The organism is Nocardia terpenica (genome assembly GCF_013186535.1).
Lineage (GTDB): Bacteria > Actinomycetota > Actinomycetes > Mycobacteriales > Mycobacteriaceae > Nocardia > Nocardia terpenica.
The window spans coordinates 910954-1137732 of sequence record NZ_JABMCZ010000002.1 but is presented as its reverse complement, the minus strand read 5'-3'; the positions used below and the strand labels follow the sequence as shown (position 1 = coordinate 1137732).

Genomic DNA, 226779 nt, shown 5'->3' with positions numbered 1-226779 from the left:
CGCTGATCGTCTCGGTCGCCGGGGTCGCGGGCGCCGCGCTGCTGGACGGGCTGAGCACATTCCTGTTCGTGCGCGTCTCGGGGCGGCTGAGCCAGCGGGTGCTGTTCGACCTGCGCATGCGGGTGTTCGACCACGCGCAGCGGCTGTCGGTGGCCTTCCACGAGAACTACACCTCGGGCAAGATCGTCGCCCGGCTCACCAGCGACCTGGAATCGCTGGAAGACCTGCTGGAGCGGGCCATCAACGACGCGCTGAGCGCGATCCTGTCGGTGCTCACCATCGCGGTCATCCTGCTCTGGCTGGACCTGCCGCTGGCCCTGGTGGTGCTGGCCGGATTCGTGCCGCTGATATTCGTCACGCGCTGGGCGCAGCGGCGCCAGCGCGCCGAGTATCGGCAAACCCGCAGCGCGATCGCCAAGGTCGTGGTGCACTTCGTCGAGACCATGGGTGGTATGCGCGCGGTCCAGGCGTTCCGGCGCGAGCAGCGCAACGAGACCCTGCTCGCCGACGAGGACGACGAGTACCGCGGCGCCAATGCCGGTGCGTTGCGCGGGATGGCGAACTACATCGGCCTGGTGCGGGCGATCAGCAATGCCACCACGGTGGTGATCCTGCTGGTCGGCGCGTGGCGAGTCATCCACGGCCACACCGAGATCGGCGTGCTGGCGGCGTTCCTGCTGTATCTGCGGCAGTTCTACGGCCCGCTGGACGAGCTGGCGCAGGTGTTCAACTCCTACCAGTCCGCGGCCGCGGCGCTGGAGCGGATCTCCGGTGTGCTGGAAGAGCGCCCGTCGGTGGTCGAACCGGCCGACCCTCGACCGCTGCCGGACCCGCGCGGTGAGATACGGCTGGTGGACACGTATTTCGCGTATCCGTCCCGAACGGATCAGGGCGGCAGTGAGATACCGGTCGAGGGCGGGAAAGGCCCGGTGCTGCCGCGCTTCTCGCTCACCGTCCCGGCCGGGCAGGTGGTCGCGCTGGTCGGTGCGACCGGTGCCGGGAAGTCGACGCTGGCCAAGCTCATCGCCCGGTTCTACGACCCGTCCGGCGGCTCGGTGCGGCTGGACGGGGTCGACCTGCGCGAGCTGTCTGATGCCGATCTGCGCCGCGCGATCGCGATGGTGACCCAGGAGTCGTATCTGTTCTCCGGCTCGGTGGCCGACAATATCCGCCTCGGCAAACCCGAGGCGACCATGGCGGAGGTCCGGGCCGCGGCCCGCGCGGTCGGGCTCCACGACTTCGTGATGTCGCTGCCCGAGGGCTTCGACACCGACGTGCGCAAGCGCGGCGGCCGCCTGTCCGCGGGCCAGCGTCAGCTGGTGGCCTTCGCGCGAGTGTTTCTGGCCGACCCGGCGGTGATCGTGCTCGACGAGGCCACCTCCAGCCTGGACATCCCCGGTGAACGGCAGGTCCAGCGCGCCCTGGAGACCGTCCTGCGCGACCGCACCGCCGTCATCATCGCCCACCGCCTGTCCACCGTCGCCATCGCCGATCGCGTCCTGGTCATGGAGGCCGGGCGCATCGTCGAGGACGGCAGCCCCGACGACTTGGTCGCCGCCACAGGCCGATTCGCCACGTTGCATACGGCGTGGCGCGAGTCGCTGGTGTAGATGCGACGGCTCGGCTCGATTCACTGCGGGTTTGCGCGGCGTCGGCCGGTGACTCGGGCGCGACACGGCGGTGCGGGTTCGGCGTGGCCCGCCGCGCGGGTGTCGGGGCGCGCGTCGCCTACGGTGGAGGGGTGAGCAATCCAGCCCCGGGCAATTCGACGGCCGCCCAGGCGAACGACGGAAATATCGAGACGGCGGCGCCGGCATCGCGCTGGCCGGCGATCCTCACCTGGCGGGCGCACAACGCGTCCCGCATGGAGTCGGTGCGAGTGATCCTCACCGGCAATCGGATTCGCGCCTCGGGCCGGATCATCGCGGGGGAGTGCGAAGATCACCCGGCCTTCAGCGCCTCCTACGACCTGGTCACCGACGAGAGCGGCCAGACCAAGCGGCTCTCGCTGCGCAGCACCGTCGCGTCGGGGGAGCGGCACGCCTCGATCGCCCGCGACGAGGAGAACTACTGGCTCATCGACGCCGGCGGCACCCACGTGCGCTCCACCTTCGGCGGCGCCCAAGACGTCGACGTGGTCCTGAGCCCGTTCTTCAACACCCTCCCCATCCGCCGCTACGGCCTGGCCCACTCGGCAGGCGAAATGCAGGTCCCCGTGGTCTACGTCCGCCTCCCCGACCTCCTGGTCCAGGAAGCAAGCCTCACCTACTCCAGCGGCCCCCACGGCATCCACGTCCTGTCCCCGGTCTCCAGCGCCACCGTCACCCCCGACCCCGACGGCTTCCTCCTCGACTACCCAGGCCTCGCCGAACGCATCTAACCCCCACCACCCCGGTCACGCCCCTCCCGAGCACGGCCCCCTCAGCCACCCCGGCGTGCTTCGTCTCGTCATCCGGGCGTGCTTCGTCTCGTCATCCGGGCGTGCTTCGTCTCGTCATCCGGGCGTGCTTCGCCTCGCTATCCGGTGTGCTTCGCCCCGTCACTCCGGTGTGCTTCGCCCCGTCATCCCGGTGTGCTTCGTCTCGTCACTCCGGCGTGCCTCGCTTCGTCATTCGGGCATTCCTTCCCCGTCATCCCGGCATGTTTTTGGCCGGGATCAATCCAGCCCGCGGATAACCCCGCCGCGCTGTCCCGCCTCGCGTAGGCGCTCGAGCCAATTGTGGTCTCCGGGGCGGATATCGGTGATGTTCCAGCGGTGCAGGGTGTCGTAGCGGTCGCGTTCGCTGTAGCCGGCGTCGATCAGTTCGCCGAGGGTGGCGTTGGTTGCCAGGGTGTCGCGGGCGGCGGTGAGCAGGCGCAGGGTGTCGTCCAGGGCGTCCAGCAGGGCGGCGGCGTTCGGCTCGCAGATGGCCCGGACCAGGTCGGGGGCGGTGGCGGCCACCCGGGTGCCGTCGCGGAACGACCCCGCGGCTAGGCCGAGGGCCAGGTCGCCGCCGCCCGCGCCGACCACCGCCAGTGCCTCGGCGAGCACATGCGGCAGATGGGAGATGCGTGCGACCGCCCGGTCGTGTTCGTCGGCGACCACCGGCACCACCACCGCGCCACAGTCGAGCGCCAGCCGGGCCACCCGCGTCCACGGCTCGACATGCGTGCCCGGATCGACGCCCACCGCCCACGCCGCACCCCGGAACAGGTCGGGAGTGGATGCGGCCCAGCCGGATTCGGCCGTCCCCGCCATCGGATGCCCGCCCACGTACCGGGCGCCGAGCTCGTGGCGGCGCACCGTCGCGGCCACCGGCGCCTTCACGCTCACCACATCGGTGAGCGCGCAGCCGGGCGCGAGCAGCCGCACATCCGACAGGATCGAGTCGATGGCGGGCATCGGCACGCCCAGCACGATCAGCGCATCGCTCGCGGCGGCGCGTTTCAGCACGGCCTCGATATCGTCGCCGACGTCGAATCCGTCCGCCCGCGCGGCCCGCACCCCGGCATGCGACCGGTTGTATCCCCAGGCGTCGTAGCCCGCCGCGACCGCCGCCCGCAGCACCGATCCGCCGATCAAACCCGTCCCCAGAACGCACACGGCTGATTTCGCAACGCCCGTCATCCGACCAGATTCCCATACGACTTCAACAATCAGCCCGAAGCGGACTACCGTTGCGGCCATGGCAGCACAGCGCTCGGGCACGAACAGGGCGGCGTCGGACGAATTCGACGACGTCGAGGGGTTCGCAGTGGCGGTTGTCCGTGAAGAAAGCAAATGGCGATGCAGTCCGCTCAGTCCCGCGGCCCTGACCAGTTTGGCGGCGGCCGAGAACGAACTGCGCGCGCTGCGTAGCACCGGGGCGGTATTCGGCCTGCTCGATGTCGATGACGAATTCTTCATCGTGTTGCGGCCCGCCCCGACCGGCAGCCGCATGCTGATCTCGGATGCCACGGCCGCAATCGACTATGACATCGCCGCGGATGTGCTCGAGGCGTTGAATATCGAGATCCCCGACATCGATCCCGACGAACTCGACGACATCGAGCCCTGGGAGGAGGGTGATCTGGGTGTTCTGTCCGACCTGGGTCTGCCCGAGCCCGTGCTCAGCGTGATCCTCGCCGAAACCGACCTGTACCCGGACGAACAGCTCGGCATGATCGCCCAGCGCCTGGGTTTCGCAGGCGAATTGTCCGAGGTGCTGGACAAGATGCCGAATCGGTGACCGAGCGCACCGACGAGGAATTGATCCGCGCCGCTTTGTCGGCGGCCCGTGCCGCCGATCCGCGGGACGTGCCCGTCGGTGCCGTGGTTTTCGACGCATCGGGCCGCGAACTCGCGCGCGCCGCGAACGCCCGCGAGGCCCTCGGCGACCCGACCGCGCACGCGGAGGTGCTGGCGCTGCGCCGCGCCGCCGAGGTGGCCGGTGACGGCTGGCGGCTGGAAGGCGCGACCCTGGCGGTGACGCTGGAGCCGTGCACCATGTGCGCGGGCGCGCTCGTCCTGGCCCGGGTCGAGCGCCTGGTCTTCGGCGCCTGGGAACCCAAGACCGGCGCGGTCGGCTCGCTCTGGGACGTGGTCCGTGATCGTCGTCTCAACCACCGCCCCCAGGTCCGCGGCGGCATCCTCGAAACCGAGTGTGCCGCAACGCTGGACGCCTTCTTCCGCGCTCAGCGCCACTGACCCCCCGCCCGGCCGATTTCGGGATTCGCCGGGTGGTCCGGTAAAGTCACCTGCGGTGGCGTGTCCGAGCGGCCTAAGGAGCACGCCTCGAAAGCGTGTGTGGGGTATCCCCCCACCGAGGGTTCAAATCCCTCCGCCACCGCCAACGCCCTTGGCCTGCCAGCGCAGGTCAGGGGCTTATTTCTTGATCATGCAGCCGTCTGATCGGGCTCGGTGACAAGATTTTGACAAGAACATCCGCCGGGCGTTGTCGCGGGCTTGTCGGCGCGGCGCGAGTACTTCTCGTTCATCGCGGTGGCTACCCGGTCCAAGTCGTCATCGAACAAGTCCGCGTAGGTGTTCAAGGTCTCCTTGGCGTCCTTGTGTCCGAGCAGCCGGGCCAGCGCGAGAACGTTAGCACCCGCCGACACGGCCAGCGAGGCACAGGTGTGGCGCAGATCGTGCGGGGTGATCGGCTGCACCTTGGAGCGCTTCACGGCTCCGGAGAACCAGCCATCTTTCGACTTCGGTCGTGGTAGGTACTGCTTGGGGTCGTTGGGATTCGGGAACACGAGTGCGTCTCGGCTCTTGCCCTTCACGTGTGTCCGCAGCTGATCGAGGATGAATTGGGGCACGGGAACCGTCCGGATCTCCTTGCCCTTGGTCTGGCCCGCTGCATGATCGACGCCGAGTTGTACCGCGTTGTCGGCCACCGTGAGCCGTGCCCGCCGGAAGTCGATATCACGGACCCGCAGGGCGATCAGCTCACCCCACCGGGGGCCGCAGTAAGCGAGCATGAGCACGAGCAACCGATGCTGTCCAGACTCCTTGGCGAGCCGCTGCACATCGGCGGATGTCAGGTACACGTGCCGCCTCTTCGTCTTGTCCGGCAGGTTCTCAACGCCGCGGGCTGTGTTTTTGTTGATGCGCTTCGCTTTCACGGCCGCGTCGAGAATTCCGGCTAGAACGCCGTAGGCGCGGATGATGGTGGTTGCCCCGTCGGAGACCTTGCGCCCCTTGGCCTTCTGACTCGCCGCTCTCTCCAGGGCGGCCAGGCGCATATCTGTGATCCATTCCTCCACGCCCTCCACGCTGATGTCGGCGAGTCGTACAGCACCCCAGCGCGGTTCGACATGGTTACGCCACGCGGCCTCGAGGGTCCGGTAGTTCGATGGGGCGGTGCTCGCTTTCTTGCCGCGTAGCCATGCCTGGGCTAACGATCTGACCGTGACGCGGCCCAGTGCCGGGGCCACGTACTCTCCGGCCATCTTCTTGACCTCGACCGTGTTGGCGAAGGCGTTGGCCTCCCCCTTCCGCAGAAATCCGCGCTTGCTCGTCGGCTTGCCGTTGGGCTTGTCGTAGGCGACGCGATACCGAATCCCCTTGTCACCCTTGATCTTCGGGTCCGGCTTGACCGTGTACTCGTGGACGGACGCCACTACTCCCCCTCTTTGTCCTTCAATATCTCTTCGTTCAAGAACAGTACGAACTTGCGGAGCGCTTGGCCCTGCGCCTGCGGTGAGAGCTCTTGGAACATCGGCCCCACGGTCTCGATGAACATCTGCATGGCGTCGCTGGGCTCACGGTCCTGTGGGGGGCTCGGCTGCATTTCCTCCTGCGCGGTAGCGATGCCATCGACCAGCGCCAGCATGGTCGAGGTCTGCGGTACACCGCCTGCCTCCATGTGCTTGATCGTGCGCAACGGAACGCCGGACAACTCGCCGAGGCGACGCTGAGTCAGCCCCAGCATCTTGCGTCCGGCCATCACCCAGCCCGCAACCGCCATCCGATCGGCCAGGTCCAACCGGTTGCCTCGTCGCGCCTGGTGCAGCAGCCACTGGATATCGTCGTCTCTGTACCCCTCGGGCGCGGTGTCGTCCTCAACCCTGTCAATGTGATCATCGCCACTTTCATGGTTCATTGCGTATCACCTTCTTCCCTGCTCATTCACTCTCGGTGCGGGAATACTATCATTTATTGCCCCCAATTGGGGTGTTAAGTGGAAAGGTCTTGGCGTACCGGGGTGCTACTGTGTGAATGAAGGTGCAAGAACGGTGCCGAAATGGCACCGATGATGTTTGTTGATGAAGGGGCGTTGATGACCACTCCGATGAGTCCCGCGCAGGCGGCGCAGGCGGCAGGGTGCCACCAGAACTCGATCTATGCCGCGCTGCTGGCAGGGGAGTTGAAGGGGTACCAGCGGACAGCGCCGAAGGGGCGGTGGCGGATCTTCCCGGAGGATCTGACCAGGTGGATCAAGGGCGAGTGAGCCCGACGAAGAAAGGCCCCGGTCCGTGTTCGCAGCACGGGCCAGGGCCAAAACGCACACCCCACTACCAGGAAGGATGTTCGAAACTCGTGAACGAGCATACCGCAGGACGGGCCGCAGCTGATGAGGGCGGTGGGTCGCTGCTGGATCATGCGCTCGGGTACGCGCGTGCCGAGCTGGCGGTGCTGCCGCTGGCCCCTCGGGGCAAGGTGCCTGTTACTGAGCACGGCAAGGGCGACGCGACGACCGATCCGCAGGTGATCGAGCGGTGGTGGCAGCGGGACCCGTTGCGCAACATCGGGATTCGCCCGCAACCGGGGGTGGTGGTGTTGGATGTGGACCCGCGTAACGGGGGCAGCCTCGAGGCGCTCGGGATGCTCCCGGAGACGTGGACCGCGCGCACGGGCGGGGGTGGCTGGCATGTGTGGTTCCGCTGTGCGGGTGCCGTGCGGGGGCGGCTGGCCGACGCGGACGGGGTCGATATCAAGACCCATTCGGGCTATGTGGTGGCCCCGCCGAGTGTGCACTCGTCCGGGGATCGGTATCGGTGGCTCAATCGTGCGCCGATCGCGATGCTGCCCGAACATCTGCGGGAGCGGGTGCGTGTCCCGGCGGCGGTGCGGCCCGCTGGGCGGGTGTCGGCGCGGTCGGCGTCCTCGGGTGCGGGGTTGGTGCGCGCGGTGGCCGAGGCTCAACCAGGGCAACGGAATTCGGTGTTGTTCTGGGCTGCGTCGTGTGCTTGGCGTGAGGGTGGTGACGCGGCGGTGCTGGACGCGCTGACCGATGCCGGGGTGGCGGTGGGGTTGTCGCTGCTCGAGATCGAACGGACGCTCGCGTCGGCGGAACGGAGGACCCTGTGAGCGAACCGGTGGATTACGCCAATGCCCACGTGGCACCCCTGGACGGCGCGGTCGTCCTCGATCAGGTGCGGGAACTGATCTGCCGCTACTGCGTGCTGCCGTCGCAATCGGCGCTGGACGGGGTGGTGTTGTGGGTCGCGGCAACACATCTGGTGTCCGGGTTCGAGTACGCGCCGCGTCTGGTGGTGCGGTCGGCGGAGAAGCGCTCGGGCAAGTCCCGGCTGCTGGAAGTGGTCGACGGCTTGGTCTACAACCCGTTGCGGACGGTGAACGCGTCGGTGGCCTACGTCTTCCGGTCCCTGGACGCCGATCCGCCCCCGACCCTGTTGTTCGACGAGGCCGATACCATTTTCGGGTCCAAGAAGGTCGCCGAGAACAACGAGGAGCTGCGCGGGCTGCTCAATGCCGGGTTCCAGCGCGGCATGACCTACGGGCGAGTGTCCGGGCCGAACCATGAGCCGACCGAGTTCAACACCTACGCCATGGCCGCTCTGGCCGGGATCGGGCGCATGCCAGACACCATCGAAGACCGGGCCGTGGTGGTGGTGATGCGGCGGCGCAAGGACTCGGAGAAGGTCAAACCGTTCCGTGGTACTCGCGACCGGCCCGCCCTGCATTCGGCTCGTGATGGGCTGGCGCAGTGGGCCGATCAGGTGCGCGAACCGATCACCGGTTACGAGCCTGCGGATTTGGGGGTGGAGGACCGCGCCGCCGATGTGTGGGAGCCGTTGATCGCGGTCGCGGACATGGCCGGTGGGCACTGGCCGCACACTGCCCGGACCGCCGCAGCGGAGATGGTGTCCGCGGCCGAGGACGACAACGACACCACCTCCCCCAATATGAAGCTGCTCGCCGACATCCGGGACGTCTTCGCGGTGACCGGGCTGTCATTCATCAAGTCCCAAGCACTGTGCGACCAGTTGCGCGCGGTCGAGGAATCGCCTTGGGAGGACTGGGAACTCAACCCGTCCAAACTCGGGCACCGCCTCAAGGCGTACGAGATCAAGACCGGCCACAACCCGGACAAGACCGAGCGCGGGTATCGGCGAGTCGACTTCCTCGACGCGTTCGACCGCTACCTGCCCCCTCGCCCACAGAAGCCGTCCGAACCCGTCCAAGCCGTCCACCACAGCCACGACCAGCGCGAACACTCGGACACCTTCCCCGGCACGGACATGTCCGCTACGGCAGAGGCGTCCGAGGATTCGCGCAGGTCAACCCTTGCGCAGGCGGCTCCGGACGGCTCCGGACGGGTTTCCGGGAACCATGGGTATCTGCCGCGCACGCCCGGCGCTAAGGTCGGCTACTGGATCGGCAGCGGGCAACCGGTCACCCCCGACGCCGCCTGACCAACCAGCAGCACCCCCCACCGACACGCCTCGCCCTTCCGCTATCCCAGCCGAGGGGCGGGGCTTGCCGCATCTCGCCCCCATTTTGCGAATAGAGGCCAGGCGCACAGGCTGCGGGCGCTACTCGGTGTCGGTGGCCCTGCCGGGGAGTGCCGAAAAAATTACGGGGTCGGAGTGCGGGACTCATCACAGCTAGTCCCGCAGCTTTTTTACCGCGCGGTCAGTTGTGTACCTCGGTGGTGAGGGGCTGCTCGACGGTACTCAGTTTGACGGCCCCCTGGTTGACTGCTTCTACCAGCTTGTCCAAGTTGAGCGCGGCTCGCAGGGAGGCACCCAGCGCGTCCCTGCTGGGCTTGCCGTGGCGGCTGAGGTAGTTCGCCATCGCGCAGGTCCGCGTCAGCGCCGTAACCCGGATGCTGTAGGGGTATTTCGCCAGTGGGGCGTCCGGGCGCGGGAACGGCCCCTCGGCCAGACAAGCGGCGGCCTCGCGGTCGAGCAGGAAGCAGAACACGTCCATACCATCGGAGATCTCGTCCACCATCGGCCCCCGCGCTGCCCCGTCCGTCAGCTCGAGGTGCGTCGTCCACAGCCGGTACAGGCCCACCGACAGGCGCAGAATCGGTGTGTCTTCGGGGTTGTCGTGGGTCATCACAGCCAGGAACGGATTCGATCCGGGCAGCGGCCCCGGCGGGGACAGTGGCGACCCGACGCACACCACAGGCATCACCACCACCCCCACACGAGTGCACGGTGCCCCCAGCCGCGTTGCTCGGCTACGTGGGATCGGCTGGGGCGCTGCCTCACCCAGTCGTCCCAGGCTTGGGCTCTGGCCGCGTACCAGGCGCGGCGGATTTCCGGGCAGGGCTCGGCCTGCTGCGTCGTGCGAGGACGGAACGGCGGCAGCTCGTCAGCGGTGAGGTCGATCGAAGTACGACGGGACATGCGACTCCCCTTGAACACGTGTCGGTTTCGGCGAAAACGAGGGGGCACGGGAGTAGCCGCTCAGCCGGTGCGGGCGTAGGTAGCCTGAGTGTCCACGGTCACCACAGCGGCAACCCGGATCAGCTCGGCCGGGACTTCGGCGGTATCGAAGTGCAGCACGCTCGGGGTGATCACCGCTGCCGCGTGCATCCGTGCCACGACCGTGCACAGGCGCTGTGTCGGCGCGTCGGTGTGTTCCCCGAATGTCACGATCTTGGCGAGGTTGTAGCCGAATCTGCGTGCCAGCGACCGTATTTGCTCTTCGTCCCAGGATTGCCGGACACCGGATACGCCTCGGTGGAGGTACCCGACCGCGACGGGACGCATCACCCCGCCTCCACGTCGGTGCCGTCGTCGCGCTCCCTGCTCGCGGCCCCGGTGTGGTTGTGGAGTTCGAGGTAGACCCCCGGATTGTCCTCGGTGTCGTCGTCGTAGGCGGCGACTTGCACCATTCCACCGGGAAAGACGAACGTGCCTCGAACGTGCGGTCATGGCAAACCCCTATGCGTCCCCTCGCGGATTCGTGAGGGCAGCTCAGGGCCAGGAAGACGCGGTCCCTGTCGACTGGACCGGACCGGGCTCTTGCCAGCCCCGAGCGCCACACCCCGACGCTACGAACCGGATGCGACTGGGGTCGAGAATCTTGCACTATCTTGCACAGAATGTTGACCAACACTGCTGATGCTCGGGACGATTGATCAGTCAGTGCAAGTTCACGACATCAAGGGGGAAGCTCCCATGAAGCTCGAATGGCTCGGCGGAGACTCCGTGAATGGTCAATCACCCACCCTGTACCGCAGCGATCGGGACACCTACGTTGTCCAAGGCTGGCGTACCGACCAACCAGACACTATCGAGATACCGCATCGGTTGATCCGGTTCCTGAAGCGTGGAACCTGTCTCGGTGCCAAGCTGCACGACAGCGGGCACGGTACGTTCACTCTCACCGGCAATCCGATCACCGACACCGAGGCCCTCGAGGTGATCAAGCCGCCTGCCCACGAGGACCGCTGTGGAAGTGCCGATCGGTGATGAACGGAGGCCCGATGCACCACATGGGATTCGATGACCTGGTGACTGCGTTTCGCAGCTATCGGCGCGCGTTCCATCTGGAGGTACGAGACGACTACACCGGGGTACCCGGCGAAGCCGAAGCCCTGCAACGGTTCCTGGCAGGGATGCCCCTCGATCCTGCTTTTACTGCGCAGTGGTATGCGCTGATGCGGGATGTCACCAGCGCCGGAACTACAGTGCAGCGGGTTAGCATCGTGACCGAGCCTCACACGGATTACATCCGGTTCGCTGCATCGACGGTGCCGGGAAGCCTGGTCGCGGGTGAAGACATCCGCTGGCTTCCGAGAATGACGCACCCGGCCGGGCTGCCCGATGATGACTGGTGGTTGTTCGATGAAGATCTCGTAGCGTGGACTGTCTTCGAACAGGACGGGACCGCGCTCCCCGGTTGGGTCGCAAGTACCGACCGGCACTAACCGGTCATTACGCGGGTCTTCGTGACCAGTTGTGGGACAAGGCGATCCGACACGGCGATTACATGAAGTGACAGATGTTCGACAGGCTCGCCGCGATCTGGGGGCACGGCCTCCGTGATCTCCGGCTTGCGGCGCACCTGCGGGCTTATCAGCTCGCCGATCAGGCTGGTTGGTCCGCATCCAAGGTTTCGCGGATCGAGAACGGCGCGCACTCCCTCACCGAGGCCGACCTCCAACAATGGTGTCGGCTCACTGGCGCAGAACTTGCCTACCCAGATCTCCGGGCCACCCTCCGGAACGTCAACGCCGCGTGGATGGAGTGGCGACGGATTGTAGGCACCGGGCACGCCCGCCACCAAGGTGAGATCGGAGATCTTGAAGCCCGTACCGAACTCATCCGCAGCTATGACCCGCAAGTCATTCACGGTCTGTTGCAGACCCCGAACTATGCCCGCGCCATCCTGACGGCTGCGGCGGACTTCCCTTCACATCAGTCAAGACCTTGACGCCGCTGTCACGGCACGGGATGAAACGTCAGACCATCCTGCGGCGCGGCCGACATCGGTTCTACTTCCTCGTCGGCGAACCGGCGCTGTACGCAACCGTGGGCAGCAATGACGTGATGCGCGAACAGCTTTCGCACTTACTGGAGGTCATGGCTCTGCCTAGCACAGTCATCGCCGTAGTGCCGATGTCAGCCCAGTTCTTCTACCGCACAACAGAGTTCGCAATCTACGACCAAACAACGGTGATGATCGAGACCATTACCGCAGAGTCAACGATCACCCAGCCCCGTGAGATCGAACTGTACGAGCGAACCTTCACCCAACTCGCGAGTCAGGCGGTCGGCGTAGGCCCAAGCCGAGAGTTAATCCTGAAGGCGCTCCGGGCGACCGACAAGCCGTAGCGACATCCAGGCGGGGCAACTCGCCCGTGCCCCGGCCTCATAACCCCCGCTTGGGCACCGGCCGAGCGTCATGCACAGCAGGGGTGAGCTTGTACGGATTTACGGGTCGCGAGAACTGCCTCACTACAGCGGTTTCGGGCCGTACCTAGGTATGGGTCAAGCGAGTTCGTGCGTCAGAGAGCGATCTAGAGCCTCGGTTCTCGAAGCGATCCGCCCGGAAACCCGGCGCACGGGTGGCGGACTGCCCCCTTTTCAGTCCTGCCGTGCGCACCCTCGGGCACAAACGCCACTTTCGCGCGCAACAGGGGGACGGGGGCTCTCAGCCTTCGCGTGGCCTGCTCTCGAACATCCGAGGCCGAGTCCTGCCGAGTTGGAAAGAACACTCGCATGAATTGGCCCCCCTTCCCCCTGGCGCGCGCGGAACCGGCCTGTACGCCGAGGGCAGGCCCAAGAGGGGGCGGGAGGGGTACATCCCACCTCTGGACCGGGCAGCAGGCAGGCAGCTGCTGTGGTCGTCCGCAGTCTCCGGGGTGACTGGGCCTCGGTGGGTGCTTCACGAAACACGATGCCGAACGCCACGATGGTGAAAACCCCCTGGAAACCCGTATACAGGGCGAGCAACCGAGTGGTGCGGTGCGATATACCCCTGGTCAGAGGGGTAGGGCGGCCTGGGGGTTCGTGTTTGCGCGGGTCGATAGGTCGCGGTTCTGTCGACCGTCCGTTGTCGACACTGCACAGAGGAATGCCGACTACGAACTATCTCGGCTCTAATTTCGGACGCGGTATTGCGTGAGATTTGTTGCTGAACAGCCACGTTGCGGACATCCGCAATCTGGTCCGTGGTCGCTGTGTCGAGTCGGAGCCCACCGCCACATCGCAGCATTGCCTGACTGGCTGATCCCAGCCTACGGGGTGCGTTGATGCGCGGTGAGTCGACAATCTGTCGAGGGTTTCGGCGACAAGAATCTGACAAGAAACCCCGGTCGATGATCATGGTTGGGGGTGAACCCAAGTGAATGAGATACTGGCTCTACCAAGGTGTTTGGGAAATCTCCCTTGATTGTGGTAGAGGGGTGACGGAGGGTTCAAATCCCTCCGCCACCGCCAACGCCCTTGGCCTGCCAGCGCAGGTCAGGGGCTTATTTCTTGATCATGCAGCCGTCTGATCGGGCTCGGTGACAAGATTTTGACAAGAACATCCGCCGGGCGTTGTCGCGGGCTTGTCGGCGCGGCGCGAGTACTTCTCGTTCATCGCGGTGGCTACCCGGTCCAAGTCGTCATCGAACAAGTCCGCGTAGGTGTTCAAGGTCTCCTTGGCGTCCTTGTGTCCGAGCAGCCGGGCCAGCGCGAGAACGTTAGCACCCGCCGACACGGCCAGCGAGGCACAGGTGTGGCGCAGATCGTGCGGGGTGATCGGCTGCACCTTGGAGCGCTTCACGGCTCCGGAGAACCAGCCATCTTTCGACTTCGGTCGTGGTAGGTACTGCTTGGGGTCGTTGGGATTCGGGAACACGAGTGCGTCTCGGCTCTTGCCCTTCACGTGTGTCCGCAGCTGATCGAGGATGAATTGGGGCACGGGAACCGTCCGGATCTCCTTGCCCTTGGTCTGGCCCGCTGCATGATCGACGCCGAGTTGTACCGCGTTGTCGGCCACCGTGAGCCGTGCCCGCCGGAAGTCGATATCACGGACCCGCAGGGCGATCAGCTCACCCCACCGGGGGCCGCAGTAAGCGAGCATGAGCACGAGCAACCGATGCTGTCCAGACTCCTTGGCGAGCCGCTGCACATCGGCGGATGTCAGGTACACGTGCCGCCTCTTCGTCTTGTCCGGCAGGTTCTCAACGCCGCGGGCTGTGTTTTTGTTGATGCGCTTCGCTTTCACGGCCGCGTCGAGAATTCCGGCTAGAACGCCGTAGGCGCGGATGATGGTGGTTGCCCCGTCGGAGACCTTGCGCCCCTTGGCCTTCTGACTCGCCGCTCTCTCCAGGGCGGCCAGGCGCATATCTGTGATCCATTCCTCCACGCCCTCCACGCTGATGTCGGCGAGTCGTACAGCACCCCAGCGCGGTTCGACATGGTTACGCCACGCGGCCTCGAGGGTCCGGTAGTTCGATGGGGCGGTGCTCGCTTTCTTGCCGCGTAGCCATGCCTGGGCTAACGATCTGACCGTGACGCGGCCCAGTGCCGGGGCCACGTACTCTCCGGCCATCTTCTTGACCTCGACCGTGTTGGCGAAGGCGTTGGCCTCCCCCTTCCGCAGAAATCCGCGCTTGCTCGTCGGCTTGCCGTTGGGCTTGTCGTAGGCGACGCGATACCGAATCCCCTTGTCACCCTTGATCTTCGGGTCCGGCTTGACCGTGTACTCGTGGACGGACGCCACTACTCCCCCTCTTTGTCCTTCAATATCTCTTCGTTCAAGAACAGTACGAACTTGCGGAGCGCTTGGCCCTGCGCCTGCGGTGAGAGCTCTTGGAACATCGGCCCCACGGTCTCGATGAACATCTGCATGGCGTCGCTGGGCTCACGGTCCTGTGGGGGGCTCGGCTGCATTTCCTCCTGCGCGGTAGCGATGCCATCGACCAGCGCCAGCATGGTCGAGGTCTGCGGTACACCGCCTGCCTCCATGTGCTTGATCGTGCGCAACGGAACGCCGGACAACTCGCCGAGGCGACGCTGAGTCAGCCCCAGCATCTTGCGTCCGGCCATCACCCAGCCCGCAACCGCCATCCGATCGGCCAGGTCCAACCGGTTGCCTCGTCGCGCCTGGTGCAGCAGCCACTGGATATCGTCGTCTCTGTACCCCTCGGGCGCGGTGTCGTCCTCAACCCTGTCAATGTGATCATCGCCACTTTCATGGTTCATTGCGTATCACCTTCTTCCCTGCTCATTCACTCTCGGTGCGGGAATACTATCATTTATTGCCCCCAATTGGGGTGTTAAGTGGAAAGGTCTTGGCGTACCGGGGTGCTACTGTGTGAATGAAGGTGCAAGAACGGTGCCGAAATGGCACCGATGATGTTTGTTGATGAAGGGGCGTTGATGACCACTCCGATGAGTCCCGCGCAGGCGGCGCAGGCGGCAGGGTGCCACCAGAACTCGATCTATGCCGCGCTGCTGGCAGGGGAGTTGAAGGGGTACCAGCGGACAGCGCCGAAGGGGCGGTGGCGGATCTTCCCGGAGGATCTGACCAGGTGGATCAAGGGCGAGTGAGCCCGACGAAGAAAGGCCCCGGTCCGTGTTCGCAGCACGGGCCAGGGCCAAAACGCACACCCCACTACCAGGAAGGATGTTCGAAACTCGTGAACGAGCATACCGCAGGACGGGCCGCAGCTGATGAGGGCGGTGGGTCGCTGCTGGATCATGCGCTCGGGTACGCGCGTGCCGAGCTGGCGGTGCTGCCGCTGGCCCCTCGGGGCAAGGTGCCTGTTACTGAGCACGGCAAGGGCGACGCGACGACCGATCCGCAGGTGATCGAGCGGTGGTGGCAGCGGGACCCGTTGCGCAACATCGGGATTCGCCCGCAACCGGGGGTGGTGGTGTTGGATGTGGACCCGCGTAACGGGGGCAGCCTCGAGGCGCTCGGGATGCTCCCGGAGACGTGGACCGCGCGCACGGGCGGGGGTGGCTGGCATGTGTGGTTCCGCTGTGCGGGTGCCGTGCGGGGGCGGCTGGCCGACGCGGACGGGGTCGATATCAAGACCCATTCGGGCTATGTGGTGGCCCCGCCGAGTGTGCACTCGTCCGGGGATCGGTATCGGTGGCTCAATCGTGCGCCGATCGCGATGCTGCCCGAACATCTGCGGGAGCGGGTGCGTGTCCCGGCGGCGGTGCGGCCCGCTGGGCGGGTGTCGGCGCGGTCGGCGTCCTCGGGTGCGGGGTTGGTGCGCGCGGTGGCCGAGGCTCAACCAGGGCAACGGAATTCGGTGTTGTTCTGGGCTGCGTCGTGTGCTTGGCGTGAGGGTGGTGACGCGGCGGTGCTGGACGCGCTGACCGATGCCGGGGTGGCGGTGGGGTTGTCGCTGCTCGAGATCGAACGGACGCTCGCGTCGGCGGAACGGAGGACCCTGTGAGCGAACCGGTGGATTACGCCAATGCCCACGTGGCACCCCTGGACGGCGCGGTCGTCCTCGATCAGGTGCGGGAACTGATCTGCCGCTACTGCGTGCTGCCGTCGCAATCGGCGCTGGACGGGGTGGTGTTGTGGGTCGCGGCAACACATCTGGTGTCCGGGTTCGAGTACGCGCCGCGTCTGGTGGTGCGGTCGGCGGAGAAGCGCTCGGGCAAGTCCCGGCTGCTGGAAGTGGTCGACGGCTTGGTCTACAACCCGTTGCGGACGGTGAACGCGTCGGTGGCCTACGTCTTCCGGTCCCTGGACGCCGATCCGCCCCCGACCCTGTTGTTCGACGAGGCCGATACCATTTTCGGGTCCAAGAAGGTCGCCGAGAACAACGAGGAGCTGCGCGGGCTGCTCAATGCCGGGTTCCAGCGCGGCATGACCTACGGGCGAGTGTCCGGGCCGAACCATGAGCCGACCGAGTTCAACACCTACGCCATGGCCGCTCTGGCCGGGATCGGGCGCATGCCAGACACCATCGAAGACCGGGCCGTGGTGGTGGTGATGCGGCGGCGCAAGGACTCGGAGAAGGTCAAACCGTTCCGTGGTACTCGCGACCGGCCCGCCCTGCATTCGGCTCGTGATGGGCTGGCGCAGTGGGCCGATCAGGTGCGCGAACCGATCACCGGTTACGAGCCTGCGGATTTGGGGGTGGAGGACCGCGCCGCCGATGTGTGGGAGCCGTTGATCGCGGTCGCGGACATGGCCGGTGGGCACTGGCCGCACACTGCCCGGACCGCCGCAGCGGAGATGGTGTCCGCGGCCGAGGACGACAACGACACCACCTCCCCCAATATGAAGCTGCTCGCCGACATCCGGGACGTCTTCGCGGTGACCGGGCTGTCATTCATCAAGTCCCAAGCACTGTGCGACCAGTTGCGCGCGGTCGAGGAATCGCCTTGGGAGGACTGGGAACTCAACCCGTCCAAACTCGGGCACCGCCTCAAGGCGTACGAGATCAAGACCGGCCACAACCCGGACAAGACCGAGCGCGGGTATCGGCGAGTCGACTTCCTCGACGCGTTCGACCGCTACCTGCCCCCTCGCCCACAGAAGCCGTCCGAACCCGTCCAAGCCGTCCACCACAGCCACGACCAGCGCGAACACTCGGACACCTTCCCCGGCACGGACATGTCCGCTACGGCAGAGGCGTCCGAGGATTCGCGCAGGTCAACCCTTGCGCAGGCGGCTCCGGACGGCTCCGGACGGGTTTCCGGGAACCATGGGTATCTGCCGCGCACGCCCGGCGCTAAGGTCGGCTACTGGATCGGCAGCGGGCAACCGGTCACCCCCGACGCCGCCTGACCAACCAGCAGCACCCCCCACCGACACGCCTCGCCCTTCCGCTATCCCAGCCGAGGGGCGGGGCTTGCCGCATCTCGCCCCCATTTTGCGAATAGAGGCCAGGCGCACAGGCTGCGGGCGCTACTCGGTGTCGGTGGCCCTGCCGGGGAGTGCCGAAAAAATTACGGGGTCGGAGTGCGGGACTCATCACAGCTAGTCCCGCAGCTTTTTTACCGCGCGGTCAGTTGTGTACCTCGGTGGTGAGGGGCTGCTCGACGGTACTCAGTTTGACGGCCCCCTGGTTGACTGCTTCTACCAGCTTGTCCAAGTTGAGCGCGGCTCGCAGGGAGGCACCCAGCGCGTCCCTGCTGGGCTTGCCGTGGCGGCTGAGGTAGTTCGCCATCGCGCAGGTCCGCGTCAGCGCCGTAACCCGGATGCTGTAGGGGTATTTCGCCAGTGGGGCGTCCGGGCGCGGGAACGGCCCCTCGGCCAGACAAGCGGCGGCCTCGCGGTCGAGCAGGAAGCAGAACACGTCCATACCATCGGAGATCTCGTCCACCATCGGCCCCCGCGCTGCCCCGTCCGTCAGCTCGAGGTGCGTCGTCCACAGCCGGTACAGGCCCACCGACAGGCGCAGAATCGGTGTGTCTTCGGGGTTGTCGTGGGTCATCACAGCCAGGAACGGATTCGATCCGGGCAGCGGCCCCGGCGGGGACAGTGGCGACCCGACGCACACCACAGGCATCACCACCACCCCCACACGAGTGCACGGTGCCCCCAGCCGCGTTGCTCGGCTACGTGGGATCGGCTGGGGCGCTGCCTCACCCAGTCGTCCCAGGCTTGGGCTCTGGCCGCGTACCAGGCGCGGCGGATTTCCGGGCAGGGCTCGGCCTGCTGCGTCGTGCGAGGACGGAACGGCGGCAGCTCGTCAGCGGTGAGGTCGATCGAAGTACGACGGGACATGCGACTCCCCTTGAACACGTGTCGGTTTCGGCGAAAACGAGGGGGCACGGGAGTAGCCGCTCAGCCGGTGCGGGCGTAGGTAGCCTGAGTGTCCACGGTCACCACAGCGGCAACCCGGATCAGCTCGGCCGGGACTTCGGCGGTATCGAAGTGCAGCACGCTCGGGGTGATCACCGCTGCCGCGTGCATCCGTGCCACGACCGTGCACAGGCGCTGTGTCGGCGCGTCGGTGTGTTCCCCGAATGTCACGATCTTGGCGAGGTTGTAGCCGAATCTGCGTGCCAGCGACCGTATTTGCTCTTCGTCCCAGGATTGCCGGACACCGGATACGCCTCGGTGGAGGTACCCGACCGCGACGGGACGCATCACCCCGCCTCCACGTCGGTGCCGTCGTCGCGCTCCCTGCTCGCGGCCCCGGTGTGGTTGTGGAGTTCGAGGTAGACCCCCGGATTGTCCTCGGTGTCGTCGTCGTAGGCGGCGACTTGCACCATTCCACCGGGAAAGACGAACGTTCTCGAACGTGCGGTCATGGCAACCCCTATGCGTCCCTCGCGGATTCGTGAGGCAGCTCAGGGCCAGGAAGACCGGTCCCTGTCGACTGGACCGGACCGGGCTCTGCCAGCCCCGAGCGCCACACCCGACGCTACGAACCGGATGCGACTGGGGTCGAGAATCTTGCACTATCTTGCACAGAATGTTGACCAACACTGCTGATGCTCGGGACGATTGATCAGTCAGTGCAAGTTCACGACATCAAGGGGGAAGCTCCCATGAAGCTCGAATGGCTCGGCGGAGACTCCGTGAATGGTCAATCACCCACCCTGTACCGCAGCGATCGGGACACCTACGTTGTCCAAGGCTGGCGTACCGACCAACCAGACACTATCGAGATACCGCATCGGTTGATCCGGTTCCTGAAGCGTGGAACCTGTCTCGGTGCCAAGCTGCACGACAGCGGGCACGGTACGTTCACTCTCACCGGCAATCCGATCACCGACACCGAGGCCCTCGAGGTGATCAAGCCGCCTGCCCACGAGACCGCTGTGGAAGTGCCGATCGGTGATGAACGGAGGCCCGATGCACCACATGGGATTCGATGACCTGGTGACTGCGTTTCGCAGCTATCGGCGCGCGTTCCATCTGGAGGTACGAGACGACTACACCGGGGTACCCGGCGAAGCCGAAGCCCTGCAACGGTTCCTGGCAGGGATGCCCCTCGATCCTGCTTTTACTGCGCAGTGGTATGCGCTGATGCGGGATGTCACCAGCGCCGGAACTACAGTGCAGCGGGTTCGCATCGTGACCGAGCCTCACACGGATTACATCCGGTTCGCTGCATCGACGGTGCCGGGAAGCCTGGTCGCGGGTGAAGACATCCGCTGGCTTCCGAGGAATGACGCACCCGCCGGGCTGCCCGATGATGACTGGTGGTTGTTCGATGAAGATCTCGTAGCGTGGACTGTCTTCGAACAGGACGGGACCGCGCTCCCCGGTTGGGTCGCAAGTACCGACCCGGCACTAACCGGTCATTACGCGGGTCTTCGTGACCAGTTGTGGGACAAGGCGATCCGACACGGCGATTACATGAAGTGACAGATGTTCGACAGGCTCGCCGCGATCTGGGGGCACGGCTCCGTGATCTCCGGCTTGCGGCGCACCTGCGGGCTTATCAGCTCGCCGATCAGGCTGGTTGGTCCGCATCCAAGGTTTCGCGGATCGAGAACGGCGCGCACTCCCTCACCGAGGCCGACCTCCAACAATGGTGTCGGCTCACTGGCGCAGAACTTGCCTACCCAGATCTCCGGGCCACCCTCCGGAACGTCAACGCCGCGTGGATGGAGTGGCGACGGATTGTAGGCACCGGGCACGCCCGCCACCAAGGTGAGATCGGAGATCTTGAAGCCCGTACCGAACTCATCCGCAGCTATGACCCGCAAGTCATTCACGGTCTGTTGCAGACCCCGAACTATGCCCGCGCCATCCTGACGGCTGCGGCGGACTTCCTTCACATCAGTCAAGACCTTGACGCCGCTGTCACGGCACGGATGAAACGTCAGACCATCCTGCGGCGCGGCCGACATCGGTTCTACTTCCTCGTCGGCGAACCGGCGCTGTACGCAACCGTGGGCAGCAATGACGTGATGCGCGAACAGCTTTCGCACTTACTGGAGGTCATGGCTCTGCCTAGCACAGTCATCGCCGTAGTGCCGATGTCAGCCCAGTTCTTCTACCGCACAACAGAGTTCGCAATCTACGACCAAACAACGGTGATGATCGAGACCATTACCGCAGAGTCAACGATCACCCAGCCCCGTGAGATCGAACTGTACGAGCGAACCTTCACCCAACTCGCGAGTCAGGCGGTCGGCGTAGGCCCAAGCCGAGAGTTAATCCTGAAGGCGCTCCGGGCGACCGACAAGCCGTAGCGACATCCAGGCGGGGCAACTCGCCCGTGCCCCGGCCTCATAACCCCCGCTTGGGCACCGGCCGAGCGTCATGCACAGCAGGGGTGAGCTTGTACGGATTTACGGGTCGCGAGAACTGCCTCACTACAGCGGTTTCGGGCCGTACCTAGGTATGGGTCAAGCCGAGTTCGTGCGTCAGAGAGCGATCTAGAGCCTCGGTCTCGAAGCGATCCGCCCGGAAACCGGCGCACGGGTGGCGGACTGCCCCCTTTCAGTCCTGCCGTGCGCACCCTCGGGCACAAACGCCACTTTCGCGCGCAACAGGGGGACGGGGGCTCTCAGCCTTCGCGTGGCCTGCTCTCGAACATCCGAGGCCGAGTCCTGCCGAGTTGGAAAGAACACTCGCATGAATTGGCCCCCCTTCCCCCTGGCGCGCGCGGAACCGGCCTGTACGCCCGAGGGCAGGCCCAAGAGGGGGCGGGAGGGGTACATCCCACCTCTGGACCGGGCAGCAGGCAGGCAGCTGCTGTGGTCGTCCGCAGTCTCCGGGGTGACTGGGCCTCGGTGGTGCTTCCCGAACACGATGCCGAACGCCACGATGGTGAAAACCCCCTGGAAACCCGTATACAGGGCGAGCAACCGAGTGGTGCGGTGCGATAACCCCTGGTCAGAGGGGTAGGGCGGCCTGGGGGTTCGTGTTTGCGCGGGTCGATAGGTCGCGGTTCTGTCGACCGTCCGTTGTCGACACTGCACAGAGGAATGCCGACTACGAACTATCTCGGCTCTAATTTCGGACGCGGTATTGCGTGAGATTTGTTGCTGAACAGCCACGTTGCGGACATCCGCAATCTGGTCCGTGGTCGCTGTGTCGAGTCGGAGCCCACCGCCACATCGCAGCATTGCCTGACTGGCTGATCCCAGCCTACGGGGTGCGTTGATGCGCGGTGAGTCGACAATCTGTCGAGGGTTTCGGCGACAAGAATCTGACAAGAAACCCCGGTCGATGATCATGGTTGGGGGTGAACCCAAGTGAATGAGATACTGGCTCTACCAAGGTGTTTGGGAAATCTCCCTTGATTGTGGTAGAGGGGTGACGGAGGGTTCAAATCCCTCCGCCACCGCTTACGCCCCTGACCTGGTTCCAGGTCAGGGGCTTTTTCATGCGCGCGGAATCGGCCGGTGCCGTGTATATTTCGCCGGTTTCGGGGTCAGCCTGCCTCGCGGTGGGCGGGGGGTTCGTGAGTGGCTTCGATGAAGATGCGGAGACCTTCGGCGACCTTGCCGGAGAGGATGTTGAGTTGTTCGGGCGGTAGTGACGCACTGGTGGCGCCGGCCTCGGCGAGGCGGTCGCGCACCTGCTCCAGCCACAGCTGTGCGAACTGTACGTGGCGTTCCAGGGGCATGGGCCGACTCTACCGCCTTTCGAACGTCAGTTCGATATCGAATTCGTCTCGGCGCCGATCTCGCCGGTGTAGACGGCGCGCAGCCCGGCGGCGGCCAGGGCGGTGCAGTGCTCGATGAGCTCGCTCATGGGCAGGCGCAGGTGGCCCTCCTGCTTCTCGACGAGGACGCGCTCGAGCATGCCCACCACCGAGTGGGCGAAGATCTCGATGACGAGGCCGCCGGCCCGCGCGGCCTCGCCGGGGCGGGCGTCGCGCGCGGTCGCCGCCACGAGCTCGGTGAACCGGCGCAGCGAATCCTGCATGTGCCGTTCGGCTTCCGGCCCGGCACCGGCCGGTTCGGCGAAGACGATGCGCAGCTTGCGGCCGTCGGCGCCCAGCGCCTCGAGGAAGGTACCGATTCCGGCGCGCAGCTTCTGCGTTCCCGCGGGCTCGGCCGCCGCCACGGCCGTCGCGACCGCGCCGTACAGCTCCTCGATCACCCCGTCGAACACCGCCACGAACAATTCCCGTGTGCTGCCGAAGGATTCGTAGAAGTAGCGGTCGGTCACCCCGGCCTCGCGGCAGAGGTCCTTCACGCCCGTGGCGAGAAAGCCGCGGGTGCCGAACAATTCGTGTCCGGCGCGGAGAAGCTGTTCGCGCCGGGCCGCGACCCGGCTGGCGGCGTCGACGCCCCCGTAGCGCCGCCGGGGTCGCCGTCCTTGCGCGGGTGCGGCGGCCTTGCGCGCTCGTTCGGGCACTCGTACCTCCTTCGACGGCCTTGGCTACCAATCGGTTTCTCATTATCCCGCCGCGGCACGATCGTCTCTGGTAAATATGACTATCTGAATCGTCAGTTTTGGAGGTTACCGGGTGGAGCGGGAACGCGGGAACGACGGGCTGTCACGACGGACACTGCTGGCGGCGGGCGCGATCGGATTGGCGAGCGCCGCCGGAACATCGCTGGCGCCCCGGGCGCGGGCGGACCTGTCCACCCAGCGCCGCCGGGGCGGTCCGCCCCGCAATCGGGTCGCGGTGCTGGGCGCGGGGATCGGCGGGCTCACCGCGGCGCACGAGCTGGCCGAGCGCGGTTTCGAGGTGACCGTGTTCGATCGCAAGGAGCTGGGCGGCAAGTCCCGCACCATCGGGGTGCCCGGCAGCGCCGCCGGTGGCCGCGCCCCGCTGCCCGGCGAGCACGGCGCGCGCGGATTCACCTCCTTCTATCACCACGTGCACGACACCATGCGGCGAATCCCGGTGCCCGGCAACGCGAACGGCGTTTACGACAATCTGGTGCCGTTCTCGGTCGGCGACCCGCGCTATCCGCGCGCGAACAATCTGCCCGACGGTTTCCCGCTCATGTTCGGGTTCTACTTCGACCCGAAGGAATTGCTCACCCCGCAGGGCTGGCAGCGGGTGCTGGTGGAAATGTTCCTGAAGAACCACGCCGTCCCCGTTCCCGAGGCGCTGTATCTGGCGAGCCGGTTCGTGGCCTACCTGACCTCGAGCGAGGAGCGCCGGTTCGGGCAGTGGGAGCACACCAGCTGGTGGGACTTCGTCGGCGCCGCCTCCCGATCCGCCGAGTACCGCGGTCTGGCCGCGACCGGCCTGACCCGCGCGCTGGTGGCCGCTAAGGAGACGGTGGCCAGCGCGCGGTCCATGGGCAATATGGCCGAGGCGTTCCTCCTCGCGCTGAGCCGGGAGGCCACCGGCGGGCCGAAGGTGTACGAGGTGCTGAACGGGCCCACCGACGAGGTGTGGCTGGATCACTGGATCACCTTGCTGCGCAACCTCGGTGTGCAATTCCACACCGGGCACGAGGCCCGGGGCTTCACCGTCGACGGAGGCAGCGTCTCGGGCGCGCGCATCCGCCGACCGGACGGCTCGGTGCGCGACGTGGACGCGGACTGGTACGTGTGCGCGGTGCCGACCGACCGCGCCCGCGGCCTGTGGTCCGACGAGATGCGGCGGCTCGACCCGGCGCTGGCCGCCATGGACGGCCTGTTCGTGGACTGGATGAACGGCCTGCAGCTGTTCGTCACCCAGCGCCTGGACCTGGGCCACGGCTACAACATCTACCTGGACGCGCCCTGGCGGCTCACCTCCTACACCCAGAAAGCATTCTGGCCGGGCGATTACGCGAGCAAGTACGGCGACGGCAGCATCGTGGACGGGCTCACCATCGATATCGCCGACTGGGACACCCCGGGCCTGCTGTTCGGCAAACCGGCCAAGATGTGCACCCGCGACGAGATCTATCGGGAGGTCTGGGCGCAGCTGACCGCCGCGCTCGACGACGACGGCCGCGTCGCGCTGCCCGACGGCATCGTGCGGCGGTGGCAACTGGATCCCGGCATCACCTGGGCGGACGGGCAGAACCACAACGACGAACCGCTGCTGGTCAACACCGTCGGCTCGTGGGCGAAGCGGCCCACCGCGCGGACCGCCATCTCCAATCTGTTCCTGGCCGCCGACTACGTGCAGACCGATTTCGACCTGGCCACCATGGAGGGCGCCAACGAGGCCGCCCGCCGCGCGGTGAACGCGATCCTGGACGCGTCCGGATCGTCCGCGCCACGCGCACAGCTGTTCTCGCGCGAGGGCATCGCCGCGCTGGAACCGCTGCGCCAGGCCGATGCCGCTCGGTATCGCGCAGGTCAGCCCAACCTGTTCGACCTGGGCTGAGGCCCGGAGCGCGCCGGGTCTACGTTGGAGAACGTGGACCTACGGATCTTCACCGAGCCCCAGCAGGGGGCCACCTACGACGATTTATTGCGAGTTGCCAAGACCACCGAGGACGCCGGGTACGACGCGTTCTTCCGTTCCGATCACGTCCTGAAGATGGGCTCGGTGTCCGGACTGCCCGGTCCGACCGACGCCTGGATCACCCTGGCCGGGCTCGCCCGCGAGACCTCGCGCATCAAGCTGGGCACGCTGGTCACCGCCGCCACCTTCCGGCATCCGTCGGTGCTGGCCATCTCCGTGGCGCAGGTCGACCGGATGTCCGGCGGGCGGGTCGAATTCGGTTTCGGCGCGGGCTGGTTCGCCGAGGAGCACACCGCCTACGGCATTCCGCTGCCGGAGGTCGTCGAGCGCTTCGACCGCTACGCCGAGCAGTTGGAGATCATCACCGGTCTGTGGGAGACCCCCGAGGGCGAGACCTTCGACTTCTCCGGCAAGCACTACCGGCTGGTCGACGCCCCGGCGCTGCCCAAGCCCGCGCAGCGGCCCCGGCCGCCGGTGATCATCGGCGGCGCCGGGAAGAAGCGCACCCCCGCGCTGGCCGCCCGGTTCGCGCAGGAGTTCAACCTGCCGTTCAGCGATTCCGCCACGGCCACGGCCCAATTCGAGCGGGTGGCCGCGGCCGCACGCGAGATCGGCCGCGACCCGAACGAGATCGTTCGCTCCGCCGCGCAGGTGCTGTGCGTGGGCCGCGACGACGCCGAGGTGGCCCGCCGCGCCGCCGCCATCGGGCGCGAGGTCGAGGAGCTGAAGCAGAACGGCCTGACCGGTACACCGGCCGAGATCGTCGACAAGATCGCCCGCTACCGCGAGGAAACCGGCATTACCCGGATGTACCTGCAGGTCCTGGATTTGGCCGACCTGGACCACATCGAGTTGGTCGCCGCGGAGGTCGCGCCCCAGCTCGGCTGAGGATCCCGGCCAAAAGCACGCCGGGATCAGGGGAGCATGCCGGGATGACGGGTCGCCCTTGCCGGGATGGCGGGTCGCCCTTGATGGTCCCGGCGTGCTTTTGGCCGGGACCATCAAGGGACCTACCCGACCGGCACCGGCTCCTTCTCCGCCGCCCTGCGGTCGCGCTCCTGCAACTCGCGCAGCTTGGTGCCCTCCACGTCGATGTCGGGGAGGATGCGGTCCAGCCACTTCGGGATCCACCAGGACCACTTGCCCAGCAGGATCAGCAGCGATGGGATCAGCACCATGCGGACCAGGAAGGCGTCGAACAGCACGCCCGCCGCGAGCGCGAAGCCCATGGACTTCGCGGTGACATCGCTCTCCAGCAGGAAGCCGCCGAACACCGAGATCATGATGATGGCCGCGGAGGTCACCACGCGCGCGCCGTGGTGGTAACCGCTGATCACCGCGTCCTTCGGCGACTTGCCGTGCATGTACTCCTCGCGCATGCGCGTCACCAGGAACACCTGGTAGTCCATCGCCAGGCCGAATACCAAGCCGATCAGGATGATCGGCAGGAAGCTGACCAGCGGGTGCGGCTCCTGGATCAGGCCGAGCTTGCCCTCCTGGAAGATCAGCACGGTCGCGCCGAACGTGGCCGCCATCGACAGCAGGAAGCCCAGCGCCGCGGTGAGCGGCACCAGAATCGACCGGAACACCAGCACCAGCAGAATGAACGCGGCGATCGCGACGATCGACATATACGGCACGATCTTGCTGAGCAGCGCATTCGACACGTCGGCGTAGATGGCCGTGGTGCCGGTGATGCCGTACTCCATGCCGTAGCGGGACTTGAAGTCCGCCTCGGCATTACGGGCGTTCTTCACCAGATCCTGGGTCGCCTTGTTGTTCGGCCCCGAGTCCGGCACCGCCAGCAGCCGCACGCCGGTGCTGTGCGCGTAGTCGTTGGCGTGGGTCTGCGGGTTCAGCGCATTGGTCTGCGGCATGGTCACGAAGTCCATGCCCGGATACCCCTCCAGCCGGTCGTGCAGCGCGACGACCGCCGCCTCGCGCTGATCGGGCGCGACATTGGTGAGGTCGCCCACCACGGTCAGAACGCCGTTGCTGCCCTCGCCGAAACCGCTGGTGCGCAGGTCGTATGCCTTGCGTACGGTCGAGGTCTTGGGCTGGCTGTCCTCGCCCGGCAGGCCGAGGCTCAGCTTGGTCGCGGGCAGCGCCAGCAGGCCCAGCGCCAGCACGCTCAGGATCAGCGCCACCGCGGGCGCGCGGCCGATCAGGCGCGCGAACCGCATGCCGTTGGTCACCGAGTGCTCGTTCTCGGGATCGTGTTGGGCCACCACCGGCAGCTTCGGCTTGAACAGGTACCTGCCGAACGCGCCCATCAGCGCGGGCAGCAGCGTCAGCGCCACCAGGATCGCGAACAGCGCGGCCAGCGCGCCGCCCAGACCCATCCAGGTGAGGAAGCTGACCCGCACGATGCTCAGGCCGCACAGCGCGATGATCACGGTCATGCCCGCGAACACCACCGCGGAACCGGCCGTGCCGATCGCGGTACCGGCCGCCTCCTCCGGCGAATCCTGTACCGCCAGTTCGTGTTTGTAGCGCGAGACGATGAACAGCGCGTAGTCGATCGAGAGCGCGAGCCCGATCATCATCGCGAGAATGGAGGTGAAGCTCGGGATATTCACCACCGAGGTGCCCATCATGATGAGCGCCAGCGCCGAGCCGACGCCCACCACACCGGTCAGGATCGGCACGAAGGAGGCGAGCAGCGCGCCGAAGGCGATCATCATGACGATGAACGCGACGCCGATGCCGATCATCTCGGACTGACCGCTGCTGGCGAACTGCTTGGTCACGATGGTGCCGCTGATCTCGACGGTGAGACCGTCCTTGCGGGCCTGGTCGCCCACGTCGTACGCGGCGGTGCGGTCGGCCTCGGTGATATCGGAGAACTTCAGCGCGAACGGCACCTGGACGTAGGCGACCGAGTCCGCGTTGCCCTTGCCGAGCACATTCAGCGGCGCCAGCCCGCAGCGGGAGACGAAGGCGGGATCGTTACGGTCCCCGGTGGCGCAACCCATCTGGGTGGTGAGGTCGATCGGGTCGAGCACCGGCTTGCCGTGGTCGACGATGCCCAGGCCGTTGAGCTTCTGCACCAGATCCGCGACGGCCGCCCGGTTGGCCGGATCGGTGAGCTTCTGCCCCGCGGGCGCGCCGATCACGTAGGTGCCGGTGACGGCGTCCAGCTTGAACTGCGCGGACATGCCGGGGAACTGCTTGTCCAGAATCTGGGTCGCGCGCTGCGACGGCAGGTTCGGCATGTTGAAGTTGTCCTGCACCGGTTTCTTCAGCGTGGCGCCGAGGCCGAGCAGCAGCACGACCAGCACCAACCAGGCGGGAAGCACGATCCATTTTCGGCGGAAGGCGAACTTCCCCCACCGGTACAGATATACGGACACGAAGAGTTCTCCTAGCGATAGCTGGGTGGTGTGCTGGCCTGTTCGACGCCTGTAGACAGCACCTGCGGCCTCTCGTGCGCGAGCCGCCTCCAGAAAGAATTTCTTCTGCCTACCGGTCGGTAGGTAGACTACCGACCGGTAGGCCGGGGCTCAACATCGATTGTGAGGGCATCGGCCTCGGTCGGGAAGACGGATGAGAGGATCGCCATATGGCTGCGCGCACTATGTCCGGATCGGGTGTCGCAGGTGGCAGCACCAAAGACGCGATCCGGGAGGCCGCCATCCGGCTCTTTTCCGCCAAGGGCTTCGAACAGACGAGCCTGCGCGAAGTGGCAGATGCGGTGGGAATCACAAAAGCCTCGCTCTACTATCACTACGCCTCGAAGCTGGATCTGCTGATCGCCATCGTCGAACCGGCGTTCGACGACCTGGGTTCGGTGGTCGAGGGGCTCGGTGAACTCACCTACGGCCCCGAGGGGGTTCGCGAGGTGCTGGCCCGGCAGTTGCGGGCGATGTTGCGGCACCGCACCGCGAGCGTGATGGCGGTGCGCGACACGGTGGCGATCATCAACGCCATCGGCAATCGTTATCCGGACATGCTCGCCAACCACCGCCGCCTGACCCGATGGCTGGCCGGGCCCGACCCCTCGCCTGAGGCGCTGCTGCGCGCCAGTTCGGCACTGGAGGTGGTCAGCACGGTGCTGTGGTCGCAGGAGTTGGCGCCCGAGGCCGACGAGGACATGATCGAGCGCGTGCTGCTGGACGCGGCCCTCGGCGTGCTGGCGGGCGGAGCGGGAGCGCCCTCGACCAACGGGAGTGGCCGTGCACATCACCGCTAGGGTCGACTACGCCGTCCGGATCCTGCTGGAAATGGCGCGCGTGCAACCGAATTCGGTCAAGGCCGACGCCATCGCCGGTGCACAGGACATTCCGCCCAAGATTCTCGAATCCGTCGCCGCCGAGCTGCGCCGCGCCGGGCTGATCACCAGTAGGCGCGGACCCGACGGCGGCTACCGGCTGGCCCGTCCCGCCGACGAGGTCAGCGTGGCCGACGTGATCCGGGCGATCGAGGGCCCGCTCGCCTCGGTGCGCGGGCAGCGGCCCGAGGACGTGACCTATCCGGGCGCGGCCGAACCGCTGCAGCGGGTGTGGATCGCGTTGCGCGTCAACATCCGTGCGGTGCTCGAGCGGGTGTCGATCGCCGACCTCGCCGCCGGGCGGCTACCCGGGTTCGTGACCGAGCTGACCGCGGATCCCGACGCCTGGGTCCGCCGGTCCGGTCCGGAGGCGGCGGAACTCTCGCCGGGCTGACCTCGCACATTCGGGGGAAAACCGTTCTGCCTGCAGCGAACCGCCGCGAAGACCCGGTAAGTCGTGGCGGCGGTCACGTCGGATTGACGGTAGCCTGCACGCATCATGTTGATCCGACTGCTGCGCACCTACACCGCTCCGTACCGCACCCAGCTGGTGGGCGTCGTTGTGCTCCAGCTGATCTCGGTGATCGCCATGCTGTACCTGCCGACCCTGAACGCGGACATCATCGACAACGGCGTCACCAAGGGCGATGTCGGCTACATCTGGACCACCGGGCTGTGGATGCTGCTGGTCTCCGGTGTGCAGATCATCGCGGGCGGCGCCTCGGTGTATCTGGGCGCGCAGGCCGGGATGGGCGCCGGGCGCGATCTGCGCGCGGCCCTGCTGCACCGGGTCGGCGGCTTCTCCGCCCGGGAGGTGGGCATCTTCGGCGCGCCCTCGCTGATCACCCGCACCACCAACGATGTCCAGCAGTTGCAGCTGCTGATCGTGATGAGCGTGACCGTCCTGGTCATGGCGCCGATCATGTGTATCGGCGGCATCGTCATGGCGCTGCGGCAGGGCGCGAGCCTGTCCTGGGTGCTGTTGATCGCGGTGCCGGTGCTGGGCCTGGCGATGGGGCTGATCATCTCCCGCATGGTTCCGGCGTTCCGGCAGATGCAGGGACGCATCGACGTGGTGAACCGGGTGCTGCGCGAACAGATCACCGGCATCCGGGTGGTGCGCGCGTTCGTGCGGGAGCGACAGGAGAACTGGCGCTTCGGCGTCGCCAACTCGGAGCTGACCGAGACCTCGCTGCGGGTCGGTCGGCTGACCGCGCTGATGTTCCCGACGGTCATGCTGATCAGCAACCTCACCACGGTCGCCGTGCTCTGGTTCGGCGGGCACGTGATCGACGAGGGCCGGATGCAGGTCGGCTCGCTGACCGCGATGCTGGCCTACATCCTGCAGATCCTGATGGCCGTCATGATGGCCTCGTTCCTAGCGGTGATCGCCCCGCGCGCCGCGGTCTCCGCCGATCGCATCGGCGCGGTGCTCGACACCGAATCGTCGGTGCAGCCGCCGCGGCTGCCGCAGACGTTCAAGTCCGATCCGAGCGAGGTCGACATCGCCTTCGCGGAATTCCAGTTCCCGGGCGCGGAGAAACCGGTGTTGCGCGCCATCCGATTCCGCGTGGAGGCCGGGCAGACCACCGCGATCGTCGGCTCGACCGGTTCGGGCAAGACGACGCTGATCAATCTCGTTCCCCGCCTGATCGATGTGACCGACGGGGCGGTCTACGTGGGCGGCACCGATGTGCGCCATCTCGATCCGGAGCTGCTGCGGTCACAGATCGGCCTGGTGCCGCAGAAGGCGTACCTGTTCTCCGGCACGATCGCGAGCAATCTGCGCTACGGCAATCCCGACGCCACCGACGAGGAACTGTGGCGCTGCCTCGAGATCGCGCAGGCCGCCGACTTCGTCCGGGAGATGCCGCAGGGGCTGGAAACGCCGGTGGCGCAGGGCGGTACGACCGTGTCGGGCGGGCAGCGCCAGCGGCTGGCGATCGCGCGGGCGCTGGTGAAGCGGCCCAAGATCTACCTGTTCGACGACTGCTTCTCCGCCCTCGACGTCGCCACCGACTTCCGGGTCCGCGAGGCGCTGCGGTCCGAGGTCACCGACGCCGCGGTCATCACCGTGGCGCAACGCATTTCAACGGTCCGCGACGCCGATCAGATCGTGGTGCTCGAGGACGGGCAGATGGCCGGGATCGGCACCCACGACCGATTGCTGCGCGACTGTCCGGAATACCGTGAGATCGTCGAGTCCCAGTTCAGCGCGGAGGAGGTCCGATGAGGCCGGGAACGGGTCCCGATCCGACCGGACCGGCGCCGGACGCGCGGGCCAAGTCCTTCGGTCCGTCGCTGAAGCGGCTGCTGAGCCGATTGCGGCCGGAGAAGCCGTATCTCATCGCGATCTTCGCGCTGGCCGTGACCGCCGTCGTGCTGAACGTGCTGGGCCCGCAGATGCTCGGCAAGGCCACCAACCTCATCTTCGACGGCGTGGTGAGCAAGCAGCTGCCGCCGGGGCTGAGCAAGGACCAGGCCGTCGCCGGGCTGCGCGCGCAGGGGCAGGACCGGCTGGCCGACATGTTCGCGGGCATGCACATCACCCCCGGCACCGGCATCGATTTCGCCGCGGTGGGCCGGGTGCTGATGGTGGTGCTGGCGCTGTACATCGCCGCCGCGATCTTCGGCTGGCTGCAGGCGTTCCTGCTGAACCTGGTCATCAACCGCACGGTCAAGCGGCTGCGCGGCGATATCGAGCAGAAGATCCACCGGCTGCCGCTGAGCTTCTTCGACTCCACCCCGCGCGGTGATCTGCTGTCCCGAGTCACCAACGATGTGGACAACATCGCGCAGAGCCTGAATCAGACCATGAGCCAGCTGATCACGTCGGTGCTGACGGTGTTCGGCGTGCTGGGAATGATGTTCTGGATTTCGCCGCTGCTTGCCGGGGTCGCGTTGCTCACCGTGCCGATCGTGGTCGTACTGACCGCGCAGATCGCCAAGCGGTCCAAGCCGCACTTCGTCGATCAGTGGAAGTACACCGGCCTGGTGAACGCCCAGGTGGAGGAGGCGTTCACCGGGCACGAGGTGGTGACCGCCTTCGGCCGCGGCCGCGAGGTGGCCCGGGAGTTCGACGAGCGCAACGATCGGCTGTATCAGGCCAGCTTCCGCGCCCAGTTCATCTCCGGCCTGATCATGCCGGTGGTCATGTTCGTCGGGAACCTGAACTACGTGCTGATCGCGGTTGTCGGCGGTCTGCGGGTGGCCTCGGGCAATCTGTCGCTGGGCGAGGTGCAGGCATTCATCCAGTACTCGCGGCAGTTCACCCAGCCGCTGACCCAGATCGCCTCGATGATCAACCTGCTGCAGTCCGGCGTGGCCTCGGCCGAGCGCATCTTCGAGATCCTCGACGCGCAGGAGCAGGTGCCCGATCCCGAGGTGGAGGATTCGCGCCCGGTCGACCGGGGGCGGGTCGCGTTCGAGGCGGTGTCGTTCCGCTACGAGCCGGACAAGCCGGTGATCGAGGAGCTGTCGCTGGTCGCCGAGCCCGGGCACGTGGTGGCCATCGTCGGCCCGACCGGCGCGGGCAAGACCACGCTGGTGAATCTGCTGGAACGGTTCTACGAGATCGACTCCGGCGCGATCACCATCGACGGCGTGGACGTCACCCGCATCTCCCGCGACCATCTGCGCTCGCGGATCGGCATGGTGCTGCAGGACACCTGGCTGTTCAGCGGGACGATCCGGGAGAACATCGCCTACGGCAATCCGAATGCGAGCGAGGCCGAGATCGTGGCCGCCGCCCGCGCCGCGTACGTCGACCGGTTCGTGCACGCGCTGCCGAACGGCTACGACACGGTCATCGACGAGGAGGGTTCCGGGGTCAGCGCCGGTGAGAAGCAGCTGATCACCATCGCGCGAGCATTCCTGGCCAAGCCGTCGATCCTGATCCTGGACGAGGCGACCAGCTCGGTCGACACCCGCACCGAGCTGCTGGTCCAGCAGGCCATGGCCGCGCTGCGCCGCGACCGCACCAGTTTCGTGATCGCGCACCGATTGTCGACGATCCGGGATGCGGACACCATTGTGGTGATGGAAAAGGGGCGCATTGTGGAGCAGGGCACGCATGCGGGGTTGCTGGCTCAGCGGGGGGCTTATTTCCGGCTGTATCACGCGCAGTTTGCGGGGGCCGCTGTCGATCAGGACTTGATCGATGAGGAGACGGTGGACGCGGTCTGACGGCGGGGAGGGTCCCGGCCAAAAGCACGCCGGGACCCTGGCAATATTGCATGCCGGGACCCTGGCAATATTGGCGGGTGCCTGATCCTGCCTCGTTCTCGTTCTCCGTCGGTACCCGCTTGGAAGGGCGGCACGGTCGGTCCGGCGTCATTTCCACGCCGCACGGTGACATCGCGACACCGGCGTTCATTCCCGTCGGCACCAAGGCCACGGTGAAGGCGGTGCTGCCGGAGACCATGGCGGAGATCGGGGCGCAGGCGTTGCTGGCCAATGCCTATCACCTGTACCTGCAGCCGGGGTCCGACATCGTGGACGAGGCGGGCGGGCTGAGCGCGTTCATGAACTGGCCCGGCCCCACCTTCACCGACAGCGGCGGCTTCCAGGTGATGTCGCTGGGCGTCGGCTTCAAGAAGGTGCTGGCCATGGAGACGGTCGGCGTGCAGAACGACGATGTGATCGCGAAGGGCAAACAGCGGCTGGCCGTGGTCGACGACGACGGCGTCACCTTCCGGTCCCACCTGGACGGCTCCAAACACCGGTTCACGCCCGAGGTCTCGATGGGCATCCAGCACCGGCTGGGCGCGGACATCATGTTCGCCTTCGACGAGCTGACCACGCTGATGAATACCCGTGGCTACCAGGAGAAGTCGCTGCGGCGCACGCACGAGTGGGCGCAGCGCTGCATCGACGAGCACGAGCGGCTCACCGCCGAGCGCACCCACCGCCCGTATCAGGCGCTGTTCGCGGTGATCCAGGGCGCGCAGTACGAGGACCTGCGGCGCAAGGCATGTCGCGAGCTGGAGTCGATGCGCGGCCGGGGCGGAACGGAATTCGACGGCTACGGCATCGGCGGCGCGCTGGAGAAGCACAACCTGGGCACCATCGTCGGCTGGTGCTGTGACGAACTGCCCGAACACAAGCCGCGGCATCTGCTCGGCATCAGCGAGCCGGAGGACTTCTTCGTCGCCATCGAGAACGGCGCCGACACCTTCGACTGCGTGAACCCCTCCCGGGTGGCCCGCAATGCCGCCATCTACGTCGCCGAGGGCCGATTCAACATCAACACCAGCCGCTTCCGCCGCGACTTCACCCCCATCGACGAGACCTGCGACTGCTACACCTGCGCCCACTACACCCGCGCCTACCTCCACCACCTCTTCAAGGCCAAGGAGATGCTGGCCGCCACCCTCTGCACAATCCACAACGAGCGCTTCACAATTCGCCTCGTGGACGACATCCGCGCCAGCATCGAGGGGGGTTACTTCGACGAGTTCAAGGCGGAGACGTTGGGGCGCTGGAAGGGGAGGATCAAAGCGCCCGGGGCGCAATAACCCGCACCCTCATCTCTCATGATCCCGGCGTGCTTTTGGCCGGGATCTCCCGTGAGGTCCCGGCCAAAAGCACGCCGGGACCAAGGGGATGCGTCCAGCGGCCTAACTGAACAGCGCCGGGCGGTCCAGTGGCGCGTAGCTGGGCTCGCGCTTCTTCAGGTAGGCGATGCAGCGGTAGCTGATCGGCATGATCAGCACCTCGCACAGGGTCTTCCAGAGGAAGCCGACCAGAACGTAGTTGAGGTACGCGCCCCAGGTATTGATCCCGATCGCGGTGGCGGCGATGGAGCAGAACACCAGGGTGTCGCCGAATTCACCGGCGACCGTCGAGCCGAGCAGCCGCGCCCACAGGTGCCTCTCCTTGGTGCGCTCCTTGATCAGCACCAGCGTCACCGAGTTGAGGAACTGCCCGACGATGTACCCGGCCAGGCCCGCCGCCACCAGCTGCGGCGTGGTGCCGACCACGGTGCGGAAGGCGTCCTGATTGCCGTAGAACTCGGCCGCGGGCAACCCGATCGCGATCCAGAAGCACACGACCATCAGGGCCAGCATGCCGAAGCCGTAGTAGATGGTGCGCCGCGCGGCGCGGAATCCGTACACCTCGCTGAGCACGTCGCCGATGACGTAGGCGAGGGGGAACAGGAAGAACGCGCCGTCGGTGGTGATCGGCAGCACCTCGATCGGACCCAGCGCGAGGTGGTGCCCGGTGAAGAACTGCACGCCCTTGGTCGCGCAGATATTGGAGATCATCAGGGTGGCCGTGAACAGCGTCACGATCAGGGTGAAGGGTCCCCCCGCGGCCTGCGCGAACGATGCGTGCTCGGCCGCGGGGCGCCCAGGCCCCTCGAGGTCCACGGATTGTTTCGTCTCACTCACGAGGGTTGGACGATACCGGCAGGCGGTCGCGGTGGAATAGGCTGAACCAATGACGAATCCCGGCGATTCCGACGAATGGTGGAAAAAGTACGGTGGCGAGGGTGTGTCGTCCGAGTCGGGCGGCCACGCGACGCCCCCGCCCGAGTCCACGCCGCCGCCGGCGGGGTACGGCTCCACCCCCGGCTACCCCACCCAGCCGCCGGGAACCCCGCCCCCGCAGCAGCAGTACCCGAGCTGCCCCCAGCCCCCCGCGCAGCCGTACGGGCAGCCGGGCTACGGCTATCCGGGCGGCGGCCAGTACCAGCCCTACGGGTACCCCGCCCAGCGGCAGGGCACCAACGGCCTGGCCGTCGGTTCGCTGATCGCCTCGATCCTCGGGCTGTGCACCTGCGTGGGCGCGATCGTCGGCATCGTGCTGGGCATCATCGCGCTCAACCAGATCAAGGAGCGCGGCGGCGAGGGCCGCGGAATGGCGTTGGCGGGCATCTGGATCGGCGTGGTCGCCATTGTTCTGTCCATCATCTATGTCGCGGCGCGGCTGGTCACCACCCATTGAGTCAGGTGCGTACCACCTGGGTGCCGCCCGCGAATCGGTCGTGCCAGCCCTGGCCGTTGGGGTCCTGGGAGATCGTGACGGCGACCGAGATCGACAGCACCAGCGTCGCCACCGCGCCGAGGCAGGGCACGAGGGCGGCGGCGGCCCACAGGTTGCGCTTGAGCGAGGTCTGCGCGTCCGGCGGCTGACCGCCGGGCGCCAGCACCCGCAGGCCGACCAGCCGCTTGCCGAACGTGGTGCCCCTCGAAGTCTCTTGTGCCACACAGTATCCGGTGAAGGCGACGGCGATGAGCATGGGCGCGATCACCTTGGACATCAGCATGCTCGCGGGTGAGATTCCGGTCAGCAGGCCGATGCCGTAGAGGATCAGCCAGGCTGGGATGCCGATGATCAACGCGTCGATGATGCGGGCGATGAAGCGCGTGCCCAGATCGGCGTGCTGCCCAGCACTGGTCATACGGGTCCTTGTCGGGAATCGATCGCGGATGCGGACGAGTGGGTACCTTACGGATCGACGCCGAGTTGCACCACGTCGGCGGGGTCGATCCGCCAGGGCTCCCGGGGGAGGGCGTCCGGCCGGAACCGGTCGAGCAGTTCGGCGGGTGTGTCGGCGGCGTAGCCGAGCGAATTCGCCAGCAGCGCAACGACTTGGTGCGGGGACTCGCCGAGCGCGATGCGATCGGTGAGCGTCACCGCGCCGTCGCGTTTGGCCAGCCGCTCGCCCTCGGCATTGAGCACGAGCGGAACGTGGGCGTAGCGGGGGATCGCCAGCTCGAGCAGTTCGGCCAGATACGCCTGCCGCGGCGTGGACGGCAGCAGATCGTCCCCGCGCACCACCTGATCGACGCCCTGGTCGGCATCGTCGACCACGACCGCGAGATTGTAGGCGGGCGTCCCGTCGCCGCGGCGCAGCACGAAATCGTCCACCGCGCCCCGGTAGCGGCCGTGCAGCTCGTCGATGATCTCGAATTCCTTTGTCTGCGAGCGTAATCGAAGCGCGGCGGGCCGTCCCTCGGCGCGCCTGGCGGCGCGCTCGGCGTCGGTGAGGTCGCGGCAGGTGCCCGGGTAGGCGCCGAGGGGCCCGTGCGGCGCGGTCACGGCCTGCTGGATTTCCCTTCGGGTGCAATAACATTCGTAGGTCAGCCCGGCGTCGGTGAGCCGGTCGATGGCGGCGTGGTGCAGTGCTTGCCGGCGCGACTGCCGCACCACCGGGCCGTCCCAGTCCAGGCCGAGCGCGGCCAGATCCACCAGCTGGCGTTCGGCCGCGCCCGGTCGCACCCGGTCCAGATCCTCGATGCGGATCAGGAACCGGCGCCCGGTCGAGCGTGCGAACAGCCACGCCAGCAGGGCCGTTCGCAGATTGCCCAGGTGCAGGTCGCCGGAGGGGCTCGGCGCGAACCGTCCGGCGGCCCGGGGTCCCGAAGCGTCGTCATGGAGCATTCCGCTCATCGTAGGGAATCCGGCGTTCAGCCCCGTAGACGCGGTGCCAGCTGCCGATCGTCGATCGGGCGATCCGCGGCCAGGGCCGCCAGCAGCCGCTCGGCGTGGGCGATCAGGCCGGGCCCGTCGATGCGGTAGGGCGCGGGCCCGGCGGCGGTCAACCGGCCGATCGCCCGCTCCAGCAGCGTGGTGGCGCCCTTGGGATTACCGCGCTGGATGTGGGTGAGGCCGACGGCGTACTGGGCCAGGCCCTGCCACAGCATCCGCTCGGCGAACGGTGCGCTCTTCCAGGCGGCCTCGAGCACCTCGTGGGCATGGAAGGCGAGTCCGTCGTCCAGCAGGCGCTGGGCGTAGTCGAGGCTTTGCTCGGGTGTCAGGTCGAGGTCGTCCGGAATGCGCTCCACGCCGACGCTGCCCGCCGGTAAAGGGCGCCCGAGGCGGTCGCGAGGTCGGGCATTTCGGGCGCGTCCGGCAATATCACGATCACGATCCGTCACCAGTCCATGATGCCTCACTTCGGACGATTCGTGATTATTCGGGCGGAAACACAATGCTGGGCGGTCGAATTCATTGCGTCCACAGGTCTTGACGTCGACCGATCGAGTGTCGATCAGCAATTCGTTCGCAAACTACTACTCATTTCGCTGACTTCTCATTTGCATGATTGAATTCGAAAATACCTTTGCGCCACCTTGTCCAGAACCTGCTAGGGTTCAGAACGGGGAATCTCCCCATCTGTGCACGCAGACGTGCACGTTGAACGCACGAATGCAAGTTGCGCGCTTGTATCAGGCGCATCACGGGATCGATCTTCGAAGGTGGTCCCGATGGTCCGAACGAATGATGCCAGGGATACTCGTTCTCGAACGCAGCAAAGGAGTTACTCGTGATGGTTGACACGACCGGTGCCGTGTGGCGTAAGAGCAGCCACAGCGGCCCCGACGGAAACTGCGTGGAGGTGGCGTTTCTCCTCACCGGCAATGTCGCCGTCCGTGACACCAAAGACCGCGGAGACGGTCCGATTCTGGCGTTTGCTCCTGGAGAATGGGACGCGTTCGTCAGTGAGGTGACCGGAGGAGTGCTCCGGCGGTCCTGAGCCGGTAGCCGGGAAACGGCAAGCACGGCCCCGAGTCGATCGGCTCGGGGCCCGACGCGTTTTCGGGCCTAGCCGTGGTCCTGATGTTCGCGCAGCACCGCGAGCTGCCGATGTTCCTGCTCGTGCTCGACGGCGCGCAACTGCTCGTTCTCGTGTTCCGGGTCCGCGCGCAGGAAGCTGCCGGTTCCCGGTTTGCCGGACAGGCCCAGCCGATTCATCTTCTTCGGCACGGGAGCGCCCTGATATTCCAGCGGAATCGGATGACCGTGCTCGTCGACCGGTCCGAGCGGTTGATGCAGTTCGATGTACTCCCCGTGCGGCAACCGGCGAATGACGCCGGTCTCGATGCCGTGCTCGAGCACCGCGCGGTCGCTGCGCTGCAGGGCCAGGCACAGCCGGTAGGCCAGGAAGTAGGCCAGCGGCGGCACGAGCAGGAGCCCGATGCGGAAGGCCCAGGTGGTGGCGTTGAGCGAGATGTCGAACTTGTAGGCGATGATGTCGTTGACGCAGGCCAGGGTCAGCACCACGTAGAACGCGAGGGCCATAGCGCCGATCGCGGTCCGCACCGGCACGTCGCGCGGCCGCTGCAACAGGTTGTGGTGGGCGCGATCGCCGGTGAGCCGCTTCTCGATCCACGGATAGCCGATCAGCGCGCCGAACACGATCGGCATCATGATCGCGGCCGAGAAGGCGCCCGGCACGGTGTGCCCGAAGATGTAGAGCTCCCATGCCGGGAACAGGCGCAGCCAGCCGTCGGTCCACATCAGGTAGATGTCCGGCTGGGTGCCCGCCGAGACCTGGGACGGGTTGTACGGGCCCAGGTTCCAGATCGGATTGATCTGCAGCAGGCCGCCCATCAGCGCGACCACGCCCAGGGTGAACATGAAGAACGCGCCCTGATCCAGCGAGAACACCGGCACGATCCGGGTGCCGATCACGTTGCGCTCGGTGCGCGCCGGTCCCGGGTACTGGGTGTGCTTCTGGTACCAGACCAGCGCGATGTGCGCGGCGATCAGCGCCAGCATGATGCCCGGGAACAGCAGCACGTGCGCGATGTACAGGCGCGGAATGATGATGGTGCCGGGGAAGTCGCCGCCGAACATCAGCCAGTGCAGCCAGGTGCCGATCACGGGGCTGCCCAGGGTGATGCCGGAGAACGCGGCGCGCAGGCCGGTGCCGGACAGCAGGTCGTCGGGCAGCGAGTAGCCGAAGAAGCCCTCGAACATGGCGATGATCAGCAGGATCGAGCCGAGCACCCAGTTCGCCTCGCGCGGGCGGCGGAAGGCGCCGGTGAAGAAGATGCGGCACAGGTGCACGACCATCGAGGCGGCGAAAAGCAGTGCGGCCCAATGGTGTACCTGCCGCACGAACAGCCCGCCGCGCACGTCGAAGGAGATGCCCAGCGCCGAATCGTAGGCGCGCGACATGGCGACCCCGCGCAGCGGCTGATAGGTGCCGTGGTAGACGACCTCGGTCATGGACGGGTCGAAGAACAGGGTCAGGTACACGCCCGACAGCAGCAGGATGATGAAGCTGTACAGCGCGATCTCGCCGAGCAGGAACGACCAGTGCGTCGGAAATACCTTGTTGATCGAGCGTTTCACGAAGTTGGCGGCCGTGTACCGCTCGTCCATCGAGTCGGCCTGCTCGGCCATCAAGCGGCCCGCGACACCTCGAACTGCCATGGCAGTCACCCCGCCCCAGGAGAGAGAGTGTTTGTCCTACTACAGACGGTAGCACTACAGGGGCCGTGGATCTATAGGTTCGAGACCGTCTTGTGACCTCGTCAAGATCGAAAGATCTTGTACGCCAACGGTTAGGGTCGGCACATGGGTTCGCTGCTGCCGCGCGATGCGCTCGGGTACTGGCTGTCGCGCCGGGGCTGCAACGATCTGTTTCTGCTGTACTGCTTCGGCGAGACGGAGCGGTCCACGGCGTGGCTGCGCGCATGGATCGCCGAGCGCAGCGCGCGGATTCCGGAGCTGCGGGTGCGGTTGCGCGAGCGCCGGTTCGGCTATCCGGCCTGGGTGCCCGCCGGATTCACCGAGGATCGGGTGCTGGAGCACGCGGCGCCGACGTGGCCGGTCGCGGTGGCCGCGATCGGGGAACTGCTCGATCGCGGGGTGCGCGCGCAGGAGTCGCCCTGGCGGGTGCACCTGTTCCGGCACGTGTCCGGTGCGCCGGGTGTGGACGGGCCGGGGCTGATCGTCGTCCTCCAGCTGTCGCATGCCCTGGTCGATGGGCGCGGCGCGGCGGCCATTGCCCGCGCGCTGTTCTCGGAATCGGTGCCCCGCACGGCCGCCGGTTCGGGTGATCGCGCGATACCGTTCCGGCGGACCGGCCACATGCTCGCCCGGCTCTCGGCAGAGATCGCGGCCGAATCGTTCGCGCTGTCGATGATGCCAATCAGAGTGATACACACCGTGATTCGTGGATTCGGCGCGGAGCGTGCCCGGCGCGAGCTGGCCGCCCGTACCGCCCGGGGCGAACTGCCGCCGCCACCTCCGGCCCACCCGCCGACCGCGCTCAACCGAGCGCCCGCCCCGGCGGCGCACGCGGTCGCCATGCTCGTCCGCACCGACCTGCGGGTTCCCGGCCACACGGTGACCGTGGTGGCGGCCACCGCGGTCTCGCTGGCGCTCTCGCGCTACCTGTCCGCGCGTGGCTCTGCTCCCGCTGAGCTGGCGGCCCAGGTACCGCTCGCGCTGCCGAGCCGAAAGGGCAGCCCGCGCAACAACTATCGCGATCTGAGCATCGAATTGCACACCGCCGAAACCGATCTCCGCCGCCGCGCCGACCGGATCGCGGCCACGCTCGACGCCCGCCGCGCCCGCGCCCGGCACCCGCTGCAATTCGCCTCGGACCGCGTCACCGCGGTGCTGCCCGCCCCGATGCTGCGGCACGATATCGCCTGCTATCCAACGGATGTCGTCCCCGGCGCACTGTCGGGCCACACCGTGGTATCGAGCGTCGATCGCGGCCCCGCGGACCTCTCCTTCGCGGGTGCCCCCGTGCATTTCACCGCCGGGTTCCCGGCGCTCGGCGCCGTCATGCACCTGACCCACGGCGTGCACGGCCTGGGTGACACGGTCACCGTCTCCGTGCACGCCGATCCCGCGGTGGTGGACGTCGAAGACTATGCGGCGCAACTGGATACCGCCCTCTCCGAGGTGGTGGCCGCGCTGCGGGCGTGAGGGCGCTATGTCTTCATCGTCAGGCGGTAGGTCCGCAGGGTCGCCGCGAGGGCGGGGTTGATATCCGGTGGCGCGATATCCACGCCCGGGTCGGCGGTGGTGACCAGTCCCCTGGCGGTGCGGGCGTTTCGGGTGCGGCGCAGCCAGATCGCCCAGCAGTCCCATTCGCTGCCGTGCCGGGAGCCGTACACGATGCCGTGGGCGAGGCTGCCGTCGTCCAGGGTCAGCGGCCACAGCCGGGTGGCGATGGTGGTGGTGAGCCAGCGGTCGGGGCTGCGCAATTCGGCGACGCTGACCTCGGCGACGCCGTGCTCGACCAGACTGGTCGGCGCGTATTCGGCAATGGCGGACAGGCTGGTCGCGGCCTCGATATCGATGAACCAGCCCATGGTGGGCAGGGTGAGCCGATATAGCCGGTGCTCGGCGAGCCACGCGAAATCCAGTTCGCGGGGAGGGCGGTGGCCGACACCCGTCCATTCCTCGCGGATCAGCGACTCGAGTTCGTCGTCGTCGCCGACATCGTCGAAATACCGAGAGGCCGGTACGGGCAGTGTGGGTTTCAGCGGTGCGAGCAGTTCACCGTAGGCGCCGAGTTCGTTACTGGCGGCGTAGACGGTCTGCTGACCTGCGACGTCGTAACGGTTCCAGGTGCGGGGATCGTCGGCCGAGACCCGCCGCAGCATCGGATTCAGCGGCCCGAACGAGGGTTTCGCGAGCCGGTAGACGGTTCTGCGGGCGGAGGGAACGAGAGCGAATCCGGTCTTCGAGCAGGTCCGTATGGCCCCCGGTTTTCGGATATCGCTTTTAGACAAGAACGAACCCCCCTCGCATGACCCGGCCTCTGTGGATTCGAGGGTAGTCGAGAGGGGAGAATTGCGGCGCGCGGGTTCAGTATTCGGAGCCGTCGACGAAAGCGACTGCGGCCGCGACGACTTCGGCGTAGCGGCCCTCGCGGATGGCGAGGGCCGGTGACTCCTCGCCCAGGCGCGGGTTGGCGCCGATGAACCACGACCGCGCGGTATCGCTGCCCTCGGCGGTCGCGAGCATGCTCCAACAGCGGTGTGCCACCTGCAACCGGGCCAGGGCGGCGTCCCGCGGGCGCGGCCCGTCGGCCTGCGCCCATTTGTGCGGAAGTTTTCGGTCTCGCACATTGGCGATGAGTGCGACGAGCGTCGGTCCCAGGTGTTGTACCAGTTGTCGGGCCAGTTCGGGATGCGGCAACCGGGCCGTCTCGACATGGCTGGCGATGGCGCCGTTGGGAACACTCATGAGCGCACAACCCTTCGGGACGACGGAGAGCGAACATCTCTACCTGGTGAGACTAACGCCTCGTGCCACCGAAATGCAACCGTTGTGCTACGCTCACACCCCTACTCAGACCACTGTAATCCTCTTCCGAACGGGTTGTCTCGTGTGGCATCGGCTCGACCGCGATCGCGCCCGCAGCAGATCGACCGGGCTGCACACCCCGCCCTCCCCGCCCGGCGACGCCGACGCGCTCGACATCAGCCTGCACTACCTGGGCTTCTACCGCGACGAGTTCGAACGGACCCGGGTCGTGGTGAAGACGCGCGCCCGGCGCGTGGTGGTGTGGACCGCGGCCGCCAACGGGCTCATCGCGGTGCTGGGCACCGCCGTCGCGGTGTTCTCCGCGCCCTGGCTGGGCCTGTTCAGCACCGCCCTCGCCGCCTCGATCGGGGTCATGTCCGCGTGGGACGGCCTGTACCGGCATCGCGAGATGTGGGTGCAGCGCAGCGTGATCCTCGGTCAGCTGCAGGCCATGCTGCGCACCGTGGAGTTGCGGCGGGCCCAGGGCGCCGATCGCGACCTGCTCGCCGCCCAGACCATGGCCCACCTGAACGAGATCCTCGCCGACGATCTGGAGGCGTGGACCTCGCTGCGCCGCACCCAGCCCGCGACCCGCGAGCGGGCCGCGGAGCAGGAGCAATAATGTGGCTCAGCGGCCGTGCACAAGCCAGTCGGTCGGTGTGAACAACTCGAAATGCACACGGTGGTCCGGGATTCCGGCCGCGGCCAGCTGTGCGCGCACCGACCGGAGGAAGCCCGCGCCGCCGCACAGGTAGAAGTCCGCGTCGGCGGGCAGGTCGACCCCGGTGAGGTCGATCCGGCCGTCGCCCCGGTCCTGGTACCAGGTGCGGTAGGTGACATCGGTGAGCTCGCCGATCAGGCGGCGCACCCGCGCGCGCAGCGGATGGGTGTCGGCCGAGCGGTCGGCGTGCAGGACGACGGTGCGCCGGGCACGGTCGGCGGCGACCAGGTATTCGAGCATGCCGACCATGGGGGTGACGCCGATCCCGGCCGAGACCAGCACCACCGGCGTCTCGGCGGCGGTGTCGAGGACGAGATCGCCGAACGGCAGCGTGATCTGCAACCGATCCCCGACGGCGACGGTGTCGTGCAGCCACGCCGACACCTCGCCCTCGGGGCCGTGATCGGTCGCGAGGACCCGGCGGACGGCGATACCGAGCCGCCCCCGGCCCGGATCGCCGGTCAGGCTGTACTGGCGCAGCTGGCGCGCGCCGTCGGGCAGCTCGGCGGCGACCGAAATATATTGCCCCGGAAGGAAACCCGGCAGCGGTTCGGCGGGGTCCGCGGATTCCAGGACCAGGGTGACCGGCCCGGCCGGATCCTCCTCGCGTTCGACCACCCGGGCCTCGCGGAACACATCGCCCGGCCGCACCCCCGCCCGCTCGTACAGCGCGCGTTCGAGCTCGATCAGCGTCTCGGCCATCAGCCAGTAGACCCGATCCCACGCCCCGGCGACCTCGTCCGTAACCACCTGTGCGCCAAGGACTTCCACAATCGCGGCGAACAGGTGCTCGTGCACGATCCGGTACTCGTCGGCCGTCACGCCGAGCGAGGCGTGCTTGTGGCCGATGCGGGCCAGCATGCGCCGGGGATCCGGGAGCGCGGGGTCGACCAGGTGGGCCGCGAAGGTGACGATGGATGCGGCCAGCGCCCGCTGCTGCGATCCCTGCTGCTGATTGCCCCGGTTGAAGCGGTCGCGGGCCAGCTCGGGATGGGCGGCGAACATCCGGCGATAGAACAGCACGGTGATCTCGTCGATCCGCTCGCCGATCAGGGGCAGCGTGGCGCGAATGAGTTCCGTTGTGGCGGAAGTGATCGTCACGAAATCTCCCTACTCATCGGTTGCGGCACGATCTCGATGTGCCGATGCACCAGATCGTCGATTCGGTACCTGTCGAGTTCGCGATAGAACACCTCGCGGGCCTCGTCGAGGGCGGTGCGCAACTGGCATGGACCACCGCGGGCGCACAATCGGTCTCCCGCGCACTCGGCGGTGTCGAAGGCGCCGTCGAGCCGCCGGGCGATCCAGCCGACCGTCGCCTCCCGTCCCGGCCCGGTCAGCCGCAGCCCACCGGCCCGGCCCCGCTGCGGCGCCACCAGGCCCAACTCGGTGAGCTGGGCGACCACCCGGGCCACCGAGCGTTCCGACGCCCTGACCTGGCGGGCGATCAGCCTGGTGGTGACGCGTTCCCGCTCGGCGCTGCCGACCGCCAGCCGCATCATCGCGCGGAGCCCGAGATCGGTGAGGCGGGACAGCTGCATGCCGGTAACCGTACTGACCGATTTGTTCGGAATACAGGTTCGGCGACGGTGGGCTTAATTACGGCCGACGCGGGCAGATTTGCCGTGTCGGCCACCCCTATGCGGCGGGCGATCCGGTCCGCCGAAAAGACCGGTCATGTTTCCATATCAAAGTATGAATCTCATACACGCAGCGGCGGTTCGTACCGCCGCGACCGCCGTAATGGCGGTCCTGGCAACGGTTTTAGCCCTGACACCCGTTGCCGTCGCCGCGCCGCCCACCGCGACCCCACCGGGGTGGGCCCCGCCGCCGCCGAACGCGCCGGGATCGGGTCGTACGCCGTGGAAGTTCCAGCCCGACGGAACTTCGACGGTGGAGTTCGACCTGCCCGTCGCGAACGAAATCGTCCGGCTGCACACGCATTTCACGGTTCCGGCGCAGCCGCCCGCGGTGGGGACGATGTTCCTGTGGCCCGGCCTGGAGCCCAGCCAGGGCGGCCGCAACTACGATCCGGTCGGCCTGGGCGTGCTGCAACCGGTCCTCACCTGGGGTGACAGCTGCGCCCCCACCGCGCAGCCGCCCACCTATTCGTCCTGGTGGATCTCCGGCGAGTACGTCAATGTGGGCAACGACCCGGACTTCTCGGGCTGCCACTCGGGCTCGGCGATGGCGCCGCAGGTCGGCGACGCCCTGGACGCCGATTTCACCCTGGACCAGTCCACCGGCGTCTGGACCCAGACCGTCACCGGCCCTTCGGGTTCGGTGAACTACGCGATCAATCTGCAGCAGCAGGCCCAGAATCGGGCCATCTTCGCCATCGAACCGTGGGACAACGCCCAGTACGCCGGGCCACTGGTGTTCTCCGACACCACCATCACCTTCCGGGACGACAGCGAACAGAGCTGCACCCAGCCCAGCATCGCCTACGGCGGTGCGGGCGGCACCATCTCCGCACCCACCGCGATCGACGCCAAACACTGCCACGTGGACACGATTTCGGTCAACGGCCAGAGCGTCACGCCCTGACCCCCTCACCCGAAGGGCTTGGCGGCAACGACCCACTGGAATACCGCAGGCCCTTCGGGCTCGTGCAGGGCGACAACCTCATCGATCATCGGCTCCAATCCCGCCTCACCCAGCAGCCGCCTGTTGGTGGCGGCGTCGTAGCTGCTGAAGTACATCGGTACACCGAGCCAATTGTCCACGGCCCCTGCATCATTCCCGCTTCCCAGCGACGCCGCGAACCGCCCGCCCGGCCGCAGCCATCCGGCAATGCGCCGAAACAGCGCACCGTGCTCGGCCCGCGGCAGATGCGCGATCGAGTAGAAGGCGGTGACGGCGTCGAAGCTCGCGCGCCGGAATTCGACGGTCCCGATATCCGCCCGCACGAATCGCGCCCCGGGAACCCGAGCCCGAGCCAACTCCAACTGCCGAGCCGACAGATCGACCCCGACGACATCCGCGTGCTCGGCAAGCGCCGCGGTACACGGGATCCCGGCCCCACAACCCAGATCGAGCACGGCGGCCCGCTCGGGCAGCCCCGCGATCACCTCCCCCAGAACCCGAATCCGCGCATCGTCCCGAATCTCTCCCATCCACCCCAGGTACCGCTCGGCAATCCGGTCGTACCCGGTCTCCACCACCCTCTTCGGATCCTGCCCCATCAACCGGACGGTAGTGCCGTCGGTCCCGTCGCGCCAACGACTTTCCCGCCTGGTTCAATGTGCTTATGCGCGGGCGCGCTTGCCGCGCTTGACCTTTCGCTTGAACAGCCATGTCGACAGGCCGGTTACGGCGAGGGCCAGCGGGGTGAGGCCGAACAATAGCCAGACGATTCGCCACCAGCCATTCACCAGCCAGCCGAAGTGGGCGGGCTCGAAGACCTTGGCGTAGAAGGTGTTCGACAGGGGGCGATTGTGGCTGGCGTCGACCACCTTGGTGTCGGAGGCGTCGCGGGCGTTGATGTAGACCAGGACGTCGCCGCTGTAGAAGGCGCGGTGTTCGTAGGGGGAGTAGGCGCCCGCCACCGCGGCCTGGTAGTACGGGGTGGTGTCGGTGGGGAGCATCAGGTAGGCGAGTCGGCCGGGGGCCGAACGCAGTGCGATGGTGCTGGCCTCGCCGATGCCGACCGGATGTGGCTGGCCGACCGGGCGGGGAACGAAGATGTCCTGTGGGCGTTCGAGGGTGGTGTCGCCGCCGGTCGCGCCCAGCCAGGCGCGGTGGGCGGCGGGCCATTCGATGGTGACGCCGGTAATGCCCCACATGAGCAGGAACGGGACGGCGACTATGCCGATCACGTTGTGCAGGTCGCGATCTCGCGCGAAGCGGCCCTTGCGCAGCCGCACCCGGAAGCCGTGCCGGAGGCGCGTGCGCGAGGGCCACCAGACGATGGCGCCCGATATCGCGAGCAGCACCAGCAGCAGGCCCAAGACACTGAGAATCAGTGCCGCCCAGGTGATATCGATCAGCGGGGCCTGCTCGTTCAGCATCGGTACCGCACCGGAATAGCGCAGGCAGCCGAAGGCGCAGTCGTGCAGGTTCACCAGCCAGCCGAGCACCCCGCCGGACAGGTCCACCCGCTCGATGACCCGCCCGGTGCCGGGGTCGACGGAATAGGCCGCGGTGAAGTCCCGGTTGCCGACCGCGATCACGCCGCCGTCCACGCCGACCCAACCGGCCTCGAAACCCGGATCCGTGGACCGCACCAGCGCGACGGCCTGTTCGGTGCCGACCACCGGCGGGCCGTCGCCGTGCCGGTAGAACGACGCGTGCTGCGCCCGGAACAGTTCCGCGTGATACAGCAGGATCGCCCCGGACGTCGACTGGATCACCAGCACGATCCCCAGCACCAGCGCCGACCAGCGGTGCACCGCAATGAGCCTGCGCCGCACCGGTTTGCGTGCCCGTTTCCGCGGCCGGACTCGGGACCGGTCCGCGCGGGCAACCTCCACCGCAACCATAAGATTAGGCTAACCTAATACAAGCGGGCGGGAGGGGGCGCGGCTACGATCGGCCGATGCTCGTACCGAAGGCCGAACTGCACCTGCACATCGAGGGCACGCTGGAGCCCGAACTGGCGTTCGCGCTCGCCGAACGCAATGGTGTGGCGCTGCCCTTCGCCTCCGTCGAGGAGTTGCGCGCCGCCTACCGCTTCGAGGATCTGCAGTCCTTCCTCGATCTGTACTACCGGCTGACCGATGTGCTGCGCACCGAGCAGGACTTCGCCGACCTGGCCGAGGCGTACCTGGCGCGGGCCCGGGCCGAGGGCGTGCGGCACGCCGAGATCTTCTTCGATCCCCAGGCCCACACCGCCCGCGGCGTGCCGTTCGCCACCGTCATCGACGGCCTGTGGAAAGCGTTGCACGACAGCGAGGAACGCCACGGCATCTCGACCGGTCTGATCCTGTGCTTCCTGCGCGATCTGCCCGCCGAGTCCGCCCTCGAGACCCTGCGCGCCGCCGAGCCGTACCTGGACCGGATCGTCGCGGTCGGCCTCGATTCGGCCGAGGTGGGCCATCCCCCGGCCAAATTCGCGGCGGTCTACGAGCGGGCCCGCGAACTCGGGCTGCGCGCGGTCGCCCACGCCGGTGAGGAGGGGCCCGCGGCGTACGTGGCCGAGGCGCTGGACGTGCTCGGCGTCGAGCGCATCGATCACGGCATTCGCGTGCTGGAGGATCCCGCGCTGGTCGAGCGCCTGGTCCGCGAGCGCATCCCGCTGACGGTGTGCCCGTTCTCCAATGTCCGGCTGCGCGTGGTGGATCGGCTCGCCGATCACCCGCTGCGCCGCATGCTCGAGCTCGGCCTGCTCGCCACGGTCAACTCCGACGACCCGGCCTACTTCGGCGGCTACATCCACGAGAACTTCGCCGGGGTCCGGGACGCGCTGGGCCTGACCGCGGCCGAGCTGCGCACCCTGGCCCGCAACTCCTTCGAGGCCGCCTTCCTCGACGACGACGCCCGCGCCCGCTACCTGGCCGAGGTCGACGCGCACTCGTTCTAGCCCCTATTGCCGGGTAGGGGGATGCTTTCGCATTGGAATCTCGCTGAGTTAAAACCTGGCTTTACAACGCATTTCGTGCATAGACGATCCCGCTCGGTCGGCTCCGATGCGCGGATCCTCGCCATCCGGGCGTGCCATGCTGACGGTGAAAAACCAAGCAACACACCGGATTCGGATGAGGTGTCATATGGTTACCGGGGATACGGAATCGGTCGCTCCACAGCCTGCCTCGCTGGGCGACGAGGCCGCCCAGAGTCTGGCGACCGAGACCAAGACCATCCCGCAGATGGAGTCGATCACTCCGCGGTGGTTGGTCCACCTGCTGGACTGGGTGCCGGTCGAGGAGGGCCTGTATCGGCGCAATCGGGTCACCAACGAGCACACGGTCACCGTCGAAAGTGACAACGCCGACGAGTCCTCGCTCCCCGAGACCTTCATCGACTACGAGACGGCGCCGCGGGAGTACCGGCTGAAGGCGGTGCACACGGTCGTCAACGTGCACACCCGCATCTCCGACCTGTATTCGGGTGCGCACGACCAGATCGGCCACCAGCTGCGCCTGTCGATCGAGGCGATGAAGGAGTACCAGGAGAACGAGCTGATCAACAGCCCGGAGTACGGGCTGATCCCGAATGTCGCCGACAAGCAGCGGCTTTCGACGATCGGCGGGGCGCCGACCCCGGACGATCTGGACGCCATGATCGCGCGGGCGTGGAAGGAGCCGGGCTTTTTCCTGTCCCATCCGGAGGGGATCGCGGCCTTCGGCCGGGAATGCACCCTGCGGGGCGTGCCGCCGGCCACGGTGAGCATGTTCGGGTCGCAGTTCCTGACCTGGCGCGGCATTCCGATCGTTCCGTCGGACAAGATTCCCCTCACCGACGGCCGGACGAACTTCCTGCTGATCCGCACCGGCGAGGCGCGCCGCGGCGTGGTCGGCCTGTATCAGCCGGGACTGACCGGCGAGCAGGGGCTGGGGCTGTCGGTGAAGTTCATGGGCATCGACCGCCGCGCGATCGGGTCCTATCTGCTGACCCTGTACAGCTCGCTGGCGATCCTGACCGACGACGCGGTAGCGCTGCTCGAGGGAGCCGAGGTGAACCACTTCTATGACTATGCCCCGACCGAGCGGGCCTGAGGCCCCGATGCCCGCGCGGCCGTCGGCGGGCGGGATGTGGCCGGACGAGGCGACCATGAATCGGCTTGCGGCGGAGATGTTCTCGGCGCAGCCGTCGCCGGAGCCGGACTTCTATTTCCTGGACCGGCGGGAGGCTTTCGATGTGCACTCCGTGCGCAACGATTTCCCGATCCTGCGGGAGCGGGTCAACGGATACCCGCTGGTGTGGTTCGACAATGCCGCCACCACGCAGAAGCCGCGTCCGGTCATCGACCGGCTCACGCGCTTCTACGAGCACGAGAACTCCAATATCCACCGGGCCGCCCACGAATTGGCGGCGCGCTCCACCGATGCCTACGAGCGGGCCCGGGAGACGGTGGCGCGCTTCCTCGGCGCGTCCTCGGCGGAGGAGATCGTCTTCGTTCGCGGCACCACCGAGGGCATCAACCTGGTGGCGCAGACCTGGGGCCGCAAGAATATTCGCGAGGGCGACGAGATCGTGATCTCGCACCTCGAGCATCACGCGAATATCGTGCCCTGGCAGCTGCTGGCGGCGGAGACGGGCGCGGTGCTGCGGGTGATCCCGGTCGACGATTCCGGCGATCTGCTGCTGGACGAGTACTCGAGGCTGCTGTCGGATCGGACGAAACTCGTTGCGGTGACCCAGGTGTCGAACTGCCTGGGCACCGTGACACCCATCCGGGAGATCGTCGCGCAGGCGCAGCGGGCCGGTGCCGTCACCCTCGTCGACGGCGCGCAGTCGGTGCCGCACACCGGCATCGATCTACGGTCGATGGGCGCCGACTTCTTCGCGTTCTCCGGCCACAAGGTGCTGGGCCCCACGGGAATCGGTGCGCTGTACGGCAAATCCGAACTGCTGCGGGACATGCCGCCGTGGCAGGGCGGCGGCAATATGATCACCGATGTCACGCTGGAGCGGTCGCTGTACCAGGCGCCGCCCGGACGGTTCGAGGCGGGCACCGGAAGTATCGCCGACGCCGTCGCACTCGGCACCGCCCTCGAATACGTGGAGCGCCTGGGCATGGACACCATCGCCCGCTACGAACACCAACTGCTGGCCTACGCCACCCCCCGGGTGGCCGCCGTTCCCGGTGTCCGCCTGGTGGGCACCGCGCCGAACAAGGTCAGTGTGCTGTCGTTCGTCATGGCCGGACACACCCCGTCCGAGGTGGGAAAGGCGTTGAACGACAAGGGGATAGCGGTCCGGGCGGGCCACCACTGTGCCCAGCCCATCCTCCGCCGCCTGGGGCTGGAGGAGACGGTCCGGCCGTCGTTCACGTTCTACAACACCTGCGAGGAGATCGACCGGATGGTCGCGGTGCTCGAGCGGCTGGCACGCCGCCCACACCGGTAGGGATGACCCCGGAGCCGACCCGGAGCACGGCCGGGTCGGCTCCGGGGCCGTGCGGGCGGCGCCGGTCGTCCAGGGCCAGTGGGCAGTTCAGCCTGTCCGGCGCCGCAGTGCCCGCAGGGTGTCGGCGACGATCGGCGAGTGGGCGTAGGCGTCGCTGACGCGGGTCAGCCAGGCGATCTCACCCGCGCTGTCGGCGCCGCCGCGCGCGGTCGCCCCCGAGATCGCGGGCTCCGCGGCCAGGTCGCCGAGCCGAATGTGCACCGCGGCCTTGATACCGGCCGCCTCGACGACGACGGCGCGGGCCAGGTCGTCGAGCCCCGCCTGCTCGGCGAGCCGCCGCGCGAGGTCCGCGGCCGCCGGATGGGTGTAGGCGCGCAGCGCGAGCTGGCCGTCGCGGATCTCGGCGAGCCGCCGCGTGGTGCGGAGCTCGAGATCCCACCGGGGCGCATCGATGGCGGAGGCCGATTCCGGTGCGGCGGTACGGATGTCGTGCCACAGCGGGTGCAGGGCCCGGTAGTCGCGCACCCGCGCGAGCAGCTCCGTGCCGTGTTCCCCGGCCGCGGGCAGGGTGTATCCGGCGCAGGCCACGACGACGGCGAGCGCGGCTAGGCCGGGGGAGACCAGCGTATCGAGCTCGTCGAGGCCGGTGCCGTCGAACCAGCGGTCCGCGACCGCGGCGAGCCGGGTGAGGGCCGACAGCACGCCGAGCGCTCCGGAGGCGGCCACCACGCGCAGCCCGCGCCGCAGCCAGGGGCGACCGGTCACCCGGGCCGCCCGCGCCGCGCGGTAGGCGTAATCGCTTGTGGCGAAGGCGAACACGAGATTGTAGAGCACCACGAGCTCGGCGATCCAGGGGGTCCGCGCGTAGTAGATGTCGAAGTCGACCGGGCGCTCGACCGTCGTGTGTCCGGCGGTGAACAGCGCGATAACGACGAAACCCACTGCCGCGTAGCCGATCACGCGCACCCGCAACCTCGCGCCGACCTCCGCCGGATCGCCCTGCCAGACCAGGATCACGGCCTGCAGGGTGGCGGCGAGAAAGATCAGCAGGAGGTAGACGATCAGCCCGGCGACATTGGGTATTCCGCCGACGCGATTGATCAGTCGCACCGAGGGGGGCGGCACGCAGACGCAGATCGCGGTCCACAGCGACATGACCGTCAGCACGGTCCAGCGCTGCGGGCGCGGGTGCCGCCGGAGCTGACCGGCCTTGTAGGCCAGCGCGATCACGCTCACCACGGCCGCCGCGTAGAACGCCGCGCTATACACGGCCGTGCGCCCGGGGCAGTCCGAACGTCGTCTCCATCCGGTGCACCGCGTCGGCCGCGGAATCCGTTACCGGCCACCGTCGTTCGGGCAGCCATCGGCTGACGTGGGTCAGCAGCAGGGCGGCGAACATCTCGGCCCGCGCCTCGGCCGGTCCGCGGCACATCCCGGACCGCTCGGCCATGATGCGCCGCACCGCACCGGGATCCAGGCTCGGCAGCAGCGGGCTGGGCTCGCCGGCGTCCAGGAGCGGGGTGCGGTCGTGTTCGTGCACCAGATGCCCGGTCTCGTGGCAGAAGATCACCAGTTGATGCCAGGGGCTGGTGTTCTTCTCGTAGCAGAGGTAGTGGCCGTCGTCGGCGTGAATCCACAGCCCGGACACCACATCATCCGGTGCGGGCGGAAATGTCACCGGCATCCGGGTGACCGGGCGCCCGAGCCGCCGGGTCAGCGCGTCGCAGATCGCGTCCATGACCCGCTCCGGCTCGGCGGGCATCGACAATCGCAGGTCGGTGACGAAGTCCGCCACCATCCGGGCGGAGCGCCGCCGCTGGGTTCGTCGGCCCATCCCGTCGTACCTCGAAGGTCTCGTGTGCTCGAACACCGTTCGGTGCAGCATAATCCGGCTCCGCCGGTCGGCGGCGCGGTTCGCGGCTCAGGCGTCGGACACCGCGATCACGGTGGCATCGCGCAGGGGCACGGGGATCTCGCCGCCGTCGAAGTGGGCCAGGCTCGGCACGATCACCGCCGCGACGCCGAGATAGCTGACGATGGCGCGCAATTGGAGGGCCGGATTGTCGGTGTGCGCGCCGAACGTGATGGTCTTGCGCAGGTCGTAACCCAATCGCTTTGCGAGACTACGGATCTGGATCTCGTCCCACTGCTGGCAGTGAACTGTACTCAGACGCAAATAAGCAGATGATGTTTCTACAGGTCAGCGCACTATTCATGCCCAGTGAACCAGCCGTATGTAATCTTCGTCACAATCTGGCTATGGGTCATGTTCGGTAGGGCGCAGGTGCGCTCTGGTCGGCAGCGGTGTGCATTGGGGGAGGGCGATACACCAGAAGGGCACGGCCGGGCGCGAGGTGATCGCGTCTTGCCGTGCCCCTCTTGCTGTCTGGGTTGGTTTCGCCGTTCAGCTGGCGGTGTTCATGGTGACGGGTGCGTGTCGTGTGCGTACGGTCTTGAAGTGGTTGAGGATGCCGGTCACGCTCATGATGAAGATGGTGGCCAGTCCCAGAGACCATCCGATCGGATGATCGGCGTAGCCGAGGTCGGGGGCTGCGAAACCGATGAGCCCCATGGTGAGGAACAGGCACCCGGCGAGCGCCCACAGGGCATCGGTCACTGCCAGGCGGCGGCCGTCGATCACCCACGCGATCATGGTGACGCCGATGACGGTGAGAAGGGCCGCATTGCACATCGCGTAGCCGACTCGCAGAAGTTCGTGCACGTCGTCACCGCGTGCGAGGCGCGCGATGACCGAGGTACCGGCGAGCGCGAGGAACGAGAAGGCAGCGGCCCGCACGAGGCGCGGGGCCCGGAACCCGGTTGCCACATGAACCGTCAGCGCGCATGCGCCGACCAGCCCCAGTACCTCACCGCACCATGCCAGCCCCAGGCGGACCGGAAGCCCGTCCGGCATGGGCAGCACCGCCAGCCAGGCCAGCACGAACCCGGCGAAAGCCGCATAGGCGAGGGTGAGAGCCCGGCTCTGCACGACCTCACGCCGCGTGTGGCGCAGGATGGCAGCGCTGGCGGAGGTGACTGCGACTAAGGCGGCGACGGTGACGCCGACGTTCATGGGTTCCCCTGTTCGTTCACTCGGACAAACTTCTCCGGACACTGGCGCGTCGGGCGGCCGTGGCGGCTCGCTTGTCCGCCGTGGCCCTGCGTTCCCTTGGACGTTCGTTCGGACCGTTTGGTTCCGTTACTCGGTCACTGGATGCAATCTGCTCGCGCCGCAGCAGTTCCCGCAGTAGCTGAACCGTGGTGGCCGCCCGAACTCCGTCCAGGACGGAGGCGCGGTCGGCTTCCTCCTGTGTCAGTGATCCCCCTTCCACCAATCCCTGCACCGGATCGGCTTCGAACGTACGTGCGAATTCTATCACCGTGTCGGGATCGGGTCTCTCGCGAAGTAACTTGCGCCCCACGGTCGAGGAGTGTTCACCCATCGCCAGCGCGATCTGCCGGGCGCTGAGCCCGTCCGTGACCGCGTCAACCCATCGCTCGAAGTGACTCTTTGAAAGCTTCACAGCCCGAAGTTTGCCGCATTTTTGTGGCGCTCGCAACCTCGTCTACCTGCGGTAACGCGGATATTAACGAGGAATTGACTCCGCAAATTTGCGTCATAGACGTTGCGATGATGCGTCAACGGCGGTTAGCGTCTGACACCAGTGACCGGCTGTAAGCACACGGCACGGATTGATGACAGACGAGGGAAGTAGGGGCGGAAGGTGCAAGTGTCGCGTTCGATGACGTTGAGGTTGGTTCCGGGGCTTCTCGACCTGCTGAAAGAGGCTCGCGGATTCACCGAAGAGGAGCTTGCCGCCGCGCTGGATGTGCACAAGGAGACGTTGCGGAGGGTCCGCAACGGTCATCCGCCGAGCCCCCGTCTGATCGCGCACGTGGCGTCGCTGTCGGGTCGCAGCATCGAGAAGGTTGTCGAGGTGGTTGTGATCAAGCAGGCAGCGGCCAGCATTCCCGCTGCCGATCGCCGGACTCGGCCCCTGACCAGATGCGTACGGGCATCGTGCACGTGCCGGGCCAACGGCGCCACGGCTACAGCACCGTGCCGACGAACAACAGCCCCGTCCCCGGTCACGGGAACCACGGCTCGCCGCTGATCCCAGCGGCCCGTATCACGCGGTGCGCTGTCCAGCGTTCATCGCATGAGGAGCCCCGGCGGCACACATCCCCGGTTCGAGTCCGGGAGGGGCACGACGACAACCCTGATCAGGGTTCGTCATTCCAATGATCCCTCGGAATTTCGTTGTGGCTACCCCATGCCGAAAACGGGTGGATGCGTTCCTTGTCAACTCAATAGTGTGATGCCTCTTATTGACGCTGTGAAAAGACAGAGAAGAGCCTATGCCGCCCATTAGGGCGCTGCCGGTTCGCGACCGGCCATAGGTGCGACACAATGCCAGAAAGGATACAGGCGAAGGAATGGAATTGGTCGAAGACATTGCCGAGAGTCAACTGTTGGTCAACAAGCGTCGAGCCCGCTTGAAGCAGACCGCTGAATATGATGACGAGATAGCCGACGGCGCATGGCAGGCCCTGGAGGTGGAGCCGGATGCCGCTGTCAAGCGCCTCGATGACGATGCGAAAGAGTTCGGATACGAGTTCACACACGAGCGGCGGCTGGACCTCGCGCGACGGATGCGCAGAAACGGCGCGACGTTGAAGCAGGCAGAGAAGGCTTCGGGGCTCAGCAAGAACACCATCCAAAGGGACGAAGTGGCGAATTTCCCAGATGGGAATTTCGCCACCCGCGAGCAGAAGCGCGAGGACATCGCGGACGCGATCGAGGAAGATCCGCAGGCTTCCAACCGCGCTATCGCTAACCGCGTGGGCGTGGACAAGGACACGGTCAAGAGGGTTCGTGACGATCTGGACGAGGAGCGCGCAACCGGCGTGAACCTGAAAGCTCGGAGCAAGGCGCACGAGGTCATCCGCAATACATCGTACGGGTTGGACGGTGTTGTCGGGGGATTCGAGATGATCGACTTTTCCGCCGTCGACCCCGCTGAAGTGGCCGAGGACATCGAATATATCAAGAAATACATTCGCCAGATTCAGGCGTTTTTGCGAAAGGTGGGCAAATGATGCGTCACAAGACTACCGAACTGATCGATCCTGCCGAGTTGACCGTCAACCAGTCGACGCAGCGGCCCCTGAACGAAGGCTTCGCCCGGAAGATCGCGAACGACTTCAATCCTGACGCTTTCGGGCGGCCGGTTGTCAGTTACCGGAACGGGAAGAAGTACATCCTCGACGCACAGCACCGGGTTGCCGCGTACCGGATGAGCGGGCGGACCGCGGACATCGAATGCGATGTGTACTACGGGCTGACCGAAGCCGAAGAGGCGGAACTGTTCCTGTCGCTGAACACCAAGAAAGCGCCGCAGCTGGTCGCGAAGTTCAAGGTCGGCGTCACTGCCGGGCAGTCCCCGGAGGTGGAGATCAGTGAAACACTCGCCCGTCACGGGCTCACGGTCGGCAACGGCCGAGCACGGGGCCGTATCTCTCAGGTGGCAGCCTTGTACCGGATGGAGAAGCGGGGCGGTGTCGCCCATATGGACGATGTGCTGGGGGTGTATCGGGAAGCGTTCGGGTCCGACGCTTTCGATTCGGTTGTGCTCGATGGGCTGAGCCTGTTTCTCACCCGCTACGGCAATGAAATCGATCCGTTCCGGCTGATCGATCGGCTGTTGCAGGAACGCGGCGGCATTCATGGACTCATGCAGGGAGCTCGGCGCATGAAAGACAGCCATGGCATCGGTAAAGCGGATGCGATGGCCGCATCCATTGTCCGCGTCTACAACAAGGGCCGGGGAGGCAAGAAGGTCGCCGATTGGCTGCTCAACACCAATTTTTGACCTCTACCCGTTCCATGAGGCCGGGTCGTTTTATGCGGCTCGGCCTTTTCTATGCTCTTAAAGGAATCTATGACGGATTACAACGTTAAACGTGACCATTGGGGTAGGCCGCTGCTGATCCCGCGCGACGGCACCGCGCGGGAGCCCTACACCAGGGCCAGTACTTTATCCAAGGCCCTTGCCGATAATTCTGGTCTGATGAACTGGCAAGCGGCCATGGTCGCTCTGGGAATTGTGAAAGAACGGTCTCTCGCCGCGCGTATCGCCTCGCTATTGTCGAAAGACGGTGATGCGGCATATTCCCGGAACAAGACCGCGTTGCGGGATATCACCGAGCGGGCGAAGGCTGCGGCTGGCGCCGGTCGACCGGCTGACAGTGGGACCGCCTTTCACGAACTCGCCGAGGTCATCGACGGTGGCCGGTGGCCCGAGTACATGCCGCCCGAGATCGACGGGCCGATGCGGGCCTACGCAGAGGCCATGCAGCGTGCGGGGGTGAAGGTGCTTGACAAAGAGCCGTTCCTGGTGGTGGACGAGATTCGGTGTGCCGGATCGATGGATCGGCTGATCTCGCTCGACGGCATGGTCATGGCGGCCGATATCAAGACCGGTACCAACAACTCCCGATTTCCATTGTCGGTGACGTGCCAAACGGCGATCTACGCCCACGGGGAACGCTACAACGTCGAAGACGACACCCGCTCCCCGCTGTGGCCGGGCGGCGTGAGCCTGGATACCGCGTTGTTGATCGAGATTCCCCGCGAACCCAACAAGCGCGGGAAATACGAATGTGGTCTGTACAAGCTCCCGATCGATCTGGGCTGGCGGGCCGTGCAACTCGCTCTCGATGTCCGGGAAATGCGGAAGATGCCGAAGCTGGAACGTATCGATTGATCCGTAGCAACCGGCGGAACTGATATCTAGAAAGGGAGACCGTATTGGTGCATGTTTTCGCGGCCGTGAACCGGGTGATGTGTGATGTGGGTGCTGTACGGAAGGATCAGAAGAACACGGCGCAGAAATTCTCCTTCAGGGGTGTCGACCAGGTGGTGAACGCGGTCGCTCCCGCGCTGCGCGAGCACGGGGTGATCGTGGCCCCGGTGCGGTCGACGCTGGTGGTTCGGGAGATCACCAGCGGCGGGGGTAAGCGGCAGGCGTGGGTGACCGGGACCGTGGATTACACGGTCTATGGTCCGGAGGGAGACAGCCTGCCGGTTGAGGTGGCCACGGAGGCAACGGATTTCGCGGACAAGGCGACGGCGAAGGCAATGAGTGTCGCCTACCGGATCGCGTTGCTACAGCTGCTGAATTTGCCGACCGATGATCCCGACCCGGATAGCGAATACGTGGAGCGCGGTACCGCTGGCCGGGCGGTCCCGGCCGGGCGAGCGGAGCCCAAGTCGGCCGGACCTGATCAGATTCGGCAAGAGATCTTCGGGTTGTGTGAGAAGCGGGGCATCAGCCGTGACCTGCTGGTCCGGACCTGGGGAACGGTCGGGGACGGGAAGATCACCGAGTGCCACGACGCCGCGAAGCTGCGTGCCCTGGTGGACCTGCTCACCGCCATCGATCCGGACCAGAATCAGGCGGGGGCGTGACCGTTGGAGCTTGACTCGACAGAGATGACCGACATGTCGGATCGGCTGTACAAGGCCGGGTATGTCGTCGCGGCCAATCACCTTCTCGCCGCTGCCCTGGTCCAGTCCGACGCCGAGACCGCCGACCGCCGCCGGGACGAACAGTTGGCGGAGGTGATGCGCACAGCCTACCACTACGGCAAACCTGTTGTGCCGCTGGCGCAATCGCGGTTCCGGTCTGGATGGATCACAGCGGCGCGCGCCGTGCGCGACATCGTGACCGAGGAAGCCGATGCCGAGAACTGACCGGTATTGGCGAGACGACGCACTGTGCGCGCAACCAGGAGCCGACCCGACGCGATGGGACGCCGATTCGCTCCCCCACTCGCCCGACAGGGCGGCGGAAGCCGAGAAGCGGTGTACAGGGTGCCCGGTGCCGAAACAGTGCGCCGAGGACGCCGTGAGACCGATTTTCAGCGTGGACGGGGCGGCCCTCTACACCACCGGGGTTATCCGGGCGGGAGTGATCACCTGAACCCACTGGAACAACTGGCGGCACTCGCCGGGGTGGACGCTCCCTGCCCTGCTGGAGTCCGTGAATGCCCGGATTGTGGGCGCACCATGATCCGGGGTGGTGATCGATCCCGAGGCTTGACCGATTACCGGGGCCGCGGATTATGCCGCCGCTGTTACGGCATCCGCCTGTCCGAAGGTCGGCTCTTGCCGCCGAAATTGACGACCCGTGTTCCGTCGCCGTCACTCGGCCGATGTGTCACATGTGCGGAAAATTTGGTGTCCCGATCGGGGAAACGTGCCGGTTATCCGGGGCGGCAGCTTGGCGGTCGCGGAATGTGTAATGCGTGCTACAAGCGCGACCGCAGACAGAGGCAGAACAAGGAGAAGTAATGAATATCGGAAGGATCTCGGATGCCTTGGCCGTGCTGAAAGGGGCGCCGGTCGGTGGAGCCGATACCGTTGATGACGATGATCTCTCGATCAAGATTCCCTATCAGGTGCTCTCGTTCGGCCTGTCTCCGCAAGCGGTCTCGCTGTATGTGATGCTGGCGTCGTTCGAGGACGACACGAAGGTTCATCGTGACGATATCGCGCACGCCGCCGGAGTCCAGCAGGGACGCAGCGCCTACCGGTATTTGCGGGAGCTGCAATCGGCCGGGTGGCTCACTGGATGGGTGGTCGACGGGAAATTCGTCCGGGCCCGCGTGACCCGGACACCGTAACCCGAAGGGGGCAACCCGTGATGGATGCTTTCGAGCGCATCATCGGGGCATTCGAATCTGAAGGGTTGACCGTCGTTCGCAAGGGTTCTGACCATGCGGACGCGCAAGCCCCCGGCCACAGTCCGGCCGATCGATCTGTGTCGGTACGGCGAATTCCCGGCCGGGTGCTCATTCATTCACACAGTGACCCGACAGACCGAGTGCTCGAACAGCTCGGACTCACAACGAAAGATTTGTTCGACAACCCGGAAGGAGTGCAATACCGCTATTCCGACGGCAGGATCGTGCATCGGTCCCCGGAAAAGAAATTCCGGCAGTCCGGAAACACCAAGGGCTCGGCGCTCTACAACGTCGAATCCGTACAGCAAAAGGTCACCACGGTTTATGTGGTCGAAGGCGAGCAGGATGTAGAGACGCTACGGTCGGTCGGTGCCGTGGCGGTATCGAATCCGATGGGGGCCGGGAAATACGGTGCAGCGGACTGGGCCCCGCTCACCGGTAAGCATGTCGTCGTTGTCGCTGATAAGGATGATGTCGGGCGGACCCACGCTCACGGCGTCGCGCGGGAGCTGAAACACCTTGCGGCGTCAGTAAAGATCGTGGAGGCGGCCGAAGGCAAAGACACGTCGGACCACATCATGAGCGGCCACGGGCTCACCGATTTCGTCCCGGTGACGATCGCGCCGCAGCTGTCGGCGGTCTACAGCGATATGCGGCGGGCGCTGGCAGGCGGGAAGGTCGACCGGCCCCGCCCGACCATCCTCAGCCGCGAAGACGGGGCATCGCTGCTGTATCCGGGGGCCGTGAACTCCATTTACGGTCTCCCGGAGGGCGGTAAGTCGTGGCTCATGCTGGCGGCTATGGCGGAGACGCTTAAGGCCGAGGACGGGCAGTGCCTGTATGTGGACGCCGACCATAATTCCGCATTGGCGCTGGCGTCGCGGTTGTCTATGCTCGGTGTCGCGCGGCAGGTGATCACCGATCCGACTCGGTTTCTCCACGTGGAACCGGATTCGGCGGATCATTTGATGGACATCGTGAACGACATGAGCGACTGGGGGCCGACCCTGGTGTGTATCGACTCTGTAGGGGAAATCATGCCGCTGCTGGGCGCGAGTTCCATCGACAACGATGAATACACAAAAGTGCACGCCCAAGCGTTCAAGCCGCTGGCGAAAATGGGGGCCGCGGTCGCGTTGATCGACCATATCGGCAAGGGCGACACCACGGCGAAAAGCGGACCCATCGGAGGTTCGGCGAAACTCCGCGCTATCGACGGCGCAGCGATCAAAGTAGCCGTGCGCCGACCGTTCACACCCGGTAAAGGCGGCGCCGCTTGCCTGTCGATTGCGAAGGATCGGCACGGTGAGATACGCCGCCGATGCCCGAACGACTACATCGGCGATTTCGTCATGACCCAAAACAGTAATCGGATCGATTGGAACATCACCGCGCCGACCGGCCGGTGAAACATGGAGAAGGGAACACTTTTTGCCCGCATTGCAGACCTCTCAGGTCAAGGGATTCATCATCGGAGAGGTGAACCTCGGATTCACCCCCAAAGGTCTCGCCTACTGCCATTTCCCTGTCGCTTTCAGTCAATCGGTGAAGAACAAGAACACCGACGAGTGGGAGAAGACCAAGAATGTCGTTCTCAATGCGACCGCGTGGGGTGATCTGGCCGAGTTCATCGGCGAGAAGTTCGAAAAATTCACCGAGATCGAACTGTCCGGCATCGTCTACGAGGACACCTACACCGGAAACGACGGCGAGGAACGGAAATCGCTGAAGATCGACGTTCGTACCGTATCGGGACCGCTGCCCAAACGTGGCGGCGGCAGTTCGAACGGCGGATGGGACGTGTAACGAACTCCCTACCGCGATAACCGATTTCGAGCGGGGCACCGACCTTTCCGGTGCCCCGCTCGCGTACGGGAAGGGAGCCCTCTCTAATGGCGAATGCCTTGAAGCGCAAGGGCGATGCGTTCGAACGCCTGCTGCGTGACTACTTCCGTGTCTGCGGCTTCCCGTGGTGTGAACGCACCAAGGCCGGATACGAACGCGACGGTGGAGACCTCCACCTCGACGCCGTGATCGGGATGAGTCCCGGCGTCATCTGCCAGGCGAAGAACGTCCGGACACCCCGCTGGCGCGACTGGGTGAACGGACTCCGCGAACAAGTCGACAACGCACACGCCGATGTCGGATTCATCGCCCTCAAACTCCAGGGATCAGCGAAACCCGAAGAGCAACTTGCCTTTATGCCACTACCCGAGTTCCTGCACCTGGTTCGCCGAGCCGGGTACGGCAACCCCATCGAGGAGTACGAAGCGTGACCGAACTGGACGAGCTGATGGACCTGATTCACGACACCCCAGACGTGATCTATTTCCTCCGGGCCCAAATGACGAACAACGCCCGCGCGGCAGACGGCCGGGACTGGACCGACACCGAACGACCCACACCCGACCGGGTGGCCAGTTCCAAGACCGTGACCATGGCACCGTGCAGCCTGGACGCCATGAGCGCCGCAGACGCCGAAGTCTCCGTACTGGCGAACTGGGGCGATCGGCTCGGCGTCATCTACACGGGCCGCGTGTGGCGCTCTCACGGTGTCGTGCGCGGCCTGGCCGGTGACGACCTGACCGTGGTGTGGTCACTCGTTGAGGGATTCACCCGATGGGCCCGCGAGGGGTGGACCGGTAACGCCGACATGCTGAACCAACTCCGGTCGGTGCGGAACCGCCATCGCAAGCAGTGGGGCGATCTCGACCTGTTGTTGATGCACCGACCGGAGAGCCGCGAACAATCCTGGTCCGAACCCGGACTATTTTAACTACCTTTCCGCGGGGCGATCAGTGCAAAGAACTGGTCCAGCATGCCCGTGCTCAACCATCTCTGATTCACCTGGTATCCACTTTTCTCCAGAGTGCCCTGTTTCGCATCGAGTTCCATGCCGTCTGCGGGTACAGCGATTACCTGATCATTATCTCGTACCAGGTAGATGATTCTACTATTCTTGTTCGTTACCGCGATCATAATTGCACGCTATCACGGAAATCGGAAATCGGGTCGATATTGGTCAGATATATAGGAGCAGGCACGTGTGGTTGAACCAATGGGAGGCGAAAGAGCTTACCGGTCGCTCTCTTGCCACCCTGCACCGTTGGCGGGTTCATGGTTGGGTCAAGACAGCCGTACGGGACCGAGAACGGCTCTACGACAAAACGACTCTGCTGAAAGCGGCCGATATCGCCACGAGCCGCCGTGGTGGCCGACGTAACCCGGTCAACGGTGGAGGCAACAACCGGCGCGGATATTGGAACAGCGACCATGCCAAATGCAAGAACGGGTTGATACCTTTGTTTTCGTACGATCGGAACAGGCCGAACGAGGCACCCAGAAACTCAACGAGCCTTCAACCTGACAATCCCTGATCCGATCTCTTCTCTGAAACGCTGCACGGGGAAACCTCACGCGGTAAGCGACAACAACACGAGCCCGATAGCAGCGTTCGATGACAACCCGATAGGAGGCGCTGTGAGTGCAACACTAACCCCGGATCAATGGGGAACAATCGTCAAGGCGTGCATCATCATCGGCAAGGCCGGTCTTGCCGCTCTCAGCGCTATCGTCGCCGTACTGTAATACGGACAGCTGATTGAAGCCTCTAACCATTCGGTTAGGGGCTTTCTTCATATCGAAGGCAGGCGACCCATTTGCCGACCACACGGAGAGGCTTGGATCACCGAGCCTACCGGCGAGCAAAGAACCAACTCCGCAAGCAATCATCTACCTGCTGGCTCTGCGGCAACGATATCGACCGAGAACTTCCACCCGAACACCCCGAATCATGGACCGCCGACCACATTGACCCGCTCTCCAAAGGTGGCCATCTCCTCGGGGAACTCAGGGCAGCCCACCGAAGCTGCAACAGCCGTCGAGGCAACAAAGATGTGACCGAACTGAACCTCCTCCCCACCAGCCGACAATGGTAGGAAGCATGCAGGTCAACCATCGTGGATGACAGATTGCCGCACACCCTGCACTAGACTAGGCAGCCAGTCACCTGCGGTAGCCACCAGGAAGAAAGAACACATTGATCAGCAGAGACAATCGGTGTCAAATCATCCTGGAAACACTCGCCAAGAAAGCTCACAACGATATAGCGGTTATAGAGTCCGCCGAGCTACAGCAGATAATCGGGTTCAACGACCCGAGACCACTGGGAAGACACCTGGGTCACCTGGTAGCGGATAAACTGATCATGCGAAGCAAATGCGGAAACGTGTACAAACTGCTCCGCTGAAACAATCGAACACAATGCGACCAGGCATTATCCGAAATACTCCCTGAAATCGGGGTTCGACCTCAAATTTTGCCGATCGAGCCGGTGTGACCCGGCATGCACCCCCTGAAGGGCCTTTCTGGCCTCCTCTCGGGCATACAGGCCGATTCTTCGCGAGCCAGGGGGAAGGGGGACGCGGAGGTTGGTAGGCGGGTCTATCGGGGAAGTGCGGATCGGTTCTACGTCTACCACGTAGTTATTTTCACTTCGGCCGATGGCTGAATCTCACCGACTGAGTTTCAAGGAATAATGGTACGAATCGGAAGCCTTTGCTCGGGCTATCTTGGGCTGGATATGGCGTTGGAGTCGATCTTTGCTGAGATCGAGTTGTCCTGGGTCGCTGACATCGACCGTAACGCGATCAAGTTTCTGACGGGTCGAACGCCGACTGTGCTCAACCTTGGAGATATCAAACAGGTCGATTGGAATGCGGTACCGCCGATCGACGTACTGACCGCGGGATATCCGTGTCAGCCGTTCTCGACTGCGGGCCGCAGGAAGGGAGAAGATGACCCCCGACACCTCTGGCCATACGTCCGCGAAGCCGTTCGCGCGCTACGACCGCAACTTACGCTGCTGGAAAACGTTGCCGGACACCGCAGCAAAGGTTTCGACGCGGTACTCGGCGACCTTGCCGAGATCGGGCTATCTGCGCAATGGGTGTCTGTACGAGCATCCGACATCGGTGCACCGCACCGCCGTGATCGGCTCTTCATCGCTGTTACCGACCCCGATGGCGGCGAACTCGCGCACTGGCGACGGGCCAGCGCAGCACAGGCGGGAGCATCCTCACCTGGCAGCGATATCGCGCCTGATTCCGGAAGTACGGTCGCAGCAATTCACACCGTGGGAAAGTGAGCGAACCGATGGTGGATCGGCTGTTTCCGACCCCGGCAGCGAGCGAAGCAGGCAGCGGCGGTCAACCGATCCCGATCCGAGTGCAACAGAACCATCAGATCCGGCTGCTCGACCTGGCGACAACGCTTGGGGTGAGTTCCTGCCCGCTGTGCAGGAATGGGAACGTCGCACACGTCCGGCGCCCTGGATCGCCGAGCCCAACACGAACGGAAAGCCCCGCCTGTCTGCTCGATTCGTCGAATGGCTGATGGGCCTACCCGAAGGCTGGGTCACCGCACCCCAACTCGGCTTGCCCTACTACGGCCAGCTGCACCTACTCGGCAACGGCGTGGTACCACAACAGGCGGCCATAGCCGTGCGGATGCTGCTGGACATGATCGGCGCCGAGCTTCGTCCACCACACGCGTGTGCTGAAACCGGACCGCATCCAATCTCCGACGCCGCGTAGGGAGGTCTCGGTATGAGCTTGGCCAAAGCCGCCAAGAACGGAACGTTGCTGGAAATCCTTACCGAACTCCGGGACGAACTCATTCAATCCATGGCTGAAGCCTCTGCCGGCGTCAAGCCTCAGTACGCGAAACAGATTTCGGATCTGTCGCGGGAGATTGCCGAACTGGAACCGGCGAAGAAGGAGGCTACCGATATTGATAGCTTCCGGGAAGAATTCGCGTCCCTTGTCGGTCGGATCGAAGACCCCGGCGGCGAGCCCTCCGGCTAGGACGGCATACGGCTGTCAGATTCCGTTACGCCGAGTGGAGGACCTGGGGAACCTGGCCCCGGCCACAGTGGGCATCAAATTCGTTGCCCGCTACGGCTTGCAGCTGGACCCGTGGCAGGAACTCGTATTTCGCTCCTGGCTGTCGTTCGGCCGGAACGGGAAGTATTCGCACTCGCGGTGTGGGTTGTCGGTTCCTCGGCAGTGCGGGAAATCGGCTCTGCTCGAGGCGCGGGCCTTGGTGGGTATGTGCCTGCTGGGTGAGCGGATTCTGTTCACGGCGCATGCGACGAAGACCGCGCGGGCGTTCTTCCAACGACTGTTGTCGTTCTTCGAAGACGAGCGGTTCCCGGAACTCGCGGGCATGGTCGAGAAGATCCGCACGGCGAACGGGCTGGAAGTGATCCGGCTGCGCAACGGTGGCAGCCTGCAAATCCTGGCGCGTAGTAAGGGCAGTGGGCGCGGCCTGACGGTCGATGTGGTCCTGTTCGATGAAGCGCAGGAATGTTCATCCGAAGCGCTGGAAGCGTTGGGCCCCACCACCGCGGCGGCCCCGCTGGGGAACCGGCAGTTGGTTTTCGCGGGCACACCACCGAGCGAGGTCATGAACTCGGAGGTGTTCACCCGGTTCCGGGATGAATGCTTGTCCGGGCGTGCGGTGCGGGCGTCGTGGCTGGAGTGGGCGATGCCCGAAGGCTCGGACCTGGACGACCCGCAGGCGTGGGCGCAGGCCAATCCGGCGCTCGGGTATCGGCTCGGGTGGGACGAACTCGCCGAAGACCGCGCCCAGTACTCGGATGAGGGTTTCGCGCGTGAGCGTGGGGGCATGTGGTCCGCTGCGGTAACCCGCGCGGACATTGACGGTGCATCGTGGCGGTTGGTCGCCGACGGTGCCTCCCAGGTGCTCGACCCGATCGCGATCGGCGTCGACATCTCCCCCGATCGGAGCAGGGCGTCAATCGCGATTGCCGGGGCCCGCGCTGACGAGCTGTTCCACGTCGAGGTCACGCACAACCGGAAGGGAACCGAGTGGGTGGCCGCGGAGCTGCGGCGGATGGTTGCGGTGTGGTCTCCGGTGTGCGTGGTGGTCGACGGCCCGGCCGCCTCCCTCGTGCCCGAGTTGGCGGCGCTGGACGTGCCGGTCTATAAGACGACGCTGCCCGAGTACGCGACCGCGTGTGCGCTGTTCTACGACTACGTGATGTCGGGGGCGCTGCGGCATGTGGATCAACCGATCTTCAATACCGCTGTCGAGGCGGTACGGAAGCGGGTTGTCGGGGATCTGTGGGTGTGGGGGCGGCGCAATGCGGAGTCGGATGTGACGCCGGTGGTTGCGGCGACGGTGGCGCTGTTCGGGTTCATCAATGCCCGGCCCAAGCGGCGGGGGCGGCGGAAAGCGGAAGCGGTGGTGTTGTGAATGGTTGAACTGCTGCAACAGGATTCGTTACGTGATGACGAGATCCGCACGTTCGGCGCGCTGGAATCGTTGATCGACAAGCATCGGCCTACGAACCGGGTGAAGCAGGCGTATTACGAGGGGGACAAGCGTGTCGAGTCGCTGGGTATCTCGGTGCCGTACGAGGTGGCGGCGAAGCTGCGCACGGTCGCCGGGTGGGCCGGGACGGTCGTGGATGTGCTGGACGAGCGGCTGGACTGGCAAGGCTGGGTCCAGGCCGGGACCGACGACTACGGGCTGAAACAGATCTACCGGGCGAATCAGCTCGACTCAGACTCCGGTATGGCGCATCTGGACGCTTTGATCTTCGGTACTGGATTCGCCTGTGTGGGTAGGGGTTTCGATGGTGAGCCGGATCCGCTGATCACGGTCGAGTCGCCGTTGTCCATGTCGGGTATCCGGGATTTCCGGACCCGGCGGTTGTCGGCGGCGCTGTCGCGGCACTGGGACGAGGATGCGGGCGATTACGTGTCGGCGCGGCTGTATCTGCCTGAGCAGACGATCTACCTTGCGAAGGACCGGCCGCATGGCCGGTGGCTGGTTGCCCATCGCGACCTGCACGGGCTTGGGCGGGTGCTGGTGGCGCAGTTGGTGAATCGGCCGCGTGCGTCGATGCAGGCGGGTCGTTCGGAGATCTCGAAAGCGGTTCGCTCCCATACTGATTCGGCGGTGCGGACGTTGATGGCGATGGAGATGAACAGAGAGTTCTACTCCGCCCCGCAACGGTGGGGAACGAACCTGTCACCGGATCAGTTCAAGCTGTCCGATGGGTCGGTGGTGACCGGGTGGGAGGCGATCATCGGCCGGTTCCTGGCGGTACGCGGGGACGAGGACAACCCGGAGGTGGAGCCGAAGGTCGGTCAGTTCGCCCAGGGGCAGCCGGGCCCGTATCTGGAGCACCTGCGGGGCCTGGCGCAGCTGATCTCGGCCGAGTCGGCGATACCGCCGATGTATTTGGGGTTCGCGTCGGATCAGGCATCGAGCGCGGACGCGATTCGGGCGATGGAGTCGCGGTTGATCAAGCGGGCCGAGCGCCGACAGACGATGTTCGGCCGGGCCTGGCTCGAGGCCGGGTTGCTGGCGCTGCTGGTCCGTGACCGTGAAGTCCCCACCGACTATGCGGCGAATGTGTGGCTGAAATGGCGCGACGCGGCCACGCCGACCCGGTCCGCGGCGGCCGACGAGGCGGTGAAACTGACGGCGGCGCAGATCCTTCCGCCTGATTCCCCGGTCACTTACGACCGCATCGGCCTGTCTCCGATGGAGCAACAGCAGGTCGACGCCGACAAACGCAGGGCTCGGGTCGGGGGCCTGCTGGACGGGCTCCGCACCGCGGCGCAGACACGGGCGCAAACGGCCCCGAGTGTCGCTGAGATGGCTCAGAAGACCGCACCCGTGTCCGAGGCTGCGTGAACACGGTCGAGGCGGCCAGCGAGCTACGCAGCGTTCTGAATGACATGACCGTGGTCATGGCCGGAGAGCTGGGCGAGTTGTTCGACCGTGCGGCCGAGGCCGATCCGGTGGCGTTGCGGGCGTTGGTGGTCGAGGCGTATCCGGAGATCGTGACGCCGTGGGCGGTGACGGCGGCCGAGGCGTCCGCGCTGTGGTACGAGCAGCTGGCGCCCGAGCTGGACTACACGGCAGTGCCAGCCGCACCCGCACCCGTGGAGCAGTTGCAGGGGTCGGCGGCCTGGGCGACGACCCAGGACAAGGCCCTGGAACTGCTGATCGGGTCGGCGCAACGCACGATCTTCGGGGCCTCACGGGACACCGTTGCGGGGGCGGCCGAGCGGGAGCGGGGAGCAGTGTGGGCGCGCACGGCGTCGCCATCGGCGTGCCCGTGGTGCCGAATGCTGGCCACTCGGGGCGCGGTGTACTCGGGCCGCCTGGTCCGCGAACGCTCCGGGGATACGGGCCGGTTGGTGACCGAGAAGGGCAAGCGGTACCACGACAACTGCCGCTGCCTGGCGATCGCGATACGGCCCGGCCGATCCTATGAGCCCCCGTCCTATATGCAGCGGTGGGAAGAAGAGTATCGGGAGGCGCGCGACGTGGCGGGCTCTGGTGATCCCAAGGCGATCATGGCGGCGTATCGAGAGTTGTTGAAGCCGTGAGGTTTTCCGCTTACGTCCAGCGGATCAATGGACGGAATACATGCTGACGAGCTACGGAAGGAACGCGCACACAGTGAGCGACACCAAGGCCACAACCGACGCAGAGACCGGCGAGGCCGGGAAGACCGGTGAGGAGTTCACGCCGATCACGACGCAGGAACGGCTGAATGAGATTCTGCGGGAACGGATCTCGCGGGAGCGGGCGAAGTTCGCCGATTACGCCGAGTACAAACGCAAGGCGGCCGAGGTCGACCAGGCTGAGCAGCGCGCCCAGGAGGCGGAGGCACGAGCGGCCAAGGCCGAGCTTGCCACGCTGCGCGCCGATATCGCCCACGATCACGGGTTGCCCGCCGAGGCGCTGGCCGGTGGTACCGAGGACGAGCTACGCGCTCATGCGGCCGTGCTGGTCGGGCTACTCGGTGATCGGAGCGGGCCGCGTGGCCCGGAACCCGACCCGATGCAGGGCCAGACCTCGGCCGACACCGATTCGGGCGGCGATTGGCTGTCGGCTCTTATGCGCTGACACGCAACCGAATTCAGTTCTTCACACCCCGGCCCGGTTGATCGGCCGGGGTTTCTTCATGCTCGAAATCGAGGGGAATGCTTTGGCGTACAACAAGATTGTCGGCCGACCGACCACCGATGCTCAGACCGTGGTCCCCGATCAGGTGGTCAAGGAAGTCATTCAGACCGCTACCCAGTCCTCGGCGCTGCTGTCGAAGGCGCGGCCGGTGCCGATGTCCAGCAAGACCTACCATCAGCCCGTCCTCGCCTCGCTGCCCGAAGCCGATTTCGTCGGCGGTACCGAACTCGAGGACACCGCCGGTTCGGGGGCGGCCGAGCCTGGTTTCGATGGGAGGGACGCGAACCCGGCCGATGGTCTCAAGTCGACCTCGAATATGGGGTGGAAGCCGTTGAGTATGACGGCCGAGGAGATCGCGGTCATTGTGCCGATTCCCGATGCGCTGGTGGATGATTCGGCTATTCCGCTGTGGGAGTCTGCGCAGCCGTTGATGGCCGAAGCGGTCGCGAAGCGCCTCGATGAGGCAGGCATTTTCGGGGTTCGGGTGCCCAAGAGCTGGGATCTTAAGGGCGGGCTGATCGGGGCGGCGAATGCCTACCAGGTGGATGCGTCGAAGTTCTCCGACTACGGCGCAGCGATTGCCGACGCGGGCGAGCAGCTCGGCGCGCACGGGGTTCCGGTGACCGGGTTCATTTCCCGGCCGGGCCTGGGCTGGGCGATGGCGAAAGAGCGTGACGCCGTGGGAAATCCGATCTACGCGCCGGCTACTGCCACGACTCCGGCGACGATCTACGGTCTTCCGACCGGCGAGACGCTGACCGGCTCGTGGAACCCGGCGCGGTCGCAGATCCTCGCGGGCGACTGGTCCAAGGTGTTCGTCGGCATCCGCCAAGACGTGACCTTCCAGTTGTTCCGGGAGGGTGTGATCACCGACGAGACCGGCAAGGTCGTGCTGAACCTGATGACCCAGGACGCGAAGGCGCTGCGGTGCGTGTTCCGGGTCGGTGTGACAGTGGCCAAGCCGATCGATCGGGCCGGGCGCGAAACCCTGCCGCTGGCCAATATTTTCGGCAAGCCCACCCCGATCACGCTGCCCGAACCCAGCCCCGCGCCCACCACCAAGAAGGCCGCCTAGCGGGATCGGTGACATCGGCGACGGGTGAGGCCGTGTCGGGTCTCATCCACACGAACGGGGTGGTGAGTTGGCTATCGAGTTGACGTTGGAGGATCTTCGGCCGTTCGCGCCGGATTTGGCGGCCGACAAGGCAGCGCTGATGATCGAAGACGCCACGGCCACCGCGGAATCCGTCGCCCCGTGCCTGGTGGACATGCCCACCAGCGATCCCCGGTACCGGGCAGCGAAAGCCATCATCCGGGGCGCGGTGCTGCGGTGGGCCGACTACGGCACGGGCGCAGTTACGCAGCAGTCGGCCGGGCCCTACTCCCAGACCATCGACACGCGCCCGGTGCGCCGCGCGATGTTCTGGCCCTCGGAGATCAACGATCTCGTGAAACTGTGCAACCAAGGCCGGGGCAAGTCGAAAGCGTTCACGATCGACACCACCCCGGCCGACACCACGCGGGCCCGGCTGTTCGGGCAAGCCTGGGTGAACGGGCCGGGCCCTACCGGTTCGGGGTGGGACTGATGCTGCCAACTCCCTACACGGTGGTGGTGTCGGACTACTCGGAGCGGCACACCGAGGCCGGGCGACTGGTGACCGAATGGACACCGAGGTCACAGCGGGAACCGGTGTACGGGTGGGGGCCGCCGCAGACCAGTGAACCGAAGATCATCGGCTACGACCGCCTGGTCGTGGAGGTCGAATTGCTCGCTCCCCCAACATTTTCGGTGAAACCGAATGATCGGGTCCGGCTCGGTGGCAGCGACTATCGGGTGATCGGGTACGCCGAGGACTACACACACGGCCCGTTCGGATTTCGGCCGGGTGTGGTGGTGAATCTACGGAGGTTCGAAGGCTGATGCCCAATCCCGTGATCAAGTGGAACATCAACGGTTTCTACCGGTTACGGAAAGCGCCCGGTGTGATCGTGGATCTGGTCGAGCGGGCCGAGCGGATCAAAGCCGCTGCCGAAGCCGAGGGCGGTGAATACGAGATCTACAGCCAGCAGGGCAATCCCGGCCCGCCCGGCAAGAACAGTCGAGGCGGGGGCGCGGGGCACCAAGGCCGGTGGCGTGTCTCGGTGACCACGGCCGACCCGAAAGCCATGCACAAGAACGCCACCGGGAAACCGTTGCTGCGGGCGGTGGATCGTGGTCGCTAGGAAACCGGCCACTCAGATAATCGTCCGCCTGCTCGCGTCCGCGCTCGGTATCCCGGTCGTGACCGGGCTCGGCTCTGTCCGCCCGCCGCGATTCGTGCGCGTCGACCGGGTAGGCGGCCCGATGGTGAACCGGGCGATCGACGGCCCGCATTTCAGCTTCGACTGCTGGGATGCCGGTGACGCCGAGGGGTTGGCGTATGCCGTCTACTCCGCGCTGCGATCGGCCGAAGGGTCCTATATCGATTATCCGGGCGGTCGCGCATGGATTACCCGTGTCGAAGAAGTCGGCGGCCCGGCGCACCAACCGCACCCCGATATCCCCGAACAAGATCGGTGGGTACTGACCCTGCGGGTCGGTATCGCCGTGGATTCGTGACTTTTCTCTATGAAGGAGCCGTCGTAATTGGCTACTGACGTGAAGAACGTCTATGTCCCCTCACCCGGCGCGAAAGGGGTGCTGTTTCGATCGGTGAAAACCACCGACGACGCCGTGGCACTGCCAGCCAGCGCCAAGGACGACATCAAGTCGTCTGATTTCACCGATCTGGGCGGGGTGAGTGATAGTGGTTTCACCAACTCGATTGATCGCAGCGTCAAGAAGGTAAAAGACTTCGGAGCAGCCACCGTCGCGGCACCGCAGGACGATTACACGGAGACGATGAAACTCGAACTGATCGAGTCCCTTCGCGAAAGCGTCCTGGAAACCGTGTTCGGCACGAAGATTACCCCGTTACCTGATGGCGGATTCGGTTTCAGCCACCGTAAGCAGCCGCTCGAAAAATATTCGTGGGTGATCGATACCGTGCAGGGCAGGAAGCTGCGGCGGCAGGTGATCGGGATCGGGCAGGTGACCGAGATCGGTGAAGTGAAACAGGTCAGTGACGATATCGTGAAATACCCGGTCACCATCGAATGTTTCGAAGACGCGGACGGCGATTTCGTCAAGGAATATGTGGGCCTGCCGAAGCCCGCCACCAACACCAAGCAGGCTGACACCAAGCAGATCGATAAGGCGGCATAACTCGCTGTGACTGCTGCCCGGTAGCGGTTGTGGTGCGGCTGGATTGTATGGCTCTGCCGGGTGGGCAGTTGTCAGGTTCTGTATTTTTCGAAAGGAAGTCTGTTCGATCGTGGCTGTGTTCACTGTGCCGAAGTCTGCGGGTTCGAAGCGGCAGAATCGGTTCGCGTTCCGTATCGCTGAGGGCGGCAAGGTGTATTCGGTGCCGTTTCTTCAGTATTTGTCGGGGCGGGGCGCGACGTTCATTCAATCGGGTATCGAGTCGAAGCTGGACGAAGCGTCGCTGACGCGGGGCCTGATCGCGCTCGAGTGCCCGGAGGTGGCCGAGGCGATCGAGGGTTTGAGTATTGATCAGATCGGGGCGTTGTCGAAGGCGTGGGCGGATGCGTCGACGGTGAGCCTGGGGGAATTGCCGGGCTCCGAATCCTGATCAGCGAGTATTCGGGGCCGATCGAATACGACCTGTTGACCCGCGGATTCCGGCTGACCGATATCGGTACTCCGCGGTTGTCGTGGCATGAGTTCGGTGTGCTGGTGGCGCATCTCCCGCCGACGCCGGACTCGGCGCTGTTCCGGGCTCGGTATCCGCGGTCGTGGTATTGGACTGCTGATATCGATTTTCTTTCCATGATCCTGTACACGCTGCAAGGTGCGAATTGGCAGCGCGGCGGCGGGCAGGGCGACAAACCGACACCGGTCACCCGGCCTGTCGAATCCGGGGCCGACGAGACGGGCGAGGGGTTCGCGCTGCACGAGATCCGCGAGGTATTGGCGGATATGCGGGCGGCGCTGTAGACAGCTCAACAAGAGGGGGCGGGCGATTTGGCTATCGAGCTTGCCAGCGCGTATGTGTCGCTGTCGACGGATACGAGCAAGATTCCCGGACAGATCAGCGGCGCTGTTGCTCAGGGCGGTAAGCAGGCCGAGCGGCACGCCGACTCGGCGGGCCGGAATTGGGGTGGCCGGTTCGCGTCGGTCGCCGGAACCGCGCTGAAAGCCGGTGTCGGTGTCGCGGCGGGTGGGGTGGCGGCGGTACTCGGGACCGCGTTCACCAAGGGCTTTCAACGCCTGAACGCCTTGGATCAGGCGAACGCCAAATTCAAGGCACTCGGCTACAGTGCGCAATCCGTCGCCGGGATCATGGATTCGGCCAACAAAGCCGTCAAAGGCACCGCGTTCGGATTGGGTGACGCCGCGAAAGTCGCGGCTACCGCGCTCGCCGCCGGAATCAAAGAGGGCGACGAGCTTACCAAATATCTGACTCTCGTGGGTGATGCCGCCGCGTTCGCGAATGCGGATCTCAACGAGATGGGCGCGATTTTCAACAAGGTCCAAGCGACCGGGAAATTGCAGGGCGACGAACTGGCCCAGTTGTCCGACCGCGGAATCCCGGTCCTGTCGTGGCTCGCGCAATCCTACGGAACCACCGCGGCGGCCATGTCCGACATGGTCTCGAAAGGGAAAGTCGACGCGGCCCGGTTCGAGCAAATCATGTCCGAACACATGGGCGGTGTCGCTGCCCAGATGGGCAAGACGCTGCAAGGCAGCTGGCAGAATTTGCAAGCCGGTTTAGGCCGCCTCGGCGCAACACTGCTCGGGCCTGTATTCGATCGGCTGACTCCCGCGATCCAGAAGGCCACCGCCTGGGTTGACGCGGCGGGCCCGAAGATCTCCGGTTTCCTGGCGCAGATCGGACAGGCAGCCGGGCCCACGGTCGCCAAGATTCGGGAATTCTTCGGCGGTCTCGGCGCGAAGATCGGGCCGCTGATCGACTATGTGAAAAACTTCTGGGCATCGTTTCAGCAGTCCGGGGAAGCGGCGGCAATATCCGACCGATTCCGCGAGATCTGGTCACGGCTGCAAGAATTGTGGACCGCGTTGCAGCCGGTGTTGGTTGAGGTGTGGAATGCGCTGAAACCGGTCCTCGTGGTGATTGCGGGCGCGGCGTGGGAAGCGTTCAAGGCGGTGCTGTGGGGGATTTCCAACGCGATCGACAATGTGAAAACCGTCCTCACCGTTGTGCAGCCGGTCATTCGCGCCGCGAGTCAGACAGTGCAGGATATCGCGGATTCGTTTCGGTCGGTGGTCGAATGGGTCGGTAAAGCGATCGATTCGGTGACGGGGTTCATCGATAAGGCCAAGCAGATCGGCGGCAATGTCGTCGGGTCGGTGGCCGGGTTCTTCGGGATCGGTCACGCGGGCGGCGGCCCGATCCTCGGGCCCGGCGGCCCGACTGACGATCTGATTCCGGCGATGCTGTCCAACGGTGAGCACGTCCTCACCGCTGCCGAGGTGCAAGCGATGGGCGGGCATGCGGGGGTGTACCGGATGCGGGCGGCGGCGCGGCGCGGGCAGCTGGCGTTCGCGGACGGCGGGGCGGCCGGGTTGCCGCGTGGTATCCGAGACGCCCTGGCGGCGGCGGCCGAGGCCGAGGGAATGCCGTATCGGTGGGGTGGCACGGGCCCGGCCGGATACGACTGCTCCGGATGGGCCGGGTATCTGCAATCGGTCGCCATGGGATTGCCCGACACGCACAAGCGGCTCTACACCACGGGCACGCTGATCGGCGGGGCCACCGCTGGGCTACAGCAGGGGCTCGGCCCGAGTGGGACTCTGTTCCGGGTCGGTGCCAGTGCCGAGCATATGGCGGTCACGATTGCCGGGCATGCGGCCGAATCCGGTGGGGCGCAGGGAACCTCGGGGATCGATGGCGGCCGGGCCGGGGCCGACGCCGGGCAGTTCCCGTTCAAATACCACCTGCCGAACCAGGCTATCGCCGGATGGGTCGACCAGGCCCAGGGCAGCGACGCGGGGATCGGGAGCGCCTATACGGCGGGCCGGGCCGGACAGAAGGCCCCCGCGCGGCAGGCACCGCGGATTGCGCGCCGGTACTCCGACACCGATCGGGAGTACCTGAAGCTCGAACAATCGTGGGCGGAGGCGAACAAGCGCCGCAACGAGGTCTACGCCGACGACACCGCATCCGAGTTGGATCGGATGGACGCGGATCTGGCGTTGCAGGACGCCGAGGACGCTCGCCGCAAGGGCCCGAAGGCCGACGACAACGGGGCAGCGAAAACCCTGACCGATTACGCACACAAAATGCTGGATATCGGCATCGACGCCGCGAAATCGCAGCTTCCGTTCGACCTCGGTTCCTCCCGATGGTGGGACGTGGCCGACAAGTCGATCGAGGCGGCGAATTCGGTTCCTGCGTTCACTCGTGCCGATATCGGCAATCAGCTCGGGTTCGATCCGGCTGGCGGTGTCCCGGACTGGGTGACCCGGTTGAGGGCGGGGCAGGCGAAGGTGTACGACACCGGCGGATGGCTCGAACCCGGTGGCGTCGCGGTCAACCTCTCGCGCAAACCCGAGCCGATTTTCAACAGCCCGCATCAATTGCGGCAGTTCGCCGATGGATTCGCACCGGTACCGGCCGGAGCGGTGTCGCTGGACGATTTGCGGACAGTGTTGGAGAACCGCCCGAACGTCACATTCAACGTCAGCGATTTCAGGGAAGCCATGGCGCAATGGCAACTCGAACAGCGCCGCCAATCCATGAGTTTCGCACGGAGGTAACCATATTGGTGAGCGAGCTGTCTATCCGGCTCGAAGGCTGCAACGGCGAATGGTTCACCCTGCACGGGAAAGGCGCCGGAGACAAAGGTGTCTTCCTCGGCCCGCGCCCCGAAGGGATTTACGACGAGCCGACCGAAACAATCTGGCAGAGCCATGCCTACCAGATCGGCGCAGACTTCGGCGGAATCAAAATCCATAAACGCGATGTCGTGTTGGGCATCGAAGTGGTCGGCGATAAATCCGGGACATGGAAACAGAATGATTCCCGCTGGCGTCAAGCCTGGTCCTATGAGAAGGATTCGACACTCTGGATCGAGACCACGGACTCACGCCGGTACCTGAAACTCCGATTGTCGGAGACCCCGACGTTCGCCCCGGATTTCGATCCGTTCACCGACGACTACGGCCACATCATCATGACGTGCGCGGCTGGCAACCCGCGCTGGTACGAGGCCACCGATTACACGCATGAATGGGTCTACCAGGGGGACCCCAAGGGTCTCTTGGTGGTGGAGAATCCGACCGATGTCGAGGTGTGGCCGAAATACGTGTGTCAGGCGCACCCGTCGAAAGCCGGAACGATCTGGGTACTCCCGGATTTCTCCTTCGGCTCCGACCGCGCCGACGCACTTCGCGCGGTGTTCCCGAACGAGGATTTGGACCACCGCGCGGTACCGCTGCCGCCCTTACAGCCACGTGAGCAATTGGTGGTCGACACCGACGAGCACGAAGAACAGCTCACATCGAATATTGACACCGAACCGTGGATGCGGTTCGAGGGCCGCTGCTTCCTGTTCCCGCTCCCACCCCGCACACCACGCACGGAATTACCGGTGACGGTGGCCGGGGCCGAGGAAGGGATGGGTATTCAGGTGCGGATTCCCCGCCCGTGGTCGCGACCGTGGGGGCTGGAATGAGCGTCATCACGACACTCGATTTCGAATCGATCTACCGTCAGGTGCAGGACAAGAAGCGCCGGGCGAAAATGCGGCGAACCTATCCGTCGTTCGTTCGTCTGTGGGATGGCCGTTGGCGGCTGCGCGGCAGGGTCACCCGGTATTCCGATGACTCGACGTTCGAATTCATCGACGGCGATACCGGGATCGGCGTGCTGGAAATGCCGCATGACTACTACCTGGCCCGCTGGCTGATCAATGTCGAGGTCAAGGGCACCAACCCGCGCGTGAAGCGACTCGATGGGACATGGAGCGAAGGGCCGAACCCGTATGGCCGGTACAAGGATCTGAACGCCTTCGTGACCGTGGACCGCGACGGGGCCCGCTGGTCGGGGGTGCTGTCGGAATGCAGCATCATCAAAGACGACAACGGCCGCCGTATCGTCCGCGCGACATTCAAACATGATTTCGAATTCGTGCGCAGGCTGCGTTTCTGGAGTAACCCGGTACTCCCCGCGCAGATCCAGGTGCCCCGCTATTGGCTGCTGTGGGGCCGCGCGATTCCCATCATCAAGATCACAATGTTTCTGAACCTGCTCCGCCTCAACGCCTCACCGTTTCGGATTCCGGACAATCCGCTGGATTTCGAGCATTGGCTCGATCCGATCAAAGGCCTAGATTTGCGGAACTGGAACATGGTTGTCAAACCACAGATCGAACCCGATACCTCGGTCACCGGACTGTTGTTCTCCCGGTTTCAGTCGGCGTACGAGGCGACCAAGACATTGGTCGATGATGCGCAATTGAGCTGGGATCTGCGGCGCTGGCTCAAAGGCGACCCCGAGCCGTGGCCGGGCGCTTTTATCGGGGGTGACCCGAACCGGTGCGTCGTGAAACACGGGGCGCTGATCGTGGATCTGAAAGACCGCTCGGCGTGGTCGACCGGGACAGCGGCGGGCGGCAACATCCTCCAGGGCCTCACCTACAGCATTCAAAAGTTCTTGCCGAACGGCATGAACGGCGCGATCGAAGAAACCACGATCGACCCGAACCTAGTGACCGAATACACGACACCGGGATTATTCAAAGGAACTGTGCCGCGGGCCCCGGCTGTAGTCTTCCGGGAATCCAAACACGGCGGAATCCAAACCTCGGAGGTCACGTGGCGTCCGCCGACTGTGACGAATATTGTCGGTGGCGGTCATTCCATGATGGGCGTGAACGAGGCGCTACGCGCGACCATTACCGCCCTGGGTGATCTCACCGCCATGATTCCGGGTGTGCCGCCGATCGGCGGTGTCCTCGAAATCGCGTTGACCCCGTTCGTGGAAGACACGTTGATGGCGTGGGGGAAATGGGAGAGCACCGACCGGAAAGACCGCCTCGGTGATTCGTTTCTGTGGGAGGACTACGCCGAAGGCTCCGAAAACATCTACTCGATATCCGGCGCGCTGGCGATGCGGAAAGGGTTCCTCGATACCGACGAGGAACTAGATGTGAAAGTCACCGTCGCCGATGGCTCGCCGTGGCGGATCGGTCAGAACGGGTACGGGCATTTCTTCCTCGGTGACCGGATCGGCGTCGCACCCCTCGGCGTATCGCCGGGGCAGATCTTCATTCAGCGCGTGAGTTCGCTGAAACTCAAACTGTCCCCGGATACCGCGGCGGCGTGGGAGATCACGCTCGGCCGCAAACGAGCCACCGATCCGATATTGGGGGCATGGGAACGGCTGAGCCAGCTCGCGAGCATTCTGCAAATGCAAGGGGTCCTCTGATTGACGTATCCGACCGTGAATAATTGTGATCAGTCGAATCCGCGGAAGGCATTCAAATGGGCGTTCGTCGCGCTCCCGTTCAGGGGCTCGACACCGCTGCTGCTGCACAGTGATGTGCAAGAGGAGCTGTCGCAATGGTTCTGGGAGTTGGGGTTTCGCTGGCATCCCGAGCTGGCCACCAAGAAAGTCCAGCCACCCACCCACGGGCAATCCCACACTCTGAACAACCTCGTGCAGTTCGTCTCGGCCGACGCGCCGGACAAGCCACCGGCCGACCCGCCGAACGGTTCCGGGTTCGTCGCTCCGCCAACGGTTTTCGATCCCTCCACGCACGACGAGGCGGAGGTGATCGAACACCTTCGCCAGGCGGACGCTTCCGAACGGGCGCGGGTGATCTCACGGGAGATGTGCGGGCCCAACCGGGCGGCCGTGCTCGATGCCTACACCGATCTATGGAAAGCACAGTGACACAACAGAAGTGAGACAGACAGTGCCCGACACGGACATGTACGCACGAGCAATCATCGGTGAAGGCCAACGGCGGGGTATCGCGCCGCAGGGCATCGTCATCGCGTTGGCGGTGGCGCTGGTCGAATCGAACCTGACCATGTACGCCAACCCGGCCGATCCGGAATCGCTGACCTACCCACACGACGCGATCAGCACCGACTACGACTCCACCGGCCTGTTCCAGCAACGGCCCCCATGGTGGGGCAGCGTCGCCGATCGCATGGACCCGGCCCGGAGCGCGGCCATGTTCTACGAGGCGCTGTCCCGGTTCGACTACACCAGCGGTGCGCACTCTCCCGGTTGGTACGCCCAGCAGGTCCAGCAGTCGGCCTACCCGGACCGCTACGACGAGCGCATGGCGGAAGCGCAACGCATGTACGACCGGCTCTCCGCCACGACAGGAAAGGAATATATGGGCGAACACGTCTTGCCGTACGACCGGAACATCGTGCCGCAGGAAACCTCGTATTGGTGCGGGCCCGCATCAACACAAATCGTACTGAACTCCCGTGGTATCGACCTCCCGGAATCGGAGTTGGCCGACCAGATCGGAACCACCGTGAACGGCACCGATTACGTCGGCCTGATCACCCCGATACTGAACCGGTACACGGGTGGCGGCTATATCGAACGGTACATGCCCAACGATCCGCCCACCGTGCAGGAGAAAGAACAGCTGTGGCGTGACATTGTGGCCTCGATTGACGGTGGGTTCGGTGTTGTCGCCAACATCGTTGCTCCGCCCACCAATTACCCGCGTGGTGTGAAGGGCTCGGTGAGCCCGGCCTATGCGGGTGGCACCGTGTATCACTATGTCGCGGTCATGGGATACGACGACAGCCCGGATCGGGCGGTGTGGGTGGCCGATAGCGGTTTCCGCCCGTTCGGGTATTGGTGTTCGTTCGATCAGCTCGCGAGTTTGATTCCGCCGAAGGGCTACACAGCCAACCTTTCGGCCCCCAATGGAGAGGATGACCAATTGTCCGACGTTACCGACATTATCCGCCAGGAACTCACCTACCAGTTCCCCTCACGGGTCGAGGGCTCCGAATACCGAGACACCCTGGTCGGCTACACCCTCAACAACGACAAGAAACTGTACGACCTCGAACAGTGGCGCCCGACCGTGGACGCACAGTTGTCCGCCCTGGACGCCAAGCTGGATCGGATTCTCGACGCATTGGAGGCCAAGTAACCGATGGTGACCCCTACTCAGGTTGTGCACGGCTGGCGCGCGACCGCCCGCACCGTGTTCGCGGTCATGGTCGCTGTACTGTCGGTGATCCCTACCGCGCTGATGACGGCGAATCTGGATAACACCGTGCTCGGCGCACAGGTCATCGCCGTGGCCGCCGCGGTCACCCGGATTCTGTCCCTACCTGCCGTGAATCAGCTGATCGACCAGTTCGCGCCGTTCCTGTCGGCCCGGCCACACATCAGGGAGTAACCACCCGTGAGCGACCTCGGGCCCACCGATCACCCGGTACTGCTGTGGGCGACCATCGCGGCCGGTGCGGCCGGAACGGCCTCGCTGATCTGGGCCCGGCTCGCCCCCGCCGGTAGCTTCTTCTGGAACCTGCGCGTGAAACTGATTCAACGCCGCCAGCAAATCGAAGCCGAAGCAGCAGCACTCAACGACCAGCGCAACGAAATGCTGATCGCCCAAATCGCGGCACTGAAAGAACAGGTCGACAACCTGCTCCGTGAGCTGACGCAGACTCAAAAGGACCTCGCGGAAGCGCGAGCGGAAATCATGGCGCTACGCGCTCAACTGAGCCGATAACGCCACCACTACAAGGGCTCTCACCGTTTCGGTGAGAGCCCCTTTTTTATTGCATTAAACGGGGGTGCTTGTGACATCGCCTCACGATGGCGAACTAACCGGCCCTTATCCGTCGCCTCCCGATCAGTCATGGACCGGAACGGGCTCGAATACCGGTGCGGGCTCGTGGGCGGGCAAAGACTGGGGCGAGCATTGGGGGCAATCGATACCCGGTGCTGGATTCGACAACGGCGACGCCACCGACGCCCAAATAGACGCCGTACGCGACACCCTGCTCGGCACGGTCCTCAGACAATGGGGCGCGACAAAACAGGGATTCCTGACCTGGACTCTTGCCGCGATCGACAACCTGATCAAAACCGTAGTCGGTACCGCGATCGGCGGGCTCGAAGGATTCGTCCGCTGGATCACGGGAACCGTGGACGGACACACCACCACCCTCGGCGATCACGAAGCCCGGATAGACAATCTGAAGAAATCCGTCGACGGCGTGGTCCAAACCATCAACGGCGCATATCAACCCCTGTATTTCAGCGGGTTTGTCGAGCTGAAGCCGACAACGAATCTCATTGATGTGATCATGATCGGCGCGGGCGGTGGGGGTGGCGGCGGCAAGGACGGCGGGCTCAACAACCCCAACTACGGCGGCGGGGGCGGAGGTGGCGGCGGGGAGTCGCACGTGACCATCAACGCGAGCGATGTTCCGGCCGGGCCCGATGGGATTCGCCGGATCTGGATCACCATGGGCGGCAACGGCACCGGGGAACAACCACCCCAAGGCGGCGGGCCCGGTGTCGGGGGCCAGAAGGGCGCGGACACCTGCTTGTACTTCACCGACCCCTCCCAGGGCACCCCGACCGTGAAATACCGCGCTGGCGGCGGAGCTGGCGGCCAAAGCCAAACCAACGCAGCGTCGGCCGCGCCCGGCGGAACGGGCACCGTACCAGGCGGCGACGGCGGGATCTTCTACTTCCGCGGTTCGGATGCGGTGAGCGAGGCCGGGAAGGCTTCGGCGCAGCCGGTCGGCGTCTCGAACGGGGGCGGGGGCGGTGGCGCCGGAAGCGGCCGGGGCGGCGGCATCCCCACCGCCCCTGACGACCTGCCCGGCCACGGGGGCGGCGGCGGCCCGAATCCGGGCGGAAAACCCGTGGGCGGCACCGGAACATCCACCACCGAATACCTCCCCATCGGAGGCGGCGGCGGAGCAGGCGGCAACTCGGGCACCCCCGGCGGCGCGGGCGGAGACCCCGGAGGCGGAGGCGGAGGCGGGGGAGCCATCGGCGGAATCAGACGCCAGACCGCGGGCGGACACGGCGGCGTCGGCCGCGCCTGGATCAGAGAAAGGACATAGCCACCATGGCGAAGGTCGCAACCGTCCACATCGAGCACATGAACCTGATCGGACACGCGAAGGTGTTCAAGTTGGCGGAACCATTCGATGTCGACGGCCAGCCGTGCTCGTATGTGATCGTGTGGATCACCCCAGCCGATCATTTTCAGAACGCCCAGGCCGGAGTGATCCCGGCGACGGAATGGGGCACAGTACTCGGCGGACACCTACGACGACGCGCGGGCATGACGTTGCTCGACTGCTACGACCCCGACAACACCGACTACGTCAACGGCTGCTACATGACGGCGCTGAAGATGCTCGGCTACACCTACGTCCCACCCGACCAATTCCCCGCCAATAAGGAAACAACCGTGGGGTGACGATGTCCGCAGTCGCCCGTCAGTGATCCCGGTTCCGCATCACCGGCCCCGGCGGCGGCCGAACTCGGCGGCCACCGGGGGACTGTCGCCGCATACCCGACTATCCTCACGCGACAGTCCCCGGCACCGCCGAGCCCGCGGCTACCGGACTCGCGCCCCTGGCGCACAGGAGGGCACCTATCCTCACCGCTTCCCCTCCGGCTGAGGGAGGGGGGCCGTACACGGGCCGCAGGGCAGGCGACCCGGAGGAGTGGCGCGGCCCGGTCGTCCAAGCGAGGACAGCGGGGGTACCGGTCGATTACTACGGCACCCCCGCGCCCTACCCCTGCGACCACTCCAACTCCCAGCACAGACGCTACCCATCCGCGCCGGGCCCGGACGGCGAACGACCGAACCCGCCCGGAATATCCGATCCTGTCACCAGCCATTACCCGTGTGTCACCCGACACGCGGGAAAGCCCCTGTGTCGCCCCGAATCTCCCGATTAGGGTGTTCGCGGCGTCACCATGGGCCCTGCACAACCCCATGGTCGGCGGTCAGGGGAGCCCCGCCCGACCGATAGCCCTGCACCTTGCGACTACGGGCGGGGCTTCCCGCGCCCCCCTTGCGCACTCCTACCCACCACGAACGGGGGGCCGAAGAACTGTCCCCCGAAAATCAGCGTCCGCCTTTTTCCAATCCGAGGTTGCGTGTCCGCTGGAGTTCGGCCGCCCGCCCGTCCCGCGTCACCTCCGGTGCCAACTCCGGCGCACCGGGCAACGGGACACCGGGGGCGGGCCTGCCCCGGTTCACCAACTCCATCGTTTTGACGAATTCGGGCGAATACCCGAGTTCGATGAATTTCGCTTTCTGCTGGTCCTGGAATTCTTTCGCCTGATCACGCGCTAACTGGGCTTGTGCCTCACGTTCGGCGACTTTGCCGATTGCTTCGACCGCCTTGACGGTCTCCGCTCGCTGGGACTCTAGATTCCGGGCAAGTATCTGTTCCATCACCTTGGCGGCTTCACCGGTCACACCGATAGACCACAGCATCGCCCGCGTCTGTGCCTGCTCCTGAGCGCGAATCTGTTCGAGCTTTTCCTTGGCGGCCTTGTGCGCCTGTTGCGCATCGGTCGCGTCGATACGCTTGGAGCTGTCTTGGGCTTGGGCTAGTTCCTGGCCTTTGTCAGCCACAGTCTTGCTGAGATTGGCTTTTTCGGTGGACAGAGATTTCGATTTATCCAGAGTTTGAGCCAGCGCTAGATCCTTGGCCTGTTGGGTGCGTTCCTTCTGCGCGGCTCTAGTCTTGTCGGCTGCCTTCTGAACCAGCTCGCCGACGCCGGGCAGCTCGACGCGCATACCCTTTTCGACCTGTAGACCCTGTGCCCATACTTCACGGGCTTGATTCCTGGCCACCTCCTGCCAGACGTACCGGCCTGGGAAATCGCGTACTAATTCCTCTGCTAATTGCCGCGTCTCCGGCGACATCGGCTCGTTCTCTACGGTGCGTAGCATGACCTGATCGACAACGCCCCGTTCGAGTAGAAACCGATCTTTGCGGAATTGATCCCTATCTTTGCGCCCGCCTACCTCGCCGGATTTATCCTCTATCCCACGTACAACGCCTTTGTCGTTGATCTTCTCTTTGTCGTATCGGCGATAGCCGAACGGCGTCCAATACTCTCGCGACTGCGGCGGTTTCGTGTACCCGTTCTCCTGATCCCGGAAGACTTTATCCGTGCCGTTTTCCCAGATTCTTCCGCGAGCATTGCTATCGAAGTCTTTCCGGTCTTTGTCGTAGCCGTCTCCAGGCATGACTGCACCCACCCCCGAAATGGGAAACCGATCAGGTGATCACTGATTTGTGTTCTGTTGTTTAGCGTACCGATCTGAGTACTCGCGCAGCATCTCGGCGGTGTCCGAGAATCCGTATTCGATAATATCTATCATCAATCCGTATGCCGTGTTTCCCTCCGTGTCGGAAACGCCGTACTCCAATGAGGGATTGATGTTGTCGTAGAAAGAGTATTCCCGGCCGAACCACGGGGCGTTGATCCATTTCGCGCCCGTAAATTTTATGAAGCACTCGCCGAGGAAGCAGAGGAACATATCTGCGGTATCCGAGTTCTCGGGTGCCATCGCGGTCTCCATGGTCGGAAACAACTCGGTCACAACGACACTCAGTTTGGCGAGCTCCGGCGCTCCCTCGGGCCACGGTTCGGAAGGAATAGCGTCGAGTCCAGCATATTCGAGGAACCGCTGTACCTGCGCCTCCTGACGTTCGGGCGCGATCCAGTCCAACCAGGCTTGTGTCTTCGCGTCGATTTCCACGCCGAGATCCATGGGGATCTGCTTACCGTCCACAGTCAGCCTCTCCTGTCGTATGCCGCCTCGGTGCCGAACAGTTCAGTATGACGCCGCTCATCCGGGCATGAGTGTTTCGGCATATGGCACCGACCAGACGCAGGGGTGGGCGATGCCGTGCCCGTAGTGTCCGTCTTCGCCGAACGCTTCGCCGTGATCCCCACACATGATCACCAGCCAGGCCCCGAACCTCGGGAGCACATCGAACAACCGGCCTAACTCGGTATCGGTGTAGGCGAGCGCAGCGGCTTGGCTCTCCCACGAGTCGGCAGACGCGCCAGGTAGATACGAGGCGGTGGGCGTATGGGTGGCAGCGATGTTGAGGAACAGGAGCACCAAGTCGCCCGATTCGAGGCGGTCGAGTGTCTGGAGGGCGATGTCGACTTGGTGGCGGGTGGATTCCGGGCAGTCGACCCCGGTGTCCGGGCTCCAGTGCGCCTCGGCGAACAGGCCGGGCAACACTTGGCCGAGTTTGGTTTGGCCGGAGAAGAATCCGACACCGCCGATGCACACGGTGTGGTAGCCAAGCCGATCGAGGCCGGTCACGATGTCGGGCGCGTCGAACACGTAGGTGCGTTCGGTGATCGTGACTCCACGGTTGGCCCGGCACGCCCAGAGTCGACCGGGCCGCACGGGACTGGCCGGAACGGGGAGGAAGCCGGAGAAGAACGCGATATGCGCTGGGAGAGTGAACGTTCCGTGCGTTCGGCGCTCCTCCCACTGCCCGTCCGGGAGCAGCTTGCTCAGGTACGGAGTTTGTCCGGCGTACGCGGCGGCGCGTGCTACATCGAACCGCAGCGAGTCGAAGGTGATGATCAGAACATGGTGCGTCCCGATGATCTCGTTGGCGTTGATCAATTGGTCCCCCTGTGGTTTTCGACTCGGGTAGGTGCGCCGCTGCGTCCCCCGGCGGGTGGGTTTGCTCAGGTGTTGGGGTCGGTGGTGCGGAACTGGTCGGGCAACAGGCGATCGTGCTCGCGGATCTCTTTGGAGGCTTCGATCACGTCCTTGACGGTGTCGATGCCGCGCCAGTATCCGGAGATGCGGTAGCCGACCAGACGGCCGCCTGCGGCGAGTTCGGGGAAGGTGGAGTCCTCGTGGTCGCCCTTGTCCGGCAACAGATTCACTACCTCGGGGTCGAAGAGGTAGGCCCCTGCGTTGATCCAATACGGCAACTGCGGTGACTGGGTGAACCCGCGGACCAAATCCCCCTCGAGTTCGGCGACGCCCCAGTTCGACCGGTACGGCGACAACGCAATGGTCACGTCCCCGTTGTGGCTGGTGTGGAAGTCGGCGAGGTCGACGAGGGAGAACGAGGTGATGATGTCGCCGTTGAGGACGAAGAACGGTGCCTGGGGGTCGTGCAGTTCGCGGGCCGCGAACTTCATCCCGCCACCGCGCCCCAACGGCTCGTCCTCGATGGCGTAATTGACGGTGAGCCCAAACCGGGAGCCGTCGCCGACGTAGTCGGTGATCATCTCGTGCTTGTAGCCGCCGCTGACGGTGACGAATTCGACGCCGTCAGCGGCGAGCCAGGCGAGCTGATAGCCGATGATCGGAGCCCCCGCTACCGGCACCATCGCTTTCGGGGCGTCGTCGGTGTAGGGCCGCATCCGGGTGGCTTGTCCACCGGCAAGAATCAGGGCTTGGGTAACAGGTTGCGCGGGCAAAGCTCCTCCTTGTGTTCGTGATGGGCCTAGTGCGGGCGCGGCCATCCTAAAGTCTGGATGTGACGCGACGCACACTCATGCTGGAGGTTGCTGGGCGGGTGGTCACGAGCGGGCCTCCGGTTTGTCGTTGGCCTGCGATTGCCGGGGCAACTTGGCCTCGCCGCTGTACAGCTTGGCGCACACCCGGTTGTACCCGTCGCAGGCGGCGAGAACGTGCTTGTCGTGATCGCGCACACCGGTGACCTTCTTGCCGTAGCCGATCAGGATGTTGTGAACGATTGCCGAGATCCATTCTCCGGGTTGATATTCGAGTACACGCGCGTCCGGTGTCGGGGTAACGTGCGCGATTCGCTCGGCGGCAAACACATTGACCTCGCGCGTGAGCCGCAGCATGGCGATGGTCGCGGCGGCGAGTTTGTCCGCGGTGGCGCGGATCTGTTCGGCGGTCATCGACACCCTGGGGTATCTCAGCGTCTCCAACGCCATGGTTCGGTCATGATGTGGCTCGAAGAACTTCTCGACGGTGATCAGAATCGGATCGGTGCTGCTGGTCCCGCCGAGGGCTTCGAGCACTTCCGTGGAGTTCGGCAGCAATGGCTGATCAGACATATCGGGTTTCTCGCTCACATGGTCCCCTCGAATTGAGACGTGTTGAAAGGCAACAGATGTCAGGATCTCAGCGCTGCGGCCCAATAGTCGTGCCGGACCGCGTTCCAAAGCATTTCGAATGCGGGCCACAACTCGCGGACGATCACAAGGTCCGGATAGCCGCTCTCTGGGAAGCGCACGATCAGTTCGCCGTCAGATATGTTGCGTACGAGCATGATTCCGATCCGGCGGCCCTCAAGGATCTTCCACTCGGCGCGGAGCCCGTCGGCCTCGGTGTGATGGATGTTGCACATGGCTCGTTTCCCCGCACCAGCGGCGGTTGCTTCGTTGGTTTTGGTGACGCGGGCCGCGACCTCCCAGGGGTCGGCCTCGGGGTCGGCGAACGCGTCGAGGATCTTCAGCAACTGTTCGATGCTCACGTTCTCCGGTAGCCGTAGCTCGCCCTCGGCTGCTGGGTACGACAGGCGACGTTCGGCGGCGCGCTGGCGCGGGCTGACAGCTGGCGGGACCAGCTTGCCCGCCCGTACGAGGCACGACACTGCCGCCGCCTTCCGCTGGCACCTGGTGGACCGACACACGACGTGTTGCTGCATGATCCGATGCGCCATACCGGTTGTAAGGGGAAGGTCGGGAAACCGATGCGCGGGATTGACCGATGCCGAACAGGCGGCGGCCCATGTCTCGGCTGGCTCCACTGTTTCCAGGTCACAGAACGCGGTCACCAAGCCCGGCTGATGATCAACCGTCGCCAGGTCGTAGACGACAACCGCAGCGACGTGGATGCCGCGCGCAATCCGGAGTGCGTACCCGACCGGATCATCGCGGCTTTCGGGTGGCCGGACCGTATACAGGTAGTGGTAGCCCAAAGACTCTGCGTGGCAGCGCATCTCGGCTATGCGTCGAGGACTGTCCAGACCGGAGATCGCGGGACGGTCCAGGCCGATAGCCTTCGGCTTCCCATCCATGGGAACCGGTCGGACGGACCGTGCCGTTTGTGGCTCGGAAAACTCGTGATCATTCTTCATCCCCTGCATCCCGGCATCCCTCCGTAGACAGTGATTTCGTGAGCGCCCGGCACCGGGGATTTCTAGGGCGCGGTGTCGACCCGGTGCCGAGGCTTCATCTACGGTGGCCTTGGTCGCGAGAAGGCCACAATGGGAGTTCGGGGGAGTGCCGGGTCAAAGTACTAGTTTTCCGGCCTTCACGCCGTCGCTACCCCGTCGTACCGTGGGGTTATGGGCGCATCGATTGGTGATCGTCTGCGCGGCATCCGCAAGCGGCGTGGGCTCACGCAGGTTGAGTTGGCGGAACGCTCCGGGGTGTCGGTGCAGCTAATAAGACTTCTGGAACAGGGCGAACAGCAACGAACCCGAACCGAGACGGCGCGGCGATTGGCCAGCGCGTTGCGGGTGAACACGAGTGACCTTGTCGCGGAGCCTGACACGGCGGAGCCTGAGACCACGGATGTCGAGCTGTGGGCGGAGGTCCGCAAGGCGCTGGCAGGTATCTACCCCGCCGACGAGTTCGCTGAACCACCGACGCTTGCCGGGGTGGAAGCGACGTTCCGAGAGGCGAAACCGTTGTTTCGTGGTGGCGAGTTCGGTCGACTCGCGCCGATGTTGGTTCCTCTGCTGCGGGACGCGGATTACCTTGTGTCGGCGGCTGATTCGGGAAACACGGATGCTCGGCGGTTGCGATCACGTGTCCGGCAGATGGTGGCGTGGCAGATGTGCCTGACTTGGCAATTCGACGCGGCCGATCATGCTATTGCTCTCGCTCTCGATGACGCGCCGGATCTGAGAACGGCCGCACCGCTCGCGGACGCCGACTGCTGGCGCTGGATACGGCAAGGCAATCTGGCCAAGGCTCGGGAAGTAGCTACCAAGTGGGCCGATGATCTCGAGCCGCGTCGTATCTCCAAGGCTTCGCGTGACGACATCGCAAGCTGGGGGCTTTTGCTGCAACGGGTCTCGACCGCAGCAATCCGTGACAACCGACCCGGCGAGGCTGAGGACGCTCTTTCGTTCGCACGGGTGGCGGGCATGGCCATCCGGTACGGCGAGCATGACTCGAAAGATGGGCTACTGCACGCCTTCGGCCCCGTCACGGTTCAGATGCTCGCTGCGGAGAATGCGATGGTCATCGACAAGCCTGAAGTGACCCTTGCGATTTCAGCAAAACTAGAAGGGGCGAAGTATCCGCTGCCGTGGCCGTGGCAGCGCCATCGGCTCGATGTAGCCGCCGCTCACGCTGCGATGCGTCAGTACACGGAGGCTTTGGCGGTGTTGCAGCAGATTCGAAACGAGCTGCCGGAATGGCTTGTCCAGCAACGCTATGCACGGGACATTGTCAGCGGGATCATGGAGAAACGACGCACACTGACACCTGACATCCGAGAACTTGCCGATTTCATCCGGGTTCCGTACTAGTCGATCCTTGCAGGCGTGAAGGGCGGAGAGTTCGACCGCCCCCAGGGCTGAGCTACGACTGACGGGCCCCCGGCAGCGCCGGGGCCCTCTTCATGCCTCCTGCATTTGACCCGAAGGCGTTCGTAAGGTGGGCGTGCTCACGACGTGGCGGCTACGCACGCCCCGCCGCAATAGACCTCAATTGCCGCCTGCACCACGCTCGCGGCCGTGCCCATATCACCGTGCACCTTCGGCAGGATGGCAAGACCGGCGTCGGTGGCCGAGCCCCCTTCGTACTTCATAACATCCTGCGCCCGCATGCCAGCATTGATCAGATCCTGCCGCCCGATCTTCTGAGGCACACCCAGCGCATACACCTTCTCAATGAAAGCGTTGTCCCGGTTGATCTTCCACTGCCGAAGCTCACTCTCACTCATGAGCGCCGGATCGGTCGGGGCCGCAATCGTCGCAGGCGTATCCTGCCTCGCCTCGGGGGCAGCAACTGCGGCCGTCGTCGCCTTCGCCGCCGCCTTCTTGCCGGAGTTCCTATCAGATTGGCGATGGTACCGATCGCGAACAGGACCGCCACCACCAACAGCACCTTCCTGAGAACCATGAAAGTTGTATCCCCTCTGTGCATTCCGCTGACATCGATCGTCAGTGATCTTCCGCCAGTGAAGCACACTTCCACACGGAACCGATGCGTTCGCAAGGCAGAAGGCGGCTCAGACCGGCCTATTGCCCCCTGCCCTGCTCCCGGTGCAAGTCGCCTACGCCGCTGCGTCGCCGGGGTGCGACTCACCCGGATCAGGCGTACCCCCGAACGGTTCGATCCAATACTGCGGCTCCGGCTTCGGATCAATCCCATCCGCAGGCATCCGTTTCCGCCAACGCCCCACGGTCACAGGATGAACCCCTAGACGTGAACCTATCACCGTGTCGTTAGCTTCCGGGTCTTTTTGGATGGCAGCCCAAATCCGGTACTGATTCGACCGGAGATCGGGGGCACGCTTCATCTCCACTGAGAAATATGGGATGCCATCACGTTCGTTCGGGTCGTCCACCCGCACAATCAACGGGTAAGTGCCCTCTACCATCAGGCGGATACCAGCATCCTTGACAGCTTCCTGAATCACACTCCAATCCTCCGATTCGGAGAACAGGTCACCCCACGTTCTACCCGTATCCTCGGTAACATATCCGCCTCGAATCACTACCCCTTCGGATTCGATCCGATCCCGCTTGGCCACCAGACCATCCATCTTTGCCTCGTACTCGTCCTCCTCACCCTTATAGTATCCTTTCTCGTAATTGCGGCGCATATTCCTGATCGAAGTCTGTATCTGCTCGAACTCCTCGCTCCGGTCATTACCGGGAACAAACTTGCGTTGCGTAACACGCCGGTGTGCTAAGTGGCCTTGAAGGAAGAACTCTCGAATGGTGGACTCCAGGAAATCGCCCCGTACCGTGCGATCCTTACACGCCTGCCCCCGCTCCCGGCCGCACCGGAAATAAAAATAGTTCCGGTCCTCCTTCGAGATTCGGGTGAACGCCGCGCCGCAATTGCAGTACACAACCCCTAGCATGGGATTGGACCATTTCGTCTTGTCTCGAGGCTTAGCCGTGCGTTCTGCCGCCTTGTCCTGAATCTTCGCCCATGTTTCCGGGTCGAATGTTGGATCGGCCATACGGATCGGTTCACCCGTCACAGGATCTGATGCAATCTGATAATCGGGGTCAATGCCATGTTTCCGCTTCTCCGGGTCGGGTTGCATATTGATCACTTTGAACCCTTGCGTAGCGGGGGACGTGAGGATCTTCTTAACGGTTCCATCCTGCCATGGGCGATCCGAGAGAGGTTTCTTCGGGCTCTTGCCGGTTTTTTGTGCTTTTGCGGTGACCGATAGATTGTGGTTCGTTTTGATCTGGTTGTCGTTCAGCCATATTGCGAGACGGTTATACGACCAGCCCTCAAGAAAGAGTCGGGCCATTTCGTGCAAGATTTCCTGCTGGTCGGGATTCTTCGCCAAGCCTTTACCTTTGCCTGATGGGCGGTCAACCGTCAGGTACCCGAATGGTGGGGTACCGGCTTGCCAGCGGTCCGTTGTCTTCAACTCCCCGTGAGCGCTCAAAGAACGTTGCACAAACCTTTCGCCCTCGATTTGAGCGAACATGGACAGTAGCAACATGAACATGTCGGTAATAACCGCTTGCATGTCACCTTTTTTGCGACCATTACGGTAATCGAGTTCCAAGCCGTCATCGGCAAACACAACTCGTTTACGGTTGTCTTCGGCCCAATGCATGAACGCGAGTCCGTCTCGCATGCTGCGCCAAGCCCGGTCGACCTTGGCCCATACGATGGTGTCCCACTCGTGCGAGCGTTCCGGCGTGAGCCATGCCCCCAGGTCTGGGCGCTCGAACGTGCTGACCTTGATCGCTGACACGCCCAGGTCTTCGAACTCGTCCAGGACTTCGGCCCCGTTGGCTTGACACCACCTGTGTCCGCTCTCCCGTTGGGCTTGATGCGAAACCTTGCTGTCGCTGTACACGCTCACACGCGCGCCTACCAGGGCTTTTGACTTCACAACGGCAGGCTAACAGATCGGCATATGAGTGCTATCTACTGCTGGCGCGGTCCCGCGATATCGCGCCGCAGGTACCCGATAGCGCCTATTCTCGCCATCCTGTCCACCCCTTACGAGCTTGCCGTTGGATCGTCGGCGCTCCCGTACGGTCGACAGGACTGACCTCCCCTCCACGCCAGTACATGTCACCTAGAAGTCCGTATACCTTTGTGTATGGCGGATACTCTGTCATTTACCTGGGTACATGTCAATTGTCGTACTGTGTACCATCGGCGCAGGCGAGCTACCCAGGACGGAGGATCGTGGACGACGGCACCGATGGCGTGCAAGCTCCCACCGAACTGGCGGCCAAGATCAATCGCCTGTTCGAGGTGATGCGGAGCCCCTCGGCCCCGCCGCTGTCGAATGCGGCTGCCGCCGAGGCGATCACGCGCGCCACGGGCACCTCGATCAGCTCCGCGTACCTGTGGCAACTGCGCTCGGGCCTGAAGACCAACCCGACGGTCGCCCACCTGCGGGCCATCGCCCGGTACTTCGGCGTCCCCGCCTCCTACCTCGTCGACACCGGCACCGACGAACAGATCGACTCGGAACTGCGCCTGCTGCAAGCGATGAAGGACGCCGGGGTCCGCAATCTGGCGCTGCGGGCCTCGGGCCTGGCGCCGCGCACCCTCTCCGGTATCGCGGCCATCATCGATCGGGCCCGGGAGGTGGAGAATCTGCCGCCGATCGACGGCTAGACTCGACAGCGATGGACGACGCATCGGTCTTGCGGAAGCGCTGTGAAGAAATAGCGCGCCGACTGCCCATTCCTCGACCGTTTACCGCCGAGTCCTTCGTCGCTGCCTTGGCCGAATATCGAGGCAGGAGAATCGAACTGGTCGGGATGGTCGCGGATCGCGATACGCCCTGCGGGCTGTTCGTCGGCACTCCCGACGCCGATTACATCTTCTACGCGTCCAATACCACCGTGCTGCATCAGGAACACATCATCGCGCACGAGGTCGGGCATATCGTGTGCAATCACGAGGGGATCGGCGCCCTCACGCAATCGGTCGCCTCGGTGCTGATGAAGAATCTCTCCTCCCGGCTGATCACTCGCGTCCTCGGCCGCACCGTGTATTCCGAGGCCGAGGAGGCCGAGGCGGAAATGCTCGCCTCGGTGATCCTGATGCGCGCCGGGCGCGCGGATCCCGCGCGGGGATCCGACACCGAACTCACCGGGGGATTGGACAGGCTGAGATCGGTGTTCGGATAGATGAGAGTTTCATGATCGATTTCGTGAAGTACCTCGTGGGCGTGATCTGTTTGATTGTCGCCGCCTTCAAGGGATTACAGCTTCGTCGGCAGGAATCCGTCAGCGCTGCGGGCTGGTACACGGTCGTCTGCTTTTTCCTGCTGGGGCTGGCCGCCTTCGCGATAGCGCCCGGGACACTGCACGCCGCCAGTTCGTTCGAGCCGTTTCCGAATTTCGCGCGGTGGGTGGGCAACAGCCTGGCGGTCGCGGCCGGGTGGTGCGTCTTCGCGATCCTGGCGCATACGGTCCGGGATCCCGCCAAGGCGCAGCGCCTCGTGGTCCGGCAGGCGGTCATCGCCGGTCTGGTCGTCGTGGCCATGGGCGCGTTGCTCGTCGCGGGCCATACGCGGTTCACGACCGAATTCGTGACCGTCTACGGAAAGCGGCCGTCGATCACCGCGTACCTGGCCCTGTTCAGCGCCTATCTGTCCTGGGCGTTTGTCGCGTTCATCGCGCTGATTCGTCGCTATTCGGCGGCTACCCCCGACCGGCCGCTGCGGGCGGGATTGCGCATCATGATGCTCGGGGCCTTCGCCGGATTGCTGTGGGCGGCTTGGAAAACCATCGTCCTGGTGATCAACCAGATCGCTCCGCATCCGGTCAAGGTCGAAGCGCTGGTGACCGCGCTGCTGTCGTCGAGCGCCGAGGCGCTGATCGCCGCCGGTGGCATTGTCGCGCTGGCCTTCCGATTCGTCCGGGTCCCGCTGGAGCGCGCCCGGACGGCCCGGTACTGTCGCCAGCTCGAGCCGCTCTGGTCGCAGATGTACCGGGCGCTGCCCGAGATCAAATTGGCGCCGATCGAGCAGGGGGACGAATTCAGTGTGTACAGGCGGGTGATCGAGATTCGGGACGCGAACCTCGCCCTGCGCGCACACTGCCATCCCGAGGTGCGTCGGTGGGCGGTCGAAGCCGCCCGGCAGGCCGGTATCACCGGGGAGAAGGCCGACGTGATCGCCGAGGCGGCCGTCATCGCGGGCGCGATCGACGCGCATGCCGCCGGGGTGGGCTATCCGGCCGAGTCCGCCGCCGTCGAAATGCACCGCGGCACCGGGGATATCGAGAGCGAGCGCGACTGGCTCATTCGCGTCTCGCGGGCATTCGCGGGCGATCCGATCGTTCAGCAGGTTCGCGGGCGGGCGATCTCAACTCTTCAGCGGGAGAACCGCTAGTTCCCGCCACCGGAATTGGACGCGCTCGGTGTCGACCAGGACATCGACCAGCCGGACCTCGTCGACGGTGAGGGTGACTCGAAGGTCGGTCGCATTGCGCAATGCCGTCTGGATGATTCCGGAGTCGCCGTCGCCGCGCGCGTAACCCAGCGTGATGTGTGGTCTGCCATTCGAATACCGGACCGCCTCGCGGCCGAATACCGCACCCGCGGCAACCTTGACGCGATCGACGAGCCGCAGGAAGTCCCGATCCGGCACCAGGTCCAGGGCGATGCTGCTGCGGCCCGCGGTCGCGGGACCGCACGTCAGGGTGAACGCGGGAATCTCCGAAACCGCCTGCCGGAGGTGATGTTCCAGGTCCGCGCGCTGCCGCTCGCTCACCTCGCGCGCCGGTACGCCGTCGACGACCATGACGGTGGCGTGCAACCACTCGTCGGGCTGCGGCGAGAGGAAATCCACGCCGTCCAGGACGCTCCGGTAGGCATCGACGAGCGGCGCGATCTCGACCGGATCCGGGCAGAAGTAGACGTGCAACTTCGTCCAGTCCTCGGGCCAGCGCCGCCGCAGCTGTTCCACCATGGAGGTATCCACTCGCCGTGTCTCACTTCGTCTCGTCGTCGGAACCGGTCGACCGGCGCGCGGCCTCCCGCTTGGCGATCGCGTCGATGATGTCGTTGATGGTGCCCAACCCGTCCGGCGACAGATTCACCGCGCGCAGCGCGATGTCGCGGACCTCCGCATTGCGCAGGGCGCCGAGCAGTTCGAGCTCGGCCTGGATCCGCCTGCCCTGATCGTCGTCGAAGAAGTAGGCGACCGGCACATCGAAGAAGTTCGCCAGCGCCTCCAGATGCCGTTTGGTCGGATTGTCCCGCCGCCCGGTGCGCAGCTGCCACAGGTAGGTGGCGGAGAAGCTCTCGCCGGTGGCCTCCCGGCACGCCGCGGCGACCTCCTCGTTGGAGTGCTGTTCGCTCCCGGCCTTCCGAACGATCCGGAACAACCTCTCGATCTTGTCGGCGAGCGTCCCTCGCCCGGCCCCGCCGCTGTCGGCCATGAGTCCTCAGCCTCCTCCCACCAGCTCCTGTTAATCCACGCCGCGGACAGATTCATCCTAGTTGACAAACGCCCGGTCCCGGCTAGACTTCGGTATCAGCTCAGATAAATCTCACAGCGAAGTGGATTTACCCCAGCTGGCCGGTTCGGTGCCGAAGGGGGGCACCGAACCGGCGGCACTCACGAGCGATCCTCCGACCCATGCGTTCGCGGGGTCGGGTCGGCGGATCGTTCGAGAGTGCCGCAAGCGTGCCGGTAGGCGGCGGGCGGGAGGCCGAAGGCGGCACGGAACGTCCGGGTGAAGTGGGCGATGTCGAGAAATCCCCACCGCGCCGCGATCATGGCGATCGACTGACCGGCCAGGCGCGGGTCGACCAGATCCCGGCGGCAGCGTTGCAGGCGTTGCTCGCGAATCCATCCGGTGACCGTATGACCCTGTGCCTGAAACAGTTTGCGCAGATAGCGCGGATTGATGTGGTGCGCGGCGGCAATGATGTCGGGCGACAGGTCGGGATCGTCGAGGTGGTGCTCGATGAAGGCGCAGATGTGGTGGAGCAGCGCCGTCTGCCGGGTCTGCGACGGCAGCGATCCGGTGAGGTCCAGGCGGGTGGCCAGCGCGGCGGCGATCAGGTCCGTCATGGCCGTCGCCAGCCTGCCGTTCCCCGTCAGATCGTCGGAATCGAGCTGATCGACGATCTGACACAGCATCGCCGAAATCAATGCGCCGCTACCGCTGTCGCCGGGGATCCGAACGCCGGTCAACTGCCCGATCCGATCCTGGCGGAGCGGAATCATGGAATACGGGAACTTGGCCAGGGCCAGTCGGCGGGAGGACTCCCCGATGAAGCGATACGGTCGCGAGTTGTCGACGATGGCCAAGTCGCCCCGGCCCAAAATCGTGGTGCGCCCATCCTGTTCGAGACCCATCCGGCCCTCGGCGACAACGGTGCACAGGTACGCCTCCGAATCCGAGTTGCGAATCCGCCGGGGCGTGCGCACCAGGTCGTACCGGCTGCTGGCCGTCCCGGCGACCTGCAACCCGGCGATCCACCCGGCCTGCATCCACGCGTGAAACTCCCGGTCGGTGGCGTAGTGGATATCGAAGGAGGACCCCACCCGCCCCAGCGCGTACTCCCAAAAGTCCAGGCGCTCACCCACCGGCAGGTTCTCGGTGCTCAAGATAAGACTCATCGCCGGATACCGCCGATCATCATCGAGCGATTCGGATCCCCGTGACCAGAACGCACACTCACAATTTAATGCGATAACCACGCACCGTCAGCCCCGAACATCACGGGCGACGACGCGGCGTAAATCGACCGGCACTTATCCGCGCCAGCGTTCGACCACCAGGACCATCTGCTGGCCGAGGTAGTCGAGGTAGCGGCCGATTTCGTTCAGTCGGGCGCCCGCGGGCGTCGTCACACCGAGGATTTCGGCCCCCCGGCGGACCGCCTCGACCTTTTCTTCGGCGGCGCGGGCGAGGTTCAGCGTGGTGCGGTACCAGGTGTCGTCGTCGATGTAGTAGCGGTCGCGACGTCGCGAATCGCGTTCCCGGCGAATGAGATCCCGTTTCTCCAGCGCGCGAACGGCTGTGGAGACGGAGGCGGGGCTCACCTCGAGTAAGCGCACCAATTCGGCGGCGGTGAGGCTGCCGGAGTCGGTGAGATGCAGACAGGTCATCACCCGCGCCTGCATTCGGGGCATACCGTCGTTCACGAACAGCTCGGTGAAGCAGGTCGCGAAATCGCGCACAGCGTCGTTGTCGATCGTGAATCCCGTGGAGCTCGAGACCGATTGCTGCGCCGCGGCCGCCCTGCCCCGTCGCGCCCGCATCGCGGTGGCCCGGTGGGCTCGGTCGGCGCGGTAACGACCGGGTCCGCCGTTGCGGGACACCTCGCGGCTGATCGTGGAGGCCGGTCGCTGGAGCTGACGCCCGATCTCGGTGTATCCCAGCCCGTCGGCCAGTCCGGCGGCAATGCATTCCCGCTCGTGCAGTGTGAGCCTGCCTCCTGGCATCGGTGCGGTGCTCCTTCGGCGGGATATGCGTTCAGTGGCATCTCATTGCATTTCAGCCCGCCGACATTGCGTTCGACGGCAAGGTCATTGCACGGACGAAACCGAATATACCTGCGGTAATCCAGAATTGCTGCCCGTCGCCGTTGAGCAATCTCTGAACGCAACCTAGCGTTCGGCTCGGACTGAAACTCGTGCGCCAGAAGGAATCTCATGATCGAATCGCGGACCACCGCCTCCTCGTTGTCCACCACCCGTCCCCCGGGCCGCCCCTTCGACCCACCCACCGAGCTGACGCGCCTGCGTGCGCGAAATCCACTGACCCGCATGCTGTTTCCGGACGGCCACCAGGGCTGGCTGGCGACCGGGCATGCCACGGTGCGCGCAATCCTGGCCGATCCGCGCTTCAGCGCGCGAACCGAGCTCATGCACTCCGCGCTGGCGGGCGTCGGCCCGTTGCCTCCGGCGCCGCCCGGCAGCTTCCTCAATCTCGACGCACCCGAGCACACCCGCTACCGAAAACTGTTGACCGGCAAGTTCACCGTCCGGCGGATGCGACTGCTCACCGAGCGGGTGGCCCAGATCGGCACCGAATACCTGGACGTCATGGAACGAGTAGGCGGCCCAGTGGATCTGGTGCAATCGTTCGCCTATCCCGTTCCGGCACTGATGATCTGCGAACTGCTCGGGGTGCCCGAAGCGGATCGGGATCGGTTCCAGCGCCTGGTGGCCGACCTGGTCGCCAGGCTGAACGACCCCGACGTACCCTTCGACCAGGGCTTCGCCGCCCTCGCGGAGGCACAGGGTTATACGCGGCAGTTGGTAGCCGCCAAACGAGCCGAACCGAGCGACGACCTGCTCAGCGATCTGACCGGCACCGATCTCGCGGACGACGAACTCACCGGAATGGCTGTGCTGCTGCTGATCGGCGGGTTCGAGACCACCGCAAGTATGTTGGCACTAGGCACTTTCGCGCTGCTCCGCCACCCCGAACAGCTGGCCGCGCTGCGCGCCGACCCCGACCTCGCCGATCGAGCGGTCGAGGAGCTGATGCGCTACCTGACCATCGCCCACACCGCCACCCGTTCCGCCCTGGAAGATGTCGAACTGGCCGGACAGACGATCACAACCGGTGAAACGGTGGTTCTTTCGCTACAGGCCGCCAATCGCGATCCCGCCCGATTCGACCATCCCGACAGCCTCGACCTGCGACGTAATGCAGTGGGACACCTGGGTTTCGGCCACGGTATCCACCAGTGCGTGGGCCAGCAACTAGCCCGGGTCGAAATGCGAACCGCCCTGCCTGCCTTGATATCCCGGTTCCCGACCCTGCGGCTCGCGGTGCCGGTGGACGAGATCCGGATGCGCCCGGCTCGCATCGGCGTCCATGGCGTGCAACAGCTTCAGGTCACCTGGTAGCCGAGTTGCGCGGGGCGCCCGATTCGATCTATGGTGACCCCAATCCAATCAGTGCTCTCCAGAAGTATTGCCGCAGAGCGGGAGCCCAGCCTCGGTTCGTGAGGCGCGGAGTGGGCGGCGTGTTCTGCTTACCCACTTCCATTGGAGGATTCCATGCGTATCGGTCTCGGCCTTCCCATCGCCGACCCCGCCGACCTGCCCGAATGGGCCCGCCGCGCCGAAGCGGGCCCGTTCTCCACGCTCGGCCTGCTCGACCGGCTCGTCTACGACAATCCCGAACCGCTGGTGGCGCTCTCCCTGCTGGCCGGGGTCACCCATCGGATCCGATTGCAGACCGAGGTCCTGATCGCGCCGCTGCGCGACCCGGTCCTGCTGGCCAAGCAGGTCGCCACCCTGGACCGAATGTCCGGCGGCCGGCTGGTGCTCGGCCTGGGCGTCGGCGGCCGCACCGACGATCACGAGGCGTCCGGCACCGATATTCGCACCCGCGGGCGGCGACTGGACCAGCAGATCGCGCTCATGCGGCGGCTGTGGGCCGGTGACCGCTACAGCGCCGACTGCGGCCCCATCGGCCCCGCCCCCACCGACCCCGACGGCCCCGAACTCCTGTTCGGCGGCTTCCAACCGGCCGCCCTCGACCGGATCGGCCGCTGGGGCGGCGGCCTGCTCTGCGCCGCCGCCCCCTCCTGGGCCGAGAACCTCATAGAAACGGCCCGCCGCTCCTGGCACGCCCACGACCGCCCCGGCAAACCACGCATAGTCGCCCAAATAAACGTCGCCCTCGGCCCCCAGCCCACCGACGAGGCCCGCACCGCAATCGCCGCCTACTACGAATTCAGCGGCCACGCCAACCACATGACCAACGGCATGCTAACCACCCCCCACCAGATCCGAACGGCCATAACCCAATTCGAAAACCTCGGCGCCGACGAACTGATGCTCTACTGCTGGGCCCGCGACCCCGACCAGATCAACCGCATCGCCGACCTCATCGGCTAGCACCGCATCCGCAGTACTGGACTCTGATCCCACGGTCGATTGCCCGCTGACTACAGGTGATCAGTCGACGGCCCTGCGGGGCGTGGGATTATCGTGCTGGTCGGTACAGCCGATTTCGGTGTTGCCTGCACTGGTAACCGCAAGCTGGGACAGGATAGGAACCCATGGTTCACAGATCCTTGCTCGGCCAGCTGGTCAGCCAGGCGGCACGCGACGAGGTGCAGCAACTCGTTGTCGGCGCCATCATCCAATTCGATGGCAAAGTCCTGCTCCTGCAGCGGCCGACGGACGACTTCATGGGCGGCATCTGGGAGCTGCCCAGCGGTAAAGTCGAACCGGGCGAGGCTCTCGATCAAGCCCTCATTCGGGAAGTCAAGGAGGAGACCGGCCTCGATGTCACCCGGATAACGCACTACCTGGGCGACTTCGACTATGAATCCGGCAGCGGCAAGCAGAGCCGACAATTCAACTTCACCGTCGAGGTAGCGTCGGCCGAACCGGTCGTGCTTCAAGAGCATGACGCCTACACATGGACAAACCTCACCGAGGAACCACCCGTCACCGACGCGGTGAAGCAGATACTCGCCCGGTACCAAGAAATCTGAACAAACTCCGACAGCGGCGCGGGAATCATTACGCGGAACCCGGGATCGCAGGGCGGTCCGGGATGGCTGTCATCGGTCGCGGCGGCAGGGTCGGTACCGGCTCGTCCCGGTCGGCGACCACAACGGTGTTGCCGCCCAACCGTTTCGCCCGGTACATCGCGGAGTCGGAGCGGTGCAGCAGGCGCTGGAAGGTGGCCTCGGTGTACTCGGTGTTCGGCTGCGAGGCGTCGGCCACCGCGACCCCGACGCTGGCGGTGATCGTCACCGGGAGACCGGGCATGGTTTCGACGGCGCGGCGCAGCCGCTCGCCCACGGCGATCGGGTCCTCGGTCAGGTAGCCGACCACGACGAATTCCTCACCGCCGGTCCGCGCCACGAGCGCCTCGATGTCGGCGACCTGCCTGAGGCGCTGCGCGGTGTGCACGAGCGCCTCGTCGCCGAACGGATGGCCGAAGGTGTCGTTCACGGTCTTGAAGCGGTCCAGATCCACTGTCGCCACGTAGGCGGACCGGCGTCCGCACCGGCCGACGTGCGAGACCACATAGGAATCCAGGCCGCGGCGGTTCAGCAGTTTGGTCAGCGGATCCGACAGCGCGTCCACGCGCACGATCCAATGGCACAGCTGCACGAAGGGCAGGATCACGCCGACCACGACCAGCATGACCAGCACGATCGCGAGGGCCAGGGCCACATCCCGGTACCACTGTCCGGTGGCCTCGGGCTCGCGTCCGGTGTTCGGCAGATAGCCGGTGGCGATCACCACCCCCAGCACCACCGCCGCCAGCATCGACCACCCGACATGCAGCGCCAGCACGCGCGGCCCGTGGAAGACGGTCACATACCCGCCCATCGCCATCAGCAGCACGATTCCCAGCACCGCGATGACACGATCGTGGGCCAGCAGGTCGTTGGCGGTGGTGTCGAGATCGAAAAGCGCGATCCACGCCAGCGATTCGATTTCCCGCGGCCACGGCAGCAACCACCAGCGCAGGGTCCAGGCCCCGGCCACGGCGGCCTCGATCCCACCCTGCCAGCCGAGCGGCCCCGACACATCGCCCTGCGCCACCGCGGCCAGCACCGCGATCATCAGCATGACGATGCCCCCGGCCCCCAGCATCAGCTTGAAACCGCGTAGCGCGGAATGACTTTGGAGAGTCTCGACCAGCCAGCGATAATCAACCCGGTCTCGCCACCAGGTCCGGTACAGCGATCGACTGTCGGTCATGAACCGCCTCGGGTCGGGCAGAAGCTCGAGCGATTGCCTGGAGTTGTCCAGGCGGGTCCAACGCGCATCCTGTTGGCAGGCTATGAACAATGTGTACAGCGCGCAATGTGACATCGTCCATAGAGTTCGCAGAACTTGCCAAATATTCGCCAACCTGGGGCGTAGATGCCCGTTGACCTGAGGTAAGAGCACTCGATCGAGCTGCGGCGCGACAGGCATGTGGCCAGACTGGCGTGCTGGGGCTCTGCCGAATTGTCGACGACTCGGTGACGGCGGTGCGGTGTGCATCGAACAGACGTCGATTCATCGACGGTCCCCCGCGATGGCCGAGCTGAGCCCGATGCTCGACCCAGAGAGTCCAGCGTGGCCCGGCTCGTGGACGGCATCGGGGCCTCGTCACCTGCACGCTGGTGCCGAAGACTGGAGTGAATCGGGCAAGCCTGAACCGTACGGTCTGCCACCGTGACCGAGCACGAGTGCCGCAGGCTGCTGATCGTGACCTGCCAGGAAGGCGCTGGAAATACGGTCGCCCCCGTACGGCCTGGTCCAGCCCGCACTGTCCGGCCGGAACTCGTCTAGTGGCTGATCTTTTCCAACTCGTCGATTTCCTTATCGGAGAGCGGTAGTCCCGCGCCGGTGAGGTTCTCGCGGAGGTGGGTCGTCGACGAGGTGCCGGGGATCAGCAGGATGTTCGGTGATCGGTGCAGTAGCCAGGCCAGGGCTACCGACATCGGTGTCGCATTCATTCGGGTGGCGACGGCCGACAGTGCTGCGGACTGCAGCGGGTTGAATCCACCGAGTGGGAAGAACGGTACGTAGGCGATGCCCTGCCCGGCGAGGGTGACGATCAGTTCGTCGTCGCGGCGGTGGGCCAGGTTGTACATGTTCTGCACGCAGACGATCGGCGCGATCGTTTGCGCTTCGGCGACCTGTTCGGCCGTCGCGTTGCTCACGCCGAGGCGGCGGATCAGCCCTTGCTGCTGGAGTTCGGCGAGGGTCTCGAAGGGCTCTGCGAGTGAACCGGGCTGTGGCCCTGCGGCATTGCCGAGCCGGAGGTCGACCACGTCGAGCACTTCGAGGCCGAGCGCCTCCAGGTTCTCGTGGACGGCGCGGCGCAGCTGTTCGGGCCGCCGGGCCGGGGGCCATCCGCCCTGCTGATCGCGAGTCGCGCCGACCTTGGTCACGATATGGAGCGATTCGGGATAAGGGCGCAGTGCTTCGCGGATCAACTGATTGGTGACGCGTGGCCCGTAGGCATCGGCGGTATCGATGTGGGTGATGCCAGAAGAGAGCCCAGTCCAAGGCCGAATACAACGCTTTCCTGGCGGCATGCCCGAGCCGCAAACTGCTGGAACGGATCTCCGACAAATGGGTCGCGCTGATCGTGACCACACTCGGCAACGGCGGCTCACATCAACCCGGCGACCCCTGCAAGAACTGGGCCGAAACCCACATGGACGAAGTATTCGCCAACCGCGCGGCACACGACACCCGCACCGACTGAATCGCAACGTTAAAGCTGCGCTCACAGTTCCCCACGCCGACAGAACTGGCGCGCAGAACGTCTTTCTATGCCGCATGTCGTGCGTTGGTCGATCGTTCAGTTCGGTTGGGCGAGAATGGCTTCCAACGCACACACACGCCGCTTTCTGCGCCGCAGAGCGGGTCTGTCTCCTTCCAGGAGGCGCCTGGCTTCGATCGCATAACCGCCGACACGGGCTCGCCGGTCTCCTGAACCCTCGAACTTCACGTTCACGGCGCTACGGTGGCCGTTGATCGCGGCTGGATCGGACAATACTCAGGAGGAGCATGAGCGTCGGGATGATCGTTCTGACGGTGCTCAATGGCGTGGTCTCTCTGATAGGCATCGGCTTCGCCGTGGTGGCGGCTCTCCGTCCGTCGGCCATGAGTCACGAAGCGAATCCCACCGCGGGAGAGCGTTTCTACGCGCGGGTGTATGCGGCCAGAGCGGTGCCGTTGGGATTTGTGGCGGGCTCGGTGCCCTTCTTCTCGCACAGCATCGTCAGCGTTCTCGTTCTGGTCGTCGCGGCCCTCGCTCAGGCCGCAGACGCCGTGCTCGGCGCTCAGCGCCGGGAAGCGGTAATGGTTGCTGGACCCTTGTTCGCCTGCGTCGTCCACGCGATCACCGCATTTGCGGTCTCCTAGAGTCACGGACTGTGGCCGACCGGGCCACCAATGACCGCGCACCTGCACGACGAACCCGCGAAATGCCGCTTTCCGCGCTGACCGAAGTGGCCAGCGTGGGCATTCGGAAGATCACCAGGCCGTGACCATCCGGCCCCGCCCGAGCACACCGTAGTGTCGAATTACGTTTCGTCGGTTGACCGTTCGGTTGTGCGGGCCGTCTGCGGGATCATTCCTGATCGTCGCCGTAAAGGGCGGTGCGCACCGTATCGCCGTGGCGTTCCGCCCACTTTCCCAGGGCGAAGATGGGGATTAGCAAGTCGCGGCCCGCCTGCGTCAGGTCGTAATCCACGCGCGGGGGAGCTTCGGCGTAGCGGCGACGTTGCAGCAATCCCATCTGCTCCATGCGGCGCAAAGTCTGGGTGAGCATCTTCTGGCTGATGCCGCCGATGGCGCGGTGCAGTTCCACCGGCCGCATGGGACCGTTCCGCAACGTGTACACGATCACCGTCAGCCAGGAGTTGGCAAAGAGATCGACGGCCAGGCGTGCGGGGCAATCGGATTCGTACTCGCCATACGAGTCGTAGACGACCTGCGTGTCCATCTCCGGTGTCACAGTTCCAGACTGCCATTGCCGATACGCACCTTCACGTTCGTATCGGAATTCCTAGCGTTCAACCCGTAAACACGACCCTCTCATCGAGAGTTGACATGCGTATCGGAATCATCGGAGCCGGGGCGATGGCGCGGGCGTTGGGTGGCGGCTGGGCCGCGGCAGGGCACGACATCGCGGTAGGAGCGCGGAATTCGGCGGCTGCCGCAGCGGCATCGACCGAGATCGGACACGGCGCGCGGGGCGTAACCATCGACGAAGCGGCACGATTCGGGGAGGCGACTCTACTTGCGCTGCCCGTCGCCGCGTTGGGGGAGGTGCTTGCGGTCGCCGGATCGGAAACCTTTGCCGGGCGCACGCTCATCGACTGCACCAATGCCTTCCTGCCCGACGAAGGCGGCCTCACCCTCTCGGAATACGCTGTGGCAGAGCGGATCTCCGCGACCGTCCCGGACGCCTATGTGGTGAAGGCATTCAACCTGCTGGCCGCCGAAGTCTGGGCGGCACCGCACCGCGAATTCGAGGGCCGCACGCTGACCGTGCCGCTCTGTGGCGATCACCCGCCCGCCGTGGGTCTGGTGTGCGACCTGGCCGAGGACCTGAACCTGCGCCCCGTCCGCGCCGGAGGCCTGCGGCAAGCCCGATATATGGAAGCCGCAGCGGCTTTCGTGGTCGGCCTCTGGGCCAATGGGCACGATTCCCGGGCTATGCTCCCGCCGCTCGAATCGACCTTCGGCACCCCCGATACGGAGTAAGAACCAAGGCCGCCATCAACGTACTCATCTTTGAAGACCGAATCCGATCCGCCGGTGTACTTACTACATCGCCGAACAGGCTGTCGTGCCAGCCGGGCGGGTCGGGGTTCCCGCCTGTATTGCGGTGGTGTTGCTCGAGTCGCGCCTCGGCGGGTGTTGTGGCCGAGCCTGCGACATGTGCCCGCCGGTGCGGTTGGATCGGGTGAGAACGTGCAGCGGGGCGTTCGGAGCCTTCGGGAACCAGGGGGACGGCATGTGTGGAAGGTTGTCGGAGCCGCAGTGGTGGTGGAAGGGCGTGGCGGTCGCGGGGCCTGGGTATGCGCTGTACGCGGGTGCGGTTGCCACGAAAGGGATGCACAGTCATCGGGCCGTGCAGATTGTGGTCGCCTTCGATGATCCATTCTTTCTGGCCGACGGTTCCGGCGGCGGGTGTGTGTGCGAGGCGGCGGTGATCCCGTCGGGCGTCCCTCATGCAATCGTGCGGGGCACGGCCCGGGGGTTGCTGCTGTATGTGGCACCGGAGTGGTTCGCCGATCCCACCTGGGTGATGTCGGCGAGCGCGGGTGCCGGGGAGTGGGTCGCGTTGTCCCGGATCGCCGGTCTCGATCGGATCAGCGGGGCGCCGCGGGACTGGCCGCGCAGCGGATTGGCAGCCGCACGTTCGATCATGGCCGCCAATTGCCTGCCCCGCATGAACGCCGGTTTCGTCGGCCACCCCGCGGTCAGGGAACTGATGCACCTGCTGCCCGATCGGTTGGCCGGTCCGGTGCGTTTGGCCGATTTGGCCGGTGACATCGGGATTTCCAAGGACCGGCTGGCGCATGTAATCAGGTCGGATCTGGGCGTCCCATTCCGCAGATATGTGCTGAGCCTGCGGCTGCAACGCGCCTTGGAGCTGTGCGCGGCCGGGCACTCCATCACCGACGCGGCCCATGACACTGGATTCGCCGATTCGGCCCACTTCAGCCGAGCATGCCGTCAGCTGCTGGGCTTCGTTCCGAGCAAACTTTTGCGATACATCCGATGGATTCCCGAGGACGCTCTCGGCGTAGCAGGTTTGTTCAAGCGCGAACCCGCCGACGCTGGAGATGATTGGCCGGTCACCGCGACGGCGTGGTTGGCGACGATGCTGCCGATCTATAGCGCTCGGGTCGATCTGGAGGGGGCGACCTGAACGCCATTGTCGTCCAACTACGTTCTCGCACAGCTGTTTTGATGATCAGTGAGGGAGAGGCCATGGTCGATACGGCATCGAATGTTCCGGTCGAAGGCGTCGCGGTGACCGCGATCGGGGTCGCGGTCATCCGGGCGCGCGAGACCGAACGCGCGGACCGGCTCTACGGCGACCCGCTGGCGCGGGCATTCGTCGACGCGGCGCGTGCGGGATTCGCGGCGGAACGGTGGGCGCAGCTGATGGCCGTCGCAGACCAGTTCTACGAGAGCCGCACCGTCGCGGTGCGTTTGGTCGACGACCGGGTCGGTGCGGCGCTGGACGCCGGTATCCGCCAAATCGTATTGCTCGGTGCGGGTTTGGACACCCGGGCGTTTCGTCTGGGCCTGCCCCGGGAGACGGTCGTGTTCGAAATCGACCTTCCCGACATGTTCTCGTTCAAGGAGCCGGTGCTGGACCACGCGGGCGCGGTGCCGACCTGCCTGCGTCGAGTCGTTGCCACCGACCTGCGCCATGATTGGCGGAAAGCACTGCTGGACAGCGGCTTCCGAGTCGGCGTGCCGACATGCTGGGTGGACGAGGGCACGCTCGGATCCTCGGCGCAGGAGTGGAGTCAGCGTGTCGTGGCGACCCTCACCGAACTGTCAGCGCCCGGCAGCCTTTTCGGCGTGGCCAGGTTTTCGCTCGAGATCGATTTCGATGTCGAACGGTGGCTTTCCGGACTCGGCTGGGCCACCGAGTTCCGCAGCTGGAACGACACGGCGGTCCCGCTCGGCCGCCCGGTCACCCACCCCGATCCGCGGGTCGGCACCATCGCCGCGGTGCGCCGCCCGAGTTCGCAGGCGCAGCAATACGCTGACCAGATCCGCCGGTTGGGTGTCAAGCAGATGGTGGTGTCGGTCGAAGCCGCCAAGGCCACCGCGGAACTGCTGCGGCGGTCGGCAGCGACACAGCCGCCCGAAAACTCCGTCGAGGCGGAGCTGTTGCGCCGCGCGACGACGACCCGGCCGCCGACGGATTTCGCCGAGAAATTCGCAGTCAGCACAGAAGTAACCACGGATGCGCGCGGCAATGAATGGATGGTGCACACCGCGACCGCACGCGATCGCGCGCCCGAACGCACCATTGTCTATGTACACGGTGGCGGCTGGGTCATGCAGATCGCCGACGGCGACTGGTTTCTCTGCGGGGAGTTGATCACGAATGCCGCCGCGCGCGTGGTCATTCCGCTCTACCCGCTGGCGCCCGAGGGCACCGGCGAGTTCGTGCCGGACACACTCGCCGACATCACCGCACAGCTGATCACCGACAACGGTGCCGGGAACGTGAACCTCATCGGTGATTCGGTCGGCGCGACGATCACCTTGTCCGCGGCGCAGATTCTGCGCGACCGGGGCGTGCCCAACCCGCACCTGACCGTATTGATCGCGCCCACACTCGACATCCGGCTCACCGAGCCGGAACTGGAGGCGCTCGACAAAGTCGACCCGTTCCTCAGCCCGGCCGGATGCCGCTACCTCAACAGCCTCTACCGCGGCGGCCTATCGGCGACCGACGCCCGCGTCAGCCCGATGCTCGGCAACAACGACCACCTCGGCCGCCTGCTCCTGTTCAGCGGAACCCACGACATCCTGAACTGCCAGGCCCGCAAATACGCAGCCCTGGCACCCAATTTCGCAGGGACTCACCTCGAATACCACGAGGCATCGCAGATGATCCATATCTGGGTAACCTCCCCCACACCCGAGGGCCAGGTCGCGCGCGAAACAATTTACCGAGCCCTGCGACAGTAGGACCTGCTGAGGCGGCAATCGCACCATGCAGCGCCCGGCGTTGCGACGGAGCCCGCACCGCCAAACCTACCGGCATTACGCAGGTTTCGTTCATCTTGGACAACCGGCCTTCCGCGCGGGATGTCTCGTGGCCTCTGACACTCTCGCCGCCGCGGCTGCGGTTGGCCACCGGAATCTCGACGCAACTGGGTCGATCCAACATGGCTCTGGTAGGTGAGCATCCATGCCGCGGGCGCAGGTCGTGGATGCGAGGTTTCTTCCCGTTCAACGGATCCCCGCCGCGAGTTACAGGGCGTCGCGGGGTGGGCACCCAGATGTCCTTGTGAAAGTAGGAGATCCGCACCGGGGAGCCGTCGTCGAGCGCGAACAGCCACTCCGGGGTACCGACCGCGTCGAGCACCTTCACCCATCGCTCGGCCGTTCTTCCGCATGCGTTCGCGGATGCTTGCCATGAAAACCCCTGGGGTACATACCAGCTCCAACATGTCAGACACCCCACACAGGGATGCCGTGAAATGTGCCGACTGTTGACCTCAAACCAGGGGCAACCCGAAAGTTGCCCCCGACCTGCGGCTTCTCAGCCGAGGATAGGGGATTTGAAACCACCCGTTTCCGCTGGTCAGAGTCATCTTTAGTGTGTTTTCGCTGCGTTCTGGGACAGTTCAGTACATTTCGCGACACAAACGTTCGCTCCGGACTGTGACGCGGTCAAGGTCGGCAGGCCGCGATGGATCGTGGCATGGCGGAAATCGTTCTGTGGTTTGTGCCGTGTTCCGGCAGTTGGTTCCGTACACTGAATATTTGGTTTTATCGGGATAAATGTGACGAGATTCCGGTGACGCCAACGCGGTCGTCCAGTTGGCGACGCGTGTATCACGGGGTGTCCGCGCACGGAGCACGAAACTCGGCACCCGAGCAGGAGATCAGCGCAACCCTTCACATGACTGCGATTTGGAGGAGGATTCTCATGCGATTCGTCAAAACGGGTGTGATCGTTGCGGCCCTGGCTTGTTCGGCCGCCATTGGAGCCGGTGTGGCACATGCCGACCAGACCATCACCGTCACCGCAGAATTGTTGACCTGCGCAGCCCAAGCCAAGGTGGACCTGGGTGCCGATGCCCAGGTGGGCAAAAGCATCACCGTCTCCGACCAGACAGTCACCGACTTGAAAGCCGCCAACTGTCTCTGACCGGAGCAGCCCGGAGCGTTGTTCTGCCCGTTGCCCGCTACGCGACGGGCAGAACGACAGGGACGACGCGCCAGGGCCTCGCGCCACTCGACTCGTGCCGACACATCGAGCCGGACTACGGTGTCCGGATCACCCTTCGCCGGGATCGCGTCCACGGCTGCTCAGCGCGCCGGTAGTGCTGTCGTAGCGAGGAAGTCGTGTACCAGCTGGTTGTAGCGGGCGGGGTCGGAGTTCCATGCCTCGACGTGCTCGGCGCCGGGGAACTCGGCGTACTGCATCGGCCACCCGATCCGGCGGCTGGCGGCGTAGAAGTCGCGGTTCATCTGGGGTGGTGCCTGGGTGTCGGCGTCGCCTTGGAGGACCAGCAGCGGTGGTTTCACCGTCGGTGGGTGGGTGAGCAGGTCGAGGGCGGCCCAGTCGTCGCCGGTGCGCCATTCGATGATCTTGTCGGTCAGGTCGACGACGAAACCCGGTACGCCGTGCTGTTTTCCGGCGTAGGCGGCGACTTGGGGCATGCTCGTGGTCGGTGCGTCCATCACCACCGCGGTGACCGTGTCCGCGAGTGGTGAGTGGGTGAGGAACTGGCCGTTGATCTGGCCGCCGTTCGACTCGCTGTAGAGCACGATCCGGTGCGCGCCATGCCCTTGCGCGTAGCGGACGGCGGCCTCGACGTCGCGCCATTCCGAGCCGCCCAGGTGCAGCAGGTGATCCGGTGAGCGTGGTGCGGCCTCGTCGTTGCGGTAGCCCAGCACCAGCATCGGCAGGCCGAGCCGGTGCAGGACCGGGGCGATCGGCAGCATTGCCTTGCGCTGTCCGTTCTGGCCGTGCACCGCGACCACCCAGGTCGTCGCCGCGGGGTCCTGGGCCGGGATCAGCCAGCTCACCGCCGGGCCGAGTTCGGTGGGCACCGTCACTTCCGAGTAGTCCAATCCCAGACCGGTTTTCGGGTCCGATGGCACCGCGGCACCGACGTACACGCTGGTGCCGAGCGGTGGTGTCGCGCCGGCGAGCAGCGGCCGGGTGACCTTGCCGGGCGCCTCGGCGACGATATCGCCGACCTGCGCGAAGGCGCCGTCCCAGGACATCCAGTAGGTCCCGCGGTGGCGGGCGTCCGGACTGCTGGCGGTGAGCACGACATTCCTGCCCGCACCGGCATTCTCGACCGCCAGCACCGTGTCCTGCCGCGGGCCGTGGTCGACGCCGATCTCCTGGTCGGCGAACCACCATGCGACGCCGAAGGTCCCGCCGACCAGCGCCACCACCAGTACCGCCGCGACGAGGACAAGCGACCGTCTCCACCACCGTCGCCGTCGCATGCCCGGCGTCGGATCATCCGACGGTGCGGCCGTTATTTCCTGCTGCTCGACAGATCCCGACACCGTGGCGACGGTACCCCCATTCGATCGGGGCGACCTTGTGCGCTCCGAGCAGGAGAGCGGCGACGGTACCTATCGGACACTGCCCGGAACTCGACGACATGCGCAATCAATAGCAGGACCGCCCAGACGACCACCATCACCCGCCCACCCAAACAGCCGGGACAGCAGCACAATCCCGCCGACGATCAACAGCAACGCAGCCGTCGTATCGAGGGCCAGCTCACAGGGACTCGCGTCCCCCGCTCGGTTGTATCGTTCGGTGTCGAAATGAGCTGCCGTTCGGTCCATTTCGGTGGGCTTCCTGGCTTCTTGCCACGAGGCAGCAGCGGCTCGAGCAGCGCCCACCGGGGCGTCGGTCAGGCGGCGAACCTGGTCACCGAGACGCTGATCGCTTCTGAGTCTTAGTGTTTTCGGCCGATGCCGGCGTAGAAGCAGACGCGTTCGTCGGTGCCGGGGAGGGGTTCGCCGCCGGTGAGGTCGGGGTGCCAGCGGTGCGGGGGAACGATGCCCGGCTCGATCAGTTCCAGGCCGGTGAAGAAGGCGGCGATCTCATCGTAGGTGCGAATTTGTGCGTCCATGCCGTGCCGGCGGTAGACCTCGGCGGCGGCCTCGAGCTGATCCGGCCGGAAATCACTGGTGGCGTGACTGATCACGAGGAACGACCCGGCCGGGACGGCGTTCATCAACGCTGTCACCATTCGGTGGGGGTTGCGGTCGTCGGGCAGGAAATGCAGCAGCGCCAGCAGACTGACCGCCACCGGCTGCGACAGGTCCAGCGCTTCCCGCAGTTCGGTGGAGCCGAGGATCGCTGCGGTGTCGGTGGCGTCGGCGTGCACGTACGCGGTATGGCCTTCCTCGCTGCCGGTCAGCAGGGCGCGGGCGTGCGCGAGCACGATGGGGTCGTTGTCGACGTACACCACACGCGCGTGCGGGCGGTAGGTTTGCGCGACCTGGTGCGGGTTGGGTTCGGTGGGGATACCGGTGCCGATATCGAGGAACTGGGACACGCCGCGATCACGGGCGAGGTGTTCGATGGCGCGTTTCATGAAATCGCGGTTGATGCGGGCGGTCTCGGCGCTGTGCGGGAACACCTTCTCGACCGCGGCCGCGGCCTCTCGGTCGCATTGATAGTTGTCCCTGCCGCCGAGCCAGTAGTCGTACATCCGCGCCGAGTGCGGCTTGTCCTGATTCAGCTGCTCCGCGCACATCGAGCGGTTACCCTCTCCGTCGCTGTTCCGGCCGTGCGCGCAGCGTATCCAAGACCAACAGTGGTGATCAGCGATCACGTGTGCTGTCATCCAAACGAGACCATAGTGTCTGCCTCGCAACGGCCGTAGCGTGGGTTCGGTGCGCGCGACGACCGATGTCTTGGAAGTGCCCGGGGCGGGCTTGTACTACGAGGTGCGAGGTAGCGGCCCGGCCTTGTTGCTGATTCCCGGTGCGGGCGGCGACGCGGGCGTCTACGACGAGGTCGCCGATCTGCTGGCCGATTCCTTCACCGTGCTCACCTACGACCGGCGCGGAAACTCCCGCAGCACCCTGCGCACCTCGGCCGAGACTCTGAGCGTCGCCGACCAAAGTGACGACGCGCGGCGGCTGATCCAGGCATTGGGATCGGACCCGGCCTACGTAATGGGCAGCGGCGCAGGCGCTGTCATCGCTTTCGACCTGATAGCCCGCTACCCCGGCGTCGTCCGTTTGCTGATCGCCCACGACCCCGGCGTGCTCGATGTGCTACCCGACGCGCAGGCCCAACGCGACCGGGCAAACCAGATGACCGAGTTCTATCTGCGCGAGGGCCCCGCAGCCGCTGCCGAGAAACTCCTCGCCGCGGTCGGCGCACACCGGCCCGACGCGGCGCCGATGCTGAATAATGAACTGGCACAACGCCTCACCAGTAACCCGGAACTCACCTTCGTGCACGAAACCAGGATGATCTGCAGCGCGACAACCGATATCCCCGCACTCGCCTCCGCGGCCTCCCGAATCGTGATCGCGGTCGGGTCATCGGAACCCACCTCCCACCCATACCGCTCCGGCAGAATCATCGCCGAACTGACCGGCGCCACCTTCGTCGAGGTCCCGGGCGACCACTGGACCTTCCTCACCGCCCCCACCGTTTTCGCTGAATCGCTACGCGAGATTCTCACCGAACCGCGCAGAACCTGAACCGGCACTCGGAACCTCCGGGCGCGGCAGCGGCACACCCCAAAATCCACACCATCGGCCTGGCCGTAGCAAACTCGGGAGTGATCTCCGAGGTGGTTTGCCCGCTCCGGGCCTCGGAATGGGATAGCTTTCCCATTGGTTTCTGTCGAGTTCGTGCCCTTGGCGCGGGGTCCGATCGGTCCGGATGCCGCCGCAACGGAAGGAGACGACGATGGCGAACAAAACGATGGCCAAGCCCGGCGCTCGCGGGAAGGTCGACATCGGTCCGACGATTTCGCGGTTCGCGTCGATCGCTGATGAGGTATCGGACTGGTACACCCTCTACAGCCAGGTATTCATCGACGAGGTCACCAGCGCCGAACCGGACCCGGCGGGCCTGCTGGATTACTACGCGATCCCGATGTGGATGGTGACTCCGGCCCGGACTGTGGTGGTCGACGAACCGCGGAAGATGTTCGATGTGATCAATGAGGAATTCCGCAGGATGCTGGCCACGGGCTATGCCAGTGCCCACGACGAGGACCGCGTCGTGCGGGTCCTCGACGAGCGGTCGGTGATCGTCGAGGCGACCTGGGTCCGTTACAACAGGGCGGGCGAGGAGATCGAGCGGAACCGAAGCCAGAGCACCGCCGTGCGCACCGACAAGGGCTGGCGGATCGCGATCATGTCCAACGTCGAGCTGGACTGACCCGACTGGACGTGTCGTCTACCGCACGACTTCGTACACCTTCGGGGCGACCTCGTCCGATCGGGCGCGGATCTGTTCGGTCATCTTCCTCGGCCATCTGGTGCCGCTGCTCCAGGTCGCACCGTCGAGCCGAGTGCCGTCCAGGTCGGCCAGCCACAGCCTGGTGCCGCGCAGATCGGCGCCGGTCAGGTCGGCGGAGTTGAGTTTGGCGGCGCGCAGGGTGGCATCGGTCAGGTCGGCCTCGACAAGGCGGGCGAAGGTGAGCCGGGCGCCGACGATTTTCGCCTTGTGCAGAACGGCGTGGGACAGATCGGCACTGAGCAGGTCCGTCTTCCACAGCAATGCCCGAGTCAGGTCGGCGTGGCCGAGGACGGCTTGGAACAGATCGGCCTGCATCAGATTGGCGCGCACCAAATCCGAGCCAGACAGTATGGTCTTGCGCATTCGTGCCTGATTGCAGTCGGCGTGGGCGAGCCGAGCGGCGCGCAGATCGGCGTCATCGAGCCGGGCGCGGTACAAGTCCGCCCGCGTCAGGTCCGCACCCACCAACTGTGCGCGACTGAGATCGGCGCGCGTCAACCGCGCTCGCACCAGGTGCGCCCGATCGAGCACGGCGTCGGCCAGGTCGACACCGGTCAGGTCCGCGCCGAGGAGATCGACCCCGGCCTGGATCGCCCGAACCAGCTCCGCGCGGGTCTTCGGCGGCACGCCGCCACGAGAACCGGCGACGCCCGGGTCCGGCGCGGTGCGTGCCAGTGCCGCAAGCAGGCCGTCGAGGTGTGGCCCGCAGTCGCGGAAGGCGGGCGTGTCACGAGCCAACGCGGCAACCACCTGGCCTGCGGGGGTGTCAGCGCGCATCGCGATCCCCCACCGACGGTCCCGAGGGCGGCTCCAATTCCGGTCGCGCGGGACCGGAACCGACGGCATCACGTGAGAGGGCGGTCGGAACCGTACGGGCAAGTTGCTCGACCACCAGGGGCGCGGCCACCCCCACGGCGACAGCACCGAACGGGCCGGCGACCTGATGGGCCGAACCGGCTCCCGCGGCCAGACCGGCGCCGATCCCCAGCCGAATCACCACCGAGGCCGCCAGCGGACCCAGCCCCGGCTCACCCGGCAGTCGCCATGGCCAGGTACCCCATCGACGGATCACCCGGGAGAACTCCAAGCCTTCGACCGCGAAACCCCCGAACAAACCCCACAGCGCGTACTCGACGCCCGTCACACCCCTACGATATCGGCTGGTCAACAGATCGAACGCCGATCGGACTCAAATCAGCCAGCCAATCGACACCCGAAAATCGGCAATACCGGGCGTTTCGACCACCGTCACCAGGATCGGTCCGCACAACGGATCTGAAACATGTTCTTTCAGCGGACGATTGGCACCATGTTGGTTCCACAACGGAATGGCAAACGACAGATGGGGCGTGCCGGCTCCAGGCGTCACGCGTTGATGGTGTCCCACAGCCTCGCAGTTTCGACCACACCAGGTCGATGTTGCGGAACCTGTGGTCGGTTCGGGACCGGGATTTCCCGAGGATCTCGCGTTCGACGGTCTCGGGTGTGCCGAGACGGCCCAGCACTCGGATGAGTAGCCGTTCTTGGTGAGTGGCCAGGAAGTTGAGTGCGGGCCCGACGTCGACGACAGGCGCCCTTCTCGATTCCGGCCAGGCCCTCGATGATCTCGGTGCAGTTCTCGTGCACCATGGTGGCCGGGTGTCAGTCGGGATCGTTCTTGCGGGTGGCGTAGTACCAGGCAAAGCTGGTGCCCAGGAGCGTGACCAGCGGCCCGAACACGACAGCGCCTGTCTCCCTGACCGATTCGAGGTGGTCGCCCGGGGCCCACACCGAGGCCCACAGCAGGTAGCCGGCGGCCGCGGCGACGACGACCAGCAGCACGACGGCGAGGGTGAAGCGCTGCTCGTGCAGGCTGCGGCTGCGCCGCGCCTTGCGGATGATGCCGCCGAGGCCGCCGGGGGCGCTGTCGTCGCTGATCGCGGAGTCGTCGGCATCCGGCGTGTCGCCTGGGCGGATCACACGGCCTTTCCCGGCGACCGGGGAGGGCGATGGGTGCGATGGTTGCTCAGGCGGCCCGGGGGTGGCGGACGCGGGATCATCGGGCGCGGAAGTCATCACGCGATCCCTTCGAGCCCGCAGCGCTTGCAGGTGAAGCCGATCCCTCCTCCGCATCGGGGGCAGTGGCCGCCGGTCGGCCGGAGCGCCGTGCGTATGACGTCGGTCAGACCGGCGAGCGGCTCCTCGTCTTCGATGATGGCGTCTTCGATGATGTCGTCCGCGCTCCATCGGCGGTAGTCATCGGCCATAGGGTGCACGCACCCCCGATCTTCCTGTCGAACGATGTAAACCACGCGCCGCGGCATCCCCGGTGTACCGCTGGTGAAGGTCCGCTCCGATCCCAACTGATCTGCTCCTCGCTGCGCTCGCAGGCATCCCGCGACGACCCCTGCGGTTGAAGACTCTACCACAAGAGATGCGCATAATTTATGTACTCCATGCGTATCAGACATGCATTATGTACGTGTGAACTACGTCTATGATCTTGACACAAGGCGTACGACCTCCTACCCTGTTACTTACGGAGCACGCAACTCACTTCCATTGGAGTTGCAATCTCATGATTAGCCACGGCCGGAAGGGCCCGGTGAGTACACATGTCCGAACTGATCGCGTACACAAAGACGAGACGACCGACGATCGCGACTCCGCGCCGACATTCACCTTCCCTGGAATCCGTGTCGATCCTCCGATGAACTCAATATCCGGCAGTCTCGCGTCGCCCCGGCAGGGGAGGTGGCGCTCGTCCGTGTCTGGACTTTGTGAAACCGGACTGTCCGGCCAGCCGAAGAGGGAGCCCATCATCATGTCTTCTGTCGAGAACCGCACGCACGGCCCGGATGCCGGCACCGGTAGGTCCGAAGTTGTCCGGCTGTCGATCAATCTCGCCTCCGACGTTGCCGCGGTTCTCCGGAAATGGGCCGACATCAAGCACATCAGCGCCACCGAAGCGGTCCGCCGCGCCATCGCGGTATGGAATTTCATCGAGACCGAGAAGGCCAACGGGAACTCTTTCGCTGTCGTGGAGAACCTCCCCGGAGGCAAGCAGCGCATGCGCGAGGTCGTCCTGATCGACTGACCACCCGAGACGGCCGTGCTGTGCGGCCGATCAGCACTTCTCGGCGGGGATGCCGTACAGCTTCGCGGTCACGTCGGCGGCCTGGATCGGCTGCGGCGCTCACATCGTGGCCGCCGGGCTGTCGCCGTAACCCGCGCCGGGACCGTTGGCGATACTGCTGTGCTTCTGGGCCAGGTATTCCAATTGCGCGCGGCTCATCAATCCGTAATCGACAGGCTGCGCGATCGCGACGGCGGCACTGCCGACCACGCCCGCCAGGGAGGGCGCGACCACCGTGGCAACCGACGCGAATATAAATCTAAATGTACTCACAGTCCTCTATGCTAGGTCGATTAGCGACCGGATTGCAGTGGCTTTGTATTGCATTATGGCATCAGTGGAAAGCTCTGTAGCGCAGGTAATTTCAGACTGGCCGGAAGGTCACTGACATATGGAAATGAATACCTCTGCAAGTATTCCCGACGCACACACCACAATGCCCGCACGCTCACATATCGCGTGTCGGGCATCGATTTCCCGCCGACCTCTTGTTTGTTTCTGTCTCGAATAGTCGAGAGCGGAAACGGCAGGTGGGCGTATTGGGTGGTTTATCGTCCGGATGTGGCCTTTCAGCACCGTCGTGTCCGAGCCGGATCGGCATATGCTCGATCGTTGCCCGGTGCTTCCGCCCGCGCCGCGTAATCCTGTGCCTTACCCCGGCGCAGAGCCGACGGTAGGGGGTATCGGGTCATACGGCTGCCGAGTCGATCACCGGAAGAGGGCTTGCCTCCCTTTGCGTTACGGCTCGCGTCCGACGCCCAGTCTCCACCCCCGGTACCGCCCGGTCACAGGGTCTTTCGTCCCCGTTGTGCACAATCTTCGACCGCACGGAACCGTGGCCATACATCGACAGTCCGGTTCCTCCGGCGCCGCAACCGCCACACCGACCTGGCTCCATGCCATATCGCCGATGCAGCAGACGATCCCGCAACTACCAAGCAGCGTAAGGACTTCCGTCCGGGATCCCGAAAGAGGTGCGTGTGCAGGGCCGGGCGTACGCACCCGACAGCGGGGGAGGCCGCCTTCATGGTGAAGGCGACCTGGATGGTCGGGTCAGTCGGTGAAGGTGACGGTGTCGGGCTCTCGACGAGGACGCCGACGCAGTCGGGTATGGGGAAGGTGATGTCGAGGCCGTCGAGGTCGCGCCCGCCAGATCGCGCTGTTCCCGCGGCGCGCGGTGCTGCGGGTCGGGATGCCGCTGTCGCCACCGCCGCCAAATGGGCCGCCCCCATCCGTGCGGTCATCGTGGCGTGGAAAAGCGAGAAACGCATCGAGCAGGGAATCGCGATCGAGCAGGACCTCGTCGCCGAATCCCGGTCATTGCAGCAGATCGAGCACCTCGGCCAGGACCTGCAGAAGATGGAGGCCGACGCCGGTGCCGCCACCGCCCCCGCCGCGGTGAACCTCAACGCTGTGGATCGGGCGGCCCTGTGGGACTACACCGGCCCAGATGCGGAGAGGCTGAACTGGGTGCTACGCAACGACTGCGCCGGTGCCCGCGACAAACTGATCACCGACGACATCAACTCCGCGCTCGCGAAACTGCCCGACTACCAGGGGCCGGTCACCCGCCGCCTGACCTTGTCGGAGGAGGAGCTCGCGAAGTTTGGGGAAGGTAGAACCTGGACACCCAACGCATTCACCTCCAGCGCGAAGACCCCGGAAGCCGCATTCGACAAGCCGGTGGAGATGCAGATCCTGTCCAAGCACGGCAAAGACATCTCCCAGTTCGCGCGCAAACCCGAAGAGCAGGAAGTGCTGTTCGGCACGAACGCTTCCTTCGAAATCGTCCGCAAATTCGTCGATCCCGCGACTGGGCGTACCGTCATCCGAATGATCGAACGATAGGAGCACCACGCATGGCTGAAGAATACAAGGGCCACAGATTTTCCAGCCGCGAAGAGGACGGTCTGCCGCCGCTGTCGGCGGAGGAGATCGCCGACGCGGAACGGCAGTTCGATGCCTTCGACGCCCAGCGCAAGGCCACCCCGCCCGACAAGCAGATCCACCTGTCGGACCGGTTCGGCGACCACGACTTCGACGACGAACCACCCCGATAGCGGGCCGCGCGGACTGACCACCGTCCAGGACGGAGGGCGACTCGCGGACGGCTACACCAACCGCGCGATCGGCCTCATGCGCTCGGCCTTCGTATCGCTGAAATAAACCAGTGCACTGGGGAACTGGTCAGAACCGACCCGACGCGTCCGAACATACGGACATCGGACCTCATTCTGACCGGCTCCGGACACCTACTCCGGGCCCGCCCCGGCATGTGGCGAAAGGGGCGGGCGCCTGCGGTTCGCCGGACAGACGGCCCATAGGGCATTTGTCCGTGAGTAGCCCGACATACGCCTGAGACTGCATACGGCTCTGCAACGCAAGGCTTGCTAGTCGCTTGGGTGAGCCTTCTCGCTGCACGGCAGCACGTGAGTGAGCGCGCGCTTGACGCCGAACTGTCCGCCTCCGACATCGACACTTCTGGCACATCCCGGCCTCCGCGATCCGCACCTGGGCGCACCGAGGGCTCCTGCCGCGCCGACCCGACCGGGAAAGAGGTGTCTCGTCCGCGACGGCATGGCCGTGCATGCCGGACGCGGCGTGGACGGTCAGGCTGGGGTCAGCTGATGCAGTTCTACGAGGTTGCCGTCGGGATCGGACAGCATGGACTGCCGATGTCCTGGTGCCAGTGAGACCGGATCGGACACGGTCAGGCCCTGTGCTCGTAGCCTGTCCACCGCGGTGTCGAGCTGGTCGACGAGCAGGGCGAGGTGCTGGCCGTTGTCGGGCGGGACGGTGGCCTGCATGAGGTGGAGTTGCCGGTCGCCGATGTTGAGCCAGGCGCCGGGCCCGAGGTCGGGGCGATCGGTCCGCTGGGTTAATCCGAGTGTGCCGCAATAGAATTGCAGCGCTCGCTCCACGTCGCTGACGATGATGGCGACGTGGTGCAACGCGACAGCGATCGCGCCGTCGGCCTGTTGCTCGTGTGCGTTGTCGGACATGGTACTGACCCCTCTTTGTCGGATGTATGACATGTGGATGTCGGTGCTGGGCACCGAGATTCGCTGCCGGACGGGTGCTCGGTCGATGCGGCTCGGTGGTGACGCCCATACTGTTGATCTTGATTTTCGGCGTGGCAGGGCGAGGATGCTCACACCAGGCCAGGGCACCCCCTACGGTGCCCTGGCCTGGCGCGTCGGCATGGTCGGGCCGGTTATGAACGCCCGGTGTCGGTGGCCGGGCTGAGTGTGCGCAATTCCGCGGCTATGGTGTCGGCGGCGGCGTGACAGCCTGCGGCGTGCAGCTCGTCGATGCGCGTGCGCACGGCGTCGAGGCCGTAGTGGCGGACAACGTCGTGGAGATCGTGCCGCTGTCGCTGCGCCCCGCCCGGCGCGAGCACGGGGACTGCGCCGATATCGGCATACCGTGCACCGGGTGCGAGTTGCACGTGAAATGGATGCTGTGGCATTGCTGGTGATCCCTCCCATCACAAGCGAAAACTCCACCCCCGTAGGGGGTTTCGGCTTGCAAACCAGGGATCGCTCACCAGTCGGCGCTCGCCGAGTCTAACACCGGACGAAATGCTCTGAAAGCCTTGCCGTGCCGAACTAGCATGGCGCGCCATGGACCTACCACGCTTGTGGGTGGGGATCGACGTCATCGGCACTCTGATTCATGGTGAGATCGTCGTTCATTCCGCCGGGGGGCGTCGGGTCGCGCGGCGGCTGCGTCGCGTCGCGCCCAAACTGGGCTACGACTATCAGGGGGAGAACCTGTTTCGCGGTGTGGTCACCGACGCCATGAGCGGGCCCCGGATCGACTGCGCGCGCACCGCGGGCGGTATCGAATGCCGCCTGCACTGGGTTATCGCGTTCGACGGCACGGCGGTCGGGCTGGTCGTATGGTTGGCGCCCGGACCGGTGCCACCGCGACCGGTGTACAACTCCTGGACCATCGACCTGGCCCGCCTGATCACCGCTGGCGGTGGCGACAACCTCACCCTCTACGGCGTCAAACGCCAAGTGGGCGAATACAAACCGTTCCCGGTCCTGCTCAAGAACATGATCCCCGACGACGCCCCCGGCTTCACCGCCATGATTCACAACCTTCGCCACGAGCGGGAGGGCGTCCTGTGCGACACCCTGTGGTCGGTTCGGCCGGGCACGACCTGGAACCATTTGTGGTCCTCGGCCACGACTCTCGGCGCACCGGGGCCCGGACGCACCGTCTACGGCCTCACGACCCAGCTGCCCCATCGTGATCTCGACGCCCGGCTGGGCACTCTGGTCCGCTACACCGGCGCCACCCTGGTCATGGTCGACGTGGTCGATCGGGTCGTCATCAACGCCTCCGGCGATCTCGCCGAGGCACTGCTGGCCGACGAACAACGCCTGCGCGGCGTGCTGGCCCAGATCGACCTGGACGCGGTGATCGGCGAAGCAGACACCGAACCCGTTGTCGAGCAGATGATTTCGATCGAAGGGTCGTTGTTCCGGGCCGCGCTGTTCGCGTTGCCCGCCCGTCCCGTGCAGCCCGGTTCGGTGATCGCGATCCTGCTCGTCGCGGCACCGCAGCGCAGCTGGGACTGATCAGCGGCGCTCGGCGGCGTCGGGTCCCGGTGCGCGACGGGGTCCGCGGACCGTCCACAGCGCCGCCGAACCACGGGTGTGCACTTGGACGGACTCGAACGCCTGCTCGAGCGCGGCCACCAGGCCGTCGAGGTCGTCGGCGTCGTTGTGGTAGATCCCGTGCGCGCGAAGACGTTTCATCTCGGCGCGGCTGAACGGAGTGTGGGAGACACCAGTGTTCAGGACGGTCGCGCCGAAGTGCACGCCGTCATCGGCCATCACATCCGCAATGTGCCGGAATGCGGCGCCTTTGGTGTCCCAGCCGCCCGGCACGCAATGCATGAGCCAGGTCGCCGACACCGACCCGAACCGGCGGCGATCCACCGGCAACGGCTGCAGCACACTGCCCACCGCGGTCACCGGGTCGATGCCACGCCGGCGCAGCCGACGACTCGTCACCTCCAGCGACGGGCGATTCAGGTCGACCAAGGTGACCGCCGGACTGGTCGCAGGATAGCGGGCGTGACACAGATGCCAGCCGCTTCCGGTGCCGATATCCAGATGATCGGCACTCATGTTGCGGTTGTACAGATCCAGGGTGCGCCGCGGGGAGCAGCGCCAGATCAGGCCACAGTTGAACCACAACACCCGCACGTCGTACACCGCGAGCATCCGAGGCGAGTACACCTTCGCACCGTCACGCTCCGCCTGACTGATACCGGCCGTCGAATCCATTCCCGAAACTCCCTCGCGCCCACCAAGCGGGGCAACCCGAAAACAGGCACCCCCCACGGCATCTGCACCCAGGACGGGAATCACTCACCGACCCACTAGCAACAGTGATTGTAGCGTCAACCACCGCCTGCGCGGCCCGTCCACCGCGTGGTTTCCTCCGTCTCTGCTGCGAACAGATCCAGGCGCCTCACCCCGGAACCGCGCTCCCCAGCCCCTGCCGTGTCGAATTCACCCTTGCGGGCGAGGTACGACAAGACCGTTGGTCCGGGAAACAGCTCGACGGTGGCCGGTCGCCGCGTGTGCGAGGCTGCGGGTGTCACCGCGTACCGGCAGCGGCGAGGTGTGCGATGCGTCCCCTCATGAGGAGGTCTGGCTAAGCTCTCCGATGCGGATCATGTCCTGGGATGAGCACGGAGACAACCACATTGGCTGATCGTCCACGAGTCGAGCCTGCATCGGCTGGTTCCCGCCACGGCTGGGCGGCCAACTGATGATCTGCCCGTCGCGTCGCAGGTTCTCGATCACCTGCGCCTGTGCTTGGTCGGCCACCGTGACGACCGCCGCGTTGAAGGGAGCCTCGAGATCGAAAGCCAGAATCCCCAACTCGCGGTGGTCGACGATCAGCGTCGTCAACCACCGCGGATCGACGCAGCCGGTCGGTGCGACCGCTGTCGAGGTGGGTGGGCCTGCAAGTTCGACGCTGTACCCGAGTGTGAGTAGGTCATCGCGGATGGGACGAAACACGTCGACCAGCCGCGCGTCCAGCATCGCAGGGGCCCAATCCACCATCGTTACTCACCCCGAATAGACAGGAGTCGAGCGTGGTGAACGCGTTCCGGTGCCCCAGCCTCGACCTCGTCGCAGGAGCCGTTAGCCGAGATCGGCGGCGACGCGGCGGAAGATCTTGTCGTCGTTTCGTGCCGGGTTTCACGATCACGGCGCTCCGGGTCAAGGAAACCGACAAGCGGTGGCCCCCACAGTGATCACGGCTGTGTGATGCCCACGGCCCCCACGTAATTCGCGCGCCGGGCCTCGGCAGGGGTGACCGGTGTCTCGGGCCGCCACGCGTCCAGGGGCGCGATTCCCGGTTCCAGCAGGGTGTAGCCGTCCATGAGCGCGGCGACGTCGTCGACGGTCTTGAACACCGCGCCAGGAGTATTGGTGCGTCGCATCACCGACAGCACCTGTTCCTGCTGCTCGGCGGTCAGGGTGAACGCGACCGCGTGGGAGATTCCCAGCGCACTTCCCGGACAGCACGCGTCGCGGTAGGCGGCGATCAGCGCGGCCGGATCCACCTCTTCGAGTAGGTCGAGTACGGCCATCGCGAGGATCGCGACCGGGCGGGTGAAGTCGAGCAGGCCGGACTCGCGTGCGGTGGCCAGCACATGGTCGGCGTCGCGTAGATCGGCCCACAGGATGGAGGTCTGTGGTTGGTCGGCGAGGACTTTGTGGGCGTAGTCGACGGCGACCGGTTCGCGTTCCACGTACACGACCCGGGCGGCCGGGTTGTGGCGTAACGCGATCTCGTGTGGGTTGCCGACGGTCGGTGCGCCGGAGCCGAGGTCGAGGAACTGGTCGATGCCGCGTTCGCACAGTGCGGTGACGGCGCGGCCGACGAACGCGCGGTTGGCGCGCGCCCACTCGCGGCTGCCGGGCATGCCGGACGGGATGGCGTCGGCGGCGTGGCGGTCGATCTCGAAGTTGGCGCCGCCGCCGAGCACGTAGTCATACATCCGCGCGATGTTCGGCGTGTCCAGATCTGCCGTGTCGGTCAGCCTGTACCGCGATCCCATGATGCCGCCCTTCCTCAACCAGTGGTCGTCTGCCGTGCAGGGCGTCCGCGCAATCCACACCGCTGTACCCGCCCGCACACCCTCGCCCCAGCCAACCACAGTCGGACCCGACCGGTCCGGCGCTCGGTGTGACACCGTGCCGGAAAGTTTTCCACCGGGTTCCACCGCACGCTCACTGTCGACTGCCTGGGAGTTCTTGGCGCGCCACAGAATTCGTGTTCACCAGCGACGTTCAGGGGGCTTGACGAGACGGTTCGACCTGGGCGGCTTCGAAGCCGACCACGTCTATCTTCGGCGGCCCCGCCGCGGGCGGCTTCAGCGAGATCGTCGCGCCCGGCGCGTTCGACCGCACGCTGAAAGAACGCGCGGACGTGCACCTGTTGATCAACCACGACGGGATGCCGTTGGCGCGCACGAAATCCGGCACCCTCCGCCTGGGCGCCGACAGTACTGGCCTGCAAGTTGAGGCGGATCTGGATCGGCGGGATCCGGATGTGCAGCGGCTGGAGACGAAGATGGCGCGTGGCGACATGGACGAGATGAGCTTCGCGTTCCGGGTGAAAGACGATGTGTGGAGCCAGGATCAGACCGAGCGCCGCATCACCGAAATCTCCCTGCACAAAGGCGATGTCAGCGTCATGAACTTCGGCGCCAACCCCGCCACCACGGCGTCGCTGCGGGCGGTGAGTCTGCGCAGTGTCCTGGAGGTGTTGAGCCGCACCGGATTCGAGTCCATGCTCGCCGAAGCCCGCGCTGTCGGCCCCGATCGTATCGGTGACGCCCACGAGCTGCTGGCGCGGCTGCACCACGAACTACACCCCACCTCGACCCCCGAACCCGTTGTGGCCGAACAGCCCACCGCGCCCGAGCCGACACCCGAGGCCGCGCCCGAACCGCAGCCGGTGGCGACGCCGCTGAAGCGGACGTTGCGCCTCGCCGAGCTGATCACCCTCGGCAACGGTACCGACCTGAAGTAATCCACAGCCCTCCACAGCTTGATCCCCAAGCGCGCGAGCGCTTCCCGACTCCTGGCACTGGAGAAGGGGCTGTTTTCGAAGCCCTGGCACTGGGCGGACATGGCCTGGCACTGGCCGCCATTCCCCTTGTTTCTCCACATTCTCCAGGAGTCGTTTTCTATGGATAAGCGGCTGAGCCTGCTTACTTCTACCCGAGAACAGCGCACCGCCCAGCGCGAGCAACTGCTCACCGAGCGCAACGCGATCCTGTCCACCGTCGCCGACGAAGTCCGCGAAGACCTCACCGAGGACGAGGACACCCAGTTCCGGGAGCTCACCGACCAACTGCGGTCCATCGACGCCGACCTTTGCACGATCGATGAGCGGATCGCCGAGATCACCGACGAGATCGACCGCACCCGCCGCGTCGAGGAAGGCACCCGCGCCCTGCGCCGCGCCCAGGAAACGCACGTGCGGGTGGGCGGCGAACCCGCGACCTACACCCGCGGCAACGGCCACTCCTACATTCAGGACCTGGTCCGGTTCTCGTTCCGCTTGGACGCCGACGGCGCCGCCGAAACCCGCCTGCGCCGCCACGGCGAGGAGGTCGCCCGCAGCCCCGAGTACCGGGACCTGGATCGCACCGACGGGCACGGCGGGTTCTTCGTCCCGCCGGTCTGGCTGATGAACCAGTTCCTCGACCTCGCCAGGGCGGGACGCGCGGTAGCCAACCTGGCGCTGACCGACGTGCTGCCGCCGGGCACCGATTCGCTGAACATCCCGACGGTCGCCTCCGGCACCAGCACCGATATCCAGGCCGCCGACAACACGCAGGTCTCCGACACCGATCTGGCCGACACCTACGTGTCCGCGCCGGTGCGCACGATCGCGGGCCAGCAGGACATCGCCGTGCAGCTGCTCGATCAGAGCCCGATCACGTTCGATCAGATCATCTTCTCCGACCTGATCGCCGACTACGCCACCAAACTCGACATGCAGACCATCAGCGGCTCCGGCACGGCCGGACAGGTCCTCGGCATCCGCCACACCCAGGGCATCCAGACCATCACCGCCACACCGACGGTGCAGGGAGTGTACGGGGCGATCGAACGCATCCACACCACCCGCTTCCAGCCACCCACCGTGATCGCCATGCACCCCCGCCGGTGGGCAGTTCCTGTCCCGGCTCGACGAGCACATGCGCCCTCCTGTTGCGCCGCAACAGAACTCGCCAGCCAACGCGCTGGGAACCCTCGGCGCGGTCGCGGCCGAGCAGGTGGTCGGGTCGTTGCACGGGCTGCCGGTGGTCGCCGACCCGAACCTGCCCACCAACCTCGGGGCGAAGACCGACGAGGACGTCATCCTCGTCTTGCGCGCGAGCGATCTGCGCTTGTACGAGTCCGGGATCCGGACACGGGTGTTCCCGTCCCCGCGGTCGGCGACGCTGACGACGCGGTTGCAGGTGTACAGGTACATCGCGTTCACCGCGGCCCGGTATCCGCAGTCGATCGTCGATATCGGCGGACTCACCACACCCGACTTCACCCACTAGAGTCGCTGCCCGTCCACCGGTGGGTGTGGTGGGCAGCGCACGGGGGTCGGTGAGCGTGGTGTCCAGTACGATCACAGCCGCGGCTGCGCAGCTCCCGTCGCATTCGGGTCAGCTGATCGGTGTGCAGTGGAATTCCACGAGTTGTCGGAAGTTTTCCCACTGCTTTTCCCAGATGAGCATGGTGCACAGGTCGGTTTCCTTGGGGTCTTCGGCTGTGACCGTCACTGTCAGCCGGTAGTTTGTTCCGGCGACGACCTGTGTGGATGCCTCCGCGACGGTGTCCAACGCCATCCGGCGATGCGCGGCCTGAGAACCGTTGTCCACGCCGAACTGCGCGAGTGCCTGCACGTGGGCGTCGTTGGGGTCGGCTGGATGCCAAGCACCGGGCTGGGCTTGCGCGGCCGCGGGGGCGGCCAGGAGCAGGCCAGCGAGCGCCACGCCTGTGAGGAGAGCACGCCGCCCCGCGGGCTTGCGTGCCGTCGTGGTTCGCCGTAATTGTGTCATCGAAACGTCCTCCTTCATCGTGTACCAGGCCGAGTTCGCGGACTCGGTGACGCTGCGGGCTTCGGCGGTCTTGCTCGATCGTCCCGACACAGAGCCGGCGTGTGTCCGCCTGCGCCTACCAGCGAAGCCAAGAAAATGTCCGTTTTCACGAAAACATGTCCAGGCACGTCGCCATAGAGTCGGAAGTCATTGGCGTAGAAGAAGACTCGTCAGTCGGGCCGATATCGTCGCCTCGATCCACCGACCGGTGGTTCTGCACGGTCGGCACGCCGACAGACCCCAACCCGTACAGGGATCACGGCATGAAAATCCCGCACCCGCCGGTGCGGTGTGCGCCCGGCATCGGTCCGGGCCCCTCGAACCCCCCTACATTCCTGTAAAGGGCGGGGCCGGTCAAGCGGTCGTGTGACTATTTCCGCTGGCTGCCCGCAGTGTGTTTTGTGGTGGGGACGCGTGTAACCGCCTTCCCGGGTGGTGCAGGGAAGTTGCGAGAGGGGTCGGTGATTCGGTTTGTTGTGTCGTCGTTCTCCAGGTCGTCGATGAGTTGACGCGTCAGGCCGGGTGGTCCCGGCTGTCGTGCATTCCTTCGCCTGCGACAGGGTGGGGCGTGGAGCTCTGCGACACGCGGCATACAGGGTCAATCAGAAATTCGACCACGCCGTCACGGGGGCCGGAAGGAGGGACGACCACGTGCATGCCGCGGCCGGGATGCTCACCCCGCGTTCCTGGCCAGCGCCCGGATCTCACCGTCGCGCAGGCCGTAGTAGACGAGGATGAGCAGCTTGCGGGCCGCCGCGATCTTGGCGATGTTGCGCCCGCGCCGGTCGGCGATCCGGTCGCGGTCGGCGCGGATCTTGGTGGTGCCGCCGACCTGAATGGCTTCCACCAGCGCCCACCGCAACAACCGGGACCCCTGCTTGGTGATCTTTCCGCGGTGCACGGTGGTGTCGGATTCGCGGTGGCGTGGGGTCAACCCCGCCCAGGAACACAGCTGCGCGGGCCCCCGGAACCTGTCCACCTCACCGATCTCGGCCACCAGCACCGCCGCCAGCACCGGGCCGATCCCGGGCAGCTGCTGGATCGTTCGGTAACCACGGTGGCCGTCGAGCCGGGCCGCGATCCGGGTGGTGAACGTGTCGACTTCGGTGTCGAGGACATCGATCAAGTCCAGCAGCGATCTCACCCGCTGCGCGTAGACCTCGTCCAGGCGGACCTTGGCCAGTCCGGCCCGTCCCTGGACCCCGAACAGATCGGAGGCCGGGATGAGCACTCCAGCCTTGGCCAGCACGCCGTGCACCTGAGCCTTGAGCCCGGACCGCAGGTTCACCAGTTTGGCCCGGTAACGCACCAACTCCCGAAGCTCTCGGGTCGGCGGTGGCGCGATCCACGCCTCGGGCAACCGGCCCATCCGCAACAGATCCGCCAGGTCCGCGGCATCGCGCACATCGTTCTTCACCCGCCGATGCTGAAATCCCTTGACTCCCAACGGATGCGCCAGATGCACCGTGGCACCGCACTCTCGGAGCGTGTCCACCGCCCAATACCAGCCGTAACAGGCTTCCACCACCACCTCCGGCGCCGGACCGGCCTGCCGGATCTGTTCCGTCAGCACCGCCGGATCGTTGGCGATCTTGACCACCCCGATCCGGTTGCCGGCTTCGTCCAGTCGGACGATCACCGACCGGCGACGATGCAAATCAATACCCACGAACTGCTTTCCGCCATCCTCGTTCACCAGGGGCCTCCACAAACTGTGCGGAATCTGACACCCCAGCATCAGCCGAGACGCCACAGGAGCGGGAGACCCCGCCCCTTACATGGCATCAGGGATGGGAGGCAATGCCCGATGCGGCATTTGATGATCACCGCCGGTGATCTGACCATCGAAATCACAAGAGAGGATCCTGTGAGTAATCAGGACACCATCGACGCCATCACCGCCCAGCTGACCAAGGTCAAGACCGAGATCCTCGGCAAGATCGACCAGCTCGAAAACAGTGGCGGCACAGCGGATTTCGCCGCACTGAAGGCACTGATCGACGACCTGGACGCCATCGTGCCGGACCAGCCCGACACCGACAAGCCGGACACTGATAAGCCGGATGCGGAGCAGCCGGGCACCGAGCCGGGTACCGACGAGCCCAGGACGCAGCCGGGTACTGATCAGCCGGGCACCGATGCGGGTACGGCCCCGCCGGGTGTCGACCCGAATACCGGCGAGCCCCTCTGATCTGTCGAATACCGCTGGTGGCCTTGCGGATTCCGCAAGGCCACCGGGCGGCTCACCTGCCGGACATGGGATGAGGAGCCCTGCTGATGCCCCGTGACATCGAAGCCGACTACCGCCGCGCCTACCTCGAGCAGTACCAGCGCGCCCACACCGCCGGACGCACGGGCGAGGCCGACCGGATCGCCGCCGTGCTGCGTGCGCGATTCGGTCATGACCCCGCCCCGGCCGCTGTGGTACCGGAACCCGGTGAGGGCCCGCCGCGTCGTGGGCGGGGCCCGAAGACGCGGGCGGCGGCCGAGCCGTTGCCGGAGACCACGGCGGCGGACTGAGCGTGAATCCGGTTGAGCCCGTGGCGGATCCACCCGCGCCACTACCCCCGCTGGCTGGTGCGCGGGAGCTGGCCGATTACGAGGCGGGTAGTCCGGAGCCGGCGGTGGCGGTCGCGAACGCGCTGGTGCGGGACTGGTGCGGCTGGCATATCGCCCCGACCGTCACCGAGACGTTGGTGCTGAACAGGCCCGGGACCGCGGTGCTGATGCTGCCGACCTTGCACCTGCTCGATGTCCACACCGTGACCGAGAACGGGCACCCGGTCGATCTGGAGCGGGTGCGGTGGTCGGGCTCAGGCTATCTGCGTCGCGACACTCCGTGGACCGATGGCGAGGGTGGTGTGGGGGTCGGGATCACGCATGGCTGGCCCGACCCTCCACCGGTTGTCGCTGCCGTCGTGCTCGGCATCGCCAAACGCGCTGAGGATACCCCCGCCACCGCGATCCGAGCCCGCACCGCCGGACCGTTCAGCGAAACCCTCACCACCCACTCCGACGGCTCGATCGGCGGGATCACCCTCACCCCGACAGAGCGAGATCTGCTCGCCGTCTACCGGATCGTCCCGATCGGATGAGTTTCCCGCTGCGCGGCGTGGTCGGCCATCACCGCTACCGCGATGGCGGACTCGACACTCACGGCAACCCGGCCCCCGTCTACACCCCGCCCCTCGATGCCTACGGCACCCCGGTTGCGGTGTATGCGTGGGGACCGGCCCGCTCGAGCGAGCCAGCCGTGGCGGGCCACGATCGCGTGATCATCGACGTCGAGATCTAAGCGCCTGCCGGCTTCTCGCCCGCGCCACGGGATCTGGTCGATCTGCCCGCCGGGCCGGCGGGGCGTTTCGAGGTCGTCGGTGTGGCCGCCGACGCCAACCACGGCCCGTTCGGGTGGGCGCCGGGCAATGTCATCACCGTCAGAAAGGTGGACGGCTGAATGCCGAAACCGACACTGTCCTGGAACACGAATGCTTTCTACAACCTACGCCGCGGCCCGAAGGTGGTGCGGGAGCTGGAATCTCGTGGCCGTCGCGTCGCCGCCGCTGCCGGGGACGGGTTCGCGATGCGATCGGCTCAAGGCGCACGCCGCCCGGAGGGCCGCTGGCGGGTCACCGTGTTCCCCGCGACGGCGAACGCCGCCCGCCGCAACGCCCGCGACAACACCCTGGTCAAGGCGCTGAATTCCGCCCGCGGACGATGAGACCCGTGCCGGAGCTGGTGGAGTTCCCGGCGGTCGAAACCGTGGTCGTGGCCTACCTGACCGCGCGGCTGGCGGCTCGCGGGGATCCGGCGAGAATCGCGACCGCTGTTCCCGATCCACGCCCGTCCCGCCTGGTCCGGGTCACCGCCGCCGGTGGCGGCAACGACCGGCTGGTGCTCGCGGCACGCACGGTGATCGTCGAATGCTGGGACATCCGCGAACCCGCCGCCGCCGAGCTCGCCGAACTGGCCCATGCGACCCTGCTGGCCGCCGCCCGCGACCCGGCCGAGCACCGCTTTCGCGCCGTCACCACCGTCGGCGCGCCTCACAATCATCCCGACCCCGACACCCGCGATATCAGTGCACGGTCTCGATCGACCTGCGCGGATACTGCCCGCCAGGGCGACCGGGCACTGCCGCACTGCCCGGAGGCTGCGACCGAGTCCAGTCTTTCGGATGCCCGTCGGGCTGTTGAGTGCAGGTCAGTGGGGGACGGCGATGGATGCCACGAACCTCGCCAGCTGTTTGTCGTCGATGTTCTTCGCCAGATCGGATTCGCAGATCATGCCGATCAGGCGCTTGCTGGCCTGGTCGATCACCGGCAGTCGTTTGATCTGGTGAGACTCCATGATCTGCAGGACGTCGCGGACATCGGCATCGCCGTCGACCCATCGTGGGGTGCCCTGAGCCAGATCACCCACCCGAACCCGGGCGGGGTCGCGTCCCTCGGCCACGCAGCGCACCACGATGTCGCGGTCGGTGAGCATGCCGATGAGGCGGTCATTGTTACAGATCGGCAGGGCGCCGACGTCCTGGTTGCGCATTACCTGCGCGGCGCGATCCAGGGTTTCATCGGCGGGGATGCAGGTGGCGTCCCGGTGCATGATGTCGCGGGCCTTCATAGCTTTCACGGCAAACCTCCTGACTCGAATGCGTAAGGAGCCTGCACTTCCATAAGCAGTCATATCGTGACCTGAATCACAACCAAGGTCAATACGGGCTGCCGGACCGAAACGAATGTGAGCGCCGCCAGTTTCAGATGAATACCAAAAGCAGGCACGTGTTCACCGCACCCGACCCCGGCAGTGTCCGCCGGCTTCTCTCCGCCCGCATTGTCGAGATCATGAACCCTGTTTCCCGACCGGGCCCCCGAGTTCGGCAGTCGGACAACCCTTTCGAGCAGGTCCGGCCCTTTCCTGCACCTGAATTTCATGGCAAGTTCGGTTGCCAACGTTTACGCCGCCATGCCCCGAGCAACCGGCACGCTGTCCGTGCCGTCATCACCATCGGCGCGCCTGCCAATCATCCCGACCCTGACACTCGCTGTCCGCGATATCAGTTCACCGGCTGCCCGACCGGTTTCGACCGGGTGGTAGGCGGCGCCGGTGGCGTGGTGCGATCCGGGCGGAGGTATGTCCCGGGCAGCCACGCCCGGTTCAGGGTCCGCTCATCCCGCCGCTGAACCCGCCCATCTGCCCCATTGGCGGGGATGGGAGCTTGATGCGCCGGTTGTACTCGTCCAGGTACGCCTGCTTCCAGCGGGGCCAGTCGAGGTAGGCGTCTCCTGCGGTGGCTCGATAGCGCCGGTACTGTTTCTTCTTCGTCAGTGTCAGTGTCAGCGTCTGCTGTGCTTCTCGCGCGGCCCGGCGGGCTTGGTCCAAGCCACGCGCCAACTGCTCGCGGGTGAGTTCCACGGGAGGATCGTCGAAGATGCCAGGCCTGCGATGCCACACGGGATCTCCTCCGCTGCCCATTCACGGTCCCGGTCCGCCCGTGCGAAACGCTGTTCCAACCGAGGCGACCGGGCCCGGGGATCCGCATTGAGTGTTGGCGCGGATACGTCGCAGGACGCGGGAGATCAGGCCGTTTCCTCCGGGGACGGGACGGGTGTACTGGTCGATAGCGAGTCCAGGGATGCTGAGGCTGTTGGCGGCCCACCATCCACCGAGTGCCTCTCCGGCCGGGGGAGGGATCAGGATCCAGAACGGCGCGATCGCTAATGCCGCTGCGGCGCTGGCTGCCATCTTCGCGGTGTCGTTCTTGCTGAAGTATACGTGACCTGTGATTATGCCCCAGTTGCCCCAGGGTCCGTTGGGGCCCATGGCCTTTCCCGGCGGAGTTTTGCGCTCCTTCACCGGAGTCACCGGCGCCGCGACCGGCGGGGCCGGAAGCGCCGGAGTGGGGACTGGAGAGGGTCCCGCCGGGACAGGCAGGGACGGAGACGGTTGCGCGGGCGCGGGTGCGTCGGCGGGTGGACCGGGAAGCGGCGGGTGCTGTATGGGTGGCGTGGGTTGCTGGGTTTGCGGACGTGCTGGCGCGGGAGCGTCGGGTGCGGGGACGATCGGGGTGCCGTTGCCCGGTGCGACCGGCGGTGGCGTGAGAGCGCCAGCATTCGGCCCGCTACTGTTCCCGGTGGGTGGCTGCCCCGGCATGACCGGCGTCGGTAACGGCTGGTGGACGGCGGGCCCGGCGGGGCGCTCGGCAAGGGCGGTTTGCCGACACGGCATCCGGACCGCTCGGCCGAACGCCCGATAGTGCCGAATGGCTGTGTGAGACTGCCGTGGTGACCTAGAGAGATGTCATCACCCGTGCCGACCTGCTGCGCCGGGGCTTCGCGCTCGAATACGCCACCCTCGCGTGGAACGTGCTCGGCATCGTGATCCTCGCGGTCGCTGCGATTTCGGCGAGATCGGTCGCGTTGGCGGGGTTCGGGCTGGACTCGTTGATCGAGATCGGTGCCTCGACCGTGGTGATCTGGGAACTCTCCGGCACCGGGGAAGCACGGCAACGACTCGCGCTGCGGCTGATCGGCGCCGGGTTCGCCGCGCTGGCGGTATATCTGCTGACCCAGTCGACCGTCGTGCTGGCCACCGCATTTCATCCCGCGCATTCCCCGCTGGGCATCGGGTGGACCGCGGTGACAGCGGCGGTGATGTTCGCGCTGGCGGTGGGCAAAGCCCGTACCGGTGCGGCACTCGACAACCCGGTGCTGACCACCGAAGGACGCGTGACCCTGATAGACGGCCTGCTCGCCGCCGCCGTGTTGGTCGGCCTGCTACTCAACAGCCTGCTCGGCTGGTGGTGGGCCGACCCGGTAGCCGGATACGTACTCGTGTTCTACGCGCTGCGAGAGGTGAAAGAAATCTTCTCCGGAGATCACTGATCGCTGCGGCGCACCCGAAACATCCTCAATTGCCGCGTTCCGGGCGTTCAGCGCGCCGTAACCATTGGCCGCCAGCCGATCTCGCGAACATCCGATAGTGCCAATTATGCGCCGTGACCGGGTGCGAATGCGTGGTTGTAGCGACGTCAATGGTTGAGCGAGGTCTGTAGCAGTTGATTCGATACCGCGAACCCGCGACGGGAATACGCCGGGACAGCTCGCGGGCTGGAATGGACTGTGACGCGCTCCAATCCGAGCTGGCGTGCGAGTTCGGTCAGTGCGTCGATGAGTTCGCTGCCGAGCCCGGTGCCGCGTCGATCGGGTACGAGGTAGACACACTGCACGTCACCGGATGCGCGTTCCAGCAGGCGCGGAGTGGGTACGCGTTGTGTGATGGCAAGCCACCCCATGCCGATCACCTCGCCGTCGTCGGCGACGACCAAGCAGCGGTGCGATGAGATATTGGCTTGCGCCCAGTGCGCAAACCACTGAACGAACTCGTCGTGCGTCGTGGTGGGGGTGCCGTCGTTCTCCAGCAGCCATCGCCAGCGAAGCCCGGCAACAGAGGGAAGATCGCGGTCCACCGCGGGTCGGATAACGATCGAGTTCATGTCGGCAGTCTGCCGAGGCGCGTGGCCGGGCGCATCCGAACATCACAAAATGTCGCATATCGCGCGTTGGTCGACCGGCCGGATTGGCTGGGCGGCATGGTCTTCCAACGCGCGCTCATGCTGATTGCGTGATGTAGGCCGCTGGTGGAACGGTTTGTTCGGTGAGTGTCCGATAGTGTCGGTGGTCGTGTCCGCGAGTGTTGTCACTACCGCCGAGCCTGTCGCTGATCCTGGAAGCCTTCGGCGGGCAGTGGGTGATCTTGCCGTTGGGTTGCGGCAGCGTCAGTTGTGGCTGGTTTTGGGGTGGCAGGACATCAAACAACGCTATCGCCGGTCGGTTCTGGGCCCGTTCTGGATCACCATTTCTACCGGGCTGCAGGCCACGGCGATGGGGCTGTTCTATGCGCTGTTCCTGCATCGCCGTATCGATGAGTATCTTCCCTACGTCACTGTCGGCTTGTTGGTCTGGAACCTGATCTACGCCGCCATCGTCGAGGGTGCCGAGGTATTCATCGCCAACGAAGGGCTGATCAAGCAATTGCCCTCGGCATTGAGTGTGCATGTCTACCGGCTGGTCTGGCGGCACCTGCTGTTCTTCGCCCACAACCTGGTCATCTATGCGGTCATGGTGGCGGTCTTCGGGATCTGGCGGCACCTGAATTGGACGGTGCTGCTGGCGATTCCGGCCATGGCCGTGCTGACCCTGAACGCGGTATGGGTCGCGATCGTGTTCGGCATCCTCAGCACCCGCTTCCGCGACATCAGCCTGTTTCTCGGCAGCACCACCTTGATGCTGTTCGTCCTCACTCCCGTCACCTGGCCCACCGATCTCGCCCAGGGCACCGGAGCTGTCGCCGAACGCCTTCGCTTCGTCGAACTGATTCCCACCTACCACTACCTGGCTATCATCCGGGCGCCTCTGCTCGGCGAACCTCTCCCAGTACGGCACTGGTACATCGTCGGCGTCATCACCCTCGCCGGATGGGCACTGGCGGTCGCCGCCCTGACCAAATACCGCGCGCGAGTGCCGTACTGGGTGTAACCGCTTCCCCCGCATGAGGTCCGGGCGCCAGCGAGTAGCGAAATCCGCCATCGCTGTCTCGACAGACCTGTCAGGCGCTACGGACGGCTGGATGTTTTTCCCGCCACGCAAGATCATCAGCAAACATGCTGTGCCGCATATCGATCGAGTGCGGTCTTCTTGCCCGGCTTCCCCGGGTTCAGCCGCAGCCGTGGGCGTGGCGGCCGGGTCTTCGTCGGCTCGTCGTGTCGTGGTGGGGGACAACGAGAAACCCGCCCGGTGGGGCGGGTGTGGGGCGAGGGGTTATGGCTGTAGTGGCTGATGCCCCACTTCGCGTGGGGAAGTAGCCGATCAGTTCGTCGAGCGCGGCGTGCAGGGCGGGCTGGGCGTCGCCGTCGTGGTCGGCGTCGGCGAAGTAGCGGCCGGGCGCGACCGCGCAGGAGTCGTCGAAGACGTTGCCGTCATCGTCGACTTCGGCCAGGAACCAGCCGCTGTAGTTGTTGTTGTTCATCTCGTCCTCCTCGTCGTTGTCCGGGTGTTTGCCCTGCCTCACCATGAACGCTCTCTCCGGCGCGGAAGTCAACTCGCTGGCTAGCAAAAGTGATTGTCCCGCAAAGTAATCCAGCACAAAAGCGACCGAAGCGACTGGCTCCGGATGGGAGTCGGGCTCCTGTCGCCGGACTCCATTCGGGCACACCATTTCTCGGTGATCATCCCGGCCGGGGTCTTCATCGGCTGGGCCGCCAGCCGACCGCGCTGCGGGCAGGGCCGGGACGAACCCGCCCTGCCCGCAGCGTGTCCTACGCTCGGTTCCGCGCGGGCGGGACGTGCCCGTGCCGGCTAACGATCGCTGCCCACGCTTGGGAGTCGATTCCGGTGGGCCGTACGAGATCGAAGTTGTCCATGATCAAGCATTCGCGGTTATGAGGCAACCGCTGGAAGGTTGCCTGTGGCGTAGAGGTGGTGACTGCTTATCGCGTCTGCCAGTAGGAACGTAACTGTCCCGCCAGTTGCGCGACGATCGCAAAGGTGACGATCGTGGGCATTGGTTGAGGCCACAACTCTCAACGCGACCCTTAGGGGAGAAGATCCCCTATCCCGAGGCCTGTTGACGCGGTCAACAGGCCTCCACCTGCGAAAACAAGCGTGGTTACGCCAAAGAGGGCTTCCATCAAGCCTTTTGGTCAACAGTGCTGAACGATTGCCAGCAGAGTGGGAAAGCGGCGAAAAATGCCCCTGACCAGCCGTTTGAGCTGGGTCAAGGGCGTTTGCCACAAGCGGAGGATAGGGGATTTGAAACCACCCGTTTCCGCAGGTCAGAGTCATCTTTAGTGCGTTTTCGCTGCATTTCGGTACCGTTCAGGACAATTCACGACACAAACGTTCGCTCCAGGTGTTGACGTGGTCAACGGGGTCCGGCGAGTCATTTGTCGCGAAATCTGTAGCTGTCCATCGGGTTTCGGCGCCGTCAGGTGCGTTCGGTGGTGCTGGTGATCCCTGGCTGAGACGGGCCTCACACCTGCGTTTTATCGATGTCGTGACGCAGTCACGCCTGCATTCCTGGCTGGGCGCTGTCGAGCCGGGAGGTCGTCGATCATTCGCTCGGAGAGGCCGCGGCAATTGCCTGGCGATCTGCGGTGTTACTTGGACTTGGTGGGCCGACCTCGTCGCCAGCAGCAGGCCGGGCCATTGCACGTGACGACTGTCAATAACGTCTGCTCCAGCGGTTCCTGCTGCGCGGTGCTAGTTGGACTCGTCCTCGGCAACCTGTTCTGCTTGCTGGAGGATCAGGTTGGTTGCTGAAGCTTCTTGGTCGGGTGGGTAGCCGTGCTTGAGCAGGAGGCGCTTGATCCTCGTGCGGAGCTTAGCCCTGACGGTCTCCTTGATATTCCAGTCCGTCTTGGCATCCTCGCGGATGATGGCGGTCAGTTCGTGGGCGATCGCGCGCATAGTCGCGTCCTGCATCGCGATGCGGGCGGATTCGTTGTCTCTGAGAGCGTCGTAGAAGGCCAGCTCGCTGTCGGTGAGCCCGGTTTTCTCTCCGCGCTCCTTTTGGGCCTTGATCGCCTGTGCGATCGCGACGATCTCTGCCATCACCTGCGCGGCGTCTATGGTGCGGTTCTGGTACCGGTTCATCGACTGGGCCAGCATCTCGGAGAACCGTCTCCCGGCGACAATGTTGCGCTTGCTGATCACCTTCACCTCGTTCTGGATGAGGCGGCGTACGGCTTCCAAGCGGGCGTTTTTCAGATCGGCGGTTTCAAACCGCATCTTGAACTCGTCGTCGATGACCGAGATGTCGGGCACGTCGATCCCAGCTTCGGCGAACAGGTCTATAACGCCGGAGCCTGAGATGTGCTCGGAGACGATCTGCCGGATCGCGGTGTCGAGTGCGGCGTCGGACTCGCTGCGTCGGGCGTCGGTCTCAAGCTTGGCGAGCTGGCCACGGACAGCGTCGAAGAACCCAATGTCTTCGACGATCGCGTGTGCCTCGTCGGAAGTTGGCACGAGCGAGTACAGCTTCTTCAGGCGGCTGGCGTGCGCCATGAACCTCTTCTTCAGGCTCGGCTGACCGTCGCTGTCGTCGTCGAACTCCCCGGGTTCGGCGTCGCCGGTGTCGTCGGTTGATCTGTCTGTCTCAAGCAGGTGGTCGACGACAGCAGTGACCGCGTACAGAAACGCCTTGTGCCCGCCGTCGCCGAGGATCGTCACCCAGTCCACGCCGTGCAGCAGGTCACTGCAGATCGAGTGTTCGACGAGCATCTCCGGGATCGCCGCCTGACGCACATCCGCGCCGATGACCCGTTCACTCTTGTCCCGCGGGGTATAGGTGGCAAGCGCGTCGTGCAGGTCGTTGGCAATGCCGATGTAGTCGACTACCAGGCCGGACGGCTTGTCCTTGAACGTACGGTTGACGCGAGTTATGGCCTGCATCAAGCCGGCCGAGCGCATCGGCTTGTCGATGTACATGGTGTGCATCGGCGGGGAGTCGAACCCGGTCAGCCACATGTCCCGCACGATCACCATCTCCAGCGGGTCGTCAGGGTTGCAGGCGCGGGCTTTCAGGTCGCGGCGCTGCTGCTTGTTGCGGATGTGTGGCTGGAAGCGCTCCGGATCGGTGGCGTCGCCCGTGATGACGACCTTGATCGCCCCGGTTTCATCGTCATCGGAATGCCATTGCGGGCGTAGCTTTACGATCTCGTCGTACAGGTCGACGGCGATTCGGCGGGACATCGTCACGATCATGCATTTACCTACCAGCACGGAGTTGCGAGCGTCCCAGTGCGCGACGATGTCGACGGCGAGCTCTTTGATCCGCTTCTTGGATCCGACGATCGCCTCGACCCGCGCCCACTTGGTCTTCAACCGCTCCGCGATCTCCTCCTCCGAGCCGACCGTCGCGTCGTCGAACTCGTCGTCGATCAAATCGCGCGCGTCCTCCGGTAGCTCGACCCTCGCCAACCGCGGCTCGTAGAACACCTTTACCGTCACACCGTCGGCGATCGCCTGCGTCATGTCGTAGACATCGATGTACTCGCCGAAGATCTCCTCTGTCGAGCGGTCCTTCTCATCGATCGGTGTACCGGTGAACCCGATGAACGAAGCGTTGGGTAGCGCGTCCCTGACGTTGCGGGCGAACCCGTCGATGAGGTCATAGTTCGTGCGGTGCGCCTCGTCGACCATCACCACGATGTTGTTGCGCGGCGATAGGGTCGGGAACTTCCGGCCCGCCTCCCGGTCTGCCTTGGTGAGGCCGAACTTCTGAATGGTGGTGAAGATGATCCCGCCGGACTCGCGGCCACTGAGCAGCTGTTTGAGGTGGTCCCGCGAATCGGCCTGAACGGGTGCTTGCGGCAGCGGCGAGCCTGGTTTCGAGGAGGCAAAGGTGTCGTCGTAGAGCTGGTCATCGAGGTCGTTGCGGTCTGTGAGGACCACCACCGTGGGGTTTTCCATTGCCGGGGCAGACATCACCAGGCCCGTGTAGAACGCCATCTCCAGCGACTTGCCCGAGCCCTGTGTGTGCCACACCACCCCGGCACGCCCGTCGCCTTCAACCGCTGCGACGGTATGGTCCACGGCTTTCTTCACTGCCCAGTACTGGTGGTACTTCGCCACCGCCTTCCGAGTCTTTATGCCCTCTCCAAAGGTGGCGACGAAGTGCCGGCACAAGTCGAAGAACACGTCGAGGCGGAACATGCCGCGGGTGAGCACCTCGATCTGCGGCATCTTGAGTCCGTCACGATCACGGGGATCCCGGGTGTGCCCGTCGATCGTCTTCCAGGCCGCCCAGTGGTTCCACGGGGCGCTGAACGATCCCGCCAGAGCCTCGACGCCGTCGGAAACGACGGACACCTGGTTCCACTTGAACACATCCGGGATCTGCGACCGGTACGTCTGCGTCTGCTGGTATGCCCCCTTGACGGTTGCGTATGCCTTGCCGGTTCGCTTCAACTCGAACAGTGCCATCGGCAGGCCGTTGACGAACAACAGGATGTCCGGCCGCCGAGTCTTCTTCGGCCCCTGGATCGAGAACTGGTTGACGGCCGCCAGATCGTTGTTGGCGAGGTCATCCCAGTCGATCACCCACGCCCGCGCCGCCCTGGCGCTGCCGTCGGCGTCGCGATACTCAACCGGAACCCCGTGGATCAAGAACCGATACGCCCGCCAGTTCTCCGACTCCACCGCTGGAGATTCGACACGCTTCACCGCCGCGATAACGTCCGCCACCGCATCGGGCGGCAGATCAGGGTTCAGCCGGACCACGGCGTCCCGCAGGCGGTCCTCCAGGATCGTCTCGCGGTAGTCCGCCCGCTCGGCTTTCGGCTCTCCAGGCGCGATATCCGGGCCGAAGAGGTGCTTCCATCCCAGCTCACCGAGCAACTCCAGAACCCATTGCTCCAAGTCGTCCTCAGTCGGAGTCGACATCTACCCCACCCCTTTAGACCGTGTCTCACATGGATGTAATCCGTTTTGCCTGCACCGAGATTGGTTGTGTTGCATGATGTTCGGTCGTGACGGATGTGTTGTCGCAGCGGTTGGTGCCGGACGAGTTGTGGGAGCTGGTCGAGCCGCTGCTGCCGGAGTTCGCCTCGCGCCCGCAGGGCGGCGGCATCGCCCCGACCGACCAGCGGGCGGTGTTCACGGCGGTGGTGTATGTGTTGACCAGCGGGTGTGCGTGGCGGATGCTGCCGGCCTCGTTCGGTGTGAGTGTGCCGACGGCGCATCGCCGGTTCACGGTGTGGACCCAGGCCGGCGTGTGGCGGCGACTGCACCGGGCGATACTCGACGAGCTGGGCAGCCGGGGCCTGATCGACTGGTCGCGGGCGGTAGTCGATGCGGCGAGCGTACGGGCGAAAAAAGGGGCGATCTGACCGGGCCGAACCCGACCGATCGCGGCAAGCCCGGCTCCAAGCAGCACATCCTGTCCGATCGGACGGGAATCCCGTTGTCCGTGGCGGTTTCGGCCGCCAACGTCCACGACTCCCAAGCGCTCAAACCGTTGGTGAAAGCGATCCCGGCAGTCCGGTCGCGACGTGGCCCGCGGCGACGCCGGCCGGGCAAGTTGCACGCCGACAAGGCATACGACCAGCCCGAACTGCGGCGGTGGGTGCGCCACCGGGGCATCGCAGTCCGCATCGCCCGCAAGGGAATCGAGTCCAACCAGCGACTCGGCCGCCACCGGTGGGTGATCGAACGCACCGTGTCGTGGCTGACCGGCTACCACCGGCTCAACATTCGCTACGACCGCAAGGGAATTCATTATCTGGGCTTCCTGACGCTAGCCGCCGCACTCACCTGCTTCAAGAAGCTGATGAAAGCGGCCATATGAGACACGGTCTTAGACCATGTCTCACATGGTCGCTTTCGCTTTCACAAGCTTCTTGAAGCAGGTGAGTGCGGCAGCCAATGTTAGGAAGCCCAGGTAGTGAATTCCCTTCCGGTCGTAGCGGATGGTGAGCCGGTGATATCCGGTCAGCCACGAGACGGTGCGTTCGATCACCCACCGGTGGCGGCCGAGTCGCTGGTTGGACTCGATTCCCTTGCGCGCGATGCGGACTGCGATACCACGGCGGCGCACCCACACCCGCAGCTCGGGCTGGTCATAGGCCTTGTCCGCGTGCAGTTTGCCCGGCCGGCGCCGCCGTGGTCCGCGCCGCGACCGCACCGCCGGGATCGCTTTCACCAACGGTTTGAGCGCCTGCGAGTCGTGGACGTTGGCCGCCGAAACCGCCACCGACAACGGGATTCCCGCCCGATCGGACAGAATGTGCTGCTTGGAGCCGGGCTTGCCGCGGTCGGTCGGGTTCGGGCCAGTCAGATCGCCCCCCTTTTCGCCCGCACGCTGGCCGCGTCGACCACCACCCTCGACCAGTCGATCAGTCCCCGGCTGCCCAGCTCGTCGAGTACCGCTCGGTGCAGCCGCCGCCACACTCCGGCGTTGGTCCACACCGTGAACCGGCGATGCGCCGTCGGCACGCTCACCCCGAACGAGGCCGGCAGCATCCGCCACGCACACCCGCTGGTCAACACATACACCACCGCCGTGAACACCGCCCGCTGGTCGGTCGGAGCGACACCACCGCCCTGCGGACGTGGACTGAACTGCGGTAGCAGCGGTTCGACCAGCTCCCACAACTCGTCCGGCACCAGCCGCCGCGACAACGCATCCACCACGACCGAACATCATGCAGCACAACTACTCTCAACGAAACAAGAATGAATTACATCCATGTGAGACATGGTCTTATTCCGTCGCGCCCAATTCGTCGGTGAGTCTGATCGGAGGATGACGGTCGCCACTGAGGAGCGGCCCACCTCTGGCTATAGGCAACGCAAGTGATCGGTAGCCGACGTGAGTGCGTCCAGCGCCCGGCCCGCGACCCGTTCCGCCGCGACATGAGTCGTCGGTGTTCACAGTGATGTGCGATCGGTGGATCTCGGATCGCTGACGACTGTGCCGCTGTGGAAGTGTCCCGACTGAGCTCGGTGGCGCCATGCCGCCGTCGAGTCGTACAGGGCTTCGTGTGTGTCGACGGTGGAGAGGAGGACGCCTGGCGTGTTGCGCTGCAGTCGTCCGAGGCAGATTCCGTCGGCCCGGACGAAGAACGCGGGCCACAAGCTTTCGGGCGCGGACGAGTTCGGGCAGCTGATCCACAGGTGATTGCAGGCGGCGGCGGCTGTCATGGCGGCAGGCATGGTGATTCCCGGATAGGTGTACGTTGCTGCGGGGTTGAACCACTCGTAAGCGGAACCCATACCGGCTCCGATCGCGGCGACCGTCTCCGACGACGCATTCGCGGCATGAAAGGAGTGGAACACAATCTGCACTCCGTGCTTCATATACTCGCGGTACAGCTCCGGGAAGCGGTAGTCGTAGCAGATCAACGCTCCGCACGACACCCCGTTGACCTCCCAGACGGTGGGGTGGTCACCGGGACTGTAGTGGGCAAGATCGCCGCTGCGGCCGTCGATGTCGCCCGAGCAGAAACGTTTGTCGTACCGGTCGACAACGAGTCCGTGATCGTTGATCACGTAGAGACTGTTGTGTGGCTTGTTCGCGCCGCTGAGCGGATGTGCAGAGCCGATCACGACCCACAGGCCGAGCTCTCGCGCCACCTCCATCACATCAATGGTCGCGGCTCGCAGGCGATCCCAGTCGAAGCCGTCGAACGAGTCGAAGTCGCTTCCTGCATAACCCGACAACGCTCCCTCGGGAAAGTGAGCGACATCTGCACCCTCTTCCTTCGCCAGTCGCATCTGGTGAACGACATGGCGCAGGTTTGCCGAGATATCGGCACTCACCGCGAACTGACACGTCGCCACCCTTACCGCCGCCATGAATCCTATTGTGCCCGACAACGTCTGATTGATCGCCCGAGAATGCATCCAGCCGCTTCCGAGCGCACCCACATAGCCGCATGGCGCGCGGTCTCAGTCAGGCGCTGATCTTCCGCCGCTCCGCCGTTGGCGATTGACGTTCGAGTGGCACCATGGACTCCGGTTAGCGTTCGGCCAGTCGTGCCTGCCGCCTGAGCTGGACACGGCACAGATCGACAACCCTCTTCATGGTGTTGCATTAGACGCAACACTGTTGCAGGAGACTCGATTACCGCTGGTAGGTGAGTTCAGGGTGGGGGGGCAGCTCGCCGCGGACATCCGCTTTGCTTGCACGTCACGCCCCAGGCGCAACCCGGCTGCGTGTTGCATCGAACGCAACACTGCTCACTTCTGGTTCTATCGCCAGCCGCGTCGGTTCATCTGCTCGTAGTAGGCGTCGTCGGCAGCTTGTATTTCCGCCTCGGTCTTGGGGCGGCGCTCGGGTTCGAGATCGGCGGATGTCTGCCGTGTCTGGAGTAGTTGCTCGCGGATGCGTGGATCGGTTTTACGAATCAGTTGCTCGGCTTTGGTTTTCGCGTCGGCTCGGGCCTTGCGGTAGCTATCGATGATGGCCTGGCTGAGTTGGCTGCTGGGCCAGCGCATCGCGGCGGGTGCGATCTGCAGGTCGGTGATCTCGCCTCTGACGTCGATCTCGACGGTCACGCCGCGTACCTCGCCGCGCGCTCGTACGGTGGCGGAGGCTTTGATCAGCTGCTGGTTGCGGTGGCGGATCTCGGCGAGATCATCTTGCAGCTGCTGCTCCCACGCCGACAGATCGGTCATCCGGGCCACCCTTCGAGGTACTGCTCCAAGGTGATGTCGTCCATCGTGTCTCCGCCGGTTTGGCGGTATTGCGCAATGGTTTCGAAGTCGGGATCGTCGTCGCTGACAACCTCGACGCCGTCATATCCGTGCTCGGCGATGAATTTCCACAGCGCCTTGGTCAACAAGGCGTTCTCGGAGTTGCGCCCGCCTTTACCGTCTTCGCGGCTGAAGTAGTTGACCTTGCCATCAGCCTTTTTGACTGCTTTGCCCAGGGCGAGCAGAGTCTTGCTGGATCTGCTGATGAGGTAAGCGTATTCGGCCACATGTACTCCTATCACTTAGCGGGATGGCGGGAGGCGGGTCCCGACATTGTAGTTGCCCAATACCCTGCCGCTCGAGTCGACAATGGTCAGGTCGACCTTGGAATATCTGCCTAGTTGATCGTCAGTCCGCCGTCCCTGGAAGTCGCGAACCCATTGCGCGGCATCGGTTCCCTCGGGGGCTTGCACATAGACCTTGCCGTCGTACTCGACCTGTTTGCCGGCATCGCTGAGGCGGTTGTTGAACGAATTGGTGCCGCCGTCAATGCATTTGAGTTCGGTGCGTGCCACGACCTGCCCCGACTCGTCGACGAACTTGATATCGGCTCCCGCTCCACTGTCACCGGCCACTTCCGGTCGGGTCCCAGGAGGGCCGCTGCGTAAGGCCGCTTCCGCGTTGGCGTCGGTGAGCCGAAAGGTCTTGCTGGAGTCGTTGATCAGATCGGCCTTGGCTTTCAGCTTTTCTTCATCGGTCAGCGTGTCGAAGGGATCGCGCTGGTCGCTCGGCTTGGTGGAAGGGCCCTCGGGTCCGTCCCCTCGCGGCGGTTCGTCGCCCCGCTTGGTCAGTTTCGTTCTGGCGGCTTCGCACCATTTCCGGATACGCTCCAACAACGGCTTCAGTCGCTCGACCAGTGGCTTTATCGCGTCGGTGACGATTTTCGCTGCCTTGGCGGCGAGTTCGGCGATGATGGTCGCGATCCGGCGGGCCTTGGTCGCGACGCGGGCGGCGAGGGCGCTGTTGCCGATCCACTCCGACAGGCTGCCGGTGAACGGGATCAGGATCGCGAACGCGGCTTCCCCGGCGGCGGTTTCGATCGCGAGTTCGCGGAGCTGGTCGAGGATCTGGCTGTGGGCCTCGTCGAGGTGATGGGCGTAGTTGCCGCATGCGTCGCCGAGGGTTTGGCAGGCGTCGGCCAGCGCGGTCAGATCGTTCTGCCGGTCGGTGCAGGTCTGGACCGCGACGTCGATTTCGGGGGACTGCTGATTGCGGAGAAACTCGACCGCTTGCGGGGTTTGCCCGGCGATCGTGCGGTAGTCCCCGGCGGCGGTGTACCAGGCTGTAGCGGCGGCGTTGAGCTGGTCTTGATGACCGTCGGGCCATGCCATCCCGACCGCGTCTTTGATGATCGACCATCCGAACGGTTCCGGGATCCCGTTCCCGGCCGCCGAGGGCACGGTCTCGGGCGGGCAGGGATCGGGCAGCAGCTGAGGTGCTGGCGGTGGTGGTGAATTGTTCAGGTTGGCGGTGGTTTCGGCGACTTGATGGTTGTGGGCGCTGACGAGGATGATGTCGCGGACCTGCCCGCACGAGGTGGTCAGTTTCGCCGAGCTGGAGACGGCCAGTTGGGCGGCTTCGTTGTACGAGCTCGCCCACTGCGCGCCGACGCTGTCGTCGCCGGCCATGCCCGCGTAGTTGGTCAGCACGGTCACCAACCCGGCGTGCGTGGTCAGCGCGTCGGTGGCCATCTGGCCGAAAACCTCGCCCGCGGAATGGTATTCGCCGCCCCGGCAGACGATCAGCGGCACCGTTGGCGCGGTCATCGCGGCCACATCTCGTAGTTCGTGGGCCCGACCGCGTGATACGCCCCTCGGGCGCGGTCGAGCGCTTGGCGAAGCTCGCCGAGCGCGGTATTCATCTCCGCGGCACCAGCAGCCCACTCCGCGGAGGCGGTCGCGTGAGCTTGGGCGGCGTCGCCGACCCAGTTGATGTGCAGGTCGGCGATCCGTGTGCGGATTTCGCCCAGCCGGTCCTCGAGGCGTTTTTCCAGACCGGCGGCCTTGTCGATCAGGGTTTGCATGCCGTCCAGGTCGACGCGGTAGTCGCTGGTGTCCACCTACGCCCCCGGCCCGGTGCCGCCGATCCCGGCCGCGTTGCCCCGGTCGGTGCCCACGGTCATCTCGGCAGCTTGATGCAAGGCGGTGGCGTCGTGTTCCAGCCCGGCGATAACCTGGCGGGCACCCTGTTCCCACTCGGTCCACGCGTCGTGGTGTGACCCGGCCGCGCTGCCCTGCCAGTCCCCGCCGATGAACGTGTGTACCTCCCGTGTCAGCTTGTCCAGTTCGTCGGTGAACTCCCGTGCCGAGGTCTGCAGCCACCCCGCTGTGGCGTGTACCTCGGTCGGATCCATTTCCACCCGGTCCGCCATCTCGCCCCCTCGACTCTCACTGCCCGACCGCTCGCCTCTCGCACTATATGACGCACCCGGCACCGAGGTGGTTCCATCTCGAAGCAGCAGAGGACACACACCGGTCAGTCAGATCGCCGCCGCCACCGACAGCAACTATCCTGCGTCCAACCGAAAATGGACGACTCGATCGACGCGGACGCGCTGCTGGCCGCCGGGATAGACCCGAGAGACCCCCAGGAGTGGGAGACGCAATGGCGGATGAAGCTGCTGCTGACATTGCGTGCCGTGCAACTGGGTATGCGAGAGATCGACCCGGACGACCCGACCCTCCGGCGGTAACCCTGGCACCGGATCCTCAGCCTCTGAGATCGTCGGCCGACGGTCTCACGTTGATGGTGCTACGCATCAGATAACAGCTCGGCGATCAGCGAGTTCTTGGCGGACGTGTACGCCTGTCGATTGTCGGCATGCTGCGCGGCCAGCTGACGTTTGAGCCGGGCGTAGGCGCGGTGCGCGGCAGGGTCGGCACGAAGTCGATCACGGAACCTCAAATACGCGCGCCACTGCCGGTCGCCATATCGCACTGCATGAACATGTGCGACGCGATAAAGCGGCCGGGTGCTGAACACGAACAACCATCCACCGTCTTGGTGCTTATCGCCACGAAATTCGTAGCCGAGCGGTGCCAGAGCCGCGATGACGTCGACGAGCTGTGTATCGGCCGCCAAGCCGATGGCGATGTCCACGATCGGTTTGGCCGGAAGCCCCGGCACTGAAGTCGACCCGACGTGCTCGACAGCTATCGCCAGATCACCGAGGGCGGGCCGCAGCGCCGACGCGAGTTGCTCGAATACCTTCGGCCAACCGGGCTGGCTCTCCAGCACCCGCACAGATCCCTTGACCAGGCCCAACTGGGCCTCACTCCACTCCGCCCGCACAACAGCATTCTGCCGAACGGTGAAGGCGCCGACACCCAATAACTCGCGTGACAACTCGAGCCCATCCGGTCTTCACTGTCACCGGCGCGTAGGACCGCTTGCGGGAGGAGTTCCGGGTGTCGCGGAAAGTCGTTGTCGACAAGGTGGTGTGCTACATCGTGCGGGACGGTCGGCTGCTGGTGTTCCGGCACTTGGATTTCGGGCCTGAGGAAGTCGGGATCCAGGTGCCGGCGGGAACGATCAAGCCGGGGGAGGCACCCGCCGAGGCGGCGTTGCGGGAAGCGCGCGAGGAGACCGGGTTGCGCGACTACCGCATTGTTCGCAAGCTCGGGACCGCCGAGTACGACCTGGCCCCGTATCGCGCGGAGATCCAGCTCCGCCACTTCTACCACCTCGAAATCGCAAGCGCTGCAACGCCACAGCGATGGCGAAGCCAAGAAGACCACGACGGGGTCGAGGAACCGACCAGGCTGGAATGCTTCTGGGTGCCCCTCGCGGCAGCTCACGTCCTGCAAAGTGGCCAAGGCGCCCTGCTGGGCCGCCTGCCGAACCCCGCGGCGCGGTCGGCCCCGGCTGCTGACACTTCCGACGAGCAGCAAGCGCTCAGACGGTCCGTCGGCCACCAGCCGCGCGAGGTGACGGTGCGGCACGCTGTCGACGCGGATGTCGATCAGATCGTCCAGCTTCGGGGCGAAGTGGCGGGTGAGGGGAAATGGATCGGCGCGGAGGTCCCGGTCGACACCGACGCGACCGCACAGAGCATTCGGGCAAGACTGACCAACGCCGGTGGCGCGGTGTTCGTCGCCTGCCCTGGCGGTGGTGGTCTGGTGGGGTTCGCGACGGTGAGCTTCGCGCACACCGGTGTCACCGAGATCGCGATGATGGTCGCCGCCGACTGGCGTGGTCGCGGAGTCGGAACCCTGTTGCTGGAGAGTCTGATCCGGTTTAGCGAAGAGCATGGGGCGCACAAGGTTACGCTGCAGGTGTGGCCGCACAACGTGGCAGCCATCGGGCTCTACGAATCGGCGGGTTTCGAGATCGAAGGCCGATTGCGACGGCATTACGTGCGCCGGAACGGCGAGTTGTGGGACGTCGTGGTCATGGGCCGCACCCTCGGCGGTGAGGTTGGGTGCGGGGACGGTGGTACCGCAGCTGGCCTGTGAGCTCTCGCCGCCGTGGCGAGGGGTTTCTGTCGGTAGGTGGGGTCACAATCGGATGCGGGTCGATACCTGCTGCGGCCCTGGCCAATTCACTGAGAGGGTGTGCCGATGTCCGAGCGATCCAGTGACCCGGTGGTGGAGGTTCTGGTGTCGGCGGCGCGGGAGCGTGGGTATGTGTGCCGTTGGCTTGCTCTCGGTGTCGTGGAGTTGATCGGCCCGTATTCGTTCCGCCGAGAGCTGGACACGATCCGGCGGGAGCTGGTGGTCCACCCGCGGGAGCAGTGGCCGAGTGTGATCGGTGACTTATTCGACACCGGGGTGGTCGCCGCGATGATGGATGCCGAGGATCCGCTGGACTACGGCGATTTCGCGGTCATGCGAGGATTGATCAGGACCAGGCTCGATGGCGCGGCAGGGGGCGGGGTCGGCACGGTGCGGCGGATCGTGGCGCCGGGGCTGGTGCAGCGGGTGCTAATCGATCGCGTGCACACGGTCGTCTCGGTCACCTACGACATGCTGCGGGACTGGCCGATCGGCGAATACGACCTGTTCGCCCTGGGCGAGCACAACGTGCGCGCCGACGGCGGTGTCGAGATCGCCAGCGAGTACATGGATGTGCCGATGGGCGAGGGGCTTCCGCCGCTGTCGCTGCTGTCCGGCCCGGAATACCTGACCGCGCACGCGCTCTGGCTCGGGGAATACCCGGTCACCGGCCCGGACGGGGCGGCGGTGGTGATCATGCCGTCCAAGGAGTGGCTGTACGCCTACCCCGTCGTGGATGTCCGGGTGGTCCAGCAGGTCACGTTGTTGGCGCAGATCGCGGGCCACAATTATGAGGAGCAGCCCTGGCCGATCAGCCCACACGTGTACTTCTGGCGGAACGGGCGTCTGGGGCTGGCGGCCACCATCACTCGCCGCGACAACACCAACTCGATCCGGCCCAGCGACGAGTTCACGGCCTACCTCAACACCCTCCCCGGACCAGTCCAATAACGAGACGGCACGGCGCGCCAGCAGCCGGGGGTGGTCAGTGGATCCAGTAGCTGCGCTGGAGGGTGCCGTCGGTCCAGGGCGCGATGGATTCCAGTGTGCCGCCGCAGGTTTCGATGATGCGGGCGGAGGCGGTGTTGGTGTCGTCGCAGGTGATGAAGACGTCGTCGATGCCGAGCTGGCGGGCGATCGGGAGGGATTGGCGCAGGATCTCGGTGCCGTAGCCGCGTTGCCGGTGCTGGGGGAGTACGGCGTAGCCGATGTGGCCGCCGCGCCGGCGCAGAAAGTCGTTGAGGGTGTGGCGGATCGAGGTGCGGCCCACGATCTCGTCCCCGGCGACGGCGACGAGGAAGGTGGCGGGCACGATGCCGGGCGGCAGGTTGATTCCCTGCCGGTAGTCGTCGAGGGTGGCGAGGTATTGCGGCCATGCCATCGCGGGGGTGAGGCCGAGCGCGAAGGGGAAGTCGTCGTCGCGGGCCATGGTTTCGTGTGCGGCGCGGACCATGTGCTCGTCGCAGTGCTGCAGCGGTCGTAGACGAACTGCGGTCTGTTTGGAGTCGGGTGTGGTGGTCGCGGGCATGGCCGGACGGTAGACGCTGCGGCCAGTGGTCGTCGACAGAATTTCAGTGGTCGCCGGTGGCGACGGCGGTGAATAGTTCTCCGACGCAGCCGAATCCGGTGAAGGCCTTCTCGGTGTCGCCGAGGTCGGCGATGAGGTCGCCGCCGGTGGCGTTCAGGTCTTCGATGTCGTGGCGGTCGGCGGTGATCGGGTCGCCACCGAGTCGTCGCAGGCGTTGGTCCGCTCCGGGTGCGCCGTGGTTGTAGAGGGCGTTGTAGTCCAGGTCCCACCTTTCGGCGGTCTCGGCCAGCGGTAGCAGCCCGCGCAGGAGCCGGGCCAGAGTGATCGGCGTGTCGGCGGGTGGGCTGTGCAGTGCGGTGGGGTCGGTGCCCAGGGCCAGCAGCGCGCGGTATTGGTGCACGATAGGCGCGGCTCGCACGGGCTGTCGACGCAAGTACGGCGCGCCGCCGGTCTACGGGCCTGCGGTGGGTTCCTCCGCGCGGCGGGCCTGACCGACCCGCCGTCGCGTTTGATCCCGCTTCAGTCGCGGGGGTTGGGCGGCGCGATGAAGCATCCGCCCCCGTCGTAACGCGCGCCGTGCTTGGTGCAAGCGGCTTCGATGTCGTCGCGTCCTGCGTCGGCGAACGCCTTGTCCAGCGATCCGTAGGCGGTCAGGCCCCAGCCGATGCCGGGATCTCGGTCTGCGCGCCAGGAATCGAAGTCGGGCGGGTCGAGCACGAGGTACCCGGCGGCAGTCAGTTCGTCGGCGACGCGGGCCAGCGCCTGCTCGGTAGGCCCGTAGATGAAGTGCTCGTAGGTCGTATTCGTGCCGGTCACGTTTCGTGCCTCCTTCGGGACGGTTGGTGGTGCCACACCATGAACGCTCTGTTCCACTGGGAACGCAACTCGTAATTTCGACGAAAAGCATTGCTGTGCAACGTTATTGGATTTGTCGGCGACTTGACTTCGTAGCGAGGGAGAGCGTTCATGGTGTCGTAGCCGAGCACACCGGCGGCTACCAACCCGGAACGGGTTGCACACCAACCGAACTAGCACGAGGAGACCTCATGACTGCCGCTACCGCGACCGCGACCCCGACCGCCGAGAAGCTGTGGGCAGCACTGCAGCAAGCCCCGGGATCGACGGCGAAGGGCCTCGCCGAGACTGCGGGGATCGGGGGCTCGACCGCCCGCAAGCTGCTGGTCGCCCTGGAGCGCACCGGCACCGCCTACCGCACCGAAGGCGAGGCCGACGGGTCGGCGCAGCGGCCCGCCGACCGCTGGTGGCCGCACACCCCCGCCGCCGACAGCGCATCCGCCGAGACCCCCGCCACCGACGAGACCGAGGCGCGCGCGGGACTCACTGGCCAGCCCACCACGCCCGCTGAGGCGACCGAGTCCGCGCCGGAACCGGCTGAGGCGCAAGCACCCGCCGAGCCCGCCGACGAGGCCGTAGCGACCGACACCGCCCCGGACACCGCTCCTTCCGCCACCCTGGAGCAGGAGGAGCAGCCGGAACCTGACACGACCGAGCCTGCCCCGGACGCTCCCGCCGACACGGAGACGGCCGAGCCGACGACGGCTCCCGCCCCCGCCGCGCAGGGCAAGCGGCTGCCGCCGGGCGGACTGCGCGGGATGGTCGAGGAGTTCCTGCGCGACTGCGCGGGAAGGGAATTCGGGCCTACCGCGATCGGGAAAGACCTCGGCCGCTCGGTCGGCGCGGTGGCCAACGCGCTAGAAAAGCTCGTAGCCGACGGAATCGCGGTGAAGATCTGCGAGGCTCCCAAGCGGTACATGATCCCCAACGCCTGACTCCGCGCCAGCAGCCTGCCTCGAACACCACCACCGCAACTACTACCGGCGGGTGGTGTCCGGGGTTGGAAGCTGGAACCGGCCAGGAGGATAATGCTTTTCGATGTTCGACTACGACGCCCGACGGGTCGCGTACGAGAAGGCGCATCGTGGCTACGCTGGTCAATCCGACGGCAGTATCTGCGGCAGTCCAGACTGATGATTCACACCATCGAATTCCCTTAGGAAGATGGCAAGTTCGGTGATTCACTGGTTTCATGCCCGAACCGGAAGATCTGCCCGGTGAGGTGATCGACGCCATATGGAATGACGTCGGTCCCGACATCGACGATGCGCTGGAGCGTGTCCGCTCAGCTCGCGCGTTTCAGTCCGCTCCCGGCTCTGTGCTGGCGGGTGACGACGCAGTGTTCCGGCCCTTGTCCTACTCGGTTACTGCGGCTGTCAGATCGTGTCTGGCCTCGGGCTTGGACCATCTACATGCGCTGAAGTCACATGTCGTCGATGGTCCCGTACTCAGCATCTCGGCACCATTCAGCCTCGCTCGCGGCGCGTTGGAGAATCTGTCGATCGGGTATTGGATCGTGCATCCGGATGAGCGGTCTACTCGGGTGGAGCGGGCCCTTCGGTGGTGGGCGCAGAATTGCCTGGATGCCGACCGGGCACTCCAGGCGCCAGGGGCACTCGGAACGATCGAGGACGGCAAGAAAGAATCAACTCTGCGTGGGCTGGAAGATGTGGCACGGCGGACCGCTGGCGTCGCCGTCGCCGAAATACGCAGAGGCCACAGCAGTACGGTGGCAGTGAAGTACACGGACCAGCACGCGGCAGGGGCTCTGCAGATCCTCTTTGCCTGGCGGCTGTGCTCCGGATTTGCACATGGTCGAGGCTGGGCGATTCATGGGTTTTCCAGCGCTGAGACAGTCCATGTCGCCGAGCTCGACAAACACGTTGTCCGGTTGTCGGCGAACGACACAGCCATTGTGTGGGTGACACTCTCGGCGCTCAGTCTAGCGTCGGAGATCTTCCGCATTCTCGACCGGCGGGCAGGCGAGGCTTCCGAGCAAAGTTCAGCTGCCGAGCGCTAGTCGAGTCCAACCGGAATGTCTCCGCCGAATCCACACCAGAAGGGCCGCAACGGGACCCGCCGCCCGCGGTCGTACCGGGGCGGCGAGGCTGAGGGGGCCTGCTACTCGCCGGCGCGGGCGAGGATCGTGGTGATCTCGGCGGCTCGCTGCAGTTTCTGTGCGTAGGCGGCCATTTCCTGGCCGCGCCGGGGAGCCTCCAGCACCCAATATGATACGGCGCGCTGCCCGTGGGCTTTGATGTCGAGGGCGTTGTGGCCGTCGATGATCTCGCCCAGCTCGCGGAGCAGGTCGGTCAGTTCTCGATCGGTGGGGGTGTCGGTCATCTCGAATCACTTTCTGTCGGTGCTGTTTTCGTTCCGTGCGACACCATGAACGCTCTGACCAGCCACGAAGTCAACGCGCTGATCAGGCCGGAAAACGTTGCGCGGCAACAGGCCGGGCGCGCAGGTCCGCGCCCGACCTGGCCGGTGTCTACTGCGCGTGGGCGGTCGGTGCGAGCAGGTCGAGATTGCGGCGCGCGAACGAGGCGACATCGCGGTAGCCGAGTTGCGCGGCGATCACCGTCCAGGGCACGCCCGCTTCGGCCAGCCACAGCCCGCACGTGGTACGCAGCGCGGCCACAGCGGGCCGCCGACCGCCCAGCAGGGTGTCGACGACCGCGTCGACCGCTGGCCGCCACACCTGCCCGACGAAGCGGGTCATCAAGCCCGGCCCGCACGTGCCGTCGATTCGGAACAACTCCGCGCCGCTGCCGCCGACTTCCAGGCGGTCGAACAGGTTCTGCGGCAACGCGAACCTGCGCGGGCACGGTGAGTCGGCCAGGACCCACCCGCCGGGGCCGGGCAGCCAGGCCCGTGCGATCCGGCCCGCCCCAGAGCCCGGGTCGAGGTCGGTGTCGGCCAGCGCGGCGGCTTCGCCGAGCCGGGCTCCGGAGATCACCAGGAAATCGGTGAACACCTGCCACGGCAGCGGCATCTGCTCGGTGATGCCCTGATACTGCAGGGTGTCCAGCGCGCCGGGGAACCGAGTCGTGTTGTCTCCCATCGCTATGCCGCTTTCCCGTCCGCTGCCGGGGTGGGGAAGAACAACACCGCCGCCGAACCGCCACTGTCCGGGGTGGGCGCGGGGGTCGGTGCCGGATCAGGCTGGCGCGGTGCGAGGTTCGCGCCGATCACCGCTGCCGCCGACGCGGCGGCATTGCGGTCCAGGTGCCCGTAGACGTCCACGGTGGTCTTGATCGACTCGTGCCCGAGATGGGCCTGCACCACGTGGATCGGCACTCCGGCGGTGAGCATCCAGGCCGCGCAGGAGTGCCGCAGGTCGTGGATGCGAGGCTTCTTGCCGTTCAACGGATCCCCCTTCATCAGGGAGAGCGCGTCGCGGGTGGGCACCCACACGTCCTTGTAGAAGTACCAGATCCGCACCGGCGAGCTGTCGTCGAGCGCGAACAGCCACTCGTCGGGATGGCGGCTTTCCAGGGGTAGTCGCGCGACGAGATGGTCGGGCAGGTTGATGGTGCGGGTGGACTTCTTGGTCTTCGGCGCACCCAACACTGGCTGGCTTCCGGTGTACTTCCACGCCTTGTTGATGCGCGCGGTGAGTTTGGTGCGGTGGATATCGCGCACCTGCAGCGCGGTCACCTCACCCCACCGCGCGCCCGAAGCGATCAGGAACTCCACCAGCAGCCGCCACCGCTCCGGTAACGCCGCCAGCAGTGCCGCGAACTCGTCGGGTTCCAGGAATGCCATCTCCGTCTGCACCACGCGCGGCAGTTTCGTATGCGCGCACGGGTTCTCGGGCAGCAGCTTGCGGCGCACCAGCGCCTTACACAGCTGGAACAGCACACCGTGCTTGTTGGCGATCGTCTTCGCGGCGTTACCGACGTTCTCGGCGAGATGGTTGACCCATTTCGGGATTGTCAGATCGGTGATCACCGTGCAGGGGGAATCCGCGCCAAAGAACGGTTCGATGTCGTTGACGAGGATCCTCTTGTACCGGGTGCGCGTTCCCTTCTCGATGCCGGTGAGGCCGTCGATGATCTCGGTGCAGATCTCATGGACCGTGGGCACCGAGACGATGTCGGCGGGCTCGGTATCGGTGGAGTAGAGCATGCGCAGCCACTCCACGACCCCGACCCGGTTCAGGACGGCGAGCCAGCGTTCGGCCTCGGGCCGGGTGTCGAACTTCTCCGAGGGCTGACAGCCCTGGTAGCGATACAGGATCTGGTAGTAGGAGCTGCCGTCGCGACGCGTGCGCTCGCGGATGCTAGCCATGAAAACCTCTCGAGGAACTTCCAGTAGTGACGGTTCTCGCGAACCGCCCCGACGGGACCTCGAAATGCCGCCAGCAAACCAGATGGTCTGAGCCTGTTGACCGCTCGTTGACCGCAAACCGGGGGCAAACCGAAATCTGCCCCCGACCTGCAGGTTCTCCAGCGGAGGATAGGGGATTTGAACCCCTGAGGGCGTTAACCCAACCCGCGTTCCAGGCGAGCGCCATAGGCCACTAGGCGAATCCTCCGCTCAGCAATATACCGGTAGGACCCCGGGGTGGGCCAAATTGGGCTGGTCAGGGGGGTTATTTGTGGAGGGTGGTCAGGACCTTTTTCAGTTGGTCCTTGCAGGTGGTGGCGATGTCGTCCCTGTTGGTGGGGGTGGCGGACTCGATGCTCAGGGTGATCTTGGCGGAGAGGTTGGAGTCCAGGACGGCGCAGGTGTAGTCGAGGGAGGTGAAGGTGGAGTAGTTCTGCTCGTAGACGGCGTAGTACGCCTGTTCGCCCAGGCCGGTGATGGCGCCGGAGGAGCGGCCGCTGCCGGTGGTCTTGGTGTCGTAGTCCTTCCAGTTGTTGAAGTCGGGGGTGCCGTACAGGCTGGCGAAGCCCGCGTCCAGCTTGAGGTCGGAGCCTTGGCTGCCGTATTTGCCCGCGCCGTCGTACTGGGCGCGGCAGCTCAGCGAGCCGCCGCCGTAGTTGGTGTCGGGCTGGCGCTCGGTGTGTTCGGGCGTGCCCTTCGGGTTGGGGGCCCACTTGCGCAGCACCGTGGGGTCGACGAGCGCGCAGGCGCTGGTCACGTTGGTCATCGAGTAGTTGCCGTCGGTCTTCTTCTTGTCGACGGTGGGTCCGACCGCGGACTTGTGATCGTCGCTCGTGCCGGTCAGCGCGATGGCGCCGATCACCACGCCGACGACCACCACGAGCCCGATCACTGCGGCGATGATCCAGCCGGTGTTGCCGCGCCGCGGCGGGGGCGGCGTGAACGGCTGTGCGGGATAACCCTGTTGGTAGGGCGCGCCGTAGGGCTGGCCCGGGTAGCCCTGCTGCGGCGGCGCGTAGGGCTGTTGCGGGTAGGCGTTGAACTGCGCTCCGCCCAGGACCGTCGGATCGGCGCCCGTGACCGGCGTGCCCGGACCGGTGTTCGCCGGCGGTGTCGACCACCACTGCACGGTCTCCTCGGCCTTGCCCGGCTGCTGTCCCGGGCCGTTGTGCAGTGGGTTGGTGCCTGTCACTTGTTCATTCCTCCGGTCATGGCGCGGAAGCCCCCTCGTCAATGTCGGAGGTGATCGTAGCGATTCGAATGCCGCACGTCGCGAGGTCGGCCGCCCGACGGTGGGACCCGATGCGGGACTTCGCGCGCGAAGCCGCTACACTGGCCCACGGATCCCGCGCGGCGTGCATCCTGTGAACTCCCCCAGGGCCGGAAGGCAGCAAGGGTCAACGGGCTCTGCCGGGTGCGCGGGGTCCCCTTCAACCCATTCCATGCGCGATCGGCCGGTATATTCCGTGCGCGATCGGCGCGCCCCCCGAGTAACGTGGGCGGGCGGACCGGCCCAGCCGCTGTCCGCAAATCCCAGAACGTCGCTGCTTGGAAAGGCTGTCAGGATGCCCCGGCAAACGCAGATCGGTTTGATGAGCCATGCGGAACTCGTGTCCGAACACGAGACGCAGACCGCGAATTACGCGAAGCTCAAGACCGAGAAGCTGACGCTGGACCTCACGCGCGGTAAGCCCTCGCCGGAGCAGCTCGACCTGTCGGCGGATCTGCTGACGCTCCCCGGCCCCGGCGACTTCCGCGACGCCGCCGGCACCGACTGCCGCAACTACGGTGGCCAGCAAGGACTTCCGGAGCTGCGCGCGATCTTCGGCGAACTGCTCGGCATCCCCGTCGAGAACCTGCTCGCGGGCAACAACGCCAGCCTCGAGCTCATGCACGACGTGATCGTGTTCGCCATGCTGCACGGCACCGTGGACTCGCCGCGGCGCTGGGTGGCGGAGCCGATCAAGTTCCTGTGCCCGAGCCCCGGCTACGACCGGCACTTCTCGATCACCGAATCCCTTGGCGTGCAGATGATTCCGGTCGCCATCGGACCCGACGGCCCGGACGCGCACGCCATCGCCGACCTGGTGGCGAACGATCCGCAGATCAAGGGCATGTGGGTGGTGCCCAACTACGCCAACCCGACCGGCGCGGTGTACTCGGAAGACGTTGTCCGCGAACTGGTTTCGATGCCGACCGCGGCCCCGGACTTCCGGCTCATGTGGGACAACGCCTATGCCGTGCACCCGCTCACCGACACCGCCGCGCCGGTGCTGGACGTGCTGGGCATGGCGGCGGCAGCCGGAAACCCCAACCGCCCGTTCGTATTCGCGTCCACCTCGAAGATCACCTTCGCCGGTGCGGGCGTAAGCTTCATCGGCGGGTCCACCGCCAACCTGAAGTGGTACCTGGGGCACGCGATCAAGAAGAGCATCGGCCCGGACAAGCTGAACCAGCTGCGGCACGTGCGCTTCTTCCGCGACGCCGACGGCGTGCGGGCGCACATGCAGAAGCATCGCGCCATCCTGGAACCGAAATTCAGGCTGGTGCTGCGGATCCTGGAGGACCGGCTGGGCGCGTCGAAGGTCGCGTCCTGGACCGAGCCCAAGGGCGGCTACTTCATCAGCCTCGACGTGCTGGAGGGCACCGCGGCCCGGGTGGTCGCGCTGGCGAAGGACGCCGGTATCGCGCTGACGCCCGCGGGTGCGGCCTTCCCGTACGGAAACGACCCGGAGGACAAGAACATTCGCATCGCGCCCAGCCTGCCGCCGACGGCGGAACTGGAGGCGGCGATGGAGGGCCTGGCGACCTGCGTGCTGCTCGCGGCCACCGAGAAGCTGCTGGACAAGTAGCGAAAACCGCCGCGCCCGTTCGCTTTCCGAACGGGCGCGGCCGCGGGTCTACTCCGGCTTGTGCGCGAGTACCGCGAAAATCGTGACGGACAGGTGAATGTCGCCGCTGTCGGCACCCGCCTGTAATTCCGTCAGCAGGTCGGTGCGCTGCTGCTCGGTGATCGCGCCGCGCGCCACCGCCATCCGCGAGATCCGTGCCAGCAGTGGCCCCGCGCCGACCGTGCGGTCCTGCACCAGCGCGTGCGAGCCGACATCGTCGATGACCAGGCCCGCGCGGGTGAGCAGGCCCGGCAGGCGGCGGCCCGCGAACGGGTCGGTGGTGTTGGCGATCAGCGTCTCGATCACCTCGCGGACCACGTGGCGGTCGCCGGGATGCACGATCGCCGTGCCCCAGTCGCTGTCCATGACGACGGTCCGGCCGCCGGGGCGCAGCACGCGCGCGATCTCGCCGGCGGCGCGGGCGGGCGCGGTCAGGTGCTGGAAGACCCGCTCGCACAGGGCGACATCGAAGGCGTCGGGGCCGAACGGCACGTTGTAGGCGTCGCCTGGCACGAACCGGGCGGCCGAACCGGCCTGGGCCACGCGCCGCTCGGCCGAGTGCAGCAGATTCGGATCGGGCTCGACCCCGACCGCGTTTCCGGTCGGTCCGACCGCGTCGGCGAAGGCCATGACCTCGGTGCCGGTCCCGGATCCGATGTCGACGGCGTCCTCGCCGGGCCGCACGGCGAGGGCCTCGTGGGCCCAGTGCCGCAGCCGGTGGATGCCGGGCAGTGCCGCCTGCAGGTCGTGGACGTCGATGAGCTGGTCCTGACCGTCTCGGTCGAAACGGTCCGGCCGCAGGCCGGAAGGCGAGGTGCCGGGTGTGGGTGCCAGGGTGTCAGGCATGCGGATACCCTACGCGCGGGATGGTCCTACCCGCCGGTACTCCGCTGGGATGGGATGATCGGGTCATGGTGAGCCGGAAGCTGTGTCTTGCGCAGGAACCCGAGGCCGACGCATTGCTCTCGGAGGACGACTTCGCGCTGCTGACGGGCATGCTGCTCGACCAGCAGTACCCCCTCGAGCACGCATTTCGCGGCCCGCGGAAAATCGCCGATCGAATGGACGGCTTCGATATCCACAAAATCGCGGAGGCCGACCCCCAGGAATTCGAAGACCTCTGCTCCACCCCACCCGCCATCCACCGCTACGGCCGCTCCATGGCCCGCCGCACCCAGGACCTGGCCCGCTATGTCGTCGAGCACTACGGCGGTGAAACCTCCCGAATCTGGACCGAGGGCGACCCCGACGGCAAGGAAGTCCTGCGACGCCTGAAAGACCTCCCCGGTTACGGCGACCAGAAGGCACGAATCTTCCTGGCAATGCTCGGGAAACAACTCGGGGTCGAACCGAAGGGTTGGGAGAAGGCCGCAGGAGCATACTCGGAGAAGAACTCTCGCCGATCGGCCGCGGACATCGTCGACGGTGAGACGCTACTGGAGGTTCGGGCATTCAAGAAGCAGATGAAGGCGGCGGCCAAGAAGAGCTGAGTATCACCCCGTCTCAACGCCGAAACTGTCCGGGCGCTCCGTACTTTCGGCACCGGGGTAGTTGTACAGCTCGAGATAAACCCCCGGATCGTCGTCACTGTCATCGTCGTAGGCAGCGACTTGCAGCATCCCACCGGGGAAAAAGAACGTCCTCGAATGTCCGGTCATGACAAGCCCTTTGCGTTCATGGGGGATGGTGAGGCAACTCGAGGCCGGGAGTCCGCCCGCGCTGGACGGCGGGCTCAACCAGCCTCGAGTGCCACAGCTGACGCTACGAACGCACTCCCCGGCCGGTCCAGCCGTATGCTCCGATATGCTCAAATTTGTCTATCCGGCAACAGATCCGATGCGGCCGAGGGATCATCGAGCGAGCGCGAGCACGAACGCGCATGACTCGATCGGAGGACAGATCATGCGATTGAATTTCCTCGGCAAAGGCGGCACCGAAGGCGGTGGCTGTCCTGCGTTGTACGCCACGGACAGAGGCACTTACGTCGTGCAGGGGTGGAAGACCGACGCACCGGGAACCATCGAGATACCCCATCTCCTACTCGGTTTCGCACAGCCCGACACGTTTGTCGGAGCCACCATGATCGATACCGGCCGAGGGACATTCGTCTTGTCCGGCGCGCCGGTTGCAGACCTCGAGGCGCTGGAGCAGATGGACATCTGCCCCGGTGAGACGGCTGTCGAGGTGGCCAGGCTGGAAAGGAGGTTTTACGGCAATGCTGCTAGTGCAGGGTGAGGCGTTCGACGATCTGTTCAGGGAGGCTCAGCGTGAAGCATTCCATCTCGAGGTTCGAGACGACTATTACCCTCCGGATTATCCCCCGCTGGCCCGGTTTCTGGCCGACGAGCCCGATGACTACGAATGGTTTCAGCCGTGGCTGAACCGGGTCAGGGAAACAGTGGCAAGGGGTGTGGCCGTGAACCGTGCGCGAGTGGTCACAGTGCCGCATAACGACTACACCCGGTATGCGAAACATGTTGCCCGTCTGAATGTGGAGGCTGGTGAAGATGTGCGGTATCTGCCGCGGCACCTGATCGACTCCGGTGAGCTGACTGCGGATGATTGGTGGATATTCGACGATTCGATCGTGGCATTCACCGTCTTCGCGCCCGGTGAAAACGGTCGATGGCTCGGTGGCGCCGTAACCACCGACTCCGGGATTGTCGAGTACATCAGGACCGTGAAAGAACGGGTTTGGCCGCTGGCGACTCCGCTGTCGGAATACAGCGAGTGACAGGTTCGCTCGACCAGGCAAAAGAAGCTCTCGGGGTGCGGCTTCGGGAGCTTCGCCAAGATGCTGGCCTTACGGGTACCGAGCTCGCCCGGCGTGCCGGATGGCATCAAACCAAGGTCTCGAAAATCGAATACGGCAAGACCAAGCCCACGGATGCCGATATACGATCCTGGTGCGCCCACACGGGTGCCGAGGGTCAGATACCCGACCTGATTGCCACGCTGCGGAATATCGAGGCCGCGTGGCTCGAATGGCGGCGGGTGCTCGGGACCGGCACCAAGCGGAGGCAGCAGGCCGCTGTCAAGCTGGAGTCCGGAACGGAGGTGATGCGGGTTTACCATCCGTTCTTGATACCGGGTCTACTTCAGACGGCGGAGTATGCCGAAGGTGTGCTTCGAAGCGTTGTGGAGTTTCAGCAGGTACCGGACGATGTCGATGACGGCGTATCCAAGCGTATGGAACGCCAGCAGATCTTGTATCGCCGTAACCATCGGTTTCATTTCGTTATAGCCGAGCAGGCGTTGCGAACCACGGTCGGCAATGATCAGACCATGATCGGGCAGCTGGACCGATTATTGGCTATCGTGGGAATGCCCAGAATTACATTCGGTATCGTACCGGCCGAAACGCCGTATCGAGTATCGATGACGAACTTCGCCATATTCGACAACACGCGAGTCATGGTCGAAACCGTGACGGCGGAGCTGACGATAACTCAGCCCCGGGAGATCGCCCAGTACGGTCGGGCCTTCGATGTACTGGCCGCTCAGTCTGTTACCGGAGATGGAGCGCGGCGGGTGATTCGCGCGGCCCTGGAGTCGCGGACTGGATAGCATGCGCTGCGGTTTCGGTTGCCCGGCAAGGGGTTTCGATGCACGAATGCCGGAGTCGGGATCCGGTATCGTCGAGGTGTGACTGCGCCGTATCTGCAACCGTTTGTTCTGTCGGTCGACTCGGTTGCGCGGGAGCGCCATGGGCGAGTTGATCTTTATGTGCAGGAAGGGGACGGGCGGTACCCCGCGGTGGTGTTCGTGCACGGTGGCCCCGTCCCCGCCGATCTGGTTCCCACGCCGCGGGATTGGCCGCTGTTCGTCGGGTATGGGAATGCGGTGGCCGCGCGGGGGGCTGTCGGTGTGACCGTTGATCATCGGCTGCATGACTTCGGGGACTTTGCTACTGCCGCTGAGGATGTGGTGGCGGCGGTCGAGTTGGCTCGGAAGGATGCTCGGGTTGATCCGCGGCGGATTGCGTTGTGGTTCTTTTCCGGGGCGGGGTTTCTGGTGGCCGATTGGTTGCGGGAGGCGCCGGAGTGGGTGCGGTGTGTGGGGTTGAATTATCCGGCGGTGGCGGCGTTTCCGGGGGTGGAGATCGATGCGCGGTTTCGGCCCGTCGAGGCGGTCGGTACGGGGAGGCGGGTGCCGATCGTGTTGACTCGGGTGGGGCGGGAGCGGGAGATGATTGCCGAGGGGGTGGCGGCGTTCGTGGGGGCCGCGGGGGAGCGGGGTGCGGATCTTCGGATTATCGATGTGCCGGAGGGGCAGCACGGGTTCGATCAGCTCGATCACACCGAGCAGTCGCGGGAGGCCGTGGAGCGGGCGTTGCGGGCGGTGTTGGACGAGCTTCGGTGAGCCGCAACGCGACTGCGGGGCGATCGTCGGGCCGTGACGATCGCCCGCAGTGCTAGGCGACCGAAACCGATTGCACCGCTTCATAGCCGACTTCGCGCTCCGTGGCCCTGCTTCGCCGCCTGGCCATGGAGGCGGTCACCACGCCCAGGGCCGCGGCGATTCCCATGCCCACCAACAGGTATCGGCCCGAGTCGAGGGTCGACGGCTCGCCGAGGTTCATGAGGACGCCCGCATAGGCGGAGCCGAAGGCGTTGGCGATGAGTTGGACGGTGCCGATCGCGGCGGCCGCACGCTGGCCCTGGGTGGGGTCGGCGGTGGAGCCGAAGACGGCGACGCTCAGGTGGGGGAAGGCGGCGCCGATGCCGGTGCCCGCGATGAACAGCGTCACCACCCAGATCGCGATGGTCGCACCCGATGCGCCGGTGCGCAGGAACAGTGCGGTGAGTATCAGACCGGCGGCCACGACGGCGGGGCCGAGGATCGGCAGGGCGGCGATGACGCGGGCGCGGCCGACGCTGGCGCTGCCCATCTGGCCCACGGTCCAGCCCAATGACATTGCGGCGCCGACGAATCCGGCGGCGAGCGGCTCCAGACCGGCGAGCCGCTGGCCGATCATGGGCACGAAGATCTCGACATTGATGCCGATCGCGACGAAGAAGATGGTGGGGTACAACCACTTCAGCGGCGAGCCGGGCAGGAAGGTGATCGCGGGCAGCACCCGGCCGCCGGAGCGGCGCTCGTAACCGAGGAAGCCCACGACCGCACCCACCGCGAGCACGGCGGCCACCACGGTCCAAATCCCGTGCGGCAGCACGCCGACCATGCTGATCAGCGATGCGGCGGCGGTCAGCAGAACCAGCGAGACGGTCGGCACCCGCGCTCCCGCGTCGGCGCCCTCCCCGCGTGGCAGCGCGCGCGGCACGATGGCCGCGATCGGCACGGTCACGATCGCCAGGGCGACGAAGGCCAGCCGCCACGGGCCGAGCTGCGCGATCGCGCCGCCCAGCGCCGGGCCGATGAACGCGCCCAGTCCCCACACTCCGGACGTCATGCCCGATGCCTTCGTCCACAGGTGCGCGGGATAGGCCGACCGGATGACCGCGAAGCCGAGGCCGGACAGCAGGCCGCCGCCGAAACCCTGGATCGCGCGGCCGACCAGCAGCACACCCATCACCGGGCTCACCGCGCACACGAGCGTTCCGGCAATGAAGATCCCGAACGCGATCAGATACGCGCCGACCGGTCCCCGCGCGGCCAGGGCCTTGCTGACCAGCATCGACGCGATCACCGAGGCGATCAGGAAGGCGGTGGCGTTCCAGGCGAAGAACCGCTCCCCGCCGATATCGCGCACCGCCGTGGGCAGCAGGCTGGCCGTCACATACACATTGATGGCGTAGAGCACGACGCCGCCGCTGAGAACGATCGACGCGCCCAATCGGCCGCGTCCGAACAGCTCGCCCCAGGACCCTGTGCCCGCCTCGAGTTCCGAATTCATGGGACGACCGTAAGACCTCAAGGCCGGTTTAGCTCAAGGGTTCTTGTCGGTCCGGGATTGTGACGTGGACGACGGCGCGATCTGCTCGGCGGTTTCCTCCAGCCACTACTTGCGGGTGGCGAGGAAGCGCTTGCCGTAGTCCAGGACCAGCCGCCGTGGATCGTGCTGGCGGTGGTCGGCGGATTCGATTACCGCGCCGGGGCGACCGCGGGCCTGGCGGCGGCCCTGGTGCTGCTGGTCGACGACCGCCGTGCCGGAACAGCCTGGGATGCAATGCTTCTCGACATCTCCAGCGCCGCCTACATGGCCGTGCTGACGGTGCTGTCCTGGTTCGTGCCGAATCTCGCGCTGCTGCACTACGGTACGGCGCTGCCCCTCGGCTGGCTCGCGGTCGCGGCCTGGCTGGGTCTCGCGATAGGGCGGCCCTTCACGGTAGGCATCGCACGTCGCAGCGTGAGTGAATTCGTCGCGGGGACAGCGCGTTTCCGTCGCGTGAACGTGACGATCACGGCCGCCTGGGCGGTGTGCTTCACCCTCGATGCGGCGACATTGACCGCCCTCCAGCACTGGTTCCCGAGCAATGCCGCCGCACTGCTGGTCTGCAAGTTCGGATTCTTCGCCGCGGCAGCGATTTTCACCGCCAGGTATCCAGCGCTGGTGCAGCGGAGTGCCGAAGTCGATATGCAGAACGTCCCGGCCGAATAGCCCCAATTTCATGATCCGGGCTAGCCCCAATTTCATGATCCCGGCGTGTTTTTGGCCGGGATCTTCTCACCCGATTCCGGCCAAAAGCACGCCGGAATCACCAGGAGGATCTGGATGACGTCAGGTCAGCTGGTCGCAGCCGCCGCGAATGGCGTACCCGCAGGGCGGATTTCGCGTCGCGACGGATGCTTCCACACCCCCCGGCGTTCCAGGATCGGAAGGACACCCTCGCCGAACCAGTACGCCTCCTCCACATGGGGATAGCCCGAGAGGATGAAGTGCGTGATACCGAGGCGCGAGTATTCGATGAGGCGCTCGGCGACCTCCTCGTGCGAGCCGACCAGGGCGGTGCCCGCGCCGCCGCGGACCAGGCCCACTCCGGCCCACAGGTTCGGGGCGATCTCCAGGCGGTCCGTGTTGCCGCCGTGTAGTTCGAGCATGCGCCGCTGGCCCTCGGATTCGCTGCGGGCCAGATTCGCCTGCACGCGTTCGATATCCGCGGGATCGATGGCCTCCAGCAGGCGGTCGGCCTCGGCCCAGGCCTGCTCGGAGGTGTCGCGGGAGATGACGTGGATGCGCAGGCCGTAGCTGAGGATGCGGCCCTGGTCGACGGCGAGGCGGCGGATCCACTCCAGCTTCTTGCTCACCGCGAACAGTGGCTCGCCCCAGGTCAGATAGGTGTCGGCGTAGCGGGCGGCGACCGGCCCGGCGGCCTCGGACGAGCCGCCGAAGAACACCGGGAGGAGGGGATCGGGATGATTGTTCAGCAGCGCGTCGTCCACCCGGATGTGCTTGCCCGCGAACGAGATCGGCTCCCGCGACTGCCACAGCTCCCGCACCACGTGCAGGAATTCGCCGGTGCGCTCGTAGCGTTCGTCCTTGCTCAGGAAGTCGCCGTAGGCGCGCTGCTCGTGCGGCTCACCGCCGGTGACCACATTGAGCAGCAGCCGCCCGCCCGAATGCCGCTGGAAGGTGCCCGCCATCTGGGCGGCCAGCGTGGGGCTGACCAGCCCGGGCCGGAAGGCCACCAGGAACTTCAGCGTCTCGGTGGTCTCCACCAGCATGGCGGTGGTGAGCCAGGCGTCCTCGCACCACGCGCCGGTCGGGGTGAGCACCGCCTCGAAGCCGTTTTCCTCCGCGGCACCGGCGATCTGGTTGAGATAGCGCAGCGACGCCGGGCGGTCGCCCGCCATCGACGTGCCGTGACCGCCCGCGATCAGATTGCGGGAGTCACCATAGGTGGGCAGAAACCAGTGGAAAGACAGGCTCATTCGAGCTACTCCCTTCAGGGCGTGGGGAAGAGGTCGTTGAAGCGGGTGTCGACGTAGTCGGAGATCGTCACCTTGTTGGGGATCAGGCCCGCCGCCGCGAACAGATCGGCCACCTGCTGCTCCCCGGCGACGGTCGCCGGGTCGAGCGGATGATCCTGGTAGCGGCTGCGTTTCACGGCCACCTCGGTGACCTCCCGCGGAAGCCCGGAGGTCTGCGCGTAGGTGGTGGCCCAGTCGTCGAGGTGGCCGTTCACCCAGGTGTGCGCCCGCTGGATGCGGGCGGCCAGATCGCGGATCGCGGCCGTGCGGGACTTGCTGCCGAGGGCCTTGGCGCTCGCCACGTAGAACGAGTCACCGTTCACATAGCCGGTGCCGTCCACCAGGATTCGCGCGCCGGACTGCTGCTGGCCCTGCGCGGTGTAGGGATCCCAGATGGCCCAGGCGTCGACGCGGCCGGTGGTCAGCGCCGCCAGGGCGTCGGCGGGTTGCAGGTACTGCGGCTGAATGTCGGTGAACGACAAGCCGTTCTTGGTCAGCACCGAAAGCAGTTGGTGGTGAGCGGAACTGCCCTTGGTGACCGCGATCTTCTTGCCGCGCAGGTCAGTTGCTGTGCGCAGCGGCGAATCCTTCGGCACCAGAACGGCTTGCCCCTCGGTGCCCGCCCGATAGCTGCTGACGATCTTGATCGCCGACTTAGCCGCGGCCGCGAACACCGGCGGCGAGTTGCCGACGCCGCCGAAGTCGACTGCGCCCGCGTTGATCGCCTCCAGCATCGGCGGCCCCGAGTTGTACTGCGACCATTCGATCTTGTACGGAATGGATTTCAGCTCACCGGCGGCATCGAGCAGGGCCTGCAGGCCGGTGCCCTTCTGGTCGCCGATGTGCAGGGTCACCCGGGACAGGTCGACCGTGCCGTCGGCGCGCACCGCGGTGTCCGGGCCGTCGCCGGTGCCGCACGCGGTCGCGACCACGGCGGTGAGGGCGAGGGCGGCGAACAGGCGGCGGGAGATCATGCGGTTCCTTCGGAATCGGTGGTGGCCACGCCGAGTTCGGCGAGTAGTTCCGCGCGCAGGGCGGTGAAGCGCGGGTGGTCGCGGCGGCGCGGGCGCGGCAGGTCGACGCGGATCTCGCGGGCCAGGCCGCCGTCGGCCAGCACCAGCGCGCGATCGGCGAGCAGCAGCGCCTCGTCCACGTCGTGGGTCACCAGCAGCACGCCGGGCCGGTGCCGGGCCCACAGCTCCAGCACCAGGGTGTGAATCGTGATGCGGGTCAGGGCGTCCAGGGCGCTGAACGGCTCGTCGAGCAGCAGCAGGTCAGGGTCGCGAACCAGTGCCCGGGCCAGCGAGGCCCGCTGCGCCTCGCCGCCGGACAGCGTCAGCGGCCAGGCGTCGGCGCGGTCGGCGAGCCCGACCTCGGCGAGTGCCTCGCCCGCGGCCCGGACCGGATCGGGAACCTGCAGGCCCAGAGTCACATTGGCGTGCACGCGTTTCCACGGCACCAGCCGCGGCTCCTGGAAGGCGACGGCCACCTCGCCGGTGACGGTCACCTCGCCGCGGTGGTCGCCGTCCAGCCCGGCCAGCACGCGCAGCAGGGTGGACTTTCCGGTGCCGCTGCGGCCCAGCAGGGCGACGAATTCGCCGCGGGCGATATCGAGGTCGATCCCGTCGAGCACGGTGCGCTCGCCGAACGCCTTGGACAGCCCCGCGATTCGTGCGACCGCCGCCTCCGCGGCCGGAATGCGGTCGGCGGGAACGACATCGGCGTCGGTCAGTTCCCCAAGAAGCCGCGTCGCCATGCCAGGGCCCTCCTTTCGATCAGCCGCACAGCGGCATCGGTGATCAGCCCGAGCAGGCTGTACACGAGCAGACCGACGACGATCACGTCGGTGCGCAGGAATTCGCGGGCGTCGTTGATCAGAAAGCCCAGGCCCGCATCGGCATTCACCTGTTCGGCGACGATGAGCGCGAGCCAGGCCACGCCGAGCGACTGCCGCAGTCCGACCAGCGCCTGCGGCAGCGCGCCGGGCAGCACGATGTGCCGGATCAGCCCCCACCGCGACAGCCGCTGCACCCGGGCGAGCTCGGCCAGCTTGGGGTCCACCCCGCGGATACCGGCGAAGGTGTTGAGGTACAGCGGAACTGCCACGCCGAACGCGACCAGCACGATCTTGGGCAGCTCGCCGATGCCGAACCACAGGATCAGCAGCGGGATCAGGCCGTAGAACGGCAGGGTGCGCAGCATCTGCACCGGCGGGTCGATGAGCTGCTCGCCGAACAGGCTGAGCCCCGCGAGCAGGGCCAGGCCGACGCCGAGCAGCGCGCCGATGACGAAGCCGATCGCGGCCCGCTGCAGCGAGATCGAGATCGCGTGCGGCAGCGTGCCGTCCCGGATCAGATCGAGCGCCGTGCCGACCACGGTGGTGGGCGCGGCCAGCAGCCGCGACGGCAACACCCCTGTGCTGCTGGCAATTTGCCATATGACGACGATCAGCACCGGACTGATCAGCCGGGTCAGCCGGGACCACTGCGGGTTCGACCGACGCGGGAGTCGAGCGGGAGTCGACCGCAGGGCAAGTGAAGACAACGCAAAACCTCGTGCAATGGTGGCGGCTGTGTCGGCGGTGCCGAGCGGTCGGCAGCCCGGGGTCGATGGTGCTCTTCGACGCCGCGCGGGTCACTGGTTGAAATCTGCGTGGTTGCAACCCTGCACGGACCATGGAATTTGCCAGAAGCTAGCCGCTAGTTGGGCTTTCACAACAATTAATGCACTGTTCACCCTGGCCAAGTGGGTGTTCACGACCGATCGGTAAATGAGGAGGTCGGCGGAGTGCCGCCGGGGACGCCGACCCCGCCCGGGAGCGCAGTGCCGGGCGGGGGACGGGCCTCGCGTTATGAAAGATTTCAGATGAAAGATTCGCTGCGATGAATCTCCTTTCGGGGGTTTCATTTTCCTCACTCGTGTCGCAGGATTGCGCCTGCGCCGTGGTAGCCGCCGCGGCCCTGAAGATGAGGAACAGCTCGTGAAGATGAGGAAACTCGCCGTGGTCGCCGCGCTGGTGAGCGCGGCTCTCGGCATTACGGCCGGAACTGTGAACGCGGCCCCGGCCGACGATGCCGGTGCCGTCAACTACAAGGCCACGACGACCGACAAGTCGACGATCATCCAGACCGATGCCGGGTCGTTGGATGTCGAGAACGGTGTCTTCAAGATCAAGGCGGCCGATGGGGCGACCCTCGCGGGTACCGATCTGAAGTTCCGTGTGGATGATTTCGAGTTCCCGATCGCGGCCGATATCGCCGGTCGCACCGCGACGCTGACCCCGCAGTTCGATCTGGCGCACGCGGTCTACAAGCCGGTGGATCTGCCCTACCAGGACACCGCGCCGTGGAAGACCCCCTACGACCGCGAACAAGCCGCCTGGAACCGGATGAAGGACACCATCGCCACCGGCGCCACCATCGGCACCCTGATCGGCGGACTGAGCGGCGGTGCGGTGGGTTGCGTCCTGGGTGGAATTGCCGGTGCCACGGTGGCCGCCGCAGCGATCGTCGGTCTGTTCGGTGCGTTCGTTCCGGCGGCTGTGATCGGCTGCTTGGGCGGGATCATCGCCGTGGGTGCGTTGGGCACTTTGGCGGGCCAGTTGCTGGTGACGGCTCCGGTGGCCATCGCCGCTGCGGTGCAGTACTTCACCACCATCAACGCGCCGTTCACCCCGGCGAAGTAGTACGGGCCGATCTCCGGCCGATAGGCCCCACGATCCCGGCCTGTTGTCCCCAGCACATAAGGTGCACCGGCGGGATCATACGGTGCACCCGTGGGGCGAGCCGGGTGGTGTTTCGATCCCGATGCGCCTAACCCGTGAGCAAAACCCGTGGTCGCGCAATCGTCGGGTATGACCTCCACTGCTGCTCGGTCCGGATCGGGCCAGGATTTGCATGCTGTTTTCGCACCCGTCTTCGATCGGATCGCCGTGGGGGCGGTCGATAGGGAGATCGATCGCCGCCTGCCCTACGAGGAGGTCGGGTGGTTGCGGGAGGCCCGGTTCGGGGCGTTGCGGGTGCCCGTCGAGTACGGCGGGTTCGGCGCGAGTGTGCGCCAGTTGTTCGCGCTGCTCATTGATCTGGCGGCGGCCGAATCGAATCTGCCGCAGGCGCTGCGGGTGCACTTCTCCTTCGTGGAGGACCAGTTGCTGGCCGCGCCCGGCCCGGCGCGCGAGCACTGGTTGCGCGCGGTGGCGGACGGGGCGCTGGTCGGCAATGCCATTACCGAGCCGGGGGTGGGCGCGGTCGACCGCTACCGGACCCGTCTGACCCGCGACGGCGAGCGCTGGCTGCTGGACGGGGTCAAGTACTACAGCACGGGCTCGCTGTACGCCGACTACATCCTCACCGCCGCCGATCGGGACGGGGAGCGGGTATCGGTGCTGGTCGACGCGCGGGCCGAGGGGGTGCGCCAGCACGACGACTGGGATGGGTTCGGGCAGCGCCTGACGGCCAGTGGCACAACGGAATTCACGGGGGTGGCGGTTCCCGAGGATCGTATTCTCGGGCCGGGCTACGGGGTCGGCGGTCCCACCTACGCCACCTCGTATCTGCAACTGGTGCAGCTGTCGGTGCTGGCCGGGATCGCGCGCCGCGCCGAGCAGGACGCCCGCGACTGGGTGGCCGCGCGGACCCGCAGCTACACCCACGCCGCTGCGGAGCTGCCTCGCGAGGATCCCCTGGTGCAGCAGGTGATCGGCCGGTTGTCCGCGGCCGCGTTCACCGCGCGGGCGACGGTCCTGGCGGTCGCCGAGCTGCTGGACGAGGTGCTCGACACGGGTGCGACCGACGAGAAAGCCTTGCGCACGGTCGAACTCGCGGCGGCGCAGGCGCAGCTGTCCGTCATCGACGTCGTACTCGCCGCCACCACACAGCTTTTCGAGGTGGGCGGCGCATCGGTGGTATCGGAGCGGCTGCGGCTGGACCGGCACTGGCGCAATGCCCGCACCGTCTCGGTGCACAACCCGGCGATCCAGAAGGCCCGCGCCATAGGCGATTTCCTGCTCAATGACACCGAGCTCCCGTTCGCGTGGAGCGCGGGGGAACGTCCGGCGAAGGAGGCGGCGCGATGACCCGGCGCATCCGATTCAATGCCTTCGATATGAACTGCGTGGCCCACCAGTCGCCCGGGCTGTGGCGTCACCCCGACGATCAGTCGCACCGGTACAAGGAGCTGAGCTACTGGACCGAGCTGGCGAAGCTGTTGGAGCGCGGGCGATTCGACGGCATCTTCATCGCCGACGTGCTCGGCACCTACGACGTGTACGGCGGCAACGACATCGCCGCGCTGCGGCAGGGCGCGCAGATCCCGGTGGCCGATCCACTGCTGCTGGTGTCCGCGATGGCCGCGGCGACCACGCATCTGGGGTTCGGCATCACCACCGGCACCGGATTCGAGCATCCGTATCCGTTCGCCCGGCGGCTGTCGACGCTGGATCACCTCACCGGCGGCCGCATCGGCTGGAACGTGGTGACCGGCTATCTGCCCTCGGCCGCACGCAATTTCGGCGCGGACGATCAGCTCGACCACGACGAGCGCTACAACCAGGCCGACGAGTACCTGGAGGTGCTGTACAAGCTGTGGGAGGGCTCCTGGGAGGACGACGCGGTGGTTCGCGATGCGGCCCGGGGCATCTACGTGGACCCCGCGAAGGTGCATCACATCGGGCACCGGGGCGAGCATTTCACCGTGCCCGGCATCCACCTGTCCGAGCCGTCGCCGCAGCGCACCCCGGTGATCTATCAGGCGGGCGCGTCGCCGCGCGGCACCCGTTTCGCCGCGGAGAACGCGGAGGCCATCTTCGTCGCCGGGCCGTCGAAACGGGTACTGGCCCAGACCGTGTCGCGCATCCGCGATGCCCTGGAGGCGGCCGGTCGCGACCGCTACTCCGCCCGCATCTACGCCCTGTCGACCATTGTCACCGACGCCACCGACGAGGCGGCGCGGCGCAAGCACGAGGAGTACCTGTCCTACGCCAGCGTCGAGGGCGGGCTGGTGTTCATGTCCGGCTGGATGGGTATCGACCTGTCCGGGTACGACCTGGACGATCCCATCGGGCAGGTGCACAGCAATGCGATCCAGTCGGCCGTGGCGGCATTCCAGGAGTTCGACGACGACGGCCGGGAATGGACGGTGCGCGATATCGCCCGCTGGGCCGGAATCGGCGGCATGGGACCGGTTTTCGTGGGTTCGGGGGAGACGATCGCGGATCGGCTCCAGGAGTGGGTGGACGAAACCGACCTGGACGGTTTCAATCTCGCGTACGCCATTACGCCCGGGAGTTTCGAAGATATTGTGCGGCATGTGATTCCGGTGCTGACCGAGCGCGGTGCGTATCCGTCGGAATATGTTCCGGGAACGCTGCGCAACGCCTTGTTCGGTGCGGGCGACCGGCTTCCGGACAATCACCGCGGCGCGCGATACCGGCTGGGTGGTCCGGATTCGACGGCCCTGCCACGCCATGACGCCGCCTACGCTTCATGATTCCGGCGTGCTTTTGGCCGGAATCTCGCTCGGTGCGGTGGTTCCCGGCCAAAAGCATGCCGGGAACAGGAGAGTGATCGTGCCGGGAACGGAAGAGTAATCGCGCCGGGAACGGGAGAGTAATCGCGCCGGGAACAGGAGAGTAATCGCGCCGGGAACGGGAGAGTAATCGCGCCGGGAACGGGAGAGTAATCGCGCCGGGAACGGGAGAGTAATCGTGCCGGGAACAGGAGGGTGATCGTGCCGGGAACAGGAGGGTGATCGTGCCGGGAACAGGAGGGTGATCGTGCCGGGAACAGGAGAGTGATCGCGCCGGGGCCAGAGGCTGATCCGTGCCGGGAATAGGAGGCTATCGATTCTCGGTGATGAAAACACTCGGCCTGGCACGCCCCGAGCAGCAGTATTCCCTTATGACAACACAGAATTCAACTCGGACCGCCGCCGTGATCGGGGCCGGGCAGACCGGTGTGACCGCCGCCCTCGGGCTGCTGGATGCGGGCTTCGAGGTCACCCTCTACAGCGAGCGGGATCAGCGGAGTCTGCGCGACGAGGTACCGGCCACGGGCACGGCGCTGATCTTCGGTGAGGCGCAGGCGGCCGAGACCGCGCTGGGCCTGGACACCTATCTCGATCGCGCGCCCACCCACAGCGGGCTCAGCGTGCGCATCGCCGGGCCGGAGAATGCCGAATTGATCGCCTTCGACGGCGATTTCGACGGATACACCGGACTCGCCGTCGACACCCGGCTCAAGGCCGACGAGCGGCTGACCGCGTTCCACGAGCGCGGCGGCCGCTTCGTCGTGGCCGCGGTCACGCCCGAAAAGCTGGACGGCATCGCCGGATCGCACGATCTGACCCTGGTCGCCACCGGCCGCGGCGGCCTGTCGGACCTGTTCCCGATCGACGCCGAGCGCACCGTCTACGACGCCCCGCAGCGCAGCGTGCTCACCGTTACGGTCGCCGGGCTCGGCCACACCCCCGATGTCTTCGCGCACCGCAGCCCCGCCGGGGGCGCGCACAGCGGCTTCTCCATCCTCGCCGAGCAGGGCGAGGGCTGGTGGGGGCCGTACCTGCACAAGGACGCCGGGCCGACGTGGGCGTTCCTGGGCTGGGCGCGACCGGGCAGCGACTGGGAGAAGCGTTTCGCCGCGGCCGATTCCGCCGAATCCGCGCACCGGATCGTGCAGGACCTGTACCGCGACTACATCGACTGGGATCTGCCGGAAGTGCTTGCCACCCAGACCATTCCGGAGGATCCGAGGTCGTGGCTGAAGGGCGCGGTGCGACCGGTGGTGCGGGCCGGTGTCGGCACGACGGCGAGCGGGCACCCGGTGGCCGCGCTGGGCGACACCGCCGTGGCCTACGACCCGATCGCCGGGCAGGGCGCGCAGAGCGGGCTGATCCAGGCGCAGCGGATCGTCGCGGCCGCCGCCGCGCACGAGGGTCCGTTCGACGCCGCGTGGATCCAGCGGCAGTACACGGAATTCCTCGCGGCCCGGTCCGATGCGGCGTCCAAGGTCACCCGGCTGTTCCTCAGCGATCCCGAGCTGGGCGCCATCGCCGAGCAGTTCTTCGCCGCGGCCGCCGTCGATCCCCGCTTCGCCTCGGCGCTGGTCGGCCTGCTGCACCGGCCGCAGCCGTTCCTGGAGATCGAATCGGCCGCAGCGGCAGCGGCTTTCATCACCCGGGTCACCGGCGTGGACGCCGCCGAGCTGCTGGGCCGGTTCCAGCCCGCGGGCCGCTTCGAACGGTCGCAGTATGGCGCGGCGGTCGCGCGGGCGTAGCCGATGCGATCGCGGCGATTCAAAACCTCGTGTCGACTCGACCGCGGTGCTGAAGTGAATGGTGCGCCGGGTGCCTGGTTGCCGCGCCCGGCGTTCGAACCGGATAGGGCGGGGAGCAACGACGAGTCGGATACCACCGGGAGCAATGACCATGAGCACGGAAAGAGTCGCCGAGCAGACCCGTTTCGTCTACTGGGTGCCCAATGTCAGCGGCGGGCTGGTCACCAGTGATATCGAACAGCGCACCGGCTGGGATTTCGAGTACAACAAGCGGTTGGCCCGCACGGCGGAGAACAACGGCTTCGACTACGCACTGTCGCAGGTGCGCTATACCGCCTCCTACGGCGCGGAGTATCAGCACGAATCCACCTCGTTCAGCCTGGCCCTGCTCGGCGCCACCGAGCGGCTGAAGGTGATCGCGGCCGTGCATCCGGGCCTGTGGCATCCGGCGGTGCTGGCCAAGTTCGGCGCCACCGCCGACCACCTCTCGGGCGGCCGATTCGCGATCAATGTCGTATCCGGGTGGTTCGCCGCGGAATTCAAGGCGCTCGGCGAGCCGTGGCTCGAACACGACGAACGCTACCGGCGCAGCGCGGAATTCCTCGACGTGATCCGGAAGATCTGGACCGAGGACGAGGTGAACTTCGCCGGAGACTTCTACCGAATCCGGGATTTCACGCTGAAGCCCAAGCCGCTCAACACCGCGGAACGGCCGAATCCCGAACTGTTCCAGGGCGGTAACTCCACCGCCGCCCGCCGCAACGGCGGCCGCTATGCCGACTGGTACTTCTCCAACGGCAAGGATTTCGACGGCGTCACCGAGCAGCTGAACGATGTGCGCGCGGTGGCCCGCGAGCACGGCCGCGAGGTGAAGTTCGGGCTCAACGGATTCATCATCGCCCGCGACACCGAGAAGGAGGCGCGCGACACCCTGCGCGAGATCGTCGAGAAGGCGAATCGCCCTGCGGTGGAAGGCTTCCGGGACGCCGTGCAGCAGGCGGGCGCGTCCACCGGCGATCGCAAGGGGATGTGGGCCGACTCCACCTTCGAGGATCTGGTGCAGTACAACGACGGCTTCCGGACCCAGCTGATCGGCACCCCGGAGCAGATCGCCGAGCGCATCGTGGCCTACCGCGATCTCGGCGTGGATCTGATCCTGGCCGGTTTCCTGCACTTTCAGGAGGAGATCGAGTACTTCGGGCAGAAGGTGCTGCCGCTGGTCCGGGAGCTGGAGGCGCAGCGCCGCCCGGTCGCCGCGGTGGCTGGCTGATGACCGCGGTCACGGCGGAACGCATTACCTCCGCCGAGCGGGCGCGCCGGGTCGCCGCCGAGCTGGCGGCCGAGTTCGCGGTGGGCGCGGCGGAACGAGATCGGTTGCGGCAGTTGCCACATCGGGAGATAGAGCAGTTGGCGGCCAGCGGCCTGCTGGGCGTCACAGTGCCCGCGTTCTACGGCGGCGCGGATCTGCCCGCCAGCGAATTGGCCGAGGTGGTAAGGATTCTCGCGGTCGCCGACCCGAATATCGCGCAGATTCCGCACAGCCACTTCGTGTATCTGAATCTGTTGCGGCTGGCCGGATCCGAGGCGCAGCGGCGGCGCTGGTTCGCGCAGGTGCTCGACGGTGCGCGCATCGCCAATGCGCAGTCCGAGCGCACCAGCGCGACGGTCGCCGAGGTGCGGACCACGCTGCGGCCCGTCGACGGCGGCCGATTCCGCATCGACGGGGACAAGTTCTATTGCACGGGTTCGCTGTTCGCGGATCTGCTCGCCGTGCTGGTTCGGCTCGACGATCCGGACGGTTACAGCGGGCTCGCGCCGGGCGAATACGTCGCGTACCTGCCCGCGGAATCGCCCGGGGTGCGGATAGTCGACGACTGGAACGGGTTGGGCCAGCGCACGACCGGCAGCGGAACCGTCCACTTCGACGGCGTCCTCGTCGATTCCGGCCAACTCGTCGAACGCTCGAGCGCGGTCCGCGCCCCCACCGCCTACGGCTCCTACGCCCAACTCCTGCACGCCGCCATCGACACCGGCATCGCCCGCGGAGCCCTCGGCGCCGCAGCCGATTTCGTCCGCACCCGCAGCCGTCCGTGGTTCGAGGCCGGAGTCGAACGCGCCGCGGACGACCCACTGGTAGTCCAGCGATTCGGTGAACTCTCGGTGCTGGTGACGACGGCCGAGGCCACGCTGGCTGCCGCGGGTCTCGCCGTGGATGCGGCGACTGCTGGGCCTTCGAAGGATGCGGCGACCGCCGGAACCGCGTCGAACGATGCGGCGACTGCCGGGACCGCGTCGACGGCTGCGGGTCTCGCTTTCGGGACGACCGGCGGCGGGTCCAGCAGTAGGCCCGACTGGCAATTCCGCAATGGAACCGGTGCGCGGCCCGGTGGCGCAATACGTGGGCAACTCGGGGAGGAGCACGTCTCCGCCGGGGGCGAAGGTGCGGACGATCCGGTGGCTCGGGCGTCGCTGGCGGTCGCCACGGCCAAGATTGTCGCCGATCGGGCCGCCACCGAGGTCTCCGGCGCGCTGTTCGAGGTGAGTGGAACACGTAGTGCCGCAGCGGATCTGAATCTCGATCACTTCTGGCGCAATGCGCGCACGCACACCCTGCACGACCCGGTGCGATGGAAATACCAGCATCTGGGCCGCGCGATTCTGCACGGTGCCGCGCCGCCGTTGCACGGGGTCATCTGATTGTCGAGAGAGTAGGGGATACGACGATGACGGTGACGGTGGTGGTGGGCAATCCCAAGCCCGCCTCGCGCACGCTCGCGGCGGCCACGCTGGTCGCGCGCGGGCTGCGACCGGAGGTCGAGCCGACGGCGATCGATCTGGTCGACCTCGGTGCCGCGCTGCTCGCCTGGGGCGACCCGGACGTAGCGAAAGCGGTGCGGGCCGTGGCCGATTCGGAGCTGGTGGTGTTCGCCAGCCCGACCTTCAAGGCCACCTATACGGGACTGCTGAAGCTGTTTCTGGAGCAGTTCGAGGGCGGCACCGGGCTGGCGGGCGTGGTCGCGGTGCCGGTGATGCTCGGCGCGGGCCCCGCCCACGCGCTGGCCCCGGACCTGCTGCTGAAGCCGGTTCTGGTGGAACTGGGCGCCACCACTCCCGCTCCCGGGCTGTACCTGTCGGATCGGACCTTCGCCGAGGACGGCGTCATCGATCGCTACGCCGATCGCTGGGGTCCGGTGGTGCGGGCGCTATCCCCGGGGGTGGTGAATCATGGCTGAGCTCACCGAGATTCCCGCCGACGGGGACGGGCTGCGGCGCGCCTTCGCCTGCTTCCCCAGCGGAGTGGTCGCGGTGTGCGCCGACATCGGCGGCACGCCACACGGTTTGGCGGTGAGCACCTTCGTGCCCGTCTCGCTGGATCCGCCGCTGGTGTCGTTCTGCGTGCAGAACAGTTCCTCGACCTGGCCGCGCCTGGCGCGCGCCAGCCATCTGGGACTGAGCCTGCTCGGCATCGACCAGCAGGCCGCGGCCCGCTCGCTGAGCTCACGCAACGGCGATCGGTTCAGCGGCCTGCGCCTGCATCGCGGCGCGGGGCACGCGGTCTTCGTCGACGGGGCGTCCGCGTGGATCGAGGGCACGGTGCAGACCCAGGTTCCCGCCGGGGATCACCACGTGGTGCTGCTACGCATCCATCGGCTGGCCACCCGGGCCGATATCGACCCACTGGTGTTCCACGACAGCCGATTCCGCCGATTGCATGTCGAGGAGGTGCTGCATGCCGGTCGATAACCCCCTGTCCCGGCTCACGGGCTGGGCACGCACCTGGGTCGAGAGGCACAGCGTCGTCCCCGGGGACGAGGTCGAGCCGGGGCCCTGGTCGTGGGTGAATCCGAGCTGGCTGCCCGCCGTGCTGGGCACCGCGCAGCTGTGACGAGCGCCGTCACGCCACGTGTGAGGGCCGGAAGCATAATCGGCGGCGGCGTCCCGCGTTCGGCATGGTGTGCGTGACGACGGCCGTCGCCAGCCCGCGCGGGTCGATATCGTGGCGCCGCATGTCCTGGCCGAGCGCGTCGAGGTGGATGAGGGTGTGCCGGAGCAGTGCGGAACCCACGTCCGTGGATTCGACGCACGCCTCGTAGTACGCCTGCGCCGCGCGCGGGTCCTCGGTCAGCGCGGCCAGCGCGCCCAGCCGCACGCGCTGGGTCAGGCCCTCCCACAGCTGCGCGTCCTCCGCGGTTCGCAGCGTGCGCCAGCCGCCGCGATAGTCCAGATCGCGAATGATGTCGTCGGCCGATTTCCCCAACCGGGTCTCGCACACCACCGCCCACAGCGCGCACAACCAGCTCATCGCGCGCAGGCTGTCGACTGCCTCCCAGCGCACCGCCAGATCGGCCTCGGCCTCGGCGTGGGTGGTGCGGTTCGACCAGCGGAACACCAGCGACTCGATCTCCAGCAGCAGGTCACCGGGGAGGTCGGCGTCGTCGGGCCGCACGATCTGCACGGCCCGTCCCGACCTCAGATCCCGCAACTCGACCATGTCCGACTCGCCCGTCGGCACCCAGCGGTACAGTTCCCTGCTCATCAGCGGCGGCCCCCAGATCGGCGCGGCGGCACGGGACCTCCGAGGAGAGGCCCCCTCGGATTGAGCCACGAATTCCGCGAAAAATCCACCGCCATGCCGCACGGGCGCGCCGCGCGGGCGAAAACCTCAGCGCGGCACCGAACTCCGCCGCGGACCGGTGAGCAGCCTGCCGAATTCCCGGTTCGCCAGCCGCATGGCGGTCTCGTACGGCCAGGCGAACTTGCGGGACAGCCAGTAGGCCAGCCGGATGTCGGCGGAGGTGTACACCAGAAATCGGTTGTGCGCGATGCCGTCCAGGATGCGCTCGGCGACCCGCTCCGGCGGCACCGCGTGGCCCTCGAACCGCCGCGCCAGCCGCTGCGCGCGGGGGTCGTCGCGATCGATGCCGACGATCTCCACGGTCCGCATCAGCGGCGTGCGCACCGCGCCCGGCACCACCAGGCTCACCCCGATGCCGTGCCGCTCCAGGTCGAAGCGCAGCACCTCCGAGACCCCGCGCAGGCCGAACTTGCTGGCGCTGTAGGCGGCATGCCACGGCAGCGCCAGCAGCCCGGCCGCCGAGGAGACGTTGACCAGGTGGCCGCCGCGCCCGGCGCGCACCATGGGCGGCACGAAGTTCTCGATGATGTGGATCGGGCCCATCAGATTGACCTCGATCATCGACCGCCAGTGCCGATGCTCGAGATTCTCCACCGTGCCCCAGGCGGAGATGCCCGCGATATTCATGACCACGTCGACGCTGCCGTGTTCGGCGTGGATCCGGCCCGCCCACGCGGTGACCGCGTCGTAGTCGGTGATGTCGAGCGCGGGGGCGTCGAGCACCTCGCCGCCCGCGTCGCGAATCAGCGTCACGGTCTCGGCCAGCCCGTCGGCCGCGATATCGGTGAGCACCAGCCGCGCACCGGCGCGCGCCGCGGCCCGGGCGGTGGCCCGGCCGATGCCGCTGGCCGCACCGGTGATCAGGCAGGTCCGGCCGCTCAGATCCTTCATGTCGCTCTCCTCGGCCCGCATGGGGAAACGGCGCTGTTCACACTAGGGTATTGCGAACACTGTTGTACACAGGGACGGCGTTCCCGCTTCCCCGTGCGGGAAAACCCGCTGCCAACAATTGAATTCACGATGATCGTGAGTGCAGACACCGGGTCGAGCCTGCCTTACCGTCGATAACACCCATCCAGAGCGGTTGAGAGACCTGGCTCCCCGAGACCGCAGCAACCCCCGGCCACCGGAGCGGGTGCTACCGCCAGGACCGATGGAGGATCGCAATTCCATGAGTACTCTGGCCGCAGTCGAGCCCGCCGATACCCCCGCGGCGTCGGCGGCCGACGACGATGCGCTGCCCGTCGCCCGAACCTGGCACCCCTGGCGCTGGCTCGCCGCGGCGATCGCGCTGGTGCTGGTGGGCCAGTTCGTCCACGGACTGGTCACCAATCCGGGCTGGGACTGGCCGACGTTCGCCCGCTACTTCACCGCCGCCTCGGTGCTGTCGGCACTGAAGATCACGGTGGAGCTGACCTTCTGGGGCACGCTGTTCGGGTTCCTGCTCGGCATCTGGCTCGCCGTCGCGCGATTGTCGAAAATTCCGGTGCTGCAAGTGATCTCGTGGGCCTACGTGTGGGCCTTCCGGTCGATTCCGCTGATCGTGCAGCTGCTGTTCTGGTTCAATATCGCCTACCTGTACAAGCGGCTGTCGCTCGGAATCCCGTTCGGCCCCGCCTTTCTCACCTTCGACGTGAACGGGGTGATCAGCGGGTTCACCGCCGCGGTCATCGGTCTGGCGCTGCATCAGGCGGCGTATTCGGCCGAGATCATCCGGGCCGGGATCATCTCGGTGGATCCGGGGCAGCTGGAGGCGGCCAAGTCGCTGGGGCTGCCGTGGCGGCGGCAGTTCTTCACCATCGTGGCGCCGCAGGCGATGCGGGGCATCCTGCCCAATGCCGCCAACGAGGTGATCAGCCTGTTCAAGGGCACCTCCATCGTGTCGGTGATGGCCATCGCCGAGCTGTTCTACCAGGTGCAGGTGATCTTCGGCCGCAACGGCCGGGTGGTGCCGCTGCTGATGGTGGCGACGGTCTGGTACATCGTGCTGACCTCGGTGCTGACCGTCGCCCAGTACTACATCGAACGGCACTTCGCCAAGGGCGGCTCCCGGGAGCTGCCGCCGACGCCGCTGCAGCGGGTGCGGGGCAAGATCGCCGAGATCACGGGGGAGCGCGGATGAGTGAGTATGCGGTCGAATTACGCGGGGTGCGTAAGCATTTCGGATCGCACGAGGTGTTGCGCGGCATCGACCTGGCGGTGCGGCCGGGCGAGGTGACGGTGATCCTGGGCCCGTCCGGATCGGGCAAGTCCACCCTGCTGCGGACCATCAATCACCTGGAGAAGGTCGACGCCGGAACGGTGCGGGTGGGTGGCGAACTCGTCGGCTATCGCCGCCGCGGCGCGAAGCTGCACGAGCTGAGCGAGCGCGAGATCCTGCGGCAGCGATCCCGAATCGGGTTCGTATTCCAGAACTTTCATCTGTTCCCGCACCTGACGGTACTGGAAAATGTTGCGCTGGCGCCGGTGTCGGCGCAGGGCCGCCCGCGCGCGGAGGTCGAGGCCGAGGCGGTGCGGCTGCTGGAGCGAGTCGGCCTGGCCGACAAGGCGAATCAGTATCCGCGCCGATTGTCCGGCGGGCAGCAGCAGCGGGTGGCGATCGCGCGGGCGTTGGCGCTGCGGCCCGGGGTGGTGCTGTTCGACGAGCCCACCTCGGCACTGGATCCGGAGCTGGTGGGCGAGGTGCTGGACGTGATCCGCGCGCTCGCCCGCGAGGGAGCCACGCTGGTCATCGTCACGCACGAGATCGGATTCGCCCGCGAGGTGGCCGACACGGTGGTGCTCATGGACGAGGGCCGCATCGTCGAACAGGGTCCGCCCGCACAGGTGCTCGACGATCCGTCGCACCCGCGCACCCGGGCCTTCCTCTCCCACGTTCTCTGAGCCGACCGGGGGGTCGATTCGTCGCGCTCCCGGTGGAAAAGGATTCCAATGACTGGACGACCGCGCGGATTCGCGCCGGCGCGCACCGTACATCAGGTCGCGCAGGACGACCCGCTCGCCGCACCGCTGCTGGCCGAGTTGGCCATCGAGTACAGCTCCCGCTACGGCGGATCGGCCGGGGAACAGCACCGGGAACTGCTGGGCTATCCGGCCGCCGAATTCGCCCCGCCCGACGGCGCGCTGCTGGTGGTGGTCGAGGCGGGAGAACCGGTGGCGGGCGGCGCCTTTCGCCGACTCGACGCCGAAACCGCGGAGCTGAAACGGATCTGGACCGCGCGCGAGCACCGGCGGCGCGGGCTGGGCCGGTTCGTCCTGGAGCAGTTGGAGGCCGAGATCGGGCGTCGCGGCTACCGGCGCATCTATCTGACCACCGGGCCCCGGCAGCCGGAGGCGGTCGGGCTCTACCGCGCCGCGGGATATACGGCGCTGGAACGCAATGTGTTCAAGGACGGCAACCGGCTGCATCCGTTCGAGAAGTACCTGCCGGAGAGGGTGTCCGTCGCGTGAAGTTCCTGCTGCTGACCCTGATCACCCATCAGCCCGATCCGGTCACCGGGGCGAGCGAGACACCGGCGCAGCGCCTGCGACGCGTGGTCGAATCCGCCAGGCTGGCCGAGGAACTCGGCTACGACGGTTTCGCCGTCGGTGAGCGGCACGAGGATCCGTTCATCTCCGCCGCGCCGCCGGTGGTGCTCGCGCACATTGCCGCGGTCACCTCCCGCATCGCGCTGTTCACCGGGGTCACCACGCTGAGCCTGCTCGACCCGGTGCGCGCCTTCGAGGACTATTCGACGCTGGACAACCTGTCCGGCGGGCGGCTGGAGCTGATCATCGGCAAGGGCAACGGCGCGGCCCAGGCAAAGCTGTTCCACGTCACCGCCGAGGACCAGTGGGAGCGCAATCGCGAAGGCTACGAACTGTTCCGGCTGCTGTGGGAGCGCGAGTCGGTCACCTGGAGCGGCCGCTTCCGGCCACCGCTGACCGACGCGAAGGCGCTGCCGCGGCCGCTGCAGGCGCGACTACGCATCTGGCATGGCAGCGCCACCAGCAGGGAATCGGTGGAATTCGCAGCGCGCCAGGGCGATCCGCTGTTCTCGGCCAACGTCACATATCCGATCGAGCCCTACGCCGAACTCGTGGACCACTATCGAGAGCGTTGGGCCGCCCACGGCCACGACCCGGCCGACGCCCTGGTCGGCGCGGGCACCGCGGGCTTCTATGTGACCCGAGACGCCCAAGACGCGGTCCGCACGTATCGACCGATCTTCGAGGCGCGCCAATCGGTGGCCCGAAAGCACGGCGTCCCGACCGTATTCCACTCGATCGAAGACTTCGTAGAACGCAGCTCCGCCCTGATCGGCAGCCCACAGCAGGTACTGGACAAACTCTCCCGCTACCACGCCCGATTCGCCCACGATGTAATCCACCTGAGCGCAGACGGCGACGGCCTCACCGACAAACAACACCGAGAAAGCCTGGAACTGTTCCAGTCCGAGGTAGCCCCAACACTGCGCCAACAGGTACCGAGCCGAGCCCTGGGCGCCCAGCGATTCGTGAACGGTGCGGCCGGAGGCAGTGCCGTCCTGGCGGATGAGGACGGCCGATGATGCACTGCCGTCCACCTCTGAATCGACTGCGGCGGTGTGGATCCCGGCCAAAAGCATGCCGGGATCAAAGGATGCGAGTCGTGATGGGGATGTCGGGTCGCGGGATGCGGGGTGTGGTGGGCGTGCCAGATCGAGGAGTGCGAGGCGTGGTGGGCATGTCGGGTCGAGGGGTAGGGGCTGTGGTGAGGATGTCGGATCAGGAGAAGCGGGCCGTGGTGGGCGTGCCGGGTCGTGGGGTGCGGGGTGTGGGGTGTGGTGGGCATGTCGGATCGAAGGGCGCGGGGTGCGGTGGGTGTGTCGGGTCGTGGGGTGCGAGGCGTGATGGGCGTGCCGGGTCGCGGGGTGCGGGGTGTGGTGGGCATATCGGATCGAAGGGCGCCGGGTGCGGTGGGTGTGTCGGGTCGCGGGGTGCGAGGTTTGGTGGGCGTGCCGGGTCGAGGGGCATGGGCCGTGGTGAGGATGCTGGATCAGGGGGAGCGGGTGGTGATGGGCGTGTCGGGGCTCGGGATGCGGGGTGTGGTGGGGATGTCGGGTCGTGGGGTGCGGGGTGTGGTGGGCGTGTCGGGTTGTGGGAGGAGGGGCGTGGTGGGTACGTGGGGGGCGAAGGGGGGTGGGGTGTGGTGAGTTTGATGGGGCGGTATGTGGTGGTTCGGGTGGGGCAGGCGGTGGTTGTGTTGTGGGCGGCGTTCAGTGGGTCGTTTGCGGTGTTGTTTTTGTTGCCTGGGGATCCGGTGTCGGTGGCGGCGGGGGCTATGCCGGGGACGCCGGTCGATCCTGGGGCTATTGCTGAGATGCGGGCGCGGTATGGGCTGGATCGGCCGGTGTGGGAGCAGTATTGGACGGCGCTCGGGCATGCGGTGCGTGGTGATCTCGGGCGGTCGATCGGTACCGGGCAGTCGGTGACGGAGGCTATCGGGGCGGCGTTGCCGTCGACGTTGGCGCTGGCGTCGTTCGCGCTCGCGTTGGCGGTGGTGTTCGGCGGGGCGCTCGCGGTGGCCGCCGCCTATACCGAACGGCGGTGGCTGCGTGGGCTTTTGACCGCGCTGCCGCCGATCGGGGCGTCCGCGCCGACATTTTGGGTGGGACTGCTGTTGCTGCAACTGTTCTCGTTCCGGCTGCGGCTGGTACCGGCCTTCGGCGGGACCGGATTCAAGGGCGTCGTGCTGCCCGCGGTGACGCTCGCGATTCCGGTGGGCGCGGTGATCGCGCAGGTGCTGTACAGCAGCCTGGCGCAGACCTGGCGGCAGCCGTTCGTGGAGGTCGCCTACGCCAAGGGCGCTTCGCGCTGGTGGGTGCAGGCGCGGCATGTGCTGCGCCCGGCGCTGGCCCCGGCCCTGACCGTGGCCGGGGTGTGGGTCGGGACCGTGCTCGCCGGGTCGGTGGTGGTCGAAACCGTGTTCTCCCGGGCGGGTTTGGGGCGATTGACCCAAACCGCCGTGCTGAATCAGGACATTCCGGTGGTGCAGGGGATCGTGGTGTGCACGGCACTGGTGTTCGTGGTGGTGAATCTCGTCGTCGATCTGGTGCATCCGATGCTCGATCCCCGAGTGGCACAAAGTATTCGGATCGGAGGGCGAGCCCGTGCGTGAGCTCGTAGCGATTTCCGGCGGCGCGGGAAAGGAGCGTGGATGGTGACGAGTTCACCCGTCGTCGAGCGCCCGCCGCTGGGTCGGATTTCGATTCCGCGTCCGGCCGATGTGCGCAAAGCATTGCGCGCCAACGCCTTCGTCGCGGTCTCGGCCCTGATACTGGTGCTGGTACTCGGCTGGGCCGTGGCGCCCACGCTGTTCGCGGGCCGTGACCCGCTGGCGGGCGTACCGGCGCAGAAGCTGCGCGCTCCGAACGCGGCGCACTGGTTCGGCACCGACAATCTCGGCCGGGACCTGTACACCCGGGTCGTGCACGCTGCCGGATTATCGCTTACCGCAACGGTATTCGCGGTGGCGATCGGATTGGTGGTCGGCTCGGCCGTCGGGCTGGTCGCGGGTGCGGTCGGCGGCATTGTCGACGCCGCCGTCATGCGCATTGTCGATGTGCTGCTGTCGATTCCGGAGCTGCTGGTCTCGCTGGCGCTGGTGACGGTGCTCGGATTCGGCACCCGCAATGTCGCGATCGCGGTCGGCTTCGCGCTGGTGGCCCGGTTCGCGCGGGTGATGCGCACCGAGGTGCTGCGGGTGCGCCGGGCGCCGTATGTGGAGGCGGCCTTGGCCTCCGGCGTCAGCTGGCCCGCCGTGCTGCTGCGGCACATTCTGCGCAACGCGTACGCCCCGGTGGCCGCGCTGGCCGCGGTCGAATTCGGGGTGGCCGTGCTGGCGGTGTCGTCGCTGAGCTTCCTCGGCTACGGCGCCGTCCCGCCCACGCCGGAATGGGGTTCGCTGATCTCCGAGGGCCGCAACTACCTGGCCACGTCCTGGTGGATGACCACGCTGCCCGGCCTGGTGATCGTGGCCGTGGTCCTGTCCGCGCAGCGGCTCGGCCGCGCCCTCGCCCGGGACGGTGTCCGATGATCGAACGGTTGCCGGAGCCCCTGCTGCGGGTCGAGGAGCTGCGGGTGCGATACCCGGGGGCGGGTGGGCCGACGGTGGCCGTCGACGGGGTGTCGCTGACGATCTCGCGGGGGGAAACCGTCGCGCTGGTCGGCGAATCCGGTTCCGGCAAATCGACTCTCGCGCACGCGGTGATCGGGCTGCGCACCGGCGCGGAGCGCACCGGCGGCCGGATCGTCTTCGACGGCGAGCGCATCGACGACGCCCCGCAGCGGGTGCTGCGCCGAATCCGCGGCGCGCGTATCGGTCTCGTGCCGCAGGACCCGGGCACCGCGCTGAATCCGGTGCTGCGCATCGGCGATCAGGTGGCCGAGGCGCTGCGGATCCACGGCCGCGCCACCCGCCGGACCGCCGCGGCCCGAGCCGTCGAGATCCTCACCGCCGCGGGCCTGGACCGCCCCGAGCTGCGGGCCCGGCAGTACCCCCAGGATCTGTCCGGCGGCCAGCGCCAACGGGCACTCATCGGCATCGCCCTGGCCTGCGGCCCCCAACTGATCATCGCCGACGAGCCGACCAGCGCCCTGGACGTCACCGTCCAACGCCACATCCTCGACCATTTGGCCACCCGCACAGCCGCATCCGGCACGGCGGTCCTACTCATCACCCACGACCTGGGCGTGGCGGCCGACCGAGCGGACCGGATCATCGTGATGCACGGCGGCCGAATTGTCGAAATTGGCACTACCGCAGAGGTTCTCACCACTCCCCGCCACGACTACACCCGCCAGTTACTGGCCTCGGCTCCCGGCCTGGATACTCCAATCCACCCGTCGCCCACTGTCATTCCGGCGTGCTTCCAGCCGGAGTCCACCAGCGAGATCCCGGCCAAAAGCACGCCGGGATCAGGGGATGCGAGCACGCCGGGATCAAGGGGTGCGAGCGTGCTGGGTCCTGGGGGTGTGGGTGCGCCGGGGGCAGGGGGCGAAGGCGCGGCTGGGCCGAGTGAGGGTGTGCGCCCGCTGGTTTCTGCGCAGGGGCTGCGTAAGGCGTTTCGGGTCGGCGGGCGGACCGCGTTGACTGCTGTCGATGGTGTCTCGCTGCATATCGATCGTGGCGAAACCCTCGGTGTAGTAGGCGAATCCGGGTCCGGTAAGACGACCACGGCGCGCATTCTGGCTCGGCTGGAGCGGGCCGACTCGGGCAGCGTCACCTTCGACGGGCAGGAGTTGGGTGGGCTGCGCGGGGCTCGGCTGCGGGAGGTGCGGCGGCGGATTCAGGTTGTGTATCAGAATCCTTATGCCTCATTGAATCCCAGGCTGCGGGTGGGGGAGATTATCGCGGAACCGTTGCGGGCCTTCGGGGTCGGGGATCGGGCGGCGCGTCGGGAGCGGGTTGCCGAGTTGCTCGATCAGGTGGCGCTGCCGGTGGGTTACGGCGAGCGGCGGCCGGGCGAGTTGTCCGGTGGGCAGCGGCAGCGGGTCGCCATTGCGCGGGCGCTGGCGCCGCGGCCGGAGCTGGTGGTGCTCGACGAACCGGTGTCCGCCCTGGACGTCTCGGTGCAGGCGCAGATCCTGGACCTACTGGAACGGCTGCGGGCCGAGCTGGGACCGGCCTACCTGTTCATCACCCACGACCTGGCAGTGGTGCGCCGCATCGCCGACCGGGTGGCGGTCATGCGAGCCGGTCGGATCGTCGAAACCGCCCCGACCGCAGAGCTTTTCGATTCCCCACGGCACGAGTACACCCGCGAACTGCTGTCGGCCATCCCGGGCACGGCCCGGACCCTGACCGCGCGGCCCGCGCCCATCGAAAGGACGGCCTGAATGACCCAACCGCGAACCCTGCTGCTGGGCGTCGAACTGCCCGGCACCGGAATACATCCCGCCTCCTGGCGGCGCGCGGACTCGCGCGCCGAGGAGCTGTTCGGCGCGGCCTACTGGCTCGACGCCGTCACCGCCGCGGAGGACGCGGGCGTCGACCTCGTCTTCCTGCCCGACTCGTTCGCGCTGCAGGAGCAGGGCGCGCAGGGGCGGCTGGAGGCCGTCGGCATCGCGGCCCGCGCGGCGGCGGCCACCCGCCGGATCGGGCTCGTCCCGCAGGCGCCGGTCACCCATACCGAGCCGTTTCACGTGTCCAAGGCCATCGCGAGCCTGGACTTCGCGACCCACGGCCGGGCGGGCTGGGAGGTCACGGTGTCGCGCAGCCAGGCGAAACTGTTCGGGCGCAAGGACGAACAGGACGATGCCTCGCTGTGGCGGGAGGCGGACGACGCGATCGAGGTCGTCACCCGGCTGTGGGACAGCTGGGAGGACGACGCCGAGATCCGGGACCTGGCGACCGGACGCTTCCTCGACCGGGACAAGCTGCACTACATCGACTTTCACGGCGAGCACTTCTCGGTGAAGGGCCCATCCATCACACCCCGCCCGCCGCAGGGGCAGCCGCTGGTCGCGGTCCGCGCCGACGATCCACACAGCACCCGGGTCGCGGTGCATCGCGCCGACCTGATCCGCGTGTCCGCGCCCGACCTCACCACCGCCGCGCAGGTCCGCGGCGAGATCCGGGCCGCGGTCGCGGCGGCCGGGCGCGATCCGCGCCTGGTGCGGGTGCTGCTCGACCTCGAGGTGCACCTCGCCGCGACCGCGCAGGCCGCCGCCGACGACCTCGCCCAACTCGACGCCTGGACCGCGACTCCGCCACCGAAGACGCTGCGCCACATCGGAACTCCGCAGTCGCTGCGCGAACAACTCGCCGCGGTGCGCTCCGACTGCGCCGGTGACGGCGTGGTGCTGCGCCCGCTCGCCGTGGCGGCCTTCACCGCCGCACTGCCCCACCTGGCCCCCACCCTGCGCGACCGGCTCGGCCTGCCGCGCCCCGTCAACCGCTACGCGACCCCCGCGTGAGGAATCAGATGCCGAACAACAAGGTATGCAAGCAGATTCACCTCGCCGCCCACTTCCCGGGCGTGAACAGCACCACGGTCTGGAGCGATCCGCGGTCCGGCAGTCAGATCGAGTTCGACTCGTTCGTGCACCTGGCCCGCACCGCCGAGCGCGGACTGTTCGACTTCTTCTTCCTGGCCGAGGGGCTGCGGCTACGCGAACACCGCGGCCGCATCTTCGACCTCGACGTGGTCGGCCGCCCGGACACCTTCACCGTGCTCAACGCGCTCGCGGGCGTGACCACGCGCCTGGGCCTGGCCGGGACCATCAACACCACCTTCAACGAACCGTTCGAGCTGGCCAAGCAGTTCGCCACGCTGGACCACCTGTCCGGCGGCCGGGCCGGGTGGAACGCCGTCACCTCCTCCGACGCGTTCACCGGCGAGAACTTCCGCCGCGGCGGCTATCTGGAGCACGCCAAGCGCTACACCCGCGCCGCCGAGGTGGTCGACGCCACCCGCGCGCTGTGGGACAGCTGGCCCGCCGACGCGCTCGTGATCGACCGGGAGCGTGGGGTTTTCGCGCACCCCGCGCCGACCGTGCGGTTCGACAGCGACCAGTTCGCCATCGAGGGCCGGTACGTGCTGCCGCGCAGCCCGCAGGGCTATCCGGTGCAGCTGCAGGCGGGCGATTCCGACGAGGGCCGAGAGTTCGCCGCCGCCAAGGCCGATGCCGTCTTCAGTCGGCACGGCGAACTGGCCGATGGTCAGCAGTTCTACGCCGATGTGAAGGCCCGCCTCGCGAAATACGGTCGCGCCCGCGACGATCTGAAGATTCTGCCCGCCGCCACCTTCGTGCTCGGCGACAGCGCGGCCGACGCCGAGGAACACGCGCGGCACATCCGATTGCAACAGGTCGGCCCGCAGACCGCCCTCGCCTTCCTCGAACAGGTCTGGGGCCGTGACCTTTCCGGCTACGACCCGGACGGCCCGCTGCCGGACGTCGATCCGGTCGACAATGTGTCGATCACCCGCGGCCGGGTCCGGCACGCGAAGGATCCGGTCGCCGTCGCGCGGGAGTGGCGCGAGCGCGCCGAGGCCGAGAACCTCAGCATTCGCGAGCTGATCATCGAGGTGACCGCGCGGCAGCAGTTCGTCGGCACGCCCGCGCAGGTGGCGGCCGAGATCGACCGTTACGTCCAGAACGACGCCGCCGACGGCTTCATCCTCGTCCCGCACCTCACCCCGGGCGGGCTCGACGACTTCGTCGAGAAGGTGGTCCCGGAGCTGCAGGAGCGCGGCAGTTTCCGGACCGAGTACACCGGCACGACCCTGCGCGAACACCTGGGCGTGCGCCATCCCCATCAGAGCAGCGAAGGAGCACGCGCGTCATGACCGCAGCGACCACGGGCGGCAGCCGAACGGCCGTCGACACCGAATTCGAGCAGCAGTGGCACGCCTGGCACGCCGAGCGGCAGGCGTGGGCGCGCGAGCCGCTGGGCTGGCTGAGCCTGACCGGGCTGCACTGGCTCGGCGACCGGGACGAGAACCTGGAGAACCTGCCCGGCCGTTGGCGTTACGAGGGCGAGAATGTCGTTCTCACAGCCGATTCCGCGGACGGCATCACCCGCGACGGCCGGGTGCTCGCGGGCCGGGTCGAGCTCACCCCGGGTGAGGGCGCACCCGGGATCGAGCTCGCCGTGGGGGAGCGTCGCATCGAAGTGATCCGTCGCACGGGGCAATTCGCCCTGCGCATCCACGATCCCGCCGCGCCCACCCTGGCGAACTTCACCGAAATCCCGGCGTACCAACCGGATTCGCGCTGGGTAGTGACCGGGACGTTCGAGCCCTACGATGCCGCGCGCACGGTCACCACCGGGGCCGTGGTCGAAGGGCTGGAGCATCACCACTCCGCCGCGGGCACAGTTGCCTTCCGGCTCGGCGGCGCCGACCTTCGCGTGATCGTCTTCGGCGACGCGAAAACCGGTCTGCGCCTGTTATTCACGGACGCCACCAGCGGTGTCACCACCTATCCGGCGGCCCGGCTGCTGCCGATCGGCGTGCCCGACACCGACGGCGGGGTGTTGCTGGATTTCAATCGCGCGCAGAACCTGCCGTGCGCCTTCACCGACCACGCGACCTGCCCGCTCGCCCCCGCCGAGAACCGGCTCCCGGTCGCGGTGGAGGCGGGCGAGCGCAATCCCCGAGCGGAGGCATGACATGACCGTCCCCCTCTCCGTGCTCGATCTGTCTCCGATCAGCGCGGGTTCCACGCCGCAGCAGGCGCTGCGCAACACCCTCGACCTGGCCCGGCACGCCGAGGCGTGGGGCTATCGCCGCTACTGGGTGGCCGAACACCACTTCGTGCGGGTGGCCAGCTCGGCGACCTCGACGCTGATCGCGCTGATCGCGGCCGCCACCAGGACGATTCGGGTCGGGTCGGCCGCGGTGCAGCTCGGCCATCACACCTCGGCATCGGTCGTCGAGGCGTTCGGCACCATCGACGCGCTGTATCCGGGGCGGCTGGACCTGGGCCTGGGGCGTTCGGCGCACCGGGCGGCGCAGCTGCGCTCGGCCGGGGTGCCGCCGGTGTCGCCGCCGCCGCGGCCGACCGAGGTGCGCGACGGCGTGGTGATCCCGCCGCCGTTCACGCCCGGTCAGGTGCTGGATACCGCCAAGCTGGCGGCCACCTACGAGGCCCTGGTCCTGCCCGGCGCGCAGTCCCTCGACTACACCCGGCAGGTGGAGGAGATCGCCGCGCTGCTGTCCGGCGACTTCCGCACCGCGGACGGCGTTGCGCTGCATGCGGTCCCGGGCGAGGGCGCCGATATCGAGCTGTGGCTGTTCGGCAGCAGCGGCGGCGAGAGCGCCCGGCTGGCCGGGCGATTGGGGCTGCCATTCGTCGCCAACTATCACGTCTCGCCCGGCACCATCCTGGAAACCGTTGCGGCCTACCGGGAGTCGTTCCGGCCGTCGGACCGCTACCCCGAGCCGTACCTGGTGGTATCGGCGGATGTGGTAGTGGCCGAAGACGATTCGACCGCCCGCCACCTCGCCTCGAGCTACGGCCACTGGGTGTACAGCATCCGCAGCGGCGCAGGCGCGGCGGAATACCTCGACCCCGACACCGCGCCCCCACTCACCGACCAGCAGGAGCGCCTGGTGAGAGACCGACTAGCCACCCAGTTCGTCGGCACCCCCTCGGCCGTAACCGAGCGCCTCTCCGCCCTCCGACAACTCACCGGCGCGAACGAACTGGTCATCACCAGCGTCACCCACCGCCACGAGGACCGCCTCACCTCCCACCGCCTCCTCGCCCACGAGTGGGGCTTACAACACGTCCGCGCCGCCTGAGGAAGCTCCGCCCCGAGGGTCCCGGCGTACTCGCCCCGGGTCCTGGCCAGCTCTCTCTATAGTCCTGGCCAGCTCTCTCTGTGGTCCCGGCCTGCTCTCTCTATGGTCCTGGCCTGCTCTCTCTGTGGTCCCGGCGTGCTCTTGGCCGGGACCTTCCGGTGTGACAGACACCAATCGGCGTGTCGCGAGTGGTAGCGGGATTGGCTACGGGTGGGTCGCTACCCTCAGCGGGTCGTTACCCGTTCGTACCCATGTGAGGGGCCCGCCGGTCATGATTTCCACTCGGTTCTCGAGATGGTCGACTCGGCTGGTGCTCTTCGCGTGTGCCTTCGCGGTGCTGTTCTTCATCGGGCTGGTCTTCGCGCCGGAGGGGTACCACCTGTTCGTGGGGATGCTCGAGGAATCCATGTGGGCGCTCGCGGTCGCGACCGTCGCGGTGTATCTGGTCGAGGCGGTCGCGGCTCGGTTCCGGGGGCACTCGGAGATGTTCCGCGCCGTGCGGCTGATCTTTCCGCCCGAGCATGTCGCCGTCGATTCGCTCGAGATCACCCGCACCGACCTGGACAATCTGCGGCTGCTGGTGCACGACTTCGTGCTGGCCGCCACCGGTGTCTTCGTCGTCCTGGCGATCGTCGCCATCCTCTACGCCGTCTCGATCGTCGACAACGGCGCGTGGATCTTCCTGGCCGTCCTGTGCATCGCCCTCGTCCCCACCCTGTGGCTCTACCGCTACGAACGCCTCCGCCGCATCGACGCCGCAGCCGCCGTCCTCTTCGGGCCTGACGGCGACGATTGACCCGGGGCTGCCGTTCTTTTCGGGCCTGACGGCGATGGCTGATCCGGGGCTGCCGTTCTTTTCGGGCCTGACGGCGATGGCTGATCCGGGGCTGCCGTTCTTTTCGGGCCTGACGGCGATGGCTGATCCGGGGCCGCCGTTCTTTTCGGGCGCGACGGCGGCGGCTGATCCGGGGCCGCCGTCCTCTTCGGGCGCGACCGCGACGGCTGACCCTCGGTGCTGCCGTCCTCTTCCGGCCGACGAAGACGACTGACCCCACCCGGGGGTGGAGACGGACCGGCCGACGGGTGGAAATCCGTGGTCGGCAGGTGGGTTCGGGCCAGTTTTCCATTGACCGGTCACCCGGGCCTGCCGATAGTGGTCGATGTGACGACGGTACTCACCGAAACGCCGCCGGACGAGCGGCGCTGGCGGGTCTGGCGTTCTCCGGTCGGTCAGCCCGCCTGGGCGCGGCCGACGATATTGCTCGTGGCGGGGGTCGCGGCCCTGAGCTACGCGTGGGGGATCGCGCAGCAGAATCCGCAGCTGTATTACGCCGCGGCGGTGCGGTCGATGGCCACCAGCTGGCACGGCTTCTTCTTCGCCGCATTCGATCCCGCCGGACTGGCCAGCATCGACAAGCTGCCGGGCGCGTTCTGGGTGCAGGCGCTGTCGGTGCGGGTGTTCGGCCCGCACATCTGGGCGCTGGTGCTGCCGCAGGTCGTCGAGGGCGTGCTGACCGTGCTGCTGCTCTACCGGGTGGTGCGCCGGACGGCCGGTCCGGCGGCCGGTGTGGTGGCGGCGCTGGTCATGGCGTGCACCCCGGAAACGGTGGCGCTCGATCGCGGCAATATCTCGGACACGCTGCTCATCCTGCTGCTGGTGCTCGCCGCCGATCGCGTCCTCGTCGCCGTGGACACCGGAAGATCCCGAAACCTTTGGTACGCCGGGATTCTCATCGGCCTCGCCTTCCAGACCAAGATGCTGCAGGCGTGGTTCCTGGTGCCGATCCTGGCGCTGGTCTACCTGATCTGCGCCCCGAAACCGCTGCTGCGCAAGCGAATCGGCCATACACTCGGCTTCGGCATTGTCGCCCTGGCGATCTCGCTCAGCTGGATGATCGTGGTGAGCCTGATCCCGGCCGCGCATCGGCCGTATGTGGATGGCAGCAAGCACAATTCGCTGTTCGAACAGGTATTTCTCTACAACGGCTTCGCCCGCACCGACAGCTCGTTCGGGGTGGGCGCCGCCAACTTCCAGATCGGGACGGCGGGCCAGGGGTATCGCGCCGCACTCGTCCTCGGACCGGACAATCGGCTCGATCATGTCTTCGCCGGTGGCGGCGGGCGCGCGGCGGGCTGGCTGGTCCCGCTGGCGCTGGTGGCCCTGATCGCGCTGGCCGTGCTGCTGCGCCGCCGCTCGACCGGATGGGTCGGGCCGCGCCCCGCCGCGCTGCTGCTGTGGGGCGGGTGGCTGCTGCTGCACCTGGCGGTGTTCCTGGCCATCGGCACCGTGAATCCGTACTATCTCGCGGTGCTCGCCCCGCCCGTGGCCGCGCTGATCGGTTGGGCGACAGTAGAATTCGTGCGATCGACCGATCGGCGCGTGCACTGGCTCGGCGTCGCCGCCGTGGCGCTCACCGTGGTCTACGGCTGGTGGCTGCTGCAGCCCGCCCCGAGCGCGGTGCGCTGGGCGACGGTCGTGGTGGCGGTGGCCGCGTGTGCGGTCGGGGCCTGGTCGCGCGGGCGTGCCTCGGTGGCCGCGCTGCTGGTCGCCGCGGTCGCGGCCCCGGCGGTGGCCGCGGGCTCGCTGGTCGCCGACGGTTACGGCGCCCTGGACCTGCCGTTCGAACCCAAGACGACCAGCCTCGTCACCCAGAAGGCCATCGCCGACGCGTTCCGCGGGGCGCCCAAGCTCGTCGCCACGGCCCACAAGGTGTTTCCGGACGCGCGCTACCCCCTGATCGCCTATATCGGAATCGTGGCCTCCCCGTTCATCTTCACCACGGGTGCCGAGGTACCGGCCTTCGGCGGCTTCACCGGGACGGCCCCGGTGCTGACCCTCGACGACCTCACCCGGCTGGTGGCGCAGGGGCAGATCGGCTTCGCCCTGGTCAATCAGGTCGACGACCCGCGCGTGCAGTTCATCGAGAAGTACTGTAAACCGTTGCCGGACAACAAGGGTGGTCAAACCATCGGCGCCTACGTGTGTGCCCGACCGGTCGCGCTCGGGCCGGGCGCCCAGCCCTCCAAGTAGACACGGCAGGTGCCCACGCGTCGAACACCATGCCCCCGCGAGGGTGAACTCCGAGACCAAGCCCACGAAAAGGTGGTGGCGCGGCGAAAAAGGGGGCGAGGGCGGGTCGTCGGGCCTTCCTCCGGGGAACGTGAGAAGTCCGTAGCAGCGTATTCCCGGACTGCGGGGAGTAGGGGCGGAACCCGGGGTGGACCTGCGGCAATGATTGGAATCACGCTGAGCGCAATGGATGCGTACCGCCCGGTCTGGCGTGTGTCGGCGCCGGGGTGATAACTTCGTACACATGTCTACCAGCCGTCCGAATGCCGCGCGGGTCACCTATGTGACCGTTGCGCTCGGTGTGCGGCTGCCGCGGCAGCGGGAACTGTGTTGTTCCCGGCCGCGCAGCTGAGAACCGCTCCGGTCCTTCGCCGACTGTTCCTGGCCCTTCTCACTGCCTTGTTGCTGTTCATGTAGACACGTCTCCCGACCGGGGACTACAACAAGGATTTCGCATATGACGAGCCCCACCCTCGAGCGATCGTCGACCCCCACCCTGCCCGCCCGGACGGTGCCGTCGCGCCCGGCGGTGCCCGCCGAGCTCCGCATCGCGGACAATCCGGCCGCCGCGGTGCTGCGCGCCGCCACCCGCGGTCCCATCTTCCGCGACAGTGCCGCGCAGGCAACGGGTTTGAGCATCGCCACCGTGAACCGCCAAGTCTCCGCACTACTTTCGGCCGGGCTGCTGCGGGAGCGCGCCGACCTCACCGCGTCCGGCGCCGTCGGACGCCCCCGGGTGCCCTTCGAGGTGGACACCGACTCCTTCGCCACCCTGGGTGTGCACATCGGCGCCACTGTCACCCGCATCATCGCGGCCGACCTGTCCGGGCGCATTCTCGGTGGCCTGGACATCGCCACCCCGCAGGCGGGCCAGGACGCCGCGCTCACCATTATCGCCCGCAGCGCCAAGGCATTCCTGGACCGACTGCCGCGCCGCCGCCCGCTGTGGACCGGTGTGGCGCTGGCCGGTCGTGTCGACCCGGCCGGTGGGCTGGTCGACCATCCGCGCCTGGGCTGGCAGGCCGCGCCGGTGGGCGCCGTCTTCGGGACGGTGCTGGACCTGCCGGTGTCGGTCTCCGCGCACGTGGAGGCGATGGCCGCGGCCGAACTGCTGCTGACCTCCGGTGAGGAGGAGCGGCCCGGGTCCAGCCTGTACATCTACGCGCGCGAGACCGCCGGTGTCGCGGTCACCCTGCACGATCGCGTGCACACCCCCACCAACGGCCCCGGCTCCATCGCGCACCTGCCGACCGGTTCGGACGTGGAGTGCTCGTGCGGCCGCCGCGGCTGCCTCGAGGCCACCGTCGGCGAGGCCGCGCTGCTGGGCCGGGCGGTGCGCGCGGGCATTGTGCCCAAGCGGGAGGCGCCGCGCCGTCCCGCGATCGGCGACCTGTACCGGGTCGCCGAGTCCGGCTCCGAACCGGCCCGGTCCCTGCTGCTGGAGCGCGCCGACATCCTCGGCCGCTCCGCCGCCCTGATCCGCGACATGTTCAACCCCGACCGGGTGGTGCTGGGCGGCCAGGCATTCACCGGCTACCGTCCCGGAATCGACCGAGTGGCAAAGGCTTTCGCCCAGAGCACCGCGCTCCCGCAGGCCGACCTGCGAATCAGCCGCTTCGGCGGCCGAGTCCAGGAGCACGCGGCGGCGGTAACCTCCCTCAGCGTCTTCTACGCCGACCCCCTCTCCGCCATGCGCCGTGCCACCCGCACCCCGCGCTGACTAAGACGGCAGGAGGCGAATCACGGTGTTGCGCAGTGTGATAGCGGCGCGGGAGCCGGGGACGAGTAGGAGGGCCGCTGCGATGTATCCGCGCTGGTGCGGGGCGGCGAGTCTGCGGTGGCGCTGTTCGTAGCGGCGGAGGGCGTCGGGGATGTCGGCGGGGCTGCGGGTCAGTTCCTCGGCCAGGGTGTGGGCGCCCGCGATGGCCAGTGTGGAACCGTTGCCGAACAGGGACACCGAGGATGCCGCGTCGCCCAGTAGGGTGATGTGGCGAGTCGACCACCGCGGCAGGTGGATTCGGCTCACCGCGTCGAAGTAGAGGTCGTCGGTCGCGCGCGCTCGGTCGAGGTATTCGGCGAAGCGGCCCAACCGGTTTCGGTAGGCCGCCGTGAGGATTTCCTTGTGCCGGGCCAGGTCGCGATAGTCCAGTCCGGGGATCTCGGCGTGCCGGAAGATGAACATCGCGCCCGGTTGTCCGGCGCCCGGGTGCAGCGCGAATCCCCGGCCCGGGCTGTTGTGCAGGATCGCCTCGCGGCCGGAACCGAAGGGCCGGTCGACCGGCACGGCGGCCACGTACATGCCCAGGTGCCTGCGGAATTCGTGTTCCGGGCCGAAGGCCAGGCGCCGGACCGTGGAGTGCGCGCCGTCCGCGCCGACCACCAGGTCGAAGCGGGCGGGGGAGCCCTCCGCGAAGGTGACGTCGACGCCGTCGCCGGTCGGTGTGAGCCCGGTTATGGTGTCGCCCCAGCGGATCTCGGCGTGCTCGCGCGCGGCCTTCAGCATGATGCGCGCGAGATCGGCGCGAGAGACCTCCACCTCCCGATCGCCCGCCGACCCGCTGAATACCGTGGTCCGCACCCGGGCGCGCGGCCGCCCCTCGTCGTCGACGAAGAGCAGTCGCTCCACCCGCGTGGCCACCTCCCGCAACTGCGGCATGACCCCCATCGCCTCGGCCACCGCCACGGCGGGTCCCTTCACATCCACCGGATGCCCGCTCGATCGCCGGTCCGCGGCGCGCTCCACGACGGTCACCGAAAACCCGTGCCGCCCCAGCCAATACGCCAGTGTCGACCCCGCGACCCCGGCTCCCGAAATCAGCACGCTCTTGCCCATGGCGACCCCCGAGCCTTGAAGCGGACGAATTCCGTCCGCTACCTCACGCTACACTAAGCGGAAGATTTTCGTCCATTTGTTTCCGGAGGTTCGACGTGCCCGATGATCTGCGCGCCGATGCCCGCAGCAACCGCGAGCAGATTCTCGTGGCGGCGCAGGTCGTGTTCCGCGAGCTCGGCGTGGACGTGCCGATGAAGGAGATCGCCGATCGCGCGGGCGTCGGGGTCGGCACGCTGTACCGCCGCTTTCCGGATCGTCTGGCGCTGATCAGCGCCGTGGGCAACAGCTATCTGTCGGGCCTGGCGGAACTCGCGGCGACGGCGCGGCGGGAGGAATCCGACGCCTGGCTCACGCTGTGCCGTTTTCTGCACGAATGCGCCCAGTTGCGCTTGGGCGCACTGGCTTCCGCGATCGAGCCCATCCTGCACGGGAAGGTCCAGGGCGATCCGGACCTCACCGCGGTCCGCGCACGGGTCGCCGACGAGGTCGCGGACATGACCGCGCGGGCGCAGGCCGACGGTCGGCTGCGAGCCGATGTCACCACGGGCGATATCGCGCGCCTGATGACCCTACAGGTCTACGTCCCGCCCGACGAGTCGTATGCGGAGGCCGTGCGCCGGATCATGGATATCGCCCTGGACGGCCTGCGCGCCAAGGGGTTTCGCTCGCAGTGACCCGCACTACCGCCCGGCGGCGAACAATCCCTCGAGCGCGGTGATGAAATACGGGAAATGCCCGGCGAATCGGTGCATATTGCGGTCGCGCTCGAAGCCGCCGAACCAGTAGAGGCCGGGCTGCCGGTCGGACGCGAGGTCGGTATCGCGGAAGATGCGCACCCAGTTGTCGGCGCGCCCGCCGATAATGCTGAACGGCAGGGCGCGGGAGAACACCAATTCCCGGTCGCCCGTGGGGATCTGGTCGGCGCGCAGGGCCTCCAGGCCGCGCTGCAGCTCGCGCACCCGCCCGGCCAGCCGCCGCCCGGCCGCCGTGCGGGTCGGTAGATAGCGCGGGGCGAGCAGCGCCGCCACGCCGCCGAGCGCGATGGCCACACCCACCAGGGCGTGACCGCCGGTGATCGCCAGCGCGACGGTGATGCCGATGCCCGCCGCGACCAGCGCGCCGCCCAGCCACAGCGCCAGCGTGCGCCGGGAGGCGGGGGCGAGGGTGCCGCGCTCGACCGCATCGGCCACCAGCGCCGCGCGAACGGTGGTGCCCGGCACCCGATTCGGCGCGCGCAGCTCCGACACCAGCACCGATTCGGCGCCGTCGGGCAGCAGCGCCCGGTACACCTGCTGCTCGAAACCGCGCAGCTGATCGTCGACCGGATTGACCCGGGTGATCCGCCAGTCGGAATCGCCGACCGGCGCGATCCAGATGTACCGGCGCACAGCCAGATCCACCACGGTGGCGGCGAGATCGCCCGCGTCGGCCGAACTGTCGAGCAGCAGCCCGGCCTCGCCCGGCAGCACCCCCTCCGGCGAGGTGAATTCCGTATGATTTCCGTTGCGCTGCAAGGGATTCAATGTCTCCTGGCCGGTCAGCGCGGCCGCGTCCTGCCGCCGCGCCCACAACACGTAGCCGCCGAGCGCGAGCAGCGCCAGCGCCAGCACCCCGAAGGCGATGAGCACGGGCGCGGTGACCGAGAACGGCCCGGACCCGCTGTCGTCGCGGATATCGGCATTGGCCGGAACGGTTCCGGGCGGCAGCTGCAGGGTCAGGTCGATGATATCGCCTCGGTGCAGGCCCTCCTTGTACAGCGACAGCACCCCGTCCGGTTCCACCCGCACGTCGTCGCACCGCTGCTGCTTGCCGACCGGGCCGATGGTGCAGTCGACGATGCCCATCTGATAGCTGGGGCTGATCACGGTCGCGTCGATCGAGGCAACATCGGCGTTCAGCACGCCGCTCCACTTGAACAGCTGGGTGCCGGGCGCGTCGCTCACCGACCCGTGGACGGTGTATTTGTACGACGATTCGCCGGGCTGGGCGTCGATGACGAACCGGTCGCCGTCGACCTTCGCCGTGCCGGTCCCGGTCGCCGAGACGTCGCTGACGGTGAATCGGCGTTCTCCGGTGTCGCCCAGGGCGACCCGCAGCGGCAGCACCATGTGGAACTGACCCCCTTGCGGGACGTTGACCGTCTCGGCTACCTCCAGCAAACCCGCGTCGCTGAGCTTGATATCGGCCTTGACGGCCGCCCCACCGGCCGACTCCTGCGCCTGCGCGGCGGGCGCCGTGGCGAACAATGCCGCCAGAGCGAACACCAGAGCGCCCAGCGCGCCCCCCCGAAAGATCAGCATGGGGCCATAGCTTAGACAGCTTGCTATTCTGCGTCAGCGGCTAATCGGAGTGCCTGAAAGGACCAGGGGGTACGGGGGAGTGAGTCGACCACCCTACGGATATGGGCCGATGCCGCCTGCCGGTCGGCCGCCCGCGCCGCCGTACGGTCCGCCGCCGGGCTATCCACCGCCGGGTTATCCACCGCCCCGCCCCGCGCCACCGCCCGGCCATCCCGCGCCGGGGTACCCGCCGCCGGGTTACGCACCGCCGGGATACGGTGCGCCGCACCAGGTTCCGCCCCATCGGCCGCCCGCGCCCCCGCGGCCCTACGGCCCACCCGGCCGCCCGCCGCAGCGCCGCCGCGGCCGGGGCGCCGGATCCCTTCTGGTCGTGGCCGTTCTGATCGTCACCAGCGTGCTGGTGCGCGTCGCCGTCCGCACCGGCGTCGTGACCTCCACGCACTTCGGGGGGCACGCCAGCCACACCTACGGCTCGACGTCCGGGAACAATTCCGGCGCAACGGGTGTCGCGGCCACCGGCAGCAATCCGCTACTGGCCGACCCGGGTTCGCCGCTGAGCCCGCAGCGCTGCGCGTACGCGCCGTGGAGCACGCAGGTCGACGCCGCGCGCCGGTTTTTCGAGAGCGCGGCCGCGTGCCTGGAGCAGGCGTGGAAACCGGTGCTGGCCAACGCGAAACTGTCGTTCACGCCGCCGAAGCTGAACGTCACCGCCACCACCGCGGGCATCACCACGCCGTGCACCGGCAGCAGCAGCAACTTCGCCGCCTTCTACTGCGGCGCCGACCAGACCATCTATCTGCCGATCAGCCAATTGCAGACGGACATGTTCACCGACCACTGGGAGATCTACCTGTCGGTGTTCGCCCACGAATACGGCCATCACGTGCAGGCGCAGGCCGGAATCCTGGCCACCGCCAACCGGCAGCGCCGCGACGCGGGAACGACCAGCGCGCAGGGCCTGGAGCTCTCGCGGCGAATCGAGTTGCAGGCCAACTGTTTCGACGGCATGTATCTGGCGGCGACCGCCGACGGCGACTCGCTCACCGGCACCCAGGTCGGCAATGCCCGCCGCGACGCCTACGGCCGCGGCGACGCACCCGGCGATATGCGCGATCACGGCACCGCCCGGCACATGGGCGACTGGTGGAGCGCCGGATTCGACCGCAACAAGACGGCCGAATGCAATACCTTCACCGCCGATTCCGGCCGGGTGAGCTGAGCGACCATGACCCCGGCCACGTCCTGTCTACATCCGCCGCCGCATCTCCTCCAGCCAGCGGGACCCCTCGTCGGGGCTCGGCGTCGGCCCGCCGCCGCTCATCGTGTCGAGCACCAGGTGGCCGACGCAGGCGGCGCCCAGGACTCGCTCGGCGACGGTCTCGATATCTCCCCACGGCAGATAGGGTTTCGCGATCAGGAGTGAGGCGAGGCCGTGCGCGGCGGCCCACAGTTCCAGCACGATCGGCATCGGATCGCCGGGGGTGATCGTGCCGGTGTCCATGGCGTCGCGCACGTTCCCGGCGAACCGCTGGAATACGCCGCTGCTCAGCACCAGGTCGACCGAGTTCGGTCCCTCGCCCGCATGTCTCGCGGTGGCGATGCGGTACTGCTCCGGATGGTCGAGCGCGAATCGGATGTAAGCCAGGCCCTGGTCGCGCATGCGGGTGATCGGCGACTTGGTGGGGTCCGTCGCGGCGGTCAGTGCGGCGTCGAGGTTTTCGAAGACCCGGACCACCACCGCCTCGATGAGCGCGTCCTTGTCGGCGAAGTGGCGGTAGATCGACGGCGCGCTGACGCCGACCCGGCGGCCGATCTCCCGGATGGAGACGGCCTCGGCATCGCCGGTGCGGGCGAGCAGGTCCGCCGCGGCCTCCAGAATCTCGGTGCGCAGCTGCCCCCCGCTGCCGCGGGCGGACCGCGGTCGTCGCGAAATCACCGCGGGCCCACCGATTCCGGAACCCGGACGGGCTCGGGCTCCTCGCTGAATCCGAACCGCTCGTGCAGTCGCCGCAGCGGTGCGGGCGCCCACCAGTTGGCGGTGCCGAGCAGCCGCATGAGGGCCGGGGCGAGCATGCCGCGAATGAGGGTGGCGTCGGTCAGCACGGTGAGGGTGAGACCGAGGCCGAACAGCTGGATGAACGAGACCTTCGCCGACACCATGGCGCCCAGCACGATGGCCATCAGCAGCGCGGCCGCGGTGAAGATCCGCCCGGTCCGGGCGACGCCGACCGCCACCGCGTGGGTGTTGTCGGCGGCGGTGCGCCCGGACTCCAGCCACGCCTCCCGGATTCGCGACAGCAGGAACACCTCGTAGTCCATCGATATGCCGAACGCCACGCAGAACATGAGCAGCGGCATGGTCGCCACCATGTACCCGACCGGCGTGAAGCCCAGCAGCGTCGACAGGTGCCCCTCCTGGAAGATCCACACCATCGCCCCGAACGCCGCCGCCAGCGACAGCGTATTCAACAGCAGCGCCTTCACCGGCAGCACCACGCTCCCGGTGAACAGGAACAGCACCACGAAGGTGGCCAGCACGATCAGCCCGATCGCCAACGGCAGTCGCGAGCCGATGGCGTCGAGCGCGTCGTTGTTCATCTCCGCCGCACCGCCGAACAGCGCGGGCCCGGGCGCGTCGACGCCGCGCAGATCCTCCAGCTGTCGCTTGCCGTCCGGCGAGAACGGATCGAATCTGCTTGCCACCGTGAGGTATTGGCCCGAATCATTGGCCATGCCCGGCGGCGTGGCGGCCATCCGAGCGCCCGACACGTACACCCCCGAACTCGACAGCACCGCCGACACCCCGGTCACCTTCGACAGCGCGGTCGCGTACTCGGTAACGGCCGACTGATCGCCGTGATACCCGTCCAGCACGATCGTGGTCGCGCCACCGTCGTTGGCCCCGGGGAACTCGCCGCGCAGCTGATCGCCGACCACCCGGCTGCTCGCCTCCGGCGGCAGCACCCGATCGTCCGGATAACCGAATTTCACGCCCAGGAACGGAGATCCGAGCGCCAGCAGCAGCGCGACGATCACCACCCCGACCGGCAGTGCCCGCCGCATCACCCCCGACACCGCGCGGTACCACCAGGTCTGCTCCGGGTCGCGCGGCGCGGGCGCGGTGCGTCCCACCAAGCGCCGCAAGGGAACTCGCAAGTCCCACGCATTGATCCGGGCGCCGAGCAGCACCAGTGCGGCGGGCAGCAGCACGATGGCGGCGGCCGCAGCGGCCAGCACCACCGCCACGCCGGAGTAGGCGAACGACTTCAGGAAGTACAGCGGGAACACGCTCAGCACGGCCAGCGCGAGGGCCACGGTCAGCGCCGAGAACAACACGGTGCGCCCGGCGGTCCGCACGGCGCGGATCGCGGCCTCGCGGTACGGCAGCCCGTTCGCCAATTCCTCGCGATAGCGGCTGACGATGAACAGGCTGTAGTCGATCGCCAGCGCCAGCCCCATCGCGGTGGTCATGTTCAGCGCGTAGATCGACACGTCGGTGCCCAGCGTGAGCAGGCGCAGGATGGCCAGCGTGGCCGCGATGGCGAAGATCCCCACCACCAGCGGCAGCGCCGCCGCCACGACACTGCCGAACACCAGCACCAGCACGATCATCGACAGCGGGATGGCGACCGCCTCCGCGACCTCGAGATCCCGGGTCACCTGCTTGTTCACATCGTGGAAGACGGTGGCCGCCCCGCCCGCGTGCACGCGCACGCCCGGGGTGTCGCCGGTGAGCTGCGTGGCGATCTCCCCGGCCGCGCGCTGCGCCTGGTCGTCGCCGCCCCGCAGGTACGCGAGCACCAGCCCCTCCCGGCCGTCGGTGCTGCGCAGCGCGGCCTTCACGTTCGGCGGGCTGGTCCAGTACGACCGCACCCCGACCGCGTCGCCCCGCGCCTGCAACCGATCGACCAGTGCGGTGCCGACCTGCCGGGCGGGCGCGGAATCCACACCCTGGTCGGCGGAGACCAGCAGCACGAAATTCGGCTGCGCGCCGTCGAACTTGTCCGCCAACAGCTGCGATACCCGCGACGATTCGGCGGCGTCGGGCGTGAACCCACCGGCCTTCAGATGTGCGGCGGCCGACGCGCCGAAGACCCCGCACGCCAGCGCCACCACCAGCGCGCCCAACAGGAGGGCCCGGGGATACCGGACCGAGAACTGCGCGATACGGGTCAGCATGGGCGGCCCCCAGATCGGTGGGTGAGGTAACAGCGTTAGGGTAACGCCGTTACCTCAAAGAATTCAGTGATCCCGGTCACCATGCGGCCCGAACAGGCCGCGCGGGGTATGCCCGCTGACGCCCTCGGCGTAGGCGGTCTCGGCGTGCAGCGCGGAGTCGATGCCGCTGATCTCGTGCTCGCGGCTCACCCGGAAGCCGAGGGTGCGGTCGATGAGCTTGCCCAGCAGATACGACACCCCGAACGCCCAGGCCGCGACGACGAGCACGCCCAGCGCCTGCTTGCCGAGCTGGGCCGCCCCGCCGCCGTAGAACAGACCGCGCACGCCGCCGGTCATCACCCGGTTGGCCAGCAGGCCGATCAGCAGCGTGCCGATGACGCCGCCGACGAAGTGCACGCCCACCACGTCCAGCGAATCGTCGTAGCCCGCCTTGAACTTCCAGCCCACCGCGAACGAACACACCACGCCCGCAACGAGTCCCACCACCACCGCGCCGAGCGTGTTCACCGAACCGCAGGACGGCGTGATGGCCACCAGCCCCGCCACCGCGCCCGACGCCGCGCCGAACGTGGTCGGGCGACCGTCGCGGAACTGTTCCACCGCAAGCCATCCCAGCATGCCGAGGCAGCCCGCGACCAGGGTGTTGAGGAAGACCGCGGCCGCGATCCCGTTGGCGGCCAGCGCCGATCCCGCATTGAAACCGAACCAGCCGAACCACAGGATGCCCGCGCCCAGCAGCACGAACGGCAGGTTGTGCGGCCGCATCGCGTCCACCTTGAAACCGATGCGCGGCCCCAGCACCAGCGCCAGGGCGAGAGCCGATGCGCCCGAGGCGATCTCGACCACCATGCCCCCGGCGAAGTCCAGCGCGCCGAAGTGCGCGAGCCAGCCGCCGGGGCCCCACACCCAGTGCGCGATGGGCGCGTACACCACCAGCGCCCACGCCGGAACGAAGATCATCCACGCGGAGAACTTCGCCCGATCCGCGATCGCGCCGCTGACCAGCGCGGCGGTCAGGATCGCGAAGGTCAGCTGAAATGTCGCATACAGCAGCTCCGGCACGCCGTTTCGCACGCTGCCGGGGTCGATGCCGGTCATGGCGATATGGGTGAGGCCGCCGATCAGCCCGCCGCCCGCGTCCTCGCCGAAGGCGAGCGGATAGCCGAGCAGCAGCCACGCCACCGTCACCAGCGGAATGGCGATGAAGCTCATCATGAGCATGTTCAGCACGCCGGTGGAGCGCACCATGCCGCCGTAGAAGATGGCCAGGCCGGGCGTCATGAGCAGGACCAGGGCGGTGCTCGCCAAAAGCCATGCGGTGGCGGCGGGATCGATGGTCGAGGGCACGAGACTCCTTCCACGCTTCCGGGCGTGACGCATGGAAATTACCGTGCGGTCGGTTATCGAGTGCGCTCGCGTGCCTTGCGCGCCAAGGCCCGTCGCCCGCGTGGCCCGGGCACCGGGAGGTCGTCGCGCACCTCGAGCCATCCGGCGGTGGCCAGCCACTGCTGCTGGGCGCGCGCGTCGGCGGTGTCGTTGAAGACGCGGCGGCCGCGGTCGTCGCGCAGGTCGTGGGCCAGCACCGACCAGCGCGGCGGGCGGCCGTGCTCGGTGTCGTAGGCGTCGAGGAATCCCGCCACCAGCGTGCCGATCGTGTTCACCGGCCGCAGCGAGACCCGATTGCCGAATGCTGCCGAATGGAAACGTCTTGCGGCGCACAGCGATCGGGGGCTGGCGTCGAATGCGATCCACCCGGCGCGCTGCGCGCGTTCGATCAGCCAGAGATGTTTGATGGCGTTCGGCGCGATATCGCCGACGCGTTCGCGAATGAGCCGGAGGACCGGATCGGTGAGCAGGATGTCGCGCCGGGTGGGTCCGGTGCCGTGCGCGTTCCGATACTCGTGTGTGAGTGTTGCCAAAATATGCCCGAATTCATCGATACTGCGCTGCGCGCGCCGCCCGAGCCGTTCGATTCGTTCGGCTTCGGCGCGCATCTCGTTCTGGACGAGGAGGGTGCGCACGGCCGCCGGGGTGGGGACCTGGCCGCGGTCGAGCAGTTCCAGAATGGCGGCGGCGGTCAGCGGATCGGCGGCGGCCGACACCGGGAGCGAGTCGCGGTTGAGCGCGAAGTCCTGCGGGCGGATCGCCCGGCTCAGCAGCCCCACCGCGGACTCGTTACCAGCGAATTCGGTATGCGATAGCCAGGCGGCGGCGATGTCACACGGCGGCACGGTCGGCGGTTCCTCCAGGGGGTGGCGGGAGGTTCGGCGAGCGGCCGGTGGGATTCTCCCGCGGCGTGCTGTGTGGGAGTCAGGTTGTGCCCCGGTCGGGATGAGGGACCGACCGGGGCCACCAACCTGATGAAGGTTTGGCTACCGAAGTTGCCGAGACCTACGTTAACCAGTCGATTGCACTCTTTTCCAATCGGTTGACGGAATCGTTATGTCTGCAATATCACTAACAAACGGGGAGGGGGTTCGTTAAAAGGGATGCTCGGCGATGCGGTCCCGGCGAACCTCGACAATTGTGTCGCCATTCGAATTTCACATCCGTAACAACGGACTAATCGGTCGGTCGCTGCGCCCGGCAGCAAGCCGCGGGAATGATTGTGAGACGGGTCACATCGGGGTCGGCGGCCGCCGCGGGGGCCTGTCGGTGGTCGCCGGTACCCTCTCTGCGTGGCTCTGTACCGGAAGTACCGACCGGCAACATTCGCAGAGGTGGTGGGGCAGGAGCACGTCACCGACCCGTTGAGCACCGCGCTCGACACCGGGCGGATCAGTCATGCCTACCTGTTCTCCGGCCCTCGGGGGTGCGGCAAGACCTCCTCGGCGCGCATCCTCGCCCGCTCGCTGAACTGCGTGGAGGGTCCCACCTCGAGACCGTGCGGGGTGTGCGCCTCGTGCGTGGCGCTGGCCCCCGGCGGGCCCGGCAACCTGGACGTCATCGAGCTGGACGCCGCGAGCCACGGCGGCGTCGACGACACCCGCGAGCTGCGCGACCGGGCCTTCTACGCGCCCGCGGAGTCGCGCTATCGCGTCTTCATCGTCGACGAGGCGCACATGGTCACCACGGCGGGCTTCAACGCGCTGCTCAAGATCGTCGAGGAGCCGCCCGCCCATCTGATCTTCGTCTTCGCCACGACCGAACCGGACAAGGTGCTGCCGACCATCCGGTCGCGCACCCACCACTATCCGTTCCGGCTGCTGCCGCCCGCCACCATGCGCGGGTTGCTGGGCGGGATCTGCGAGCAGGAGGGCGTGCAGGTCGAGGAGGCCGTGTACCCCTTGGTGATTCGCGCCGGCGGCGGGTCCCCGCGCGACAGCCTCAGCGTGCTCGACCAGCTGCTGGCCGGTGCGGGCCCGGAGGGGGTCACCTATCCGCGGGCGCTGGCGCTGCTGGGCGTCACCGACATCGCGCTCATCGACGACGCCGTGGAGGCGCTGGCCACCGACGACGGCGCCGCCCTGTTCGGCACGATCGACCGCGTGGTGGAGGCCGGGCACGACCCGCGCCGCTTCGCCACCGACCTGCTGGAGCGGGTGCGCGACCTGATCCTGCTGCGCGCGGTTCCCGATGCCGCCGAACGCAATCTGGTCACCGGCCCCGGCGACGTGCTCGACCGCATGCGCGACCAGGCCCAGCGCATCGGCCCCGCCACCCTGGCCCGCTACGCCGAGCTGCTGCACGAGGGCCTCGGCGAGATGCGCGGCGCCACCGCCCCCCGCCTCCTGCTCGAGGTCGTCTGCGCCCGCATGCTCCTGCCCTCGGTCTCCGACGCCGAATCCGCCACCCTCCAACGCCTGGAGCGCATCGAACGCCACCTCTCCGGCACCCCGGTACCCCCACCCGCCCCCACCCCGTCCGCGCCCCCGGCCCAAACCCCCACCCCGCCCTCCGGCGAACCCCGCCGCCGCGGCGCCGAGGCCCTGGCCGCCATCCGCGAAACCCGCTCCGGCAAGCCCACTCCCCCTCAAGCCCCGCCCACGGCCGCGAACTCCGCTGCTACCTCGCAAGCGGTCTCGGCTGCACAGCCTGCTACCCCGCAGGCGACCCAAGCCCCGCAGCCAACCACCGCCCCGCAATCTGCCCAGGCTCCGCACCCCACCGCCTCGCAACCGATCCCGGCTTCGCAACCGATTGCTGCCCCGCAGGCGCCCCAAGCTCCGCAGTCTGCCGCCCCCCAGGCAACCGAAATTCCGCAACCTACTGTTGCTCCGCAACCGGTCTCGGCTCCGCAGCCTGCTGCTCCGCAGGCGGCCCAAGCCTCGCGGTCACCGGCCGCCCCGCAAGGGGCCCAGGCTCCACAGTCCGCTGCCTCGCAACCGGTTTCGGCTTCGGAGCCGGTGGCGGCCTCGCAGGCAGTCCAGGCTCCGCAATCTACGCCTGCTTCGCAACCGGTCTCGGCTCCGCAGCCTGCTGCTTCGCAGGCGGCTCGAGCCTCGCGGTCGTCGGCCGCCCCGCAAGGGGCCCGGGCTCCGGAGTCTGATGCCTCGCAAGCGGTTTCGGCTTCAGAGCGGGTTGCTGCTCCGCAGGCGGTCCAGGCTCCGCAGGCTGCTGCCTCTCAGGCGGCCGAAGCTCCGCAATCTACTGTTGCTCCGCAAGCGGTCTCGGCTCCGCAGGCGGCTCGACCCGCTGAGTCATCCGCTACCTCGCAAGAGGCACAGGCTCCGCAGCCCCTTGTCTCGCAAGCGATCCCGGATTCGGAGCAGGTTGCTGCTTCGCGGGCGACCCAAGCCGCACAGTCATCCGCTGCCTCGCAGGCCGCTGCCGCACCGCAGGGAGGTTCGGCTTCGCAGTCCGGCTCTGCCGCGCAGTCGGATGTGGCCGGGAGTGCTGATGCCGCCTTGCAGTCCGGGGTTGTCCCGCAGGTGGATTCGGCTTCGCAGCTTGATGGCGCCTCGGAAGCCGGGGCGGGTCGGGCGGATAGTGCTGCGCAGGTGGGGGCGGGTTCGCAGGGCGATGTTGTTTCCGCGGGTCAGCAGGCCGGTGGTGCCGTGCGGGCGGGTTCGGGCTCGGAGACCGATGTGGCTGCGGCTGGTGTTGCGGCGCAGGTCGGGTCGGGCTCCGATGCGGTGGGGGGGTCCGTCGGGGATGCCGGTGTGGCCGAAGGGGTTGTGCCGCAGGTGGGGGGCTCGGAGGGGGAGTTGTTGCGGGAGGTCGAGGGTAGGTGGGGGGAGATTCGGGCCAAGGTGCGGGAGTTCGGGGCGGCCGTGCATGCGTTGCTGTCGGGGGCCGCGGTGGCGCGGGTGGACGGGGATGTCATCGTCTTCGCGCATCAGCACGCGCCGCTGGCGCAGCGGCTGTCGAATCCCAAATACGTGGAGGCCGTGGAGGCGGCCGTGCACGCGGTGCTCGGGCGGCGGCACGGGGTGCGCTGGGAGGTCGGTGCGGCGGCCGCACCGGCGCGGAACCAGGCGGCGGCGCCCGCGCGCGAATCCGGCCGCGCCCCGGCGCGTGGCGGCCAGTCCGGCCGGTCCGAGCAGTCCCAGCCGCGCTTCACCCGGCCCAGCCAGGCGCGCGCGGCGAGTCCGGACGCGAGCCAGGCGCGCGGGCGTGAAGGGGCCTCGACCGAAGCGGACTCCGCCACCCGTTTCGCCCCTCCGGACGACGACATCCCCCTACCGGACGGCCCCGACTATCCGGACGATCCCGGGCCCACCGACTACTCGCCGGTAGGTTATGACGGTGTCCCACCTGCGTCGACGGAGGAAGAGGAGCGCGAAATGCTCGCCGAGTCGGCCCGCCCGGTGCCGCCCGGAGACCGTCGCGACCCCGATGAGGTGGCCTTGGAGCTGCTCCGAACTGAGTTGGGCGCCACACGTCTGGACGGTTGACAGCCGCCCTCCCGACGACCTTAAGTTAACCGTAGTTCGCATCCGACGGTATGATGAGCAGGTGGTCGTCAGTAGCGGCACCACGAGGTTCTAAGGTATGCCCAGGCGTACGGGCGACCGGAGCGCACGTGGGCCGTCTGGTGCCGACGTTTGTACAGCGTCAGGACGGTCGGTCCGACACGACCGGTCGGCGAGGCTATCCAAGGAAGGAAAGATTCCGATATGACCACAGAGGCCTACATTTACGAGGCCGTTCGCACCCCGCGCGGCCGTAACAAGAAGGGGTCGCTGCACTCGGTCAAGCCGATCGATCTGACGACCGGTCTGGTCAAGGAGCTGCGGAACCGCTTCCCCAACCTGGACGAGGATCGCATCTCGGACATCATCCTCGGCGTCGTGACCCCGGTCGGTGACCAGGGCGCCGATATCGCCCGCACCACCGTGCTGACCTCCGGCCTGCCCGACACCGTCGGCGGCATCCAGATCAACCGCTTCTGCGCGTCCGGCCTCGAGGCCGTCAACCTCGCCGCCCAGAAGGTCCGCTCCGGCTTCGACGACATGGTCATCGCCGGTGGCGTGGAGGCCATGTCCCGCGTCCCGATGGGCTCCGACGGCGGCGCCATGTTCATGGACCCGTGGACCAGCTACGAGAACTACATTGTGCCGCAGGGCATCTCGGCCGACCTGATCGCCACCATCGAGGGCTTCACCCGCGACGACGTGGACGCCTACGCGGTGCGCTCGCAGGAGCTGGCCGCCAAGGCCACCAGCGGCGGCTACTTCGCCAAGTCGATCGTCCCGGTCAAGGACATCAACGGCCTGACCGTGCTGGACCGCGACGAGCACATGCGCCCCGGCACCACCGTCGAGGACCTGGCCAAGCTGAACCCGTCGTTCTCGGTCATCGGCGACATGGGTGGCTTCGACGCGGTGGCGCTGCAGAAGTACCACTACGTGGAGAAGATCAACCACGTCCACCACGGCGGCAACAGCTCCGGCATCGTGGACGGCGCCGCGCTGGTGCTGATCGGCAACGAGGAGGCCGGCAAGGCGTCGGGCCTGACCCCGCGCGCCCGCGTCGTCGCCACCGCCACCTCCGGCGCCGAGCCCACCATCATGCTCACCGGTCCGACCCCCGCCGCGAAGAAGGCCCTGGCCAAGGCCGGCCTGACCCTCGACGACATCGACCTGGTCGAGATCAACGAGGCCTTCGCCTCCGTCGTCCTGAAGTTCCAGAAGGATCTGAACATCCCGGACGAGAAGCTGAACGTCAACGGCGGCGCGATCGCCATGGGCCATCCGCTGGGCGCCACCGGCGCGATGATCACCGGCACCATGGTCGACGAGCTCGAGCGCCGCAACGGCCGCTACGCCCTGGTGACCCTGTGCATCGGCGGCGGCATGGGCGTCGCGACCATCATCGAGCGCGTCTGACGCGGCGGACCGAGACTTCTAGGGAGACAACGACGTTATGACCGACAACATGATTGCCTGGGAGAAGGACGCCGACGGCATCGTCGTGCTGACGATGGACGACCCGAACCAGGGCGCCAACACCATGAACGACCTCTACGAGAAGTCGATGGCCGCCACCGTCGACCGCCTCGAGGCCGAGAAGGACGACATCACCGGTGTCGTGATCACCTCCGCGAAGAAGACCTTCTTCGCCGGCGGCGACCTGAAGAACATGATGAAGATCGGCCCGAACGACGCCCAGATCGTCTTCGACCACCTGACCGAGGTGAAGGCCGCGCTGCGCCGCCTCGAGCAGCTCGGCAAGCCGGTCGTCGCGGCGATCAACGGCGCCGCGCTCGGCGGTGGCCTGGAGATCGCGCTGGCCACCCACCACCGGATCGCGGCCGACGTCAAGGGCATGAAGATCGGCCTGCCCGAGGTCAAGCTGGGTCTGCTGCCCGCCGGTGGCGGCGTCACCCGCACGGTGCGCATGTTCGGCATCCAGAACGCCCTGATGCAGATCCTGTTGCAGGGCAACGAGTTCAACGCCACCAAGGCCCAGCAGGTCGGCATCGTCAACGAGGTCGTCGGCACGGTCGAGGAGCTGGTCCCCGCCGCCAAGGCGTGGATCAAGGCCAACCCGGACAAGGGCGTGCAGCCCTGGGACGTCAAGGGCTACAAGATTCCGGGCGGCACCCCGTCCACCCCGGCCCGGGCCGCCAACCTGCCCGCTTTCCCGGCCAACCTGCGCAAGCAGCTCAAGGGCGCGAATATGCCCGCCCCGAAGAACATCATGGCGGCGGCCATCGAGGGCGCGCAGGTCGATTTCGACAACGCCTCGCTGATCGAGACCCGCTACTTCGTCAACCTGCTGACCGGACCGGTCGCGAAGAACATGATCCAGGCGTTCTTCTTCGACCTGCAGCACATCAACGGCGGCGGTTCGCGTCCGAAGGATGTCGCCAAGCGCGAGATCAAGAAGATCGGCGTGCTGGGCGCGGGCATGATGGGCGCGGGCATCGCCTACGTCTCGGCCAAGGCCGGGTACGAGGTCGTGCTCAAGGACGTCTCGCAGGAGGCGGCCGAGCGCGGTAAGGGCTACTCGGTGAAGATCGAGGAGAAGGCCCTCTCCCGCGGCAAGACCACCGAGGAGAAGTCCAAGGCGCTGCTGGATCGCATCCACCCGACCGCCGAGGCTTCCGATCTCGAGGGCGTCGACTTCGTGATCGAGGCCGTCTTCGAGAACACCGAGCTCAAGCACAAGGTGTTCCAGGAGATCGAGGACATCGTCACCCCCGACGCGCTGCTCGGCTCGAACACCTCGACCCTGCCGATCACCGGCCTGGCCGCCGGTGTGAAGCGGCCCGAGGACTTCATCGGCATCCACTTCTTCTCCCCGGTCGACAAGATGCCGCTGGTCGAGATCATCCGGGGCGAGAAGACCTCCGACGAGGCGCTGGCCCGGGTGTTCGACTACACCCTCGCCATCCGCAAGACCCCGATCGTGGTCAACGACAGCCGCGGCTTCTTCACCTCGCGCGTGATCGGCACCTTCGTCAACGAGGCCATCGCCATGCTGACCGAGGGCGTCGACCCGCAGACCATCGAGCAGTCGGGTCTGCAGGCGGGCTACCCGGCCGCGCCGCTGCAGCTGTCGGACGAGCTGAACATGAAGCTCATGCAGAAGATCGCCAAGGAGACCCAGGAGGCCGCCGCGCACGGCGACACCACCATGGGCCGCGAGCGGCACCCGGCGCAGGACGTCATCGATTACATGGTGGCCGAGGGCCGTCCGGGCCGCCTGGAGAAGGCGGGCTTCTACGAGTACGACGAGAACGGCAAGCGCCAGGGCCTGTGGGCGGGCCTGCGCGAGCACTTCAAGACCAGCACCGACACCGAGATCCCGTTCCAGGACCTGATCGATCGGCAGCTGTTCATCGAGGCCATCGAGACCCAGAAGTGTTTCGACGAGGGCGTGCTCACCTCCACCGCCGACGCCAATATCGGTTCGATCTTCGGCATCGGCTACCCGGCCTGGACCGGTGGTGTGCACCAGTTCATCGTCGGCTACCCCGGTGGGCAGGCGGCCTTCGTGGCCCGGGCCGACGAGCTGGCGGCCAAGTACGGCAAGCGGTTCGAGGTGCCGGCGTCGCTGCGCAAGTGAGGCCACCCCTGCGGTGAACCACCGCGGCGGTCGTTGGCACGGCCCGGATCACGGCTTATCGTGGTCCGGGCCGTGCTGCATCAGCACCCGAGTCCACCCCGGCACGGTTCGGTCCGATCCGAATTGCAGACGCGTGACCATGGTCCGCGCTACGTTGGAATGAGCGCGGGACGTTCGAGGTGGTGCCATGAATCCACAGACGGGCAAGGTCCGCAGCGCCGATTCCGCCGTCGAGTCGAACACGCAGCGATACTCACCGATGGATATCGCCGCCGAACTCGAGTCGATGGGGTTGTTCGACGCGGAAGAGATCGGCCGCGGCGGCTTCGGCGTGGTGTATCGCTGTGCCCAGCGCGCCCTGGACCGGGTGGTCGCGGTCAAGGTGCTGTCCTCCGAGATCGACGCCGAGAGCCGGGAACGCTTCCTGCGCGAGGAACACGCCATGGGCCGGCTGTCCGGCCATCCGAACATCGTCGACGTCCTACAGGTGGACGTGACCCCCACCGGGCTGCCGCTGATCGTCATGCCCTACGCCGTGCACGGCTCGCTGGAGCAGCTCGTGCGCGAGCACGGCCCGCTGAGCTGGTCGGATTCGCTGCGGGTCGGGGTCAAGCTGGCCGGGGCGATCGAGAGCGCGCACCGCGTGGACGTGCTGCACCGCGACGTGAAACCGGCCAATGTGCTGCTCAGCCGCTACGGCGAGCCGCAACTCACCGACTTCGGCATCGCCCGCATTCCGGGTGGCTTCCGCACCTCCACCAGCCTGATCACCGGCTCGCCCGCCTTCACCGCGCCCGAGGTGCTCAAGGGCGAGGAGCCGACGGTGCGCTCGGACGTGTACGGCCTGGGCTCCACGCTGTTCGCGCTGCTCACCGGGCATGCCGCCTTCGAACGGCAGTCGGGGGAGAAGGTGGTGGCCCAGTTCCTGCGCATCACCACCCAGCCCGTTCCGGATCTGCGGGAGCAGGACATCCCCGCCGATGTGGCCGCCGCGATCGAACGGGCGATGTCGCCGAATCCGGACGACCGCCCGGCCTCGGCGCTCGAACTGGGCGAGCTGCTGCGGTCGGTGCAGCGTGAGCACGGCCAGGTGCCCGACGAGATGGCGCTGCTGACCGCCGGTCCCGACACGGCGGAGTCGGGCGACGGGTCCGGGGAGACCTCGGCGCATCCGTCGCTGCGCAGCCGGACCGCGCTCACCGGCACGCGCAGCGGGGCGACGCTGAGCCTGCCGGGGTCGGGGGCGTCGCTGGTCATCGGCCGGTCGACGACGCTACCCCCTACCGCCGCAACGAAATTCCGCCCGCCCACCCCGGCGCACGAGCCGGTGTACCGGCCGCGCCTGCTGGATCTGCTGCGGGCGGGCGGGCATCGCCAGCTGGCGGTGATCCACGGGCCCGCGGGCTTCGGCAAGAGCACCGTCGCCTCGCAATGGCGCAGCGAACTGGTCGAGCGCGGCATCGATGTCGCGTGGATCGGCATCGATCGCGACGACGACAACGAGGTGTGGTTTCTCGCCCACCTGCTGCAGGCCATCCGCCGGGTGCGCCCCGAGCTGGGCGCCGGGCTGGAGCAGATGCTGGAGGAGCGCCCGGCCGACGCGGTGTCGTATGCGATCTCCAGCCTGATCGACGAAATCCACGCCGCCGCAAAGCCGATCGTGGTGGTGGTGGAGAATTGGGACCGGGTGACCGACGCGGGCGCGCAGCGGGCGCTGGATGCGCTGCTGGAGAAGGGATGTCACCATCTGCGCTTCGTCGTCACCACCAGGGAACCGTCCGGGTTGCCGCTGAGCCGGTTGCGGGTGCACGACGAACTGGTCGAGATCGGTTGTTCCGAGCTGCGGCTCACCGCGGGCGAGACCCGGCAGATCCTGGTGGAGCGCAACGGATTCCGGCTCGACGACGATCAGGTGCAGCGGATCCACGACGCCACGGACGGCTGGCCCGCGGCGATCCAGCTGGTCAGTCTCTCGCTGCGCGGCACCGGGGATCGGCCGGTGGATCCGGCGCAGCTCATCGCGCACCTGTCCGGCGGTAATCAGGCGATCCGGGAGTACCTGTCGGAGAACGTGCTCGACACCCTGGAGCCGCGGCTGCTCGAGTTCCTGATGTCGATCTCGGTGACCGAGAAGGTCTGCGGCCCACTGGCGGCCGCGCTCAGCGGCGAAGCCGACGCCGAGCAGCTGCTGGAGCAGGCCGAGCAGCGCGAGCTGTTTGTCAGCCGGGTCGACCACGATCCGACCTGGTTCCGGATCCAGCCGCTGTTCGCCGAGCAGCTGCGCGCCCGGCTGGAGCGGGTGCATCCGGGTAAGTCGAAGGCCATGCACCGCAAGGCCGCCCGCTGGTACGCCGAGCATCAGCTGCTGCGCAAATCGGTGGATCACGCGCTGGCGGCCACCGATCTGAAGCTCGCGGTGGATCTGGTCGAGAGCGGCGGCATGGACCTGATCGACTCCTCCCGGCTGGCCACCCTGCTCGGGACGGTGTCGAAACTGCCTGTGCAGCAGGTGGCCTCGCGGTCGAAGCTGCTGATCGCGTTGGCGCGGGCCAATATCAATCTGCAGCAGTCCGGCGCCGCCCGCACCGCGCTGGGGCGGCTGTCGAACATGCTGGCGCGCAGTTCGCCGACCGACGCCGATGTCGTGCGGCAGCGCTGCGAGGCGGCGGTGCTGGCGGCCGCCGACCAGGTGGCGCGCGACCGCACCGACGGTGTGCTGGAACGGGTTTCGGACTGCCTGGAGCGCGCCGACGACCTGCCGCCGTGGACGGTGTCGACGGCGGCGAACCTGGTGTCGTTCGTGCGGTGGTGCGATTTCGACTTCGAGGGCGCGCGGGCCGTGCAGGAGTGGGCCGTCCCGTACCACACCCGGTCCAAGGACGTGCTCGGCGTCGTGCTGGGCCTGCTGAGCATCGGCGCGGCCGCCTACGAGCAGCTCGATATCGACATGGCCACACGGTGTTTCGAGCAGGCGTGGCAGACCGCCCGGGATCGGTCCGGCCCGCGGTCGCACGCGGTGCGGGTGGCCGCGGCGCTGCTCGGCGAGGTCACCTATCGGCGCGGCGATCTGGACGCGGCGCAGCGGCTGCTGGATCAGAGCCATCAGCTGGTGACTCGGGTGGGGCCGGTGGACTTCCTGATCACCACGTTCGTGATCGGCGCCCGGGTGAAGGCGGTGCGCGGGGATACGCAGACCGCCGCCGCCCGGCTCGACGAGGGCGCGCGCATCGCCGCCGACCGCAAGCTGCCGCGGCTGGCCGCGCACATCCGGGCCGAACGCCTGCGCCTCGGCCTGTCCGGCGACCCGAACGGCGCCCCCCTGAGCGAACCCATCCTGCGATCGCCGCGGCACAGCACCGGCACGGCCGTGCTGACCGCCGAGGCGGAGGAGATCGCCGCCATCCGCACCCTGCTGGCCCGCCACTACCGCGGCGTGGATTCCTTCGCCGCCGACGACTTCGCCCCCCTCGGCACCGACGACACGGCGGTGAAACGCGCCCGCGCCCTGCACGGCCGCATGACCGAACAGCACCGTCCCCGTGCGGAATTGGACGCGGCGCTGCTGCTGGCCGAATGCCTGGCGGTGGCGGGCTGGACCGGCGAGGCCGTCGCCACCCTCACCCCCGTCGTGGCCAAATGCGCCGAATTGGGTTGGCCCCGACCACTTCTCGACTCCGGACCGGGCGTCCAGTCTCTGCTGCGCACGCTGCGCAACGAGATGCTGCTGTCCGCCGAGCACGCCGAAAGTCCGGATATTCCAAGGAAGTTCCTCGATTCGCTGCTTTGAGCGAATCGCCGGTACGCGTCGTCGGGCTGTCGTAAGGTGAAGCCACCTCCCTTCGAGGGGCGATGGACCTGGTCCTACATCGCGCCCAGAGAGGAGGTGGGTGGGATGGCGAAACATCGCCGTAAGGAAAATGCTCCGGTCGACTGGGCTGCTGTAGTGCTCAGCATTGCCGTAGTCGCCGGAGCATTCATCCTGGTCCGTAGGATGCGGGCCAAGTGATCCCACCGGGTGGGGCGCCGTTACCGCGGCGCTTCACCCTCCTACATCACTGAGTGACATCTCGAATGTACCTCGTCCCGGGGGATGGCGCATTCGTTTCTCCAGATCAGGCCGTCCACCACGGGCGTAGCGGCACGTCCCACGTCTCCTGCGGGCCCAGCTTCATACCCAGCACCTGGTGGAGCTGAACCACGTTGCGCTGGAAGCCCAGTCGGCAACCCGCCATGTAGAGGCCCCAGACCTTGGCGGTGCCCTCGCCGACCTCGGCGACGCAGGCGTCCCAGTTGGCGACCAGGTTCTTGCACCACTCGTGCAGGGTCAGCGCGTAGTGCGGGCGCAGGTTCTCCTCGTGCAGGACCTCCAGGCCGACATTCTGGATGTCGGAGATGATGCGGCCCGAGCCGATGAGCTCGCCGTCCGGGAACACGTAGCGGTCGATGAAGTCGCCCGCCTTGGTGGTGCGGGTGTTGTCCGGGCGGGTGATGCTGTGGTTGAGGAATAAGCCGCCGTCGCGCAGCTTGCTCTGGATGTAGCCGAAGTACGTCGGATAGTTGTGCACGCCGATGTGTTCGGTGAGGCCGATCGAGGAGAGCGCGTCGAACCCGGACTCGGCCACGTCGCGGTAGTCGGAGTGGCGCACCTCGGCGAGGTCGGACAACCCCTCCTCGGCGATCTTGGCCTGCGCCCACTCGGCCTGCTCCTTGGACAGGGTCGCGCCGATCACCCGGACGCCCTGCTTGGCCGCGTAGCGCACCATGCCGCCCCAGCCGCACCCGATGTCGAGCAGGCGGTCGCCCGGCTTCAGCTTCAGCTTCTCGAACACCAGGCGGTACTTGTTCTCCTGCGCCTGCTCCAGCGTCCAGTCCTCGTCGCCGTACACCGCGCAGGTGTAGGTCATGGACGGGCCGAGCACGTACTCGTAGAAGGTGTTGGAGACGTCGTAGTGGTGATGGATCGCCTCGGCGTCGCGGGTCTTGGAGTGCCGCAGGCCCTCCAGGGCGATGCGGCGCCAGCGCGGCAGCGTCTCCTGCGGCGGCGGCGCGACCGGCTTGAGCGCGTCCCAGCCGAGCGAGCGGGCGATGGTGACCAGCGCCAGCGCCGAGGGGCGCCGGAACTTCATGTCGCTCATGGCCTTCAGGAATTCGTACGGGTCGCCCGGGTGCACGCCCTCGGCGGTCATGTCGCCGGAGATGTAGGCCCGGGCCATGCCGAGATCGCCCGGGGCCGTGGCGATGTAGTTGATGCCGCGCGGAGTCCGGATGTCCAGCTTGTACTTCGAGTCCGCGGGACCGGTGCTGCTGCCGTCGTAGGCCGAGAACCGGATCGGCGCCTCGCCGTCGAGGAGGGTCTCGAAGATCTCCGCAATGCTGAGCCTGGTGCCCAGTTCTGCGAATACGTCGGAACGGTCCTTGAAAGTGGTCACTTGCGTTGCACCGCCTTCGAATACAAATCCAGCAAACGATGATCGGGGTCGTAGCGCTTCTTGAGCTCCGGATAAACGTCGCCGCCGTACAGCCGCGCGAATTCATCCTCGCTGTAGTACGCGTCCGAGTACAGCGATTTGTGCCCGTCCAGCTCGGACACCCGGGTTTCGATGGCGCGGTTGGCCGCGCCCTGCCGCTGGCCCGGGACGGTCGGCACCGCGGACCAGAAGCCGACATTCACGTAGGTGCGATCCGGTTCCAGCGGGTACAGCGGCCAGGGCCGCGACGCGTCCGGCGCGGTCCCGCCTTCCCCGTTGCCGCGCAGGCGAAGTGGGCACAGCCACAGCGGCTCGATGGGGATCTCGGCGAGGAACCACTCCAGGAAGTCGGCGGTGCGCTCGATGGGCACCTCGATGTCCTGCACCACGCGCTCGCGCGGCGGATTGCCCTTGCGGGCCTCGAGTTTGTCGCCGATGTCGTAGCGGTGGTCCAGCGCGATCAGCTTCCAGTAGAAGCTCGATCGCCGATACTGCTTGGGCCACAGGCGCCGAATCCTCGGGTTCTGCGTGCCGAAGGCGCGCGAGCACCAGAACCAGTCGGTGTCCCAGCGCCACAGGTAGTCGTGGATGGTCAGCCGGTCGCGCTTGGGCCGCGGCGAATCGTGTTGGATGGAGCGGTAATAGATGTCCATCCCGGTGTAGTCGCTGACCGGGCCGGGCTCGTCGGTCTGCCGCCCGAGCACCAGATAGCTCTCGTCCGAAGTGAATACGACGCCGTCGAGGTAGTCGACCGGCTCGCCGTCGTAGGAGCGGTCGGCCACGATCCGCGCCATGACCGATTCCAGCTCGCGCAGGTCGTGGAATCGCACGTGCCGCAGCGCCACATAGGGCTGCACGGTTTCCAGATCGATCTTCAGCCGGGTCGAATAGCCCAGCGTGCCATAGGAATTCGGGAAGCCGCGGAACAGGTCGGCGTGCTCGCCGTCCGGGGTCGCGGTGACGATCTCCCCGGCGCCGGTCAGCACGTCGATCTCGAGCACCGATTCGTGCGGGAGGCCGCTGCGGAAGGAGGTCGACTCGATGCCCAGACCGGTGACCGCACCGCCGAGGGTGATGGTCTTCAGCTGCGGAACCACCAGCGGCGCCAGCCCGTACGGCAGCGTCGCGGCGACCAGGTCCTCGTAGGTGGTCATCCCGGCCACGTCCGCGGTCCGCGCCTGGGGATCGACCGCGATCACGCGGGTCAACCCCGAGACGTCCAGTCCCGGCGCATCGCTGCGCGCCCGCGCACGGAACAGGTTGGAGGTCTTCTTGGCCAGCCGGACGTTCGCGTCCCGGGGGATCGCGCGGTAACTGGCCAGCAAGCGGTCCACTCCCGCTCGGTGCGCGGCGAAACCTGATTCGTGTGCGGCCGGTGCGCGTCCGGCCTTGCCCAACAGACTCACTGCCACATCCCTGACGCTATCTCGCACTGAAGTGAGGGGCTACCGCGAGGGTACCTACGCATCGGATTCTTCACGCACATGTCGCGTGGCGTTGGGATATCCGGCCGGTCGGCGATTCGATGGCGAATGCGCTGGTCACGGGGTCGGGGCCGGGTCGGCGGGCGCGGCGGGGATGCGCCGGTGGCCGCCGTGGCGCACCCCCGCCGGTGTGCACCATGCACACCGTGCCCGAATTGGGACTGTTGTCACGCTGCCAATCGGGATGGAAATCGGACAAAATCACGTTGGAGAATGCTCCGCGAGCGGCCGTCGTTGCGCGGTGCGGACTCTCGGCGGCCCGTGGGCGCGTCGACGGTCGGGGCGGCGAATTCGGCTGGGGCGCAGTGGGCGACATGTCCGGCCCGGGTGATTCCGATAACGCGGATGGTCCGATCGCGGTGGAGTGCGGCGTAGCATAGCCCGGCGGCAGGTACCGTGCACACCGCCGACTCAAACAAGGAGCTCATTGTGGGACAGGTCAGCGCCTCCAGTTCGATCGTCGTTCCGGCGGATCCACAGCGCGCGCTCGAGGCGATCGCCGACTACGAGTCGGTGCGCCCGCGCATCCTCACCTCGCACTACCGCGACTACAAGGTGCTCGAGGGTGGTAAGGGCATGGGCACGGTGGCCGAATGGACGCTGCAGGCCACGCAGAAGCGCTCGCGCAATGTGCACGCCGTGGTGTCGGTCTCGGATTCCATGGTGACCGAGCGTGATTCGAACTCGACGCTGGTGACCACCTGGACCGTGACCCCGTCCGGCGGCGGCGCACTGGTCACGGTCCGCACCAGCTGGAAGGGCGCCGGCGGCGTCCCCGGCTTCTTCGAGGGCATCTTCGCCCCGCTGGGCCTGAAGAAGATCCAGGCCGAGGTGCTGGAGAACCTGAAGCGAGAGCTGAGCCAGGCGGCCTGACTACTGCGTGAGCACAAACGTCAACAGCAGCGTCGTCTGGAAATACCCCCTCCACCACGAATACCCGAACCACACCCCCGGACTCACCTCGCGGATCTCATCCCAGACCTGCGGGGTGATCGAGGGCGCGTAGTCCAAGGCCCACACCGGGTTCCCGTCCATGCGCGAGGGGGCGACGTAGACGTTCGCGGGGAAGCCCTCGATGCCCATGCCGGTGATCCGGTTCATCAGGCGGCCGCCGTCCGGGCCGGTATAGAAGGTCTTGCCGATCCAGAACGGTGGCGCCAGCGCCTCCATGATCGGCGGTCGGGTCACCCAGCCGTCGGTCACGCCGTGCGGCACATCGCCCAGCGGGGCGTCGCGGAACAGCTGGTCCTGCTGGTCCGCCGAACATCGGTTGCGCAGCGCGTCGATCGTCGCGGCGGCATCGTCGGAGCGGAGGACGCAGCCGCCGCCGTAGTCGGCGTCGGCGCGCGCGGCCGGCGGATCGAGCACCGCCGGGACCGCCGCGAGCAGCGCCGCCAGCACGGTCGGCGCGAGCATGTACAGGAACGATGTGCGGAAATGATCACGGTCTACACGCATTACTGCCTCCACCGGATTGCCCGACCCACCATTGATGGTAAGTCGCTATGACCGGCCGGATAGGGGCGTAGATCCAACCGTGACTACCCTGGAGGCCGACTCACTTCCCGCAGAGAGGACAGGCCCGTGCAGCCCGGTGGACAGGTCGATATGCAGGCGTTGCTCGCGCAGGCACAGCAGATGCAGGAGGCGGTCATGGCCGCCCAGGCCGAGATCGCGGCGGCCGAGGTCGAGGGCGAGGCCGGCAACGGTCTGGTGCGGGTGACCATCAAGGCCACCGGCGAGATTCAGTCCATGCGGATCGACCCGAAGGTGGTCGACCCCAGCGATATCGAGACCCTGCAGGACCTGGTCGTGGGGGCCGTCAACGACGCCATGGCCAACGCGCAGGAGCTGGCGGCGCAGAAGCTGGGACCGCTGGCGGGTGGCATGGGCGGCGGCTCGATGCCCGGCCTGCCGCTCTAGATCGAGGGCCGGGGTGTACGAGGGTCCGGTTCAGGATCTGATCGACGAGCTGGGCAAGCTACCCGGCGTCGGTCCGAAGAGCGCGCAGCGCATCGCGTTTCACCTGCTCTCGGTGGAGCCGCCGGAGATCGACAGGCTGCAGGCGGCGCTGCAGAAGGTGCGCGACGGCGTGCGGTTCTGCGCGGTGTGCGGCACGGTCTCCGACGGCGAACTGTGCCGCATCTGCGCCGACCCGCGCCGCGACCGCACCATGATCTGCGTGGTCGAGGAGCCCAAGGACGTGCAGGCCATCGAGCGCACCCGCGAGTTCCGCGGCCGCTACCACGTGCTCGGCGGCGCGCTCGACCCGCTGTCCGGCATCGGCCCCGACCAGCTGCGCATCCGGGAGTTGTTGGCGCGCATCGGAAATCAACGCGACGGCGTCGACGTCACCGAGGTGATCATCGCGACCGACCCGAACACCGAGGGCGAGGCGACGGCCACCTACCTGGTCCGCATGCTGCGCGACTTCCCGGGGTTGAGCGTGACCCGGCTCGCCTCGGGGCTTCCGATGGGCGGGGACCTGGAGTTCGCCGACGAGCTGACATTGGGCCGTGCGCTGTCGGGGCGTCGGGCGCTGTAGACCAATCCCCTGATTCCGGCGTGCTTTTGGCCGGAATCTTGCGGTGGATCCCGGCCAAAAGCACGCCGGGATCATGGTGTGGCCCGAGAGCACGCCGGGATCATGGTGGTGGCCCGAGAAATAGGGCTGGGCGGGTGAGGCGGCGGCGGTTACTCTGCCGGGGATGAGCCTTGCGTTTCTGTTGACGACCCTGGTCATCGTCGCCACGCCCGGTACGGGTGCGCTGTTCACCCTTGCGGCCGGGCTCAATCGCGGCACCCGGGCCAGCGTGGTCGCGGCCTTCGGGTGCACCCTCGGCATCGTGCCGCACATGGTGGCCGCCATTACCGGGCTGGCGGCGCTGCTGAACGCCAGTGCGATCGCGTTCCAGACGCTGAAGTATCTCGGCGTCGCCTATCTGCTCTACATGGCGTGGACCACGTTCCGGGACAAGGGAACTCTCGCGGTGGCGGAGGAGGACGGGGCGCCGCCGTCCGCGCTGCGGGTGATCGTGTCCGCGGTGCTGGTCAATGTGCTCAATCCGAAGCTGACCATCTTCTTCTTCGCGTTCCTGCCGCAGTTCGTCAGCACCACCGAGCCGAATGCGCTGCCGCGCATGCTGGAACTGAGCGCCGTGTTCATGCTGGCGACCTTCGTGGTGTTCGTGATCTACGGCGCCTTCGCCGCCGCGCTGCGCACGCATGTGATTGATCGTCCGGCCATTACGACGTGGATGCGTCGGG

At 66.6% G+C, this 226779-nt stretch carries 242 protein-coding genes, 2 tRNA genes, 1 other RNA gene, 1 pseudogene and 1 riboswitch (2 of these 247 cut by a window edge); of the genes and pseudogenes, 145 read left to right on the top strand and 101 right to left on the bottom strand.

From position 1 onward, the window contains the following. Positions 1-1610, top strand: partial view of an ABC transporter ATP-binding protein gene (locus HPY32_RS16890; protein ID WP_067579999.1) — the 3' portion only. 307 nt of this gene lie to the left of the window's left edge; the window shows 1610 of its 1917 coding nt (coding positions 308-1917); its start codon lies off the left edge, out of view; its stop codon occupies positions 1608-1610. A gap of 185 nt (positions 1611-1795) precedes the next feature. Continuing rightward, the gene (locus HPY32_RS16885) at positions 1796-2380 is read left to right on the top strand and encodes a putative glycolipid-binding domain-containing protein (protein ID WP_269456490.1); all 585 of its coding nucleotides are present in this window, start codon (positions 1796-1798) and stop codon (positions 2378-2380) included. A gap of 276 nt (positions 2381-2656) precedes the next feature. Here the strand turns inward: HPY32_RS16885 and HPY32_RS16880 are convergent, their stop codons facing one another. Further along, complete coding sequence (locus tag HPY32_RS16880) at positions 2657-3607, bottom strand: prephenate dehydrogenase (RefSeq protein WP_067580001.1); 951 nt, start codon at positions 3605-3607, stop codon at positions 2657-2659. 58 nt (positions 3608-3665) lie between these two features. Here HPY32_RS16880 and HPY32_RS16875 point away from each other — a divergent pair, with 58 nt between their 5' ends. The 3 genes from HPY32_RS16875 to HPY32_RS16865 all read left to right on the top strand — a co-directional run bounded on the left by HPY32_RS16875 (position 3666) and on the right by HPY32_RS16865 (position 4811). Next, positions 3666-4208, top strand: a complete 543-nt coding sequence (locus HPY32_RS16875; protein WP_067580003.1) for a tRNA adenosine deaminase-associated protein — start codon at positions 3666-3668, stop codon at positions 4206-4208. Then, positions 4205-4666 carry a nucleoside deaminase gene (locus HPY32_RS16870; protein ID WP_067580005.1) on the top strand — a complete coding sequence of 154 codons (462 nt, stop codon included), beginning with the start codon at positions 4205-4207 and terminating at the stop codon, positions 4664-4666. The genes HPY32_RS16875 and HPY32_RS16870 overlap by 4 nt, the downstream gene beginning before the upstream one ends. Before the next feature lie 54 nt (positions 4667-4720). Further along, positions 4721-4811 (top strand) — tRNA-Ser (locus HPY32_RS16865). Positions 4812-4854: 43 nt separating this feature from the next. Here the strand turns inward: HPY32_RS16865 and HPY32_RS16860 are convergent. Further along, a complete protein-coding gene (locus HPY32_RS16860) occupies positions 4855-6084 on the bottom strand; it encodes a tyrosine-type recombinase/integrase (protein WP_231951375.1) in 1230 nt (409 codons plus the stop codon). Further along, positions 6084-6566, bottom strand: a complete 483-nt coding sequence (locus tag HPY32_RS16855; RefSeq protein ID WP_067580007.1) for a helix-turn-helix domain-containing protein — start codon at positions 6564-6566, stop codon at positions 6084-6086. Before HPY32_RS16855 ends, HPY32_RS16860 begins: the two co-directional genes overlap by 1 nt. Positions 6567-6743: 177 nt before the next feature. Between HPY32_RS16855 and HPY32_RS16850 the strand changes: the two genes are divergently transcribed. The 3 genes from HPY32_RS16850 (at position 6744) to HPY32_RS16840 (ending at position 9123) form a co-directional block, all read left to right on the top strand. Continuing rightward, entirely contained in the window at positions 6744-6914 is a 171-nt protein-coding gene (locus tag HPY32_RS16850) for a helix-turn-helix domain-containing protein (RefSeq protein WP_157777218.1), read from the top strand. Between the two features lie 89 nt (positions 6915-7003). After that, the gene (locus HPY32_RS16845; RefSeq protein WP_231951376.1) at positions 7004-7774 is read left to right on the top strand and encodes a bifunctional DNA primase/polymerase; all 771 of its coding nucleotides are present in this window, start codon (positions 7004-7006) and stop codon (positions 7772-7774) included. Beyond that, positions 7771-9123, top strand: a complete 1353-nt coding sequence (locus HPY32_RS16840; RefSeq protein ID WP_067580011.1) for a DUF3631 domain-containing protein — start codon at positions 7771-7773, stop codon at positions 9121-9123. Before HPY32_RS16845 ends, HPY32_RS16840 begins: the two co-directional genes overlap by 4 nt. Positions 9124-9343: 220 nt before the next feature. On the opposite strand, the gene HPY32_RS16835 is transcribed toward HPY32_RS16840, so the two are convergent. From HPY32_RS16835 to HPY32_RS45685, 4 genes are read right to left on the bottom strand one after another with little or no spacing between them, the layout of a single operon-like run. After that, positions 9344-9847: a hypothetical protein gene (locus HPY32_RS16835; protein WP_156674025.1), complete on the bottom strand. Its 504-nt coding sequence runs from the start codon at positions 9845-9847 to the stop codon at positions 9344-9346. Continuing rightward, complete coding sequence (locus HPY32_RS16830) at positions 9847-10065, bottom strand: hypothetical protein (protein ID WP_156674026.1); 219 nt, start codon at positions 10063-10065, stop codon at positions 9847-9849. Before HPY32_RS16830 ends, HPY32_RS16835 begins: the two co-directional genes overlap by 1 nt. A 60-nt stretch (positions 10066-10125) precedes the next feature. After that, on the bottom strand, positions 10126-10431 hold the full coding sequence (locus HPY32_RS16825; RefSeq protein WP_067580015.1) for a hypothetical protein: 306 nt from the start codon (positions 10429-10431) through the stop codon (positions 10126-10128). Beyond that, positions 10431-10556, bottom strand: coding sequence for a hypothetical protein (locus HPY32_RS45685; RefSeq protein WP_301546102.1), 126 nt, complete (start codon positions 10554-10556; stop codon positions 10431-10433). Before HPY32_RS45685 ends, HPY32_RS16825 begins: the two co-directional genes overlap by 1 nt. A 229-nt stretch (positions 10557-10785) precedes the next feature. Between HPY32_RS45685 and HPY32_RS16820 the strand changes: the two genes are divergently transcribed. The 4 genes from HPY32_RS16820 to HPY32_RS16805 all read left to right on the top strand — a co-directional run bounded on the left by HPY32_RS16820 (position 10786) and on the right by HPY32_RS16805 (position 12501). Further along, complete coding sequence (locus tag HPY32_RS16820; protein WP_253949732.1) at positions 10786-11136, top strand: hypothetical protein; 351 nt, start codon at positions 10786-10788, stop codon at positions 11134-11136. 23 nt (positions 11137-11159) lie between these two features. Beyond that, the gene (locus tag HPY32_RS16815) at positions 11160-11594 is read left to right on the top strand and encodes a DUF6879 family protein (RefSeq protein ID WP_171982897.1); all 435 of its coding nucleotides are present in this window, start codon (positions 11160-11162) and stop codon (positions 11592-11594) included. Between the two features lie 74 nt (positions 11595-11668). Continuing rightward, entirely contained in the window at positions 11669-12100 is a 432-nt protein-coding gene (locus tag HPY32_RS16810; RefSeq protein WP_171982896.1) for a Scr1 family TA system antitoxin-like transcriptional regulator, read from the top strand. 20 nt (positions 12101-12120) lie between these two features. Then, the gene (locus HPY32_RS16805) at positions 12121-12501 is read left to right on the top strand and encodes a Scr1 family TA system antitoxin-like transcriptional regulator (protein ID WP_171982895.1); all 381 of its coding nucleotides are present in this window, start codon (positions 12121-12123) and stop codon (positions 12499-12501) included. Between the two features lie 1150 nt (positions 12502-13651). Here the strand turns inward: HPY32_RS16805 and HPY32_RS16800 are convergent. Then, positions 13652-14881 carry a tyrosine-type recombinase/integrase gene (locus tag HPY32_RS16800; protein ID WP_231951375.1) on the bottom strand — a complete coding sequence of 410 codons (1230 nt, stop codon included), beginning with the start codon at positions 14879-14881 and terminating at the stop codon, positions 13652-13654. Beyond that, positions 14881-15363 (bottom strand): helix-turn-helix domain-containing protein, encoded by a 483-nt coding sequence (locus HPY32_RS16795; RefSeq protein ID WP_067580007.1) that lies wholly within the window; start codon positions 15361-15363, stop codon positions 14881-14883. The genes HPY32_RS16800 and HPY32_RS16795 overlap by 1 nt, the downstream gene beginning before the upstream one ends. Before the next feature lie 177 nt (positions 15364-15540). Between HPY32_RS16795 and HPY32_RS16790 the strand changes: the two genes are divergently transcribed. From HPY32_RS16790 to HPY32_RS16780, 3 genes are all read left to right on the top strand, one after another. Next, positions 15541-15711 carry a helix-turn-helix domain-containing protein gene (locus tag HPY32_RS16790; protein ID WP_157777218.1) on the top strand — a complete coding sequence of 57 codons (171 nt, stop codon included), beginning with the start codon at positions 15541-15543 and terminating at the stop codon, positions 15709-15711. A gap of 89 nt (positions 15712-15800) precedes the next feature. Beyond that, positions 15801-16571, top strand: a complete 771-nt coding sequence (locus tag HPY32_RS16785) for a bifunctional DNA primase/polymerase (RefSeq protein WP_231951376.1) — start codon at positions 15801-15803, stop codon at positions 16569-16571. Beyond that, positions 16568-17920, top strand: coding sequence for a DUF3631 domain-containing protein (locus HPY32_RS16780; RefSeq protein ID WP_067580011.1), 1353 nt, complete (start codon positions 16568-16570; stop codon positions 17918-17920). Before HPY32_RS16785 ends, HPY32_RS16780 begins: the two co-directional genes overlap by 4 nt. A 220-nt stretch (positions 17921-18140) precedes the next feature. Here the strand turns inward: HPY32_RS16780 and HPY32_RS16775 are convergent, their stop codons facing one another. Genes HPY32_RS16775 through HPY32_RS16760 form a run of 4 tightly spaced genes read right to left on the bottom strand, consistent with a single transcriptional unit; the run spans position 18141 to position 19392 of the window. Further along, positions 18141-18644, bottom strand: a complete 504-nt coding sequence (locus HPY32_RS16775; protein ID WP_156674025.1) for a hypothetical protein — start codon at positions 18642-18644, stop codon at positions 18141-18143. Then, positions 18644-18862, bottom strand: coding sequence for a hypothetical protein (locus tag HPY32_RS16770; RefSeq protein ID WP_156674026.1), 219 nt, complete (start codon positions 18860-18862; stop codon positions 18644-18646). Before HPY32_RS16770 ends, HPY32_RS16775 begins: the two co-directional genes overlap by 1 nt. Before the next feature lie 60 nt (positions 18863-18922). After that, positions 18923-19228, bottom strand: a complete 306-nt coding sequence (locus HPY32_RS16765; RefSeq protein WP_067580015.1) for a hypothetical protein — start codon at positions 19226-19228, stop codon at positions 18923-18925. Further along, positions 19228-19392, bottom strand: coding sequence for a hypothetical protein (locus HPY32_RS16760; protein WP_156674027.1), 165 nt, complete (start codon positions 19390-19392; stop codon positions 19228-19230). Before HPY32_RS16760 ends, HPY32_RS16765 begins: the two co-directional genes overlap by 1 nt. A 240-nt stretch (positions 19393-19632) precedes the next feature. Here HPY32_RS16760 and HPY32_RS16755 point away from each other — a divergent pair, with 240 nt between their 5' ends. The 3 genes from HPY32_RS16755 to HPY32_RS16745 are packed head-to-tail and all read left to right on the top strand — an operon-like array spanning position 19633 to position 21288. Then, a complete protein-coding gene (locus HPY32_RS16755) occupies positions 19633-19962 on the top strand; it encodes a hypothetical protein (RefSeq protein WP_067580017.1) in 330 nt (109 codons plus the stop codon). 4 nt (positions 19963-19966) lie between these two features. Then, entirely contained in the window at positions 19967-20455 is a 489-nt protein-coding gene (locus tag HPY32_RS16750) for a DUF6879 family protein (RefSeq protein ID WP_156674028.1), read from the top strand. Further along, positions 20452-21288 carry a helix-turn-helix domain-containing protein gene (locus tag HPY32_RS16745; protein ID WP_067580021.1) on the top strand — a complete coding sequence of 279 codons (837 nt, stop codon included), beginning with the start codon at positions 20452-20454 and terminating at the stop codon, positions 21286-21288. The genes HPY32_RS16750 and HPY32_RS16745 overlap by 4 nt, the downstream gene beginning before the upstream one ends. A 1187-nt stretch (positions 21289-22475) precedes the next feature. Here the strand turns inward: HPY32_RS16745 and HPY32_RS16740 are convergent. After that, positions 22476-22670 carry a DUF6374 family protein gene (locus HPY32_RS16740; protein ID WP_067580025.1) on the bottom strand — a complete coding sequence of 65 codons (195 nt, stop codon included), beginning with the start codon at positions 22668-22670 and terminating at the stop codon, positions 22476-22478. Between the two features lie 26 nt (positions 22671-22696). After that, the gene (locus HPY32_RS16735) at positions 22697-23407 is read right to left on the bottom strand and encodes a TetR/AcrR family transcriptional regulator (RefSeq protein ID WP_067580027.1); all 711 of its coding nucleotides are present in this window, start codon (positions 23405-23407) and stop codon (positions 22697-22699) included. Between the two features lie 112 nt (positions 23408-23519). Here HPY32_RS16735 and HPY32_RS16730 point away from each other — a divergent pair, with 112 nt between their 5' ends. Further along, positions 23520-25331: an FAD-dependent oxidoreductase gene (locus tag HPY32_RS16730; protein ID WP_171982894.1), complete on the top strand. Its 1812-nt coding sequence runs from the start codon at positions 23520-23522 to the stop codon at positions 25329-25331. Between the two features lie 33 nt (positions 25332-25364). Then, positions 25365-26300 (top strand): LLM class F420-dependent oxidoreductase, encoded by a 936-nt coding sequence (locus HPY32_RS16725; RefSeq protein WP_067584931.1) that lies wholly within the window; start codon positions 25365-25367, stop codon positions 26298-26300. Between the two features lie 122 nt (positions 26301-26422). Here the strand turns inward: HPY32_RS16725 and HPY32_RS16720 are convergent, their stop codons facing one another. After that, the gene (locus HPY32_RS16720; protein ID WP_067580029.1) at positions 26423-28765 is read right to left on the bottom strand and encodes an MMPL family transporter; all 2343 of its coding nucleotides are present in this window, start codon (positions 28763-28765) and stop codon (positions 26423-26425) included. 209 nt (positions 28766-28974) lie between these two features. On the opposite strand from HPY32_RS16720, the gene HPY32_RS16715 reads away from it, so the two are divergent. The 5 genes from HPY32_RS16715 (at position 28975) to tgt (ending at position 35198) form a co-directional block, all read left to right on the top strand. Continuing rightward, the gene (locus HPY32_RS16715; protein WP_067580031.1) at positions 28975-29604 is read left to right on the top strand and encodes a TetR/AcrR family transcriptional regulator; all 630 of its coding nucleotides are present in this window, start codon (positions 28975-28977) and stop codon (positions 29602-29604) included. Then, positions 29588-30076, top strand: coding sequence for an RrF2 family transcriptional regulator (locus HPY32_RS16710; RefSeq protein ID WP_067584934.1), 489 nt, complete (start codon positions 29588-29590; stop codon positions 30074-30076). The genes HPY32_RS16715 and HPY32_RS16710 overlap by 17 nt, the downstream gene beginning before the upstream one ends. 105 nt (positions 30077-30181) lie before the next feature. Then, a complete protein-coding gene (locus HPY32_RS16705; protein WP_067580033.1) occupies positions 30182-31915 on the top strand; it encodes an ABC transporter ATP-binding protein in 1734 nt (577 codons plus the stop codon). Beyond that, on the top strand, positions 31912-33867 hold the full coding sequence (locus HPY32_RS16700) for an ABC transporter ATP-binding protein (RefSeq protein ID WP_067580035.1): 1956 nt from the start codon (positions 31912-31914) through the stop codon (positions 33865-33867). The genes HPY32_RS16705 and HPY32_RS16700 overlap by 4 nt, the downstream gene beginning before the upstream one ends. Before the next feature lie 77 nt (positions 33868-33944). Further along, positions 33945-35198 carry a tRNA guanosine(34) transglycosylase Tgt gene (gene tgt, locus HPY32_RS16695; RefSeq protein WP_231951377.1) on the top strand — a complete coding sequence of 418 codons (1254 nt, stop codon included), beginning with the start codon at positions 33945-33947 and terminating at the stop codon, positions 35196-35198. Positions 35199-35300: 102 nt separating this feature from the next. Here the strand turns inward: tgt and HPY32_RS16690 are convergent, their stop codons facing one another. Beyond that, on the bottom strand, positions 35301-36053 hold the full coding sequence (locus HPY32_RS16690; RefSeq protein ID WP_067584937.1) for a queuosine precursor transporter: 753 nt from the start codon (positions 36051-36053) through the stop codon (positions 35301-35303). 70 nt (positions 36054-36123) lie between these two features. Between HPY32_RS16690 and HPY32_RS16685 the strand changes: the two genes are divergently transcribed. After that, positions 36124-36630 (top strand): DUF4190 domain-containing protein, encoded by a 507-nt coding sequence (locus HPY32_RS16685; RefSeq protein WP_171982893.1) that lies wholly within the window; start codon positions 36124-36126, stop codon positions 36628-36630. Position 36631: 1 nt separating this feature from the next. Here HPY32_RS16685 and HPY32_RS16680 read toward each other — a convergent pair whose 3' ends face one another. The 3 genes from HPY32_RS16680 to HPY32_RS16670 are packed head-to-tail and all read right to left on the bottom strand — an operon-like array spanning position 36632 to position 38567. Continuing rightward, positions 36632-37087, bottom strand: a complete 456-nt coding sequence (locus HPY32_RS16680; RefSeq protein ID WP_067580039.1) for an RDD family protein — start codon at positions 37085-37087, stop codon at positions 36632-36634. A 47-nt stretch (positions 37088-37134) separates the two neighbouring features. After that, positions 37135-38070 carry a tRNA glutamyl-Q(34) synthetase GluQRS gene (gluQRS, locus tag HPY32_RS16675; RefSeq protein WP_067580041.1) on the bottom strand — a complete coding sequence of 312 codons (936 nt, stop codon included), beginning with the start codon at positions 38068-38070 and terminating at the stop codon, positions 37135-37137. 26 nt (positions 38071-38096) lie between these two features. After that, positions 38097-38567 (bottom strand): DUF309 domain-containing protein, encoded by a 471-nt coding sequence (locus HPY32_RS16670; RefSeq protein WP_067584940.1) that lies wholly within the window; start codon positions 38565-38567, stop codon positions 38097-38099. Positions 38568-38959: 392 nt separating this feature from the next. Here HPY32_RS16670 and HPY32_RS16665 point away from each other — a divergent pair, with 392 nt between their 5' ends. After that, complete coding sequence (locus HPY32_RS16665; RefSeq protein WP_082871108.1) at positions 38960-39166, top strand: DUF397 domain-containing protein; 207 nt, start codon at positions 38960-38962, stop codon at positions 39164-39166. Positions 39167-39234: 68 nt separating this feature from the next. On the opposite strand, the gene qcrB is transcribed toward HPY32_RS16665, so the two are convergent. Continuing rightward, positions 39235-40851, bottom strand: a complete 1617-nt coding sequence (gene qcrB, locus HPY32_RS16660) for a cytochrome bc1 complex cytochrome b subunit (protein WP_067580043.1) — start codon at positions 40849-40851, stop codon at positions 39235-39237. A gap of 144 nt (positions 40852-40995) precedes the next feature. Here qcrB and HPY32_RS16655 point away from each other — a divergent pair, with 144 nt between their 5' ends. Further along, the gene (locus HPY32_RS16655) at positions 40996-42360 is read left to right on the top strand and encodes a WS/DGAT domain-containing protein (RefSeq protein WP_067580045.1); all 1365 of its coding nucleotides are present in this window, start codon (positions 40996-40998) and stop codon (positions 42358-42360) included. A gap of 5 nt (positions 42361-42365) precedes the next feature. Here HPY32_RS16655 and HPY32_RS16650 read toward each other — a convergent pair whose 3' ends face one another. Beyond that, positions 42366-43172, bottom strand: coding sequence for a hypothetical protein (locus HPY32_RS16650; protein ID WP_156674029.1), 807 nt, complete (start codon positions 43170-43172; stop codon positions 42366-42368). Positions 43173-43248: 76 nt separating this feature from the next. Next, on the bottom strand, positions 43249-43629 hold the full coding sequence (locus HPY32_RS16645; protein WP_067580052.1) for a hypothetical protein: 381 nt from the start codon (positions 43627-43629) through the stop codon (positions 43249-43251). 142 nt (positions 43630-43771) lie between these two features. On the opposite strand from HPY32_RS16645, the gene HPY32_RS16640 reads away from it, so the two are divergent. Next, on the top strand, positions 43772-44311 hold the full coding sequence (locus HPY32_RS16640) for an SLATT domain-containing protein (protein WP_067580054.1): 540 nt from the start codon (positions 43772-43774) through the stop codon (positions 44309-44311). Positions 44312-44317: 6 nt separating this feature from the next. On the opposite strand, the gene HPY32_RS16635 is transcribed toward HPY32_RS16640, so the two are convergent. Together HPY32_RS16635 and HPY32_RS16630 are read right to left on the bottom strand one after the other, a co-directional pair. Next, positions 44318-45511 carry a globin domain-containing protein gene (locus HPY32_RS16635; protein ID WP_067580056.1) on the bottom strand — a complete coding sequence of 398 codons (1194 nt, stop codon included), beginning with the start codon at positions 45509-45511 and terminating at the stop codon, positions 44318-44320. Further along, positions 45508-45951 (bottom strand): RrF2 family transcriptional regulator, encoded by a 444-nt coding sequence (locus HPY32_RS16630; RefSeq protein WP_067580058.1) that lies wholly within the window; start codon positions 45949-45951, stop codon positions 45508-45510. The genes HPY32_RS16635 and HPY32_RS16630 overlap by 4 nt, the downstream gene beginning before the upstream one ends. A gap of 154 nt (positions 45952-46105) precedes the next feature. Here HPY32_RS16630 and HPY32_RS16625 point away from each other — a divergent pair, with 154 nt between their 5' ends. Further along, entirely contained in the window at positions 46106-46957 is an 852-nt protein-coding gene (locus HPY32_RS16625; RefSeq protein WP_156674031.1) for a hypothetical protein, read from the top strand. A gap of 5 nt (positions 46958-46962) precedes the next feature. On the opposite strand, the gene HPY32_RS16620 is transcribed toward HPY32_RS16625, so the two are convergent. Both HPY32_RS16620 and HPY32_RS16615 read right to left on the bottom strand, forming a co-directional pair. Continuing rightward, complete coding sequence (locus HPY32_RS16620) at positions 46963-47595, bottom strand: class I SAM-dependent methyltransferase (protein ID WP_067580062.1); 633 nt, start codon at positions 47593-47595, stop codon at positions 46963-46965. A 63-nt stretch (positions 47596-47658) separates the two neighbouring features. Then, entirely contained in the window at positions 47659-48891 is a 1233-nt protein-coding gene (locus HPY32_RS16615; protein ID WP_082870740.1) for a PepSY-associated TM helix domain-containing protein, read from the bottom strand. Between the two features lie 56 nt (positions 48892-48947). Here HPY32_RS16615 and HPY32_RS16610 point away from each other — a divergent pair, with 56 nt between their 5' ends. The 3 genes from HPY32_RS16610 (at position 48948) to HPY32_RS16600 (ending at position 52420) form a co-directional block, all read left to right on the top strand. Further along, the gene (locus HPY32_RS16610; protein ID WP_067580066.1) at positions 48948-49931 is read left to right on the top strand and encodes an adenosine deaminase; all 984 of its coding nucleotides are present in this window, start codon (positions 48948-48950) and stop codon (positions 49929-49931) included. Between the two features lie 187 nt (positions 49932-50118). Then, positions 50119-51066: a family 2A encapsulin nanocompartment shell protein gene (locus HPY32_RS16605; protein ID WP_067580068.1), complete on the top strand. Its 948-nt coding sequence runs from the start codon at positions 50119-50121 to the stop codon at positions 51064-51066. Further along, positions 51038-52420 (top strand): family 2A encapsulin nanocompartment cargo protein cysteine desulfurase, encoded by a 1383-nt coding sequence (locus HPY32_RS16600; protein ID WP_082870741.1) that lies wholly within the window; start codon positions 51038-51040, stop codon positions 52418-52420. The genes HPY32_RS16605 and HPY32_RS16600 overlap by 29 nt, the downstream gene beginning before the upstream one ends. Positions 52421-52507: 87 nt before the next feature. Here the strand turns inward: HPY32_RS16600 and HPY32_RS16595 are convergent, their stop codons facing one another. The 5 genes from HPY32_RS16595 to HPY32_RS16575 all read right to left on the bottom strand — a co-directional run bounded on the left by HPY32_RS16595 (position 52508) and on the right by HPY32_RS16575 (position 55944). Further along, the gene (locus HPY32_RS16595) at positions 52508-53689 is read right to left on the bottom strand and encodes an MAB_1171c family putative transporter (RefSeq protein ID WP_067580069.1); all 1182 of its coding nucleotides are present in this window, start codon (positions 53687-53689) and stop codon (positions 52508-52510) included. Beyond that, a complete protein-coding gene (locus HPY32_RS16590) occupies positions 53682-54254 on the bottom strand; it encodes a hypothetical protein (RefSeq protein ID WP_067580071.1) in 573 nt (190 codons plus the stop codon). Before HPY32_RS16590 ends, HPY32_RS16595 begins: the two co-directional genes overlap by 8 nt. A gap of 87 nt (positions 54255-54341) precedes the next feature. Further along, positions 54342-54596, bottom strand: a complete 255-nt coding sequence (locus tag HPY32_RS16585) for a hypothetical protein (RefSeq protein ID WP_067580073.1) — start codon at positions 54594-54596, stop codon at positions 54342-54344. 228 nt (positions 54597-54824) lie between these two features. Then, entirely contained in the window at positions 54825-55493 is a 669-nt protein-coding gene (locus HPY32_RS16580) for a hypothetical protein (RefSeq protein ID WP_067580075.1), read from the bottom strand. Between the two features lie 16 nt (positions 55494-55509). Continuing rightward, positions 55510-55944, bottom strand: coding sequence for a hypothetical protein (locus tag HPY32_RS16575; RefSeq protein ID WP_156674032.1), 435 nt, complete (start codon positions 55942-55944; stop codon positions 55510-55512). 219 nt (positions 55945-56163) lie between these two features. Between HPY32_RS16575 and HPY32_RS46555 the strand changes: the two genes are divergently transcribed. From HPY32_RS46555 to HPY32_RS16395, 37 genes are all read left to right on the top strand, one after another. Next, on the top strand, positions 56164-56535 hold the full coding sequence (locus HPY32_RS46555) for a helix-turn-helix domain-containing protein (RefSeq protein WP_373686650.1): 372 nt from the start codon (positions 56164-56166) through the stop codon (positions 56533-56535). Between the two features lie 322 nt (positions 56536-56857). Beyond that, a complete protein-coding gene (locus HPY32_RS16570) occupies positions 56858-57520 on the top strand; it encodes a hypothetical protein (RefSeq protein ID WP_067580076.1) in 663 nt (220 codons plus the stop codon). Then, entirely contained in the window at positions 57517-58293 is a 777-nt protein-coding gene (locus tag HPY32_RS16565; RefSeq protein WP_067580078.1) for a DUF6551 family protein, read from the top strand. Before HPY32_RS16570 ends, HPY32_RS16565 begins: the two co-directional genes overlap by 4 nt. A gap of 69 nt (positions 58294-58362) precedes the next feature. Beyond that, entirely contained in the window at positions 58363-59187 is an 825-nt protein-coding gene (locus HPY32_RS16560) for a hypothetical protein (RefSeq protein ID WP_156674033.1), read from the top strand. A 47-nt stretch (positions 59188-59234) separates the two neighbouring features. Next, positions 59235-59891, top strand: coding sequence for an ERF family protein (locus HPY32_RS16555; protein ID WP_309247530.1), 657 nt, complete (start codon positions 59235-59237; stop codon positions 59889-59891). A 24-nt stretch (positions 59892-59915) separates the two neighbouring features. Continuing rightward, positions 59916-60176 (top strand): hypothetical protein, encoded by a 261-nt coding sequence (locus tag HPY32_RS16550; protein WP_067580084.1) that lies wholly within the window; start codon positions 59916-59918, stop codon positions 60174-60176. Then, positions 60163-60405: a WhiB family transcriptional regulator gene (locus HPY32_RS46550; RefSeq protein ID WP_082870742.1), complete on the top strand. Its 243-nt coding sequence runs from the start codon at positions 60163-60165 to the stop codon at positions 60403-60405. Before HPY32_RS16550 ends, HPY32_RS46550 begins: the two co-directional genes overlap by 14 nt. A gap of 397 nt (positions 60406-60802) precedes the next feature. Then, on the top strand, positions 60803-61108 hold the full coding sequence (locus HPY32_RS16540) for a hypothetical protein (RefSeq protein ID WP_067580086.1): 306 nt from the start codon (positions 60803-60805) through the stop codon (positions 61106-61108). A gap of 20 nt (positions 61109-61128) precedes the next feature. Beyond that, positions 61129-62577 (top strand): AAA family ATPase, encoded by a 1449-nt coding sequence (locus tag HPY32_RS16535; protein WP_197696356.1) that lies wholly within the window; start codon positions 61129-61131, stop codon positions 62575-62577. A 22-nt stretch (positions 62578-62599) separates the two neighbouring features. Further along, a complete protein-coding gene (locus HPY32_RS16530; RefSeq protein ID WP_309247529.1) occupies positions 62600-62974 on the top strand; it encodes a single-stranded DNA-binding protein in 375 nt (124 codons plus the stop codon). A gap of 86 nt (positions 62975-63060) precedes the next feature. Continuing rightward, positions 63061-63444 carry a hypothetical protein gene (locus HPY32_RS16525; RefSeq protein WP_067580093.1) on the top strand — a complete coding sequence of 128 codons (384 nt, stop codon included), beginning with the start codon at positions 63061-63063 and terminating at the stop codon, positions 63442-63444. After that, positions 63441-63944, top strand: a complete 504-nt coding sequence (locus HPY32_RS16520; protein ID WP_067580094.1) for a hypothetical protein — start codon at positions 63441-63443, stop codon at positions 63942-63944. The genes HPY32_RS16525 and HPY32_RS16520 overlap by 4 nt, the downstream gene beginning before the upstream one ends. 883 nt (positions 63945-64827) lie before the next feature. Further along, positions 64828-65106 carry an HNH endonuclease gene (locus HPY32_RS46545; RefSeq protein WP_156674035.1) on the top strand — a complete coding sequence of 93 codons (279 nt, stop codon included), beginning with the start codon at positions 64828-64830 and terminating at the stop codon, positions 65104-65106. Positions 65107-65705: 599 nt separating this feature from the next. After that, positions 65706-66314 carry a DNA cytosine methyltransferase gene (locus tag HPY32_RS16510; protein ID WP_082870747.1) on the top strand — a complete coding sequence of 203 codons (609 nt, stop codon included), beginning with the start codon at positions 65706-65708 and terminating at the stop codon, positions 66312-66314. A gap of 247 nt (positions 66315-66561) precedes the next feature. Beyond that, a complete protein-coding gene (locus HPY32_RS43890; RefSeq protein WP_197696357.1) occupies positions 66562-66762 on the top strand; it encodes a hypothetical protein in 201 nt (66 codons plus the stop codon). A gap of 12 nt (positions 66763-66774) precedes the next feature. Continuing rightward, on the top strand, positions 66775-67032 hold the full coding sequence (locus HPY32_RS16500; protein ID WP_067580096.1) for a hypothetical protein: 258 nt from the start codon (positions 66775-66777) through the stop codon (positions 67030-67032). 34 nt (positions 67033-67066) lie between these two features. Next, a complete protein-coding gene (locus tag HPY32_RS16495; protein WP_067580098.1) occupies positions 67067-68446 on the top strand; it encodes a terminase large subunit domain-containing protein in 1380 nt (459 codons plus the stop codon). Next, positions 68447-69898, top strand: a complete 1452-nt coding sequence (locus HPY32_RS16490; RefSeq protein WP_067580100.1) for a phage portal protein — start codon at positions 68447-68449, stop codon at positions 69896-69898. After that, positions 69895-70599, top strand: a complete 705-nt coding sequence (locus HPY32_RS16485) for a VG15 protein (RefSeq protein ID WP_067580102.1) — start codon at positions 69895-69897, stop codon at positions 70597-70599. Before HPY32_RS16490 ends, HPY32_RS16485 begins: the two co-directional genes overlap by 4 nt. Before the next feature lie 73 nt (positions 70600-70672). Further along, positions 70673-71122 carry a hypothetical protein gene (locus HPY32_RS16480; RefSeq protein WP_171982889.1) on the top strand — a complete coding sequence of 150 codons (450 nt, stop codon included), beginning with the start codon at positions 70673-70675 and terminating at the stop codon, positions 71120-71122. A 58-nt stretch (positions 71123-71180) separates the two neighbouring features. After that, positions 71181-72257, top strand: a complete 1077-nt coding sequence (locus HPY32_RS16475; protein ID WP_216676131.1) for a phage major capsid protein — start codon at positions 71181-71183, stop codon at positions 72255-72257. Between the two features lie 67 nt (positions 72258-72324). Continuing rightward, positions 72325-72768, top strand: a complete 444-nt coding sequence (locus HPY32_RS16470) for a hypothetical protein (protein ID WP_082870749.1) — start codon at positions 72325-72327, stop codon at positions 72766-72768. Next, positions 72768-73103, top strand: coding sequence for a hypothetical protein (locus tag HPY32_RS16465; RefSeq protein WP_067584943.1), 336 nt, complete (start codon positions 72768-72770; stop codon positions 73101-73103). The genes HPY32_RS16470 and HPY32_RS16465 overlap by 1 nt, the downstream gene beginning before the upstream one ends. Continuing rightward, on the top strand, positions 73103-73405 hold the full coding sequence (locus HPY32_RS16460; protein ID WP_067580109.1) for a hypothetical protein: 303 nt from the start codon (positions 73103-73105) through the stop codon (positions 73403-73405). Before HPY32_RS16465 ends, HPY32_RS16460 begins: the two co-directional genes overlap by 1 nt. Continuing rightward, on the top strand, positions 73395-73781 hold the full coding sequence (locus HPY32_RS16455) for a hypothetical protein (RefSeq protein WP_156674037.1): 387 nt from the start codon (positions 73395-73397) through the stop codon (positions 73779-73781). The genes HPY32_RS16460 and HPY32_RS16455 overlap by 11 nt, the downstream gene beginning before the upstream one ends. A gap of 39 nt (positions 73782-73820) precedes the next feature. Then, complete coding sequence (locus tag HPY32_RS16450) at positions 73821-74426, top strand: phage tail tube protein (RefSeq protein WP_156674038.1); 606 nt, start codon at positions 73821-73823, stop codon at positions 74424-74426. 199 nt (positions 74427-74625) lie between these two features. Then, positions 74626-74853 carry a hypothetical protein gene (locus tag HPY32_RS16445; RefSeq protein ID WP_156674039.1) on the top strand — a complete coding sequence of 76 codons (228 nt, stop codon included), beginning with the start codon at positions 74626-74628 and terminating at the stop codon, positions 74851-74853. A gap of 35 nt (positions 74854-74888) precedes the next feature. Then, positions 74889-75218, top strand: a complete 330-nt coding sequence (locus HPY32_RS16440; protein ID WP_067580116.1) for a hypothetical protein — start codon at positions 74889-74891, stop codon at positions 75216-75218. Positions 75219-75245: 27 nt separating this feature from the next. Beyond that, entirely contained in the window at positions 75246-78002 is a 2757-nt protein-coding gene (locus tag HPY32_RS16435) for a tape measure protein (RefSeq protein ID WP_156674040.1), read from the top strand. A gap of 5 nt (positions 78003-78007) precedes the next feature. Beyond that, positions 78008-78919 (top strand): phage tail protein, encoded by a 912-nt coding sequence (locus HPY32_RS16430; RefSeq protein ID WP_156674041.1) that lies wholly within the window; start codon positions 78008-78010, stop codon positions 78917-78919. After that, positions 78892-80673, top strand: a complete 1782-nt coding sequence (locus tag HPY32_RS16425) for a Gp37-like protein (protein ID WP_156674042.1) — start codon at positions 78892-78894, stop codon at positions 80671-80673. The genes HPY32_RS16430 and HPY32_RS16425 overlap by 28 nt, the downstream gene beginning before the upstream one ends. Further along, positions 80674-81141: a phage gene 29 protein family protein gene (locus tag HPY32_RS16420; protein WP_067580124.1), complete on the top strand. Its 468-nt coding sequence runs from the start codon at positions 80674-80676 to the stop codon at positions 81139-81141. 22 nt (positions 81142-81163) lie between these two features. Further along, positions 81164-82378, top strand: a complete 1215-nt coding sequence (locus HPY32_RS46160; protein ID WP_231951380.1) for a C39 family peptidase — start codon at positions 81164-81166, stop codon at positions 82376-82378. 3 nt (positions 82379-82381) lie between these two features. Then, entirely contained in the window at positions 82382-82630 is a 249-nt protein-coding gene (locus HPY32_RS16410) for a hypothetical protein (protein WP_156674043.1), read from the top strand. Positions 82631-82636: 6 nt separating this feature from the next. Further along, positions 82637-82966: a hypothetical protein gene (locus HPY32_RS16405; RefSeq protein ID WP_067580130.1), complete on the top strand. Its 330-nt coding sequence runs from the start codon at positions 82637-82639 to the stop codon at positions 82964-82966. A 70-nt stretch (positions 82967-83036) separates the two neighbouring features. Next, the gene (locus HPY32_RS45680) at positions 83037-84317 is read left to right on the top strand and encodes a hypothetical protein (protein ID WP_156674044.1); all 1281 of its coding nucleotides are present in this window, start codon (positions 83037-83039) and stop codon (positions 84315-84317) included. Between the two features lie 5 nt (positions 84318-84322). Then, positions 84323-84679 carry a hypothetical protein gene (locus tag HPY32_RS16395; protein ID WP_067580134.1) on the top strand — a complete coding sequence of 119 codons (357 nt, stop codon included), beginning with the start codon at positions 84323-84325 and terminating at the stop codon, positions 84677-84679. Between the two features lie 657 nt (positions 84680-85336). Here HPY32_RS16395 and HPY32_RS16390 read toward each other — a convergent pair. The 6 genes from HPY32_RS16390 to HPY32_RS16365 form a co-directional block, all read right to left on the bottom strand. Beyond that, the gene (locus HPY32_RS16390) at positions 85337-86485 is read right to left on the bottom strand and encodes a hypothetical protein (RefSeq protein ID WP_156674045.1); all 1149 of its coding nucleotides are present in this window, start codon (positions 86483-86485) and stop codon (positions 85337-85339) included. Between the two features lie 27 nt (positions 86486-86512). After that, positions 86513-87022: a hypothetical protein gene (locus HPY32_RS16385; protein WP_067580138.1), complete on the bottom strand. Its 510-nt coding sequence runs from the start codon at positions 87020-87022 to the stop codon at positions 86513-86515. Between the two features lie 57 nt (positions 87023-87079). Next, the gene (locus HPY32_RS16380; protein WP_067580140.1) at positions 87080-87880 is read right to left on the bottom strand and encodes an STM4013/SEN3800 family hydrolase; all 801 of its coding nucleotides are present in this window, start codon (positions 87878-87880) and stop codon (positions 87080-87082) included. Positions 87881-87945: 65 nt separating this feature from the next. After that, positions 87946-88692: a nucleotidyltransferase family protein gene (locus HPY32_RS16375; protein WP_197696358.1), complete on the bottom strand. Its 747-nt coding sequence runs from the start codon at positions 88690-88692 to the stop codon at positions 87946-87948. A 102-nt stretch (positions 88693-88794) separates the two neighbouring features. After that, entirely contained in the window at positions 88795-89385 is a 591-nt protein-coding gene (locus HPY32_RS43875; protein ID WP_216676129.1) for a hypothetical protein, read from the bottom strand. After that, positions 89361-90335 carry a hypothetical protein gene (locus tag HPY32_RS16365; RefSeq protein ID WP_156674047.1) on the bottom strand — a complete coding sequence of 325 codons (975 nt, stop codon included), beginning with the start codon at positions 90333-90335 and terminating at the stop codon, positions 89361-89363. The genes HPY32_RS43875 and HPY32_RS16365 overlap by 25 nt, the downstream gene beginning before the upstream one ends. Before the next feature lie 201 nt (positions 90336-90536). Between HPY32_RS16365 and HPY32_RS16360 the strand changes: the two genes are divergently transcribed. Continuing rightward, positions 90537-91730, top strand: coding sequence for a helix-turn-helix domain-containing protein (locus HPY32_RS16360; protein WP_067580148.1), 1194 nt, complete (start codon positions 90537-90539; stop codon positions 91728-91730). Between the two features lie 137 nt (positions 91731-91867). Here HPY32_RS16360 and HPY32_RS16355 read toward each other — a convergent pair whose 3' ends face one another. Both HPY32_RS16355 and HPY32_RS16350 read right to left on the bottom strand, forming a co-directional pair. Further along, the gene (locus tag HPY32_RS16355) at positions 91868-92146 is read right to left on the bottom strand and encodes a DUF732 domain-containing protein (RefSeq protein WP_067580149.1); all 279 of its coding nucleotides are present in this window, start codon (positions 92144-92146) and stop codon (positions 91868-91870) included. Positions 92147-92479: 333 nt separating this feature from the next. After that, the gene (locus HPY32_RS16350; protein WP_082870750.1) at positions 92480-94297 is read right to left on the bottom strand and encodes a recombinase family protein; all 1818 of its coding nucleotides are present in this window, start codon (positions 94295-94297) and stop codon (positions 92480-92482) included. A gap of 374 nt (positions 94298-94671) precedes the next feature. Between HPY32_RS16350 and HPY32_RS16345 the strand changes: the two genes are divergently transcribed. From HPY32_RS16345 to HPY32_RS16335, 3 genes are all read left to right on the top strand, one after another. Then, the gene (locus HPY32_RS16345) at positions 94672-95037 is read left to right on the top strand and encodes a helix-turn-helix domain-containing protein (protein ID WP_231951539.1); all 366 of its coding nucleotides are present in this window, start codon (positions 94672-94674) and stop codon (positions 95035-95037) included. 107 nt (positions 95038-95144) lie between these two features. Next, the gene (locus HPY32_RS16340) at positions 95145-95555 is read left to right on the top strand and encodes an ImmA/IrrE family metallo-endopeptidase (protein WP_197696360.1); all 411 of its coding nucleotides are present in this window, start codon (positions 95145-95147) and stop codon (positions 95553-95555) included. Positions 95556-95566: 11 nt separating this feature from the next. Continuing rightward, positions 95567-96763: an MAB_1171c family putative transporter gene (locus HPY32_RS16335; protein ID WP_067580155.1), complete on the top strand. Its 1197-nt coding sequence runs from the start codon at positions 95567-95569 to the stop codon at positions 96761-96763. Here HPY32_RS16335 and HPY32_RS16330 read toward each other — a convergent pair. The 4 genes from HPY32_RS16330 to HPY32_RS16315 all read right to left on the bottom strand — a co-directional run bounded on the left by HPY32_RS16330 (position 96737) and on the right by HPY32_RS16315 (position 99832). After that, complete coding sequence (locus HPY32_RS16330) at positions 96737-97342, bottom strand: 2'-5' RNA ligase family protein (RefSeq protein WP_156674048.1); 606 nt, start codon at positions 97340-97342, stop codon at positions 96737-96739. The two genes, HPY32_RS16335 and HPY32_RS16330, sit on opposite strands and share 27 nt — an antisense overlap. A gap of 22 nt (positions 97343-97364) precedes the next feature. Continuing rightward, the gene (locus HPY32_RS16325) at positions 97365-97814 is read right to left on the bottom strand and encodes an XRE family transcriptional regulator (RefSeq protein ID WP_067580159.1); all 450 of its coding nucleotides are present in this window, start codon (positions 97812-97814) and stop codon (positions 97365-97367) included. Positions 97815-97993: 179 nt separating this feature from the next. Beyond that, positions 97994-98992, bottom strand: a complete 999-nt coding sequence (locus HPY32_RS16320) for an AraC-like ligand-binding domain-containing protein (protein ID WP_067580161.1) — start codon at positions 98990-98992, stop codon at positions 97994-97996. 147 nt (positions 98993-99139) lie between these two features. Further along, positions 99140-99832, bottom strand: coding sequence for a GbsR/MarR family transcriptional regulator (locus HPY32_RS16315; RefSeq protein ID WP_067580163.1), 693 nt, complete (start codon positions 99830-99832; stop codon positions 99140-99142). A 210-nt stretch (positions 99833-100042) separates the two neighbouring features. Between HPY32_RS16315 and HPY32_RS16310 the strand changes: the two genes are divergently transcribed. The 3 genes from HPY32_RS16310 (at position 100043) to HPY32_RS16300 (ending at position 102852) form a co-directional block, all read left to right on the top strand. Continuing rightward, on the top strand, positions 100043-101248 hold the full coding sequence (locus HPY32_RS16310) for a cytochrome P450 (protein ID WP_067580165.1): 1206 nt from the start codon (positions 100043-100045) through the stop codon (positions 101246-101248). A 153-nt stretch (positions 101249-101401) separates the two neighbouring features. Further along, a complete protein-coding gene (locus HPY32_RS16305; RefSeq protein ID WP_067580167.1) occupies positions 101402-102247 on the top strand; it encodes an LLM class flavin-dependent oxidoreductase in 846 nt (281 codons plus the stop codon). A gap of 164 nt (positions 102248-102411) precedes the next feature. Continuing rightward, the gene (locus HPY32_RS16300; RefSeq protein ID WP_067580169.1) at positions 102412-102852 is read left to right on the top strand and encodes an NUDIX hydrolase; all 441 of its coding nucleotides are present in this window, start codon (positions 102412-102414) and stop codon (positions 102850-102852) included. 28 nt (positions 102853-102880) lie between these two features. Here the strand turns inward: HPY32_RS16300 and HPY32_RS16295 are convergent, their stop codons facing one another. Beyond that, positions 102881-104077, bottom strand: coding sequence for a GGDEF domain-containing protein (locus tag HPY32_RS16295; protein ID WP_067580171.1), 1197 nt, complete (start codon positions 104075-104077; stop codon positions 102881-102883). 575 nt (positions 104078-104652) lie between these two features. Next, positions 104653-105408 (bottom strand): oxidoreductase, encoded by a 756-nt coding sequence (locus HPY32_RS16290; RefSeq protein WP_067580173.1) that lies wholly within the window; start codon positions 105406-105408, stop codon positions 104653-104655. Positions 105409-105886: 478 nt separating this feature from the next. On the opposite strand from HPY32_RS16290, the gene HPY32_RS16280 reads away from it, so the two are divergent. Continuing rightward, a complete protein-coding gene (locus HPY32_RS16280; RefSeq protein ID WP_197696361.1) occupies positions 105887-106243 on the top strand; it encodes a hypothetical protein in 357 nt (118 codons plus the stop codon). Between the two features lie 208 nt (positions 106244-106451). Here the strand turns inward: HPY32_RS16280 and HPY32_RS16275 are convergent, their stop codons facing one another. Then, positions 106452-106838, bottom strand: a complete 387-nt coding sequence (locus HPY32_RS16275; RefSeq protein WP_231951381.1) for a winged helix-turn-helix transcriptional regulator — start codon at positions 106836-106838, stop codon at positions 106452-106454. A gap of 95 nt (positions 106839-106933) precedes the next feature. On the opposite strand from HPY32_RS16275, the gene HPY32_RS16270 reads away from it, so the two are divergent. The 4 genes from HPY32_RS16270 (at position 106934) to HPY32_RS16255 (ending at position 111743) form a co-directional block, all read left to right on the top strand. Continuing rightward, positions 106934-107590, top strand: coding sequence for an NADPH-dependent F420 reductase (locus HPY32_RS16270; RefSeq protein ID WP_067580177.1), 657 nt, complete (start codon positions 106934-106936; stop codon positions 107588-107590). Positions 107591-107843: 253 nt separating this feature from the next. Then, positions 107844-108764: a helix-turn-helix domain-containing protein gene (locus HPY32_RS16265; RefSeq protein ID WP_171982886.1), complete on the top strand. Its 921-nt coding sequence runs from the start codon at positions 107844-107846 to the stop codon at positions 108762-108764. 41 nt (positions 108765-108805) lie between these two features. Then, positions 108806-110554, top strand: a complete 1749-nt coding sequence (locus tag HPY32_RS16260) for an SAM-dependent methyltransferase (RefSeq protein WP_067580181.1) — start codon at positions 108806-108808, stop codon at positions 110552-110554. A gap of 967 nt (positions 110555-111521) precedes the next feature. After that, positions 111522-111743 (top strand): hypothetical protein, encoded by a 222-nt coding sequence (locus HPY32_RS16255; RefSeq protein WP_156674049.1) that lies wholly within the window; start codon positions 111522-111524, stop codon positions 111741-111743. Positions 111744-111904: 161 nt separating this feature from the next. On the opposite strand, the gene HPY32_RS46155 is transcribed toward HPY32_RS16255, so the two are convergent. After that, complete coding sequence (locus HPY32_RS46155; protein WP_156674050.1) at positions 111905-113122, bottom strand: alpha/beta hydrolase family protein; 1218 nt, start codon at positions 113120-113122, stop codon at positions 111905-111907. A gap of 401 nt (positions 113123-113523) precedes the next feature. Next, positions 113524-114330, bottom strand: a complete 807-nt coding sequence (locus tag HPY32_RS16245) for an SAM-dependent methyltransferase (protein ID WP_067580183.1) — start codon at positions 114328-114330, stop codon at positions 113524-113526. Positions 114331-114469: 139 nt separating this feature from the next. Here HPY32_RS16245 and HPY32_RS16240 point away from each other — a divergent pair, with 139 nt between their 5' ends. After that, positions 114470-115291: an alpha/beta fold hydrolase gene (locus HPY32_RS16240; RefSeq protein WP_171982885.1), complete on the top strand. Its 822-nt coding sequence runs from the start codon at positions 114470-114472 to the stop codon at positions 115289-115291. Positions 115292-115502: 211 nt separating this feature from the next. Beyond that, positions 115503-115979, top strand: coding sequence for a DUF6841 family protein (locus HPY32_RS16235; protein WP_156674051.1), 477 nt, complete (start codon positions 115503-115505; stop codon positions 115977-115979). 18 nt (positions 115980-115997) lie between these two features. On the opposite strand, the gene HPY32_RS16230 is transcribed toward HPY32_RS16235, so the two are convergent. From HPY32_RS16230 to HPY32_RS16210, 5 genes are all read right to left on the bottom strand, one after another. After that, the gene (locus HPY32_RS16230; protein WP_067580189.1) at positions 115998-116837 is read right to left on the bottom strand and encodes a pentapeptide repeat-containing protein; all 840 of its coding nucleotides are present in this window, start codon (positions 116835-116837) and stop codon (positions 115998-116000) included. Continuing rightward, positions 116827-117204, bottom strand: coding sequence for a hypothetical protein (locus HPY32_RS16225; protein ID WP_067580191.1), 378 nt, complete (start codon positions 117202-117204; stop codon positions 116827-116829). The genes HPY32_RS16230 and HPY32_RS16225 overlap by 11 nt, the downstream gene beginning before the upstream one ends. A 45-nt stretch (positions 117205-117249) precedes the next feature. Continuing rightward, the gene (locus HPY32_RS16220; RefSeq protein WP_156674052.1) at positions 117250-117429 is read right to left on the bottom strand and encodes a hypothetical protein; all 180 of its coding nucleotides are present in this window, start codon (positions 117427-117429) and stop codon (positions 117250-117252) included. Positions 117430-117701: 272 nt separating this feature from the next. Further along, on the bottom strand, positions 117702-118019 hold the full coding sequence (locus tag HPY32_RS16215) for a hypothetical protein (RefSeq protein WP_067580193.1): 318 nt from the start codon (positions 118017-118019) through the stop codon (positions 117702-117704). A 95-nt stretch (positions 118020-118114) separates the two neighbouring features. Then, the gene (locus tag HPY32_RS16210; protein WP_067580195.1) at positions 118115-118306 is read right to left on the bottom strand and encodes a hypothetical protein; all 192 of its coding nucleotides are present in this window, start codon (positions 118304-118306) and stop codon (positions 118115-118117) included. Positions 118307-118863: 557 nt separating this feature from the next. On the opposite strand from HPY32_RS16210, the gene HPY32_RS16205 reads away from it, so the two are divergent. Next, positions 118864-119136 carry a hypothetical protein gene (locus tag HPY32_RS16205; protein ID WP_067580197.1) on the top strand — a complete coding sequence of 91 codons (273 nt, stop codon included), beginning with the start codon at positions 118864-118866 and terminating at the stop codon, positions 119134-119136. Between the two features lie 99 nt (positions 119137-119235). Here the strand turns inward: HPY32_RS16205 and HPY32_RS16200 are convergent, their stop codons facing one another. Beyond that, complete coding sequence (locus HPY32_RS16200) at positions 119236-119409, bottom strand: hypothetical protein (RefSeq protein ID WP_156674053.1); 174 nt, start codon at positions 119407-119409, stop codon at positions 119236-119238. 792 nt (positions 119410-120201) lie between these two features. Here HPY32_RS16200 and HPY32_RS16195 point away from each other — a divergent pair. Together HPY32_RS16195 and HPY32_RS16190 are read left to right on the top strand one after the other, a co-directional pair. Beyond that, positions 120202-121023, top strand: a complete 822-nt coding sequence (locus HPY32_RS16195; protein WP_156674054.1) for an ADP-ribosyltransferase — start codon at positions 120202-120204, stop codon at positions 121021-121023. 11 nt (positions 121024-121034) lie between these two features. Further along, a complete protein-coding gene (locus HPY32_RS16190; protein ID WP_067580200.1) occupies positions 121035-121235 on the top strand; it encodes a hypothetical protein in 201 nt (66 codons plus the stop codon). Positions 121236-121784: 549 nt separating this feature from the next. Here the strand turns inward: HPY32_RS16190 and HPY32_RS16185 are convergent. Both HPY32_RS16185 and HPY32_RS16180 read right to left on the bottom strand, forming a co-directional pair. Further along, positions 121785-122177 (bottom strand): VOC family protein, encoded by a 393-nt coding sequence (locus tag HPY32_RS16185; protein ID WP_067580202.1) that lies wholly within the window; start codon positions 122175-122177, stop codon positions 121785-121787. Positions 122178-122389: 212 nt separating this feature from the next. Beyond that, entirely contained in the window at positions 122390-122644 is a 255-nt protein-coding gene (locus HPY32_RS16180) for a hypothetical protein (RefSeq protein ID WP_171982884.1), read from the bottom strand. Between the two features lie 154 nt (positions 122645-122798). Between HPY32_RS16180 and HPY32_RS16175 the strand changes: the two genes are divergently transcribed. Then, entirely contained in the window at positions 122799-123764 is a 966-nt protein-coding gene (locus tag HPY32_RS16175; RefSeq protein WP_156674057.1) for a hypothetical protein, read from the top strand. Here the strand turns inward: HPY32_RS16175 and HPY32_RS16170 are convergent, their stop codons facing one another. The 3 genes from HPY32_RS16170 to HPY32_RS16160 all read right to left on the bottom strand — a co-directional run bounded on the left by HPY32_RS16170 (position 123765) and on the right by HPY32_RS16160 (position 126271). Beyond that, complete coding sequence (locus HPY32_RS16170) at positions 123765-124478, bottom strand: class I SAM-dependent methyltransferase (RefSeq protein ID WP_082870757.1); 714 nt, start codon at positions 124476-124478, stop codon at positions 123765-123767. It lies immediately after the preceding gene. Positions 124479-124835: 357 nt separating this feature from the next. Then, positions 124836-125267, bottom strand: coding sequence for a hypothetical protein (locus HPY32_RS16165; protein WP_067580208.1), 432 nt, complete (start codon positions 125265-125267; stop codon positions 124836-124838). A 194-nt stretch (positions 125268-125461) separates the two neighbouring features. After that, positions 125462-126271 carry an SAM-dependent methyltransferase gene (locus HPY32_RS16160; protein ID WP_067580211.1) on the bottom strand — a complete coding sequence of 270 codons (810 nt, stop codon included), beginning with the start codon at positions 126269-126271 and terminating at the stop codon, positions 125462-125464. A gap of 287 nt (positions 126272-126558) precedes the next feature. Here HPY32_RS16160 and HPY32_RS16155 point away from each other — a divergent pair, with 287 nt between their 5' ends. Then, positions 126559-127248: an HK97 family phage prohead protease gene (locus HPY32_RS16155; RefSeq protein WP_082870758.1), complete on the top strand. Its 690-nt coding sequence runs from the start codon at positions 126559-126561 to the stop codon at positions 127246-127248. Between the two features lie 159 nt (positions 127249-127407). Further along, positions 127408-128832 (top strand): phage major capsid protein, encoded by a 1425-nt coding sequence (locus HPY32_RS16150; RefSeq protein WP_171982883.1) that lies wholly within the window; start codon positions 127408-127410, stop codon positions 128830-128832. A 55-nt stretch (positions 128833-128887) separates the two neighbouring features. Here the strand turns inward: HPY32_RS16150 and HPY32_RS16145 are convergent, their stop codons facing one another. Next, the gene (locus tag HPY32_RS16145) at positions 128888-129283 is read right to left on the bottom strand and encodes a cystatin family protein (protein ID WP_171982882.1); all 396 of its coding nucleotides are present in this window, start codon (positions 129281-129283) and stop codon (positions 128888-128890) included. 712 nt (positions 129284-129995) lie between these two features. Next, positions 129996-131018 (bottom strand): IS110 family RNA-guided transposase, encoded by a 1023-nt coding sequence (locus tag HPY32_RS16140; protein WP_067577925.1) that lies wholly within the window; start codon positions 131016-131018, stop codon positions 129996-129998. A 120-nt stretch (positions 131019-131138) separates the two neighbouring features. Between HPY32_RS16140 and HPY32_RS16135 the strand changes: the two genes are divergently transcribed. The 5 genes from HPY32_RS16135 to HPY32_RS16115 all read left to right on the top strand — a co-directional run bounded on the left by HPY32_RS16135 (position 131139) and on the right by HPY32_RS16115 (position 133040). Then, positions 131139-131513, top strand: a complete 375-nt coding sequence (locus HPY32_RS16135) for a hypothetical protein (protein ID WP_171982881.1) — start codon at positions 131139-131141, stop codon at positions 131511-131513. A gap of 86 nt (positions 131514-131599) precedes the next feature. Next, complete coding sequence (locus HPY32_RS16130) at positions 131600-131842, top strand: hypothetical protein (RefSeq protein WP_067580220.1); 243 nt, start codon at positions 131600-131602, stop codon at positions 131840-131842. Between the two features lie 20 nt (positions 131843-131862). Continuing rightward, positions 131863-132417 carry a hypothetical protein gene (locus HPY32_RS16125; protein WP_171982880.1) on the top strand — a complete coding sequence of 185 codons (555 nt, stop codon included), beginning with the start codon at positions 131863-131865 and terminating at the stop codon, positions 132415-132417. Continuing rightward, positions 132414-132617 carry a hypothetical protein gene (locus HPY32_RS16120; protein ID WP_171982879.1) on the top strand — a complete coding sequence of 68 codons (204 nt, stop codon included), beginning with the start codon at positions 132414-132416 and terminating at the stop codon, positions 132615-132617. Before HPY32_RS16125 ends, HPY32_RS16120 begins: the two co-directional genes overlap by 4 nt. A 159-nt stretch (positions 132618-132776) precedes the next feature. Beyond that, positions 132777-133040, top strand: coding sequence for a hypothetical protein (locus HPY32_RS16115; protein WP_156674061.1), 264 nt, complete (start codon positions 132777-132779; stop codon positions 133038-133040). A gap of 482 nt (positions 133041-133522) precedes the next feature. Here the strand turns inward: HPY32_RS16115 and HPY32_RS16110 are convergent, their stop codons facing one another. Both HPY32_RS16110 and HPY32_RS16105 read right to left on the bottom strand, forming a co-directional pair. Continuing rightward, positions 133523-133924 carry a CBS domain-containing protein gene (locus HPY32_RS16110; protein WP_373686649.1) on the bottom strand — a complete coding sequence of 134 codons (402 nt, stop codon included), beginning with the start codon at positions 133922-133924 and terminating at the stop codon, positions 133523-133525. 552 nt (positions 133925-134476) lie between these two features. Further along, the gene (locus HPY32_RS16105; protein ID WP_067580229.1) at positions 134477-134734 is read right to left on the bottom strand and encodes a hypothetical protein; all 258 of its coding nucleotides are present in this window, start codon (positions 134732-134734) and stop codon (positions 134477-134479) included. A gap of 950 nt (positions 134735-135684) precedes the next feature. Here HPY32_RS16105 and HPY32_RS16100 point away from each other — a divergent pair. After that, positions 135685-136203, top strand: a complete 519-nt coding sequence (locus HPY32_RS16100) for a cation efflux transmembrane domain-containing protein (RefSeq protein WP_197696362.1) — start codon at positions 135685-135687, stop codon at positions 136201-136203. Positions 136204-136349: 146 nt separating this feature from the next. On the opposite strand, the gene HPY32_RS16095 is transcribed toward HPY32_RS16100, so the two are convergent. Continuing rightward, positions 136350-136814, bottom strand: a complete 465-nt coding sequence (locus HPY32_RS16095; RefSeq protein WP_067580233.1) for a GNAT family N-acetyltransferase — start codon at positions 136812-136814, stop codon at positions 136350-136352. Between the two features lie 187 nt (positions 136815-137001). Between HPY32_RS16095 and wzm the strand changes: the two genes are divergently transcribed. After that, on the top strand, positions 137002-137856 hold the full coding sequence (gene wzm / locus HPY32_RS16090) for a galactan export ABC transporter permease subunit Wzm/RfbD (protein ID WP_067584965.1): 855 nt from the start codon (positions 137002-137004) through the stop codon (positions 137854-137856). Positions 137857-138034: 178 nt separating this feature from the next. On the opposite strand, the gene HPY32_RS16085 is transcribed toward wzm, so the two are convergent. Further along, entirely contained in the window at positions 138035-138391 is a 357-nt protein-coding gene (locus HPY32_RS16085) for a hypothetical protein (RefSeq protein ID WP_156674062.1), read from the bottom strand. Between the two features lie 1187 nt (positions 138392-139578). After that, positions 139579-142761 (bottom strand): type I restriction endonuclease subunit R, encoded by a 3183-nt coding sequence (locus HPY32_RS16080; protein ID WP_067580236.1) that lies wholly within the window; start codon positions 142759-142761, stop codon positions 139579-139581. 98 nt (positions 142762-142859) lie between these two features. Between HPY32_RS16080 and HPY32_RS16075 the strand changes: the two genes are divergently transcribed. Then, positions 142860-143665, top strand: a protein-coding gene (locus tag HPY32_RS16075) for an IS5 family transposase (RefSeq protein WP_373686648.1) whose coding sequence is annotated in 2 segments (ribosomal slippage) — positions 142860-143190 and positions 143190-143665 — 807 coding nt in all. Because the reading frame shifts where the segments join, the coding sequence is not laid out codon by codon here. Between the two features lie 21 nt (positions 143666-143686). Here the strand turns inward: HPY32_RS16075 and HPY32_RS16070 are convergent. From HPY32_RS16070 to HPY32_RS16040, 7 genes are all read right to left on the bottom strand, one after another. Further along, positions 143687-144498, bottom strand: a protein-coding gene (locus tag HPY32_RS16070) for an IS5 family transposase (RefSeq protein WP_253949787.1) whose coding sequence is annotated in 2 segments (ribosomal slippage) — positions 143687-144160 and positions 144163-144498 — 810 coding nt in all. Because the reading frame shifts where the segments join, the coding sequence is not laid out codon by codon here. 249 nt (positions 144499-144747) lie between these two features. After that, on the bottom strand, positions 144748-145674 hold the full coding sequence (locus HPY32_RS16065; protein ID WP_067580242.1) for a carbon-nitrogen hydrolase family protein: 927 nt from the start codon (positions 145672-145674) through the stop codon (positions 144748-144750). A 396-nt stretch (positions 145675-146070) separates the two neighbouring features. Beyond that, positions 146071-146496 (bottom strand): YbaB/EbfC family nucleoid-associated protein, encoded by a 426-nt coding sequence (locus HPY32_RS16060; RefSeq protein ID WP_067584970.1) that lies wholly within the window; start codon positions 146494-146496, stop codon positions 146071-146073. Further along, positions 146493-146801: a hypothetical protein gene (locus HPY32_RS16055; protein ID WP_067580244.1), complete on the bottom strand. Its 309-nt coding sequence runs from the start codon at positions 146799-146801 to the stop codon at positions 146493-146495. The genes HPY32_RS16060 and HPY32_RS16055 overlap by 4 nt, the downstream gene beginning before the upstream one ends. A gap of 15 nt (positions 146802-146816) precedes the next feature. Beyond that, entirely contained in the window at positions 146817-148340 is a 1524-nt protein-coding gene (locus tag HPY32_RS43870; RefSeq protein ID WP_231951542.1) for a WXG100-like domain-containing protein, read from the bottom strand. Further along, the gene (locus HPY32_RS16045) at positions 148337-148633 is read right to left on the bottom strand and encodes a WXG100 family type VII secretion target (RefSeq protein ID WP_082870759.1); all 297 of its coding nucleotides are present in this window, start codon (positions 148631-148633) and stop codon (positions 148337-148339) included. The genes HPY32_RS43870 and HPY32_RS16045 overlap by 4 nt, the downstream gene beginning before the upstream one ends. Further along, complete coding sequence (locus tag HPY32_RS16040; protein WP_067580246.1) at positions 148634-148945, bottom strand: WXG100 family type VII secretion target; 312 nt, start codon at positions 148943-148945, stop codon at positions 148634-148636. 156 nt (positions 148946-149101) lie between these two features. On the opposite strand from HPY32_RS16040, the gene HPY32_RS16035 reads away from it, so the two are divergent. Further along, positions 149102-149266: a hypothetical protein gene (locus HPY32_RS16035; RefSeq protein ID WP_156674063.1), complete on the top strand. Its 165-nt coding sequence runs from the start codon at positions 149102-149104 to the stop codon at positions 149264-149266. A 59-nt stretch (positions 149267-149325) separates the two neighbouring features. On the opposite strand, the gene HPY32_RS16030 is transcribed toward HPY32_RS16035, so the two are convergent. Next, the gene (locus HPY32_RS16030) at positions 149326-149811 is read right to left on the bottom strand and encodes a GrpB family protein (protein WP_171982878.1); all 486 of its coding nucleotides are present in this window, start codon (positions 149809-149811) and stop codon (positions 149326-149328) included. Between the two features lie 170 nt (positions 149812-149981). On the opposite strand from HPY32_RS16030, the gene HPY32_RS16025 reads away from it, so the two are divergent. Then, positions 149982-151028, top strand: coding sequence for a GNAT family N-acetyltransferase (locus HPY32_RS16025; RefSeq protein WP_171982877.1), 1047 nt, complete (start codon positions 149982-149984; stop codon positions 151026-151028). Between the two features lie 105 nt (positions 151029-151133). After that, entirely contained in the window at positions 151134-152018 is an 885-nt protein-coding gene (locus HPY32_RS16020) for a hypothetical protein (protein ID WP_156674064.1), read from the top strand. A 34-nt stretch (positions 152019-152052) separates the two neighbouring features. Here HPY32_RS16020 and HPY32_RS16015 read toward each other — a convergent pair whose 3' ends face one another. From HPY32_RS16015 to HPY32_RS46150, 3 genes are all read right to left on the bottom strand, one after another. After that, positions 152053-152595 carry a GNAT family N-acetyltransferase gene (locus HPY32_RS16015; RefSeq protein WP_082870761.1) on the bottom strand — a complete coding sequence of 181 codons (543 nt, stop codon included), beginning with the start codon at positions 152593-152595 and terminating at the stop codon, positions 152053-152055. 43 nt (positions 152596-152638) lie between these two features. Continuing rightward, on the bottom strand, positions 152639-153013 hold the full coding sequence (locus tag HPY32_RS16010) for a hypothetical protein (protein WP_156674065.1): 375 nt from the start codon (positions 153011-153013) through the stop codon (positions 152639-152641). Positions 153014-153114: 101 nt separating this feature from the next. Continuing rightward, positions 153115-153411, bottom strand: coding sequence for a ribonuclease E inhibitor RraB (locus tag HPY32_RS46150; RefSeq protein WP_067580255.1), 297 nt, complete (start codon positions 153409-153411; stop codon positions 153115-153117). A 230-nt stretch (positions 153412-153641) separates the two neighbouring features. Here HPY32_RS46150 and HPY32_RS16000 point away from each other — a divergent pair, with 230 nt between their 5' ends. Both HPY32_RS16000 and HPY32_RS15995 read left to right on the top strand, forming a co-directional pair. Further along, positions 153642-154385 carry a hypothetical protein gene (locus HPY32_RS16000; RefSeq protein WP_067580257.1) on the top strand — a complete coding sequence of 248 codons (744 nt, stop codon included), beginning with the start codon at positions 153642-153644 and terminating at the stop codon, positions 154383-154385. A 257-nt stretch (positions 154386-154642) separates the two neighbouring features. Beyond that, complete coding sequence (locus HPY32_RS15995; protein WP_067580258.1) at positions 154643-155470, top strand: hypothetical protein; 828 nt, start codon at positions 154643-154645, stop codon at positions 155468-155470. 101 nt (positions 155471-155571) lie between these two features. Here HPY32_RS15995 and HPY32_RS15990 read toward each other — a convergent pair whose 3' ends face one another. From HPY32_RS15990 to HPY32_RS15970, 5 genes are all read right to left on the bottom strand, one after another. After that, positions 155572-155793, bottom strand: coding sequence for a hypothetical protein (locus tag HPY32_RS15990; RefSeq protein ID WP_067580260.1), 222 nt, complete (start codon positions 155791-155793; stop codon positions 155572-155574). Between the two features lie 148 nt (positions 155794-155941). Further along, on the bottom strand, positions 155942-156514 hold the full coding sequence (locus HPY32_RS15985; RefSeq protein WP_067580262.1) for a hypothetical protein: 573 nt from the start codon (positions 156512-156514) through the stop codon (positions 155942-155944). A 2-nt stretch (positions 156515-156516) separates the two neighbouring features. Beyond that, the gene (locus HPY32_RS15980; RefSeq protein WP_067580263.1) at positions 156517-157743 is read right to left on the bottom strand and encodes a tyrosine-type recombinase/integrase; all 1227 of its coding nucleotides are present in this window, start codon (positions 157741-157743) and stop codon (positions 156517-156519) included. A 162-nt stretch (positions 157744-157905) separates the two neighbouring features. Continuing rightward, positions 157906-157990 (bottom strand) — tRNA-Ser (locus tag HPY32_RS15975). A 57-nt stretch (positions 157991-158047) separates the two neighbouring features. Then, complete coding sequence (locus tag HPY32_RS15970) at positions 158048-158974, bottom strand: hypothetical protein (protein WP_067580264.1); 927 nt, start codon at positions 158972-158974, stop codon at positions 158048-158050. 146 nt (positions 158975-159120) lie between these two features. On the opposite strand from HPY32_RS15970, the gene ffs reads away from it, so the two are divergent. Both ffs and HPY32_RS15960 read left to right on the top strand, forming a co-directional pair. After that, positions 159121-159215, top strand: an RNA gene (gene ffs / locus HPY32_RS15965) — signal recognition particle sRNA small type. A 132-nt stretch (positions 159216-159347) separates the two neighbouring features. Beyond that, the gene (locus HPY32_RS15960; RefSeq protein ID WP_067580266.1) at positions 159348-160634 is read left to right on the top strand and encodes an aspartate aminotransferase type Ic; all 1287 of its coding nucleotides are present in this window, start codon (positions 159348-159350) and stop codon (positions 160632-160634) included. Positions 160635-160682: 48 nt separating this feature from the next. On the opposite strand, the gene HPY32_RS15955 is transcribed toward HPY32_RS15960, so the two are convergent. Further along, positions 160683-161519 (bottom strand): methyltransferase domain-containing protein, encoded by an 837-nt coding sequence (locus HPY32_RS15955; protein WP_067580268.1) that lies wholly within the window; start codon positions 161517-161519, stop codon positions 160683-160685. A 65-nt stretch (positions 161520-161584) separates the two neighbouring features. Here HPY32_RS15955 and HPY32_RS15950 point away from each other — a divergent pair, with 65 nt between their 5' ends. Continuing rightward, positions 161585-162163: an HhH-GPD-type base excision DNA repair protein gene (locus HPY32_RS15950; protein WP_082870762.1), complete on the top strand. Its 579-nt coding sequence runs from the start codon at positions 161585-161587 to the stop codon at positions 162161-162163. 3 nt (positions 162164-162166) lie between these two features. On the opposite strand, the gene HPY32_RS15945 is transcribed toward HPY32_RS15950, so the two are convergent. After that, entirely contained in the window at positions 162167-162331 is a 165-nt protein-coding gene (locus HPY32_RS15945; protein ID WP_156674067.1) for a hypothetical protein, read from the bottom strand. 145 nt (positions 162332-162476) lie between these two features. Here HPY32_RS15945 and HPY32_RS15940 point away from each other — a divergent pair, with 145 nt between their 5' ends. The 4 genes from HPY32_RS15940 (at position 162477) to HPY32_RS15925 (ending at position 165035) form a co-directional block, all read left to right on the top strand. Further along, positions 162477-162908 carry a hypothetical protein gene (locus tag HPY32_RS15940; protein WP_231951383.1) on the top strand — a complete coding sequence of 144 codons (432 nt, stop codon included), beginning with the start codon at positions 162477-162479 and terminating at the stop codon, positions 162906-162908. Then, positions 162889-163407, top strand: coding sequence for a DUF6879 family protein (locus tag HPY32_RS15935; RefSeq protein ID WP_067580272.1), 519 nt, complete (start codon positions 162889-162891; stop codon positions 163405-163407). Before HPY32_RS15940 ends, HPY32_RS15935 begins: the two co-directional genes overlap by 20 nt. Further along, positions 163404-164240, top strand: a complete 837-nt coding sequence (locus HPY32_RS15930; RefSeq protein ID WP_067580274.1) for a helix-turn-helix domain-containing protein — start codon at positions 163404-163406, stop codon at positions 164238-164240. The genes HPY32_RS15935 and HPY32_RS15930 overlap by 4 nt, the downstream gene beginning before the upstream one ends. Positions 164241-164318: 78 nt before the next feature. Further along, a complete protein-coding gene (locus tag HPY32_RS15925; RefSeq protein WP_171982876.1) occupies positions 164319-165035 on the top strand; it encodes an alpha/beta hydrolase in 717 nt (238 codons plus the stop codon). 52 nt (positions 165036-165087) lie between these two features. Here the strand turns inward: HPY32_RS15925 and HPY32_RS15920 are convergent, their stop codons facing one another. After that, positions 165088-166530 carry an MFS transporter gene (locus HPY32_RS15920; protein ID WP_067580276.1) on the bottom strand — a complete coding sequence of 481 codons (1443 nt, stop codon included), beginning with the start codon at positions 166528-166530 and terminating at the stop codon, positions 165088-165090. A gap of 171 nt (positions 166531-166701) precedes the next feature. Here HPY32_RS15920 and HPY32_RS15915 point away from each other — a divergent pair, with 171 nt between their 5' ends. After that, the gene (locus HPY32_RS15915; RefSeq protein WP_231951384.1) at positions 166702-167235 is read left to right on the top strand and encodes a hypothetical protein; all 534 of its coding nucleotides are present in this window, start codon (positions 166702-166704) and stop codon (positions 167233-167235) included. A gap of 125 nt (positions 167236-167360) precedes the next feature. Here HPY32_RS15915 and HPY32_RS15910 read toward each other — a convergent pair whose 3' ends face one another. Genes HPY32_RS15910 through HPY32_RS15895 form a run of 4 tightly spaced genes read right to left on the bottom strand, consistent with a single transcriptional unit; the run spans position 167361 to position 171089 of the window. Further along, positions 167361-168506, bottom strand: coding sequence for an LLM class flavin-dependent oxidoreductase (locus HPY32_RS15910; RefSeq protein ID WP_067580280.1), 1146 nt, complete (start codon positions 168504-168506; stop codon positions 167361-167363). Between the two features lie 14 nt (positions 168507-168520). Further along, complete coding sequence (locus tag HPY32_RS15905) at positions 168521-169519, bottom strand: ABC transporter substrate-binding protein (RefSeq protein ID WP_067580282.1); 999 nt, start codon at positions 169517-169519, stop codon at positions 168521-168523. After that, positions 169516-170301 (bottom strand): ABC transporter ATP-binding protein, encoded by a 786-nt coding sequence (locus HPY32_RS15900; protein ID WP_067580284.1) that lies wholly within the window; start codon positions 170299-170301, stop codon positions 169516-169518. The genes HPY32_RS15905 and HPY32_RS15900 overlap by 4 nt, the downstream gene beginning before the upstream one ends. Then, the gene (locus tag HPY32_RS15895; RefSeq protein ID WP_301546101.1) at positions 170274-171089 is read right to left on the bottom strand and encodes an ABC transporter permease; all 816 of its coding nucleotides are present in this window, start codon (positions 171087-171089) and stop codon (positions 170274-170276) included. Before HPY32_RS15895 ends, HPY32_RS15900 begins: the two co-directional genes overlap by 28 nt. Before the next feature lie 436 nt (positions 171090-171525). Here HPY32_RS15895 and HPY32_RS15890 point away from each other — a divergent pair, with 436 nt between their 5' ends. The 9 genes from HPY32_RS15890 (at position 171526) to HPY32_RS15845 (ending at position 180701) form a co-directional block, all read left to right on the top strand. Next, on the top strand, positions 171526-172230 hold the full coding sequence (locus tag HPY32_RS15890; RefSeq protein ID WP_067580286.1) for a DUF8020 domain-containing protein: 705 nt from the start codon (positions 171526-171528) through the stop codon (positions 172228-172230). Positions 172231-172398: 168 nt separating this feature from the next. Beyond that, a complete protein-coding gene (locus HPY32_RS15885; RefSeq protein WP_067584983.1) occupies positions 172399-173619 on the top strand; it encodes an acyl-CoA dehydrogenase family protein in 1221 nt (406 codons plus the stop codon). Next, complete coding sequence (locus tag HPY32_RS15880) at positions 173616-175031, top strand: LLM class flavin-dependent oxidoreductase (protein ID WP_067584980.1); 1416 nt, start codon at positions 173616-173618, stop codon at positions 175029-175031. Before HPY32_RS15885 ends, HPY32_RS15880 begins: the two co-directional genes overlap by 4 nt. 410 nt (positions 175032-175441) lie before the next feature. Then, on the top strand, positions 175442-176815 hold the full coding sequence (locus HPY32_RS15875) for a styrene monooxygenase/indole monooxygenase family protein (protein WP_067584985.1): 1374 nt from the start codon (positions 175442-175444) through the stop codon (positions 176813-176815). Between the two features lie 151 nt (positions 176816-176966). Then, positions 176967-178085 carry a dimethylsulfone monooxygenase SfnG gene (gene sfnG, locus HPY32_RS15870; protein ID WP_067584986.1) on the top strand — a complete coding sequence of 373 codons (1119 nt, stop codon included), beginning with the start codon at positions 176967-176969 and terminating at the stop codon, positions 178083-178085. Next, complete coding sequence (locus tag HPY32_RS15865) at positions 178085-179512, top strand: acyl-CoA dehydrogenase family protein (protein ID WP_082870764.1); 1428 nt, start codon at positions 178085-178087, stop codon at positions 179510-179512. The genes sfnG and HPY32_RS15865 overlap by 1 nt, the downstream gene beginning before the upstream one ends. Before the next feature lie 26 nt (positions 179513-179538). Then, positions 179539-180048, top strand: a complete 510-nt coding sequence (locus HPY32_RS15855) for an NADPH-dependent FMN reductase (protein WP_067580288.1) — start codon at positions 179539-179541, stop codon at positions 180046-180048. After that, on the top strand, positions 180041-180559 hold the full coding sequence (locus tag HPY32_RS15850) for a flavin reductase family protein (protein ID WP_067580290.1): 519 nt from the start codon (positions 180041-180043) through the stop codon (positions 180557-180559). Before HPY32_RS15855 ends, HPY32_RS15850 begins: the two co-directional genes overlap by 8 nt. Continuing rightward, entirely contained in the window at positions 180546-180701 is a 156-nt protein-coding gene (locus HPY32_RS15845) for a hypothetical protein (protein ID WP_156674069.1), read from the top strand. Before HPY32_RS15850 ends, HPY32_RS15845 begins: the two co-directional genes overlap by 14 nt. A 9-nt stretch (positions 180702-180710) precedes the next feature. Here the strand turns inward: HPY32_RS15845 and HPY32_RS15840 are convergent, their stop codons facing one another. After that, complete coding sequence (locus HPY32_RS15840; RefSeq protein ID WP_067580291.1) at positions 180711-181352, bottom strand: hypothetical protein; 642 nt, start codon at positions 181350-181352, stop codon at positions 180711-180713. A 126-nt stretch (positions 181353-181478) separates the two neighbouring features. Next, positions 181479-182342 carry an SDR family oxidoreductase gene (locus HPY32_RS15835; protein WP_067584988.1) on the bottom strand — a complete coding sequence of 288 codons (864 nt, stop codon included), beginning with the start codon at positions 182340-182342 and terminating at the stop codon, positions 181479-181481. A 177-nt stretch (positions 182343-182519) separates the two neighbouring features. Next, positions 182520-182611, top strand: a riboswitch (SAM riboswitch). Positions 182612-182622: 11 nt separating this feature from the next. Between HPY32_RS15835 and HPY32_RS15830 the strand changes: the two genes are divergently transcribed. The 14 genes from HPY32_RS15830 to HPY32_RS15765 all read left to right on the top strand — a co-directional run bounded on the left by HPY32_RS15830 (position 182623) and on the right by HPY32_RS15765 (position 199512). Then, the gene (locus HPY32_RS15830; protein WP_067584991.1) at positions 182623-183573 is read left to right on the top strand and encodes an amino acid ABC transporter permease; all 951 of its coding nucleotides are present in this window, start codon (positions 182623-182625) and stop codon (positions 183571-183573) included. Beyond that, positions 183570-184334, top strand: a complete 765-nt coding sequence (locus HPY32_RS15825) for an amino acid ABC transporter ATP-binding protein (RefSeq protein ID WP_067580293.1) — start codon at positions 183570-183572, stop codon at positions 184332-184334. Before HPY32_RS15830 ends, HPY32_RS15825 begins: the two co-directional genes overlap by 4 nt. A gap of 48 nt (positions 184335-184382) precedes the next feature. Next, positions 184383-184901: a GNAT family N-acetyltransferase gene (locus HPY32_RS15820; RefSeq protein ID WP_067580295.1), complete on the top strand. Its 519-nt coding sequence runs from the start codon at positions 184383-184385 to the stop codon at positions 184899-184901. Continuing rightward, on the top strand, positions 184898-186001 hold the full coding sequence (locus tag HPY32_RS15815) for an LLM class flavin-dependent oxidoreductase (protein ID WP_067580297.1): 1104 nt from the start codon (positions 184898-184900) through the stop codon (positions 185999-186001). The genes HPY32_RS15820 and HPY32_RS15815 overlap by 4 nt, the downstream gene beginning before the upstream one ends. 629 nt (positions 186002-186630) lie before the next feature. Then, positions 186631-187590: an ABC transporter permease gene (locus HPY32_RS15810; protein ID WP_171982981.1), complete on the top strand. Its 960-nt coding sequence runs from the start codon at positions 186631-186633 to the stop codon at positions 187588-187590. A gap of 39 nt (positions 187591-187629) precedes the next feature. After that, on the top strand, positions 187630-188508 hold the full coding sequence (locus HPY32_RS15805; RefSeq protein WP_082870765.1) for an ABC transporter permease: 879 nt from the start codon (positions 187630-187632) through the stop codon (positions 188506-188508). After that, the gene (locus HPY32_RS15800) at positions 188505-190310 is read left to right on the top strand and encodes a dipeptide ABC transporter ATP-binding protein (protein WP_067580300.1); all 1806 of its coding nucleotides are present in this window, start codon (positions 188505-188507) and stop codon (positions 190308-190310) included. The genes HPY32_RS15805 and HPY32_RS15800 overlap by 4 nt, the downstream gene beginning before the upstream one ends. Further along, entirely contained in the window at positions 190311-191390 is a 1080-nt protein-coding gene (locus HPY32_RS15795) for an LLM class flavin-dependent oxidoreductase (RefSeq protein ID WP_067580302.1), read from the top strand. A gap of 8 nt (positions 191391-191398) precedes the next feature. Continuing rightward, positions 191399-192763 (top strand): NtaA/DmoA family FMN-dependent monooxygenase, encoded by a 1365-nt coding sequence (locus tag HPY32_RS15790; protein WP_067580304.1) that lies wholly within the window; start codon positions 191399-191401, stop codon positions 192761-192763. Continuing rightward, positions 192760-193587, top strand: a complete 828-nt coding sequence (locus HPY32_RS15785; protein WP_067580306.1) for a DUF1684 domain-containing protein — start codon at positions 192760-192762, stop codon at positions 193585-193587. Before HPY32_RS15790 ends, HPY32_RS15785 begins: the two co-directional genes overlap by 4 nt. Position 193588: 1 nt before the next feature. Next, positions 193589-194722 (top strand): LLM class flavin-dependent oxidoreductase, encoded by a 1134-nt coding sequence (locus HPY32_RS15780; protein ID WP_067580308.1) that lies wholly within the window; start codon positions 193589-193591, stop codon positions 194720-194722. A 310-nt stretch (positions 194723-195032) separates the two neighbouring features. Next, on the top strand, positions 195033-195518 hold the full coding sequence (locus HPY32_RS15775) for a hypothetical protein (RefSeq protein ID WP_067580310.1): 486 nt from the start codon (positions 195033-195035) through the stop codon (positions 195516-195518). Positions 195519-195884: 366 nt separating this feature from the next. Then, positions 195885-197753: an ArnT family glycosyltransferase gene (locus HPY32_RS15770; protein ID WP_156674070.1), complete on the top strand. Its 1869-nt coding sequence runs from the start codon at positions 195885-195887 to the stop codon at positions 197751-197753. A 496-nt stretch (positions 197754-198249) separates the two neighbouring features. Then, complete coding sequence (locus HPY32_RS15765; RefSeq protein ID WP_067580314.1) at positions 198250-199512, top strand: ROK family transcriptional regulator; 1263 nt, start codon at positions 198250-198252, stop codon at positions 199510-199512. Here the strand turns inward: HPY32_RS15765 and HPY32_RS15760 are convergent, their stop codons facing one another. Continuing rightward, positions 199513-200625, bottom strand: a complete 1113-nt coding sequence (locus HPY32_RS15760; protein ID WP_067580316.1) for an FAD-dependent monooxygenase — start codon at positions 200623-200625, stop codon at positions 199513-199515. A gap of 95 nt (positions 200626-200720) precedes the next feature. Between HPY32_RS15760 and HPY32_RS15755 the strand changes: the two genes are divergently transcribed. Further along, the gene (locus HPY32_RS15755; protein WP_067580318.1) at positions 200721-201299 is read left to right on the top strand and encodes a TetR/AcrR family transcriptional regulator; all 579 of its coding nucleotides are present in this window, start codon (positions 200721-200723) and stop codon (positions 201297-201299) included. 6 nt (positions 201300-201305) lie between these two features. Here HPY32_RS15755 and HPY32_RS15750 read toward each other — a convergent pair whose 3' ends face one another. After that, positions 201306-202925 (bottom strand): DUF2207 family protein, encoded by a 1620-nt coding sequence (locus tag HPY32_RS15750; protein WP_067580320.1) that lies wholly within the window; start codon positions 202923-202925, stop codon positions 201306-201308. Between the two features lie 101 nt (positions 202926-203026). On the opposite strand from HPY32_RS15750, the gene HPY32_RS44625 reads away from it, so the two are divergent. Next, complete coding sequence (locus HPY32_RS44625) at positions 203027-203308, top strand: hypothetical protein (protein ID WP_231951385.1); 282 nt, start codon at positions 203027-203029, stop codon at positions 203306-203308. After that, positions 203296-204144 (top strand): neutral zinc metallopeptidase, encoded by an 849-nt coding sequence (locus HPY32_RS15745; protein ID WP_231951386.1) that lies wholly within the window; start codon positions 203296-203298, stop codon positions 204142-204144. Before HPY32_RS44625 ends, HPY32_RS15745 begins: the two co-directional genes overlap by 13 nt. Before the next feature lie 27 nt (positions 204145-204171). Here HPY32_RS15745 and HPY32_RS15740 read toward each other — a convergent pair whose 3' ends face one another. The 4 genes from HPY32_RS15740 to HPY32_RS15725 all read right to left on the bottom strand — a co-directional run bounded on the left by HPY32_RS15740 (position 204172) and on the right by HPY32_RS15725 (position 209335). Next, on the bottom strand, positions 204172-204861 hold the full coding sequence (locus HPY32_RS15740) for a TetR/AcrR family transcriptional regulator (RefSeq protein ID WP_156674072.1): 690 nt from the start codon (positions 204859-204861) through the stop codon (positions 204172-204174). After that, positions 204858-207104 (bottom strand): MMPL family transporter, encoded by a 2247-nt coding sequence (locus HPY32_RS15735; RefSeq protein WP_067580322.1) that lies wholly within the window; start codon positions 207102-207104, stop codon positions 204858-204860. The genes HPY32_RS15740 and HPY32_RS15735 overlap by 4 nt, the downstream gene beginning before the upstream one ends. Positions 207105-207167: 63 nt before the next feature. Continuing rightward, entirely contained in the window at positions 207168-208484 is a 1317-nt protein-coding gene (locus tag HPY32_RS15730) for an ammonium transporter (RefSeq protein WP_082870767.1), read from the bottom strand. Between the two features lie 20 nt (positions 208485-208504). Continuing rightward, complete coding sequence (locus HPY32_RS15725) at positions 208505-209335, bottom strand: hypothetical protein (RefSeq protein WP_067580326.1); 831 nt, start codon at positions 209333-209335, stop codon at positions 208505-208507. A 447-nt stretch (positions 209336-209782) separates the two neighbouring features. Here HPY32_RS15725 and HPY32_RS15720 point away from each other — a divergent pair. From HPY32_RS15720 to HPY32_RS15705, 4 genes and pseudogenes are all read left to right on the top strand, one after another. Further along, positions 209783-211408, top strand: a pseudogene (locus tag HPY32_RS15720) (DNA polymerase III subunit gamma and tau); the annotation flags it as partial. A 1755-nt stretch (positions 211409-213163) separates the two neighbouring features. Then, positions 213164-214375, top strand: a complete 1212-nt coding sequence (locus HPY32_RS15715; RefSeq protein ID WP_067580330.1) for an acetyl-CoA C-acetyltransferase — start codon at positions 213164-213166, stop codon at positions 214373-214375. A 37-nt stretch (positions 214376-214412) separates the two neighbouring features. After that, positions 214413-216560 carry a 3-hydroxyacyl-CoA dehydrogenase NAD-binding domain-containing protein gene (locus HPY32_RS15710; RefSeq protein ID WP_067580333.1) on the top strand — a complete coding sequence of 716 codons (2148 nt, stop codon included), beginning with the start codon at positions 214413-214415 and terminating at the stop codon, positions 216558-216560. 187 nt (positions 216561-216747) lie between these two features. Next, the gene (locus HPY32_RS15705; protein WP_067580335.1) at positions 216748-220347 is read left to right on the top strand and encodes a serine/threonine-protein kinase; all 3600 of its coding nucleotides are present in this window, start codon (positions 216748-216750) and stop codon (positions 220345-220347) included. Between the two features lie 325 nt (positions 220348-220672). Here HPY32_RS15705 and HPY32_RS15700 read toward each other — a convergent pair whose 3' ends face one another. Both HPY32_RS15700 and HPY32_RS15695 read right to left on the bottom strand, forming a co-directional pair. Beyond that, entirely contained in the window at positions 220673-221989 is a 1317-nt protein-coding gene (locus HPY32_RS15700) for a class I SAM-dependent methyltransferase (protein WP_067580337.1), read from the bottom strand. Further along, entirely contained in the window at positions 221986-223434 is a 1449-nt protein-coding gene (locus HPY32_RS15695) for an FAD-binding oxidoreductase (RefSeq protein WP_067580339.1), read from the bottom strand. Before HPY32_RS15695 ends, HPY32_RS15700 begins: the two co-directional genes overlap by 4 nt. A gap of 507 nt (positions 223435-223941) precedes the next feature. Between HPY32_RS15695 and HPY32_RS15690 the strand changes: the two genes are divergently transcribed. Beyond that, a complete protein-coding gene (locus tag HPY32_RS15690) occupies positions 223942-224385 on the top strand; it encodes an SRPBCC family protein (protein WP_067585004.1) in 444 nt (147 codons plus the stop codon). Here HPY32_RS15690 and HPY32_RS15685 read toward each other — a convergent pair whose 3' ends face one another. Continuing rightward, positions 224386-224970: a hypothetical protein gene (locus tag HPY32_RS15685; protein WP_067580341.1), complete on the bottom strand. Its 585-nt coding sequence runs from the start codon at positions 224968-224970 to the stop codon at positions 224386-224388. 126 nt (positions 224971-225096) lie between these two features. Here HPY32_RS15685 and HPY32_RS15680 point away from each other — a divergent pair, with 126 nt between their 5' ends. From HPY32_RS15680 to HPY32_RS15670, 3 genes are all read left to right on the top strand, one after another. Next, positions 225097-225435, top strand: coding sequence for a YbaB/EbfC family nucleoid-associated protein (locus HPY32_RS15680; protein ID WP_082870768.1), 339 nt, complete (start codon positions 225097-225099; stop codon positions 225433-225435). 13 nt (positions 225436-225448) lie between these two features. Continuing rightward, positions 225449-226057: a recombination mediator RecR gene (gene recR, locus HPY32_RS15675; protein ID WP_067580345.1), complete on the top strand. Its 609-nt coding sequence runs from the start codon at positions 225449-225451 to the stop codon at positions 226055-226057. A gap of 163 nt (positions 226058-226220) precedes the next feature. Next, on the top strand, positions 226221-226779 hold the 5' portion of the coding sequence (locus tag HPY32_RS15670) for a LysE family translocator (RefSeq protein ID WP_067580347.1). Its footprint extends 56 nt past the window's final position; 559 of the gene's 615 nt are visible here — the first part of the coding sequence; its start codon is at positions 226221-226223; its stop codon lies off the right edge, out of view.

Coding starts and splice junctions, on each gene's coding strand:
- HPY32_RS15855 (WP_067580288.1), top strand. CDS start 179,539: ATGACGGTGACGGTGGTGGTGGGCAATCCCAAGCCCGCCTCGCGCACG.
- HPY32_RS15780 (WP_067580308.1), top strand. CDS start 193,589: ATGACCGTCCCCCTCTCCGTGCTCGATCTGTCTCCGATCAGCGCGGGT.
- HPY32_RS16210 (WP_067580195.1), bottom strand. CDS start 118,306: ATGGCCGATGACTACCGCCGATGGAGCGCGGACGACATCATCGAAGAC.
- HPY32_RS16260 (WP_067580181.1), top strand. CDS start 108,806: ATGATCAGTGAGGGAGAGGCCATGGTCGATACGGCATCGAATGTTCCG.
- HPY32_RS15955 (WP_067580268.1), bottom strand. CDS start 161,519: ATGCCTGACACCCTGGCACCCACACCCGGCACCTCGCCTTCCGGCCTG.
- HPY32_RS16115 (WP_156674061.1), top strand. CDS start 132,777: ATGCCGAAACCGACACTGTCCTGGAACACGAATGCTTTCTACAACCTA.
- HPY32_RS15840 (WP_067580291.1), bottom strand. CDS start 181,352: ATGAGCAGGGAACTGTACCGCTGGGTGCCGACGGGCGAGTCGGACATG.
- HPY32_RS16740 (WP_067580025.1), bottom strand. CDS start 22,670: ATGCCCCTGGAACGCCACGTACAGTTCGCACAGCTGTGGCTGGAGCAG.
- HPY32_RS15825 (WP_067580293.1), top strand. CDS start 183,570: ATGAGTGAGTATGCGGTCGAATTACGCGGGGTGCGTAAGCATTTCGGA.
- HPY32_RS15785 (WP_067580306.1), top strand. CDS start 192,760: ATGACCGCAGCGACCACGGGCGGCAGCCGAACGGCCGTCGACACCGAA.
- HPY32_RS16570 (WP_067580076.1), top strand. CDS start 56,858: ATGGAATTGGTCGAAGACATTGCCGAGAGTCAACTGTTGGTCAACAAG.
- HPY32_RS43890 (WP_197696357.1), top strand. CDS start 66,562: ATGGGCCTACCCGAAGGCTGGGTCACCGCACCCCAACTCGGCTTGCCC.
- HPY32_RS16360 (WP_067580148.1), top strand. CDS start 90,537: ATGGGCGCATCGATTGGTGATCGTCTGCGCGGCATCCGCAAGCGGCGT.
- HPY32_RS16120 (WP_171982879.1), top strand. CDS start 132,414: ATGAGTTTCCCGCTGCGCGGCGTGGTCGGCCATCACCGCTACCGCGAT.
- HPY32_RS43870 (WP_231951542.1), bottom strand. CDS start 148,340: ATGACCGCGCCAACGGTGCCGCTGATCGTCTGCCGGGGCGGCGAATAC.
- HPY32_RS16465 (WP_067584943.1), top strand. CDS start 72,768: ATGCTGCCAACTCCCTACACGGTGGTGGTGTCGGACTACTCGGAGCGG.
- HPY32_RS16620 (WP_067580062.1), bottom strand. CDS start 47,595: ATGGGGCAGGATCCGAAGAGGGTGGTGGAGACCGGGTACGACCGGATT.
- HPY32_RS16305 (WP_067580167.1), top strand. CDS start 101,402: ATGCGTATCGGTCTCGGCCTTCCCATCGCCGACCCCGCCGACCTGCCC.
- HPY32_RS16035 (WP_156674063.1), top strand. CDS start 149,102: ATGGACGACTCGATCGACGCGGACGCGCTGCTGGCCGCCGGGATAGAC.
- HPY32_RS15950 (WP_082870762.1), top strand. CDS start 161,585: ATGGTGAGCCGGAAGCTGTGTCTTGCGCAGGAACCCGAGGCCGACGCA.
- HPY32_RS15730 (WP_082870767.1), bottom strand. CDS start 208,484: ATGCGTCACGCCCGGAAGCGTGGAAGGAGTCTCGTGCCCTCGACCATC.
- HPY32_RS15760 (WP_067580316.1), bottom strand. CDS start 200,625: ATGGGCAAGAGCGTGCTGATTTCGGGAGCCGGGGTCGCGGGGTCGACA.
- HPY32_RS15850 (WP_067580290.1), top strand. CDS start 180,041: ATGGCTGAGCTCACCGAGATTCCCGCCGACGGGGACGGGCTGCGGCGC.
- HPY32_RS16170 (WP_082870757.1), bottom strand. CDS start 124,478: ATGGATTCGACGGCCGGTATCAGTCAGGCGGAGCGTGACGGTGCGAAG.
- HPY32_RS15995 (WP_067580258.1), top strand. CDS start 154,643: ATGCCCGAACCGGAAGATCTGCCCGGTGAGGTGATCGACGCCATATGG.
- HPY32_RS16080 (WP_067580236.1), bottom strand. CDS start 142,761: ATGTCGACTCCGACTGAGGACGACTTGGAGCAATGGGTTCTGGAGTTG.
- HPY32_RS16755 (WP_067580017.1), top strand. CDS start 19,633: ATGAAGCTCGAATGGCTCGGCGGAGACTCCGTGAATGGTCAATCACCC.
- HPY32_RS16060 (WP_067584970.1), bottom strand. CDS start 146,496: ATGACCGATCTGTCGGCGTGGGAGCAGCAGCTGCAAGATGATCTCGCC.
- HPY32_RS16825 (WP_067580015.1), bottom strand. CDS start 10,431: ATGCGTCCCGTCGCGGTCGGGTACCTCCACCGAGGCGTATCCGGTGTC.
- HPY32_RS16700 (WP_067580035.1), top strand. CDS start 31,912: ATGAGGCCGGGAACGGGTCCCGATCCGACCGGACCGGCGCCGGACGCG.
- HPY32_RS16325 (WP_067580159.1), bottom strand. CDS start 97,814: ATGGCCGACAGCGGCGGGGCCGGGCGAGGGACGCTCGCCGACAAGATC.
- HPY32_RS15735 (WP_067580322.1), bottom strand. CDS start 207,104: ATGCTGACCCGTATCGCGCAGTTCTCGGTCCGGTATCCCCGGGCCCTC.
- HPY32_RS46555 (WP_373686650.1), top strand. CDS start 56,164: ATGACGTTGAGGTTGGTTCCGGGGCTTCTCGACCTGCTGAAAGAGGCT.
- HPY32_RS15685 (WP_067580341.1), bottom strand. CDS start 224,970: ATGCGTGTAGACCGTGATCATTTCCGCACATCGTTCCTGTACATGCTC.
- HPY32_RS16345 (WP_231951539.1), top strand. CDS start 94,672: ATGCGGAGCCCCTCGGCCCCGCCGCTGTCGAATGCGGCTGCCGCCGAG.
- HPY32_RS16815 (WP_171982897.1), top strand. CDS start 11,160: ATGGGATTCGATGACCTGGTGACTGCGTTTCGCAGCTATCGGCGCGCG.
- HPY32_RS15960 (WP_067580266.1), top strand. CDS start 159,348: ATGCCCCGGCAAACGCAGATCGGTTTGATGAGCCATGCGGAACTCGTG.
- HPY32_RS16315 (WP_067580163.1), bottom strand. CDS start 99,832: ATGCCAGGAGGCAGGCTCACACTGCACGAGCGGGAATGCATTGCCGCC.
- HPY32_RS15900 (WP_067580284.1), bottom strand. CDS start 170,301: ATGGCGACGCGGCTTCTTGGGGAACTGACCGACGCCGATGTCGTTCCC.
- HPY32_RS16810 (WP_171982896.1), top strand. CDS start 11,669: ATGTTCGACAGGCTCGCCGCGATCTGGGGGCACGGCCTCCGTGATCTC.
- HPY32_RS15980 (WP_067580263.1), bottom strand. CDS start 157,743: ATGGCTAGCATCCGCGAGCGCACGCGTCGCGACGGCAGCTCCTACTAC.
- HPY32_RS15705 (WP_067580335.1), top strand. CDS start 216,748: ATGAATCCACAGACGGGCAAGGTCCGCAGCGCCGATTCCGCCGTCGAG.
- HPY32_RS16235 (WP_156674051.1), top strand. CDS start 115,503: ATGGCGAACAAAACGATGGCCAAGCCCGGCGCTCGCGGGAAGGTCGAC.
- HPY32_RS16705 (WP_067580033.1), top strand. CDS start 30,182: ATGTTGATCCGACTGCTGCGCACCTACACCGCTCCGTACCGCACCCAG.
- HPY32_RS16835 (WP_156674025.1), bottom strand. CDS start 9,847: ATGCCTGTGGTGTGCGTCGGGTCGCCACTGTCCCCGCCGGGGCCGCTG.
- HPY32_RS16510 (WP_082870747.1), top strand. CDS start 65,706: ATGGTACGAATCGGAAGCCTTTGCTCGGGCTATCTTGGGCTGGATATG.
- HPY32_RS16765 (WP_067580015.1), bottom strand. CDS start 19,228: ATGCGTCCCGTCGCGGTCGGGTACCTCCACCGAGGCGTATCCGGTGTC.
- HPY32_RS16805 (WP_171982895.1), top strand. CDS start 12,121: ATGAAACGTCAGACCATCCTGCGGCGCGGCCGACATCGGTTCTACTTC.
- HPY32_RS15835 (WP_067584988.1), bottom strand. CDS start 182,342: ATGAAGGATCTGAGCGGCCGGACCTGCCTGATCACCGGTGCGGCCAGC.
- HPY32_RS15945 (WP_156674067.1), bottom strand. CDS start 162,331: ATGACCGGACATTCGAGGACGTTCTTTTTCCCCGGTGGGATGCTGCAA.
- HPY32_RS16715 (WP_067580031.1), top strand. CDS start 28,975: ATGGCTGCGCGCACTATGTCCGGATCGGGTGTCGCAGGTGGCAGCACC.
- HPY32_RS15805 (WP_082870765.1), top strand. CDS start 187,630: ATGGTGACGAGTTCACCCGTCGTCGAGCGCCCGCCGCTGGGTCGGATT.
- HPY32_RS16665 (WP_082871108.1), top strand. CDS start 38,960: ATGGTTGACACGACCGGTGCCGTGTGGCGTAAGAGCAGCCACAGCGGC.
- HPY32_RS16395 (WP_067580134.1), top strand. CDS start 84,323: ATGGCGAAGGTCGCAACCGTCCACATCGAGCACATGAACCTGATCGGA.
- HPY32_RS16255 (WP_156674049.1), top strand. CDS start 111,522: ATGCGATTCGTCAAAACGGGTGTGATCGTTGCGGCCCTGGCTTGTTCG.
- HPY32_RS16280 (WP_197696361.1), top strand. CDS start 105,887: ATGAGCGTCGGGATGATCGTTCTGACGGTGCTCAATGGCGTGGTCTCT.
- HPY32_RS46550 (WP_082870742.1), top strand. CDS start 60,163: ATGCCGAGAACTGACCGGTATTGGCGAGACGACGCACTGTGCGCGCAA.
- HPY32_RS16365 (WP_156674047.1), bottom strand. CDS start 90,335: ATGCAGGGGATGAAGAATGATCACGAGTTTTCCGAGCCACAAACGGCA.
- HPY32_RS16610 (WP_067580066.1), top strand. CDS start 48,948: ATGCTCGTACCGAAGGCCGAACTGCACCTGCACATCGAGGGCACGCTG.
- HPY32_RS16790 (WP_157777218.1), top strand. CDS start 15,541: ATGACCACTCCGATGAGTCCCGCGCAGGCGGCGCAGGCGGCAGGGTGC.
- HPY32_RS16300 (WP_067580169.1), top strand. CDS start 102,412: ATGGTTCACAGATCCTTGCTCGGCCAGCTGGTCAGCCAGGCGGCACGC.
- HPY32_RS45685 (WP_301546102.1), bottom strand. CDS start 10,556: ATGGTGCAAGTCGCCGCCTACGACGACGACACCGAGGACAATCCGGGG.
- HPY32_RS16230 (WP_067580189.1), bottom strand. CDS start 116,837: ATGCGCGCTGACACCCCCGCAGGCCAGGTGGTTGCCGCGTTGGCTCGT.
- HPY32_RS16850 (WP_157777218.1), top strand. CDS start 6,744: ATGACCACTCCGATGAGTCCCGCGCAGGCGGCGCAGGCGGCAGGGTGC.
- HPY32_RS16130 (WP_067580220.1), top strand. CDS start 131,600: ATGCCCCGTGACATCGAAGCCGACTACCGCCGCGCCTACCTCGAGCAG.
- HPY32_RS15830 (WP_067584991.1), top strand. CDS start 182,623: ATGAGTACTCTGGCCGCAGTCGAGCCCGCCGATACCCCCGCGGCGTCG.
- HPY32_RS16775 (WP_156674025.1), bottom strand. CDS start 18,644: ATGCCTGTGGTGTGCGTCGGGTCGCCACTGTCCCCGCCGGGGCCGCTG.
- HPY32_RS15910 (WP_067580280.1), bottom strand. CDS start 168,506: ATGAGCCTGTCTTTCCACTGGTTTCTGCCCACCTATGGTGACTCCCGC.
- HPY32_RS16770 (WP_156674026.1), bottom strand. CDS start 18,862: ATGTCCCGTCGTACTTCGATCGACCTCACCGCTGACGAGCTGCCGCCG.
- HPY32_RS15905 (WP_067580282.1), bottom strand. CDS start 169,519: ATGATCTCCCGCCGCCTGTTCGCCGCCCTCGCCCTCACCGCCGTGGTC.
- HPY32_RS16290 (WP_067580173.1), bottom strand. CDS start 105,408: ATGCCGCCAGGAAAGCGTTGTATTCGGCCTTGGACTGGGCTCTCTTCT.
- sfnG (WP_067584986.1), top strand. CDS start 176,967: ATGAGCACGGAAAGAGTCGCCGAGCAGACCCGTTTCGTCTACTGGGTG.
- HPY32_RS16335 (WP_067580155.1), top strand. CDS start 95,567: ATGATCGATTTCGTGAAGTACCTCGTGGGCGTGATCTGTTTGATTGTC.
- HPY32_RS15990 (WP_067580260.1), bottom strand. CDS start 155,793: ATGACCGACACCCCCACCGATCGAGAACTGACCGACCTGCTCCGCGAG.
- HPY32_RS16310 (WP_067580165.1), top strand. CDS start 100,043: ATGATCGAATCGCGGACCACCGCCTCCTCGTTGTCCACCACCCGTCCC.
- HPY32_RS16490 (WP_067580100.1), top strand. CDS start 68,447: ATGGTTGAACTGCTGCAACAGGATTCGTTACGTGATGACGAGATCCGC.
- HPY32_RS16145 (WP_171982882.1), bottom strand. CDS start 129,283: ATGACACAATTACGGCGAACCACGACGGCACGCAAGCCCGCGGGGCGG.
- HPY32_RS16265 (WP_171982886.1), top strand. CDS start 107,844: ATGTGTGGAAGGTTGTCGGAGCCGCAGTGGTGGTGGAAGGGCGTGGCG.
- HPY32_RS16085 (WP_156674062.1), bottom strand. CDS start 138,391: ATGGTGAGGCAGGGCAAACACCCGGACAACGACGAGGAGGACGAGATG.
- HPY32_RS15845 (WP_156674069.1), top strand. CDS start 180,546: ATGCCGGTCGATAACCCCCTGTCCCGGCTCACGGGCTGGGCACGCACC.
- HPY32_RS16645 (WP_067580052.1), bottom strand. CDS start 43,629: ATGAGTGTTCCCAACGGCGCCATCGCCAGCCATGTCGAGACGGCCCGG.
- HPY32_RS16205 (WP_067580197.1), top strand. CDS start 118,864: ATGTCTTCTGTCGAGAACCGCACGCACGGCCCGGATGCCGGCACCGGT.
- HPY32_RS16180 (WP_171982884.1), bottom strand. CDS start 122,644: ATGCCACAGCATCCATTTCACGTGCAACTCGCACCCGGTGCACGGTAT.
- HPY32_RS16185 (WP_067580202.1), bottom strand. CDS start 122,177: ATGTCCGACAACGCACACGAGCAACAGGCCGACGGCGCGATCGCTGTC.
- HPY32_RS16630 (WP_067580058.1), bottom strand. CDS start 45,951: ATGCAGCTGTCCCGCCTCACCGATCTCGGGCTCCGCGCGATGATGCGG.
- HPY32_RS15790 (WP_067580304.1), top strand. CDS start 191,399: ATGCCGAACAACAAGGTATGCAAGCAGATTCACCTCGCCGCCCACTTC.
- HPY32_RS16000 (WP_067580257.1), top strand. CDS start 153,642: ATGACTGCCGCTACCGCGACCGCGACCCCGACCGCCGAGAAGCTGTGG.
- HPY32_RS16020 (WP_156674064.1), top strand. CDS start 151,134: ATGTCCGAGCGATCCAGTGACCCGGTGGTGGAGGTTCTGGTGTCGGCG.
- HPY32_RS16565 (WP_067580078.1), top strand. CDS start 57,517: ATGATGCGTCACAAGACTACCGAACTGATCGATCCTGCCGAGTTGACC.
- HPY32_RS15940 (WP_231951383.1), top strand. CDS start 162,477: ATGCTCAAATTTGTCTATCCGGCAACAGATCCGATGCGGCCGAGGGAT.
- HPY32_RS16330 (WP_156674048.1), bottom strand. CDS start 97,342: ATGGTGGAACAGCTGCGGCGGCGCTGGCCCGAGGACTGGACGAAGTTG.
- HPY32_RS15795 (WP_067580302.1), top strand. CDS start 190,311: ATGACCCAACCGCGAACCCTGCTGCTGGGCGTCGAACTGCCCGGCACC.
- HPY32_RS15985 (WP_067580262.1), bottom strand. CDS start 156,514: ATGGGAGACAACACGACTCGGTTCCCCGGCGCGCTGGACACCCTGCAG.
- HPY32_RS16830 (WP_156674026.1), bottom strand. CDS start 10,065: ATGTCCCGTCGTACTTCGATCGACCTCACCGCTGACGAGCTGCCGCCG.
- HPY32_RS15750 (WP_067580320.1), bottom strand. CDS start 202,925: ATGCTGATCTTTCGGGGGGGCGCGCTGGGCGCTCTGGTGTTCGCTCTG.
- HPY32_RS16195 (WP_156674054.1), top strand. CDS start 120,202: ATGGTGAAGGCGACCTGGATGGTCGGGTCAGTCGGTGAAGGTGACGGT.
- HPY32_RS16165 (WP_067580208.1), bottom strand. CDS start 125,267: ATGGTGGATTGGGCCCCTGCGATGCTGGACGCGCGGCTGGTCGACGTG.
- HPY32_RS16875 (WP_067580003.1), top strand. CDS start 3,666: ATGGCAGCACAGCGCTCGGGCACGAACAGGGCGGCGTCGGACGAATTC.
- HPY32_RS16355 (WP_067580149.1), bottom strand. CDS start 92,146: ATGAGTGAGAGTGAGCTTCGGCAGTGGAAGATCAACCGGGACAACGCT.
- HPY32_RS16040 (WP_067580246.1), bottom strand. CDS start 148,945: ATGGCGGACCGGGTGGAAATGGATCCGACCGAGGTACACGCCACAGCG.
- HPY32_RS16855 (WP_067580007.1), bottom strand. CDS start 6,566: ATGAACCATGAAAGTGGCGATGATCACATTGACAGGGTTGAGGACGAC.
- HPY32_RS15880 (WP_067584980.1), top strand. CDS start 173,616: ATGACCCGGCGCATCCGATTCAATGCCTTCGATATGAACTGCGTGGCC.
- HPY32_RS15875 (WP_067584985.1), top strand. CDS start 175,442: ATGACAACACAGAATTCAACTCGGACCGCCGCCGTGATCGGGGCCGGG.
- HPY32_RS16065 (WP_067580242.1), bottom strand. CDS start 145,674: ATGGCGGCGGTAAGGGTGGCGACGTGTCAGTTCGCGGTGAGTGCCGAT.
- HPY32_RS16175 (WP_156674057.1), top strand. CDS start 122,799: ATGGACCTACCACGCTTGTGGGTGGGGATCGACGTCATCGGCACTCTG.
- HPY32_RS16560 (WP_156674033.1), top strand. CDS start 58,363: ATGACGGATTACAACGTTAAACGTGACCATTGGGGTAGGCCGCTGCTG.
- HPY32_RS16760 (WP_156674027.1), bottom strand. CDS start 19,392: ATGACCGCACGTTCGAGAACGTTCGTCTTTCCCGGTGGAATGGTGCAA.
- HPY32_RS16600 (WP_082870741.1), top strand. CDS start 51,038: ATGACTATGCCCCGACCGAGCGGGCCTGAGGCCCCGATGCCCGCGCGG.
- HPY32_RS15935 (WP_067580272.1), top strand. CDS start 162,889: ATGCTGCTAGTGCAGGGTGAGGCGTTCGACGATCTGTTCAGGGAGGCT.
- HPY32_RS16535 (WP_197696356.1), top strand. CDS start 61,129: ATGGATGCTTTCGAGCGCATCATCGGGGCATTCGAATCTGAAGGGTTG.
- HPY32_RS16295 (WP_067580171.1), bottom strand. CDS start 104,077: ATGACCGACAGTCGATCGCTGTACCGGACCTGGTGGCGAGACCGGGTT.
- HPY32_RS15920 (WP_067580276.1), bottom strand. CDS start 166,530: ATGAATTCGGAACTCGAGGCGGGCACAGGGTCCTGGGGCGAGCTGTTC.
- HPY32_RS16590 (WP_067580071.1), bottom strand. CDS start 54,254: ATGGGCCGACGAACCCAGCGGCGGCGCTCCGCCCGGATGGTGGCGGAC.
- HPY32_RS16015 (WP_082870761.1), bottom strand. CDS start 152,595: ATGCCCGCGACCACCACACCCGACTCCAAACAGACCGCAGTTCGTCTA.
- HPY32_RS15885 (WP_067584983.1), top strand. CDS start 172,399: ATGACCTCCACTGCTGCTCGGTCCGGATCGGGCCAGGATTTGCATGCT.
- HPY32_RS16680 (WP_067580039.1), bottom strand. CDS start 37,087: ATGACCAGTGCTGGGCAGCACGCCGATCTGGGCACGCGCTTCATCGCC.
- HPY32_RS16685 (WP_171982893.1), top strand. CDS start 36,124: ATGACGAATCCCGGCGATTCCGACGAATGGTGGAAAAAGTACGGTGGC.
- HPY32_RS15710 (WP_067580333.1), top strand. CDS start 214,413: ATGACCGACAACATGATTGCCTGGGAGAAGGACGCCGACGGCATCGTC.
- HPY32_RS16795 (WP_067580007.1), bottom strand. CDS start 15,363: ATGAACCATGAAAGTGGCGATGATCACATTGACAGGGTTGAGGACGAC.
- HPY32_RS16880 (WP_067580001.1), bottom strand. CDS start 3,607: ATGACGGGCGTTGCGAAATCAGCCGTGTGCGTTCTGGGGACGGGTTTG.
- HPY32_RS16820 (WP_253949732.1), top strand. CDS start 10,786: ATGCTCGGGACGATTGATCAGTCAGTGCAAGTTCACGACATCAAGGGG.
- HPY32_RS16190 (WP_067580200.1), top strand. CDS start 121,035: ATGGCTGAAGAATACAAGGGCCACAGATTTTCCAGCCGCGAAGAGGAC.
- HPY32_RS16550 (WP_067580084.1), top strand. CDS start 59,916: ATGACCGACATGTCGGATCGGCTGTACAAGGCCGGGTATGTCGTCGCG.
- HPY32_RS16270 (WP_067580177.1), top strand. CDS start 106,934: ATGCGTATCGGAATCATCGGAGCCGGGGCGATGGCGCGGGCGTTGGGT.
- HPY32_RS15865 (WP_082870764.1), top strand. CDS start 178,085: ATGACCGCGGTCACGGCGGAACGCATTACCTCCGCCGAGCGGGCGCGC.
- HPY32_RS16160 (WP_067580211.1), bottom strand. CDS start 126,271: ATGGGATCGCGGTACAGGCTGACCGACACGGCAGATCTGGACACGCCG.
- HPY32_RS15765 (WP_067580314.1), top strand. CDS start 198,250: ATGACGAGCCCCACCCTCGAGCGATCGTCGACCCCCACCCTGCCCGCC.
- HPY32_RS16625 (WP_156674031.1), top strand. CDS start 46,106: ATGAATCTCATACACGCAGCGGCGGTTCGTACCGCCGCGACCGCCGTA.
- HPY32_RS16655 (WP_067580045.1), top strand. CDS start 40,996: ATGGGTTCGCTGCTGCCGCGCGATGCGCTCGGGTACTGGCTGTCGCGC.
- HPY32_RS16150 (WP_171982883.1), top strand. CDS start 127,408: ATGGATAAGCGGCTGAGCCTGCTTACTTCTACCCGAGAACAGCGCACC.
- HPY32_RS15820 (WP_067580295.1), top strand. CDS start 184,383: ATGACTGGACGACCGCGCGGATTCGCGCCGGCGCGCACCGTACATCAG.
- HPY32_RS15810 (WP_171982981.1), top strand. CDS start 186,631: ATGGGGCGGTATGTGGTGGTTCGGGTGGGGCAGGCGGTGGTTGTGTTG.
- gluQRS (WP_067580041.1), bottom strand. CDS start 38,070: ATGCTCCATGACGACGCTTCGGGACCCCGGGCCGCCGGACGGTTCGCG.
- HPY32_RS16095 (WP_067580233.1), bottom strand. CDS start 136,814: ATGAACTCGATCGTTATCCGACCCGCGGTGGACCGCGATCTTCCCTCT.
- HPY32_RS16475 (WP_216676131.1), top strand. CDS start 71,181: ATGCTCGAAATCGAGGGGAATGCTTTGGCGTACAACAAGATTGTCGGC.
- HPY32_RS15715 (WP_067580330.1), top strand. CDS start 213,164: ATGACCACAGAGGCCTACATTTACGAGGCCGTTCGCACCCCGCGCGGC.
- HPY32_RS16245 (WP_067580183.1), bottom strand. CDS start 114,330: ATGTGCGCGGAGCAGCTGAATCAGGACAAGCCGCACTCGGCGCGGATG.
- qcrB (WP_067580043.1), bottom strand. CDS start 40,851: ATGGCAGTTCGAGGTGTCGCGGGCCGCTTGATGGCCGAGCAGGCCGAC.
- HPY32_RS16410 (WP_156674043.1), top strand. CDS start 82,382: ATGGTGACCCCTACTCAGGTTGTGCACGGCTGGCGCGCGACCGCCCGC.
- HPY32_RS16615 (WP_082870740.1), bottom strand. CDS start 48,891: ATGGTTGCGGTGGAGGTTGCCCGCGCGGACCGGTCCCGAGTCCGGCCG.
- HPY32_RS16110 (WP_373686649.1), bottom strand. CDS start 133,924: ATGCACCGGGACGCCACCTGCATCCCCGCCGATGAAACCCTGGATCGC.
- HPY32_RS16460 (WP_067580109.1), top strand. CDS start 73,103: ATGCCCAATCCCGTGATCAAGTGGAACATCAACGGTTTCTACCGGTTA.
- HPY32_RS44625 (WP_231951385.1), top strand. CDS start 203,027: ATGGGCCGATGCCGCCTGCCGGTCGGCCGCCCGCGCCGCCGTACGGTC.
- HPY32_RS16500 (WP_067580096.1), top strand. CDS start 66,775: ATGAGCTTGGCCAAAGCCGCCAAGAACGGAACGTTGCTGGAAATCCTT.
- HPY32_RS16605 (WP_067580068.1), top strand. CDS start 50,119: ATGGTTACCGGGGATACGGAATCGGTCGCTCCACAGCCTGCCTCGCTG.
- HPY32_RS16580 (WP_067580075.1), bottom strand. CDS start 55,493: ATGAACGTCGGCGTCACCGTCGCCGCCTTAGTCGCAGTCACCTCCGCC.
- HPY32_RS15800 (WP_067580300.1), top strand. CDS start 188,505: ATGATCGAACGGTTGCCGGAGCCCCTGCTGCGGGTCGAGGAGCTGCGG.
- HPY32_RS16525 (WP_067580093.1), top strand. CDS start 63,061: ATGGCGAATGCCTTGAAGCGCAAGGGCGATGCGTTCGAACGCCTGCTG.